Below are 230,078 nucleotides of genomic sequence, written 5' to 3' on the forward strand. Positions count from 1 at the left end.
GAATTCGTGCAGTTCTGGCAGGGCGACGTGGCCCTGCCGCCGCGCGACGACGAGCCGGTGCTGCCCGGCAGCACGCTGGATGCGCGGGGCTTCCGCGAGCTGCTCGAATCGCAGCTGATCAGCCGCCACCTCGACCTGATGGCGCGCGTGCTGCGCGTGCAGAACAAGGTGTTCTACACGATCGGATCCTCGGGCCACGAAGGCAACGCGATGGTCGCGCGTGCCACGCGGCATACCGATCCGGCGTTCCTGCACTACCGCAGCGGCGGCTTCATGGCCGAGCGCTTCCGCAAGCTGCCCGGCATGGATCCGGTGATGGATTCCGCGCTGTCGTTCGCTGCCAGCAGCGAAGACCCGGCGTCCGGTGGCCGCCACAAGGTGTGGGGCAGCAAGCCGTTATGGGTGCTTCCGCAAACCTCGACCATCGCCTCGCACCTGCCCAAGGCGCTGGGCACGGCCATCGCGATCGAGCAGGGCAAGCGCATCCGTCATGCGTTGCCGATCCCCGATGATTCCATCGCGTTGTGCTCGTTCGGCGATGCCTCGTCGAACCACGCCACGGCGCAGACGGCATTCAACGCCGCGGCTTGGACGGCGTACCAGAAGCTCCCCGCGCCCGTGCTGTTCATCTGCGAAGACAACGGCATCGGCATCTCGGTGAAGACGCCGAGCGGTTGGGTGGCGAACAACTTCGAGCGTCGCTCCAACCTCGATTACTTCTACGCCGACGGCCTCGACCTCGCCGGTGGCTACGCCGGCGTGCAGCGCGCGGTGGAGCACTGCCGGACGACGCGCCGGCCGACCTTCCTGCACCTGAATACGACGCGGGTGATGGGCCACGCGGGTACCGACTTCGAAATCGAGTGGCGCTCGGTCGAAGAGCTGGTCGCGCTGGAGGCGACCGACCCGTTGCTGCGCAGCGCGACGATCGCGCTTTCTTCGGGCCTGTACGACCGGGAAAGCCTGCTCGGCCTGTACGACAGCATCCGCAAGCGCTGCTTCGACGCGGCGGACGAAGCCGATCGCCGCCCCAAGATCACCACGCTGGACGAGGTGGTCCGCCCGCTGGCGCCGTACACGCCCGCTGCGGTGCAGGCCGAAGCCGCGCGCGTGGCACCGGCCGAAGAGCGCGAGCGCGTGTTCGGCGGCGCGGCGAAATTGCCCGAAGCCCAGCCGCCGCGTCACCTGGCCATCCAGATTGGCCAGGCCCTGCACGATCTGATGGCGAAGTATCCGGAAAGCCTGCTGTTCGGCGAAGACGTCGCCCAGAAGGGCGGCGTGTACACGGTGACCAAGGGCCTGCACAAAGCCTTCCGCAACACGCGCGTGTTCAACACGCTGCTCGACGAGACAATGATCCTCGGCCTCGCCCAGGGCTACGCCAACATGGGCATGTTGCCGCTCCCCGAGATCCAGTACCTCGCGTATTTCCACAACGCGTGCGACCAGATCCGTGGTGAAGCGGCATCGTTGCAGTTCTTCTCCAATGACCAGTACCGCAACCCCATGCTGATGCGCGTAGCGTCGCTCGGCTACCAGCGCGGCTTCGGTGGTCATTTCCATAACGACAACTCGATCACGGCGCTGCGCGACATCCCGGGCCTCGTGGTGGGTTGCCCGAGCCGCGGCGATGACGCGGCGACGATGCTGCGCACGCTCGCTGCGCTGGCGAAGGTGGATGGCCGCGTCACCGCGTTCCTCGAGCCGATCGCCTTGTACATGACCAAGGATCTGTACGAAGCCGGCGACGGCCAGTGGCAGTTCACCTATCCCGCGCCTGGCGAAGCGATGCCGCTGGGCGAAGGCCGGGTGTACCACGAAGACGCGGATGACCTGGTCATCTTCACCTTCGGCAACGGCGTGCCGATGAGCTTGCGCGCCGCACGCCGCATCGAGGCCACGCATGGCTGGAAGGTGCGCGTGGTCGACCTGCGCTGGCTGGTGCCGTTGAACGACGGCTTCATCGCCGCGCAGGCGAAGGGTGCGAAGCGGATCCTCGTGGTCGACGAAGGCCGGAAGAGCGCCGGCGTAGGCGAGGGCGTGATCACGGCGATCGTCGAGGGCGGGCACGGTGCGGTGCCGCTACGCCGGGTCGTCGGTGTCGATACGTTTACGCCGCTGGCGGGCGCGGCCTTCCTCGTGTTGCCAGGGGACGACGATATCGTCGCGGCGGCCGGGGAGTTGGCGTAACCGCCGATCAGGCCTTGGGGGCGGCCTTGGCGCGGACCAGGGTCGGACCGGCGGGGCCGGAGCAGACGACGCGGTTGCGCCCACCGAGCTTGGCGGCGTACATCGCCGCGTCGGCGCGTTCGATCAGCGACTGCACCGTGTCGGCCGGGGTGCGGATGGCGATGCCGATGGAGACCGTGAGCATTTCGCGGCCGTCACCGACGTGCACGTCCAACCGGCTTACCCGGCGACACAGGCGCGTGGCGATCTGCACCGCATGCTCGCGTTCGGCACCCTGTAGCAAGGCGACGAACTCTTCGCCACCGAAGCGGCCGAGCAGGTCGTTAGGGCGCAGTTCGTGGCGCAGGGCACTGGCCACGGCGACCAGTGCACGATCGCCGGCGGCATGGCCGTGGCGGTCGTTCAACGTCTTGAAGTGATCGAGGTCCAGGAAGAGCAGGGCGATCGGCCGGCCGTTGCCGGCTTCCAGCGTCGCCAGCGCGCCGTCGGTCCACGCGCGGCGGTTCAGCACACCGGTCAGCGAGTCGGCATCCGCGAGCTGGCGCGCCTTGTCGCGGTCGTGGCGGATCGTCAGCGCACGGTCGGACAAACCGATCGACAACACGATGGCCTCGAACGCGCCGATGGCGATCGCGGCGTCCGGTAGCCACGGCGCATCGGCGAGCATGCCCTGCAACTGCGCGCCGCACAGCGCGGTGAGCAACAGCAGCGGGGTCCAGCCGACCAGGAAGAACCAGGCGTGGCGCGAGCCGCGCACGGCGGCGATGGCGCCGGCGACGAGCAGCAGCACCGCGCCCAGCAGGAGCAGGGGCTGCAACAGCAGGTGCGCCGTGCTTACCAGCAGCGCCACCCCGGAGACCTGGCAGGTGGCGATCACCGGCATGCCGATAGCGAAGGCCAGCACGGGCGTGCGCAGCAGCGGCACGTAGTCGTCGACCTTACAGAAGCGCAGCATGAACAGCGCCGCGAACGACACCGACAGCGCCGTGGCGGCCGTGCCCAGCGCATCGCCCATGCCGGCGAGCATCTGCAGTTCCAGCGGATGGAAGACGTAGCCGGAGCGCAGGCCCTGGATCAGCGCATAGCAGACCAGGTAGGCGGCGTACCAGCCGAAGGTCATGTCCCGCAGGATGATGGTGAAGCACAGCGCCATCAGCGCCATGGTCAACATCACCGAGAAGCAGGCCGTGGCGAACACCAGCCAGCTCGCGTCATCGGCGAGGAAGTTCGGCCAGCTCTCCATGCTGATGGTGACCGCACCCGGGGCCTGGTCGGTCGGCTCGAATTTCAGCAGCAGCGGCCGGGACGCGGGCACGGACTCGGGGATGGCGAAGATCAGCCGCCCGTGGCCGTGCAGCGGTGGGCCGAAGTCGTCCAGCGCGGTCGTCGACTTTTCCGTCGGTGAGTAATACAGGGTGACCTTGCCACCGCCCGGGTTGTGGATGCTGAGCACGCGCTCGTCAGCGGACCAGGGCGGCAACTGGCGCAGGATCACCCAGGTGCCGGCGTCGCCGGTGTGAAAGACCTGCATCCGTGAGGGGTCGAACGAGGGCAGTGGCGACGTCCAGGATTCGGCCAGCACCCGCGCCGCGTCATCGCCCGGGCGTACTTCACGGTAATTGCCGGTCAACGAGGGCGCCGCCTGCGCGACGCCCGCCAGCAAAAGCATCGCGCACAGCATCACCGCCTGCGTAAGGCGGATCACCCATGCGTATTGCCCCTGCTCACCCACGGTCGAATCCCTTGCAACGCTGCGGCGCACCCTACTGGCGCGCGGCCTTGGATCCGATGCGATCTACGAAAGCCCGTCTCCCCCAAAAGCAACTCCATTGTGCCTTTGCCGGGGGAGGTCCGCCATGTTCACTTTGTGAAATCCGCCCGGCCGAAGGGCCTGGGGCGGGCGGCACCGTCCGTGGCGGCAGGCCGGCGGGGCGCTTGCCCGTGGCGAGGCCCCCGTACAGCCGCTTGCGGGGCGCCCTCAGCGGGGCTTGGGCACCGCCACGGCCGCATAGCGCTCCAGCAACTGGGCCTGGGCGTCCCGCACCGGCGCACCGGGGGCCGGCTGGACCAGCACGTAGTTCCCGTTCGCCTGCTGCATCCACGCGGAGTGGTTGTCGGTCAGGTACAGGTCCAGCTCCTTGCGCACCCGCTGGCGGAGCTTCTTGCCTTCGATGGGGAAGCAGGTCTCGACGCGACGGTCCAGGTTGCGCTCCATCATGTCCGCGCTGGCTAGGTAGAGGTCTGGCTCGCCGTCGTTATGGAACCAGTACACCCGGCTGTGCTCGAGGAAGCGGCCGACCACCGAGCGCACGCGGATGTTGTCGGAGACACCCGGCACGCCTGCGCGCAGGCAGCACATGCCACGCACGATCAGTTCGATCTTCACGCCGGCCTGGCTGGCGCGGTACAGCGCACGGATCATCTTCGGGTCGGTGATGGCGTTGAGCTTGCAGACGATCTCGGCCTTCTTTCCCGCCGCGGCGTTGCTTGCTTCGCGACCGATCAGTTCAAGCAGCGTCTTCTTCAGCGTGAACGGTGCATACAGCATGCGCTTCATCTTCAGCGCCTTGCCCATGCCCGTGAGCAGGCGGAACAGCTTGTGCACGTCGTCGCACAGCGCTTCGTCCGAGGTGAGCAGGCTGTAGTCGGTGTAAAGGCGGGCATTGCCCGAGTGGTAATTACCCGTGCCCAGGTGCGCGTAGCTGACCAGCTTGCCGTTCTCGCGCCGCTGCACGTAGGCCAGCTTCGCGTGCGTCTTTACGCCCACCACGCCGTAGGTCACCACGGCGCCGGCCTGCTGCAGGCGCGAGGCGAGGCTCAGGTTGGACTCTTCGTCGAATCGCGCGCGCAGTTCCACCACCGCGGTGACTTCCTTGCCCGCGCGCGCGGCTTCCACCAGCGCATCGACGATTTCGGAATTGGCACCGCTGCGATACAGCGTCTGCTTGATGGTCAGCACCTGCGGATCCTTCGCGGCCTGGCGCAGGAAATCCACCACCGGCGAGAACGATTCGAACGGGTGGTAGAGCAGGATGTCCTGCTTGCCGATCACCGAGAACATGTCTTCGGCGTCGGCCAGCGCCTTCGGCAATGCCGGCACGAACGGCGGGAACTGCAGGTGCGCGTAGTCCGACTTCACCGTCATTTCGAACAGGCGGGCGAGGTTCACCGGGCCATTCACTTCGTAAAGCGAATCGGCTTCCAGCGAGTATTGCTTGAGCAGGTAATCGACCAGCGGCTTGGGGCAGTTATCCGCCACTTCCAGGCGCACCGCATCGCCGTAGCGGCGCGAGAACAGTTCGCCGCGCAGCGTGCGGGCAAGATCCTCGACGTCTTCCGGATCGATCGAAAGGTCGGCGTTGCGGGTGAGGCGGAACTGATAAGAACCGATGACGCTCATGCCCGGGAACAGGTCGTCGGCATGCGCGTGGATGATCGACGACAGCAGGACGTAGTTGTCGCCGTCCTCGCACACTTCCGGCGGCAGCCGGATGATGCGCGGGAGGATACGCGGCGCCGGCACGATCGCCAGGCCCGAGTCGCGGCCGAACGCATCGGTGCCTTCCAGCTGCACGATGAAGTTGAGGCTCTTGTTGACCAGGCGCGGGAACGGATGGGTGGGATCGAGGCCAATCGGCGTGATCAGCGGCGCGACTTCGTGGCGGAAGTAACGGCGCACCCACAGCTTCTGCTTCTGCGACCACTGGTTGCGGCGCACGATGCGGATGCCTTGTTCCGCCAGCGCCGGAAGAATTTTTTCATTGAGGATCGCGTACTGTCGTTCGATCTGGTGATGCGCAATCTCGGCGATTTCGGCGAGCACGCGGCGCGGCGGGATACCGTCGGCACCGATCACTTCATGGTCGAAGGCGATCTGCTGCTTGAGCCCGGCAACGCGGATCTCGAAGAACTCATCCATGTTGGACGAGAAGATCAGCAGGAATTTCAGGCGCTCGATCAGCGGCTTGGATTCATCCAGGGCCTGGTCGAGCACACGGATGTTGAATTGCAGCTGCGACAGTTCTCGATGGATGTAGAGCGACGGGTCGCTGACATCGGCCGCAGGCGCTTCCACAGGCGGCGCCGGGACCTTCGTGGCCGGCGTTTTCGCCGTGGCGTTCGGTTCGGTGGCAGGCGTCATCGTATCCAAGCGTCAGTCCTCGTCGCGGCTCGCGACGCCCTGATGGTACGCCGCCCGGGGAGCATATGACCGCGTTTTGACACGCCCGTGACATCCATCAAGGAAAACGGCAACGGGCCGTTCCGATCAAACCACCAAAGGCTCCGGCTCCAAAACCACCCCAAACCGCCCCTGCACGCCCCCGATGACCTTCTGCGCAAAGGCCCAAAGCTCCGGCCCCGTCGCCTTGCCGTGGTTCACCAGCACCAACGCATGCCGGTTCGACATCCCCGCATCACCCTCGCGCTGGCCCTTGAACCCCGCCGCCTCGATTAGCCAGCCCGCCGAGATCTTCGCCGTGTTGCCCGCATGCGGCCACACCGGCAAGCCCGGATGGGCGAGGGCCAGTGCATCGGCCTGGGCCTGGCTGACGATCGGGTTCTTGAAGAAGCTACCCGCATTGCCGATCACCGCAGGGTCGGGCAGCTTGCGCGAACGCAGGCGAACCACCGCTTCGGCCACGTGGTACGGGGTAGGACGCGCGATACCCATCTTTTCGACTTCGTCGCGGATGCCGGCGTAGTCGAGCGACAGCGGACGCTCACGCGGCAGGGCAAAGGTCACCGCCACGACGATCCAGCGGCCGGCCTGTTGCTTGAAACTGGAATCGCGATACGAGAAGGCGCACGCCGCCTTGTCGAGCAGCACGAACTCACCCGCATGGGTGTCGTAGGCTTCGACGGTGTCGATGAACTCCGACACTTCCACGCCATAGGCGCCGATGTTCTGGATCGGCGCGGCGCCGACGGTACCCGGGATCAGGATCAGGTTCTCCAGCCCCGCGTAGCCCTGGCCCAGCGACCAGCGCACGAAATCGTCCCAGCGTTCGCCGGCCGCTACGCGGATCAGCACGCGATCGTCGCGCTGGAACGTCTCGACGCCCGCATTGGCCATCGCCAGCACGGTGCCCTCGATGTCGCCCTTGATCAGCAGGTTGCTGCCTTCGCCCAACACCAGCACCTTGCCGGCCTTCACGGCGGGATAGGCGAGGATGTCCGGAAGCTTCGTCGGGTCACGCACTTCCACCAGCATCGCGGCGCGCGCGTCCACGCGCAGCGTGTTGCGACCCGCCAGCGGCGCGTTGGAGGTGAGGGTGAAGCCGCCCATGTCGACGGGCGCGTTGTTAAGGGTCATGCGAGGATTCCGCGTCGACGGATTTCCGCGACCGCTTCGTTGATCAATCGGGGGCCACGATAGACGAGGCCGGAATACACCTGCACCAGCGAGGCACCCGCCTCGAGCTTGGTCGCGGCATCGTCGCCATCGAGGATGCCGCCCACGCCGATGATCGGCAGGCGGCCCGCGACGCGCGTCGCCATGCCACGTAGCACTGCGGTGGACTTTTCAAACAGCGGGCGACCGGACAGGCCACCGGTTTCATTCGCATGCGCATGGCCCGCGACGCCGCCGCGATCGATCGTCGTGTTGGTGCAGATCACGCCATCGATGCCGGAGGCGAGCAACACCTCGGCGATGCTGTCGAGTTCGGCCTCGGTAAGGTCCGGGGCGATCTTCAGCAGCATCGGCTTGCGCGCACCGTGCTGGCTGGCCAAGCGCTCCTGCGCCTCGCGCAGAGTGCCGATGAAGCGGCGCAGCGTTTCTTCTTCCTGCAGGTCACGCAGGCCCTGCGTGTTCGGCGAGGAGATGTTCACGGTGATGTAGCTGGCCAGCGGATAGGCTCGTTCCAGGCACAGCAGGTAATCGTCGGTGGCACGCTCGTTGGGCGTGTCCTTGTTCTTGCCGATGTTGATGCCAAGCACGCCGCGGAAGCTGGCCTTTTCAACGTTGCGCACGAGCGCATCGATGCCGCCGTTGTTGAAGCCGAGGCGGTTGATCACGGCATCGTGTTCCGGCAGGCGGAACATGCGCGGCTTGTCGTTGCCCGCCTGCGGACGCGGCGTCACGGTGCCGATTTCGACAAAGCCGAAGCCCATCGCGGCCAGGCCGTCGAGGTGGTCGCCGTTCTTGTCCAGGCCGGCCGCGAGGCCCACCGGGTTGGGAAAGGTGATGCCAAACACGGTCACCGGGAGGTCGGCCGGCGGGGTGTTCAGCAAGTGCGAGAAACCACTGCGCTGGGCGACATCGCTGGCGTACAGGGTCAGGCCATGCGCCGTCTCGGCGTCCAGTTTGAACAGCAGGGGGCGGATCAGGTCGTACATCAGGCGTCCGGACGTCCCGCGAACACGCGGGTGTCGTAGTCAAAATCGATGGTGCCCTCGTCCTGCGTGGCGTCGAACAGCGAGCGCAGGGCGGCGAGCATGGATTCGTGGTTGGGGTGGCCAGGCTTGGGCGCGTACGACGACGACATCAGCCGGCCCTGCAGGGCATCGTAATCCAGCTTCTGGCCGTGCGGAAACGAGGCCATGCCGCGGTAGCCGTGGCCAAACCAGCGCGCCATGGCCTCATCGTCCGCGTAACGCTCAGCCACGCCGACATAGTCCACGCCATATTCGTGCAACAGGCGTTCGTAACCTTCGAGGAAGGGCGTGCCGACCAGCCGGCGGGTGTTCCAGAACACCGCGACCAGGCCGCGCGCGGATAGGATCCGCGCAAACTCCGCGCGGACCTTCACCAGGTCGAACCAGTGGAAGGCCTGCGCGGCGATGACCAGGTCCTGCGAGGCGTCCGCGAGCCCCGTGGCCTCGGCCGTGCCGTCGACCGCGTGGAAGCGGCCTTCGTCGCCCAGCCACTGGGTGGCGGCGGCGCGCATGGCGGCATTCGGTTCCACGGCGGTGACGCGGTGGCCGTCGTCCAGGAACAGCTTGCTGGAGATGCCGGTGCCCGCGCCCACGTCGGCCACGGCCCAGTCGTGTTTCACGCCCAGGCCGTGCAGCCAGTCGACCAACGCCCGCGGGTAGTCTGGCCGGTAGCGGACGTAGTCCTCTACGCGATCAGAGAAGCGTTCCGTGGAGCGCAGGTCGGCCATGGCGTTGCCTCTTGGGTCAGAACTCGAACTTGATGCCCTGGGCCAGCGGCAGCGCGTCGGAGTAGTTGATGGTGTTGGTCTGGCGGCGCATGTACACCTTCCAGGCATCCGAGCCGGACTCGCGGCCACCGCCGGTTTCCTTCTCGCCACCGAAGGCGCCACCGATCTCCGCGCCCGAGGTGCCGATGTTCACGTTGGCGATGCCGCAATCCGAACCAGCTGCCGACAGATACTGTTCGGCGGCCTTCAAATCCTGCGTGAAGATGGCCGACGACAGGCCCTGCGGCACGGCGTTCTGCATCGCGATGGCTTCGTCCAGCGTGTCGAACGGCATCACGTAGAGGATCGGGGCGAAGGTTTCGGTCTGCACGCCCTCGTCGGTGTTCTTCAGGCCGGTGACAATGGTCGGCAGCACGAAGTTACCCTTGCGATCGTCCAGCGCCTTGCCGCCCGTGCGGACATTGCCGCCGGTGGCCTTCGCCTTCTCGACAGCGGCGAGGAAGCCCTGCACGGCTTCCGGGCTGTTCAGCGGGCCCATCAGCGTGGTGGCGAGGGTGGGGTCGCCGATCTTCTGCTCGACCTGGCCGTAGGCCTTCACCAGCGTGTCGACCACGGCATCGTGGATCGACGAATGGACGATCAGGCGACGGGTGGAGGTGCAACGCTGGCCGGCCGTGCCAACCGCGCCGAAGACGATCGCCGGGATGGCGAGCTTCAGGTCGGCCGACTTGTCCAGGACGATGGCGTTGTTGCCGCCCAGTTCGAGCAGGCTGCGGCCCATGCGGCGCGAGACGCGTTCGCCGACCATGCGGCCGACTTTGGTGGAGCCGGTGAAGCTGATCAGCGGGATGCGCTTGTCGTCGACGAACTTCTCGGCGATCTCGGTGCCGGCGTCGTTGAACAGGAAGAAGATGTCCGGGAAACCGGCTTCCTTCAGCGCGTCGTTGCAGATCTTCATCGTCGCGATGGCCGAGAGCGGGGTCTTCGGCGACGGCTTCCAGATGCAGATATCGCCGCAGATCGCCGCGAGGAACGCGTTCCATGCCCACACGGCGACCGGGAAGTTGAAGGCGCTGACGATGCCGACCAGGCCGACCGGGTGCCACTGCTCGTACATGCGGTGGCCCGGGCGCTCCGAGTGCATGGTGTAGCCGTAGAGCATGCGGCTCTGGCCGACGGCGAAATCGGCAATGTCGATCATTTCCTGCACTTCGCCGTCGCCTTCCGGCTTGATCTTGCCCATTTCCAGGGCGACCAGCGAACCAAGGGCGTCCTTGTGCTTGCGCAGGGCCTCGCCGCAAAGGCGCACGGCTTCGCCACGGCGCGGAGCCGGGGTGGTGCGCCAGACTTCGAAGGCTTCCTGTGCGCGCTGGACGATGGTCTCGTAGTCCGCGGCGCTCGTGGCGTTCACCGTGGCGATGACCTCACCGGTAGCCGGATTGACGGGCGACAGGGTGCCGGCAGCCTTGGTGGCGGCCCATTCGCCGCGGCCGAGGTAGGTGCCGGATTCGGTTTCGGCGAGGCCGAGCGCTTGCAGGATCTTGGCGGACATGAAGACTCCTTGGACGGGGGCGGACACGGCGTCCGCTACCCAGGGGAAAACCGCAATTCTAGCAAACGACCCCTTCACACCCCGTTGTGCGCCGCAGGACAGATGTCGCGGCCCTGTCTAGGCCGGAGGTTCTTGCGGTAACCGGGAGAAGACGCGCGGAAGCCTATGTTAGGACTGGAAAAGAGCTGAAGGCCTTGGTGCGCCTTGGCAGGGCCGGAAAACAGGCCGCCGCCGTACCTAATGAATTGCGGAGTGCCGACATGACGCGTATCTACGAGGTTCCCTACCGTTCTGAAGATGGCCTGGGCTGGCCCGTCCGGGTCGACGGGCGAATCATGGCCCGGTACGACAGCCGATATGACGCGTTGGCCGCCGCCGTGAACAAGGCCGCGGCGGATGGCGGCGACTCGAGCATCGGGATCGAAGGCGCCGACGGCGTCTGGCGGCCGTTTGGCAGCGATGCGAAGCGGCCGGCGAGGGTGCCGGCGATGCCGGCGCGGCGGTTTTCCGTAGTCCGCTGATTCATCACGGACGGGCGCATCGCGCGCGCCCTTATTCGGAAATCCTGCTCAGGTTCTTCTCGAAGTTGTCGCCGTCGCGCTCATCGGTTAACGAATAAAGGCTGTAGCGACGGCCCAGTCGTGCACCGCCATCGCGGAAAAGGGGCTGCCAGACCACGTTCGCGCGTCCCGGCGACGAGCGCTGGGTCAGGAAGTCGAACGGCACCGAGAAGTAGATGCCCTTGTCGAAGCTACCTTCGCCGAACTGCCTGGCCGAGACGTTCGTCTTGGTGGCCCAGGCGCCCATCCGCACCCCGTTCGCGAAGCCTCGCGAAAGATCGAGCGTCACACCGATGTCTCCCGCCAGATACCTGCCTACGCTGGCGGACACGGTCACGTCATGGAAGCCGGTGTCGAGATACCCGGTGAGATGGCCCGTCGCTACGTGATACCGGCGGAAGCCAAAATCCTGGTCGTAGTCGCGCTGTTTGACCCAGTTGGCATCCAGACCTATGGCGTAGTGCTCGCCCGTGGGCCTGTAAAGCACCTCGCCACCCGCACCGCCGTACATGGATTCCAGCATGCCACCGTAGACCATGCCGTACAGGTCGGTGTCGAGGCGTTCGACGTGCGTAACCTGGAACACGGGCAGGGTGAAACGCGACGACGTTACGTACTGGCGGATGTCCGTGCGGACGCGCGGCAGGTTGCTGGGTGCGTCGTACTTGAAGCGGTCGTAGTTATTCAGCAGGTTCGCGTAGATCGCGCCGCTCCACCACGTGTGTTTGGTGATCTGGAAGTCGGCGTCGTAGTTCGCGTAGATCTGGTACAGCACGAACGCATCGGGTCCGCCAAGCATCTGGCCATAGCCGATGCCGAAGGCCCCGTCCCAACGCTCGGGCGGATCGGTGAAGAGCACTTCCTCGCGCTGCGGCATCGGCGGCGTGCGCTGCGTGCCACGGCGGAAGGTCTCCACATCGATGCGCTGGTCGACCAGTTCGTTGAACGACTTGCGGCTGATCGACGTTTCCACGATCGGCACGTCATGTCGATCGGTCAATACGGTGAACCAGTTGATGGTGCCGTCGAGCTGGTTGTCGAGCACCCGGGCGGCACGGCCGATTCCCTTCGCCTTGTAGAAATAGCGCGTCTGCGCCGCCGTGACGATCAGTTCGCTGCCACGCCGGGACACCCGGGTCACCTGGAAGCCGGCGTTGTCGCGCAGCTCCTTGCTGACCGACTTCCAGTCGACCTGTTCCGGCGCAAGGTTGGCAGGATGCCGTTCCGGGACCGGTGGGTCGAAGATCTTTACCGGAGGCACGTACTGGGCCAGGTTCGTGTGGAAGGTAAAGCCGGCCATGATCGCGCGCCCGCGCTCTAGCGCAAGGCTGAGGTCGACCGCGCTGGACGCGCGATACACCGCACCGAGGTTGACCGGCGTTCGCTGCGGCTGGTTATTCTTCAGCGGCTCGTGCTTGTAGTCGTTGCCTTCGTACTCGACCTTGACGACCAGCTTCTTCCAGGGTGTCTGCCAGGACACGCCACCGAACGCCGCCATGGGGCCGCGGAAGTAGTTGTTGCTATTGAACTCGCCGCCCGTCGTCGCGCCTCGGCCGGGTCGCGTGCGGAAGCGATCGTCGAGAACACCAAGCGGATTGCTGATGTTGCCGCGATTGCCGACGTAACCCCAGCCAAGTCCGAGCGAGACGTCGAACGGCCCGAAACGCTTGCTAGCTGCGACGTACTCGCCCGAGAACAAGCCGGTGCCGCCGATGTCGCGCGCGCCTACGGAGACGTCGGGAAGATAGTGGCTTTCTTCCCAGATCCGCAGCTTGAAGTCGATCGACTTGTCCTTATAGCTCTGGCCACCGCTGAGCGAAGCGGGTCCGTAAAGGCGATTGTCGACCGCTACATAGCGGAAAATCGTTTCGAGCCACGGCAGCGGCTGCAGGGTCACGTTGTAGCGCGTGTAAGGGCTTGTACGTGACGCCGTGAGGGATAGTTCGCCCTCGTCGGCCATTCGTGCCGTGGGCGTCTGCCACAGCCCGGCACCGCCGAAGTCGGACGTCGTCGGCGCATCGGCAGCGTGCAGTGTTACGCAGATAAGCGCCGCAAGCGGCGAGAGGCGCAACGTCAGTCGCTTCATCCGGGAGCTCGTCACGGCAGCACCTGCGTTGCAAGGAATGCCGCGATGTCCTGGTCCAGTTCGGGGTCGACCTGCATCGTCGCCGATGCCTTGACCGGCACATAGACGATCGCGCCCGGCGCGAGCGCCAGTGGCTCGGAGCGGTTCCACAGCGCGCGCCCCTGCTTGAAGACGGTGCCGTCGGGCTCGATCACGAAATAGGTCTCGTCGTCCGCCGCCCGGTCGGCGGTGCATCCGCGCAGATAGCGACGAGCATCCTGCAGCGGGATGAAGGCGGTTTCGCAGCTGGCGGGGACGGCGCCGACAATGCGTACCGTGCCAGGACGGACCGGGAAGTGCAGGCTGTCGCCGTCCGCCAGGTGTAGGTTCCTGGCGTGAGTGATTTCCGCTGCGCGAGGATCCAGGTAGGCGCCCGCGACACGGCCGGTAACCGGCAGGCCTTTGACCAGCGCGAGAACATGCATCGTCGCATCGATCACACGATCGTTTCCGGCCTTGCCCGCATCGGCTGCGACGAGGCTGAGGCTGTTGACGATGCCGGCCTTGAGGCGAACCTGTCGTTCGACCTGGTCCACCCGAATCAGCGAGGCCCCCATCGGATAGGCGTCGGGCGTGGGTGCGCCTGCGTTGCCAGCGTCGGCATATCGCGCGGATGCGGGAAACTCGAACTCGCCCGCGTGGCTGACCTGGCCCTCGACGCGAACGCGAAGCCTGGCATCCGCGGCATGCGGCGCGCCGTTCAGCAGCAAGGTGGTGACGAGAACCGACAGGAAGGCGCGCATCACGGACCACCCTGCAGGCGGGGTTTCAACTGCGTCACCTCGACCCGGAGGCCGGGCGCGAGGGTCTGTTGGCTTTTCCAGATGAAGCCCGTGTCGGGATCGACCCAGTAATGGTTCTCGACAGACCAGCCAGCCGCAGCGCTATCGCGCCGCTCGTCGATGCGCAGCAAGGTTTTCGGTCGCTCCAGGATGGTGACGGTCTCTAGTGCGCCGCGCGTAAGGCGGCCGTGCACCGGTACGCCGAAGCGATATCCGGGCGACCAGTCATCCACACTGTCGTATTCCACCGCATCGGTAACGTGGTTCAGGCCGGCGGCGAATGGATCCATGCCGACGATGCGGCTGGCGACCAGGTCGCCATCGAGGTTAGCCGTCTTGGCGATGCGCCCGTGTTCAAGGAAGACCGCCGTCTCGTGTGGGCCGTACCAGGCTTCGCGGGTCCCATCGACATTACCGAGGATCAGCAGGCCTTTGCCGTGTTGGGTTTCGGCGAGGGCCTGGAATAGCGGTCGACTGGCCACTTCCGCGGGCGACACGGGCAGTGCATCCCCGCCAAGCACGCCGCCGCGCACGGTTTGCACGAGCGAGCGCGACAGATCGCTGCAGGCGCCCAGGCCGGCGATGGCCAGGCACAGCGCAGCGCTGGCGAACCTGCGCCAACCCATGCGTACAGCCTCCGACGTCCTGTCGGACGAGCGATCAGTGTCCAAGCGAATCCTTGAGCTGACGTCGCGTCTGGCGCGACGTCGCGTTCCTTACTGGGCGCGGTCGACGTTGTAGTTGGCGGCCGCGGCGTTGCTGATGATGCCGGAGAGCGGCAACAGCTGGCTGATCAGTCGATTCCAGCGGGTGATGCCTGCTGCGCCGACAAAAACGACGTCGCCGGGCTGCACGTCGAAGTGATCACCCAGGGCGTAAGCCGTCGGCGAGCGGGCGTCGAGCTGGTAGACAGATGCCGGGTCGTGATCCAGGTCTTTCATGCCGCGGATGACGTAAACCGCCTTGCCCTTCGACGTGCTCTGGTTGAGCCCGCCTGCCTGGCCGATAGCCTGGGTGAGCGTGAGGCTGTCGATCTTGAACTTCAGCGGGCCCGGGCGAAGCACTTCGCCGACCACGTAGACTTCCTGCCGGTCATTGAAGGGCAGGAACACGCGATCGCCGGCCTTGAGGTAGATGTCGCTCGCCGAGGTACCGCCACGGCGCATGGCATCCAGGTTCAGATGGTAATCGTGGCCGTCGCGGGTAAGTACGAGGCCGGAAAGGTTCGCCATGTCCGGGTTCACGACCGCGGCGCCCATGGCGCGGCCGAGCGTGAGCGGCGCGGTGTCGAACACCTGTGCGTCGGTGCGTACGAAGGCACCTTCCATCACCACGCGCGAACTGCCGTAGGTAATGATCGAGATATCGACCTGCGGGTCTTCGACGTACGGCGCGAGGCGCTGGGTGATCAGCGTACGCAGCTGCTCGACCGTCATGCCATCGACCTTGACCACGCCGGCGAACGGATAAAAAAGCGTGCCGTCCGAGCGCACTGCGCGCCCGTTGGCGGCCGCCACCTGCTGCGGACCGGCAGGGGAGGTCAGCTCGGGATGTTCCCAGACGGTGATGTACAGCGTATCGCCGACACCAATGTGGTACGGACCGGGCCGATAATCGAGCAGTTCCTGCGGAACCTGCGTGTGGTCGCGCGTCGCGCTGTCCATCGCCAGCAGCTTGCGCGTGATCGGGACGATCTCAACGGCGCCAGCGGTCGCATCGTCTTCGCGGAAGATTTTCGACGTGGAGACGTTCTGGCCAGGTACGAATGCACAACCGTGCAACATGGCTGCGCCGAGAAGCAGCGCACTGAGGAAAACAACTTTCATTTGGCCCTGGGCCCCTGCATCGCCCGCAATCCAATTGCCGGCTCATGAAACGAAGCGTGCCGGGGAGGCCCGGCACGCTGACTACACGTTCAAGCGTGGATTAGCGCGAGCCGGTGGTACCGGTCGAACCAGTCGAACCGGTGGTGCCGCCGGTCGAGCCACCCGTGCCCGGACCCGTACCGCCGCCCGTGTTGTCGTCGCCGCCGTGATGGTTGCTGCCACCGCCATTGGCTGCGCCAACAGCCACCGCAGCGACTGCAACGGCGCCACCCACATAAAGAGCGGTCATCGTGCCAGCCGTCGCGGCACCAGCGCCCGAGGCGCCACCGGCAACTTCCGGCGTGGCATCAGCGTTGGTCGAGGTAGCGGTCTGTGCAGCCGGAGCGGCCGGTGCCACCGGGGTCGCCGGCGCGGTCTGCTGGGCAAACGCCGAGCCAACCAGCGAGACGGAGATCAGGGCGGCAAAAAGCTTCTTCATGTAGTTCCCCTCCATGAGTTTCGGAAAATGATGCTGGTCGCGAGTATAGCGGGTGATCTCAAAAAAATGCGAGACCGACGGTCGGGCGTGCCCGGTTGCACGGTGCACGATGCGTGACGCTGGTCGGTCCTTCCATCGTGAGCTAGCCTTGCAGGCTTGGTTCGTAAGCCCGGACGGCTTGGGAGAGTGTCGCGTGTTCAAGCGCATCCTGACGGTATGCATCGGAAATATCTGTCGCAGTCCAACTGCCGAGTATGTGCTCAAGGCGCATCTGCCGGCAGACGTCATCGTCACGAGCGCCGGTATTTCGGCACTTGCCGGGAAACCGGCGGATCCGATGGCGCAGGCGCTCATGCTTGAACACGGTATCGATGGCAGCGCCCACCTGGCACGCCAGCTGACCAGCAGGATGCTCCGGGAGGCCGACCTCGTCCTCGGGATGGAGAAGGCGCATGTCGCCGAGATGATTCGCATGGCGCCCGAGGCGAGCGGCAAGATCTTCCTGCTGGACAAGTGGACCGGTGGTCGTGACATCGCCGACCCCTACCGGCAACAGCGCGAAGCGTTCGAGCACGTGTACCTTCGGATCGAAGAGGCGGTGGAAGGCTGGCGTAAGTACCTCTGATTCGATAATGGCCATGGCAGGGTAATTCTAACCAAGGGCCACTTCCGCTATCATCGACGGGTTGTGCGATCTGCGGCGCCCTGGATCATTCGATGCGGCGCGCGGAGGGGAAGGAAGCCGGTTCTGCCGGGCTTGGCAAGGTAATGCCATAGCGGTCGCCTGAATACCCATCTCTCCGTACCGTCACGTGGCGAAAGCTTGCGTGGCGCCGTTGGCGCGTTCTCAACCTCGCAGCGTCCCTTGCTGCGTGTCGTAGGTGCGCACAGGGTGCGCAGCAGTACTTTCCTTGGATGGGGCACGTGCCAACCATGGCCGACACAAATTCTTCCAGTCAGCGCGACGACGACATCGACCTCAGCGAACTCGTCGGGGCGCTCCTTGACCAGCGCTGGCTGATCATCGGCATCACCGCGTTCTTTTTCGTCGTCAGCGTGGCGTACGCCATCCTCGCGACGCCGGTCTACCAGGCCAACGCCATCGTCCAGGTCGAGCAGAAGGTCCCGAACCTGCCGGGCCTGAGCGCGCTGACCCAGACGCTTGGCGCATCGAGCTCCGAGGCGACGACCGAAATCGCACTGGTCACCTCCCGCACGGTGATCGGCCAGGCGGTTGACGAGCTCGGCCTGACCACGGACGTCCAGCCCAAGCGCTTCCCGATGATCGGCGACTTCGTCGCCCGACACTTCTCGCCCGACCATGCCGGCGACGTGGCTTCGCCGTGGCTCGGCTTCAAGAGCTACGACTGGGGTGGTTCGGCGATCCGTGTTTCCGCCCTGGACGTGCCGCGCGGTTTTCTCGACCAGGCGCTCATCCTGGTCGCGGGAACGGGTGGCTCCTTTACCGTCCTGAATGGCGATGGCGACACGCTCGTCGCCGGCAAGGCTGGCGCACCGGCGTCGGGCCACGGCGTATCGATCACGGTGGAGTCGCTCAAGGCCAACGCCGGGACGCGGTTCGTCGTCGTCCGCCATCGTCCGCTGACGGTCATCAGCCAGCTGCAGATCGCCATCGCCGCGGCGGAGCAGGGCAAGGACTCGGGCATCATCGAGCTGACCTACAACGACACGAACCCGGAGCTCGCCGCCTCGTTGCTCGACCACGTGAGCCAGGGCTACGTCGAACAGAATATCAACCGTAATTCCGCCGAAGCAGCGAACAGCCTCAAATTCGTTCGCCAGCAGATGCCGATCGTTCGCGGTGACCTCGAAAAGGCGACGGCAGCCCTTTCGGCGTTCCAGTCGCGCGCGCATTCGGTCGACATTACCCTGCAGACCAAGGGCCTGCTGGACCAGGAAGTGGCGGTCGAGAGCGCGATCCAGGAACTGCGCACCCAGTTGCCCGACCTGGAGCGCCGCTTCACCGCCATACATCCGGCCTACCGTGCCCTCACGCAGCAGATCGGCCAGTTGGAAGCGAAGAAGGCCGTGCTCGAGAAGCAGGTGGGCACGCTGCCCGATACGCAGCAGGAGCTGCTCCGCCTGACCCGCGACGTCCAGGTCACGAACGAGACCTATACCGGCCTCCTCAACCAGGCGCAGCAGCTCGACATCGCGCGGGCCGGCACCGTCGGCAACGTCCGCATCATCGATCCAGCCGCCGTGGATACGACCCAGCCGGTCAAGCCCCGCAAGGCGGTGATCGTCATCGGCGGCACGTTCCTCGGTGGTGTGTTCGCGCTTGCGCTCGTGTTCCTGCGCCGCATGTTGAACAGGGGCGTGGAAGACCCGTCCGAGATCGAGCAACTGGGCTTGCCGATCTATGCCTCCATTCCGGTGAGCGACATCGAAAAAACCTCGTCCGTGCGCGGCAAGCGGATCAAGGGCGACGGCCACCAACACCTGCTGGTCGTTACCGACCCGGCCGACCTTGCGTCCGAGTCGCTGCGCAGCCTGCGCACGAGCCTGCATTTCGCGCGCATGGAGGCCAAGAACAACGTCTTGATGATCTCCGGTTCCAGCCCGGAGGCCGGCAAGACCTTCGTTTCGGCCAACCTTGCCGCCGTGATCGCCCAGGCGGGCCAGCGCGTCCTGCTCATCGACGGCGACATGCGCAAGGGTGCGCTGCACCGCGTGATGGGCGGCAAGCCCGAGCGTGGCCTGTCCGACGTCGTTTCGGGCCAGCTTTCGATCGAGGAAGTCACCCGTACCGTTCCCGGCGTGGACACGCTGCACTTCATCTCCCGTGGCAAGGTGCCGCCGAATCCGTCGGAATTGCTGATGGGCTCGCGCTTCACGGCGATGATCGAGGAAGCGCGGTCGCTGTATGACCTGGTGCTGATCGATACGCCGCCGATCCTGGCGGTTACCGATGCCGCCGTCATCGGCCAGCATGCAGGCACCAGCCTGCTGGTGGTCCGCTTCGGCCTCAACCAGGCTCGTGAGATTGCCGTCGCGAAGCAGCGATTCGAACAGAATGGGGTTGCCCTGAAGGGCGCCATCTTCAATGCCGTGGAGCGCAGGGCATCGGGTTACTACTCGTACGGTTATTACGAGTACAAATCCGCGACCTGATCCATGCCGTGGGCCTCGGCCCGCACACGAACAGTACGGAAACGATATGCACGCTCTTGATGACGCAAAAATCGCACTGATCGGCCTCGGGTACGTAGGCCTGCCGCTCGCCGTTGAGTTCGGCAAGCGTTATGCGACGGTCGGTTTCGACATCGATGCCGGGCGCATCGCGGAGCTGCGTGCCGGCACGGATCGCACCCTTGAAGTGGAGCCGGAACTGCTCGGCGAGGCCACCCACCTATCGTTCGAAAGCCAGCTTGAGGCGATCGCCGGCTGCAACGTCTTCATCGTGACGGTGCCTACCCCCATCGATTCGGCCAAGCGCCCCGACCTGACCCCGCTCGTGAAGGCGAGCGAGGCGCTCGGCAAGGTGCTCAAGCGTGGCGATATCGTCGTGTACGAGTCCACGGTCTACCCGGGTTGCACGGAAGAGGTGTGCGTGCCGATCCTCGAGCGCGTCTCGGGCCTGTCGTACAACGAAGATTTCTTTGCCGGTTACAGTCCCGAGCGGATCAACCCGGGCGACAAGGATCATCGGGTCACCAACATCCGCAAGGTCACCTCGGGCTCGAATCCCGGGATCGCCGACTTTGTCGACGCGCTCTACGCAAGCATCATCGAAGCTGGCACCTACAAGGCCAGCTGCATCAAGGTCGCCGAGGCGGCCAAGGTCATCGAGAACACGCAGCGCGACCTCAATATCGCCCTGGTCAATGACCTTGCGATGCTGTTCAACAAGCTGGGCATCGACACCCTGGAAGTCCTCGAGGCCGCCGGGACCAAGTGGAACTTCCTGCCGTTCCGTCCGGGACTGGTCGGCGGCCATTGCATCGGCGTCGATCCCTACTACCTGACCCACAAGGCCCAGGAAGTGGGGCACCACCCGGACGTGATCCTGGCAGGCCGTCGCACCAACGATGGCATGGGCGCGTACATCGCCGGCGAAGTGATCCGCCTCATGGTGACCAAGGGGCTCAACCCCGTCCGTGCCCGGATCCTGGTCATGGGCCTGGCGTTCAAGGAGAACTGTCCGGACCTGCGCAATACGCGCGTCGTCGACATCGTGGCGGCGCTCCGTGGCTATAACACCGAGGTCGACGTGTTCGACCCGTGGGTCGACAAGGCCGAGGCGGTCCATGAATACGGTCTCGAGCCGGTGGCCGCCCCGGTGGCCGGCGGCTACGACGCGATCCTGCTGGCGGTGGCGCACAAGGAGTTCGCGGACCTGGGCGCGCCCGGCATCCGGGCTTTCGGTAAGCCCGGCGCCGTGGTCTATGATGTGAAATACGTGCTGCCGCGTGACGCGGTCGACGGTCGACTCTGATTAAGAAGGCTTGTTCCTATGAAAGTGCTGGTTACGGGTACGGCTGGGTTCATCGGGTCCCACGTGGCTATCAAGCTGCTGGAGCGGGGTGACGAGGTCATCGGGTTCGATAGCCTGAACGACTACTACGATGTCACCCTGAAGGAGGCCCGCCTGGCCCGCTTCATGGATCATCCGAACTACACCCACGTGAAGGGCGACCTCGCCGATCGCGAGGCGGTCGAGCGCGTGTTCGCCGAGCACAAGCCTGAGCGCGTCATCAATCTCGCCGCCCAGGCCGGTGTCCGCTACGCGGCGGAAAACCCGCATGTCTATGTCACGAGTAACGTGACCGGTTTCCTGCATATCCTCGAGGGATGCCGGCACCACGGCGTGAAGCACCTTGTCTTCGCGTCCACGAGCTCGGTCTACGGGGCCAATCGCGACATGCCGTTCTCGGAGCACAGCTCGACCGAGCATCCGCTGACGCTTTACGCGGCCACCAAGAAGGCCAACGAACAGATGGCGCATAGCTACGCCCATCTGTACGGCATCCCGTGCACGGGCCTGCGCTTCTTTACCGTGTATGGCCCCTGGGGCCGTCCGGACATGGCGCTGTTCCTGTTCACGAAGGCGATCCTGGAAGGCAAGCCGATCAACGTGTTCAATCACGGGCACCACAAGCGCAGCTTCACCTTCGTCGACGACATCGTCGAAGGCGTGGTGCTGGCGCTGGATAACGTTGCGACAGTCAACGAGGGTTGGGATGCGATGCATCCGGATCCGGCGGAAAGCGGTGTCGCGCCGTACCGGATTTTCAACATCGGTAACGAGAACCCGGTTGAGCTGCTTACGTATATCAAGACGCTGGAGCAGTGCCTCGGTCGCGATGCCGTCATGAATCTCCTGCCGCTGCAGGCAGGCGACGTACCCGACACCGAAGCGGATATTGCCGACCTGAAGGAAACGCTCGGCTATCAGCCCAAAGTCTCGGTGGAAGAGGGCGTCGCCCGTTTCGTCGAGTGGTACAAATCCTATTACAAGGTCGCTGGCCACTAACCAGGGATAGGGAGCCCGTCGGGATGCATTCCGGCGGTTCCGGGTCAGGGGACCTCGGTAGCAGATGGTTTTCAGGAACGCGGCAATCTTCATGAGCGGCACGGTATTGGCGCAAGCGGTCACGCTTGCGGCCGTGCCCGTGCTTGCACGCCTGTACGATCCCCATGACTTCGGTGCGTTCGGCCTTTACACCACGATTTTGAGCATCCTGGGGGGTATCGGCTGCCTACGTTATGAGCTGGCGATCGTGCTGCCGAGGACTCGCCATGGCGGTGCACAGGTATTCGCACTCGCTGCCTTGGTGGCGGTGGCGTTATCGTTCCTTGTACTCATCGCCGTTGCGCTCTGGCGTGTCGAACTGGCTGCGCTGTTCAAGCAACCCACGTTTCGTACTCTCCTGTGGTGGATGCCGCCGTCCATCCTCGGATTGGCGGCATACCAGGCGCTCAACTACTGGGCCACGCGATCGTCGCGATTCAAGACACTGTCAAGCTCGCAGGTGTTCCGGGCCGTTGCCGTAACGGCGACGCAGGTGGGAAGCGCGGGCCAGATGGCGGCCGGTGGCGGACTGGTCGTCGGCCAGTTGGTCGGGCAGTGGGTGGCCAACGTCACGCTGTTCCGGCAGGTCGTACGACATGACCTGGCTGTCGTCAGGACCGCCCTCAGGCCGTCGCGCATGTGGCGACAGGCGCAGCGATATGCCTCGTTCCCGTTGCATGGGGCACCGCAGGCCCTGTTGAATTCGGTATCGCAAGCCATTCCCGTCCTCATGCTGGGCATGTATTTCGCCCCGGCAGTCGTCGGCCTGTACGTCATGACGAATCGCGTCGTTGCCGCTCCGATGACGCTTATCTCGCAAGGTGCGCGGCAGGCGTTCATGCCGAGCTTCGCGCGCCAGCTCAACGCGGGCGACCGGTTGTTGCCGCCATTGCGCCGTTACACATTGATCCTTGCCGGGCTGGGTCTTCCGGCGACCGTTCTGTTCGCACTATTTGGCGGAGTGCTGTTCGGCTTCGTCCTCGGCGAGCGCTGGACGGAAGCCGGACACTACGCTGGGTGGGTCGGTGTGTGGCTCTGGCTGGGCATGGCCAATGTGCCGGCGATCACCGTGCTTACGGTGTTGGAGCGGCAGCGCACGCAGTTGATCTACGAGATCGTCCTGTTACTGGGGCGCGTCGCCGCGCTGGCTTCCGCGGCATGGACCCACTCGGCGCTGACGACCATTGCGTTGTTCTCCGTTGTCGGCGCCGCCGCGAACGGCTCCCTGGTACTGATCGGCCTCAGCGCCGCGCGAAAGCACGATGCACGACTCACTCTCACGGAGGCCTGACGTGGCCCAGTCACTTTCCGGCGCGCGTGCGTCCGTCGCCCCGACCGTCGCGGTGCACGTGGCGGGCGAGCCAACGGGCTTTGCTCGCCGTTGGATTCCGCTGCTGGAGTCACGCGGGGTGAACGTCCTGCAGGTCAATTGCTTTGGTGACGATGCCATCGATCGGTTGAAGGGCGCTGACGCGCTGATGTGGCATTGGTCGCACTCCGATGCGCGTGCCGTGCTGATGGCACGGCAGCTGCTCGCATCGGTCGAAGCGGCAGGGAAGGTCGTTTTCCCCGCATTGAGCACCGGGTGGCATTTCGACGACAAAGTGGGTCAAAAATACTTGCTGGAGGCGATTGGTGCGCCGCTGGTTCCGACGCATGTCTTCGTCCAGCGCGAAAGCGCACTGGCGTGGATAGAACAGGTTGCGTATCCGCTTGTATCGAAATTGCGTGGCGGCGCGGGCTCGCAGAATGTCCGGCTGGTGCGGGATGTCCGCAGCGCCCGTGCCTTCGTTCGCCGGGCGTTCGGTCGGGGCATTCCACCGCTTGATCGTACGGCGCTCCTGCGGGATCGGTTTGTGCGCCTGGCGAGAAAGCCAGCGATGGAACGGCCTGGCCTCGCCCTGCGCGCCATCGCACGATGGCTGGTACCCAGCGCCGTCGAACGGGTGAAAGGTCGTGAATCGGGTTACGTCTACTTCCAGGACTTCCTGCCGGGGAATCGCTTCGATACCCGCGTGGTCGTGATCGGTGGCCGGGCATTCGGCCTCAGGCGCTTCAATCGCGACGGCGACTTCCGCGCGTCAGGTAGCGGAAAAATCGACTATGACGCCTCGGCAATAGACCCGAGGTGCGTCGAGATCGCATTTGCTGCGTCCCGAAAGCTGGGGGCCCAGTGCCTTGCTTACGATTTCGTTTTTGACCAGACCGGCGCGCCGCTCATCGTCGAGGTCAGCTACGGATTTACATCGGCAGCCTATGACGCATGCGAGGGTTTCTGGACGGAAGACCTGGCATGGCATGCAGGGCGTGTCGAGCCAGAGGCGTGGATGGTGGATGGAATAATGGCTCAAATAACGGAATCTGAGGTCGTTTGATCGTCATGGTTTTGCCCTCTCTCAAGCGCGTGCTGACGATCTCGGGTGCAGTTGCGATCGCTCTCTTCCTGACGTTCGTTCCGTGGGAGTCGATCCGTCACGCCGACTTCGGCGATTTGCAGAACTATTACGCGCACGCCGAGGCTGCCAAGAGCTATCTGGATGGTAAGGACCTCGATACCGCAACTTCGTTTGTCACTAACGAGGTCATCTGGCACCTGCTAACCGAGTCCTGGATCCAGTATTATGGTATCCAGCCCGAGTACGCTTTTCTGGCGATCTCAGCTCTGACGCTGGTTTGTTTCTTCGTCTTCACAGCATCGCGGCTGGGTATCCGTTGGTCCGTGCTACTGATAAATCCGCTGGTCATCGACCTTGCGTTTTCACAGTTGCGAATGGCGCTGGCGATTTCACTGCTTTTTATCGCGTATAGCGTGCGGAAACGCGTGACGAAAGCTGCCGTTGGCATCTTGACTCCGCTCATCCACACAGCATCGCTTTTGTTCGTCATGTTTGGCGTCGGCGCGGCCCTGATCTCTCGCTGGTTAGAGCGTGGCCGTATTTCGCGACGCAAGGCGTTCCTTCTCCCAGCATCGCTCGGCGTTGCTACCGCGTTGGTGCTCGGTCCTCTCCGAACGATATTGCTCACGCTGGTGCACGACAGGCGCGCCGAATATGCCGACATGGGAAGTTCCGTCCTGTATTCATCGTACTGGGCTGTTCTCCTTATTGCGCTTTATTTCCAGCCCGCGCGGTACTTCAAGTCCGCGGAGAATTGCTTTGCGATCATCATCCTCGCGTTGGTGTCAGCGAATATGGTCGTTGGTGGTTACTCGACGCGTTTCCTCGCTGCATCGTTTCCGCTCTTGTTGGTATCGATGGCTAATATGCGTGGGCCCGTGAGGTACATCATGCTCTTCGCGTTCATCGTGTATGCGACGGTTCAATGGATTGTATGGATTTGACCGGAAGCATCGTCCAAGGCCACGAGCGCAGAGCTTTTATCCTCGTCCCATCAGACCGTTCTGGCGGCGCCGAGCGTGTGCAGAAGATCGTTGCGCTGGACCTCCTGGCCCGAGGCTGGCAAGTAGATATCGCTTGCCTTTCCGAAGGCATTCGCGCCGTATTCGCGCCGTTGGCAAGCGAGCGCTGCACGGTCACGATGCTTTCCAGGACGCGTGAGCTGCACGGTGTCGCTGGCATGTTCCGGCTTGCTTTCGGCACGCTGCGAAAGCGGAACTACGATCTGTACTTTTCTTCGCATACGCACTGCAACGCGTTCCTGTCGTTCCTTCGCCTGATGCGACTGATCCGGACGGATCGTCTCGTCGCGCGTGAGTCGACCGTCGTGGGGCGTCGGTTCAAGGGTTTCACGCGCCTGTTCTACAAGACCTGCTACCTGTTCTACGGCGCCATCGACATGGTGGTTTGCCAGACGGAAGAGATGCGGCGGCTCTTGCCGGCTTTTGCGCCCCTGCTGGATTCGAAGCGGCTGGTAACGGTGCCGAATCCGGCACCGCGAGCCAACGTGGAACGCCGCGATGCACCGCTGCGCGACCCCATCGAACTTGTCGCCGTGGGTCGATTGATCCCCGAGAAGGGTGTTTCGGTGCTGCTGGAATCTGTCCGGCGCTTGCACGCGACAGGCCAGCGCGTTCGTCTGCGCGTGTATGGTGACGGCCCGCTGCGCGCCGAGCTTGAAGGTTTGGCTTCTTCGCTCGGGCTGGAGAGCGTCGTCCGGTTCGAAGGCGTGACGACGGAAGCACTGGCGCGCATGTCCGACGCCGATGTGTGCGTGGTGTCGTCCATCACGGAAGGGTTTCCGAACACGTTGCTGGAGATGATGCAGGCCAATGTCCGTGTCGTCTCCACCCTTTGCGCGGACGGCATTGATGCGATCGATGGACTGGTGACATGCCCGGTCGCTGATGCTCAGGCGCTTGCCGAGGCGATCCAGGCCGTGATCGCCGGGCCGACGGAGGGACGCGCGAGATTGTTCGACGAGGAGCTGGCGAAGCGTGACCCTCGCGCCTTCGTGGACCGATTGCTTCATGGACCCGCGAAAGGCGGCGTGCTGGATCTAAAGGAGTCACTCGACAGGCCATGAAAGTCGTCTTGTTCGCCAACACGGATTGGTACCTGTTCAATTTTCGTCGATCGTTGATCGAGCGCCTCGTGGCCGACGGCCATGACGTGCTGCTGCTGACGCCCGACGGCCCCTACGGGCAGCGCCTGCGCGCCATGGGCGCTCGCTGGCATCCGCTGCCCATGAACCGTCGGAGCCTTAACCCGGTGTCCGAACTTCGGCTGGTCTGGTATATCCGCGGCGTCTTGCGTGCCGAGCGGCCCGACGTGGTTCACGGGTTTACCGTGAAGGGCGCCGTTTACGGCGCGCTCGCCGCGCGACTCGCAGGCGTTCGCGGCCGGGTCAGCGCGATCACTGGCCTGGGATACGTTTTCACCAGCCAGGACGCCATGGCACGCCTGCTTCGCTTGCCGGTGCGCGTCCTCATGCGGCTCGCCCTTGGCGGCAAACACGGGCGGGTCATCGTGCAGAATCCCGATGACCAAGGCCTGCTTGCCGCATCGGGACTGGTCAGCGAATCGAGCATTCGCCTCATCTATGGATCAGGCGTGGACTGCACGCGATTCCACGCGGTGTCGCGTCAACGCGGAACGCGCACACGCGTCCTGATGGCCTCTCGCCTGCTCTGGGACAAGGGGATCCGGGAATACATCTCGGCTGCCGCGTCCCTTCGCGAGCGAGGCGAGAACGTCGATTTTCTCCTGGCAGGTACGCCCGATACCGGCAATCCTGCGTCCGTTTCCGATGCGGAGCTGCAAGGCTGGGTCGACCAGGGATTGATCACCTGGCTTGGGCACGTCGACGACATGCCCGCGCTATTCCGTGGCGTGGACATGGTGGTCTTGCCGAGTTACGGCGAAGGGTTGCCGAAGAGCCTCATCGAAGCGGCGGCCACCGCGTGTCCCATCGTGACCACGGATGTACCCGGATGCAGGGAAGTCGTGACGCACGAGGTGGAGGGTTTGCTCGTACCTGTACGTGAGGCCGTCGCCCTTGCCGATGCCATCAGTCGCCTGCATCGCGATGAGGTTCTTGCGGAACGGCTTGGCGCGGCAGCCCGGGAAAAGGCCATCAACCAGTTCGACCACGACATCGTGATTCGTGAAACGCTGAAGGTCTACGCGGAAGTGTGCTGACCTGTTCGTCGGCGCTCATGCCCAGCCTGCGAGGATGTATCCCCACAGGGCAAGGCGCTCGTGCATGGCCTTCCCGCTGACGTACCACGCCGTGCGCGTCCTCGAGAGCCAGTGCGACGACACGCGATAGGGTGGTGGCGCTACCGCGGCTCCGTAGACGACAAATCCCTGTTTGGCGAATGCCCGCGTCGCGCGGGTGAGGTGCGCCGCTGACGTCACGACGATGACCGAGCGCACGCCGAACTCGCGCAGGATCGGGCCGCTGTAAACGGCGTTTTCGTGCGTGCTGGTGCTGCGGGTCTCGAGCCGCAGCTGCGTACCCGTGGCAGCACGGCCGCCCATCGCTTGTGCCATCCTGGCCGCTTCGCCGTAGCCGCCCGAAAGAAGCATGACCCGTGGATGGCGTTCGCCGCTTAGTGCGACGCCAAGTTCGATCCGTGTGCTCGGGTCGGCGTCGGCATCATCGTTGCTATCGCCGACGCTCGCCGGTACGCGGTCCCCGCCGAGGACAATTACGGCATCGGGTTGCTGTCCCTTGGGCATGGCGTAGACCGTCGGGCCGACGATGAGGGCGTCCCTGAGCCAGCCGGCGAAAGAGGGCGTGCCGCAAAGGATCAACCACCCGAAACCCGCGGCGATGGGGAGTAGTGCGATCCACTTTCGCGTAAACGCATACGCCGCGATGCCGACGAGGGCTAGAAGGACGGCCTGGATCAGCGGAAGTGCCATGGCAAGCCATCGGCGCCGACTCAGTCGGCGATGGCGGGCTCCGGCTCTTCCGTAAGCGGGATCTTCACAATCGCTTGCACGGGCGGAATCTCCACGACAGCGCTCTGGCTGCGCGGATGCGTCCGTCGATACTCTCGTACGACGATCAGTGTGTAGACGACGGTCACGGCGAGGAACGTCATCAGGTTCGTTTCGCCAGGCAGTCGGCGGGTGATCGAGCCGATGCACGAAAGGATCGTCGACAGGCCCACGAGGACGATGAGCGCCTGGCGCGGCGTGAGCCCACGTGCGAGCAGTAGGTGGTGGATGTGCCCGCGGTCTGGCTTGAACGGCGATGCACCGTGGCTGAGACGTCGCGTCATCACCGTGAGCGTGTCCAGGACCGGCAACGCGACGCACCAGAGGACATCGGTAGGACTCACTGGAGAGTCGCTGGACTCGGCCATGCGGATCAAGGCCCACGCCAGCAGGTATCCGACGACCATGCTTCCTGCATCGCCGAGGAATACCTTGCGCCGGGTGAAGCCGAGGTTGACCAGCAGGTAGGGAAGGGCAGCCGAACCGAGCAGCGACAGCAGCACCACGATGCCAGGCAGATCGGCCTTGCCATGGAACGCGAGCAGGGTCACGACGCTGACGAGCGCCTGTGATCCGGCGAGGCCGTCGATGCCGTCCATCATGTTGAAGGCGTTGAGCAGTCCGATCACGGCAACGACGGTGAGGACGTAGCCGCCAGCGCCGAGTTCGACGGGCATGCCGAAGAGATGGCCGAGCGTGGTGATATGTACGCCGGTGGAGAACATCACGCACACCACGCAGGCAACCTGTGCAACGAGTCGCACACGGACGCTGAGATCGTGACGATCGTCGAGGGCGCCGATGATGGCCATGACGGCGGCCGTCTCGATGACGACGGTGCGGAATGGCCCGAGCTGCCCGAAGTACAACGTGCCTGCGACAATGCCGCCATACATGGCGAGGCCGCCGATCAGCGGAACGGCACCCAGGTGACGCTTGCGGTCAGTGGGAATGTCCACGAGGCCGAGCGGGCCGGCGAGGGGGCGAAGGATTGCGATGAGAAGGCCGGTGATGGTCGCAGCACACAGGCAGGCCATCAGGAAGTGCGCGTTGATCACTCAGATATCCCTATCGACGAAGACGAGGACTCGCAAAGCCTGGGCGCAGCTAAGTCCTTAAGCGGCCCGCACTTGGCACGGAACAGCATTTGCAACGCGATGTGCAATGAATTTCCAGATTTCCCCTTCCTTTCATTTTCGCACGTATGAGAATTACGGACAACGACCGCGTCGACATTCCGGCGGCTCGCTTACCGCGGTTGGCCGTACAAATGAGAGGCACGACACAACAAGTCAATTCTTTGGCGCGTGTCGTGATTAGGGTCAACTCGAATGCCTCACCGGCGCGAATCGTGCGCCTTCACCCCAAAGACTAAGTTCGCCTGCGCCACTCGTGTGTAGGGGAATGCCTCGGTGAACATGGGGCGTCGCCCGTTCTGGCCCATCAGCGCCCGCCCAAGGTATCCTTAGTGCCTGTCGGCCCCGTAGCTCAGCTGGATAGAGCGTCCCCCTCCTAAACTTACGGTCGGGCTTTTGGGCTCCAGGGTGGAAATGCGGAAATGGGCTTTGTTTATGGGGTTTGGTGTAGTTTCGAACAGGATTTCGACACGGGTTCTCACGGGTCTAGGTTGAGTTGTACGGGTACCCGGTGTCCCAGGGGTGTCCCAACTTTTTGACGGATTGGACGATGTCCCAGAAATCACTTGAGCACATCCGGGCCGCGTTCGGCCCCACGCAATACCTGTTTGGGGTGGATGAAGTTGCCGCGTTGCTGGGCAAGCAAACCGATGCGGAAAAGGACTACGTCCGTGTCCAGATGCGGCGGGGTGACATCCCGGGTGCGCGCAAGGACGGAAAGTCCTGGAAAATCCCCATCGACGACCTTGCCGACCTGCTCGACGGCCACCCGGTGCAACGGGCTCCGCCCATTATTCCGCTGTCCACCAGCAGGCCGATGAGCCGCCGCCGGTCGCTTCTGGGGGAGCGCTTGGGCGACATCCGTGCGCATGGCTTCTGGTCACGTGTCGCCGAGGCCCTGGGGTGGGCTCAGGAAGCCCAGCTCCTCGACCAGGGCGCGATGGACATCATCAATGAGCTCCGGCGGGAGTGGGCACTCAAAAACACCGCTCGGTTTGATGCCAGTTTTGCCCCCGCGAGCGCACCGGCGAGGGGAAGGGGGCCAGGGAACACGCTCTGACACCATGCACTGGGTTGACGACGAAAGGACCACCAGAGGGGAGCGAAGGACATGGCCGGCATCTTTGAGGCGTTTCTGAGAGGGCTGCTGGGCGGGGCATCGGGCAGCGCACGCAAGCGGGCAAAGAGCCCCGTTGCTAGGGCGGTCGCGAAGGCCGTTTACCCGCAAAAGCCAAAGGCAAAGCCAAGGGTAAAAGCGCCGGCACGCGGCCACGGCGATTACGCCCAGGAAGTGGTCGGGGAATCAAATTACCAGCCGGCACTGCGGGCCATCCAGGCCACCAAAGACAAACCCTTCCACCGCGCGCGCCTCGTGCCCGAGGACAGCAATCCCTACGATAACCTGGCCGTCCGCGTGGACGTCGCAGGACACACCGTGGGTTACCTTCCCAAGGCCGATGCCCGGCGATGGCGGAAGGGCGCAGGCCCGAAGACCTGCGATGCATTCATTGCTGACGCCGGACCCAGGACAAACCTCGGCGTCTGGCTCAGGCTCTGAGCACAAAAAAAGGGGCATTGCCCCCTTTCTGCTTCCTTGGATGCGTGTCAGGCCTCAGCCTGCAATCGGTGCCACGACCTGCTCGACACGCGCCGCCAAGCTGGATAAGCGGTGCGCAGGAACTTGCCACTCGCCGTACAATTCCCCGGGAACACAGGGAACAATTGAATGGACACTTTGACTGACGGGCGTGCTCGATGAGCGCGGCCGACCCTTCGGGCTATTACAGGGTTCTGGAAGTTCCGCCGACCGCAACGGGTGCCGAGCTCAAGGCCGCCTTCCGCCGCAAGGCTCAGGAATATCACCCTGACCGCTGTAAGCGTCCGGATGCACAGATGCTCTTCCAGCTGGTCAACACTGCATACCAAGTGCTGGGCGACCCGGTTGCGCGTGCGCACTACGACACGGCCACTGTTGAGCCCGCCCCGGATGCACGGGCCAACTCCAAGTCCAACTCCCCGGACCCAATCCGGTGCAGTGTCTGCGAGAAGGTCACTGCCCAGCCCCGATATGCCATCTTTTTCCGGGTCTACAGCGCTATCGTTGTGACCAATCGCCAGCCTGTCCAGGGCATTTTTTGTCGCCCGTGCGCGGACGCAAAATGCATGGAGGCGACATGGTTCACGTGGGCGCTCGCATGGTGGGGTGTCCCCTGGGGGCCCGTGTATGGGTTGTCTGCCATCTTCACCAACATGTTTGGCGGGAAACAGCCCGCCGACATCAACGCCCGGTTGCTTGCCCATCAGGCCTGGTACTTCTCCGCCATCGGCAAGCGCGACGTAGCCAAGGCAATTGCGCAGGATGCGCTGGACATGGCCCTGAAGGCGCCCAAGGATGTATCAGGGGAGATGGGCCGGCTTCGTGCCGCCATCGACGCATTCCTGGCCACTTACCCTGCCGGCGAGAAGACGCCGAAGCTCAAGAATGTTTGGGCTGTTGCCCGTGCCAGCTTTTTCCAGCAGGCAGCGGCATTCCTGGTCATCGTCGGCTTGGGAGCAGTGACCCTCCACGCCCTCACCATGGATTCGACCGGTGGTTATCGGCCCACTGCGTCAAGCACCGGCCATACAGACTCAAAGCCCTATGTAGCAGAGCCATCTGCTCCCGACGTAGCTCCATCCGTAGTTCCTTTGACGGTTCCTCGCGCTCCAGCAGTCCAGTCCCCTTATGGCCCATTGGCTGCGGCACCGGCACCCTCGCCGGTTTCAACCAAACCCCCTTACATCCGGCCGGGCCTGACGCCGTTCGGTCATGCATGGCCGAAGACGGCGGCATATTTGACTGGTGCGCCGAAGAAGAACCTGGACGGATACTCGGAAATCACGGTGGACAACACGGGCAACGCGACGGATGTGTTCGTCAAGGTCGTCTACCGGTCAGGAGTCGAGAGTTATCCGGTACGCCAGTTCTTCATTCCTGCCCACGGGAAGTTCGTGGCCCAGAAATTCAGGGCCGGGACCTACGATGTGCGGTACCTCGACCTGGATTCCGGCGGTAAATCCCGCTCGGATGCCTTCACGCTCACGGAGGAACAAATGATGGAAGGCGTCCAATACAGCCGCTATGAGCTGACGCTCTACACCGTGCCTGGCGGAAACATGGAAGTCCATCCAATTGCGGATGACGAGTTCTGATTGGGGCGTAGCCTGCGGCGGCCGTCAGGAGCGGGCGGGGCGCCTCACCACGCAAACAGGGCCAGCCAGACCCCAGGGATGGCGAGCGCCAGGCCACCGAGGGAGTAAGCAAACTGCGCCAAGCCGCTGGGGCTGGATTCGCCCCGAGTGCCGACAAAAATGGCCGCTGCGCATAGAAGAATGCCGAGAACACCCATGGGGAAACCTCCTGTTCGCTGGTTGGTATGGGGACGATAAGTAGCCGGTGTCTCAAAGTTTCAGACTGCTGCTCTATCCATAGCAAGAAAAGAGGGCTTGTAAAGAGAGGGCGTTGGACTATGCTTTCCCCACTTTCATCCCAACGGAAAGCCCATGTCGCTCGAAGAAATCCGCACCCTGGCCCAGGCGGCGAAGATGCTGCACAAGTCTGCGCGTGAGCAGATTGAAGAAGTGGTGACCGTCTCCGGGCTAACCCTTCCCCAGCTTTTTCCGGAGCTCTTCCAGGGGGTATCCGATGCCATTCCGGCCCGCACGGTGCCGGCGTCGGCGGCAGGCGCCGGTAAGACCCCCACCGGCCGGGAAAAGAAGGTGCGCCCCCCTCTATACGCTGAACCCGAGGGCACGATGAGCCTGGGTCGAACGTGGTCCGGTCAGGGTCACAGGCCGCTCTGGGTCGAGAACGCCGCTAAGAAGGGTGGTGCAGCCGCAGTCGAGGCCATGCTCCTGCCCGGTGGCAGTCATTCCCTGGGCGTCCGAACCTGGCTCGAAGAGCTCCGGGTCCGGGATGCTGGCAAAACCAGGACGCAGTTGGGGGGATCCCTGCCAGCTGCCACAACGAACGCGCGCGTCCGGGGCAGGAAGCCGGGCGGCAAAAAGCCACTCTGACCCTTTCTTAGGGTTCCCGTGAAAAAGGCCCCGGCAATCTGGGGCCTTTTTTGTGGCCCTCGATAATGGGCCAGGAAAAAGAGACGCCGCCCCCTCTTGACAGGTTGCGGCGCTCTGGTACCTCTAAGTCATGGCTTCCAAAGCAGCAAACTTTGGGAGCGAGCAAAAGGAACCTGACTTCCGCAATGCCCGGCCGGGTGGCCCTAGAGCCACACTAACAACAACCGGGACTTCCGCAAGCCCCCTTTTTCTCGCCCCGAAACCGCTCTGGAAGACTGCGCGGCCCGGGCTATGCGTCCCCTGGCGGAGGAAGACTCCCCGGACACGATTCTACCGGGCCACCGCACTGCCGACATTGGGAAAACACCCGTTCGGAAGTGGGTAAGAGCGCGTCGCAATCCGGGTAAGGCAGAGCGATACAGGACTGCCGCGAACCGGGACGGGGGCACCCGTCGAATGGGGCAAGGCGACACCGCAGAGGCACCCGGGAAACCGGGCGGGGGAACGCGGAGCAGCAGCGGCCACGCTGTGAATCCCCCTTGTTTTTGGACAGTGGCAATTGTCCATGGACCACCCCCAGCCGCATCGCGGCACCACAGCCGGGGGTTAAGCAGGCCAACGACTGCCCAATGTTTTTGGGTAGGGGCGAGCGCGCCCATGGGCTCCGCCCAGATACCAAGGAAGTGGGTTGGGCGCCGACGGTCCCCCAAGGACAGAGGCGGCGTCCGGCACACGTCTCCTGCCTTTGCACGACACAAGCCAGGCAATGGACGGCGAGGCGGAGGAGAAAGCGCTTGCGCTGACGACGACGTCCGAGTCCGTCCGCAGGCCCCCTGGGGGGCCGAGGATTGGGGGAGAGCACGAGACCGGAGGTCGAGTGTGCTTGTCCGCTCCAAGCAAACCACGGGCAGTCCGGCCGGTAAGGCCCGCTAAGCGCACCGAGGACCGGGCGAGGGGGAAGGACTTTTTGGAGGGCCCGGAAAATCAGAGGCCAGGAGCCGAAAAGACAGAGAGCCAGAGCTTAGAAGCACCCCCGGAGGGGGCCGCGAAAATCCAAAGCTGAAAGCACTTGGGCGTGCGCGCGGCAGGTATGGTTAAAAAATGTGACGTAGTTCACAGAATTATTCTCTAAAGCACCCTTGCGCGCTCTTCAATCGTCTGTAATGTCTTTTCAGGGAGAAATGTTTCTCTCTGAAAAAACATTAAAAGAGGATATTGCCATGGCTAGAGATACTGTTTCTGTTGATAAGTTTATTGCCCTGCTGAAGCAATCTAAATTGAACAGTTGGTCCGGGAACGAAGGCGAGAATTGGGACCGGGATGGCTGGATGTCTGGGGAAGTGGAGGCATACCTTGCCGCCCCCGGGTTGCGCATAAAATTTCAATTGGTGGCTGAGTTCCCGGCAGGGAAACCGTCGCGTGCAAGAATTCAGGAGGATATGCACGACGGCAACCGACAGCTCTGGATCGATTGTGATTTTGAGGTGGAGGATGAGGAAGGCAACATCCTCGATGAGGACGAAATCACGGCGCTTGTAGATGAGCACACGGAGCTTTTTGAAACGGACTGGTATGACCTCACCGGATTTGGTGACGACGAGGAAGACGAGGAAGACGAGGAAGACGAGGAAGACGAGGAAGACGAGGAAGACGAGGAAGACGAGGAAGACGAGGAAGAATAAAAGCCACGTGCCGCCATCAAATCCAAGTCCGTACCACAAGCGCCGCCAGGGCGCTTTTTTTGTGCCCGCCCACCGCGTTCAGTGGGCCGGACACTTGCCGAGACGCCCTTTTTTGCTACATGAAAAAATGTGACGCAGGTCACGGATTTATTTTCATTTTGCCTCTTGCGCGTTTTTTGTTCGTCTGTACTGTCTATTAGAGAGAGCACGTTCTCTCTGCAAATAACCTACATTGGAGATACGAAAATGAGCAAATTCACGACCATTAAATCCTTTCGTTCCGCCCTCGGTGGCGAGTCCTGGCGTGCGACCTCGGACGGGCAGACCGTGCACATCCAATCCCGCACAGGAGCTACCTGGCGCACCCGCCGGGCCATGGATGCCGGGTCTTTCGAGACGTATGCCGACCGAGTCGGACTTTACGACCCGTACAACGACGACCCGGCAAAGCTCGCCCACCTTGCCCATGCCTGACCAGAAAGGGCGGGGCCACGCGCCCCGCCCCGGTCGGCTGTTTCCGCTCCCCCTATTCCCCGGAGTTACCCCATGAACACTTCAACCCCCTCCACCGCACGCAAGCACCGCGCCCGTAAGCCACGTCTGACCGCCCGCCAGCGGCGCATCTTGGACGCCGGCACCCCCGATATCCGCAATGCCCTCGATGCGCTGGCCCGGTATGACCGTCGCCAGGGCCGCATCGGCTCGAAGGAATACCCCGACGGCCAGCGCGACAAAGGCGGGCGGTGGTACCCGTCAGCGGCCGAGGATGCTGACGACATCATCGGCTATTTCCGGCGCCCGTCTGCCGCTTTTCCGATGTCGTATTTCAAGGCCTGTTTCTCACTCAGTCACTGCGAAGCCCTCGAAAACGCCGACCACGAGCTGGTTTTGGATGTCCGCCGCGAGGCCAAGGCGGCCGGCTTTGGTGACACGTTCGATGCGGAAACGAAAGCGGCCGTGCTTGCGCATATCGACAGCCTCTTTTCCGCAGCCGTTCCCCCCGCTGTATCCCCCACCCGGGCCCGCGCCCGGCTCTAACCCAACAGGAGTATTTGCCATGTCCAAGCTACTGACCGTTGCCGTCGATGAATTCGTTGAAGCCCTGCACCACGGGCAGACAAAAAGTGCTTACGAGGTGGTCGAGCAGCACGCGAGCAGGGGAGTGACCGTCAAGGTCCAACACACCGTTCTCCTCGACATCGGGGCTGCCGCTCGGCTGGAGGGGCTTTTCTACCTCGCAGATGACCTCGACCCAGACGTCGCCTGTCTCGCGTACACCGGTACGGGTGCACCGAAGTGGGAGCTTCTGGTTGTCAAAAACCGCCCGCTGCGGCTTGACGGAATGGGGCCGGACGCGACTGAGCTCCTCGGAACCGCACTGATTGATCGCCACCTGCCCGAACATCTGCGCTTCGACGGCGAATCCCTTGTTCACTACGTGCGGAAGGAATTACTCGATGCCGCACTTCCAGAGACCCAAACCGGCGCGGGCACTGCCCGCCGGCTCTAACCCCAACCCCCCCTTGCCCCCCCACACAGGAGTAATCCCCATGTCTTCTCTCTTCCCTTCTTTCATGAGTTCCGCATACCCCCTCCATGCCGCCGCCGCCCATGGCGACCTGTCCGGCGTCCAGCACTGGCTCGGGATGGGATGCAGCCCCGCTCGCCGCATGCCCCTCGGGCTGACCCCCCTCCACTTTGCTTGCGGCGCCTACAACGACGCCTGCCGGGAGGGCCAGATGCCGACCGCGTCAAGGGCGGTCATCGAGCTCTTGTTGGTCCTCGGGGCCGACATCCATGCGCACGATGCGTGCGGCCGGTCGCCTCTGACCCTGCTCGGGGAGTTCGCCTGGTTTTCGGGCGCCCCGGCTACGGTCAACCCCGAAGAGCTGATGGGCTGGCCGGAAGAAGCCCGCCGGGAGCATCGTCGCGACGCCCGCCGGAGCCGCCGGGACCACCGGGTCCGCGCTCGGCAGAAGGTTGCCGACCGGAGGCCGGCGGCGTGAGGGGTGTTGTCAGAAAAGTGGTCTGTTTTGCCCGTTTTCGATGCTGCGACTTAACAATTTAAAGCGGAAACCAGGGGGCGCCGCGAGGGCGCCTTTTTTTCTATTCCGAACTAGGTGGTGGCCAAGACTATAGGTCGTCCCTGCCTCCGCGCGCGACCTTAAACAGGCAAGTTCTTTTGATACAGATAGCTTATTTCTTCGGCCTTCTTCCCGATTTTTACATACAAGTCGTATAGGCCAACGCTCGGGTCTTTCCCTACATAGGCCTTTGTAGCATCGAGCAGGTCCTGCAGCTCGCGCTGCTTTTGTTCGACATCAATCTGCCATTGTGGCTTGGTCACGTAAGTGCTCCTGGGCGGTCAGTGGTGTATGTCGAGGTCAATGTGCCAGCTTCGCCCCGACGTGTTGGGCGCGGGCTCGTAGTTTCCAATGTTCTCGGAGGTGGTGAACGTACGAATGCACGGAATCGGCATCCGATGACGGCGAACCGGATTTCGTGCAAGCTTTGCCCCAAAAGGATTTACATGGGGAGGGGCAATGGCTCGAAAGGATGTACAGGCAGTCTTGGAAGCAGGAGCGGGGCCCTTGGATGTCGGTGCCGTGTGGCACCGGTGGGACCCCCATCTGCACGCGCCTGGCACCGTGATGAACAACCAACTTGGTGTCGGCCCCGGCGCGTGGGATGCCTACCTGACTGCAATTGAGCAGCTCGACCCGCCAGTGCGCGGCATCGGCATTACGGATTACTACAGTGTTGAGACCTATCTGGAATGTCTTAGGCATCAGGCTCAAGGACGGTTGCCCGGTTGCGTCGTCTTTCCTAACGTCGAGCTCAGGCTCAATGTCGGCACAATCAAGGGCCGCTTCATCAACGCCCATCTCCTCGTTTCACCCGAACACCCCAACCATGTTGACCAACTCCGGGATTTTCTGGGGCTTTTGACGTTTGACGGATTCGGGAAGACCTTTTCGTGTACGCCGGATTCCCTGCGACAATTGGGTCGGAAATTCAGGAACGACCCCGCCCTCGATGACGTGGCAGCGCTTCGCGCTGGCACCGAGCAGTTCAAGGTATCCCTGTCGGAGCTCGGCGAGCTTTACCGTAAAGACGATTGGGCCCGGGCGAACATCTTCATCGGCATATCGGGCACGTCGACTGACGGAACATCCGGACTGGACGGTGCCGATGCAGTCCTTCGGCAGGAAATCGAGCGCTTCTCCCACATCATCTTCGCCAGCAGTCCGGCACAACGGCTCTACTGGTTGGGGCAGGGCGCACAAGGCGTTGCACAGCTGATTGAACGGTACGCAGGAAAGAAGGCCTGCATGCACGGCTCCGATGCACATGCGCTGGGACGGGTGGGAAATCCTGAACAAGGTAGATACACGTGGATTAAGGGAACTCCGACCTTTGATGGGTTCCGACAGGCGGTGCTTGTCCCTGAGCGCGCTTTCGTAGGCAGTGAACCACCAAGGGGCATCCTCGGGAATCAGGTCTTGACTGGCATCAGCATACAGGACGCTCCGTGGATTCAGACACCCAGAATTCCGCTTAATGCCGGGCTCATAACCATCATCGGACCCAGGGGCTCTGGCAAGACGGCACTCGCCGACATGCTCGCCGCCGGCTGCGATGCCACGCCTGACGCAGAGCTTGAATGGGAGGGCGGCCGCCGACAGACATTCATCGAACGGGCAGGGGATTTGCTCGGTGACGCAGAGGTATGCGTCGAGTGGAAGGACGGGGACAAGGTATCGAGGGCGTTATTGGGCCCTCCTGGCGGTGGCGGAGTGCCTATTCCAAGGGTTCGCTATCTTTCCCAGCAATTCGTCGAGCGTCTGTGTTCAGCAGAAGGCATTACAGATGAGTTGCTCGCAGAGCTTCAGCGCGTTGTGTTCGAAGCCCAGGCGTCTGAGGAGAAAGCTGGTCTCGCGTCGTTCTCGGACCTTTACGACGAAAAGACGCGCCGGACCAGGTCAGGCCGGGAAATGGATGAGAACCGTCTGGCAGAGCTCTCCCAGCAGATTGCGGAGGACCTTGAGCGTCGCACCTCATTGCCTGGGCTGCTGGCATTGGTGGGGGAGAAAGGCCGTGTCATGCACGACATCGAGCAGCAGCGCGGGAGACTCGTATCAGCGGGGAGTGCCGCCAACCTGGCACGTCTCCAAGGGCTGGAAGCTGCCCTTGGCAGTGTGCAAATGAAAATCAGGCAGATGGAAGGGCGGCGTCGGGATATCGAGATTCTTTCAGACGAAGTCCAGCGCTTTCGTGCCTCCGGTTCTCCTGCTGCCCTTCGTCAGCTTCAACAAGCCCATGCCGTGGCGGGCCTGTCCGTAGATGACTGGAAGAACTTTGAGCTCGTGTACGCTGGAAAGGTCGATGATGTGCTGAGCAAGCGCGGCTCTGAGGTCTCACAATTGCTCGCAAACTGGGTAGGTGCACCGCTGGTACCGCCCGCTCCAGGTTCGTCGCTGCTCAACCCCGACCATCCGGCTGCGATGCATGCACGGTCGGTGCTGGAAGCAGAAATCGCCGGTGTCCGGATGCTGGTCACGGCCGACCAGGCGACAGCGTCTCAATACGCTGAACTCACGAAGCGACTTGAGTTGGAAGTGGCCGCAAAGGAAAAGCTTGAGAGGCAGGTCTCTGAGGCCCAGGCCGCCGAGGAGCGCCTGAAGTCCATGGTGACCGAGCGGGAAACGACCTATCGGAAAATTTTTACATGGATTGCCAAAGAGCAGGCCATGCTCGAAGGTCTGTACGAACCCCTCCGGCAGCGCGTAGCTTCGGCAGGTGGCACCCTTGGAAAGCTCACTTTCAAGGTGGAGCGCCACGTCGATGTTCGGCAGTGGGCGGAACAGGCGCAAGGGCTACTCGATTTCCGCCGGTCAGGAGAATTCCGTGGCGTTAATTCCATCGAGTCATATGCGCGGGACCATCTCCTGAAGCCGTGGAAGTCAGGGACGCCGGACGAGGCGACAGCGGCCATGGCGCACTTTCGCGAAGCGCACCATGCCGAGCTTCTGGACAAGGCTCTCGTGCCTCGCGAGCGCCGGGATGAGTACCGGAACTGGATGAAGCGCTTCAGTCGCTGGGTGTACAGCACGGACCATGTCCAGCTCAGGTATGGCATCGAATACGACGGAATCGATATAACGCGCCTGTCGCCCGGGACGAGGGGAATTGTGCTGTTGCAGCTGTATCTTGGCCTGGATGAGCATGATGGGCGGCCGCTCATCATCGACCAGCCCGAGGAAAATCTCGACCCCCGTTCCATCTTCAGTGAGTTGGTTCCTCTCTTCTGTGAAGCGAAGGAGAGACGACAGGTCATCCTCGTCACACACAATGCAAACCTTGTAGTAAACACGGATGCGGACCAGGTCATTGTCGCCACCGCTGGTACCCACGAGACCGGCGGGTTGCCCTCGATGCTATATCGCGCGGGAAGTATCGACGACCCGACGATTCGGTCTCTCGTGTGCGAAATCCTTGAAGGCGGGAAGGCTGCATTCCAGGAGCGGGCACGGCGGCTGCGGGTCGACTTCAGCGCTGCGTAGGACCGCGCGTCCCGGGAATTGGTGAAGGCATCCGCCGGCCGACGTGGACCTTTCATAAGGGCCGGGGGATTTTTCGACACTCCGTCCGGAGCATGCCCCTTGCGCTCCCAACGGCGTGCTTGCGGCGAGTAAGCCAAAAGCTGCCGCGTTTGGCGGCCACGCGCACCGGGAGCCAAGTATCGCCCTCGGACCCGGAGTCACAAAATACGGAATTCTTCGTGTTCGGAGGGCCGCCGCGACTGCTCCCGCACCGTCGAGCTGCCCTTCCGGGACGGAAATCAGGTCGTTCTGCGGGGTCGGGTCCAACGCCGCGATGGCTTCAAGTGCTGCGGCGGCGGAGCAATGCAATCGTGCTATTCGTGCCTGCTTATGCTCAAGGGCGGAGGCGACGATGATGGCCAGGACGCGGCCGGCGTGGATGATGAGCATGCGGCATGGGCGGAGGGCGTCGTTCGTCATCGGCCAGGGGAGTGCGTTTTCCCCGAGACTCGCCGATGAATCGTCGAATCAGGGTCGTCCCGATGTCGCGACCTAATTCCCCTATGGCAATGACCGCCCGTCAGGCCAGTGGGTCCCCGGCGTGGTCAGCATCGAGCCATTGGTAGGGCTTGTTGACTGCCCACTCGATGGAGCGTGCGAGCCAGTCGGATATCCGGTCTCCAACGAGTGCATCGGCCGGAACACTCCCACTCATGCCGAGGGCTTCGGCCTGGGATGTCAGTCCGTCGGTGCCTTCGTGCCGGAGCTCATGGAGGACGCGAACCCGGTTCTCCCTGCGGTGGCTTCCCTTGGGGCGGCAAGTGGCCACGTCGTCATCAAACTGTTGCTCCATAGCGCCGATGAAGAAGCTCGGAGATGACTTCCATTGCGCCCGCCTCGGTGGACGCCCGGTCGACGGCGGTTAATGTTGGTAATTCAAGGCTGTCAAAGCAGTCGCCCGCATCGCTGACGATTTCAACGGTCCAGATGGTGCCATCCATCTTCCGCTCGGCCCGGAACCGTCCGGGTCTTCCGTCGGCATACACAAAAGGGCCCTCCAGGACGCGGCTCCGTGTGGGATGCATGACTGGTTCCGTGATGTCTTCACCAAGGATGACCGTTCGCGCCTGCGCACACACGTCGACGGTCACGTCATCGAGCGTTGGTGATGTGCCGAGCATGTAAGCCATCGGGGACGCGCCGCACTGAATCGATGCGTGCCACACCCAGCGTGCAATGCCGGCGTCAAATGCGGCATTGACCTTGGCCTCAGCGGTGTTGCCACCACCATCGGTGCAGTGAAACAGCAGTCGCGCAGGATGCACGGGTCGTGTCATTGGTCGTCCCCGGCCGCAAATCAGAAGCCAGGGCGAATTCCCCGTGGACAAACGCCAGGACGGCGCATGCCGTTTTCTACCGCCGACCGTCCTACCAATGCCCACGCATTGCAAGCGCTTTACTACTGGAACCGCCGAAAAAACCGTTCTTCTCACATCGTCGTCTGCCCGTCTTCACGAAAAAGTGGTGGATTCGGTTTGAAGCAATACCGATGCCGCATGGGGCTGGCTCAGCGAAAACGGAGTTGACCGTCGGTGCACAACGTCACGCCCATCCTTCAATTTTAGCTGAGGAGTACAGTGATGAGCGACGACAAGAACAATCGGGGGCCGGCTGATGCCCAGCGCATCAACGTCAACGAAGACTATGAGGTTCGTTACTGGACCCGTGAGCTTGGCATCAGTGAGGAAAAGCTTCGTGACCTCGTCAAGCGCGTGGGCGTGATGGCGAAGGATGTCCGCGCAGCCCTCCACACATCATGACGGACTCGACCATCTACATCTGTCCACCTGCAACAGGGCGTGGCCGATGGCGGGTCAGCCTTCAGGGGAGGGAAGACGGTGAGGCTGTCAGTGAGGAGGAAGCCATCCGGTTGGCAACGGGCTTGGCATTCGCGATTGAGACCGGTGGGGATTTTGCCACTGTGAAACTCGAACAACCCGATGGTCGATGGAAGACCATCCGCGAGTAGAGGTGGTCAGGACAGGTCGTCCACCAACCGGGAGGCCGCGCGGGCCAGTTCCGCGAAGGCCTGGCCGAGGTCCAGACCCGGGGGGCCTCCCGCCGGGCCAAGCGCTTCGGCAACACGGTCCGCCGCTAGGACGACATTGTTCAGGCCCGCATTGGCCGCAAGCTCTTGGACCTGGGCCAGGCAAAGCCGCGCACCATCGAAGTCGGCCTCCATGGCGGCAACGCCGAGCGCGGTGATGCCCGCATTGATGGGGTCTGCCGGGACTGTTGCGCCTGGGAACATGGACGTCCTGCTGAAAGGGAGACCCTGAGTGTAGCCCCGTCGAGTCCTCACCGCCTCATTTCCGCTGCACCAGTGTGATTTTCCCATTGGGTTCCAGACGCGCCGTGACAACCTCATGGTCGGACTCCAAGCCCGCCCCATGGAGCGCCCGGTCGAGCGCGGCATCGGGAACGTTCTGCCTTTTCATGACTTCCTTTTGCCGTTTCCCGTCCCTCACCAGAATGGCGGGGTAACCCTCCGTCATGCGGTTCAACCACGCCCACCGTGTGCACAGCCACGCCACGACCTTGTCGGTTGCAAGGATGGCCGCGACACCGATGAAGGGACCCAATACGCCTTTGTCGTCACCAATGATGGCCGTGCGCAATGCACCACCAACCAGGACAAGCACGATGACATCAAAGGCTGTCATCTCTCCGAAGGCGCGCTTGCCGGCAAGGCGCATCAGCACGAGTAAACCGATGTATGTGGCCACACCGCGAAGGGCGTAGGCGTACCAGGGCATCGAGAGTTCAAAGACATCGTTCATGGGTGCTCCTCAGGTGCCGGTCCTGGAGTTGGGCTCGTCCACCTTTTTCGACTGCGGGGAGTCTTTCTGCCTGAGGAAAATCGACAGCACGATGAGCGAGAAGACGGCCAGGAATTCAGACTGCCAGTTCTGGAAAGATTCAAACCAAAATGAGGGGTCTGCTGCGTACTGGCCGAAAGTTTCGACAGGCTGATGGTGTAGCTCAGCCGTTTCGATGGATTTTCGCCAGCTGCCCAGCAGGTGCCCACAGAAACAGAGCAAAAACAGGAACAGGAAAGCCAGTGACAGGGAGTTGGCGTATAGCCACCGATTTACACCACTCCTGAGGCACGCATCTGGCTGAAGGTGCTCGGGTGTGTCAGCCGCTTTTTCGTCTTCCTCGTCCATGGGCCGGGATTCCGCCGAGCCCTTTTGCCGAAGCCAGACGGTGAGCAGCACGTACACGCCCATTTGCAGGAATTCCGATTCCCAGTTTTCCAAGGTGGCAGACCAGAAATCCCCGCTGACCAGATAGGGCGCAAACGCAATGGAGGGCCGGCCGTGCTCGATGAGTTCGTCATTGTGGGCAGCAAAGCCGGTGACGCACTGCGCGGACCACGTGGCGAGCATCATGAGAAGAACGACGATGCTCAGGCCATTTCGATGAAAGAAGCCGTGGCGCATCATGGGCCGCGCCCACTGAGGTTGAAACAGGCCCTCACTCAGGGCGCTCCAGCTCGTCCCGCCCGAGGTCCTCGATTTTGCGTTGTTCGAATGATTCGATGAGCGGGCGCAGTTCGAACTCAAAGATGTCTTGCTCTAGTTCGGTGAGGCTGCCAAACCCCTGGTCGCGGACCTTGATGGCGACGGCATAACCGGCGTCCTCGTTGGTGAGGTATCCACTGCCGATGGCATCTCTCAGCGACTCGGTCAGCTCGTTTGCAATATGGTCGTTCCAGCCCATCGGGCACCTCCAGTGGTTTTCCGCGTTCTCTCACCCGACCGGTCAACCTTGTGAGAAACCGTAACCAACGAGGCGTGGACGGCCGGACCTTGCGGTGGGGCGTCCACACGCTTGAGCGCAATGCGGGCCAGGAGACCCCACCATGACGACGGCCAGCACGATGAGGACGAAGCGCATCACCATTGTTGAGGCCATGCCAATCCAGTGCGTGTGGATGTAATCCTCAAAGATGTTTCGAAGGCCAAGCTCCGTGTGCCACAGCATCAGCAACAAGAAGACCGCGAGCACCGTGGCATTGGCGGGATGGCCGATGCGGTGCAGGGCTGTGTCGGAATCGCTGTGGACGAGTGAGAGCACGAGGACAACAACCCACACAGAGACCGGGATGAGGGTCCACGACGTCAATGGCATCGCCATCCATACGCTTGGCCCGGAGTCTGCAGAGCCGGTGTTCCGTGCACGCTTGAGCGGGTGGCGGAAGTCGTGAGCCATGGTGATGTTCCCTGGTCGGCCGGGCCGGCGGGCAACCGGGAATGAACGCGAGGACCAGTTGCCGCCAGCTCCGCCGTGGTGTGAGCTTCCACCCCGACAGGTGACGCAGGCGCATCCTCCGGCCCCAGGAGACTCCACAGCAGGTTCACCTGTGTGGAGGTGACCGGCGACGATAGCCTGGCGACTGGTGCGGACCAGCTCTTCAGGCACCCCCACCGACACTCCGGGAAAAGACAACGCGCCGCCCAATCACAACGACCCACGCAACCACGATTCGCCCATGGCCTGGATAACGGCGCCGGCAAATGGGGGATGGGCGGCGCCCCTCCTCATTCCTTGGGGTCTTGCTGTAGCGTGCCGAGGTCAGCGCCGGTGACCGGGTCACGGGACGGGTCGGACGCGCCGCGTGCTGAAAAGGCGTCTACCGCGTCCTGCTCCTTGGCGTTCAAGGTGACCGAGGCCTGCCCGTTGCCACCGTCCACAGGAAGAGCGTCTTCGTCCGGGACGATGATTTCACTGAAGCCCTTGCCCTGACACCAGGGACCCGTGGTGTCGCCTTCGCCCCGGGACGTATTGACATAGACGTCTGTAAAGCGGGGGTCGCCAGGCAGCTTTCCGGGCGGGAAGCTCTGGTCCATGGAGTACAGCGCTTTTTCGAACGATTTTTGGTGTGCAATCTCGCGTGTCATCAAAAATCCAAGGGCTTCTTTGACACCCGGGTCGTCTGTGACGTTGATGAGACGCTCGTAAACAATTTTTGCCCGGGCTTCGGCAGCAATATTGGAGCGCAGGTCAGCAGTGGGTTCGCCGATGGAATCGACATAGGCCCCGCTGAACGGCACACCTGCCGAGTTGATGAGCGCCGGTCCACCGCCAAACAGCACCTGGGTGACGTGCGAATCGTTGCCGGCGCCTTGGAGAGACCGGAACAACTCGGCCTCCGAATCGACCGCCTCTGCCAATTTGCCCTTGGCGCCCCGGTTGAGCATGGCAACCAGTGAGCCGATGACCTCCAGGTGACTCAGTTCCTCGGTTGCGATGTCCAGCAGCATGTCTTTCCGGCCTGCATCTTCTTCAGCGAGGGCTTGGGTGAAGTAACGCATGGCGGCGGCAAGCTCGCCTTGGGGACCCCCGAATTGTTCAAGAAGAAGGTTGGCAAGGGCAGGGTTCGTTTCGCCCACCCGGACTGTGTACTGCAATCGTTTATTGTGATTGAACATGCGCTGGCTCCTCTCGTGGCTGGCCAACAGACACTGGAAGTGCGCGTGTGCATGTCTTGGTTCAAGGCCGTGATTTGAGCCTGACGCAAGTGAAATCAGGTCTGAAAAACACATTCGTGAGGTTAATGGCTGGCCCGATTCACACATGCAAGAAGCCTCGTTGATGGACGTTCGCCCAATATCTGGAGACCACGCAGAGGAAGACATTCATGGCCGAGCTTCAGGACAACCTCATTGACTGGCTGCGCGACGCCCATGCGATGGAGCAGCAAGCAGAGCACATGCTCAAGGCCCAGGCAGCGCGAATCGAGCACTACCCTCAGCTCAAGGCACGCATCGAACAGCATCTCCAGGAGACACTGGGGCAGCAAAAGCTCATCGAGGGGTGCCTCGCGCGGTATGACACGAAGCCCTCCGTGACCAAAGACGCCATGGGCAAGGTGGTGGCATTGGGTCAGGCCATCGGTGGTTCCGTCAATTCCGACGAAATCATCAAAGGGGCCATCGCCGGATACGTGTTCGAGAACCTTGAGATTGCGACTTACACCACGTTGCGTGCCGCCGCCCTGGCCCTGGGCGACACGGAAACCGTTCGAGTCGTGGATGAAATCGTTCCCCAGGAGCAGGCCATGGCGGAATGGCTGCTTGCCCATCTCCCGGAACTGACGGACGACTTCCTGGCCCGGGATGCAACCCCTCACGTTGAAGCCAAGCGCTGACCTACAGGAGACAAACAATGGCCGTCAAAACCCTCGAAGACCTCTTCATCCATGAGCTGTCGGACATCTACAGTGCAGAGAAACAGCTGACCAAAGCCCTTCCACGCCTTGCCCGGGCCTCCTCGAGTCCGGACCTTGCCGCCGCCTTTGAGTCACACCTCGAAGAGACCCAAGGGCAGGTCGAGCGGATTGATGAAATCGTCGAACTCCTCGGCATCCGGCTCAAACGCATGAAGTGCGCCGCGATGGAGGGCCTCGTCGAAGAGGGCAAGGAAGTTATTGATGAAATCGAAAAGGGCCCGTTGCGGGACGTTGCGCTCATCGGTGGCGGCAACCGGGTTGAGCACTACGAGATTGCCGGATATGGCGTCCTTATCGCCCTGGCCAACCAGCTCGGGTACACGAAGGCCGTTCCCCTTCTGCAGGCGACCCTGAAAGAAGAGAAAGCCGCCGACGAGAAGCTCACCTTGCTTGCTGAGCAGATGGGCAAGCAGAAGGCCGCCGAAAAGGCCTGACGTTTTCCTTGGGCCACAATGTGCAGCGGGCGCCCCCGGGCGCCCGTTTGCTGTCGGGTAGTCGCCCGTCATGCGACTGCGACACTTTTGGGCCCTGCACTTCACGGCGCGCGGCCTAGGGTTGGCGTTTTCCCGTCAGGAGTGCCGCTCATGAAAGCCGTCGTCTTCCACGGTCCCGGTGACATCCGTCTTGATGATGTGCCGGAACCCACCCTGCAAGCCGACACCGACGCTATCGTCCGACTGACGAGTTCAGCCATCTGCGGCACCGACCTCCACTTCATCCGGGGGACGATGAGTGGCGTGGAACCGGGCACCATTCTCGGGCACGAGGGCGTCGGTGTGGTCGAGCAACTTGGCAGTGCGGTGAGAAACCTCAAAGTCGGCGACCGCGTGGTCATCCCTTCGACCGTGGGTTGCGGCTATTGCGCCTACTGCCGGGATGGCTATTACGCCCAGTGCGACAACGCCAATCCGAATGGCCCAGGGACCGCCTTTTATGGCGGTCCGAAGGAAGGCAGCGGGTTTGACGGCATGCAGGCCGAGAAGGTCCGCGTGCCGTTTGCCAGTGTCAACCTGGTGGGATTGCCGGACGAGGTCAGCGATGACGAAGCCATCCTCCTGTCCGACATCTTCCCGACGGGCTACTTTGGTGCCGACCTTGCCGGTATCAAACCCGGGCATCTGGTTGCGGTCTTTGGCTGTGGCCCCGTGGGTCAGTTCGCCATTGCCTCCGCCAAGCTCTTCGGCGCCGGCCGCGTCTTTGCCATCGACCAGCACGAGGACCGTCTGGAGATGGCCCGCAAACAGGGCGCGGAGGTCATCAATTTCGCCAAGGAAGACCCTGTTGAGACCCTGAAAAAGCTCACAGGCGGCATCGGTGTCGATGCGGTGATTGATGCCGTCGGTGTTGATGCCGAGCATGCACACAGTGGTCCTGCGAAAAAGAGCAACACGCCCGAGACGGCCAAGGACGCGTCAGCGGAGGCCCGGGAGAAAGCCGAACACTTCCAGGCTGGGGACGGCCCGATGCAGGTGCTCCAATGGGCCGTTGACGCCGTGGCCAAGGTCGGGACCATCGCCATCATTGGTGTCTATCCGCCGTCGGACAACCACTTCCCAATTGGTGCGGCGATGAACAAGAACCTGACCTTGCGCATGGGCAACTGCAACCACCGCAAGTACGTCCCCATGCTCGTCGAGCTCGTGCGCTCAGGCCAGATTGTGCCCACGGCCATCCTCACCGAACGCGAACCCCTGAGCGATGCGATTTCCGCCTATGAGCAGTTCGACCAGCGCCTGCTTGGCTGGATAAAGGTCGAGCTCAACCCGTCCGAATAACCACCACGTGTGGCAGCCGGTGGCCTTGGGCCGCCGGTTGATTTTGCGGTCCGCCGCAGCCCCGGTTCTCCCGGGCCTTTTTTTATCCGCCAAGAAAGACCATGGCACCGAGCCCGGCGAACATGAGGGCGGCGGTGAAGCCAACAATGACCCGGTTCGACAACGGACTTGGCTGCCCTTGCATGAGCTTGGGGTTGCCCGTAATCAGCAGCAGGCCGACAAGCAGGAAGGGGGCGAGGATGCCGTTGACCACGGCTGACCAGAACAGGGTCTTGACCGGGTCGATGTCAAAAACATCGAACAACGCGCCGCCAATGGTCGCGATGATAAAAACCGCATAGAAAGACACCGCCTTTTTCAGCTTCTTGTCGAGGCCACACACCCAGTCAAAGGTTTCGGCGAACGCGTAGGCCGCCGACCCCGCCAGTGTCGGAATCGCAAGCAGCCCTGCGCCCACTAGGCCTCCGGTAAACAGCAGGAAAGCATAGTCGCCCGCCAGGGGCTGGAGGGCACTCGCGGCATCCTTGACCGTTTCGACCGTTTTACCATGCGTGTGCAAGGTAAAGGCGGCGGTGAGGATGATGAAAAACATGACCAGATTCGAAAAGAACGTTCCGGTCCAGACATCGAGTTTCCGGTCACCGAGTTCCCGTTTTGTCGCGTTGCGCCGTGAGGACAAAAGCCGCCGGCCCTTGGCTTTGTCCTCTTCCACTTCCTGACTTGCCTGCCAGAAAAAGAGGAACGGAGAGATGGTGGTGCCGAACAATGCCACCAGCGAACTCCAGCCCTCTTTGCCCTGGGGCAACGTCGGAATAAAGGTGTCGTGGGCGACCTGGGTCCATTGGGGCTTTACCAGAAAGGCGGTGACAATGTATGCGAGCAATACCATGGCAAGCCACTTCAACACGCTGGCAAGCTGGTAGTACCGCAGCCGGACGGCAAGGACACAGATGCCGATGCCGTAGACCCAAACCCACAGCAGGGCAGGTCCGGCATGGAGCATTTCCATCGCATCGCCCATGCCGCCAAGGTCGGCGGCGATGTTCAAAAGGTTGGCACCGAGAAGGGCGACTGCCGAGACACCGACAAGCCAGCGGGGAAAGCGTTCGCGCAGCGCACCGCCAAGACCCATCCCGGTAACCATGCCCACCCTGGCGCACATCATCTGCACCACGGCCATGAGGGGCCAGGTCAACAACGCGGTCCACAAGAACTGGGTGCCGAACTTCGCCCCGACGAGTGAAAACGTTGCCACTCCCGACGGGTCATCGTCGGCTGCACCTGTGGTCAAGCCCGGGCCAAGCGCGCCGAGGAATCGACGCAGGCCGGTGGGTTTGGACGTCTCGTTTGGGGCTGGTTCGGCCATGGCGTCATCCTGTTTTCCCCACCATAGGCCTCGAAAAATCAGGTCGGCGTGAGGATTCGGGACCCGGCTGCGGGCAATGCCTTTGCGCGAGAAATTGACGAAGGCGGCGATGTTTGGGCATCCATCGACTTTGGTGATTTTGTCAGTTCTGGGTGCGCCGCCGTCGACGCAGATAGATGACCTGGCCGGTGATGCCGGTGAGTAAAAGCGCGGCATTGCTCGCGATGAACACCGGGTTTTTCACGAGGATGCTGTAGACGAGATAGAGCAGGGACGCAGTCATCTGGCCGATGAACAGCCACTTGGACACTGCTTCAACCGTTCGGGCGTGCGCCTGGCGCCAGATTTGCCGGGCAATGGTCGAGAGGAGGATGAGCGAGGCCATCCAACCAAGGGGTTCCGGGCTCAGGAGATGGTCGGTCAGGGTCATGGCATCGTCCGCAAGGCAATGCCTGTGCATATCGGCCACCGTGTGTCCGGACCATCAGGGCGGTGTGTTCGGGAGCGTGCCGAAGATGGCCGTGACGATTCGGGATGCCTTCACGTCTGTGAGGACATCCCCTCTTGAGTGCGGCGCCGAGTTTGCCGATAAAGAGGCTGGCCTTGGGACAGGGGAGGGCCGCGATGATTGACGAACTGCAGCGGGTCCGGCGGAAAAACCTCCGTCTTCTTCTCAATGAACTCAAAGGAGACGGGATTCGCTGCGGAGAAGTCCGCGCCCGCCTGCTCGGCATTTCGCCCGATGAGTTTGCCCGCCTGGTCGATGGGGCGCCCATCGGTGACCGGCTGGCCCGTGACGTGGAGTGGGCGATGAACAGGCCGCGCGGCTGGCTCGACGAGGCGGCCCCGGACACCATTGCCTGAGGGACGGCGGGAGGGCTTTATCGTGCTTCTCCTGGTCCGCTGCAATGCGGCCCGTGCTTTCTCGACCACCAGGCATGGCGACCCCTCCACCGAGGCCCGACCGGAAGCCCCCTCTGCTCCTGCTGTCGCAGGCTGCGGTATCGGTAATACGTCGAACTGCCGCTTCGCATTCGGGACTCATCCCTCGACAGGCGAGGGGCAGGGCGACAGCGCCCCTTCCCAGGCAATCACGCCATCCTGACCCGCCGGCTCCGGCGTCCTCACGTCCGATGGGCAGAAATGGGGCTCCATCAGGAGCACACCATGTCCATTGACCCCAGAAACCCCGTCTTTGACCTGCGCGCCCACGAAAATCCTGGCGAGATACCCCTGCAGCCTAACCCGGGTCCCAACCAGCCGGACACGGATCCCGGCCAGCCGGAGCCGGGCTCGCGGGAATTTCCGGAAGAGCCAGGCCCGGACCAGGTGGGCGAGCAGGACCCCGATGCGGGATGGCAACGGTGAACGGATTGGGCCGTGGAGCTCGCCCATGGATGGCGCGGTAGTCTGGTACCACCCAGCGCTCGGTTGCGCTCTCATCGAGCACTGGGAGGGGCTGACCCTGGGCATGGTCGAGGGCGGTGACCTCGGTCTGTTCGACAGGGTCCGGGGAGACCTGACCTCGTCCGGGCCGACGACGTTGTGGAACGTTTCAACGGGCCACCCTGTAGCGTTTACTGTCGAGGGTGTGGCGCTGTCGGAAGACCAGGCCAATGAGCTGGTTGGGTTGCTCACGGGGTGATATGTCTTCACAGGAGAAAGCGCGCGCCTGTTTAGTCTGAGGGGTGTTGGCCGTTACAGATTCGATGACGGGGAAGGGACGATGGGAAAACCGGTTGCATGTGGCGCGTGCCGCGATGGGGATGCGTTTGGAAAGTCCATCACCATGGCCTTCCAGCCCATTGTCGATGTAACCGCCCGAACGGTCTTCGCTCATGAAGCACTTGTTCGCGGTTCCGACGGGGCCTCCGCCCAGGACGTGCTGGGGTCCGTGAGCGCTGACAACCAATACGCGTTCGACCAGGCGTGCCGCGTGCGGGCGCTCGAATGCGCCGTCGAGTCCGGGCTCCCGGCCTTGCTTTCAATCAACTTCATGCCGAATGCCGTCTACAACCCCGACCACTGCCTGAGGGCAACCCTTGCAGCTGCTGAGCGCGTCGGCTGGCCGTTGTCCAATATCATCTTTGAAGTCACCGAGCACGAGGCGATTACCGAACCCGCGCATCTGCTCAACATCCTGCGCACTTACCGCGCACGCGGCTTTTTGACCGCCATCGACGACTTTGGCGCCGGCTATGCGGGTTTGAACCTGTTGGCGGACTTCCAGCCCGACCTGCTCAAGCTCGATATCGGGCTCATCCGTGGCATCGATGGCGACCGGACCCGCCAGCGCATCGTCGCCCACATGACAAGGCTCTGCGCAGACCTCGGTGTGCGTGTCATCGGCGAAGGGGTGGAAACATCCGGGGAGTCGACTGCCCTCTTGGATATAGGCGTGGTGCTCCAACAGGGCTACCACTTTGCCCGCCCCTCGACCGGTCCCGCCGTCGTTCCTGAGTTCCATCGCTGAGTTTGTCCGAGCGTAACCGCGCCATCCGGAAGCCGGGTGAACCGCATGTGTTCGGCAGGGGAGGGCCCTGCGACATAGGTATGTGACGACTCACAGGGAAGGTCCCTGGGGTTCACGGCAATCCGGCAACCCTAAGCGTCCACTCGTACCGGGTTTTCCCATGTCGGTTCAAGACGTCACTGATGTTTTCTCCGCTCACCTGGCCAGCCAGCACTTCCCCTGCCTTGCAGCAAAGACCGCTCATGCCAGGGACCAGGTTACCCATGTTGAGGCGTGTGATATCCGTTGCGGCAAAGATGACCGCATCCTCGCCGAGGCCATCGAGGCCTTTGCAACGCGTCGAAAACCCGACCATGTCTTCCACAGTCTCGTCGTGCATTTCCCCCGGTCACCGATGCTCACCGAAATTGAGTTCGAGCAGCATTTGTTTGCCCGGCTGCAAGGCATCCATGAGGCCGACCGGGCCCGTTTTGCATGGGATAACACGGTCAGCCCTGACCCCAAGTCGGACCAGTTTTCGATGAGCGTGGGCGGCAAGAGTTTCTATGTCATCGGCCTGCACCCGGGCGCGAGCCGTGCCGCCCGGCGGCTCGCGCACCCAGCGATGGTGTTCAACCTCCACGCACAGTTTGAATATCTGCGGGAGCAGGGCCGCTATGACCGTCTAAGGGAAGCCATCATCGCCCGGGACATCGAACTCAACGGGTCAGCGAATCCGATGCTTGCCGTCCATGGACAGAGCTCCGAAGCGTTGCAATACAGCGGGCGGCACATTGAGGGAAACTGGGAGTGCCCGTTCAAACCCCATGGGAGCAAGCAGTGACGGAGGTGATTCAGCCACAAAGCGGCGTGGCATTCCTGTTGAAGAAAGGCCAAACGCTGACGGTCATTGACCCGGAAGGTCAGCAGGTCGCAGACCTCATCGCCTTCGGTGGGGCGAACATAGGTGAGGTCCTCTCATCAGGTCGTACGCTTGATTATGCGAGCAAGATTTACCTGTCCACCGGTGATTTGCTTTACTCGAACCGCAGCAACGTCATGCTCGAAATCATGGAGGACGACGTGGGGCGGCATGACTTTCTCCTTGCCCCGTGTTCGGCTGAAATGTTCCAGAAGCTCTATGGCCACGCAGAGCCCCATCGTGGCTGCTTTGGCAATCTCCGTGCTGCGCTTGCCCCGCATGGCATCAACGGTGACCAGATTCCGACCGCTTTCAACGTCTTCATGAACGTGCCCGTCGATGGTCAAACCGGAACCTTCACCGTCGAGCCACCTTTGAGCAAGCCCGGCGACAAGACGCGGTTCAAGGCGCACATGGATTTGATTGTCGGGCTGACCGCCTGTTCAGCCGGCCTGTCGAACAACTTCAAATTCAAACCGATTCACTACCAAATCGACTGATTCGCGCGGTTGTGCTTCACCCCTTTGACCCCCGAACCAGGGTCGCGTGCGCGTTGGCGGTCAGCGGCAGAACGGCAATGAGCGCATCGTCTGAACCGTGGTACTGGTCGCGGAACAGGACGCCTGCAATCACGCCTGGGTGGCGGTCAAAAAGGCCCGGATACGTTGCAGGATTCCAATTCGGGCGCAGGCCGTCGGTGTGCATGACCAAATGGGTGCCTTCGCCAACAACGTTCCGGTAGGTGCGGAAGATTGGAGCGCCTCGCCCGGCAACACCTGGGAACGACGCGAGGCCATTGCGGCGGCCATCGTGAACCACGGTTGCGCTGATGTTGCCAAGTCCACAGAAGGACACCCGCATTTGGGCGGAATCGAACCGCGCAATGCCGGCAACCGCCCCGACAGTCCCTCCCAGCGCCGAGTGGAGAACCCGCATGTCGTCAGCGGGCTCCGAAGGTGTGAAGGTCGCGACGGCTTGAAGGGCTGCCCGGGCGGCGATATCGGCCACCGGCCCATGCCCCAGGCCATCGACGACGAACAGGGTCACTGCATCGTTGTCAGCGACCAGCGCCCATGCATCCCCGGAAAAGACGTCGCCTCCCAAAGCACATTCGACTGCGCCCAAGGGTAAGTCGGGACTCCCGCTTTCAGGCAGGACGCGGACAAGCACGCAGGTGCCCTCGCTGTCGGTCCAGCGGTCCGTGATGACGGAGGTGCCGTCCAGGATGGGCAGCGGGGCGTCAGGGACTGCGCCCGTGAGAAGGGCAGTCATCTCAATACCGCCTCCGTGAAGGGGCCGCAGGGAAACCGAGCCCGACGAATCCCCCTCACCAAACAGCTGGCGGGCAGCGGCGACAGCACCGTGCATCACAGGGCCTGCCCGGAGGCTTTCGACAGCCGTCACCAGACGGCCGGTGTCGCCTGACGTCTGCAGGGCAATGGATTGATTTTGGCGGGTGGTCGAAAAAAACATGCCGCACGTTATCCCATTCCGACGCAAAAAAAACGCGTACGGGCGTTGGGCTTGCAATCACTCCGCATCCACGATTTTTCCAATGGATAGCCTCGCGAACACCGGCATGCGGGCGGCGGCGCCGACAGGTGCATGCGTCCGTTCACACAGGTTTCCCGTTCCGTTACAGCATTGGGAGGAGCGTTGGAGCTCCCAAACGAGGACCTATGCATGAACGAGCAGACCGACACCGACAAGTCCCCCACACCGCATGACTACGACAAGGGCACCGGCAACCACGTCGAGAAAAAGCCTGAAAAAGAAGAATCGCCGCAGCAAACCCACAACGACGAAGACCACGGCTGACACTGGAGGACACCATGGCAGACCAGGACCACAAGCCGCAATCGGGCGACCGCAACCTCAATTATGTTGCGAACAAAGACAAGCCTGCCCAGGACAAGCGTGACAAGCAAATCGAGGACGGCGAAGAGAAGATGGACGACGCCTCAAAGCGGGATGAAGGCGTCCGCTGAGCCATCACCGCCGACTCTCGTTGAAACATCCGGCGCATGGCAGCGCTGGAGAGTTTGACGGGCCGGAACGGGCTTTCCAGCGCAAGTGCGATGCTCTTCCGTCGGAACCCCTGATTTCCCGGTGAGTGGGGTAATCGGGCCTCCGAGCACGGAGGCATGGACAATATGGGCGACCTTGGGTCTTGGGCGAAGCGAGGCGCAGGCAGCCGGTTCATCGAGCCTGCATCTCCCGAAAAGCAAGAGGCCTGCCGGGTGTCGCTCAGGCGCTCGCCGAGTTGACCAGGTCCACGATGGCCTGGCCCAACCCGGGGGCAGGTCTTGAGCCCACGGGGCCGAGGACAGCGGCAAGGGCACGGGCCCTCGCGTCAATGACGGCCAGGCTTTCCTTCGTTGTCAATTCCCGGACATGGGCGAGGCAGAGTCGTGCACCGTCGAGGTCTCCGTCCATGGCTGCCTTGGCTGTGGCCGTGATGCCCTTGGCAAGACCGCTGGACGGGACGGGGATGCGTGCTGTGGAAGACATGGCGGCATCCATTGGGCAATGGATGAGCTTACGCCATGTAGAAGGGGACCGGTGATTGCTGCCTGATAATTTCAGCCGTCGCCCGAGGCCGTCGTCCGATGTCAGCCTTTGAGGTGCGATTGCACTGCCGATGCTTCCGGACCGACCTCGGCCACCGCCGCAAGAATGGTGGACGGTGTCACGTCGAGCACCAAAGCCCACAGGGCCACATCCTGGGGGTCGGCTGCATCGATGTGTGTTTTGCGGGGAAGGTCGTCGTCTTGCACGCCAGTTCCAACATCACGAGACAGGGGGACGTTGCCGGGGTGGACGTCAAAACTTCATCGAAAAGACTTCAACCGCCCGATGATGGGTGTGAATGACCGCTGGCTCAGCCGTGGCCGGCCTTGCCCCTGGCGAGGTCGATGGCAGACTCCAGTACCTCCAGACCGAAGGGCTTGATGATGCGCACTACGTCCGGTGGTGCGTCTTCCGCCCGCTCGTCGGGGTCCGACAGCATGATGACGATAGCCATGCCCGGGTTTTTCTCCCTCGCTTTCTCAAGATAGGCACCCGTCCGGTCCTCGCCGGGGGCTGGTACGGCAGCTGCGAGGAAGTCGACGTGGGCGAGGTGCTCGACGAGGCCAGCGGCGCTGGCGTGGGTCGAAGCGGTCACGGTCTCGTATCCCCGGTGGCGCAGGACCTCGGCTATGGTGCCGGCAAGGGATGACCGGGGCTCAATGACAACGGCAAGGGGCTCTCGGGTCATGCGGTCACCCCGGGATTTCCAGCAAGGCCCCGGACAGGGCGAGGACGGCTGCCGCATAGCCTGGAAGGGGCAGCTGGTCTCCGGCACCCAAGTAATGAATCACAGCCCCCGCCGCTGCCCTCACTGTCACGAGATTCAGCGACAGGGCGGCGCCGGCAATGAGCCGGGCGCGGAACCGACCTTCCTGAAGGTCGCCGGCCACCAGCGCTTCCCCAAGGGCCGCACCGTCTTCCAGGAGCCCGGTGGTGGCCGGGTAATGGTCGGTACTGGGCATCGGCTGTCCCGGAGGCAATCCTCGACCTTACTCCCCCGCGTCCTCAAGGGGCAACCCGCGCAATCCGGATGTGTCGCTGATTTCCGCTGCCGGTCGACATGGGTTTCCACTCTCTGGCTTGCGGGACGACATAATTGACTGACAACAAGAGGCGACCGCGAGCTGGGTGACGGCCAGCGCATCTCAACGAACCGAGGCCTTCGGTGTCAACGGGAAGGAGCGCCGGGAGCTCATTGGCGGGTGGGGTGAGGGCCCAAGATGTCCGTGTCCGGTTCTGTGAGAGACCGGATGGGCTTCAGTATCGCATTGCTGTCGATGAGTGGTCGGGTGACCCCTAGCCATGCTTCCGGCGAAGTCGAGATTCCGAGCCATCTGCGTTCCTCTCTCACCGCAAGCACGGCTCCCGTCGCACGGATGACCATGCACAGCGCCCCCAACAAAGGGGCGGGCGTGAACGCTCGCTGGAAGCCCACGAGGCCCGCCCCTGCGTCGATATGCACGACGGTGCGGGGGTAATTCCACCGCCGGGCCAGCACTTCCTCCCGCCCGGCCCGGTTCAACCCGGCCGGCGTTGGCTCATTCAGCGACCCGGAAAGGGCGGCCGTCCGCCGCTCCATGAGCCGCTCCCTGAATTCGGCAGGCGCAGATTCAATCACGGGCAGAGCGTCGATATAGCGGCAGTGGTCGGCACAAGGCCGGCAGCAATTCATCCCGTTCCCGAATCCGGCATGTCCGCCGAGGGCGGCCGGTATGACCGGAGCAACCACCAGCTCTTTGCGGGCCAAGCTCACGCCACAGAGCTCACACCATTCCCCCCTCAGTCGCCAAGCGGCCTCCGTCTCTTGTCGCATCCGGGCGCCGGCTGAAACGGGGCGGGTTGCACACGCGCGAAAGAAGTCATGCCATTGGTCGGGGGAAGGTTGCGGGTTCGGCTGGCTCATCGGTGTCCTTGGGCGGGGAAGATGAGTCCAGCTTGCCGGGGAAAGGGACACTGTCAAGCGCAGGGAAAGAGCCGAAAAGAAATCGGCGAGGGGCTAAAGCCAACAGCGCGGCTCCGGGCAAAGGCGCGGCAAGCCGAAGCGAAACGCGGCCGGCAGTCGCCCTTAGAGTCATAGACCTCACGCACCGTTGGTGAAGCACCGCAAGGCGTCAAGCAGCGCTCAAAACGGCATATTCCAAGGCATTTTCTTTGAAGCACGGCGGGCGGGCGTGTGAAGCAAATTCCTCCCTGCATCACGAGCAAAGCGGCAGCCTTCAAAGCTTACCCGCGAATCAGAAACTTTTTTTGCTTCACCCCCTTGACAGTCGCCGACTTTCTGGGAGTGTGGTTCATGAACGCAAAAAAGAACCCTCTCCATACTGTCTCTCTCCGGCTCGACTCTTCCGAGCTCGCCGCACTGCAAGCGCGGGCGAAGTCATCCGGCCGATCCCTTGGTGCCGTCGCCAAGGCGGCGCTTCTGGCTCATCTCATCGAGTCGTCCCAGCTCGACAGGTTCGAGCTCTTCTCCACACAGCTCGCGGCCTCTGCGTCGGAAGCCATGCGCGCGAGCGCGCGCGATGTGGAAGACGACACGCGCGCCGTCATCGAGCAGATGTCCGCGATTGCTGTCCAGCAGGCCGGCGCCCTCGATTCGCTCATGGCCCGCCTCGACGGGCTCATGGCCGCCCCCTCCACGGTCTCTCCCTCACGCCCCGCGCCGCCTTCCACCCGGTGGACGCCAGGGAAGGAGGTGCCCGACTGACGCCGCTTCCTCCTCCGCTCTATCCCTTCCCCCACCCACAGGAGTCCCCCATGTCCCACGTTTTCCGTATTTTGTTCATCTCCCTTCTCTCCATCTTCTTCGCCGGCTGCGCGTCGATGCCCGGCGCCGACCCCTCCCATCCACCCGTCTCTGCAACCACCAAGGGCGCGGCCTTGAAAGGCTGTGCCCTTGGTGCCGTGGCCGGCTCGGCCATCGGCCTCATCAAGGGCGGGGGGATTTCCTCGGCTTTGAAGTGGGGCGCGGGCGGTTGTGCCGCCGGTGGTGTGACGGCAGGCGTCGTCTCGTATCGCGCTCAGCTGAAAGAAGCCCGCGCCCTCGAAGCCGACGCAAAGGCCCAGGGCTTGGCCCCCGTCGTCACGACCCGGGACGTTACCCCGGCCGACAGCAAGGCGCCGGAGCCCGCGTTGGAACGCCTGGTCCTCCCGCTCGATGCCAAAGACACCGCCAGCCATGGCAGCGCGACCCGGGTACTTCTGGAAAAGGCCGGACGCATTGCCGGGGCAGACTCCACCGGCCAGGCCATCACGATGACCGTGGCCGGCAGTGCACAGGACCGCGCATGGTTGCGGTCGGTGCTCGCTCCCGTCGCCGGCAGCGCTCGCATCGTTGACCGCCCTGCCGCTGCGCCCTCGGTTGAGCTCTCCCCGGTCCCTAGCGTCGCCCCTGCGGCGTCCGCCCCGGCGTTCGATGCGCGGACTGGAACGTGGTCGCCGGCCAAGGGAGGGCACTGAGCCATGGCCCTCTCGGACCTTTACAGCAACGGAGGGCAGCGGGCGGCATCGCCGTCCCCGGTGCCGGCCTCTGGCCCGGTGAAGCGGCCAAGGGGGCCTTCCCCCTTCCGTGGCCTTGGCGCATGGCTCGGCGGCCACCTCCACCTCATCACCCTTGTCCTTGGCGTTGTCACCGGACTCGGCTTCTTCGCCGTGCGGCTCACGTCTGATGTCCCCACGGACGCTGCCATCCTCAACGCCGTCGCCACGGCCAGTCGGACATCAACCGCCGATGCCCTCGAAGGGGTGGCGGATGTCCGTGTCGGGTCCTGCCACCGGGAGGTGACCGACGACCGGGCAGGGGATGGGGCACAGCAGTGGTCATGTCGTCTCTCTTACACATACGCGCACGCGGGCGCGCGTGAGCCAGGCTCCCGGACCGTCGTCCTGGTTGGTGTCCATGCCGAGGGCAGGACGGCAACGGTGTGCCTCGATTGCGGCCCACCCCTCCACTTCACCGACCGGGGCGCGCCTGACCGGCTCGAAGGCGGGCAGTTCGTGCATCTCCCGAGCGAGGAGGGCCAGTCATGACCACGCGCCTTTTCCATGCTCTAGGCCTTGTTGCCGCGCTTGCCGGCTTCCTCTTCTTTCGTCTGTGGCCCTCGCACCCTCCCTTGTCTGTCACCCAGGACGATTACCTCCGGCGCGTCGCTCAGACCCGGCCCACCCCGGCGCCTCCGCAGGTCGTGACCCCTGTCCCTGTGCTCGTGGCTGCGCCGGCTCCCCGACCATCGGCAGTGCCAGCGGAGCCCGCCACCGTGGTGACGCCGCCCGTGCTCCTGGCATTGATGCCGCCCCCACTGCCAGCGGTTGCCCCTTCCCCCAAGGCGGAACCCGAGAGGGCAGCCGCCCCCGCGAAGCCTCCGGCGCCGACGCGACGGCCTCCAGCAGCGTCGCCCACTCCCCAGGGCGCCAATGCCCGCTTCCCCCGCAAAGACGTCCAGCCCGGCCAGAAGAGTGGGGGCGTCAACGACATCTACGGCCCGCAATCCCATGCCCTCGACGACTTTGCAAAAAAGACCGGAAGAGGGGCTTGACAGATAGAGAAAAGTCACTTTGATGTTTAAGGATGCCTCTCCCTTTGGCGGTGGTGTCCACCTCCCCACACAACCAAAAGGAGTCCCTCAATGTTCAACCGTTTCGTTTTCTTCCTGACTACCGGCCTTTGGACCTGGCTTGCCCGGGTTTGCTTCGGCGACCTCGGCACGGATTGGGTCTTTGATGAGAAGAACCCCAAGCAGTCGCAGCAGTGGATGTTTGGTGCCATGGAAGACCGTGCGTATGCGACCCGCGAAATGCTCGACAAGCCAGACGGCCAGCGAGCAATCGTGACGTTCAACCGGTTCAGGGCCGGGCTCTTTGATGCCAGCGGGGCCGCCATCACCGTGGCCGCTGCCACGGTGACCATCGTCGCCTTTGCCCAAGGCTTCATCTTCGGACTGGAGGGCTGAGCCAATGTGCATTCTCTCTTCCCTCATTTCGATTCCCTCCCTGCTCGCCGACGCCATCTCTGTGACGCGCCTGGCGTCCACCCGCCCCGACGTCCCCAACCCGGCCGAGCTCGACCTGTCCCCCGAAGACCGTGCGCGCGTCGCTGACCTCATGGTGGACCGTCCTGATTGGCAGATTTCCTCCGACGGCCGTCCGGTCGCCGGACTGCTGCATCAGGAAGACTTCTTCCGGGGTTTCGCTTCCCCTTCCGTCCCATTGCTGTTTGCTCTTCTGCCCGTGCTCGCTGTCCTCACGGGCTTCGCCCTGCATTTCAGCGGGCTGACCTTCCTCGCTGTGCTGCTGGCTGTTGCTTCCATTGTTGCCGGGGCCTCGCTGTCGTTTGCGCTCCCGACCAAGGCCGATGCAGTGGAAGGCTGGGCTGTTGCTTATGCCGCTCCCGTGATTGTGAGCCAACTCCTGTCCGGAGGGCTCTTCCCTCTCGCTGCTCGCTTCCTTCCGGCCCACCTTCTTCCAGGCGTTTGGCAATGGGCCGGCGGCATGGCAATGGTCGGTGTTGCGGTCGCGGCATGGACGGCGATCCTGTGTCTGCTCCAAGCGCCGAAGGGGCACAAGATGGAAACTTGTCAGAGCGTCTCCCTGACCGTGACCCTCTTCACCGGGGCTTCCATCATCGCGGCCCTGCTTGCCTTTTCAGGGCTTACCGGTGGCTGGCTTGCCCGACACACGCTCTCCCCCCTGGCTCTTGCCATTCCCTACCTTGCCGGCATCGCGCTCGGACCGTGGCGTTATGTATACCGGTATCGCCGGTCCCTCGCGATGAAGCTCCTGCACCAGGGCATGACCTACGGGGCTGGCTCCAACCACACCCTCCACAAGAGCTTTGACAAGCTTCGAGCGGCAAAAACCCGGCAAATCCAGACCGCCGTCGCCGACACCAGTCCCACGTTCGAGTTTGGCAAAAGCCTCGGCATCCTCGCGGAACGTGGTTCCCCCCACGCCATCCCGAAGGGATTCCCGGCGGTCATCAGTGGCAAGGCGGCACAGCAGCACATCTTCGTCCTGGGCCGCACCGGAGGCGGCAAGACTGCGAGTTTTCTCACGCCGTGGGCATGCGATTACATGCAGAAGAACGGGGGCGGCCTGCTCGTGCTCGACGGCAAACAGTTGCTGGCCGGGGAGTTCAGGGGCACGCGCGGGTTTACGGCCATCGATGAACACGTCCAGCTGTCGCCTTTTGAAGGCCTGGACGTCGATGCGATTTGCACGGCCATCCTCGACGCCAATGTGGTCCGGACGTCCAAATCCGGTGGTGGCAGCAGTGACTTCTTCATCAAGTCTGCCGTGGGACTTCTGACCGTTTCCGTAAAGCTTCTCTTTGCAATGCGTGACGCTGAGCAAGAACTGCGTGCATCCATCAGCAATTTCTCGAATGAGCTCGTTTCAGTCCGGAAATGGTTCATCACGCCGGACTGTCTCCGCCGCATCACGAAAGCCTTGGGTATCTGGTCGGAACAAGAGGGCAAGCCCATCGAAAAGCCGGCAGCGGACTACATCGAATTTATCAAAGCCAACCATCCGGCTTTTCAACAGCGCTCTGGTTTCTTTGATGCAGTCCTCGCCGAGGCAATGGAAGCCGAGCGGGCCGACCTGGAAAACGCTTTTCAGGACGTCCAGAGCCACGGGGCATTGGCGTCGGAAACCAGGACGGGCATTGATGCAAACCTGGCGGTTTGGATTGCGCCGATGTTTGCATCCCGCGCGCTGCTCAAGTGGACGAAGAGCGAAACGGGTGGGTTCCAGCCGGAGTCGGTTTGCCATGGTGCGCGGACCGGCCTTGACTTGCCACCGGAGCGGTTCAGCACGGCCGGGCGGATTTATTCGGCGCTCGTAAAAGGTCGTGTCACGGCCGTCATGAAACGCCGTCCGAACGACTGGCAGGAGCGCGACGTCACGGCCACCAAGGTCGCCATCCTCGAAGACGAGGCCCATGTTCTCCTATCCCCGGACGATTTGGAATTTTCGAGCAAGTGCCGCAGCTGGGGTGGCATCCTGGTCTTTGCGACGCAAACCCTGGACATCCTTTTCGACTCCATCGGCGAGGAGTCGGCCCGCGCACTGCTGGGTAATTTCCAGACGCGCATCTGGTTCGCAAACCCCAACTCCATTGCCACGTTTGAAGATGCCCGCGATGCCATCGGCCAGGGCGAAGTCATGCACTGGTCCGACCCCGTCCAGACCTTGTCTCTCCAGCGGACGGCAAGGCTTGCAGCAAGCTCGCCCATCTTCGATGCAACGCATCCCGACCACGACCGATTCTCCGCCGTCGTGCGTGCCGGGGGTGGTGGCTTCGAGATGCAAAAACTTGATACCCAACTCCATTTGCAGCGCCATGGGCAGGTCCAGGACGGGCTGCTGAATTCCGTCGTTTTCTCGAAGATTCCGTTGGTATCGACGCTGGTCAAAAAACAGGAAGCCTGGGTCAGCTCAACCGATTGGCACGACATTTTGGGCACGGGCCGCGCGCTGGTGCAGACCTTGCGCGGTGGCGAGAAAGCCCACGACTTCGTGGATTGTCCTTTCCTCGCCAAGGTCCCCGATGAACTGCTCGACCCGACGAATCCCCAGCATCCCGACCACAACCCCCACGCCAACCAGGAGGCCGCATGACCAGCATTTTTTCCAACATCAAGAGCCCGTCTGAACGCCGCCAGCTTCTCGAATTCTGGGCGGCACGCTACGCCGAGGCCCAACCCATCATGACGCCGAAAGAGGAGGCCCTCAAAGACACCTTTCCCCGGTGTGGGGATTACGGATTCCAGCTGCCCCATGCCAGCGAAACCCCCAGTGAAAAGGAGGCAATCCGGGTCCGCCATGACAACCTGCGTTTCGAGTCCGAGCAAAAGGCCCGGCCGCAGGATGCAGAGCGTGCCCGCCTTACCCTCGACGCGGAAAAGGCCGCCCGGCAGTTCTTCGAGGCACGGGACGCCGCATCGGAAACGACGTTTGCCGGCAGTTTCGGAAAGCTCCTCGAATACGACCGCGCGCAGGGCCATCCCATTGCCGACCCCACCCGTGACCTCGGTGCCCATCCGGCCACACCCGCAGAGCAGGCGGCATGGATGCTCCGCGATGGCCGGGAGTTGACGCATGAAGACCAGGCACACCAACAGCAAACGGACATCCATTTTGCCCGCAGCCGCCAGGAACATCTCTCCTTCCTCAAGCTGACGATGGAGGGGGAGTGGTTCCGTCCGGGACCCCAGGCTGCGATGCCCGCCACGTTTCCGGACCCGCGCCCAGCCATCGCCACTGACGGGGTGAAGATGACGACGGCCAACGCGCTCGACCGCCCTCTGGACATTGCTGCAGGGCTCGGTGAGCGGCTCCAGAAGAGACGTGCGTTGGGCACGGGGGGTGGTGCATGAGCGGTGCCGCCCTGGTGCTTGCGCTGGCCCTTCATGGAGCGGCCCCGGCCGCGCCCATGCCGGTGCTCGAACGTGCAGCGGAGGCAAGCTCATGCATGAGCACACGTCCAAAAAAACTGCTCGTTGCAGACATGTCGCAATCGTCTTCCCAAAAGCGGCTTTGGGCTTTTGATTTGTCGGGGCTCCGTCCCGTGCTCATCCGGGAAACCTTTGTTGCCCACGGCCGGGGGAGTGACCCGAACCACACGGGAACACCGGTGGCGTTTGGTGATGAAGCAAGCAGCGGGAAAACGTCGCTGGGCCTGTATGCCGTAGGCCGTTCATACACCGGCAAGCACGGCCAGAGTTACCACCTTGCCGGCCTCTCCCCGACGAATGCCACGGCTTATGCCCGCGCCGTGGTGCTCCATCCCGCGCCCTACGTTGCAGCCGGCGGGCGTTCGCTCGGATGCCCGGCGCTCATGCCCGAGGACTTCGAGGCCGTCACGTCGGGCGGCATGGACAACACCGCGCTCTGGATTGACGGACCCAGTGCGCCCGCGCCGACGTGCTCGGCATAACCCAACACCATACACCACACACATCAGAGGAATCACAGCATGAAAAACGAAATGAAGAAATGGCTTTCCGTCTTTCAGTCCCCCAAGACCCAGGACGACATTGCCGACGCACATGGGGCTTTTGTCGAGACGGCCGTGTCCGAAGACGACCTGGACGAGGGGGAGGGGCCATCCGATGCAAAATAGTGATTATGAAAAGGAGGTGGCCGGCCGTCTCATCGAACAGCTGAAAGCCGGCGTTGCGCCATGGCAAAAGCCATGGAAAGGCGGAGAGCTGGCATCAATTCTTCCGGTCAATGCCGTCACGGGTGTGCGCTACTCAGGTGGAAACGTCATCCAACTGATGAGCCAGGGGCGCACCAACCCCCAATGGGCGACCTTCAACCAAATCAAGGCAGCTGGTTGGCACGTAAGAAAGGGCGAGCGGGCCACGCCCATCCAGTTCTGGAAGAGCACGGAGCGGGAAACCACCAACGACGCCGGGGAAAAGGAACTCCGGAAGTCATGGACAGCCCGGATTTTCTACGTCTTCAACGGTGAGCAAATCGACGGCATCCCGCCGATGGAAGCAGCGCGCACGGCACCTGTTTGGGTCGCCAGTTCTCGCCTCCAGGCATTGGTCGCGGACTGCGGGGCAACGGTTCACCACGGCGGGCGAAATGCCTATTACCGGCCCTCTGCCGACACCATCCACATGCCGGCACAAAGTGCATTTCCGAGTCTGGAGAAATACTCGGAAACCTTGCTCCATGAGCTCGGCCACTGGACCGGTCACCCTGACCGGTTGAAGCGCGACATGTCGGGCTCTTTTGGCTCAGTCGAATACGCCCGCGAAGAGCTCGTTGCAGAGATTGCATCGCTCATGACCGGTGCGGAGCTCGGCGTCGGGCACGACGGTTCCGCACACGCGGCCTATGTGGGCCATTGGATTGAGCTCCTGCAAAACGACCCACGCGAAATCTTCCGCGCAGCATCCGCCGCCTCAAAAGCCCGGGCGTTTGTCATGGAGCGGGAGCGCACCTGGTTCCGCGACAACACCATGTTGGCCGCTGACGTCGAACGCCTCGCCAACAACATTCATTGGTCTATCGCGGAAGATGAGGGCATCGCCCGGGACCTGTTGCTGAGCTCGGCTGACCTGCTCGAAGCCGGCGACTGGCAGGCGGCCAAGGACCTCATGACGCGCGCGGCGGGGTTCGAAGCATTGCAGAAGGACCCGGGACACCAAATTAGTCACCTGCTCGCGGCCGTCGAGGAAGCGCACGCGCGGCGCATGGGTACGCCTTCCCCCACCGCTGACATGGAAACACCACCACCCCCTGCACGGCCGCAGACACAAAGCCGAACCCTCAAGCAAGAACAGGGGAGGGCACGCGCATGAACCTGGCCCATGACATCCAGCTGCTCATCATCGACACCCAGCGTAGGGAAAGGGACGCCGTGTTCTCCGGTGAGCCTGCCCGACCGCTGAGCCATTCGGCCCTCGACCGGCTCCCGCCTAGGGAGCGTGCCTGGTTCCGGGCCCTGCTCGAAGATGCTGCGCTGACGGCCTTCGAGGCCAATCAGGAAACCCTCTGGGTACGGGTTCACCCCCTTTGTCGCCGGGCCCGCAGGCGCCTCCTGCTCATCCAGCTCAAGGGCCTGTTCCGTGGGAAGACGGCTCTTTGAAAAAAATGCCCGCCCCGCGCCAACACGCCCGGTGGACGTCGTGGACCACTTCATGGGCCCGTTGCCCGAGGTGCCACCGACCACCGGTGTCCGCCGGTGGGGCAAGGCGTTTACCGCCACCGGGCTGCTCACGGCCCTGAGCCTGGTTGTCATGACCGCCCTGTGCGGCCCCTGGACGCGCGCGCAATTGTTCGACGCCATCCACGCCCTCGGCCATCTCTGCCTGCCCCACGTCGTGCGCTCTGCGCCCGCGTGGCACATCGGGATGGCCCTGCCGTTTTTGGCTTTTGTCCCTGCCGTCCTTGTCTTCCCCTCCATGCTCAAACCCCGCTTTGGGGTGCGTCACATCGACGGACAACGAGTCATCGGAGGAAGGGAGGCCGTCAGGGCTTTTCAGCGTGAGGCAAGACGGATGGGCGTGAGCCAACCCAGTGCGCTGCTGTCCCTCCATCCAGCCGCACTGTGGCCCGCGTCGCAGTGGAAGAAACATGTCCTCATCACTGGCGGTGTCGGCAGCGGAAAAACACAAATCCTGCTGCACATCGTCCGGCAGATTTTCAGTGGGCGGCACCGGGCCCTGATTTATGACGTCAAGGGGGATTTCACCGCCGCTTTTCCGACCGCCGCCATCCTGTCCCCGTTTGATGAGCGCAGTCTGATTTGGCACATCGCTGCCGACTGCCAGACGTCCGTCCAGGCGGCTGCCTTGGCGCAGGCGTTCATTCCCGTCGAGGAAGGGCAGGGGAAGTTCTGGTCTGTCGCAGCACAGATGCTCCTTGAGGGTTGCATCCTGTCGTTGCAATCGGATAAGCCGGGCACATGGGGATGGGCGGACCTCCGCGACCGCCTGAGCCTTTCACAGGGCGCGTTTGCTGCGCTCATGTCTCAGCATCACCGCAAAGCCGAGAGCCTGATTTCCGACCCGGATAGCTCAGCAACGTCCAGCGTCCTTGGGACTCTGGCCGCCTACACCGCCAACATCGACAAGCTTGCGGCAGCGTGGCCGCAGCCGGTGAAAAAGCGCTCCATTGCGCTGACCCGTTGGGTTGCCGACGACTACAGGGGCCCCCGCCAGCTCATCGTCCAGGCCGGTGTGGATGCTGACCTGACGGCCACGTACATCGGCGCGATGATGGCGGTGTGCGCCGGGGAAATCCTCTCGCCCCGCCTGCCCGACAATGAAAGCGGGCGACATCTGTTTTTCGTGCTCGATGAGCTGACCTCCATCCGCCGCATCGATGTCCTCCCCAGCCTGATTGATAAAGGGCGCAGCAAGGGGATTTCCATCATCGCCTGCTTGCAGGACCAGGCTCAGCTCATCGAACGGTACGGCCAGAACATTGCCAGCGCGCTGTCGGCGATGGTCGGGACACAAATCCTCTGCCGCGTGATGCCGGGACAGACCCGGGAAACCCTCATCCAGAACGCAGGAAAAAGGCGAGTCGCAGTCACATCCATCACCACTTCGGGTGGCTTCAAAGATGGCGTGGCGGGGTCGTCCTCGGTGAGCGTACAGGAAGAGCCCGTGTTGACCGGGGAAGACCTCTCGACCCTCGGGCCGGTCTTTGAGCGCGGCAAATTCCAGGGCGTAAAGGCCATGGTGACCACGGGCCGGGACTATCTCGAATTGCTCTGGCCGCACCAAATCCTGCCCTCTCGCCGACCGGGCCAGGTGCCCGCGTTCTGGACGCTGCCGGAGTCTGAAAAGGGGGTGTTGGTCATCCCGCCCCGCGTGCAGGTCCCGGCCCGGGAAGCACCCCCAGAGCTCGCCGGGGACGTTGCACGCCGGCTGGGTGGGGAAGCCCTCGCCGACGCCCTCCAGAGGCTGAAAAGAGGAGAGAGGGCCCCTTGACGGAGTCCCGTTCTCTGTTATCGATAGAGAGACCCCTTTTTCTCTCTTTCATGCGCAGGAGCCCCCTATTATGCAGAACCCCCTTTCCATCCGAATCGTCGAGTTGATGATGGCCGTCCACGATGGCCGTGTTGATGACATCCCGTCCATCGCCGCCGGGTTCGAGCCGGTCGAGTTTGGCACTTATCTCCAGTTCCTCCTCTATGACGTGGCCGAGAAGGGGGAGGGTGTGGCGGAAGAGTTGATGTCGGCGCTGGTTGCCATCCCCGGAGTGGTGACCCCTGAATCCGCCACGATGGCGCTTCTCCAGGCCTGTGTCTCTGACAACACGCCCGCCATCCTCGCCCTGACCCCCTACAGCGAGGCCATGGGCTGGTCCGATGACGCCATCGCGCAACTTCCGCCCGCTGCGGCCCGGACCGTGCAATCCGTCATCGACCGCAGCCGGCTTGCAACCTTGCCCATGCCTGCCAGCACGGCTCCGGCGAGGAGGCTTTGATGCTGCACATCAACACGCTCTCGGGCGCCGGCCCCATCCGGACCGTGCTTTGTTTTTCAGCGCCTGTTGGCCCGTTTGCCATTGCATCGCACCGGCATGAAGAGGTCGTCCGGGACGTCCTGCATTTCATCGACCGACTCGGCCTTGTCCGCTCCCGCCGTGGCAGGGCCGGAATGCGCTCGGTGGCCGTGGTCAATGCAGCAACAGGCGTTGTCGCCCGCCCGTGGCCTTCGCCCTTTTGCCGTGCACATATCCTTTCCCGCTGTGAGGGGGAGGATGGCCGGCTCGGGCGGACGGACATCTCTGCCCTTGTCCGGCGCTCGGACGCCCTCGGCCTGTATTACCGCATCCGGCTCGCCAGCGTCGCGGGGGTGAGCTCATGCTGACACTGACCCGACTGACGAAAGGCGGCAAGAAGGGCGGTAACGTCGTGGCCTACCTCCAGGCGACGGAGTATTACCGGGACAAAGACGACGCCGTCCAATCCGCTTCTTCATGGGAAGGCCAGGGCGCGGCCGACCTCGGCCTTTCCGGTGTGCCTACCGCCGAGCAGATGGAGCGTCTGGCCGAAGGGTTTGACCCGCACAGTTCGCGCAGGAAGGCTCTTGTTCCAAGCGCAGGCAAGGACACCAGGGCCATTGGCGCGGACGCAACCTTTTCGGCGCCCAAGTCAGTCAGTCTGGCATATGCGGTGGCCTCGCCCGAAGAGCGCGATGCCATCCTGGGCGCCCAACGCGCGGCGGTGGCTTCCGTTCTGGGGTTCATCGAAAAGGAGGAATTGCTGCGCGCACGGCGCGGCCACGCCGGCATCGATTCGATTGCGACCCAAGGCGTTGTGGCAAGCACGCACTACCATTTTTCCAATCGCAATCTTGAGCCGCAGCTCCACACGCATACCCTGCTCTACAACGTCGCAAGGGGCGAGGACGGCCAGCTGTGCTGTGTCGAAACCAACGAGATTTTCCGGTACCAAAAGGCCCTCGGTGCACTGTACCGGACCGAGCTCGCCCGGAACCTCGAAGGCTTGGGCTACGGCATTGAACACACGTTGGGCTTCGATGGGCTCGGCGAAGCCGACGGGAAAGATGCCTTCGAAATCTCGGGCATCTCGAAAACCTTGCGGGACCATTTCTCGACCCGGGCCAAGGAAGTGGAGGAGTATCAGAAGGCCCATCCCCACGCCCGGAACGGTGCGCTGGCAACCCGGAAAAACAAGGACGAACCGACGTTCTCGGAGCTCACCGCCGAGTGGAAGAAATCCCTGGGTGAGCTCCGCGCAAAGCATCCAGGGATGGTGCCGACGACCGACACCCTGAAAGCCCATAAGGGCATTTCTCGGACCACCGACATGGCCGACGTCATCGACAAGCTGCACGAGACCGAGGCCGTCATCTCCCGCCCGGCGTTGCTCGAAGCCCTGGCAAAAAACAGCGTGGGGAAGGGGATAGACACCGTCCTTTCCGATGAAAAGGCCCTTGCCGCCAGAGCCGACATCCACCACATCAAACCGGAACGACAACCGGGGCCGGCGTCACAGTGGTCCAGCCGTCCGACGCTCAAACACCGGGAGACCCGGTATGCGAACAGTGAGACCGTCGCCCGGGAAAAGGGTGTGTTGACCATGGCAGCAGAGGCTGCAAAGGACACCCGCCACAGCGTTCCGATGGACCGCGTCCAGGCCGGCCTTGCTGCGTTCGAGGCCCGGAAATCGGAGGAAACAAATTCAACCTTTCGCCTCACGCCCGAGCAGCGGGCCATGGTTGAGCACACCGCCCATGCCACCGGTGGCATCGCACTGGTCGTGGGTCGCGCGGGCACTGGAAAGACCACGAGCAGCGAAGCCTGCGTTGAGGTCTGGAAAGGCGAGGGGATGACGGTTTTCGGGGCGGCGACAAGCTGGAAGGCTGCCAAGAAACTCCAAAAGGAATCCGGTGTGGAAGGCATCGCCCTGGCCGCCCTCGCAAAGCGCATCGAAAAGAAAGACCCCGACTGGATGCCCGACGCAAAATCTGTCCTGATGATTGATGAGGCCAGCCTGCTCGGCACCCGGTCGTTTGACGTGGTGCAGCGGGCTTATTTGAAGGCCGGTGGCAAGGTGATTTTGATAGGGGACCCCCTTCAGCTGGCCTCCGTCGACCAGGGCAGCCCATTCCGCGCCCTCATCGAAAAACACGGCTATGCACAGCTCGAAAAAATCACGCGACAGAAGACGACCGAAGGCCTGGACCTCGCCAATCATTTCTACGAGGGCGCAGAGCAGAAGAAGGGCGAACGCACGGCGAGCCAAGCCAACACGCTCGGCAAGGCCTTGATGAAGCGCATGGACGACATGGGCGCCGTCCACCGGTTTGACGATGGGAAGAAAGCCGTCGCGGGTCTGGTGGATGCCTTCTTGTCATCGCCTGAAAAGACGTCCGAAAAACTCGCCATTGCCGCGACAAACGCCGACGTCGATGAGATTGCACGGGGTATCCGGCAAGGCTTGAAAGCCCGGGGCGAACTTAGCGCCGTGGACTTCCACGCCGACACCATTACCAGGTCCGGCGGCCAGCAGCGGTTGGCCCTGGCGGTGGGCGACCGCATCCGGTTCAAAGCAAAGGTGGACGACAGGGCGGCCAAGAATGAGGATGCGACCATCCAGCGCATTCGCCGAAATGCCACCGGTGGTCTGGACATCACGGTCCGGATGGATGACGACGCGACCAACGGGAAGGCCCGGGAATTTACCTTTGATTCTCTCCAGCATGACCAGTTCGCCTACGCCTACGCGATGACGGCATTCGGCGCGCAGGGGCAGACCAGCCATTCCGCATTCTGGCTCGGTACGCCGACCGACCAGCACCTGGGCCTGGTGGCTGCGACGCGTGCAAAACACAGACTGGCCGTTTTCCTCGACAAGGAAGCCGAGGCAGGTTTTTCCAGCAGCCTGGGCCGCCAGAGTCACAAGGCCAACGCCCTGGAAGAAGGTGTCTCGCAGAGCCAGCGCCGGCCCTTTATGCAGGGCTTTTCCGCGCACCTCGACCGTTTCAAGCAGAACGCCGCCGCCATTTCCCAACGCTTTTTTGGCGAGAAGGAGCAAAAACCAAAACTCAAAAATCAACAGAGGGGAGTCACCGTATGAAAACCACCCACATCACGCGCTCGGCGCTGGCCGCTGCCATGAGCCATGGCCGCATCGAGCGACAGGGGAGGGCCGCTGCGCTCCACCGAGGCGGCCATGGCTTCGCGGAGATTGGAGAAGAACTGGAGACGAGTCCCGGCGTTGCCGGGCGGCTCGTGCGTGCAGGCAAGAGCCGCCGGCATCAAGCCCTCGTTGAAGCACAAAAAGCCCATGAGGAACGCCAGGCTGACCGGCAGGCCTTGCGACTGGCGAAAGCGCTGGAGACGCAAACCGCGATGGCCTTCCGCCGCGCAGGCCTGACGTGGACCGCCGTGGCAGAGCGCACGGGGTGGCCGGCGGTACACCGCGCGCGCCAGGCGATGCAGGCCGAAAAGAAGGCGCGCTTGACAAAGTGAGCTAAAAAAATCGAGTTTCGGAAAAAGGGATTGACAGACCGGGAAACCTTCTTACTGTGGATGTAGAGAGCACACTTTCTCTCTTCCCACAACCTCCAAGGAGTTCCCCATGCTTGCCGACCTTACCGACACCCTTGCCGCCCCCCTCGACGTCTTCGTTTCCCTCGCGGAAAGCCTGTTCCCCAACACCGGCATGTGGGGCGCGTTGCTCGCATCCCTCGCCACGTGGCCCGCTGCGGCCTTCATCGGGATGATGGGGTAAGCCGCCATGAAGACCCTCCTTTCCGCTCTTCTCGCCCTGCTCGCCGTGCCGGCACAGGCCGGCACGACCACGGTGGTCATCCCCGTGGTGGCCCACGTTATCAACAGCTGTGAAATCAGCCAGCCGCCCACCATTGCGTTTGACAACCTCGACAGCGCAAAGGGCGGGGCCACCAGCGCTTCCGCTGGCATCACTTGTACCAAGGGAGCCACTGCCGCCGTCCGTCTGGTCGGTCCCACGGAGCTCACCGATGGCCGTGGGAACACCATTCCTTACACCGTCACCGACGCCAACGGCCAGCCCATCAATGCGACGCAGGGGCCGTCGTTTACCTCGGCCACGGCGTTCAGCCCGACTCTTGTTCCGATGACCGCAAGCATTGCCGGTGGCACCCGCGTGTCGGATGGCGACTACCGGTCCACGTTGACCATGACCGTCGATTTTTAAGGATTCCCCGCAGCCAGCCAAGGAGGAAAGCCCGGCCCCGTCAGGGGCCTTTTCCGTGGGTGCCCGGACCACATAAACTGGCATGACACTCATACAGGAACAGGGACGCATGGATATCGGCGTTTTTTCGGTAAAGCAGCTCGGCAACAATGAAATCGGGGAGCTTATCGCAGGTAAGCAGTCGTTCGTTTTGGAGGACGTTAGCCGGTTGAATATGCCTGAGACCGTGGCGACCTTGGAAAAGCTTATTGAGGACGCTGGGCTCCGTTCTCGTGTGTACACGAAGGGGCGGGCGGCGTCCATGGCGGCCGCCGCGATTCCGAATCCTGTGACCATTGCAGGTGGCCTGGTCGCTGGAATTGGCATCGGTGTGCACAACCTTGCGACCTTCAATCCCGATTACGAAATTGCAAAGAACTTGGCTACCGGCACCCTCACAGTTACATACAAAAAATCGTGACAAAAAAGCAGGCCCCTCGCGGAGCCTGCTTCCCGGCCTTCCCACAGGCCTACCCGCCTCCCGCAGGAGTGACGGGTCACGGGTTCAGAACATCAGTGGTTGAGGCCGATGGAGACAGAGACAGCCACCGCTGACCCCTCCCCGGCGAATGCCCCACCCACCGCCACAGCAACGCGGTCATTTTCAAACCGGTGCACGAAGCCGATGCCGATGGCCGACTGTCCACGGTATGACGCCACACCCATGCTCAACTTGTCTTGTTGCTGCACAGAGCCGGCCGACAGGGCCATCCCACCGATGACCGAGCCCACGGCGCCGGCTTGGTTGATACGGCGGTTGAGGGGGCGAATCTGGCTATCCGTGTATGCCTTGGCCCAATCGCGGGTCTGCGAATCCCCCACATCGGCGTAGGCATTGGCCTGGCTGAGCGTGCTTTGTGCGGACCGGTTGAGCTGGTCCAGGTTGACCGCGTCCGTGTCGGCCGTTCCGGCCCGCAGGTTGTGAATGGCCGTGCCGCCACTCCCGCCCAGCGTCACAGCTCCCTGGGAGGCGTCATCGTAATGGACGGCCAAATCATCACGCCCTGAGCCGACCCCGGCAGGACCCTGCGGCCCCGTGTCGCCCTTGGGGCCCTGGGGGCCGACGCTGCCGCCCTCGCTGCCCGTTTTGCTGTCGAGATACACGAGAGCCGAATTCACATCCCGGAACATTCCACCAGACAGCTGGAACATTGGTGCAATCGACACTCCGTTGAGTTGCTCCGCACCGCCGCCGTACCACGACGCAATCTGGTTACCCTGCCGCATGTTCATCGCGTCGGTGGGATTGATGCCGTCAGAGATGTAGACCAGACGATTCGTGACATCAAGCTCACCGGCCCCGCCGGCGCGGTGTCCAAAACTCACAGTGTAATTTTCATCTGCGACAGCCCCAGACCCGATGGCGGTGCTGTACCGTCCCGACGACACCGCAAAGGCACCAACCGCCGTGGAGGCCAGGTTCGTTGCAACGGCCTCCGCGCCAATCGCAGTGGCCTGGCCGCCCTCCGCGTTCGTGATGTCGCCAGTCCGTCCCGCTTGGGCACCTCCCCCGATGGCGACGTTGTGCTGGTTCAAGCCGCTGCCAGCCCCGGCTCCGGCGCCCACAGCAAGGTTGTTGCCATGGCCCAGCACGGGGTCTCCCATCGCGGTCGCGGGCTCTGCTTCGCTCGACGACATCCACGCCGCTCCGCCCGACGGCTTCGAATCCAGGGCGCTCAATGCAGAGCCCACATCCGAGTAAGACCCCGTGGAGAGGTTGTACGTCGGCGACTTGAAGAGGCCGTCCGGCCCGATGCCCGCGCCCCCGCCGAGCCCCCCTGCCACGCTGCGAAGCTGGGCGACATTCACAGCATCAAACGCCTCAGTGCCCGCCGCAACGCTTGAAATCACGCGGTTTCCGACATCGACAGAATTGTCCCGCGTGCAGTTCGAGCTCACACCCAAGGCCACGCAATTTGCGCCTGTGGCTGTGGCGCCAGCCCCAAGGGCAGTCGAGCTTTCACCCGACGCGGACGCTTGCGCGCCGAGCGCGCTAGCGAAGATGCCCGACGCGGAGGCATTGTCACCGAGCGCCAAGGCGCTTATGGCAGACGCGTCGGAGAAATTGCCGATGGCGATGGCGTTCCCGTCGCTCGCCCGCGCCTGGTTTCCAAGGGCGGTGGATGACCCGCCGCTGGCCCTCGCGTTTGAGCCGAAGGCGGACGAATTGTCGCCCGTGGCCTGTGCGCGCTCGCCGAGCGCACTTGATGCAAATCCGCCCGCAGAGGCCTGGTCGCCTACGGCCGTTCCCTGCTGGCCGGGGGCAACGGCGGTGGGCCCAACCGTCAGGGCTGAACCGGGGGTCGTGCAGACGTAACCGTCGCACGTCGGGGTTTCCTGCGCGAACAGGGGCAGCGGCGCAAGCGCCACGGCGGCGAGAAAAAGGCGTTTGAGATGGACACGGAAAGACATGAAAAGACTCCTTGATGTGGGGAAGGGGATAGACACCACCACAAAAAGGAGAGGGGCATCTCTACACATCAAAGAGAACTTTTTGACTTTGTCAAGACCAAAAAGAGATTCTTTCTTGACTAATTTGCGTTCTGCCGGAGGATAAGTTTTTCAGTTGGACATCCATTCATGACCGACTTTTCATCCCGGGCCCTCCCGGACGCCGCGTGGGACGGGGACCTTGCTGGCGTCCGACTCCTGCTTGAGGCCGGGGCGGACCCTCGCGCGGCCCACGGTTGTGCGCTGCTGCATGCCGCCCACCGGGGCCATCCCCCCATCGTTGAGCTCCTGTTGGCGGCAGGGGCCGACCCCTTGGCCCGCCGCTCGGAAGCCCTCCACCGGGCTGCGAAGGGCCGGACTGCCCGGCATCGGGCGTGTGTCCGGCTTCTGCTGCCTCTGTCTGACACGAGTCGTTGGGAAGGGTGGGAGTGGGAGGAAATTCCACTAAGGGGCTGTCCGGATGAGCTGGTGAAACTCCGCCCGGATTGCACAGCCAGACCGGCGCGCGGATGATGCACACCTCAACACTAGGGAGAATAGGGATGTTCCGTTGTCTTTCCGGGCAGGTCGCTGCCCTGGCCGTGGTCGTCTGTTCGATGGTCGCACTGAGTGCATGCGGCCAGGGCAACCCGTCGGGCGCGCATACCGGCGCGAACACCCCGACGGCCAGCTCATCCGCGCCGACCAAGCCGGTGAGCCACGGCACGACCTCGGACGCCGTCCTCCGTTACCTCGGCGCATCTTCGCCGTGCGACCTTGTCGGCAACAGGACGCCGAAGGACTTCTTTGGCTCTGACATCCACAGCATCATCGGGACCATCCAGCACGTCGGCGCCTCAAAGTCCGAGTACGAGACCACAGCCCAGTTCCAGCAGCGCATGGCCAATGCCGTCTCGGGCGCAGCCAATCCCGTCCAGTGCATCCGGGTGGGGGAGACCTCGTTCCAGCGGTACGACGCAGACGCAGGTGTTGAAACCCTGACGGTGTTCTTCCGGCAGGTCCCCAGGACCGAAAAGGGGGAGTTTGTGAAGGTCAGCGAGCGGACCGCGTCCCTCGGGTCCTATGATGCCCAGAACGCGTTTGGTGCCCACGTTGAGGTGTCCGAGCGGCGGACGGTGGTCGAGGGCGTTGTGTTCGACGGTAAGGCGCTGGATGCAGCGTTCCGCAAGCTCGGCGCAAAGCGCACCCCGGACAGAACGACCATCCGCCTGAAGATGGACGTTGACACGGCGAAGGCGCTCCCCAAGGACTTGTCCGTGTTGCTCGTGTATCAGTGGTTGCCGCCTTTTTATGGAGCGGAGACCAACTACGAAAGCCCGAGCTTTTCGTCACCGGAGCGGTCACAGGAAGAGCTCAATTACCTCCACGGCCGGCTCACGGGCGTCGTCGTCTACAGCCCGTCCAGCGGCACTATTTTTGCCTCGGGTACGCCTTGATGCGAGCTTTCAACCCCATCGTCCATGCAGTCATCGAATGGACGGCGTTGGCACGGTGCCCGGAGATTTTCCCAAACGATATTATTCATGCAGGGGTGTCAATGTCTGTGCTGCTAGCCCCGGAATGTTTGTGAACCGTCGAGCTTGCGGATGTCCCCATGCAGGGAGAGGCCATTCATTTCCTTCCCTACGGTCTCGGCAAGCTCAACCCCGAGCTTGCGAGCCATTGCCAGCGTGTGACGTGACCAGCTCGTGGAACCACACTGGATGTGCTGGACGATGAGGCAGGCCCGCCGCCGGTCGAGGGGGCGCGTGGAAACAGCTTCGTCTGTGAGCAGGGCCTGGGCGAGGATGACGGCCCGCAGGACGCCCGACAAGGCGACATTGCGCGGCAGGACGTCGAGCCAAGCCTCCGGCGGTGTGATGTCTTGGGAAACCGGGGTCTTCATCGGTGACTGCGATGGCAAGGCATCCAGCCGGGCCCACAGGCGGCCGAGGGAGGCGGCGGTCTGGACGAGCAGCCAGCGGACGGCATTGTCGGGCAGGGTGGGAGGGGCTTCATCAACCATGGGGGCGATGATGCCCCCGGCGATTGTCACGGAATGAGAAAGCGCGGAGGGCTCTCAAGAATTCCGTCTCCGTGTCGCCTCCATCAGGGCCATCAGTGCCTCCTGTTCGGGAAGGGCTGCGAGGGCGTCCACGGCCGTGCTGTAGGCAGTGCCGGGTTCAATGCGGGTGGCCGCCGCCCTTTCCCCCTCAAGGCGGTTCAGCACCGTGGCGAGGTCCTCCGCCGTGGCATTGAAGTAGCGCTTTAAAACACCCAGGTCGTCGTGACCGCTGATGGCCGCCACCTGCAATGGGTTTTTCAGCGCATGACCGAGCTCGGTGATGCGGGTGTGCCGTAGGTCGTGAAGCCGGGCCCCTTCCACGCCTGCACGCCGACAGGCCCGGGCCCACGCCTGCGTAATGGAATCAGGCGCGAGCCGCTGTCCGGTGTCACCTGTGAACACCGCTCCCTTTGCATGTTTGCCACCCCGTTCGGCCCGCAGGTCGAGGAGGAGGTGGGCAAGGTGCGGGGGAAGGGGGATGGTGCGGTTGCGGGGTGCCACCCCGGCACGGTTCTTGTGTCGGCTTTTGGTGTCCCGCAGAAGCGCAGTGGCCTTGTCGGGGTCTTCCAGTTTGAGGTCCGACCAGTCCAACTTGACGACCTCGCCCCGGCGGGCAGCTGAAAACCGGGCGGTGTAGACGGCCGCACGGGTGGTGGGCAGCGCGTCTGCCAACGCCTCCTGGATGTGGGTCCACTCGATGGCGGTCAACGTGCGCTCGCGTCCCTGCCCTGTCGGCGGCAGGTCCAGGGCCTTCCACTTTTCCAGTGGATTGACGCAGTCGATTTCCCAATGTTTCCGGGCGTGCTGAAACGTTTGTGACAAAAACCCGATGACACGGCGGATACTTTCCGCCGGTGCCTGCTTGCCGTCCCGGCCGAGGAGGCGGGACGCAAGGGAATTGCGTGCACCCCCGAAATGTTCGGGCTTGAGTTTTCGCAGATTCAATGCGCAGAGGTCAGGAAAGCCTTTGTTTTTCGACGTCTGGCTGCTGGCCTGCCCGGTCAGCATGCGCGCATAGGCCAGCCGTTGCTGCCCACTCTTGCCCAACTTTTTCCCGTCGGCGGCCAGGGCTTTTTTTTCGGCCTCCACTTCGTCAATCACTCGATGGAGCAACTGCCCAAGGGTCCATGCCCCCGACAATTGTGCGCGGGGTTTCCGGTACAGACGGAGCGCGGAGCGCTCCTGGATGGCAAAAAGATTTGCGCTGTCCAGGGCGTTTTTCCGGGACGTAGGGTCTGACGGCCGGGCCTTTGGATCAAAGGGGAAAACCGTTGTGGGCAGGCCCGTGGTCTTGCCGTCCGCCCCCTTCCAGCGGATTTTTACTTCATACCGGACAGAGCCATCCTCGCGCAGATAAACCCCGGGTTCGCGGCGTTCGGCTTTGGGCTTTTTTGATGTCATTTCCACTCCATGCAAGGGGCCTGGTTGCTTTCGCGCCCGGCGCCGGTTCTGTATCCTTCCCGGCTGTCGTGCCCCTGTAGCTCAGCTGGATAGAGCGCGCCCCTCCTAAGGGTGAGGTCGCAGGTTCAAATCCTGCCGGGGGCACCAGTTCTCCGTCGTCAGTGTCCCAGCTGTGTCCCGAGGATTCAAGCGGGTAGCCCAAGTCACTGATCGAAAACAGGTCCCGGCAAGTGACTGCCCCGCTCCTAAGGGGAAGGTCGCCCGTTCGAATCGGGCCGGGGTCACCACTGCCGGGGCTGGCATGCCTGCATGGCATGGCCCTGCAAGCCGCCAAGCGGCTGGCCGATGTATTCAGTCCGGGTCGGACTGCTGGCCGGTCCATCTGCCAGGAGCCACCGATGACCCGCTCATTCGACGCCATCATCATCGGGGCGGGCCAGGCAGGCCCGGCGCTCGCCGGACGGCTCACCGCCGCGGGCAAGACCGTCGCGATCATCGAGCGACACCTCGTGGGCGGCACCTGCGTCAACACGGGCTGCAAGCCGACCAAGACCCTCGTCGCCAGCGCTTACGCCGCCCACCTGGCGCGTCGCGGCGCGGAATACGGCGTCCGCTACGCATCGGATCCCGGTCCCGTCCGCTTCCACCTGCCCACTGCCGCGGCACGCGCTGAAAAAGTCATCCTCGACTCGCGCAAGGGCAATGAAGACTGGCTCGCCGGGATGCCCGGCCTCACCCTGATCCGGGGACATGCCTGCTTCACCGGTCCGCGCCAGGTCGAGGTCAACGGCGAAACACTCGAAGCGCCCCAGGTCTTCATCAATGTCGGTGGCCGCGCCAACGTGCCGGATTTCCCCGGCATCGACGAGGTCGACTACCTCACCAACAGCACGATCATTCCCCTGCAGACGCTGCCCGAACACCTGGTCGTGGTCGGCGGCAGCTACATCGGCCTGGAGTTCGCCCAGATGTACCGCCGCTTCGGTGCGAAGGTCACCGTGGTGGAGCAGGGCCCGCGCCTGGTTAGCAGGGAAGACGAAGCGGTCTCGGCGGCGATCCAGGCTTTCCTCGAAGCCGAAGGCATCGAAGTGCGCACGGGCGCCTGCTGCATCACGCTTGGCAAGCATGGCGACGGCGTCAAGGTCGGGGTGGACTGCACCGAGGGCGCTCCCGAAGTCACCGGATCGCATGTATTGCTTGCGGTGGGCCGCCGTCCCAACACCGATGACCTCGGCCTGGATGCCGCTGGCATCGCCACCGACGAGCGTGGCTACATCACGGTGGACGACCGCCTGAAGACCACCGCCGAAGGCGTCTGGGCCATGGGCGACTGCAACGGCAAGGGCGCCTTCACCCACACGGCCTGGAACGATTACGAGATCGTCGCCGCGAACCTGCTCGACGGCGCGGACCGCAAGGTCAGCGAGCGCATCCTCGGTTATGCCCTCTACGTCGATCCGCCGCTGGGTCGCGTCGGCATGACCGAGGCGCAGGCACGGAAGAGCGGTCGGCCACTGCTGGTGGCCAAACGCATGATGACCCGCGTCGGCCGCGCCGTTGAGAAGGGCGAGACCTACGGCTTCATGTCGATGGTCGCCGACGCCGAGACGCGCCAGGTGCTCGGCGCCGCGGTGCTGGGCACGGGCGGCGACGAGGTCATCCATGGCGTGCTCGACATGATGAACGCGAAGGCCACGATCGACACCTACCAGTGGGCGGTGCCGATCCATCCGACGGTCTCAGAGCTGATCCCGACGCTGATCGGCAGCCTGGCGCCGGCGAAGTAAGCGCGCGGCGTCAGACGTCGCGCATCACCAGCAGGCGGATCTCGCTCATGTCGTCGATGGCGTAGCGCACGCCTTCGCGACCGATGCCGGACGACTTCGCGCCACCATAGGGCATGTTGTCCACGCGGAAGCTGGGCACGTCGTTGACGATCACGCCACCCTGGTCGAGCGTGTCCCACGCCTGCATCGCATGGCGCAGGTCGTTGGTGAACACACCGGCCTGCAGGCCAAAGTCCGAGTCGTTGACCTTGGCCACCGCTTCGTCGAAGGTCATGAAGCGCTGCATCAGCGCCACCGGGCCGAACGCCTCCATGCGCTGCAGCTTCGCGTCCAGCGGTACGTTCTCCAGCAGGGTCGCTTCGAGCATTGCGCCCTTGCGCCCACCGCCGCAGAGCAGCTTCGCGCCGCCTTTCTTCGCCTCGCCGATCCACGTTTCCAGGCGCTGTGCCGCCGCCTCGTCGATCATCGGGCCAAGGAAGGTCGACTTCTTCTTCGGGTCGCCCGACTTGAGCGTCTTCACCTTCGCGACCAGCTTGCGCTTCAGCGCGTCATAGACGTCGTCGTGCGCGAGGATCCGCTGCACGCTAATGCAGCTCTGTCCCGACTGGTAGAACGCCCCGAAGACGAGCCTGTCGACCACCGCATCGAGCCGGTCGCCCTGGTCGCCATCGACGATGCACGCCGCATTGCCGCCCAGTTCCAGCGTCACCTTCTTGTGCCCGGCTTTCGCCTTGAGGTCCCAGCCGATCAGGCCACCGGTGAACGACAGCAGCTTAAGGCGCGGGTCGGTCACCAACGCTTCGGCCGAGCGGCCGTCCATCGGCAACACCGAGAACGCGCCCTTCGGCAGGTCGGTCTCGGCGAGGATCTCGCCGATGATCAACGCACCCAGCGGCGTTTTTTCCGAGGGCTTGAGCACGAACGGGCAGCCGGCGGCGATCGCTGGCGCGACCTTGTGCGCGACCAGGTTGAGCGGGAAGTTGAACGGGGTGATGAAGGACACGGCACCCAGCGGCACCTTGCGGGTGAACCCCTGGTAGCCGCTGGAGCGCTGCGAGATCTCCAGGTTGATCGTCTCGCCGTTGATCCGCACGGCTTCTTCGGCGGCGATCTTGAAGGTCTCGACCAGGCGGGTGACTTCACCCTTCGCGTCGTTGATCGGCTTGCCGGCTTCCACGCACAGCGCGTAGGCGAGCTCGTCCTGGCGTTCGCGGAAGCGGGCGACGCAATGTTCGAGCACGGCCTGGCGCTGCCACGGCTTGAACGCCTTCATGGCGGCGGTGGCGTCGTGGGCGGCGGCGATGGCTCTTTCCAGCGCGTCGGCATCGGGGAGGGCGACGCGGGTCGCCACTTCGCCGGTGTATTTGTCGATGACGTCCAGCCGGGCCTTGGCCTTCACGGCCTTGTTGGCGAGGTAATAGGGGTAGCTCTTCGCGAGCATGGGCAGGGCCCTCGGTAACGGCAATGCCGCCCATGATCCAACCGGAAGCGTTCAGTTGTCGTGAGGCGGTTTGCCGCGCGCCGGTCGGCAGCTGCCGGCAGACGGGGTAGGACTAGTCCTCGCGCCGTGCGCGGATCTCGCCTTCGCCCAGCATGATCCGCACGCGTTCGCCGACGGCCACGTCGCTGGCCCGCCGGACGACGGCGTCGCGCTCGTCGAAGGCGATCGCATAGCCGCGCTCCAGCGTGGCCAGTGGGCTAACGGCATGCAGCGTGCGCGCCTGCTGCTTCAGGCGCAGTTGGTCGTGCTCGAGTCGCCGGGTCATGCCCGACGCAAGCCGTTGGCGTAGCTCCGCGATGCGTACGCGCACCGGAGTGAGACGCAGGCGGGGATGTTGGGCGGCCAGGCGCGACTGCAGGCGGTCGAGTCGCGCGCGACGCAGGGCATTGGACTGGGTCACCGTGCCCAGCAAACGCCGGCGCAATGCTTCCAGTCGCTGGGCATCACGGGCGAGCCGGGCTTGCGGCCGCTGTGCATTGAGGCGAGCCTGGAACTGGTCGGTGCGCTGCGCGGCCGACTGCAGGCGGCGCGTCACCAGTGTCGCCATGCGCTGGCGGAGGCGATCCAGCTGGCGCGTGACGTCGGCGCGGTCGGGCACCAGCAGTTCCGCGGCGGCGGACGGCGTCGCCGCGCGCAGGTCGGCGACGAAATCGGCGATCGTGAAGTCGACCTCGTGGCCCACGGCCGAGACCACGGGTACCGCGCTCGCATGGATCGCGCGGGCGACCTGCTCATCGTTGAAGGCCCAGAGGTCTTCCAGGGAGCCGCCGCCACGGGTCACCAGCAGCACGTCGTAGCGACCACTCGCCGATGCCTTTTTGATCATCGCCGCGATGGCGGGCGGTGCCTCGCGACCCTGCACGGGCACCGGCAGGACGTCGACCTCGGCCAGGCCGAAACGACGCCCCAGCACGCTCAATACATCGCGGATGGCCGCGCCCGAGGGCGACGTCACCACGCCGATGCGACGAGGGAAAGCGGGGAGGGCACGCTTGCGCTCCGTATCGAACAGGCCTTCGGCACCGAGGCGGGCCTTCAACTGCTCGAACTCACGCTGCAAGGCGCCTTCGCCGGCCGGTTCCATGTGGTCCGCGACCAGCTGGAACTCGCCACGCGCTTCGTACAGCCCTACCTTGGCCCGCATCAATACATGCATGCCGTCGGTCGGACGAAAACGCAGCCGCGATGCCGCCATGCGGAACATCGCGCAACGCACCTGCGCGTTCGCATCCTTCAGGGTGAAGTAGACATGGCCCGATGCCGGGCGAGCGACGTTCGACAGCTCGCCCTCGATCCACACGCCCATGGGCAAGGCGTCTTCCAGCAGATCGCGCACCAGCCGGTTAAGGCCGGAAGGCGTGAAGATCTCGGGAGCCGCGCGGTCGGTGTGGTCGGACATGGACTGGGGAGAGTAAAGCGTTTCGGGTCAAGAGTTAAGAGTTGAGAGTTAAAGCGACGAGCAAACACGGCCTCGCCGGCCCAAGCCCTTGCTCTCAACCCGAAACCCGATACCCGGAACGCTCTTCCCAAGTCACATCCGGAAAACCCCAAACCGCCCCTGCTCGATCGGCGCGTTCATCGACGCCGAGATCGCCAGGCCCAGCACGCGGCGGGTGTCGGTGGGGTCGATGATGCCGTCGTCCCACAGGCGGGCGCTGGCGTAGTAGGGGTGGCCCTGGCGTTCGTACTGGTCGCGTACCGGGGCCTTGAAGGCTTCTTCGTCTTCCGCGCTCCACGTACCGCCGCCGGCTTCGATGCCGTCGCGGCGGACCGTGGCCAGCACGGAGGCGGCCTGCTCGCCACCCATCACGCTGATCCGCGCATTGGGCCACATCCACAGGAAGCGGGCGCCGTAGGCTCGGCCGCACATGGCGTAATTGCCGGCGCCGAACGAGCCGCCGATCACGACGGTGAACTTGGGCACGTGCGAGCAGGCCACGGCGGTGACCATCTTCGCGCCGTCCTTGGCGATGCCGGCGTTCTCGTATTTGCGACCGACCATGAAGCCGGTGATGTTCTGCAGGAACACCAGCGGCACGTTGCGCTGGTTGCACAGCTCGATGAAGTGCGCGCCCTTCTGCGCGCTCTCGCCGAACAGGATGCCGTTGTTGGCGACGATGCCGACCGGGTAGCCGTGGATGTGGGCGAAACCGGTGACCAGGGTCTTGCCGTAGCGCGCCTTGAATTCGTGGAACTCGGAGTCGTCGACGATGCGTGCGATCACTTCGCGGATGTCGAACGGCCGGCGGGTGTCCTCGGGGATCACGCCATACAGTTCTTCGGCCGGGAAACGCGGCTCCAGCGGCGGCCGCACGGCAAGCGGCATCTTCTTGATGCGGTTGAGCGAGCCGACGATGTCGCGCGCGATCGACAGCGCGTGCGCGTCGTTCTCGGCGAAGTGGTCGGCGACGCCCGACACCGAGGTGTGCACGTCCGCGCCGCCCAGTGCCTCGGCGTCGACGACTTCACCCGTGGCGGCTTTCACCAGCGGCGGGCCACCGAGGAAGATGGTGCCCTGCGCGCGGACGATGATGGTTTCATCGCTCATCGCCGGCACGTAGGCGCCGCCGGCGGTGCACGAGCCCATCACCACGGCGATCTGCGGGATGCCCTGCGCACTCATCCGCGCCTGGTTGTAGAAGATGCGGCCGAAGTGCTCGCGATCGGGGAAGACTTCGTCCTGCAGCGGGAGGAAGGCGCCGCCGGAATCGACGAGGTAGACGCAGGGCAGGCGATTTTCCATCGCCACTTCCTGTGCGCGGAGGTGCTTCTTCACCGTCATCGGGAAGTAGGTACCACCCTTTACCGTGGCGTCGTTCGCCAGCACCACGACTTCCTGGCCCATCACCCGGCCGATGCCGGCGATGACGCCAGCGGCGGGCGCGGCGTCGTCATACATGCCATGGGCGGCGAGCGGGGCGATTTCCAGGAAGGGCGAGCCGGGATCGAGCAGCGCGCGGATGCGCTCGCGCGGCAGCAGCTTGCCGCGGGCTACGTGCTTCTCGCGTGCCTTGGCACCGCCGCCTTCGGCCGTGCGCTTGAGTGTGTCTTGCAGGTCGTCGGCCAGCGCACGCAGGCGCTGGCTTGCGGCCTGGAATTCGGGCGAGCGAGGGTCGATCTGCGAGGTGAGGATGGGCATGGGGTAGGCCGCGGCGAACAAACGCTGATGATAGCGGGCGCGGCGAAAGGGGAAACGCTGCGCTGCGGGAACCGAGGCGTGTTGCGACCGGCCTTGGCCAAAAAAAACGGCCGCCCGAAGGCGGCCGTCCTGGACGAGAAGTTCGGAGTGACCCGATTACTTCTTGGTGGAGTCGTCCTTCGCGTCCTTGGCGTTGGACGCAGCGTCCTTGGCCTGGTCAGCCGACTTATCGGCCGAATCGGCAGCGTTGGAAGCGGCATCCTTGGCAGCGTCGCTGGCACCGCCAGCGGTGGACGACGAAGCAGCGTTCTGGGCCTGGGCGGCAGCGTCCTTGGCCTGGTCAGCGGACTGCTGGGCCTGGTCGGCAGCCTGGGTGGTCGCGGCATTCTGCGACTGGTCGGCGGCCTGCTGGGCCTTGTCAGCCTGCTGCTGGGCATCCGACGCGGACTTCTGGGCGTCCTGGGCAGAATCCTGCGCGCCGTTGCTGCAAGCTGCCAGAAGCGCGACGAGCCCGGAGGCGAGAAGGGTGCGCGTAAAATTCATTGTGTTTCTCCTTAAGCCGTGGAATGCCGTTAGGCGGGCACATTAATAGCTCAGATCACGAGGCACCGCCACAAATCGCCCGGTTTCGCTTCAGGGCCGATTAAACCCTATGAATTCCGCGTGATCGTGGCGCTATTGCGCCCGTTGTTTCGACGTAGGCTTCACATCAGTTCGATAGCGATCGCCGTTGCCTCGCCGCCACCGATGCACAGCGAAGCGACGCCCCTTTTTGCCCCACGGGCTGTCAAGGCATTGAGAAGAGTGACCACGATGCGGGCACCGCTAGCGCCGATCGGATGGCCCAGCGCGCAGGCACCACCGTTGACGTTGATCTTCTCGTGCGGCACGTCCAGCTCGCGCATCACCGCCATCGGCACCACGGCGAATGCTTCGTTGATCTCGAACAGGTCGACATCGCCGACCTGCCAGCCGGCCTTGGCCAGCACCTTCTGGATCGCGCCGACCGGTGCGGTGGTGAACCACTCCGGCTCCTGCGAATGCGTGGCATGGGCCACGACCCGGGCCAGCGCGGTCAGGCCCTTCGCCTTCGCATCGTCTGCCGAGAGCAGGACGAGGGCGGCGGCGCCGTCGGAGATGCTCGACGAGCTGGCGGCGGTGATCGTGCCGTTTTCCTTGCGGAATGCTGCACGCAGGGTCGGGATCTTGGCGGTGTCGGAACGACCCGGCTGTTCGTCTTCGGCGAAATCCTGTGCACCCTTGCGGCCCTGCACGGTCACCGGGACGATCTCGTTGGCGAAGGCACCGGCCTTCTGCGCGGCCTGTGCACGCTCCACCGAGGTGATCGCGTAGGCGTCCTGCGCTTCGCGGGTGAAGCTGTATTTATCGGCGCACTGCTCGCCAAACACGCCCATGGCCTTGCCGTCGTACGGGTTGGTCAAGCCATCCCACGCCATGTGGTCGACCAGCTGGCCGTCGCCATAGCGGATGCCGGTGCGGGCGTTGACCATGTGCGGGGCATTGGTCATCGATTCCATGCCGCCGGCGACGACGATGGAGGCCGAGCCGGCCTTGATCAGGTCGTGGGCAAGCATGATCGCCTTCATGCCGGAACCGCACACCTTGTTAATGGTGGTGCAACCCGTGCCCACGGGCAGGCCGGCCTCCAGCGAGGCCTGGCGCGCGGGCGCCTGGCCGAGGTTGGCGGGGAGCACGCAGCCCATGATCACTTCGCTGACGTCGCCAGCGGCGACGCCGGCCTGCTCCAGCGCCGCCTTGATGGCGATCGAGCCGAGCTTCGGGGTGGGCACGCCGGTGAACTGGCCGAGGAAGGAACCGATGGCAGTGCGCTTGGCACCCGCGATGACGATGTCGGACATGGGGACTCCGTGCTACTTCAGATGGCCGCCCCGAGGGGGACGGAAACCGGCTGAGTATCGCAGTGGCCCCCGGGGAGGGGCAATCCGCACTGCCGCAAGAGCCCCGCCGAGGAATTGCCGACTCGGTATGAGATTTACCGCAGCGTGTTGTGGCAACATGCTCCCTGCGACGCCGGATGATGCGCGCAAGACATTGATGTCAAAGCACTAGGGGATAAAATCTGTGAACGGCATGACTATGCTCGGACAACGCAAGGTTGCGTTGGCAGTGTGCGTGAGCCTCGCTCTTTCCGCCTGTGGTGGCGGCGGTGGCGGGAAGAGCAGTGGCGGCGGTGCGATCATCGCCCCTCCGACGAATCCGACCAATCCGACCCAGCCCACGCAACCCACCCAGCCGGCGCAGCCGCCGCTGGATGCGCAGCTTTCGCTGACCAACGTCCGACCCGCCCAGGCAGCCGGCTTCAACGGCCAGGGCGAAGTCATCGGCGTGATCGACACCGGCGTGACCCGGGCCAACCCCGCGTTGGCGGGGCGGGTGACCGCCAATCTCACGTATGTCGATCCTGGCAGCAACAACACCGCGATTGACGACGTCGTCGGCCACGGCACCGCGGTGTCGGAAATCGCAGCCGGCATTCCGTTCGGCAGCTTTGCCGGCGGTGTCGCACCGCAGGCCACCATCGTCTCGGCCCGCATCATCAACGACAAGGCACCGTCGGACGACGGCTCCGGCCAGGGCAACCAGGCCACCACCGCCGACCCGCTGGGCACGGTCAACGCCGACGTCGCCGCGCGCGGCGCGCGCATCTTCAACAACTCCTGGGGTGGTGTGTACTGGGACGTCAGCGACGCCGCGGCGACCAAGAGCTTCCACGACGCCTATGCGTCGCTCACGGCGAACGGTTCGCACCTGTTCGTGTTCGCCGCGGGTAACGATGGCAAGGCCAATCCGTCCGACGTGGCCGCGCTGCCGTCGCGCGCACCGGACGTCGAGCAGGGCTGGCTGACCGTCGTCGCGCTGGACAGCAACAACCCGACCCAGATCGCGTCGTATTCGAACCGCTGCGGCATCGCGAAGAACTACTGCCTGGCCGCGCCGGGCGATGTCGTCGTCGCGTCGGCAGGCTCGACCACCACGAACATCTCCTACCAGATCTGGGAGGGCACCTCGCTGGCCGCGCCGCAGGTCTCGGGTGCCGCCGCCGTCGTGCACAGTGCGTTCCCGAGCCTGGATTACAACGCCGTCCGGCAGATCATCCTGGGCACCGCCGATGACCTTGGCGATCCCGGTCCGGATGCCATCTACGGCTACGGTCGCCTCAACGTCGGCCGTGCCGTGCTCGGTCCGTCGCGTTTCGACTGGGGCGATTTCACCGCCAACGTCGCCAACGGGTCGCCGACCTTCAGCAACAACATCAGCGGCGCGGGTGGCCTGCAGGTGACCGGCGCGGGCCAGCTCACGCTGTCCGGCACCAATAGCTATGCGGGTGCGACCAACGTCAGCGGTGGTGCGACGCTGAACGCGGTGACGGCGATTCCGGGCGCGCTGAGCGTGCAGGGCGGCAGCCGCGCGATCCTGCGGGCGAACGTGGGCGGTAACCTCGCCAACGCCGGCATCGTCGCCACGGATGTCTCGTCGACGACCGTCGCCGGCAATTTCGTCCAGACCAGGGCGGGTCGCCTGTCGCAGTTGCTGGGCGCACCGCTGCTGGTGACCGGCACCGCCGCGCTGGATGGCGACTTCTACGTCGCCGGCGCGATACCGAACTACGCGAAGACCACCCACCAGCAGGTGTTGACGGCCTCGGCCGTCAGCGGTGTGTTCGCGACCACCACGCTCGCCAACGGTGTGTTCGTCTCGTCGAAGCTGCAGTACGCACCAACCGAAGTCTGGCTGGATACCACCTCGCTCAGCATCGCCCAGGTGGCGGGTTCGACGATGGCGCAGTCCTACGCGGCGACGTCGTCGGCGCAGCGCCTCGACGGTGCGATGACCCAGATGAGCCAGAGCCTCGCACCGGGCGCAACGGCGGCAGGCAGCGTCGATACGTCGATGCTGATCGCCGCCGGCGGCATCCAGCAGTCGCCCGATACGCGGACGGCGCAGGCCTCGCTCGAATCGTTGTCTGGCCAGCTCTACGCGGCGGGCACGGCGGTGACGCTGGCCGGCATCGACGCGGGTAACGATGCGCTGATGTCGCACCTGGATGCCATGGGCAAGGGTGGCGCGTGGGTCCAGTCGCTGGATGCGCAGGGTGGCCTGAGCCGCGGTGGCTTCGGCAACGTCGGTTTCAACATCGGCGGCAACATGGTCGGCAACGACTTCCGCTTCGGCACCAGCGGCTTCGCCGGTCTGTCGATCGCGAACATGCAGAGCACCGGCCAGTTGTCGGGCAACTTCGATCGCCAGCGCAATCGCGCCACCGAAGGCTCGCTTTACGCGGGCTCGCAGGGCGCGAACTGGTATGGCGTGGGTCGCTTCGGCTTCGGCAGCTTCCGCGGCGATACGCAGCGCCTGCTGCGCTTCGGCGACATGGGTTCGTCGTTCGCCGGTGGCGATAACAGCGGTCGCTACAACGTCGCTTATGGCGAAGTCGGTTATCGCACCCACATGGGCGCGTTTGACTTCACCCCGTATGCCGACCTGCAGTACGCCAGCATCCGCCGCGATGGCTTCTCGGAACTCGGTGGCGACGGTTTCGGCCTCTCCGCCGACGGACACACCACGTCACGCTGGCAGGCTGGCTTCGGCATGCGCGCCGGCAGCACGTGGCTGACCTCGTACGGCAAGTTCCGCATGGACATGAAGCTGGGCTGGCAGAATGCGTTCGCGACCAGCGGCGAAGTGTTCTCGGCACGCTACACGGGCGTCGCGCAGTGGGCGCCGGTGGAAGGCATCGGCCTGTCGCGGCGTGCCGCGACGCTGGGGCTGAACGCGGGGATGGACCTGGGTACGCGGACGCAGCTGGCGTTTGGTGTCGACCAGCGCTTCGCGGACCGGGACCATTCGCGGTCGGCTACGGCTAGCGTTCGGGTGGCCTGGTAGGTTGGTTTGACGCAATAACGATCGCGCGCAGGCGCGCTCCTACACGAGCCCATGTAGGAGCGCGCCTGCGCGCGAATCAAGACACCACGGCGCAGCCGTCGCCACGGAACGCGCCTGCGCGCGAAGTCGTTGCGACAACGTCCCGACGACTTACGACTTGCCGTGGAACAACTCGCGCCCGATCAGCATCCGCCGGATCTCGTTCGTGCCCGCGCCGATCTCATACAGCTTCGCATCGCGAAGCAGCCGGCCTGCCGGAAACTCGTTGATATACCCATTGCCACCCAGGGCCTGGATCGCCTCCAGCGCGACGGTGACGGCACTCGTCGACGCGTTCAGCAGGCAGGCGGCGGGATCGATGCGCGATTTCACGCCGTTGTCGAACTGCTGGGCGACCATGTAGGCAAAGCCGCGGGATGACTGCAGCGCGGTGTACATGTCGGCGACCTTGCCCTGCATCAGCCCGAACGTGCCGATCGGTGCGTTGAACTGCTTGCGCTCGCGCACGTAGGGCAGGACCAGGTCCACAGCCGCCTGCATGATGCCGATCGGGCCGCCGGAGAGCACCAGTCGCTCGGTGTCCAGGCCGCTCATCAGCACGCGGACGCCCTCGTTCACTTCGCCGACGATGTTCTCGGCCGGGATCTCGCAGTTTTCGAACACCAGCTCGCAGGTGTTCGAGCCGCGCATGCCCAGCTTGTCCAGCTTCTGCGCCGTGCTGAAACCCTTCATGCCCTTCTCGACGATGAAGGCCGTCATGCAGCGGCTGCCCGCGGCGCGCGGGGCCGTGCGCATATACACCAGCAGCACGTCGGCGTCGGGGCCGTTGGTGATCCACATCTTCGAGCCGTTGGCGACCCAGGTGTCGCCGACCAGTTCGGCGCGGCAGCTCATCGAGCCGACCACGTCGGAGCCGGCACCCGGCTCGCTCATCGCCAGCGCACCGATCCACTCGCCGCTGGCGAGCTTTGGCAGGTACTTGCGGCGTTGTGCGTCGGTACCGTTGTGGTAGATGTTCTGCACGCAGAGGTTCGAGTGCGCGCCGTAGGACAGGCCGACCGACGCGGAGGCCCGGGAGATTTCTTCCATCGCCACCATGTGGGCCAGGAAGCCCATGTCCGAACCGCCGTACTCGCCGGGGATGGTGATGCCGAGCAGGCCCATGTCGCCGAGCTTGGCCCAGAGGTCTTCGGGGAATAGGTTTTCGCGGTCGATACGGTCGGCGCGAGGAGCGATCTCCTTGTCGGCGAAGGCGCGGACGCTATCGCGCAGGAGGTCGAGGTCTTCGCCAAGGGAAAACGGGCGCATGCGTGCAACTCCGGGGAAAAGGCGGGGGAAATCACTGCCATCGTAGCGTTTTGGCGCGCCCGGGCCACGGCGCGTCGCAGCAAATCACGCCTGGGCGGCGTCGGCGATGCGGTCGTGGACGCGGACCAGCAGCAAACACTGGCGGTCGACGAGGCGCAGGGTATCGCCTGCGGCGTGGGTACGTAGTGACGTGCCGACCACGAGTTCCGGGCTACCGAGCAGGGGAGCCGGGGTGCCGGCACGCAGGTGTTCGGCCAGCGCGTTGAAGCCGAAGGCCACGCGGTGGGCGGTGGCATCGACGGCCTGCGCTTCCTCCGTTGCGAGGGCCTGGCGGTGCGCGCCCAGCGTGGAAAGGTGCGACAGCCCGGCCTGCAGCAGGGTAAGCAGGCGCAGCGCGTGTTCGCCGTGGCCCGGGGGATGGCCTGGCTCGCCCAACAGTTCCGCGACGTTGCCGGCGACCAGGGCCTGTGCCGCGTGGGCGTCGCGCCGCGCGATCCGGTAGGGCAGGTCGTCGGCCTTGCCGGTGGCGTACTGGCCGGCGATGCGCTCCAGATAGCGCCCGTAGGCGAGCAGCGCGTCGGCGACCAGGTCGTCGAGGCGGCGCACGCGCCAGTCGGGCAGGACGAACCGGATCGCCACGGCCGCGACGAAGGCGCCGAGCAGGGTGTCGAGCAAGCGCGGCCCGATGGCGTCGTAGCCCGCGCCCACGCGATCGAAGCAGAGCAGGACGAACAGGGTGATGGCGCCCGTGGCCAGCGCGTAGCGGCGCAGGCGAAAGGCGAAGAAGGCGGCACCGGTCGCGACCAGCACGGGCAGGCGCCAGTCGCCGCCCGGCAAGGCGCGCAGCAAGGCCCAGCCGAGCAGCAGGCCGGCCGTGGTGCCGACGATGCGCTGGACGAAACGACGCCGCGTCGCGCCGTAGCCCGGCTGGCAGACGAACAACGTCGTCAGCAGGATCCAGTAACCGTGCAGGGGATGCAGCGCCAGCATGATCAGGTAGCCACCGAGCATGCCGATCGACAGGCGCATGGCGTGGCGAAAATGCATCGAACGCCGGTTCAGCCGCAGGCGGACGCGGCGCATGGCGTCGGCCACGGAGGAGGGTTCGCCGCCTTGCAGGGCGATATCGCCGTCGCCGCGCAGGCTGCCTTCGTCTTCGATCAGCGCCTGCAGGCCTTCCATGTTGGTGAGCAGGGCCGCCAGTGCATCGTCCAGTGCGGGGTCGTCGCCCGGGCCGCGCTGGCGATGGGCGAGTGCGTCACGCAGGTCGTCCAGCGCCGCACGTGGCAGCGCGATCGACGTGAGCGGGGCGATCCGGCGAATGGCGTCGGCACGCTCGCGGCAGGCCAGCGCCTGCAGGCGCAGCAGTCGTCCGAAACGGAACATGACGTCGCTGTGGTACAGCGCGTTGGCCAGCTCATCGTACGGATAGTGCGACGAGGTAATCCGTTCGTGGATGTCCTGGGCGACGAAGAACATCGCCAGCCGCGAAGCAAGGCGACCGCGTGGCTGGCGCCGGCCGATGCGGTCGAACAGGGCGACGCGTGCTTCGGTCAGCGCCTGCACGGTGCGCTGGTTGCGCCGGGAGAAGTCCAGCGCAAGGGCATCGTGGTCGAGGCCGCGGACCGGTTCGAATTGCGCGGCCTTCGCTTCGATCAGCGTCGCCAGCGATTCGAACAGGCGAGCGAGCGCATGGCGGACCGCACGCTGCGGCGCGAGTGCGCTCCAGGCCAGCGACAACGCGCCGTACCAGGCTGCGCCGGAAAGCAGGGCGATCGTGTCCGCCGCACCATGGCTTCCGCCGGCGTCCGAGGCGATCATCGTGTAGACGGCGAGGATCAGCGTAGCCGTGGCGATGGTGGCGTAGCGGCCGCTGGCGGCACCGAGCATGACCAGCAGGAAGGTACCGACCGGGAGGAGCATCGCGAACGCCACGGGCGTGCCTATCGCTGCCTTCACCGCCGTGGCAGCCAGCGCGAAGCAGGCCAGGGTGACCACCAGCCCACGCAGGCGACCAGGCAGTGCGTCGTCTGTCTCGGCAAGTGCACAGGCGATGGCGCCGAGCAAGGCAGGGACGATCGCGTCGGCCGGGCCGTGCCAGGTGCACCAGGCTGTCACGCCCGCGAGTGCGAGGCATACGCGCAGCACATCGGCGAAACGGTCGGACTCGGCGAGGTGGCGAAGCGGCATCATGGCCCTAGCTTAGCGGCAGGATGCGTCCCGCGCGTCAGGGCCCTCGCGCCGCCTGGAATCGGCCGAATTCACGCCCGACGTCCCGCACCTTGATGTCCTTGCCTTCCCGAAAGAACAACTGTTCGAGCCACTTCGCCGCCTCCAGGTCGCCTAGCAGGAAGGCGCGAAGGTAGTAACGGGCGGCCAGGTTGAAGTTCTTGCGGACACCCCAGCCGTTGTAATACGACACGCCCAGGTCGCTGCACGCCGCAGCGACGTTCTTCTCCGCAGCGACTTTCAGCATCTGGTTACCCATGCGTATGTTGCGTGGCACATGCGTGCCATGCAGATACCAGGTCGCCAGCGCATAGATCGACAAGCCATCGCCATCTTCGGCCGCATGGCGCAGTAGCTCATAAGCGTCTGTCAGGTCGCCGCCACGACGGGCGATGCGCAATGCCTTCGCATAACGCGGATCCGTGGCATTCGTCGCCGTATACGCGCTATCGATCGGCCGGGGAATCAGGCCAGCGTGTTCGGTTCCACCCGGGTGCGCTTTTTTCATCGTGCGGGTCGCCCGATCGCGTTAGCAGAGGCCGCCGTTGACCGCGAGTACCTGGCGGGTGATGTAGCCTGCATCCGGGCTCATCAGGAAGCGCACGGCGGCTGCGACTTCTTCCGGTGTGCCGCTGCGTTCCATGGGAATCACCTTCAGGATCTGCTCCACCGGCACTTCCGGCTCGAGCATGTCGGTATCGATCAAACCCGGCGCAACGCAGTTCACGGTGATCTTGCGCTTGGCCAGTTCCACCGCGAGCGCCTTGGCAGCACCGATCACGCCCGCCTTGGATGCGCTGTAGTTGACCTGCCCGCGATTGCCGATCATGCCTGACACCGAGGTGATGCAGACGATGCGCCCGGCGGCGCGGCGCCTGATCATCGGCATCACCAGCGGGTGCAGCACGTTGTAGAAGCCGTCGAGGTTGGTCCGCAGCACCTGATCCCAGTCGTCTGACGACAGGCCGGGGAACGCACCGTCGCGGGTCAGGCCAGCGTTGCACACCACGCCGTAATACGCGCCGTTCGCGGCGACGTCCGCTTCCAGCGCTGCTGCGGTCGCGGCACGGTCGGCCACGTCGAACTGCAGTACGCGGGACTGGCGTCCGCGCGCGAGGATGTCGGCCTGCACGGCCTCGGCCTCGTCGCGGCGGGACCGGCAGTGGACCACGATGTCGTGGCCGGCATCCGCCAGGGCAAGCGCGATGGCGCGGCCGATGCCGCGGCTGGAGCCGGTAACGAGGACGGTCTGGGTCATGGTGCGGTTCCGGTGGGATCGAGGTTGTTGCGTGGATCGAGGAAAGGGGTGGGGTCCGGCGGACTGAACACGGTGAGCCGGGCCTCGGCGTGCACGCCGCCGCCGTCGACCTGGCAGGCGAACGAGGCCATGCCGTCATCGTCGTGGAAGGTGCGCACGGCTTCCACCCGCAGGCGCGTGCCCGGCGGGAACACATCCGCATCCGCACGATAGGCGCGCGTGCCGAGCAGGAAGCCCGGGCGCACGTCGCCGCCGTCGGCCAGCACTTGGCAGCCGTTCCACGCTGCGACGGTCTGCGCCATCAGTTCCACCCCAGCCCACGCCGGCAGGCCATCCAGCGTGACTTCGGCGTCGCCGCGGCGCACGGTGCGCTCGCAGACGATCCGGTCGGCACTCCACTCCACCACGGCATCGATCCAGATCATGCGGCCGGCGTGGGGAAGCAGCTGTTCGATTGGCCAGTGGCTCATGGGACGATGCCTTCGCGGGCGAGGCGACGCTCCACGTCATCGATGAACACGCCCGGCGAAACCAGCTGCATCTCGCCATCCGCCAGCCGTACGGCGACCTGGACGGTGCTGGCGCGGGTGAGGCGCTCGCCCGTCGTCGCGTCGCTTACGCTGTAATGGATCTTCAGCCGGTTTTCCCATTCGACCAGTTCCGCGCGCACGCGTAGCGGCTGGCCGAAGCGCGCGGCCTGCACGTAGCGCAGCTGCAGGTCGATGATCGGCCAGGCGAAGCCGGTTTCCTTCATCCTCACGTAGTTGTGGCCGACGTCGTCGAGCAATGCGCAGCGGGCGATTTCCAGGTATTTGACGTAGTGGCCGTGCCAGACGATCTCGAGCGAGTCGACGTCGAAGAACGGCACTACCAGCTCGACCTCGGCCGAAAGCACGCCTTTACCGCGCATGGGTGGTGCCCTCGCTGGGTCCGACGTGCAGATAGGCCGACGAACACGTTGCATCCACCGTGCGATAGGTGAAGTGCAGGCGGCCGCGCGCCGGGTCATGGCGCAGGCGGAGTTCGACGCGGTCACCGGGGCGCAGCAGGCGCTGGAACTTCAGCTGGTCGACGGAACGACATGTCGCCGGCGTACCCAGCCGCGGGCTGGCGAACTCGAGCGCCCACGCAATCTGCAGCACGCCGGGTAACACCGGTGCATCCGGGAAGTGGTCGGCGAAGCAAGCCAGGTCCAGCGGCAGTTCGAGCGAAAGTACGTGGGTGTCGCCCTCGACCTGCTCGGACAGGACACTGGCGATGCGCGGCAACGGCGACTGCAGCAGCAGGTCGATGCAGCTCGGATCGGGCAGGGTGTCGACGAAGCGCCACGCCAGCGGGGTCGACAAGGCATCGTCGCCCGCCGCGTGCTGGCCCAGTTCGCTGACCAGCCCCGCGCGACCGTGGCGCAGCAGCGCCATGCGACCCGCCGGTGAAAGCGCCACGATCATCCCCGGCGCCTGGTTTTCCGCATGCCCGCCCACCGCGGCCGCGACCCATGGGTGCGACGCAAGGCGACCGGCGGCAAGGGTCATCGGCGCGGCACGCAGGCGCCGGCGCATGCGCTGGCGGCATACCCACTCCACCGCGAACAGCGAGCCCATGACCAGGTAAGCGAGCACGCCGTTATAGAACGTCCACCACGACATCGGCCCCCAGGCGGCGAGCAACGCCGACACGCTGCCGTTCGCGGCGAAAAACACCACCCATACCCAGGTGACCTTGCGCGTGTAGGCGACGGCCGCCAGTGGCAGCTCGGGTTCGAGCAGGCGGGCGAAGCGTTCGATCATCGGGGGCCCGAAGCGCAGGCTCAGGCCGAACGCAGCGAACAGCAGCGCACAGATGAGGCTGGGGTACCAGCGCAGCAGGCGTTCGTGGCCGCCGAGCGCGAGAACCGCACAGTAGGCGAGCATGATCGCCAGCATCCAGCGGCCGCCCGGCTGGTGCACCAGGGCCGGTGCGCGGATGAGCCACAGCGCGCCGAGGATCAGGCCGAACACGGGCGGCGAAACGTGGTCGCTGCCGAAGTACACGATGAACGGATAAAGCAGGCCGACCGCGACCAGCAGGAGGTTGGTGAGCTTGCCCGGGGCCTTGTGCTGGCGGGCGATCATGCGGGCAATTCCATGGCGTAGAGGCGATGCAGGTGTTCGTTGAGCCGGCGCGAGGCGATCGGCGCCGGGGTGTCGGTGCTGAATGACGCGACCTCGATGTCGTCGCCCACGCGCAGGTGCATGTGTACGCGCCGGTGCGGGACGCGATACCAGGGCTCGGCCTTGGTGAGCGTGGTCGGCACCACCGTGATGAAGACCGGCGTGACGACGCTGGCGCCGCGCACGGCGATCGCCGCCGCGCCGCGGTGGAACACCGGTGGCTGGCCCGGCGTGGTCCGCGTGCCCTCGGGAAAGACGATCAGGGTCTGGCCTTCGCGCAGCACGTCGGCGGCACGATCGAGCATGTCGGCGCTGCCGTCGTTGCTGATGTACTCGGCGACGCTGACTGGCCCGCGCATGAAGGGGTTCTTCCACAGGCCGTGTTTCACGATGCAGTTCGCATCCGGCACGTGGCCGATCAGGAACACCACGTCGATCAGCGACGGATGGTTGGCGACGATCATCTGGCCTGGGCGACCCAGCTTTTCCAGCCCCTCGAAGCGGTAGTGGACGACACCGGTGCGAAACATGAATTGCGAGTGCAGCCAGAACGCCCGGCCCACCGTGCGTCGGGCGCGGCGGCGACGCACCGGCAACGGCGCGGGCCAGTGCATCACCACCGGCAGCACCAGCACGCGCAGCACCAGCCCGCCCAGCCCGAACAGGGCGAACGACAGGGCGGTGCAGGCGAATCGCCACGGCCAGGCGTCCTGGCGGCGCGTCGTCATGTCGGCGGCGAGGTGCATGCGATGCTCAGGCCTGGCTGTGGGCGGATCCGGGGTCATGGTAGCGCCGGATGACCAGCGCCGCGCAGCTGCCGCCGAAGCCGAAACTGTTGGTCAGCACGGCTTCGATCGTGGCGTCGCGTTCGCCGTCGAGCAGCGGGGCCTCGGCGAAGGCTTCGTCCGCCTCGGCTGGGGCGGCGCCGGCCAGCAGCACGCCGTGCTCGATCATGCCGATGCACGCGATGGCATCCAGTGCGCCGGAGGCCGCGGGCGCATGCCCGGTCAGGCCCTTGATCGACGACATCCACGGCACCGGCTGGCCGCGGTCGCCGAACACGCGACGCAGGGCCTGCCATTCGGCGAGGTCGCCGTGGAGGGTGGCGCAGGCGTGGGTATTCACGTAGTCCGGGATCACGCCGGCGAGGTCGATCGCCTGGTGCATGGCTTCGGCCATGCCGTCCGCATGCGGATTGACCATGCCCTCGGGATCCGATGCGGCACCGTAGCCGGCCATCTCGGCCAGGATGGTGGCGCCCCGCGCGAGCGCATGGTCGAGCGATTCCAGCACCAGCACGCCGGCGCCGCCACCGAGCACAATGCCGTCGCGATCCGCGGCATAGGGCGTGGACACCGCCCCGCCGGCGACGCTGGTGGTGGACAGCGCGTTCATCACGTCGAAGCACATGGAGGCCTTGTCGTGCAGTTCCTCGGCGCCGCCGCAGACAACGATCTCCTGGCGGCCGAGCTGGATCAGCTCCATCGCCTGGCCGATCGCGTGGGTGGCGCTGGTGCAGGCCGAGCCGACCGTGAAGCCGCGGCCACCGAAGCCAAACGCGTGGATCAACGTCGCGGCAATGGCGCTGCCCATGCTGCGCGGGACGATGAACGGAGACAGCCGGCCATAGCCCTTCGCATGGAACACCTCCAGCCCGGCTTCGTATTCGGAGAGCGCGGCCGAGCCGCCCATGACGATGCCGACATCGCGCTCGCGGACCCGCGCTTCGTCGATGCCCGCTTCGGCCAGCGCTTCGCGGGTGGCATGCCACGCGTATTCCGCGGCCTGGGGGAAGTAACGACGCAGCTTGCGCGGCGGCGGGGCGAGGTCGCCGAGGTCCACCGGTGCCGCGGTACGGCAGCGCATGCCCAGCGCGGCGTACCCGGGCATGTCGCGAAAGCCCCTGCGCCCGGCGCGCAAGCCGTCGAACAGGGCCGCGCGGCCTGCGCCGAGGCAGGACACGGCGCCCATGCCGGTCACGACCACACGCCGCATTAGCGGTGCGCCCTGAAGATCAGCGATGTGTTGATGCCACCGAACGCAAAGTTGTTGTTCATCACGATGTCGGTCTGGATCTCGCGGCCTTCGCCGGTGAGGTAGTCCAACGCCGCGCACTCGGCGTCGGGTGCGTCGAGGTTGATGGTGGGCGCGAACCAGCCGCGACGCATCATCTCGATCGCCCACCACGATTCCAGCGCGCCGCATGCGCCCAGCGTATGGCCGACGTAGCTCTTCATCGAACTGATCGGCACCGCGCCGCCGAGCACGTCGTGCGTCGCGTGGCTTTCGGCGACGTCGCCGCGGTCGGTGGCCGTGCCGTGCGCGCTCACATACCCCACCTCGCTCGCGGCGATGCCTGCATCGTCCAGCGCCATGCGCATCGCGGCGGCCATCGTTTCGCGGGTGGGCTGGGTGATGTGCGCACCGTCGGAGTTGGTGCCGAAGCCGATCACCTCGGCGTAGATGCGTGCGCCGCGCGCGACGGCATGTTCGTACTCCTCGAGCACGAGGGTGGCGGCGCCTTCGCCCACGACGAGGCCATCGCGCTTGCCATCGAACGGCCGCGGCGTGAGCCCGGGCGTATCGTTGCGCGTGCTGGTGGCGAACAGCGTATCGAACACGGCCGCGCCCGGGCCGGAAAGCTCTTCGGCGCCTCCACAGAGCATCAGTTGCTGCTTGCCCTGCTGGATCGCCTCGTAGCCATAGCCGATCGCCTGGCTGCCCGAAGTGCACGCGCTGGACGTGGTGATGACGCGGCCCTTCAGCCCGAAGAACACGCCGACGTTCACCGCCGTAGTGTGCGCCATCATCTGGATGTAGCTGGTGGCGGTCACGCCCTGCATCGAGCCGGTCTCGAGCATCCGGCCCACCGTGCGCGCCGGTTCGATGCTGCCGCCGGACGAGCCGTAGGCCACGCCCATGCGTCCGTCACGGATGCGCTCGTCGTCGAGCAACCCGGCATCGGCGAGTGCGCGTTCGCTTGCCGCGGTGGCCAGCAACGCGACGCGGCCCATCGAACGGGTGTGCTTGCGCGACCAGTGCGAGGGCGTGGCGAAATCGTCCACCGGCACGCCGAGGCGGCCGTTCAATGCATCGAAGTAATCCCATTCGCCCATCCGCCGCACCGCATTGCGGAACTCGCGGAGGCGCGGCTCGATGCTAGCCCAGTCGTGGCCCAGCGGCGTGATGCCGCCGAAGCCGGTGACGACGACGCGCTTCAGGGCGCGGCTGGCGTGTGCCGAGGTGTTCATGCGTGGTCTTTCACGGGTGCGGTGACGCTCACCGGGGCGAGCAGGGCGGTGAAACCGATGCCTAGCAGCAGGGTGAGGCCGAAATGTTGCAGGGCGGGCATCGAACTCAGGGCGAGAAGCCCGAAGGAAAGCAGGGCGGTGACGGCCGACAGCAGCACGCCGGCGTAGGCGGCGCCGGGGATGTGCGCCGCATGCGGTTCACCCTCGCGCAGGAACACGGCGTAATTCGCGCCGACGCCCAGCACGAGCATCAAAGCCATCAGGTGGAAGAGGGTGAGCGGCTGGCCTAGGTAACCCAGCGCCGCGACGCTGAGCACGATGCCGGCGGTCGGCGGCAGCGCGACGCGCCACGCGCCACGCACGCCATAGCGCCACGCGAAGGCGAGCACGACCAGCACCAGCGCGGCGCCCAGCCACAGGCCGGCATAACCACGGTATTCGCCGAACAGCGTGGAGACGCTGGCGGGCTTGTCGATCACCGAGACGCCTGGCAGGCCCTGCGCGACCGTGCGCATCCGCGCCACGTCCACGTCACCCTGCGGCACCACGATGCTGCCCTTGTCCATCCACAGGTACTGGAAGGGCATATACGCGGGGAAAGCTTTCCAGTCGGCCAGGGTGAATGGCTTGCCCGGGAAGGCGGCCGCATACGCTTCGGCGGCCGCCGGCTTGAAGCCGCCCGCCACCATGCGCGCGACCATGTCGGGGCCGCCCACGCCCTGGGTCACGGCGGCGAGGTTCTGCGCCTGGCGTGCCTGCGAGGGCAACATGGCGCTGACCCCGGTCCAGCTGATGTGTTCGGCCTGCAGGCGGTCGGTAAGGGCTTCCTCGTGCTGGAGCACCTGTTCCGGATCCTTGCCTTCGACCAGCCAGAACTGCGTGCCACCGCCGTAGCCGGCCACGTCGCGGATCAGGGCAGTCTGTGCATCGAGGGAGGGCGGCGGCGAGATCAGCAGGTGGATGTCGTCGTCATGCCCAAGCTGCATCCAGCCCGGGATGGCCGCGAGGGCCAGCACGCCGATCGCCAGCAGCGCGCGACGGCCCGAAGCGATCCGCTGCCAGCCGAGGGCGACGCGGACGAAGGGCCGGGCCAGCGGTGCACGCGCAGGCTTGCGCAGCAAGGCCGGCAACAGCCAGAACACGCTGGCGCAGGCGACCGACATGCCGGCGATCGCGAACACGGCCATCTGGCGCAGGGCGGGGAAGGGCACCAGCGCGAGCAGGGCGTAGCCGAGCAACGAGGTCGCCAGCGCCAGCAGCAGGGCCGGCTTCACCTGGCGCACGCCACGCAACGGTTCCCACTGGGCGCCGGCGTTCGCGCGGGCGCACAGGTACTGGATCGAATAATCCACGGCTTCGCCGAGCAGGGCGGCGCCGAACACCAGGGTCAGCAGGTGCAGCTGGCCGAACACCAGGATCGTGGCCACCACCGCACCAACCACGCCCAGCGCGGTGGACAGGAAGGCGATCAGCAGCGGTCGCATGGAGCGGAACACGAACAGCAGCAGCACGGCGATGCCCAGCGTCGAGGCGATGCCGACCACGTGGGTGTCGCGCTCCGCGCCAGCGCGGGCCGCGGCGGCGTAGAAGATCGCCCCGGTGCGCAACACGCGCGTACCCGGATGCTTCGCCAGCACCTCGCGTTCGGCGTCGGCAAGCGTGGCCAGGGCGCGGCGCTGCACGCCGTCGTCGTACGACGAGCCCGCCAGCGTTCCGACCACGAGCACGTAGCTGGCGTCGTCGCGATGCACGGTGAGCATGTCGTCTTCCGGCACCAGCGTGCCGCTGTTCCACGGCTGGCGATCCAGCCAGTGCTGCATCCAGCCGAACGGGTCGTCGCCCAGCTTCGGGCCGATCGTCGCGCCGAACGGTTCGTTCAGGCGGCGCTTGATCGCCGACACCGCATCGAAACCCGGTGCCAGCAGGGCGGCGCGGTCGTCGCCGGTGAGCAGGTGGAAACGGTAGGGCAGGAACGGCGTGACCAGTTGCTCGAGATCGAACGGCGGCAGCTCGGCGAGCACGTTGGCGAAGACCTTGTCCTTGCCCAGCGCCACGCCGAGTTCGCGTGCCGCGTCCTTCGCCGCATCGTCGTCCTTGTTGGCGACGAGCAGGATCATCCGGTCGCCGCTGGCCTTGCCCAGGCGCTCCACGGCCTGTTCGGCCAGCGCATTGCGTTCGGTGGTCGGCAGCATGGCGAGCAGGTCGGTCTGCAGGGGCGAGGCGGCGCGGCCGAACAACAGCCAGGCGCCCAGCGCACAGACCATCAATGAAACGACGGCGAAGACGGCCGCGCGGGCCGTGGTCGTCAGTGGCTTCATGGGATGCCGAGGGCCTTGGTTTCCAGTGCGCTGAGCGTGCCCGCGTCACGCGTGCCGGCGAACGTGATCGAGGTGCTCTCGCCGCTGGCCAGTTTTACTTCGATCGACTGCAGGAAAGCGTCGCCCTTGAGGGTGATGCCGGCGAGGACGCGCGCGACCCGGGCCTGTTTCGGCACGAAATGCAGGGTCCAGTCGTCGACGCTGCCCTCGGCGGTGATCGTGAACTGTCGCGTGGCATCGTCGGCCTTGCCGGCCAGCAGGCTCTGCAGCATGCCCGAGACCTGGCTGACCCCACGGTTGCCGTCGCGCACGCGCTGCAGGTTGCCCTGGGCGTCGACCCGGCGGGTGTCGCCCGCGGTCAGCGCCAGCGTGTCTTCGTAGGGTTGCTTCGTGTGCCAGAGCATCCCGTGGCCGATCACGAACAGCAGTTCGCCCTTGCTGACCTGCGGCTCGGCCAGGTCCGGGTTCGTGCGGGTCTGGGTGAAATCCGCGCGCACCTGCTGGTGCTTCGACAGGTTGGCCAGCACGTCGTTGGCGAGCGGGGGCACCTGGGCTTGCGCCAGGGTGGCGCAGCAAAGCAGGGCGAGCATGGCGATCAGACGACGCATCAGTGGGTTTTCCGTGTGAATTTGCGGAACAGCAGGCGCGGGGCGCGCGGAAGCATTCCTAGCAGAAGACGCGTGTGCATGGCGGTGATGCGCGCGTTGTCGCGCCACAGGCGGAAATGCGAGATGCCGTCTTCCGGATAGATCACCCGGGTGGGCAGGTTGTGCACGGGCACGCCACGCCAGAACAGGCGCACGGCCACTTCCGTGTCGAAATCCATCCGCGGCGGGAACGGCTTGCGCGCGATTTCCGCGCAGGTCGCGTCGAGCGGATAGAGCCGGTAGCCCAGCATCGAATCCCGGATGTCGAATGACAGGGTTTCGAGCCACACGCAGGCGTGGGTCAGGTAGCGCCCGTAGAGCCGTGCCTTGGGGATCGATGCGTCGTACACCGGCGTGCCGCAGATCATCGCGCCGGGCGACGCCTGGGCAGCGGCGAGGAAACGCGGGACGTCGGCGGTGTCGTGCTGGCCATCGGCGTCGATCTGCAACACATGGCTGTAACCGGCATCGCGCGCCGCGATGAAACCGGCACTCAGCGCCGTGCCCTTGCCGCCGTTGCGGGGCAGCCGCACCAGGGTGAGGTCGTCGCGGCCGGCCACCAGCGCATCGAGGATGGCGCGGGTGGGTTCCGATGAGCCGTCGTCGACGATCAGCACGGGCAGGCCGTGCGCGGTGAGCGCGTTGGCGGTGGCCGCGATGGTCCGGCCGTGGTTGTAGATCGGCACGACCGCGCAGGGTGCGAAGGGTCGCGCGCCAGGCGCGCCCGTTCCGGCCGTACCCGTCATGCGATCGTCAGCGGGCGACCAGTTGCTGCACGGTGGCGACGACGTCGCCCACGGTGCGCACGCTCTTGAAGTCTTCCGGCTTGATCCGGGTCCCGGTCATGTCCTGGACCTGGATGGCGAGATCGATCGCGTCGATGCTGTCCAGTTCAAGATCGGTGAACAGGTTGGCCTCGGGCGTGACCTTCGCGGGGTCGATCTCGAAGGTCTCGTGCAGGACCGAGCGCAGGCGCACCAGGATGTCGTCTTGGGTGAAGGTTTCGGCTGGGATCGCGCTCATAGCTCGGTAAGTCCATTACATCCGCGGTGGTCGTTGTCCGCCGGTCCGTTGGGACACAAGCGGGGCAGCGCCGCCAGGGCGACGAAGGTCGTGATCTGAATTGGTCGTGCCACCAGTGTGGCCTTACTCCCCTGCACCCAAAAGCTTCGTGTAGGCAAAGCCTTACAAGAGGCCGGGGGCGTGGTGAAGTGTACCAGATTGCAGCTACTTGCGAGTCGCCGAGCGGCCGCCGTTTGGGCGCGGCAAGCCCGTGGCCGCCGCGCCGCTCTCTCCAGCCTGTGAGACGGCACCGGGGGTCAGGGGTCTTCGTCGTCGATGACCCGGACGTTGGTCGCGTAGCTGGGGCCGTCGACCCCGGGGTGGACGTCGAACGTCACGCGCTGCCCCGGCTTGAGCGTCGGGGCGTTCGTCGGAACGCGCGGTGACCGTGACCGGTCGGCGGGCACCGCGGTGAACCGGCGCATCGGGGCGAACACGGGCCGTTTGTCCTTGTTGTCGCCCTGGTCACTATCCATGGCGCTTCCTCCGGATGCCGGGCGGTACGTGCTCAGATGGTCTGTACGTCTTCCGCCTGGGGACCTTTCTGGCCCTGGGTGACAACGAACGATACGTGCTGCCCTTCCTGCAGCGATTTAAATCCTTGTCCCTGGATGCTTCGGAAATGGACGAAGACATCGGGGCCTCCCTCCCGTGAGATGAAGCCGAATCCCTTGGCGTCGTTGAACCACTTTACCGTCCCGGTCACGCGTGTTTGTCCTGGGCTGTTCATGGCACGTCCTCACTGATGTGATGCCTAGGCTAGGCCGCCGTGCGCGCGAAGGAATCCGACTAACGGCCTAGGCGTGGCCGACGAACTGTCGCCAGCTCAATCACTCACGGCGTGGCTGCCGCTTTTGCGTGGCGAAAAAGCCATGAAAAAAGCCGCCGGATCGCTCCGGCGGCTTTTCATGCTGCGTGGTGCGTGGTGCTTACTGACCGCGCATGCGGCCCTGGAAGCGCGGTGCGCCGTTACCCATGTGCGGCAGGCGGATCTTGCCGATGGCATTGATGCGCTCTTCGGCCATGCGGTCCGCGGCCTTGTAGGTCGGGATGTTGTCGCGCGAGGAGATCTCGAAGATGCGACCGACGTTGTAGTAGATCGTGCGCATCATGCGCATGGCGCGCTCGCGGTTGTAGCCGTCGATTTCCAGCGATACGTTCATCACGCCGCCGGCGTTGACGGCGTAGTCCGGTGCGTAGAGCACGCCGCGGCGGGCGAGTTCGTCGCCGATCGCGTCGGTGGCCAGCTGGTTGTTGGCCGCGCCGCAGATGATCTTCGCCTTGATCCGGTCGATGGTCTGCTCGTTGACCGTGCCACCCAGGGCGCACGGGCTGTAGACGTCGGCGTCGACGTCATAGATCTCGTCCAGGCCCACGGCTTCGCAGCCGAGTTCGTCGACGCAGCGCTGCACGGCATCCTTGTTGATGTCCGTGACGAACACCTTGGCGCCCTGTTCGCGCAGCAGCTTGATGAACTCGCTGCCCACGTGGCCGCAGCCCTGCACGGCGTAGCTGTACTTGCCCACGTCTTCGTTGCCGTGCTTTGCCTGCAGTGCGGCCATCAGGCCCTGCAGCGTGCCGAACGCGGTGAACGGCGACGGGTCGCCCGAGCCGCCGTGGACCTGGTGCACGCCGGTGACGTACTCGGTTTCGCGGTAGACGTATTCCATGTCGTTGACGTCGATGCCCACGTCTTCGGCGGTGATGTAGCGGCCGTTGAGCGAGTTGACGAAACGGCCGAAGGCGCGGAACAGCGCTTCGGACTTGTCCTTGGAGGGATCGCCGATGATCACGGCCTTGCCGCCGCCCAGGTTCAGGCCGGCCACCGCGTTCTTGTAGGTCATGCCGCGCGACAGGCGGAGCACGTCGTTGACCGCATCCTGCTCGGTCTTGTACGGCCACATGCGCAGGCCGCCCAGCGACGGGCCAAGCACGGTGTTGTGGATCGCGATGATGGCCTTCAGGCCGGCGTCTTTGTTATGGCAGAAGACGACTTCTTCGTGGCCCGTGTTGGCGATGGTTTCGAAAATCATCGAACGCAAACTCCAGTTTTCATGTAGTGCAGCCCGCCCCCTTGAGGCGAACCGGCGGTGGGGACCACCGGTGGGGAAGCGACCGTCCAAAAAAATCGCCCCAACCTGGATGGCGGGGGCGATGTGTCGTGTCAGCTGCCTAGTTTAAACCGTTATCGCCGAGTTGGTAGATGCGGCGCAGCACGCAAATGTTAAGTTTTTAGCGGTGCCAGTGCGGATCGCGCACCCAGACCTCGCGTTCGTAATGGTAGCCGCCGCGATACGGACGCCAGCCCGGGCCGCGATAGACGTACCCCGGCCGCCCGGTCGCCCAGCGACCACCCACCCAGACATAACGGCCGCCGTACCAGTTCCAGTAGCCGGGGGCCCAGACGTAGCCGGCGCGCGGCGGCGGCACGCGCTCGAAGCGCGGCGGCGGCGGGGCGTTGCGGATGACAACCACTTCCCGCGCGGCGACCGGCGGGGTGTAGCTGGCGGCGCCAGCGGCCAGGCCAAGGGCAGCCACGGCGGCGAGGGTGCGGGTGAGGCTCGACATGAGGTGATCTCCTTCAACATCCGCAGTAGCGCGGACTCGTGAGGAAAAACGGAGACGGGCGGGTCGGGTTGACCCTGTTGCCGCAAGATGTTCAGCTTCGTGAAAGCCTATCGCCGGGGAGCCCCGCCTCCCTGCGGCCGCTTCAACCACCAGGCCGAACGCCCAGAATGCCGTCCCCATGAAGCCTCCACGCCGTTTCGGCGCTCGCACCATCGCCACCTTGCTGGGCATCCGCTTCGCTTACCGCCTTGGCAGCCGGCTGTCGCCGGGACGGACGGTGGCGCACGCCGCGCGCCTCTTCCAGACGCCGTTGCCGAGCAGCCGCGAGCGTGCCGCGCATGCGGCGGCCAGCATGACCGCCCGGCGCGAAACCGTGGAGGTGAAAGGCGATGCCATCGCCACCTATGTATGGGGCGATCCGGCCTCCCAGCCGTACATCCTGCTCGTGCACGGCTGGTCGAGCATGGGCCTGCGCTGGGAGTCCTGGATCCCGCAGCTTCTCGCGAAAGGCTGGGCGGCTGTGTCGTTCGACCAGCCGGCGCATGGCCACAGCGGCGGCACGCTCTGCACCTTGCCGGACTTCGTCGACACAGTGCGCGCCATCGGCCGGCATTACGGCGATGCGGAAGGGGTAATCGCCCATTCGCTGGGCGGCGCGGCGGTGACGCTGGCCCTGGATGACGGCTGGACGGCGAAGCGCGTGGTCCTGATCGCGCCGGCGGCTGATCCGGAAGCCGCCACCTACCGGTTCGCGCGCTTCGTGCGCCTGGCCCAGCGCCTGCGCGGTCCCTTGCACGACACGCTGGCGAAGCGCACCGGGATCCAGATCGGCGAGCTGCACATCCGCCACCACGCGCCGAAGCGGACCCAGCCGGTGCTGGTGGTGCACGACGTCTTCGACCGGGACGTGCCGATCGGGGAAGCTGATCTCTATGGGCGTTTCTGGCCCGGGGCGATGGTGTTGAAGACGCGCAAGCTCGGTCACAGGCGGATCGTGGACGACGAGGACGTGCAGGCGGCGGCGGTAACGTTCCTGACCGGCGTCGACCTGTAACTGCCCTCGACCTGCGACCGGCATGGACCTGTAATTGCGCTCGGCGTTGACCTGTAGGAGCGCGCCTGCGCGCGACATCTTTGGGCCAATCCGGAACAGGGCCTGCGCGTGGTCGCCAAGATCGGTCGCGCACAGGTGCGCTCCTTGTATCTTGGCGGTGCCTCCCATCCGGGGGGTGTGCGAAGGATTCCGGGGAGGCCGCGCGCTCCTTGAAGCAGGATGTTCCTGACTTCGCCTGTAGAGTGGCCCCCCGCCCCATTGCCAACTGCGGAGAGTATCCAGAAGCCCGCGAGGGACTTCGCATACAAGGTTGCAGGGGCAAAAAATGCGGGGTCGGGGAGCCGGATCCATTCTCACGCTAACTCGCGGAGGATGTAAGGGATGGTCATGTCGATCGGATTGGACGTCAGCGCGCGCGACTGCGCCGTGGCCTCGTATGACAACGGCAAGGGTGTTGCGCTGGGGAAGTTCGAGCAAACCCCGGCAGGACATGCACGGCTGGCCAGGAAGCTTCTGGATTTACGGCCTTCCTGGGTGGTGATGGAAGCGACCGGGATCTATCACCTGGACCTGGCCATCGCGCTGGATCGGGCTGGATTGCCGGTCTCGGTCATCAACCCGCGCAGTGCCAAGCGGTTCGCCCAGCTCAAGCTCAAGGGCACCAAGACCGACACGATCGATGCGGGGTTGCTTGCCGAGTATGGCGAGGCGCTCAAGCCGGCACGCTGGATCGCACCGGAGCAGGCGGACCTGGCCCTGCGGGACCTGGGACGGCAGGTGAACCGGCTGTTGGGGGAGCGGGTCCGCGCGAAGAACCGCCTGCACGCCCTGACTGCCAAGAAGGGCACGCATGTGCTGCTGCTCGAGGACGAAACCGAGGCCGTCGCCACCCTCGATCGGCGCATCGAACGCCTGCGCGGTGCGATGCGCCAGCAGATCGACACCGATCCGGTGCGCCAAGCCCAGCTTCGCCACATGACCGCAGCCCCGGGCATCGCCGAGGTCTCGGCGATGGCGGTACTCGCTGAACTGGCCATGCTTCCCAGCACTATGAAAGCGCCGCAGGTCAGCCGCCATGCGGGCCTGGACGTTTGTCACACCCAATCGGGCACGAGCGTCCACGGACGGCCGCGGCTAAGCAAGGGCGGAAACACCTACCTGCGCGCAGGCATGTACATGCCTGCGCTGGTTGCCGTGCGCTACGACCCCTTGGTCAAAGCCTTCTACGAACAGCTGCTTCGTCGCGGAAAGGCCAAGCGCCAGGCCCTCGCGGCAGTCATGCGCAAATACCTCACCGGGCTCTGGGCTTGCCTGCGCGACAACGAAAACTTCGACGTCACCAAGCTTTTTAGCCCAGAGCACCTTAGGCAGGGTTGACCGGGAAGAGAGTATCTACAGGGTTAGGGGCGGGGGCATACGGCCGCGCACGCTGCACTGCATCAGAGCCCGGGCCAGCGGCGGCGGTAGAATTGGCGGGTTCCCTATCCCCGCATCGGTTTTTCCCGGAGTTTCCATGAGCTCGCAGCCCAAGCACATCCCCGCCAGCCACACCGACGCGGAGGCCAGCCCGCTGCGCTTCGTCACGGCGGCGAGCCTGTTCGATGGCCATGACGCGGCGATCAACATCATGCGCCGGATCATCCAGAGCCAGGGCGCCGAGGTGATCCACCTGGGCCACAACCGCTCGGTCGAAGACGTGGTGCGCGCGGCGTTGCAGGAAGACGCTGACGCCATCGCGCTGTCGTCCTACCAGGGCGGCCACGTCGAATACTTCAAGTACATGGTCGACATGCTGCGCGAGCGCGGCGCGTCCCACGTCCGCGTGTTCGGCGGTGGCGGCGGCACGATCACGCCGGAAGAAATCAAGGAACTGCAGGCGTACGGGGTAGAGCGTATCTACCACCCGAACGACGGCATGAAGCTCGGCCTGACCGAGATGATCGAAGACGTGATGACGCGCACCCGCAACGCGCAGAAGGCGCGTACCGAACAGGTGCCCGCCGCGACCTCGATCGACGACGAGATCTCCATCGGCGGCATGCTTTCGGCGATCGAAGAAGACGCGCTGCCGTCGGCCGAGCTGGAGCGCCTGCGCAAGGAATGGAAACTCGCCGGTGGCAAGACCCCGGTGCTCGGCCTCACCGGTACCGGCGGCGCGGGCAAGTCCTCGGTGGTGGATGAGCTGCTGCTGCGCTTCCTGCATGCCTTCCCGGAGATGCGCATCGCCGTGCTCGCCGTCGATCCGACCCGTCGCCGCAGTGGTGGCGCGCTGCTCGGCGACCGTATCCGCATGAATTCCCTGCGCAGCCACCGCGTGTACATGCGTTCGATGGCGACGCGTCGGCAGCATGCCGCCACTTCGGTGGTGCTGCACGACTGCATCGATTTCCTCAAGGCCCAGGCCTACGACCTGGTGATCGTCGAGACCGCCGGCATTGGCCAGAGCGACTCGGAAATCGTCGACCTGGTCGACTTCCCGGTCTACGTGATGACCAGCGAATACGGCGCGGCCAGCCAGCTGGAAAAGATCGACATGCTCGACTTCGCCGAGCTGGTCGTCCTCAACAAGTTCGACAAGCGTGGCGCCGAAGACGCGCTGCGCGACGTGCGCAAGCAGTGGAAGCGCAACCGCATCGCCTTCCAGCTGGCCGACGAGAAGGTGCCGGTCTACCCGACCATCGCCAGCCAGTTCAACGACCCGGGTGTGACCTGGATGTTCGACAACCTGTGCCGCCTGCTGCGCGAGAAGCTTTCGCTGCCGGGCGCGGGCTGGACGCCGGACGTCGACACCAGCCTGCGCGAGCCGCGCGCGACGGTGCTGATCCCGGGCAGCCGGGTGCGTTACCTGGCCGAGATCGCCGAGCAGGGCCGCGGCGTGAACGGCGGCATCGCGAAGCAGGCGGAAGCGGCGGCGAAGGCGCAGCACTATTTCGAGTCGCTCAAGGACATCGGCGACGACGCGCTGCCGCGTGCCTTCGACCTCTACGACCATGCCTTGCTCAGCGTCGAGGGCGACCGTTCGCTCGCCACGCTGCGCCAGCGCTACAACGAGGCCGTGCGCGAGCTGTCCAGCGAAGCGATCAACCTCCTGCGCGAGTGGCCGGCACGTTTTGCCTCGGTCACCGCCGAGTACAACGAGTACACGGTGCGCGACAAGGTGATCCGCGTGGAGAACTACCGCGAGTCGCTGAGCCACCAGAAGATCCCGAAGGTATCGCCGCCGAAGACCAAGGACTGGGGCGAGCTGCTCTCGTTCCTGATGCGCGAGAACCTGCCGGGCTACTACCCGTACACCGGTGGCGTGTTCCCGTATCGCCGCGCCGGTGAAGACCCGACCCGCATGTTCGCGGGCGAGGGTACGCCGGAGCGGACCAATCGCCGTTTCCACTACCTGTCGCTGGGTGGCGCCGCCGCGCGCCTGTCGACCGCGTTCGACTCGGTGACGCTTTACGGCGAAGACCCGGCGCCGCGCCCGGATATCTACGGCAAGATCGGTAACTCCGGCGTCAGCATCGCCACGCTCGACGACATGAAGAAGCTGTATTCCGGCTTCGACCTGTCCGCGCCGAGCACCTCGGTGTCGATGACCATCAATGGCCCGGCGCCGATCATCCTCGCCATGTTCATGAACACGGCGATCGACCAGAACATCGAGAAGCACCTCAACGAGGAACCCTCGCGCTGGGACGCCGTCAACGCCCGCATCGCCGAGCTCTATCCCGACGGCAATCGCCCGAAGTACAACGGCGACCTGCCGGCCGGCAACAACGGCCTCGGCCTCGGCCTGCTGGGCGTGTCGGGCGAGGAAGTCGTCGACGAAGAAACCTACGCGCGGATCCAGGCTTACACGCTGGCGACCGTGCGCGGCACCGTCCAGGCCGACATCCTCAAGGAAGACCAGGCGCAGAACACCTGCATCTTCTCCACGGAATTCGCCCTGCGCATGATGGGCGATATCCAGCAGTTCTTCGTCGACAACAAGGTCCGCAACTTCTATTCGGTGTCGATCTCGGGTTACCACATCGCCGAAGCCGGTGCGAACCCGATCAGCCAGCTGGCCTTTACGCTGTCGAACGGCTTCACCATCGTCGAGTACTACCTCGCCCGCGGGATGAAGATCGACGACTTCGCGCCAAACCTGTCGTTCTTCTTCTCCAACGGCATGGACCCGGAATACACGGTGATCGGCCGCGTCGCCCGTCGCATCTGGGCGCGTGCGATGCGCGAGCGCTACGGTGCCAGCGCGCGCAGCCAGATGCTCAAGTACCACATCCAGACCTCCGGCCGTTCGCTGCACGCGCAGGAGATCCAGTTCAACGACATCCGCACCACGCTGCAGGCGCTGTATGCGCTGTTCGACAACTGCAACAGCCTGCACACCAACGCATACGACGAAGCGATCACCACGCCGACGGAAGAGAGCGTGCGTCGCGCCGTGGCGATCCAGCTGATCATCAACCGCGAGCTCGGCCTCAACTTCAACGAAAACCCCTGGCAGGGCAGCTACGTCGTGGACGAGCTGACCGACCTGGTTGAAGAAGCCGTGTACAAGGAGTTCGAGGCGATCAGCGAGCGCGGTGGCGTGCTCGGTGCGATGGACACCATGTACCAGCGCGGCAAGATCCAGGAAGAGTCGATGTACTACGAGCACAAGAAGCACGACGGCTCGCTTCCGCTCATCGGCGTCAACACCTTCCTGCCCAAGGACCACGGCGGCGAGATCGCCACCGAGATCGAGCTCATCCGTTCCACCCCGGAAGAGAAGGGCCAGCAGATCGACAACGTGCTGCTGTACGGCAAGGCTCGCAACGGCCTCGCCCCGGACAGCCTGCGCAACCTGCAGAAGACCGCCCGCGATCGCCGCAACGTCTTCGAACAGCTGATGGACGCCGTCAAGCACAACAGCCTTGGCCAGATCAGCCACGCCCTCTACGACGTCGGCGGCGAATACCGCCGCAACATGTAGGAGCACGCCCGCGCGCGACATCTTTTCGCGACCACGCACAGGGATGTGTCGGCACCACCAAAACGAACCTGTCGCAGCCAAAAAACGGAAATATCGCCACCACCGAAACGGATATATCGCCACCACCGAAACGGATGTCCATGTTCCCGAATACCCTGTCGCGCGCAGGCGCGCTCCTACAGATCCTGTTGCTGTTCCTGCTCTGCCTGGCGACGGCCGCCTCCGCGGCGTCGCCGCCACGCCGCATCCTCTTCGTCGGCAACAGCCTCACCTATGTCAACAACCTCCCGTCGGCCACGGCTTCGCTGGCGCCGCCCGACGTGGAGGTGGACGCATTCGCCTTGCCGGGCGCCTCGCTGGCCGACGGCGAACACAATGCGCGCCTCGCCGACCTGCTTGCCCACGGCCACTACACCGACGTGGTGTTCCAGGAGCGAGGCGGCGATGCGGTCTGCCATGGCGAGGGCTGTCTCACCCGCCCGCACCACGTCGAGGTGAGGCGGGCGAGCACGGTGCTCGCGAAAATGGCCCGCGATGGCGGCGCACGGCTCTACTACCTGGGCACCTGGCAGCTCAACACGGTCATCGAGCCGGAGCTGGTCAAGGGCGAACGAGACATCGCCGCCGCCATGGGCGCCCGTTACATCGAACTGGGCGAAACCTGGCTGCGCCTGCGCGCCGCGGACCCGAACGCTGCGTGGCTGCACAGCGATGGCCAGCACCCGGGCCACGCCACTACGGCGCTGATGGCCGTGCGCGTCTGGCAGGCGCTCTCGGGCGAGCGGGCGACGCGTCCTCCCTGCGTCGGCGGCACGCTCTACTACCACGCGCCCAGCGACGACGGCTTCTTCCATGTCGACCGCGCGGCGCAGCCCGTGACATGCCTCGTGAGCCAGGAGCAGGTCGCGGCCTTCGCTGCGTCCAGTCCGGACTGACGCAGGCTCGCGGACCGGCCGCGGACATGCCGCCCCGCGCGCACCCCTGCTAAGCTCGCCCGATCGATTCGGGGGAGTCCAGGGAATGGCAAACGAAGATGCGCGCGCGTCAGCCTCGGCTGATGCCGAACCGTTGTGGCAGCCGCCGTCCCTCGTGCTGTCGATCAACAAAGTGCTCGCCGGCTTTGTCATGGGGCTGCTGTTCGTCTCGGCGCTGGGGCTGTCGTCCACGTTTGGCTTTCCCTGGACGGTGGTCATTCCGTTCGCGACGCTCGGCCTTGCCGTGGCGGTCCATGAGCTCGGCCATTTCATCGCCGCCCGGCGAGGCGGGATGTGGATCCTGTCCGTCCGTCTCGGCCCGCTCCAGTTCGCACCCAGGCGGCGCGGCTGGAAGATGCGCGTGAAACGCGCCGCGACACGCGGCGCGCTGGGCTCCGTCAGCGCGTTGCCACCGCTGGGTAAGCCGTGGCGCCCGGTCTTCATCCGCTTCATGCTGGGCGGCGTGGCAGCGAATGCCGTTTTGATCGCGCTGCTCGTCGTTGGCATGGTTCTCACGCCCACCTTGCATGCGAAGGCCGGCTGGGTGGCCGCGATCTGCGTAGCGGTCGGGCCGCTGGTGAACATCCTGCCGTTCCGCCACGGGATGGACTCCGACGGCTTGCAGGCCCTGCGCTGGTGGCTCCATCCGCCGTCCGAATCCTCGCTGCGAAACACCGTGGCGCTGGTTCGCATGAACTACGCAAGGCGGCTGGCGGAGATCTCGCCGGCCGACGTGGCGATTTTCGAGGGCATGAGCCCGATGCACGCCCTCTGGTCGCGGGTGAAGGACGACCTGGCCCACGGCGCGTGGCGCGAATGCGCCGGGCGAATGGGCGCCTGGAAGGCAGCGCTGTCCAGCGACCCCGCCCAACGCGCCGCGCAATCGGAATTCGCGAGCCTGGTACGGCGTGAGATCGAATTCGCGGCCGCGGTCGTTGCCCGTGATGCAAGCCTGCTCCCGGACGCAGCCGCCCTGCGTGACGCGAGCTGGCATATCCCGGCACTGCCGCACCGCTACGACGTGTTCAGGGCGTGGCTCGCTGGCGGTGGGCATGGCATGGCCCAGGCAAGGCGCCGCGCGCTCGATGCCGCCGCAGACAGCCTCAGCTTCACGGCCGAGGAAAGCGAAGGCCTGTTGCTCGATGCGCTCGCGGCGACCGATCGCTGGGCCGTGGAACCGGCCGCCGCCGCCGACGTAGACGGCATGACCTCAGCGGCGGGTGACAGCGACGAGGACAGCGATGCCGGTACGACGTCAGCGCAGCCGCCGTCCATCTGGCAGCCCACGCCAGGTACGCGGTCTACGCTTTCATTGGTGTGGCTTGCGGGCCTGCTGATGCTGGCTTACCTGGCGATCCATGGGAACGCGGCCCGGTACGGCGTGACCCTGGCCTTCGTCGTGGGCATCGTTGGGCTGTTCGCCTCCTTCCTCGTGCGCGAGGTCGCCCGCTTCGTCGTGGCGCGGCAGCAGGGCATGGTCGTGCTTGGCTTGCGCTTCGGGGCACTGCAAATCCTCCCTTTGCGCGGCGGTATGCGGATGCGCTGGCGTCGCTGGCGGGCGGGGCAGGGCTTCTCCGAACTGCATGCCATGCCGTCCGCCACGCGTCCCTTGCGCCGTGGTTACCTCTGGCTTGCCCTTGCTGGCTTCGTGCCACAGCTGGCCCTCGCGGCGCTTTGCTTGCTGGCCGCGCAGCTGGCCAGCGACATGCTGGTCCACTCGATGCTCACCCTGGCGGGCTATGCATCGCTCATGCCGTTTTGTAATCCCTACTCGGCAGCGCCTTCCGAGCTCAACGATGTCGTCAACGCCTGGCGATGGTGGCGCCACCCGCCGGACGAAGCGCACTTTCCGAGCTTGCGACTGCATGCGCGCGTGCTATCGGGTGCACCGGTTTCCCTGTTGTCCGAACAGGAACTGGAGACCATCGCCGATGGGTCCCCGGTGGCGGGCGCGTGGTATCGCGTCAAGGCAGCGCAACAGCGTGGCGCATGGTCGGATGCCGTGGAGCTGGGCCTTGTCTTGCAGGACGCTGTTTCGACCGACCCGCAGGGTGAAGCCGTTGCGGAGATCGCCATGCTCACGCGGCAGGAGATCGACTGGATGTCGGCCGTGAACGAGCGTGACGCTACATGGCTCCCGGGAGATGCGGATGTCCAGGCAGCGCGCTGGGGGAATCCAGCGTTTGGCGCACGCTGCCGGGCAGTGCGGGCGTGGCTTACGCGCGATGCGGCGGCGCTCGCCGTGGCGACCGGGGAGGCGGAAGCCGAGGCCAGCCGCAGCATCGATCGGTCGTTGGTGGAGAGCGAGCGGCTCATATTCCGCGCGCTAGCTGCTACACCGAACCACGTGTAGGAGCGCGCCTGCGCGCGACATCCTGTTGCGTCGTGGCAACCAGATGTCGCGCGCAGGCGCGCTCCTACAAACAAAGCGTGGGTTAGCGTGTCAGTCGGACGCGAAGTCGATCCGTTCCATCCTGTGCGCCTTCACCAGCGCGAGGACCCGCGCCACGTCCTCGTAAGGGGCTTCATCCTTCGCATGCAGCTCCACGTGCGGGATCAGCGAGGCGTCGTCACGTCCACTGGCCGCAGCGATGTCCAGCTGCGTGGCGAGGCTCGCGTCGGTCACCAGCGTGCCGTTGAGGAAGACCATGCCACCCGAGTCGACGGTGACCCGAAGTGGTTCGGGAGGATCGAGGATCTCCCCCGTGCCATTGGGCAGGTCGACCCGGTTCCTTTGCGCGATAACCGGCGTGGAAATCATGAAGATGATCAGCAGCACCAGCAGGACGTCGACCAGTGGCGTGACGTTGATGCCGGCGATGGGGGACGACTCGGCCCTTGCAGAGAAAGCCATACTTCCTCCTTGCACGTTCGATGATGTGGTGGGAACCCTGGTGCCGGCCATGGGGGATGCCGGCGGCCCGAGCTTGCCCTGCCAAAGGGGGCTTCCCGCAAGCCCCGGCCCGGGTGCATGATCGGCGGATCAGGTGGAGACGGCATGGATACCGAGTTGCACACCGCGGCGGAGCCGCCGCCGAGGCCCATGGCCGCCCTCTGGCGCCGCTGGCTGGCCTTCCTCATCGATTGGATCATCCTATCGCTTGGCGGCGCCATCGCCGGCCTCGTCCTGTTCGAGCCCTTCGCTCGGATGGGGCTGTGGTGCCGCGTGCTCGGCTTCGCCATCGCGGTGATCTATTTCGGCATCTTCGATAGCGGCTGGGGCGGCGCGGGCTCTCCCGGCAAGAAGGTCTTGAGTATCCGCGTCGTCGATGGCGCAGGCCGGGTGATCGCCGTCTGGCGTGCGCTGCTACGTGCCGCCGTCATCTGCGTCCCGGTGTTGCTAAATGGCATGTTGCTGTTTCCCGCAGAAGCCCCGCTGGGCGCACGGGCCCTCGAGGGCCTGGTCGGCGGCCTGTTGCTTGCGTCGCTCTACCTGCTCGTATTCAACGCCGGCACCCGGCAGGGCCTGCACGACCTGGCGACGGGCACGTTCGTGATCCGCGGAAGCGCCTCGCGCGAAGCGATGGCCGGATACACCTTCTGGCGGCCGCATCTTGCGATAGCCAGCGTTTTCCTCGTGGTTGCCGTGCCGATCAGCCTCGCGGGCCTGCCGGTCTTCCTGCGCTTTACGCCGGCGATGAACCACCAGGTGCTCACGCCGCCGGTGGGAGGGCAGGTCGCCATCCTGGGCGCCTGGATGAACATGAATCCGGCTACGGGGCCGGCTCGCCACTGCACATCGATGAAGGTGCTACTCGGCGGAAGCGGTGTCGGCATCGACGATCCGCAGCTGGCCCGGCTCGTTGCGATGCGCCTGGCGCCGCGAGCGCATTGCCACCTCGAGGGACCCCTGCCGGTACGCATGCAGTACGGCTTCGACCTCGGTTTTGCGAGTGGCGTCGGATTCCGCGACCTCGTCCTCGATGAAGCAGGCCTGACCCGCTCGCCTTGAACCTAACCCGCCATTCGTAGTCCCATGGGGGTTGGTTTTAGGGAGTGCGTTGCGTTGAGCAGTCAGTCGTCGTCAGGTTCGAAGTGGGTGGCAGGCGTGTTGATCGTCGCCATCATTGCCTTGGGTGCCGTGTTCTTCTATCGCGAGAAGCAGGCCAGCGTATCCGCGCAGGCGCCGCCGGCCGCTGCGTCCTCTGCCCTTGCTCCACCCACTGCCGTGAACAACGCCGCGCTCCCCGAACACCCGATCGGCCCCGCCAGCGGCTCGACCGCCGGGCTGCCCGCGCTGGGCGACAGCGATGAATCGGTCCTGGCCGGCCTGCTCGGCCTGACCAGCGATGGTGCGCTGAAGACACTGCTGCGCCCCGATGCGATCGTGCCGCGCATGGTCGCCACCATCGATGCGCTGCCGAAGCAGACCATCGGCATGAACGTGGTGCCGCTGCGCGTGCCGACCGGGCGCTTCCAGGTGCAGAACGCCGACGGCATGTTCGCCGAGTCGAAGCAGAACCTGCAGCGCTACGACACCTACATGTATGTCGCCGACCACATGGATCCGAAAGCCGTGGCCGCCTGGTACAAGCGCAGCTACCCCTTGTTCCAGCAGGCCTACCGCGACCTCGGCACCGAAGGCTATTTCAACGACCGCCTCGTCGAAGTGATCGACCACCTGCTGAAGGCGCCCGAGCCGAAGGGCCAGCTGCAGTTGATCCCGGCGAAGGTCGGCTACGTCTATGCCGACGCGAACTACGAGCAACTCTCTGTCGGCCAGAAATTCATGATCCGCGTGGGCGCGGAGAACGAGGCGAAGCTGAAAGCCAAGCTGCGCGCGCTGCGCGAGGCGATCCTCGCGAACGCACCGGCTACGACCAGCACCGAGTAACGGTCGATCGGCCGCGACGAAGGATGTCGCGGGCGTCATCCATGACAGGGTGTCCTTTCAGTTCTTCTTCGACGGATCGCGCACGGGCACGTTGATGTTGCACAGGTCGATCTTGCCCGCCGGCCGCGTGTAGAAGTCATCGCGACGATTGCGCTTGGCGTCGACCACCGCCGCGAACACCTTGCTGTCGGTGCGCAGCACCTGGATCGGCGTGCGCTCGGCTTCCGGCACGTCGGCGGCGAGGCGGACGTCCTTGATCGTCACCCGCTGCGCGGGCTTGTCGTAGAAGCCCATCGGTTCGCCACCGCGGGGGTAGGCCGAGAGCAGCTCCATGCCCTTGATGACCTTGCCGGCCACGGCGAGGTTGCGGTCGAGATTGCGCGGCGCCTGGCCGATGATGGCGTACAGCGAACTGCCGTTGCCGGTTTCGGCACCGGTGTCGCGGGCGACACCGACCGTGCCATAGCAATGGGCGATCCACGCTTCACCGGCCTTCGGATCGCGGGCGACCGGGAAGCCGTCCGAGAAACCCACCTCCGGCGCATAGACGTCGCCATCGGCGAGCCGGGTGAACGGATACGGCTTGCCGCCCTTGCGGGTGAATTCCGGGGTGAGCGTTTCCTTCGCGGTGCCCAGGCTCTTGGCCTTCTTCTTGTCGTCGCCGTCGGGATCGCCCCACTGGGTGACGAAGTTGTCCTGCACGCGGATCACCTGGGTGCCGTCGAAATAGTGCTCGCGGATCAGCGTGCGGATGTTCGCGGCGTGCTCCGGCGACCAGTCCTGGGCCAGCTCGATGATGACGCGGCCCTGCGGCAGGTCCATGTAGACGAGGTTCTGCGGATCCGGCGTGCGCCAGTCGGACGGCGTGGCTTTCGCCAGCAGTTCCTTAGCGGTGGGCGACTTTTTCGCGTCGTCGGCGACGGCGGGCAGCGCCACGGCGGCGGCAAGGGCGAGCGTGAGGCAGGTACGTGCGAGCATGGGATCCCCGGATTGGTCAGACCCGGGGAAATTAGCACGTGTCAGCGGCCGATGATGGCCTTCGGTTCCAGATACGCGTCCAGGCCGAACGCGCCGTACTCGCGACCCAGGCCCGATTGCTTGAAGCCGCCGAACGGCGCCTTCGGCTCGTGCGTCAGCGTGTTGACCATGACCCGGCCGGCGTCGATCCGCGCGGCGACCCGGGCACCACGCTCGGCACTGGTCGTCGAAATGTAGGCAGACAGGCCGTACGGGGTGTCGTTGGCGATGGCGATCGCATCCTCCTCGTCGTCGTACGCGATGATTGAGAGAACGGGCCCAAAGATCTCGTCGCGTGCAATGGCCATGTCGTTGCGCACGTCGGTGAAAAGCGTCGGGCGGACCATCCAGCCGCGGCCGATGCCTTCGGGCCGGCCCTCGCCACCCGCGAGTACGCGTGCGCCTTCGTCGATGCCCTTGCGGATGTAACCCTGCACGCGCGACCACTGCTTCTCGCTGACCATCGGGCCGATCGTGGTGTCCTGCTCGAGCGGATCGCCGGAGACTTCCTCGTTCACCGCTTTCGTCGCCAGCGCTTCGAACTCAGCCAGACGCGAGCGCGGCACGAGGATGCGGGTGCCCGCGATGCAGGCCTGTCCGCTGTTCATGAAGCCGGCCTGGATCGCCATGGGCACCGCTTCGGCGAAGTCGGCGTCGTCGAGCACGATCATCGGCGACTTGCCGCCAAGCTCCAGGGTGACGCGCTTCACGTCGTTCGATGCGGCGCGCAGGATGCCCTTGCCGACCGCCGTGGAACCGGTGAAGGAGATCTTGCGGACGTCCGGGCTGTCGACGATGGCTGCGCCGACCACGTCGCCGCGACCGGTCACGATGTTGAAGACGCCGGCGGGCGCACCCGCTTCATGCAGCGCCTCGGTCATCACCTGCGTCTGCAGCGCGCTCATCTCGCTGGGCTTGATCACCGCCGTGCAACCGGCCGCGAGGGCCGTGGCCAGCTTGCCGCCGATGAAGCTCGCATTGCTGTTCCACGGGGTGACCAGGCCAACGACGCCGGCCGGCTGCATCACCACGCGGGCGACGCCGAGCTGGCGTTCGAAGGCGTAGTTCTCCATCGCGTCGATCGCATCGAGGAACACCTGTGCGGCGTGCTTCGCCATCCAGCGACCGCGGGTGACCGGCGCGCCGTATTCCTCGGTGATCGCGGCGAACAATTCGTCTTCGCGTGCGGCGACCGCCGCGTGCATGCGGCGGAGCAGGGCGGCGCGTTCGGCGATGGTCGTGCGCGACCACGCCGGCAACGCGCGTTTCGCGGCGGCGATGGCGCGCTGGGCGTCTTCCGCGTCGGCGAGGCGGACGGTGCCGATGACCGCTTCGGTGGCGGGGTTGTGGAGGTTGAACACCTCTTCGCCGTGGGGGAGGGCGAAGGTGCCGTCGATGTAGATGTGGGTGAGGGTGTGCATGTGCAGGGGGCCATGAGGTGGGGGTGATGAAGAGGATGGGGGTGGGGGATTGGGGTGATAAGCTGCGGCAATCGAAATGGGTTGTTAAGCGGGGGCGGATAATGCGGAGCGGGCTGACCGAGCTTGAGGCGGTGCTGGCGGTGGCGCGGCACGGGAGCTTCCGCGCGGCGGCGGCGGAGCTGGAGATGTCGACGTCGGCCCTGAGCCAGTCGGTGGCGGCGCTGGAGGCACGCATCGGTGCGCGGCTGTTCCACCGCACCACGCGCAGCGTGCGCCTCACCGATGCGGGGATGCGTTTCGTCGAAGAGGTCGGGCCTGCCGTATCCGGTATCCGCGAGGCCATGGCCCGCGCGGGCGAGGCCAGCGACGAACTGGTCGGTTCGCTGCGCCTGAATACCTCCGCCGGCGCCGCCCGGCGACTGATGCAGCCCTTGCTGATTCCCTACATGCAGCGCTATCCGCGGGTGCAGGTCGAACTGGTGACCGAGGCGCGGATGATCGACGTCGTGCGCGACGGCTACGACGCCGGCTTCCGCACCACCGATATCGTGCCGGGCGACATGATCGCCGTGCCGCTGGGCCCACGCATCCGCCATCTCGTCGTGGGATCGCCCGCGTATTTCGCCAGGCATGGCCGGCCCGGGCATCCGGGCGACCTCGCGCGCCACGTCTCGGTCCGCGCGCGGATGGCCTCGGGCCACATCTACCACTGGGAATTCGAGCGCCATGGCGAGGCGCTGGAGGTCGATGTGCCGGGCGTGGTCACGCTGGACGAGCCGCACCTGCTGCGCGAAGCCGCCCTGGCCGGCCTTGGCCTGGTCTATCTCAGCGAGTACGACGTGCAGGCCGACCTGGCCGCCGGACGGCTGGAAAGCGTGCTCGGCGAATGGACCCCGCCGTTCGACCGGCTGGCCCTGTACTACCCCGGCCGACGGCATGTTCCTGCGCCCTTGCGGGCGTTGGTGGACCTCATCAGGGAAACCGCCTAGGCGCCCGTGCCAAGGGTCATGGCAAACCTTTGCGATCCGACAGGCATCCTACCCGCAGGATTTCACGCCCTGGACCTGCATGCGCCGTCGCGCCTCCCTGCTTTTCGCCCTGCTTTTCGCCACCGCCGCCCAGGCGGAGGTGGTGATCGACGGCCACATCGACCCGGCGGAATGGGCGGGCGCCCGGCACATCACGGATTTCCGCGATACCCAGCCGCGCACCGGCAAGCCCGGCAGCCAGCCCACCGAGGCCTGGGTGCTGTCGACGCCGAAGGGCCTGGCCGTGGCGATCCGCGTGACCCAGCCGTCGAACATCCCGCGCTCGCGCCAGGTGACCCGGCGTGACGAGGACGCGCTGGTCGACCGGATCAACGTCATGGTCGACTTCGACGGCAACGGCCGCACCGGCTACGACTTCGAGGTGAAGTCCACCGGCGGCATCGCCGACGAGGTGATCACCAACGAATCCGAGTTCAGCTACGACTGGGACGGCGTATGGGACCACGCGGTGAGCGAGGACGCCGACGGTTATAGCGTCGAGGTGCTGATCCCCTGGTACGTGGCGCAGATGCACAAACCTGCAGGCGACAACCGGACCATCGGCCTGTACATCGACCGGGTCATCGCCAGCACGGGCGAACGCATGGCGTGGCCCGCGGTGAGTTTCGACCAGGGCCGCTTCCTGTCGATGTTCCAGAAAGTGGAGCTGCCGGCGTATTCGCAATCCCTGTTCGCGGTCACCCCTTACCTCGTCGGCAAGGTGGAGCATGGGCACGGCGGCGCCGCGTTCGAACAGGGCGCCGACATCCTCTGGAAGCCGAACGGGCAGACCCAGCTGACCGCGACGATCAATCCGGATTTCGGCCAGGTGGAAAGCGACGACCTGGTGGTGAACTTCTCCCCCGAGGAAACCTTCTTCACCGACAAGCGCCCGTTCTTCACCGAGAACCAGGGCATCTTCGACTTCAGCCTGCTGGACGATTACTCGCAGCTGGTCTACACGCGCCGGGTCGGTGGCGAATCGGACGATGGGCACGGGCCTGCCGACATCTCCGCCGCCGTGAAGGTCAACGGCAGCGTCGGCGACACCAGCTACGGCATCCTCACCGCCCAGGAAAAGGGCGACGACGGCCGCACGTTCGGCGCGCTACGCCTGTTGCGCAGCGTGGATACGCAGAGCTTCGGCATGCTCGCCACGCGGGTGAACCATCCCTACCTGGACCGCGACGCCAACGTGCTGGGCTTCGACCATCGCTGGCAACCCAACGACGCATTCAACATCACCAGCAACATCGTCGGCAGCAAGATCGACCAGCCGCAGGCGAACAGCAGCGGCATGGGTGCGACCTCGATCGCCTACTGGCAGATGGACGATACGTGGGCGCAGCAGTGGCTGGGCATGTACTTCGGCAAGCGCCTGGACATCGACGACTTCGGCTACCTGCCGCGCAACGACATGGTCTACCTGCACTGGGAAGTGCGCCAGCGCGTGACGGGGCTGCCGGAAGACTCCGCGTATTCCTCGCATCTGTGGCGTTACCGGATCTCCGACCTGGAGAACACCGAGGGCGTCACCGTGTCGCGGCGCTTCCGCGTCCAGCGCAATAGCACTCGCAAGGACGGCAGCTCGGAACTGTGGCGGCTGGATGCCTTCACCGCGTCGTATGACGACTTGCTTACCCGTGGCGGGAACGCGCTGCACCAGCCTCCGACGGCGAAGCTGCAATACGAACGCGAGCGTCCGCGCATCGGCCGCTGGAGCTGGGAAGCCGAGGGTTACGTCAGTGGAAACGAGCTCACCGGCTACCACCGGCTCGGCTACTACTTCAAATTCGTGCCGACGTTCTTCATCACCGATGCCTTCAGCGTGTTCGCCGGTGCGAGCTACGAGTGGGATCCGAACTGGCTGATCTGGCAACACGATAACCTCGTCGGCGCGTACGATGGCCGCACGGTCGGTGTCGACAGCGGCGTGAACTGGAACTTCGGCAGCAACCAGGAGCTGCGCGTGAAGCTGCAGACCCTCGCCGTCGGCGCGAAGCTGCGCGGTGCGTACGAGATCGATCGCAGTGGCCGCGCCATACCCAGCAACGAACCGGTCGACGGGCTCGGCGTGGCGAACCTCGGCTTCCAGGTGCGCTACCGCTACGAGATCGCGCCCCTGTCCAACCTCTACATCGTCTACAACCGCGGTGGCTACGAGCAGGACACGAACGACGAGGTCGATTCGCAGTTCCGCCGCGGGTTCTCGCTCAAGGACGTCAACGAAGGCCTGGTCAAGGTGGCCTACCGCCTGGAGTTCTGAGCGCGTCAGGCGATCTCGAAGATGTCTTCGACCGTGACGCCGAGCGCGCGGGCGATCTTCAGGGCCAGCAGGGTCGACGGGACCATGCGCCCGGCCTCGATGGCGTTGATCGACTTGCGCGTGGTGGCGATCAGCCCCGCCAGGTCGGCCTGGGTCAGGTCGCGTTCGGCGCGCAGCACTTTCAGGCGGTTGGCCAGGACCTCGTCGGTCATTCGGGGCGGTCCAGCCACAGGAAGGCGCCCAGGAAGACGACCACGCCGAGCACCGTGAAGATGGCGAGCAGGGCAGCCGGTGGCGCCGGGAACGGCCACGCCTGCGATGCGATGGCGTACAGCGACATCGCCGTGAGCGTGACGGCCAGCGCGTAACGGCTCGCACGGTCCATCGCTGCCCGGCGTGCTTCGTCGCTGCGCACGGCACGCCGCGAACCGGCCAATGCACCGCGCGAAAACAGCGAACGGCCCGTCGCGACGAGGATGACCCCGGGGATCAGGATCGCCGCCGCCATCGTGGCGAAGCGGGTGTAGTGGAAATCCACGCCCGCCCATTCGGCGACGGCGCCCGCACCCAGCACGAGCATGACGAGCAATGCGCCGAGGATGCCGCGACGTTCGTGGCGGATCAGTACGTCGGTGAGGTCCGGCGTCTCCGTAGCCATGCGTGTGTCTCCATCGTGGGGTGGCGAGAGGATAGAACCGATCGGTTACACAATGCAACCGATCGGTTACATAGCCATTTTTCGCGCCATGGCCTTCGCCTTCACGCCCGGCATGGCCTTCTCTAGGCAACAGCGGCCCAGGAGCCCGGAGTGCCAAGCCACGAGAACCCCGTCCCCGGCCGCAGCATCAGCGAACACGGCATCGTCGGCGACCTTGACACCGCCGCCCTCGTCGCCACCGACGGCACGGTCGATTTCATGTGCTGGCCGCACCTGGACAGCCCGACGATCTTCGCGGCCCTGCTCGATCCCGAACAGGGCGGCGAGTTCTCCGTGCAGCCCCGGCTCGACGCCCGGCGCATGCAGCTCTACATACCCGAGACAAACGTGCTGATGACGCGCTGGATGTCCGAAGAGGGCAGCGTCGAGTTGACCGACTTCATGCCGCATCCCGAGGCGGACGTGCGAGTGCCGCGTGCCTTGCTCCGCTGCGTGCGCGTGGTGCGCGGGACGGTGGAGATCGAGGTGCTGTGCCGGCCGCGCTTCGACTACGCGCGGCGCGTGCCGAACGTCGAGGCCTATGGTCCGACCGCAGTGTTCCACGCCGGCAAGCATTCGCTGCGACTGGCGGCGACGGTACCGCTGGAGATCGGCGAGGGCGAGGCGGGCGCACGTTTCACGCTGGGCCCGGGTGAGCATGCGTGGTTCGTCCTCGGTGATGAAGAACATGATCCTCTCACCGGGGACGAGTGCGAGGCCGCGCTGCGCGAGACGGCCGATGCGTGGCGTGCCTGGACCCGTCGATCGAACTACCGGGGCCGCTGGCGCGAACGGGTCGATCGCTCGGCGCTGGTGCTGAAGTTGCTGACCTCGCACAAGCATGGGTCGATCGCCGCCGCGGCGACGTTCGGCCTGCCCGAAGCCACCGGCGCGGGGCGCAACTGGGACTACCGAGCCACGTGGATGCGCGATGCGTCGTTCACCGTGTATGCGTTCATGCGGCTGGGTTTCATCGACGAGGCCGAGCACTTCCGCCAGTGGACGGAAGAGCGCCTGGCGAAGCTGGACGAGCATTCCGCCCTCAGCATCATGTATGCGCTGGACGGCAGCGATGCGCGCGACGAATCGACGCTCGACCATCTCGTGGGGTACGCGGGCTCAACCCCCGTGCGCATTGGCAATGCGGCACGTACGCAAACCCAGCTCGATATCTACGGCGAGCTGATGGATAGCCTCTACCTCGCCAACAAGTACGGCAAGGCATCAAGCCACGCCGGCTGGCGCCACGTGCGGCGCATGGTCGACCATGTGTCGCGGCATTGGGGCGACGAGGACGAAGGCATCTGGGAAATCCGCGACAGGCCGCGCCACTTCCTGCATTCGCGGCTGATGTGCTGGGTCGCGCTGGACCGGGCCATCCGGCTCGCGGCCAAGCGTTCGCTGCCGGGTCCCGTGGTCGAATGGGCGGCGGAACGGGACCGCATCGCCGAGGACATCTGGGCGAACTTCCGCCATCCGCAGAAGGGCTACTTCGTGCAGACCGCGGGCGGCACGGACCTGGATGCGTCGCTGTTGATGATGCCGCTGGTGCGCTTCGTATCGGCGACGGATCCGGTGTGGCTGGATACGCTCGACGCCATCCGCGACCAGCTGACCGACGATGGCCTGGTGTTCCGCTATCGCAACGAAGATGGCCTGGAAGGCGGCGAGGGCGCATTCACCACGTGCACGTTCTGGTACGTGGAATGCCTGGCGCGGGCAGGGCGCCTGCACGAGGCGCGGGAAATCATGGCGCGCGGCGTGTTGTATTCGAACCACCTGGGCCTGTTCGCCGAGGAGTTGAACCTGCGCGGCGAACAGCTCGGTAATTTCCCGCAAGCGCTCACCCACCTGGCCTTCATCAGCGCGGCGTATTACCTGGACCGCCAGCTGGCCAACCCCGGCGGCCAGGTCTGGCAGCCCTAGACCAGTTGCAGGTCGCGCGGCCTTGCGTTCGGGAACACCTTCGCAAGGTCGCCATCGTTCAGGCCGTACATGCGTTTCATCAGGCCGCCCAGCACGTCGCGATAGTTGTTGAGCACGGGGTAGTCGCGGTTCTGCAACAGGCTGCCGGCGTTGATCGCCACCTGGTTACCCGCGACACGGCCACCGTTGACCTTGCCGCCAAGCACCCAGTACGTGGTGCCATGGCCGTGGTCGGTACCTTTGTTGCCGTTCTCGCGGAAGGTCCGGCCGAATTCCGACACGACGACCACCACGGTGTTGTTCCATTCGGCGTCGCCGAGGCCGTTGGCGAAGGCGGCGAGGCCTTGGGAGAGGTTGTCGAGATTCTTCGCGAGGAGGCCGTCGGCACCGCCCTGGTTGACGTGCGTGTCCCAGCCGCCGACGTCGACGAAGCCGAGGCGATAACGATCCCGCATCAGTGTCGCCATGCGCTCGCCCTGCTGCGCAAAGCCGCTCGACGTGACCGCGCCCCGGCTGGCCGCAACCATCTCCGTCTGCAGGTCCTTTGCCACCTGCTGGCGCATCTCCAGGCCGTCCGTCGCGGCGGCTTGCAACGCGGTGCCTTCGTACATGCTGGCCAGCAGTTTCGACTGGCGGTCATCGAACACCGCCTTGGCGCCGCCCTTCAGGGAAACGTTGGGGATGTTGTTGCCGCCACGGAACGACAGCGGCACGGCATCCGTGAACGCGATGGGGGTCGCGCCCGTCAGCACGTTGCTCAACCGGCCCATGAAGCCCGAGGCGAAGGTGTGGCCGTCGCCGCCGATGCCCGCCTCGATGTTGTCCTGCGTCTCGAAGTGGCTGCGTGACAGGTCGTCCGTGCCCGCGAAGGGGATGAAGGCCAATTGCTTCCTGTCCCAGAACGGGCCCATGGTTTCGGCTACCGCAGGCGCAAGCGCCCAGTTCGCGTCCAGTGCGCGCACCGACTTCGGATCGCCGGCGGTCGGCTTTGCCAGCGCGATGTTCGGTCGCGACTCGTAGTAGAAGTCGCTCGCGTACGGCACCAGCAGGTTATTGGCATCGTATCCGCCGCGCAGGAACACCAGCAGGAAGCGCGGCGACGACGGAGGCGTGGCGAAGACGTTGCCGCCCAGCGTGAGCGCGGGAACCGTGGCGGCAAGGGCGAGCAGGAACTGGCGGCGATCCATGGCGGGGCCTCAGTGGTAATTGAATTCGGGAGACGACAGCAGGAACGTGTTCCATTCCTGCGGCGACTGGGCCTGGGCCAGTGCGTTGCGCGTCTTCGGGCCCAGGTAGGGTTCGAGCGTCGCCTGGTACACCGCATTGGTCAGCGTCGGCGCGTCGCCCTTCACGGCCGGGGAGCCGTCATCCGGGGAGAACAGCCGGTTGGCACCGCTGCCGATCAGGCGCGCGATCTCGAAGCGCTTGGCCACCTGGCCAGAGCCCGACCATTCGGAGTCGGCGGTGGGCCATCCATCGGGTGTGGTGCGACCAAACGGCGCCTGGCCCAGCTGGTTGATCCAGTTGACCAGCGGGCGCGGATTCTCGACGGGCTTGCCGTCGTAGGCCAGGCGCATTGACGAGACCAGGAACTGGGTCGGATCCTTGTAGCGCTTGCCCAGCGACGCGGCGAATTCCCTGGACGTGAGCATGGTCTTCATGACAGCGGCGATATCGCCATCCGTATGGCGGAACGTCTTTGCCATGGCCTGCACCAGGGACGCCGGGGGATCGTCCGAGACGAAATACTTCGCCATCTTCGTCGACACGAAGGTCGCGCAGGCCGGCTGGCTGACGATCAGGTCTACAGCTTTTTCGACTTCGTCGAATCCGCTTCCCTTGATCGTCTTGCCCAGCAAGACCTTGTCGCTGAAGTCATGCCGGCGCGGGTTGAATTCGAATACGCCCTCGTTGACGTAGTACTGGCGCATGTCCGGGGCGAAGTTGCGTGGTTTGTCGTCCAGCTTCACGCCCACGCCGGTCAGGATTTTCGCGAGGTTCTGCACGTCGGCCTGGGTATAGCCGCTGTTGACGCCCAGCGTGTGCAGTTCCATCAGTTCGCGCGCGTAGTTCTCGTTGATCTTGTCGCGCGCGTTCTGTGCATTGTTCAGGTACTGCAGCATGGCCGGGCTTTTCAGCGTGGCGATCACCAGGTCGCGGAACTTGCCGAGGGCGCGCGGCCGGATGGTGTGCTCTGCATAGTCGGCGACGACCCAGCGGATGCGGGCTTCGCGGGCGTTGATGCTGAAATGGTTCAACCAGAACCAGACGAGCTGCTCGCGCACCTGATTCTCGTCGTACACGGCCTGCAGGAGGATCGCGGCCTGCGCCTGTTCGGCATACTCGGCGCCTTTCCCGGCGATGTCTTTCCGGCCCTGTAGCGCGACGTCGGCGTCCTTGCCCTGCAGGTCACGATACTGGGCGGTGACGTCGGGCACGGTCTGTTCGATTGGCGTCTTCATCGCATCGAACGCGGCGACCTGGGCCTTGACGGACGAGGGCAGGCCGTCGGCACGCGGATGGAGCTGACGGTCGAGGAAGCGCTCGCGACCTTCTGCCCGGTATGCGGCGATCGTCGCCGAGTCGACCCCGAACGTGACGCGATTAAGCCACGCCACGTCGTCCTTCGACAGTGGCGCATCGGCGGCGCTGACACCGGCCGGCAGGGCGGCAAGGGCTATCAGGCACGCCGCGAGCTTTAACCGCATGGGGTTCTCCGTTTCCAGTTGGGAAGCACAACCTTAAACGGAGTAGGGTGGCTGACGTTTACTTTCCAGAACCTGTCTGCGTTGTCCTGTAGTCAGGTTCGGCGCAGGCCCATGGCCTAGATCTCGTTTTCATCCGGATAAACGAACTCGATCGCGGCCTCGCGGGTGCCCGCGGTTTCTTCCGCCACTTCACGCACGCGTTCGCCGACCTTGTCGTTCGGCACTTCGATTTCCAGCGTGTACGTCTTCGAACCCACGTCGTCGGAGAGGTCGAGCGAGCTGGAGTCGTCGCGGATGTCGCTGCCGAAATCGTCGATCTCTTCGACGTATTCGATCCGGTCCAGGCCGTGGATCGCATTGATCACGTCGTCGAAGACGTCACGGTCGCCGGTGATGCGGAGCTGGATGCGGGGCATGGTTGTCTCCTGTTCGAGGGCCCAAAGATGCGGCGGTGGGCGTGTGCCGGAGGTGTACGCCCGGTACCATGACCGTTTTCGGCGGTGGACCGTTCGATGACCAAGACCTACGACCAGGCCTACTACGACAAGTGGTACCGCAGTGCGAAGCACGCGGTGCGCGCGCCCGCGGAACTCACTCGCAAGGTCGCCATGGTGCTGGGACAGGCCGAGTTCTATCTTGGACGCCCCGTCCGCAACGTGCTCGACGTGGGCTGCGGCGAAGCGCCCTGGCGCGCCGTCCTGCGCAAGCTGCGGCCGGGCATCGCTTACCAGGGGCTGGAAGCCAGCGAATACGCGGTGGCGCGCTACGGCCGTTCGCGCAACATCGGCTATGCCCGCTTCGGCCAGCTGGAGTCGCTCCGCTTCGATACCCGCTTCGACCTGATCGTCTGCACCGACGTGCTGCACTACCTGAAGCCCGCCGAGATCCGCGCGGGCCTTACCGGCATCAGCGACATGGCCGAGGGCCTGGCCTTCCTCGAGGTGTACACCCGCGAGGACGATCCCGGTGGCGACCGCGAAGGCTTCCACGGCCGTCCCGCGCGCTGGTATCGCGAAGCGTTCAACGAGGTCGGGCTGATCCCCGTGGGCTCGCAGTGCTACGCCAGCCCGCGGCTGGACCGCAGCGTGGCCTCGCTCGAACGGCTCTAGTTGAACCAGGCCAGGGTCGCCAGCGAGTTGTTGGCGGCGTGGCAGACATAGGCCGGCCAGATCGACTGGGCGCGGACGCGCAGCCAGGCACAGAACGCGCCGACCAGGATCAGGTTCGGGATCGCGTACCACAGGCCGGCGAGGTCAGGCAGGTGGATCAGCCCGAACACGATCGCGGACAGGGCGATGCCCCAGTTGTCGCCCAGCCGCGTGCGCAGCAGGGCCAGCAACGCACCGCGGAACAGCACCTCTTCGACCAGCGGCCCGACCAGCACCACGATCGGCAACAGGGCCATGCGCAGGGCGATGTGGGCGTGGTCGGCCAGCGTGCTGACCGACTGGGTCAGCGGATGGTCGCCGGCGAGCCACTGGGTGAGCAGGCCGCCGGCGATGGGCGCCACGATGCCGAGCACCGCGCCGAACAGCATCTGGCTGCCGAGTGGCGCCGTGAAGCCGATGCCGGCGGGGCCGCCGTCGCGGACCAGGGGCCCCCAGCGGCGGACCACGAGTTTAAGGGTGATCGCCGACGACGCGAGCAGGGTAAGGATCACGACCACGACCAGCCGATCGTCGGGGCCGGGGGCGTAGTCCGGGATGAGCCCGGCGATGGTGCGCGAGATCAGTCCGAAGGCGCCGCCCAGGACGAGCTGGAGGGCGAAATAGGCGATAACGATGAGAATCGTCTCGAACCAGCCCGGGCCGGAACGGCTGGAAGGCTCGGCGGGCAACGGTTCGTCGGGGATGCTGGAAAGGGCGGGATCGTGGGCCATGCGCCACCGTAGCCGAGGCCTCCGGCCGCCGCAACGCAGCTTCCGGCACAGACGTTCACATAACGCCTGTATAGTTTCGGGTCCCTGACAGGAGGAAAGGTGGCGCCCCCGGCGCCGACCCATGTTCGCATTCGACTGGCTAGCCGACCCCTCGGCCTGGGCGGGTCTCCTCACGCTGATCGTGCTGGAGATCGTGCTCGGAATCGACAACCTGGTGTTTGTCGCGATCCTCGCCGACAAGCTCCCCGCCCGGCAGCGCGACCACGCGCGGCTGATGGGTCTTGGCCTCGCGCTGGTGATGCGCCTGTGCCTGCTGGCTGCCATGTCCTGGCTGGTCACGCTCACCACGCCCCTGTTCAACTGGAACGGCTTTGGCCTGTCCTGGCGCGACGTGATCCTCGCGGTGGGCGGCGCCTTCCTGTTGTTCAAGGCGACCATCGAGCTGCACGAGCGGCTGGAGGCCGACGACGACGACGGCGCCAAGGCTGGCCGCAAGGTCAGCTTCTGGCTCACCGTGGCGCAGATCGTCATCCTCGATGCCGTGTTCTCGCTGGATTCGGTGATCACCGCCGTGGGCATGGTCGACCACCTGTCGATCATGATGATCGGCGTGGTGATCGCCATGGCCCTGATGATCACGGCCAGCAAGCCGCTGACCGCGTTCGTCAACGCACGGCCGACGGTGGTGATCCTCTGCCTGTCCTTCCTGCTGATGATCGGCTTCAGCCTGATCGCGGAAGGCTTCGGTTTCCACATCCCGAAGGGCTACCTGTACGCGGCCATCGGTTTCTCGATCATGATCGAGGTGTTCAACCAGACGATGCGGCGCAACCGTCGCCGTTCGCTGCTGCTCGGCGGCCGGGTGATGCGCGACCGTACGGCGAAGGCGGTGCTACGCCTGCTGGGCGGCAGCGTGGACGACGAGGGCGACCCGGGCAAGAAGGCGCCCGACGCCGAACAGGCCGAGGCCTCGGTGTTCGGCAAGGACGAGCTGGAGATGGTCCAGGGCGTGCTCGATCTGTCCCAGCGCCCCGTGCGCTCGATCATGACGCCGCGCACCGAGATCGTCTGGGTCGATCCGTCTGACGAACTGCCCAACCTGCTGGTCGAAGCCCGCGAGTCGCCGCATCACTGGATGCTGGTGGCCGATGGCGACCTGGACGACCTGATCGGCGTGGTGTCCTCGCGCGACCTGTTGGCCAGCCTGACCGAACACGGCCGGCTGGATATCGAGAACGTGGTGCGCAAGCCGATCACCGTGCTGGAATCACTGAGCGTGCTGCGCCTGATCGACGAGTTCCGCCGGGCGCCGCTGCAGGTGGCCCTGGTGGTGGACGAGTACGGCAGCATCCTCGGCCTGGCCACGCCGGCCGACGTTCTCGAGACCATCGCCGGCGAGTTCCCGGATGAAACCCGCGAGGGCGACCCGTCGGCCGTCAGTGAGCCGGACGGTGCGTGGCTGCTCGATGCCAGCCTCGACGTGCGCCGGGTGGAGCACCTGCTCGGCCGCCGCCTGCCTGGCGCGGGCGAGGGCAACTTTGCCACCCTGGCCGGTTTCGTCCTGCAACAGCTGGGTCGCCTGCCCAGCGCCGGCGACCGTTTCGAATCCGAATCGCTGGCCTTCGAGGTCACCGCGATGGACGGCGCCCGCATCCAGCGAGTCCGCGTCCTTGCCCTCCCCACCGACGACCTGTAGGAGCGCGCCTGCGCGCGATGGGTTATCTCGGACCCCCCCATCGCGCGCAGGCGCGCCCCTACCATCCGTATGGGGTTATCCCGCCTGGCCGGCGTCGTCCGGCGGCGTGGCGTTGTTTTCCATGATCGCCATGCCGATCCCGCCAGCGGCCATGAGCATCAGCGCGGCCCAGGCCACCATCGAGACCATGTAGCCCGGCCCGCGCCGCGAGGCGTCGCGAAGGTAGGAAATCGCGTACCACAGCCGCCCGGCCAGCCACACCAGCCCGGCGATGCCCGCCCAGAGGGGATCGACGTACTGCGCCGCCAGCCACAGCGCCGGGATGAACATCACGGCGTTCTCCAGCGTATTCATCTGTACCCGCCAGGCCCGCTCGAAGGCCGGATCGCCGGAGATGGCGGGCGCCTTGACCCCGTAACGGCTGCGCGCCCGGCCCACGGCCCAGACCGTGAAGAACATCAGGAGCAGGGTAAGCAGGGTGACGACGGCGGGGAGCTGACTATTCATGAAACGATCCGGGGGACGACGCAAACCCCGGAGTTTACCGGCAACGGTCCGTGCGATCATGCCGACCGTGTCTCGGCCGGGGCACGCGCGACGGGAAAGGAGGGCGCCATGCTCTGGGGAAAAGGCCGTAGAAGCGACAATGTCGAAGACGCCGGCGACGGCGGTGGTGGTGGCGGTCCGTCCTTTGGCGGTGGCCGTGGGCTCGGGGTCGGCGGCATCATCCTGCTCGCGATACTGGGCCTGGTGTTCTACAAGGACCCGACCGCCTTGCTCAGCCAGGGCGAGGGCAGCGGGCCTCCACAGGCGCAACAGCCGCATCGATCCCAGCAGGCCGCGGCGAACGATCCGCAGGTGGATTTCGTCCGCGCGATCCTTGGCGAAACCGAGGACACCTGGGGCGAGATTTTCGAAGCCAGCGGCAAGCAGTACGAGCGACCCACGCTGACCCTGTTCCGCAACGGCGTGCGCACGGCGTGCGGCTCGGCGTCGTCGGCGGTGGGGCCGTTCTATTGCCCGTCCGATCGCCACGTGTACCTCGACCTGAATTTCTTCCAGCAGATGCAGCAGCAGTTCCACGAGTCGGGCGACTTCGCCCGCGCGTACGTCATCGCGCACGAGGTGGGCCACCACATCCAGAACCTGGTCGGTGTGTTCGCCAAGGTCGACGAGGCGCGCCGGCGTGGTGCGCGGATGGAAGGCGCGAACGGGCTCTCGGTCCGCCAGGAACTGCAGGCCGACTGTTTTGCCGGCGTATGGGCCAATCATTCGCAGCAGCGCCAGCAGTGGTTGCAGCCGGGCGACATCGAGTCTGCCCTGCATGCCGCCACGGCGATCGGCGACGACACGTTGCAGGAGCAGTCGCAGGGCCGGGTGGTGCCGGACTCGTTCACGCACGGCACCTCGGCGCAGCGCGTGCATTGGTTCAAGGCCGGCTTCGAATCCGGCGACATTGGTAAGTGCAATACGTTCTCGGGTTCGATCTGACGCATGACTCACCCTTGCCTGCGCTGCGGCGCGTGCTGCGCGGCGTTCCGCGTTGCGTTCCACTGGATGGAAACCGATGCGGCCGGCGGTCCGACGCCGGCCGCGTATACGGAGTCGCTCGGGATGCACCGGGTGAACATGCGTGGCACGAATGCGTATGAGCCGCGTTGCGTGGCGCTGGTGGGTGAGGTTGGTGGCGCGACGCAGTGTTCGATCTATGCCGTGCGTCCTTCGCCGTGCCATGAGCTGAAGGCGGCGTGGGAGGATGGCCTGCCGAGCCCGCAGTGCGATCGGGCGAGGGCGCGGCATGGGCTGTTGCCTTTGACGGCGGGTGACTTCGTTTAAGCGGTTGCCGCCGTTGGCGGCCATGTTTGACGGCCTCCGGCCGAACCGCCGCCCTGTAGGAGCGCGCCTGCGCGCGAATGCCGTCCGCGCGGCGCTCGTACGTGGTCGCAGGACAGCCCTCGGTGCCTACCCTCGCTGCTCAGACAGGTCCTCCGCGCTCGATAAGGTTGGCCGCAGCCGCGGCCCATGTATTTGATTAGCCTTCGGCCGCTCGCTTGTGCGGAACTCGCCTCGAGGGTAGGCACCGAGGGCTTTCTTCAACATTGCCGCGAGCGGGTTTGGACAGCCGGCCACGCAACGCCGGCTGGCTTGTGTAGGAGCGCGCCTGCGCGCGAACCAAAACACGGCGGCGTGGCCGCAACGTTTGTAGTGTGGGTATGTGTGGCCACGGTGACCTCGGGGTCGAGGGCACCGTGGCGCATGGCTTACGGTGCGATGAAGGTTCCGAGGACGGAGAGGTTGGCGAAGTCCTGCACGCTGACGACGCGGACGTACCACGTGCCTGCGGCGGGCGCTGCTTGCACGACGGACTCGGTGTTGCCGGGTTTCACCGATCGGTAGTCGGCGTCCGATCCGTCGGCGGCGGGTACGGTGCCGCGTTTGACGAACAGGCTGACGTCGCCGGTGCCGCCGTAAGAGCGGAGGCTGAGGCCGCGGGCGCCGGCGGGTACGTCGATCGCGAAGACCAGGCTGTCGCCGGTGTAGCCGGTCAATGCGGTCGCGGCGGTGCCGTTGATCAGTTGCTCGGCGGTGACGGTGCCGGTCGCCGGGTCCATCGCTTTTACGACGGCGGCGTAGGCGTCGAGGATGCCGCCGCCGATCGGCTGGTCGGTCTTGTGCGGGAACGGGCGTGCGCTGCCGATCAGTACGCTGCGGACCTGCTGTGGCTTGAGCGCCGGCAGCGACAGGGCCTGGCGTGCGGAGGCGATCAGCGCGACGGTGCCGGCGACGTGCGGCGTGGCCTGCGAGGTGCCGGCCATGCCGATGTAGCCCTCGGTGGTCGGTTCGTGCGTGCCCTGGTTGCCTGCGGACCAGACCACGCCGGCGTAGACCTGCTGGCCATAGGACGCATCGTCGGCGAACACGCCGCCGCCCGGTGCCGCGATGCTCACGCCTGCGCCGTAGTTGGAATAGAACGCGCGCTTGCCCGAGATGCCGTTGGCGCCGACCGCGATGACGCCCGGGCAGCTGGCCGGGGTGACGTTCGCCACCGGCTGGTTCTCGTTGCCCGCGGCGACGACCACGGTGACGCCACGCGACAGCGCGCCGGCAATGGCCTGGCCGGTCACGTCGTCGGCCATGCACGCACCCTGGCCGCCGAGGCTCATGCTGATCACCTGCACCGGCGTGGTGTTGTCGGGCACGCCGTCGACATGGCCGCCGGATGCCCAGGTGATGCCATCGGCGATGTCGGAGGTGTATCCGCCGCAGTGGCCGAGCACGCGCACCGGTAGCACGCGCGCCTTGTTGGCGACGCCGGCCATGCCGATGCCATTGTTGGTCAGCTCGGCGATGGTTCCCGACACGTGCGTGCCGTGCCAGCTGCTGTCTTCGGCCACGGACGGATCCACGCAACCGGTCGACGGATCGGTGTACTTCGCATCGGTGGTCCAGTCACCCAGGTCCCAGCCGCCGCTGACACGCCCGTCGGTGGCACGGCCGGAGACGAAGGCATCGGTGATGAAGTCATAACCCGCGTCGGCCAGGCTCAGGTCCAGGTCGGAGTGGTGGGTGATGCCCGTGTCCAGCACTGCGACCGTTACGCCATGGCCGTCGGCGAGGTTCCACGCACGAGCGACGTTGGCACCGCCGAGGTTCGCGTACGACGTGGTGTCGCTGCCGATGGTTTCGTACGTGCCATCGCCGTCGCGCAGGTCCCACTGGTACGTGGCGAACTTCGGGTCATTGGGCACGACCGGCGCATCCACGAAGGGATGCATCAGCACGTCCGGCTGCACGCGCAGCACGGCGGGGTCCGCGGCGATCTGGTTCATCAGCGCGGTGGCTTCGCTGGCGCTGAGCTTGCGCGACATCTTCACCAGGTCGGCGCCGATCGCGAGCTTGCGCTGGTACACCGTGGTCAGCGCGGCGCTGCGAGTGGTCCCGGTGAGTCCGGCACGCGATGCCGCGGCACTGATGCCGCTGACGACCGCTGTGCGGTTGCTGCGCTCGGCGCTGCCGGTGCGGTAGGTCACGATGAAGCGGTCGGCACGCGTGTCGGGTTTGAGCGTCGTGGCATTCACCTTGGCGACGATGGCGTCGCTGGCATGCACGGCGGGCAGGGCGAGGAGCAACGCGGCGGCGAGTGCGGCGCGTGGGAAGCGATGTGTCATGGATGGATTCCTCGTGGATGGATGCGTGCTTACCAGCCGAAGCTGACGCCGACCGTGCCGCTCGATTCACCGCCGCCGGCGAGCGAACCGCCGATCAGCAGGTTGCTGGTGTCGGTGAGCCGTGCGCTGTAACCGACGGCCACGGCACCCTGTCCGTGGTAGCCACCGACCGCCGCGCTCACCCGGTTCTGCGTGCCCGCCGCACCGGCGATGGCGCCGGCCATGCCGGCCATCGCCGTGCCCATGGCACCGACGCGATCGAGGCGGGTATTCACCGTGTGGAACTGGTCGTTGACCTGGTTGCGATACGCGTCGAAGTCCGAGCGCGACACCGCGTTGGCCAGCTTCGCGTCGGCGTACGCCTTGGCATCGCCCAGCGTCTTCGCGTCACCGGCGTCGGCGTAGTTCTGCGCGGTGACGATCGCGTCGTGCACCTGGCCGACGTTGGCGGCGTCGGTGTCGGCGGTACCCGCGGCGACGTTGGTCACCTGGCGCTCGTTGCCCGCGCTGCCCACCGAAACACTGTTCGGGCGATCGGCGACGGAGTCGGCACCCAGGGCGACGCTGTTGGCGGCGCCGACGTGTGCGCCCTGGCCGATGGCGGTGTCGTTGGTATCCGTGGCCACGCTGCCTTCGCCGATGGCGAGGCCGCTGCCACCGCCCGTCGCCACGCCGTTCCCGGCAAGGCCATCGACCCGGCCGGCGAGGCTGCTGAGCGCACCATCGAGCGCGCCGAAGGCGTCGGCAACGGTGCCGTAGTCCGCCCCCTGCACGCGGAACGTCGGCGCGGTGAAGCCCGCCGGTCCCATCGCCGCGCCACCACCGAGTGCGGCCGCGAGTGCGCCGCCCATGTCGCCGCTGCCGGCGATCACGGCATCCAGCTGGGCTTTGTTGACGGCATCGGTGGCTTCGGTGCCCGCCGCGACATTGGTGACCTGCCGCGTGATCGCGTCGTGCACCGTGCCAGCGGCGTCGGTCCATGCCGCCGAGGCGCCGACCGAGACGGCATTTGCGCGGTCGGCGTAGGAACCGCTGCCGAGCGCCACGCTGTTGGTCGCGTCCTTGGTCGACCATGCGTTGGAGCCCAGCACCGTGGTGCCGGCGGCCTGTGCATAGCTGTTGTAGCCGAGCACGCTGGCGCCGTCCTCGGTCGCCCATGCTTCGGAACCGATCGCGGTGGTCTGCATGCCTGCGGTGGTGCTGCCGCTGTCGGTGCCGGCCAGCGAATTCATGCCCAGGGCGACGGAGTTGGTACCGCCGGCGAAGGCGCTGGCGCCGACCGCGGTGCCGAAGTCGCCCGACGCGTTCGCGGCGCCGCCGAAGAAGCCGCCGATGCTGCCCACCGCGACGCTGCCCTGGCCGCTGGCGCTGGCCTCGGCACCCACGGCGACGGTGTAGCCGCCCGTGGCGCTGGCGTTCGCTCCTAGCGCGGTGCTTTCCCACGCGGCGGCATAGGCACCGGTGCCGACGGCCGTGGCCTGCCACGCGCCGGCGAGCGAGAAGCCGCCTACCGCGAGCGAGAAGGGGCCGTCGGTCTGTGCCGCGCTGCCGATCGCCGTGCTCAGGGCGCCGTTGGCGGTGGCACTGGCGCCGATCGCGACGCCGTTCGCCGCGTTGCTCACGGCGTTGACGCCCACGGCCGTGCCGCCGCCGTTGGCGAGGCTGCCCGCGCCGACCGCCGTACCGTTGGCGTCGGCCCAGGCCAGGTCGCCGACCGCCACGGACTCGTCGCCCACCGCCTGGGCGTTGACGCCATACGCGGCACTGTTGGCGCCCTGGGCAAGCGAGGCATAGCCGGTCGCAGTGCCATAGCTGCCCACCACGCCTGCGCCGTTGCCCAGCGCCGTGGCGCCATCGGCCATGGCGAAGCTGCCGCCGCCCAGCGCGGTGGTGTATTCGCCGAGCGCGAAGGCCTGGTCGCCGACCGCGGTGGCCTGGGTGCCATAGGCGCCACTGTTGTTGCCCACGGCGAAGGCACCGTCGCCCTCGCTGTCGCCCGTGGCGACGTCGGCGGCCAGCGCCTGCATCCAGGGCACGGGAGTGAGGTAGGCCGACGCGGCGTGCGCGGCGTGCGGCGCGCCGGACAGCGCCAGGAGGACGGCGACGCTGAGGCAGCGACGGGCAATGACCATCCGCTGGAGCCCGTGGCTCCAGGTGTTCGTGTGACTCATGCTGTGAAACTCCCCGATGACGTGACATGCGGGCCGGCGGCACCGGGCCCGCGCTTGCTTCATTCCCCAAGCCAGCGACCCTGCCCGGGCGGTGGCACGTTTGGACGTCCAGACGTCCCGGCCGAACTCGTCGACCCCGCAAGGATTCGCCTCGGCGGCGCCCAAGTCACGCACGCTTGCTTGCACGTCCTTGCGAAACTTTCGTAATCTTTCGAAAGCTCACGCGGGAGGGCAGGCCCGCGCGCCACTATCACCGCGTCCGGGGAGAGCCGCGTGGTCAAGCAGTCGTGGGTAAAGGTTCGGGCCTGGCTCGAAGGGGTTCCTGTTGCCGACCCGGTGGAACGGCGCAACGCACCGCTGGTGCAGGTGATCCTGCTGGCGATGGGCGTGCTGATGCCCCTGAACAAGGTGGTGCACCTGTTCTTCGTCTCGTTCCGCGACAGCCTGAGCGCGCCGGGCCTGGTCGCGGACATGATCACCGACGTGGTCATGACGGCGGTCGCCTGGACCAGCTTCGTGCTCGTGCGCCGGGGCCATTTCCGCCGCGGCGTGATGCTGTACCTGGCCGTGATGCTGGGCTGCGCTGCCTTCGCCTATGCCAGCATCGGCCTGGAACGGCTGTCCAACGACCCGTTCCCACTGCTGATCCTCGGCATGGGCGGCCTGATGCTGGGGCGGCAGTCGCTGTGGATGATCTACGTGGCGCTGATGGGCGTGTTCTGCCTGGGCACGCTCGGCGACGTCGTCCAGCAATGGCCGCATGGCGCGATCGACTGGCAGGTGGGCAGGAAGGTATCGATGGTGATGAGTTACGCCGTGGTCGCCGTCGTGCTCGATCGCACCATCGCCGCGCTACGCAACAGCCTCGCCGAATCGAATGCGCGTGGCGCCGAGCTTGCCCGCAGCAACGCCTTGTTGCAGGCCGAGATGACCGAGCGCGAACGCGCGCAGGCGCAGCTGGTGCACGCGCAGAAGATGGAAGCCGCCGGTCGCCTCGCCTCGGGCGTAGCGCACGATTTCGACAACGTGCTGAACGTGGTGCTCGGCTACGCGAAGCGGCGCGAACGTGACGCCGACAAAGGTGCCGGCGCCTTGCTGGCGTCCATGGAAGGCGTCGAGGTGGCGGCACGCCGGGCCCTTTCGATCAGCCGTAAATTGCTGGATTTCGCCGGCCATCGGGTGGTCCGTTGCGACGTCTTCGATGCCGGCGACGCCCTGCGCGATGTCGCGCCGATGCTGCAGCAGATCTTCGACGGCACCGTCCGCGTGCGCATCGACGTGCAGGGCTGCCCCGCGGCCGTGGCGATGGACCGCGGCCAGTTCGAACTGATGCTGTTGAACGTCGCCGCGAACGCGCGCGACGCCATGCCCGGCGGCGGCGCTTTCGACGTGGTGCTGCGCTGCCGTGGCGACGAGGTGGAGCTGTGCATGGTCGACAACGGTTGCGGCATGCCGGACGAGGTGCGCGAGCATGCGTTCGACCCGTTCTTCACCACCAAGCCCGTCGGCCGGGGCACGGGCCTGGGCCTGGCCACGCTGCGCGACACCGTGGTGGCGGCGGGCGGATCCGTGTGGGTGGACAGCGCGCCAGGCAAGGGCACGCGCATCGGCGTGCGCCTGCCGCTCGCCTCAACCGTTGGCGAACAGGTAGCCGGAGCCGCGTGAGGTAAGCAGGGGCAGGGTGCCGGCACCGGCATCGGTGGCCTTGCGGCGCAGCCGATGGACCAGCATGTCCAGCCGGTGTGGATCGAATGCGTAGACGTCCGTGCACAGCGCGGCGATCAGCGTCTCGCGCGCCACCGGTTGCCCGTGCGCATCGACCAGCGCCGCCATCAGGGCCCGCTCCGGCGCGGTCAACGCCAGCACGCTACCGTTCGGCGCCATCAGGCACCAGCCCTCCGCATCCAGCCGCCAGGCCTCGGCCGCCGCCGCAGGCGCCACGGCGCCCGCGGGAGTCGTGGGGCCAGCCGATGCATTGCCGCCGCGCAGGCGGCGTCCCAGGGCGTGCAGGGTGCCTGCCAGGATGTCGACGTCGACGGGTTTGGAGAGGAAAGCGTCCGCGCCGAGCTGGAGGGCGCTGAGGTGGTTATGCCGGGCGTTGGAGCCGGTGAGCATGACGATGCCCATGTCGCCCATCTGGCGCAGGTGGCGTGCGACGGTGAGGCCGTCTTCGTCGGGCAGGCCGATGTCGAGCAGGACGATGTCGAAGACGTGTCCGATCATGCCGCGATAGAGCTCGGCGGCGCTGCCGGCGGTGAAGACGTCGAAGCCGAAGTCGCGCAGGCCGGGGGCGATGACGTCTTCGCGCAGCATGGCGTCGTCTTCGAGGACGGCGATGCGGCGACCGAGGGTTGTCGGCGTGTCGGATAGCGTGGCGGTCATGCTGCGTCCCTGGGTACTGCGTCACCCCCGACCATACCAAACCAGGCCCCCGCTGTGCCGCCCGGTTGCCGCTGGCGCGGCCATGACCAACGGCCTCCGGCCGATCTACCACGGCCTTCGGCCGAACCTCGGCGCTGGCATGGCTGTTGTAGGAGCGCGCCTGCGCGCGATGGCCGTCCGCGCGGCGCTCGTACCTGCACGCAGGACAGCCCTCGGCGCCTACCCTCGCTGCTCAGACAGCGCTCTGGCGTGCGAAAAGGAGGGGCTGCTCCGCAGCCCGTTTATCCATGGGCCTACGGCCGCGCACCGGGTGCCGGGCGGAGGTTCTTGACTCGGCATCCTGCCTCGGCAAGAACGGCCGGCCATCGTGGCCGACCCCCTTCGGGCTTTTTCCGCCCGGCCCCCTCGCCGCCACGAACTCGCCTCGAGGGTAGGCACCGAGGGCTGTCTTCATCCGTGTCGCGAGCTGGGGTGGACGGCACGGCAATGGCACCCCTAGCGCCACGCCAGCACTTGTAGGAGCGCGCCCGCGCGCGAAACCTCAGCTCGGCTCCGAGCGAATGAGGCAATGCGTTGATGCAGGCCAGCGGTTCACCCGACGCCGTCGTGGTTCGTGGGTCATGGTGCGTGGAAACCAACGCACGTCTTTGACGCGATGTGAGGGCATTTGGTGAGGACGATGACTCACGTCCCTGCATCACCGCGCTGTTGGCTGTTCGCGCGCAGGCGCGCTCCTACACGAGCTGCCGATGCGTCGGGGATGCCGGTGCCGCCGCTTTCCCAGCCAGTTCACGGCAAGAATGAAGAGAGCCCTCGGTGCCTACCCTCGAGGCGAGTTCCGCACAAGCGAGCGGCCGAAGGCCGATGAGTACATGGGCCGCGGCTGCGGCCAACCTTATCGAGCGCGGAGGACCTGTCTGAGCAGCGAGGGTAGGCACCGAGGGCTGTCCTGCGGCAAGGCCCGAGCGCCGCGGGGACGGCATTCGCGCGCAGGCGCGCTCCTACAGGGCGGCGGTTCGCCAGGCATGGCCGCGCCAGCGGCAACCGCATGAAAAAAGCCCGGCGTTAGCCGGGCTTTTCGTCAGAACTCGCGCTTGCGGCGCGGCGGCTTGCCGCCACCCGGGCCCGGACGGGCACCGCCGGGGCGGAAATTACCGCGCGGACGCTGCGGCGCACCGCCACTGCCACTCTGCGGCTGCTCCGTACCATCCCACTCACTGATCTTCAGCTGCTGCTGCGCCACCCACACCTTCTTCAGGTGGGTAAACGTCTCCGGCGGCATGCCGTCCGGAAGATCGATCAGGCTGTAATCGTCACGAATGCTCACGCGACCGATGAACTTAGCCTCCACGCCACCCTCGTTCGCGATGGCGCCGACGATGTTGCCCGGCTTCACGCCGTGCTCGTGGCCCACTTCGATGCGATAGGTACGCTTGCCCGCTTCCGTCGCGTGCGGACGCGGCTGGCGCATGCCCTCGCGCACGGGACGGCGATCGTTGAAATCGCCACCCTCGCGCGGACCGCGATCGCGATCGAAGTCGCGCTGCGGACGCTCGCGATCGAACTCACGCGGCGGACGCTCGGTGTACTCGCGCTTCGCCGGCGGCTCGAGCAGCAGCGGCTGGTCGCCCTGGGCGATCTTGGCCAGGGCGGCGGCGATTTCGATCGCCGGCACGTTCTGCTCCTGCTCGTACTTCTCCACCAGCTGCTGGAACAGGCCCAGGTCGCCAGCGGCCAGCGTATCGGTGATGCGCTGGTTGAACTTGTTCACGCGTGTGTCGTTCACCGCCTCGATGGTCGGCAGCTGCATCTGCTCGATCGGCTGGCGCGTGGCGCGCTCGATCTGGCGGAGCAGGTTCTTCTCGCGCGGGGTGACGAACAGGATCGCTTCGCCGTTACGGCCGGCACGGCCCGTGCGGCCGATGCGGTGCACGTACGACTCGGTATCGTGCGGGATGTCGTAGTTCAGCACGTGGCTGATGCGCTCCACGTCGAGGCCGCGGGCCGCGACGTCGGTAGCGATCAGGATGTCGAGCTTGCCGTTCTTCAGCTGCTCGATCACGCGCTCACGCTGGGCCTGCGCCATGTCGCCGTTGATGGCGGCGGCGGCGAAGCCACGGGCCTGCAGCTTGCTGGCCAGTTCTTCGGTGGCCGACTTGGTGCGCGCGAACACGATCATCGCGTCGAAGCTTTCGGCTTCGAGGATGCGGGTAAGGGCATCGAGCTTGTGCACGCCGCTGACCCACCAGTAACGCTGGCGGATGTTCGCCGCGGTGGTGGTCTTGTTCTTGATCGTGATCTCGACCGGGTCTTTCAGGTACGTCTGCGCGATGCGACGGATCGGCGCCGGCATGGTGGCCGAGAACAGCGCGACCTGGCGGCCTTCCGGCGTGGCCTGCAGCAGCTTCTCGACGTCGTCGATGAAGCCCATACGGAGCATTTCGTCGGCTTCGTCGAGCACCACGAACTTCAGGGCGGAGAGGTCGAGCGTGCCCTTGTCGAGGTGGTCGATGATGCGGCCGGGGGTACCGACCACGATCTGCGCGCCGCGCTTCAGGCCCTGCAGCTGCGGACCGTAGCTCTGGCCGCCGTAGATCGGCAGCACCTGGAAGCCCGGGAGGTACGTGGCGTACTTCTGGAAGGCTTCGGCCACCTGGATGGCCAGCTCACGGGTGGGGGCGAGCACCAGCGCCTGCGGCTTGCCGGGGCGCACGTCGATGCGCGACAGGACCGGCAGCGCGAAGGCCGCGGTCTTGCCGGTGCCGGTCTGGGCCTGGCCAATCACGTCGCGGCCTTCGAGCAGCGGCGGGATGGTGGCGGCCTGGATGGGCGAAGGGGTCTCGTAGCCTACGTCGATCAGGGCGCGGACGACTTTTTCGTCGAGCGCGAGCGCGCTGAAACCGGGCAGGGCCGGAGCGTTGTCAGTATCGGGGGATGTCATGGCAGCCTCAGGGGAGGGGCGCGGCGGCGAATTCGGCGCCGGGCAGTAACAGTATTGTAGCAGCGATCAGTGCGTTACGTCGTGGGCCGTGGCTGTTTGCCACGTCGGCGTTACACTCGCCGGTCAGGTTCGAAAGGGAGAAGGGCATGGCGTCGATTGAGACGGTCTCGGAGCAGCGTTGCTTTGGGGGTATCCAGGGGTTTTACACCGTGGGGTCGGAGGCGTGCGGCGGGCTGATGAAGTTTGCCGTTTACCTGCCACCCGCGGCGGAAAATGGGCCGGTTCCCGTGCTTTGGTACCTCGCCGGGCTCACCTGCACCCCGGAGACGTTCGCGACCAAGGCCGGCGCCCAGCGCCTCGCGGCGGAACTGGGCCTTGCACTGGTGATGCCCGACACCAGCCCGCGTGATACGGGCATCGCGGGCGCCACCGGCGACTGGGAATTCGGTGAAGGCGCTGGTTTCTACCTCGATGCCACCGAGGCGCCGTGGTCCGCGCGCTTCCACATGTACAGCCACGTCGTGGACGAATTGCCCCGCCTCCTGGCGGAACGATTCCCGTTCGACATGGGCCGGCAGGGCATCTTCGGCCACTCGATGGGCGGCCACGGTGCGCTGACGCTTGCCTTGCGCAACCCCGGTCGCTATCGCTCGGTATCCGCCTTCGCGCCCATCGTCGCGCCGGCCAGCGTTCCGTGGGGTGAGAAAGCGTTCCCGCGTTACCTCGGCGACGACAGGAAAACCTGGCGCAAATACGATGCGACGGCACTGATCGAAGACGGGGCCCGTTTCAACGGCAGCATCCTGGTGGACCAGGGCGAGGCCGATGGCTTCCTGGTGAAGCAGCTGCAACCGCAACGATTCGAGGCCGCATGTGAAGAAGCCGGGCAGGCACTGGAACTGCGCATGCATGCCGGCTACGACCACGGTTACTACTTCATCCAGACGTTCATCGACGACCACCTCCGCCACCACGCCGGCGTCCTCTGCGCATGAGCGAGCCGGTGCGCATGCGCACGCCGCGGCTGCTGATCCGCCTGCTCGATGTCGAGGAGGCGGGCCTGCTGCTGCGCTACCGAACGGAAAACCGCGAGCACCTGCGTCCGTGGGAGCCGCTGCGGAACAGTTCGCACTACACGCTGGAAGGTTGCCGGCAGACGATCGAGGCAGGCCTGGAAGCGGCACGCTCCGATCGAGGTTTTCCGTTCGTTTTGCTTACCCCGGACAGCGCCGAAATGATTGGCAGTTTCACCTTTGCCAACGTGGTTCGCGGGGTGTTCCAGGCCTGCCATCTCGGCTACGGCATCGGCCGCGCCCACGAGGGGCAGGGGCTGATGTTCGAGGCACTGGATGCAGCGATTCGCTACGCGTTTGGACCGCTGGACTTCCATCGTGTGATGGCCAACTACATGCCGCGGAACGATCGGAGTGGCCGCCTGCTCGAACGCCTTGGCTTCGAGAAGGAAGGCTATGCGAAGCGTTACCTGAAGATCGAAGGCCTGTGGGAAGACCACGTGCTCACGGCGAAGATCAGGTCGCCCGGGTGATGCGGAGACCGCATGGGCGCATCTGCGCCCATGCGGTCGATCGATCCGGCCTGGCCTGGGCCAGGCCAGGCCGGATCAGGCCTTGCTGGTGGCCGGACGGCCACCGCGACCCTGGCGGCGACGCTTGTGGTTGCCGGTGTTTTCACCGGTACCCGCGGCCGAATGGCCATGCGGACGGTGCGACGACGGACGACCGCCGCCGTTGCCACCGGAACCACCACCGCTGCCCGGGCGCGACTGGCCGTTGCCAGCCGAACGACCCTGGCCACCGCCACCACCGCCGCCCTGCTGGCGCGGCTGGCGCTGCTGGCCGCCACCCTGCTTGGGACGCGGGGCCCCGGCATCGAGGCGCAGCGGCGTGCTCGGCTCATAGCCGGCCACGTTGGCGATCTCGAGGTCGGTCTTGAGCAGGCGACCGATGTCGCGCAGCAGGCCGGATTCGTCGTGGCTGACCAGCGAAATCGCTTCGCCCGTGGAGCCGGCGCGGCCCGTGCGGCCGATGCGGTGCACGTAATCCTCGGCGACCATCGGCAGGTCGAAGTTGATCACGACCGGCAGCTGGTCGATGTCGATGCCGCGCGCGGCGATGTCGGTCGCGACCAGCACCGTGGTGCGATTGGTCTTGAAATCCGACAGCGCGCGGGTGCGGGCATTCTGGCTCTTGTTGCCGTGGATGGCGGCGGCACGCATGCCGGCGGCTTCCAGGAAACGGACGAGCTTGTCGGCGCCGTGCTTGGTGCGGCTGAAGACGAGCGTCTGGCGACGGCTGTCCTGGGCGAGCACGTGCAGCAGCAGGTCACGCTTGCGCGCGGCATCCACCGGATGCACGCGATGGGTCACCGTGTTGGCCACGGTGTTGGCCGGTGCCGTCGACACTTCACGCGGGTCGCGCATGAACTGCTGGGCAAGAGCCTTGATTTCCGGTGCGAACGTGGCCGAGAACAGCAGCGTCTGGCGCTTCTGCGGCACGGCGGCGAGGATCCGCTTCAGTGCCGGCAGGAAGCCCATGTCGAGCATGCGGTCGGCTTCGTCGAGCACCAGCACTTCGACCTTCGACAGGTCGACCGAGCGCTGCATCATGTGGTCGATGAGGCGGCCCGGGGTGGCGACCACGACTTCGACGCCGCGACGCAGGGCGTGCAGCTGGTTACCCATGCCGACGCCGCCGAAGATCACCGTGCTGCTGACGCGCACGTACTTGGCATAGTCGGACAGGTTGTCCTGGACCTGCGCGGCGAGCTCGCGGGTCGGGGTGAGGATCAGCACGCGGATCGGGCGGCGGCCTTCGAGCATGGCCGAGTTGGACAGCTTGTGCAGGATCGGCAGCAGGAACGCGGCGGTCTTGCCGGTACCGGTCTGTGCGGCGGCCATCAGGTCGCGGCCCGCGAGGACCTCGGGGATGGCGGCAGCCTGGATCGGGGTGGGGTTCTTGTAGCCGGCTTCGCCCAACGCGCGCAGCAACGCGGGCGCAAGGCCCAGCGATTCAAAAGACATCTGGAGTTGACTCCTGTGTGCCCGGGCGTTCCCTGGAACCGCGCCGCGAGCGATGAATTCGGCGGCCGCGCGTGCCAAGAAGGGCAACGAACTGGCCGGTGTCGAGCGCGCTTTTCGGGGGTGGGGGAGGGGGCGGGATCAGAGAGGATCCCAGCCAGAGCTCCGCAAGGGAGTCGATAGCGCAAGCACGACCCGCCGATTCTAGCACATTTTGCGGCGCAGCATGGCCGGCCCCCAAAGCCGGCCTGGTTGTTCAGTTTCGCATCGCCCAAACGGGTGTCAGGCGGCCCTGCGCGACGCCGTCATCAACCAGCTGTTGTAAGGGGTGCGGCCGAACAGGGGACGGAAATCGACGCGAATGCCACGGGGCTCGAGCACCCGGCGAATGTCGTCCTCGGTCGGGAAGTACTGGGCGCCGGCGGGAATCCAGCCGACTGCCTTGATGAAGCGTTCCTCGAGCACGGTCGCCCGGTAGCGCCACGAGCCGTCGCGGATCACGTTGCGCAGGATCAGCACGCCGTCGTCGGCCAGGTGGTCCACGGCATGGGCGAGCAGGGCGCCCTGGCGGGCTTCGGGCAGGTAGTGCAGGACATCGAGCATGGCGACATGCCCGCGCACGCCCTGGGGCGCGGCGGCGTCGGCTTCGCGCAGGGTAAGGGCACCGTCCAGGCCCGCGCGCTCCGCCGCCTCGCGGCCCATCGCGATCTTGCGCGGATCGTTGTCCAGGCCGAGATAGCCGTCCAGCGCATCGCAGGCTTGCAGGTAGTGGCCGAGCAAGCCGAGCCCGCAACCGATGTCGAGCAGGGGCAGTCGGCGGCCGGCGATGGCCTCGGCACAGGCGGCATACACCGGATCAGTGGCGAGCTTGCCGTGGATGTAGATGCGGTCGCCGCGGCGGGTGAAGCGAGAGGCGATGCGCCGGCGCAGCTGCAGGTTGGGGATCATCGTGGGCTACCGTCCATGGAAAAGCCGGGCACGATGCACGCGCCCGGCCGGTACATCAATGGGTCTGCTGCGGTGCTTTGGACTTGCTGACGTAGGCATTGTATTCCGCGGCGTCGACGCGACCGTTGTGGTCCTGGTCGGCTTCGTTGAAGTGTGCGCGCAAGGGCTTCAGTGCCTCGTTATCCTTCGGGATATCGCTGCGCTGGATGTAGCCCTTGCCCTTCGTATCCAGGTCGGAGAACGAGGGCGCATCGCTACTCGAAGAAGCGCCCGAAGCCGACGGCGGCGCGCTTTGCCCGCTGGCCTCCACCTGCGGATGCGCGGCCTGTGCCGGCTGCGCCTGCGGTTGCGCGGACTGCGCGAACGCGGCGCCGGTGAGGCTGCTGGCGAGGGCGAGCGAAACGATCAAGCGTGGGAACTGCATGGCGTCCTCCTTACGTCGTTGATGGCGTCGGCCAGTGTAACGGCGTGCCGTCGTCGGCCCGTGAGCCCCGTGTTGGAATTTCGCGCTGTGCTAGCCTCGACGGCGCCCCGCCTTTGAGGAATTTCGGATGCCGTTGCCTGCTGCGCTTCGCGAGCTCGACCACACCCAGCGGCATACCGTCATCGCAAGTTTCCTCGGCTGGACCCTGGATGCGTTCGACTACTTCCTGCTGACCTTCGTCATCCTGGCCGTTGCGCACGAATTCAACCTGCCCAAGGAGCAGGTCACCTACGGTCTTTTCCTTACGCTGGCCGCGCGGCCCATCGGTGCGCTGGTGTTTGGCCGCCTGGCGGATCGCTACGGTCGCCGGCCGGTGCTGATGTTCGACATCGTGTTGTTCTCGGTGCTCGAGATCGCCTGCGCCTTCGCACCCAGCCTTGCCGTGCTGCTTGGCCTGCGCTTCCTGTTCGGCATCGCGATGGGGGGCGAGTGGGGCATCGGCGCGTCGCTGGCGATGGAGTCGATCCCGGCGAAATCCCGTGGCCTGGTCTCAGGGCTCCTGCAGAGTGGCTACCCCTGCGGCTTCTTCCTGGCGGCGCTGGCCAACTGGTTGCTGATCGATCACATCGGCTGGCGTGGCCTGTTCATCGTCGGCGCGTTGCCCGCCCTGTTGGTGCTCTACATCCGCCGCAAGGTGCCTGAATCGCCGGTTTGGGAGCAGCGCAAGACGCAGGCGCGGGTCGGCGTCATGGAGGCCATGCGCGGCCACTGGAAACTCTTCCTCTACCTGATGCTGCTGATGGCGGCGTTCAACATGTTCAGCCACGGATCGCAGGACATGTATCCGACCTTCCTGCAGGAGACCCTGCATATCCCGGCGGGGTCGGCCACCGCGTTCCTGCTGACCGCGCTGTTGAACCTGGGCGCGCTGGTGGGCGGACTGACCTTCGGCTCGCTCTCCGAGCGCATTGGCCGGCGCAAGGCGATCATCATCGCCGCGGTGCTCGCCATCCCGGTGATCCCGCTGTGGACCTATGGCGGCTCGCTGTTGCTGCTAGGGTTGGGCGCCTTCCTGATCCAGGTGATGGTGCAGGGGGCCTGGGGCGTCGTGCCGACCCACCTCAACGAGTTGTCGCCGGATGCCGTGCGCGGCACCTTGCCGGGCTTTGCTTACCAGATGGGCAACCTGCTGGCGGCGATCACCGCCACGGCGCAGACCCGGCTGGCGGACCTGCGCGGCGGGGATTTTGCCTTCGCCATGTCGATCTGGATCGCCGCCGTGGCCGTGCTCCTGGCCGTCCTCACGTGGCTCGGGCCGGAAGCGCGCGGCAAGGGCTTTGGCCGGGACGACGGAACGGCGTGACGGCGGGCCCCGCCCCCGGTAAAATGCCCGGTTTTCATCCGGTAGAAACCAACATGCAGGCTGGCAAGGGCAAGGTCATCTCGTTCCATTACACGCTCACCGTGGACGGCACCGAGGTCGAAAACTCGATCGACGGCGGCGATCCGCTGTGGATCCTGCTCGGCCACGGCCAGCTGATCCCGGGCATGGAAGCGGGTCTGGAAGGCAAGTCGGCCGGTGACAAGTTCGACCTGGAAATCAGCCCGGACCAGGGCTATGGCGAGCGTCGCGAAGGCGCCACCCAGCGCGTGCCGAAGAAGTACTTCCCGAACCAGGGCAAGAACCTCAAGGCCGGTGAAACCACCATCCTCACCCTGAAGGAAGGCGGCCGCCAGGCCGTGGTCGTGCAGAAGGTCGGTTCCAGCGTGGTCGATATCGACACCAACCACCCGATGGCCGGCAAGACGCTGCACTTCAACATCGACGTGCAGTCGGTCCGCGACGCCTCCGAAGAAGAGATCGCCCACGGCCACGCCCACCCGAACGGCGACGGCGCGCACTAAGCCACGCCGGCTTCTGTAGGAGCGCGCCTGCGCGCGAATGGGGGACACGGGGGAATTTGATTCCTGCGTGTTCCCATTTCCTCCAAAAGCTCATTTATTCGCGAGCAACATTTATTCGCGAGCAACATTTAATCGCGAATACCGATCTATTCGCGAGCCCCCATCGCGCGCAGGCGCGCTCCTACACGTGTCTTGGCCAGCGCCACGCGGTGGCTACGGTGCCGAGGCTCAGGCCGATCTCGATCACCGCCAGCACCACGTAGAACGGTGCCGCGCCGGGCATCGTCAGCGCCATGATCGCGGCGTACGCCACGCCGAGCACGATGTTGGCCCAGCGGGCCACGCCGGCCGGCAGCACCATCGAGCCGAACACCATCAGCGCTGGCACGGCCATCATCAGGCTCACCCCGACCAGCACGCCGGCCGTCGTCGGCCCGAGTGGTCCGAAGTTGCCCGCGATCATGTCCTGCAGGTGGCCGTGTTCGAACAAGCCGAAATAGTCGCCGTAGACGTAGCAGAACATCAGCGACGTCCACAGCCCGGCCAGGCGCAGGCGCACCGGCACCCGCACGTCTTCAAGCTTCGCCATCAGCCGAACTCCCTTGCGGTGAATCCGGGGCGGGCGCCCCGGACGAGAAGCCAGAGCGCGAATGCGATCTCGCCGAACTGGATCGGGGCACACACCGTCGACAGCATCGGCGCGGCGGTGGGCCACGCGAAGCCGACCACGCATTGCACGACATAAGCCACGCCGTTGACCAGCAGCCACGCGCCCAGCCAGCGCGGCAGGAACCCGCCGTGCCAGGTCAGCGCGGCCAGCGGCACCAGCCACAGTCCCCAGAACAGCTCCGACGCCACCACCATCCTGTCGTGCAGGCGCAGGAACAGCTCCGCCAGCGCCAAGCGCTGCGGATCGCTGAACACGTCGAGGAAGGGTGCGCCGCGGGCGAGGATCAGTGCCGCCGCATCGTTGCCGACGTTCACCGTGTACAGGGCCGCGGGCAGGATGCCGCCGAAGATGACCAGGCTGTTGGCCAGGCCGCGATGCACGCCGAGGAAGAGGCGGCGCAGGGCGAAGGTGAGCATGAGCATCGCCACGCCACAGGCCAGGTCGGCCACCATGCCGGCGCGGAACAGGCCGGTATGGGTAAGGATGTCGTTGGCAGCCTGGTCGGGAACGATCACCAGCCTTACCGGTGCAACAAGGATCACGAGCAAGAACCACAGCCCGGCGATCCGGGCTTGCCTGCCCAAAGGTGTCATGCCGCTCTCCCCATGCGGTTGCGTGGGGCTACTGTGCGACACGCGGGGATCGGGCTGCCCGTGCCGGAAGTGAGGCATGCGCCCCGCCGGCCATCGAGGCCAGCGGGGCGCGGGGCGATCAGGCGAGGGCCTTGCCGTTGACGCTCACGTCCACGTCGACGTTGCCACGGGTGGCGTGCGAGTAGGGGCAGACATCTTCGTGTGCGGTCTTGACGATCTCCTGGGCGGTCGCGTCGTCGACGCCCGGCAGGCTGACGGCCAGCTTCACCTGGATGGCGAAGCCCGAGCCCTGGCGCGGGCCGATGCCGACTTCGCTCTTCACCGAGGCGCCGTCGACCTTGACCTTCTTCTGGCCAGCGACGAAGCGCACGGCGCCTTCGAAGCAGGCGGCGTAGCCCGCGGCGAACAGCTGCTCCGGATTGCTGCCACCACCGTTGCCGCCCATTTCCTTCGGCAGGCGCAGCTGCAGGTCGATCAGGCCGTCGTCCGACTTGACGTGGCCTTCGCGGCCGCCAGCGACTTCGGCGTGGGCGGTGTAGAGGATCTTTTCGACTTTCGAGACGTTGCTCATGCTGGCTGTCCTTTTCGATCGGGAGGTGAGGGAGGGGCCGGGTCGATCCCGGCGCCGTGAATGAAGTAGAGCACGCAATTAAATAGCGCGCAATCTAATTCGCAGGCTGACGAAGTCGATGTTGCCATTCGTTCAGTTTAGAACGCGTCGACCGTAGACGAAGTTTGCCTTCCAGTACGCACCGTCAAGATCATCCAGCCGAACGGTGCCGCCGGAGTTGGGTGCATGGACGAAGCGGCCCTTGCCGACATAGACGCCGACATGGCTGACATGGCCGCGACCGAAGAAGACCAGGTCGCCGCTGGCGAGGTCGGCTTCGCCCACCTTGGGCTTGTCCAGGTCGGCCATCTCGGCGGAGGTGCGCGGCAGGCGCATGCCGGTGGAAGTCATGTAGATGTAGTTGACCAGGCCGCTGCAGTCGAAACCGCCGGCGGGGGTGTTGCCGCCCCAGCGGTAAGGCGTTCCGACCAGGCCGATCGCCCGGAACAGGACGTCGTTGGCGGCATCGGCGGGCGGCGCCGCCGCCGGCTTCAGCGACCAGTTGAGGTTCTTCGCCAGCGGAACGTTGGCAGCGGGATTATTCCGCTGCGACGACGAGGGACGATGCGGGGCACTGCCGCAGGACGCCAGCAAGGCCATGGCGCATGCCAACGCCAGCGTGCCAAGGGCACGAAGCGGGCGTGGCGCGGCGGAAAGAAGGTGCATCGGGCGTTTCCCCTGTCAGGATCGGCCGGGGCAGGTTATCAAATCAACAGGTTGCGTGGAACACCTCGCAAGTTGCGCGAATTCAGGCGGCGGACAGCCTACACATCGCTTTCCACCGCCTTTTTGCTACGGTGTGACGTTCACCCAGCCTGGAGTTGCGCATGTCCGACGAAGCCTTCGACCTGATCGTGATCGGTGCGGGGTCAGGTGGCCTGGCCTCGGCGATCCGCTCCGCGAAGCATGGTGCGAAGGTGGCCCTGGTCGAGCCGTCCGAGCTGGGCGGCACCTGCGTGAATGCCGGCTGCGTGCCCAAGAAGGCGATGTGGTACGCCGCGCAGATGGCAGAAGCGCAGTACATCGCCGCGGACTACGGCTTCACCGACAAGCCGGGCAAGCTGGACTGGCCGCGCTTCATCGAGCGGCGCGACGCGTATATCGAGCGGATCCACGGCAGCTACCAGCAGCAACTGGACACGCTGCGGATCACCCTCATCCACGAGACCGCCCGCTTCCTCGAGCCTCACCGCATCGCCGCCGGCGATCGCGTGCTCACGGCGCCGCATGTCGTCATATCGACGGGCTCGAAGCCGGTGAAGCTGGACAAGCCGGGTTTCGACCTCGGCGTGACCTCGGACGGGTTCTTCGCCCTGCGCGAGGCGCCGCGGCGGACGGCCATCGTCGGCGGTGGCTACGTCGCCGTGGAGCTGGCCGGCGTGCTGCGGGCGCTGGGCAGCGAGGTGGACCTGTTCGTCCGTGACCGGCTGATGGGCGGTTTCGACGAAGAGATGGCTTACCAGCTCGGCGAAGAGATGGAGAAGCACGGCATCACCATCAACTACACCTGCCAGATCGACGCCGTGCACAAGGTGGACGGAGCGCTGATGCTCGATTGCGACAAGGGCACCACGCCCGGCCCGTACGACCTGCTGGTGTGGGCGGTGGGTCGCGAAGGAAATACCGCCTCGCTCGACCTCGACGCGATCAACCTGGCCACCAACAGCCAGGGCCAGGTGGTCGTCGACGACTTCCAGGAGACCGGCATCGCCGGCGTGTATGCGCTGGGCGACGTCACCCAGCGGCTGGCGCTGACCCCGGTGGCGGTGTCGGCGGGGCGCAAGCTCGCCGATCGCCTGTTCGGCCACCAGCCGAAGGCGCGGCTCGATTACGACAACGTGCCCAGCGTGGTGTTTTCCCATCCGCCGCTCGGCACGATCGGCCTGTCCGAGCAGCAGGCCCGCGAGGCCCATGGCAACGACGTGCACCTGTACAAGCAGACCTTCGTGCCCATGCAGCTGGCGCTGGCGCAGCGCCCCATGTTCGTGCGCTTCAAGCTGATCTGTGTCGGCGAGGATTCGCGCATCGTCGGCATGCAGATGCTGGGGCCGGGCGTGGACGAGATCCTCCAGGGCTTCGCCGTGGCGATCAAGATGGGCGCGACCAAGGCCGACCTCGACGCCACCCTGGCCATCCATCCGACCTCGGCCGAGGAAATGGTGACCATGGGCGATCGCGTACCCGGTTGAGCGCTAGAATGCGGCCATGACCCCGTATAGCCTGCATCGCGGCACCGCTCCGCTCCTGATCAGCCTGCCGCACAACGGCAGCGTCATCCCCGACGAGATCGCCGCACGCATGAAGCGTCCGGCCCGCCGGTCCGTCGATACGGACTGGCACGTCGGCGAGTTGTACGACTTTGCCAAGGGCCTCGGCGCCAGCGTCATTCGCCCGGTGGTCTCGCGTTACGTGGTCGACCTCAACCGGCCGGCGGACGGCCATGCGCTGTATCCGGGCAAGAAGGAAACCGGCCTGGTGCCGACGATCATGTTCGACGGCCACGACCTGTACCGCCCAGGCGCGGAGCCCGACGCAGCCGAGGTGGCCGACCGGGTCAAGCACTGGTGGAAGCCGTACCACCGCGCGCTGGCCGAGGAACTGTCGCGATTGAAGGCGAAGCACGGCCGGGTGGTGCTGTGGGATGGCCATTCGATCCGCAGCCACGTGCCGATGCTGTTCGACGGCAAGCTGCCGGATTTCAACCTCGGTACCGCCGACGGCATCAGCTGCTCCGGCGAACTGCAGGCGAAGATCGCCGCCGTGCTCGAGGGCCAGGGCGATTACTCGTTCGTCGTGAACGGCCGCTTCAAGGGCGGCTACATCACCCGCCAGTACGGCCGGCCGGAAGAGGGCGTCGAAGCCATCCAGCTCGAGCTCTCGCAGGTTACCTACATGGACGAAGACAGCTTCGAGTACCTGCCGCAGAAGGCGGCGCGGGTGCAGTTGCTTATTGGGGAGATGTTGCAGGCCTGCCTAAGCTGAGCCTGCCCTTGTAGGAGCGCGCCTGCGCGCGATGGTTTTTTTGCAACTAACGCGCGATGGTTTTTTAAAACCAACGGCCGATGATTTTATTGAAACCAGCGCACGATGAATTTTTCCGCCTGCCGGCGGATCGCGCGCAGGCGCGCTCCTACAAGTTGGGGGGTAGCGCGGCGATGCACTTGAGCTCGATGGCGATGGGGGTGGGCAGGGCGGTGATGCCCAGCGTGGTGCGGCAGGCGTCGACGCCGGCGAAGGCTTCGGCGTAGAGGCGGTTGTACGTCGCGAAGTCGCGTCCCATGTCGGTAAGGAACACCGTGACATCGACCAGGTCTTCCCAGCGCGCGCCGCTGGCTTCCAGCACCGCCCGCACATTGGCGAATACCTGCCGGCACTGCGCCTCGATGTCGTATGCGACCAGTGTCCCGTCCGCATCGAAGACGTTGCCCGGGACCCCGTTGGTGCCCGGCGTGCGGGGCCCGACCCCGGACAGGAACAGCAGCTGGCCCACGCGGCGTGCGTGCGGATAGGCGCCGACGGGCGCGGGCGCGCTGTCGGTGCGGACGATGTCAGAGCCCGTGGTCGATGCAGACATTCCTGGCCTCGGTAAAGAAACGCATGGCTTCGAAGCCGCCTTCGCGACCGACGCCGGATTGTTTGTTGCCACCGAACGGCGTGCGCAGGTCGCGCAGCATCCAGCAGTTGATCCAGACGATGCCGAATTCCAGTTTTGCCGCCATCCGGTGCGCACGCGAAATATCGCGCGTCCACAGCGAAGCGGCGAGCCCATACGGCGTGCCGTTGGCGAGCGCCAGCGCCTCGTCTTCCGTATCAAACGGGATCAGCGTGACGACCGGCCCGAAGATTTCTTCCTGGTTGGTCGCGGCGTCGAAGGGCAGGCCCTCGATCACCGTCGGGGCGACGAACCAGCCATCGGCGCAACGGCCGCCGACCTGCACCTGTTCGCCGCCGACCCGGACATCGCCGCCCTCGGCACGCGCACGCGCAATGCAGGCCATGACCTTGTCGAAATGCGCGCGGGAAACCAGCGCACCGAGGTCGCTCGAAGCGTCCTGCGGATCGCCCACGCGCAGGGCGCGCACGCGTTCCAGGTAGGCTTCGCGGAACCGCTCGTAGATGCCTCGCTGGACCAGCAGGCGCGAGCCGCACAGGCAGATCTCGCCCTGGTTGGCGAATCCCGAGCGCACGATCGTGGCCAGGTTCCTGTCGTTGAATTCGAAGTCGTCGAAGACGATCGCCGGGTTTTTCCCGCCCAGTTCCAGCGACACCTTCTTCAGGCGCGTCGCGGCGGCGCTCGCGATGGCGATCCCCGTGCGCGTGCTGCCGGTGAAGGAGACGGCTTTCACCGCATCGTGGGTGACGATCGCCTCGCCCACGGCCGGGCCGGTGCCGTGCACGATGTTGAAGATGCCATCCGGAAAACCCGCTTCCTGGACCAGCGTGCCGAGCAGCCAGGCCGTATGTGGCGTCACTTCCGATGGCTTGGCGACCACCGCGTTGCCTGCCGCCAGCGCAGGCGCGACCTTCCAGGTGAACAGGTAGAGCGGCAGGTTCCACGGACTGATGCAGCCCACCACGCCCAGCGGCAGGCGCAGGGTGTAGTTGATCGCGCCATGCTCCATCGCATGCGCCTCGCCGCTGAACTGCGTGGCGGCGGCCGCGAAGAAACGCAGGTTGGCGATGGCGCGCGGGATGTCGAGCGAGCGGGCGAGGACGAGCGGCTTGCCGCTGTCCTGCGACTCCGCCTCGGCGAAGGCGTCGAGCCGTGCTTCGACCAGGTCGGCCAGCCGATACAGGCAGCGGGCGCGGGCATCGGCAGGCAGCGTCGACCAGCGCAGCAGCGCGCGTGACGCGGCGTCCACCGCATCGGCCACGTCGTCGGGCGCCGAATCCGGGCAGCGGCCGTACACCTGTCCCGTCGCGGGATCGACCATGTCGAGGTAGCGCTCGCCACGCGGCGCGCGCGGCTCGCCATCGATGAGGTTGCTGAGCGTGAGCATGCGCGGCGCCGCCGTCAGTTGAGGCTGCGCGTGCGGCCGCCGTCGACGGCGAGGCTCACGCCGTTGATGTAGCCCGCCGCCGGACTGGCAAGGAAGGCGATGACGGCCGCCACTTCGGCCGGGTCACCGAAGCGCGCGGCGGGCACGCTGGCGAGCAGGCCGCGTTCCACCTCGTCGCGGCCACGCCCGGCCTTCACGCTGGACTCGACCAGCGCGTCCAGCCGCGGCGTGCGCGTATAGCCCGGCAGCACGCTGTTGACGGTCACGCCGTCGTGCGCCACTTCCGACGACAGGGTCTTGGCCCAGCCGGCCATCGCGGCGCGCACCGTGTTGGAGACGCCGAGGTTCGGGATCGGTTCCTTCACCGAGGTGGAGATGACATTCACGATGCGGCCGTAGTGCGCGGCGCGCATGCCGGGCAGGCAGGCCTGGGTGATGACCTGGGCGCTGATCACGTGCTGGCGGAAGGCGACCTGGAAGGCCTCGACCTCGGCCACGTGGACCGCGCCGGGCGGCGGCCCGCCGCTGTTGTTCACCAGGATGTGCACCGCGTGGTCCTTGACCACGGCGGCGACGGCGGCCGCGAGGGCGTCGGTGTCGAGCATGTCGACGGCGAGGTAATCGTGCTTCTGTCCCGGCTGGCTGGCGGGCAGCTCGGTGGCGAGCGCCTTGAGCGTGTCCGCGGAGCGGGCGAGCAGGGTGACGCTGGCGCCGAGCTCGGCCAGCTCGAACGCCGTGGCCCTTCCTATGCCTTGCGAGGCGCCGCAGACCAGTGCGTGACGTCCAGTGAGGCGAAGATCCATGCGGCGCTCCTGTGTGGGTGGCGGGCGATCAGCCCTGTTTCATCGCCCACCACTGTATCGCCATCGCGGCAAACCAGCACGGCCAGGCCAGCCACGGCGTCCGCCGCCACCAGGCCTGCCAGCGGCTGAGGGTGGCGTCGTTGAACAGGGCCGGGGCGTCGGAACGCAGCACGCGACGCACCCGCAGCCAGTTGGCGAGGCCATTCGGGCGGCCCGTGTCGGCCTCGACGATGGTCTGCCACTGCTGCGGGTAGCGCTTCTTCAGCAGCGCGGCGAAGCGCCACTGGGCCACGATGTGCAGTACGAAGAACAGCACCGAGCCCAGCAGGAGCAGGAGATAGGCGTAAACCGCATAGGCCATGGTGCTCAGCTGCCCTTTTCCTTCTTCTTCGGGTCGTTGCCGAGCAGGTCGGTGCTGACCACGTCCTTCAGGGTGCTGATCACGCCGTTGCCCGGTGCCGCCTGGCCGCAGACCGCATTGCCGAGGGCCTTGCGGTAGGTGTCGTTCTGGATGCCGAGGAAGAGCACGCCATCGGGGCCATGGGCGATCTTGAAGTTACCCGCCGAGTTCATCTTGATCGGCGCTTCGGCCGAGAAGGTGGTCGGCGACTGCTCCCAGTAGGTCTGGCTCTTCTGCTGCTTGGCCGACGAATACACCACCAGGTAGCGCGCGCGATCGTCTTCGACCTTGAACTTGCCGAACGCGCCGGTGGTTTCGCTGGTCCAGCCAATGTATTCGCACAGCTGAATGTCTTCGGCGTGCAGCGGCTGGAACGCGTCGTCGAGCACCACCACGGTGGGGGCGAACAGGTAGCTCGAGCTGAGCCAGCGACCGTTGAGCTCGGACTTCATGGCGATGGTGTAGGGCATCTGCGCGCCTTGCGGCAGGCGGAAGGCGAGGAAGTAGCTGCGGTCGCCGTTGAGGTTGGCGACCGGGCTGTCCTTGCTCAGCTCGAAGCGCTTCGGCTGCCAGGGCAACAGGTCCTGGTAGGAGAGGTCGGCGAAGCTGCCGCAACACGGCTGGGCGTTATCGAGGGCCTTGCGGGCAAGGTCCACGGTGACGGAGGGGTTGTCCGGCGGCCGGAAGTTCGGCGGCACGATCGTCTTGCAGCCGCCCAGGATGGCCAGGGCGACGACGAGAGGAAACAGGCGGGTAAGTATCGGGGGCATGGTCGTCTTGGGGATTTAGAACTCGGCGCTCCCTGCCGCGCGGGGGTAGGGGATGGCGTCACGGATGTTGGCGAGGCCGCAGACATAGACCAGCAGGCGCTCGAAGCCCAGGCCGAAGCCGGCGTGGGGCACGGTGCCGTAGCGGCGCAGGTCGCGATACCAGTTGTAGGTGTCCTTATCGAGCTTGAACTGGTCCATGCGGCGGTCGAGGTAGTCCAGGCGCTCTTCACGCTGGGCACCGCCGATGATCTCGCCGATGCCCGGGGCCAGCACGTCCATGGCGGCCACGGTCCGGCCGTCGTCGTTCAGGCGCATGTAGAAAGCCTTGATCTGTTCCGGGTAGTTCATCACGACCACGGGACGGCCCACATGTTCCTCGGCGAGGTAACGTTCGTGCTCGGTCTGCAGGTCGACACCCCAGGCCACGGCGTGCTCGAACTTCTTGCCGGACTTCTGCAGGATGTCGATGGCATCGGTGTAATCGATGCGCTCGAAGGGCTTGGCGATGAAATCTTCGAGGCGTTTCACGGCGCCCGGCATCACGCGCTCGTCGAAGAACGCCATGTCGTCGGCGCGCTCGTCGAGGACGGCCTTGAAGATGCCCTTGAGGAACACTTCGGCCAGGTCGGCGATGTCGGACAGGGTGGCGAAGGCCACTTCCGGCTCGACCATCCAGAATTCGGCCAGGTGGCGGGTGGTGTTGGAGTTTTCGGCGCGGAACGTGGGGCCGAAGGTGTACACCTTGCTCATCGCCATGGCATAGCCTTCGACGTTGAGCTGGCCGGACACGGTGAGGAAGGCTTCGCGGCCGAAGAAATCCTTCTTCCAGTCGATGCCGCCCTTGTCGTCGCGGGGCAGGTTGGCCAGGTCCAGCGTGGACAGGCGAAACATGTCGCCGGCGCCTTCGGCGTCCGAGGTGGTGATGATCGGGGTGTTGATCCAGAAGAAGCCCTGTTCCGTGAGCAGGCGGTGGATCGCCATCATCATGGTGTGGCGCACGCGGGTTACTGCGCCGAACAGGTTGGTGCGCGGGCGCAGGTGCGCCACTTCGCGCAGGAACTCCATGGAGTGCTGCTTGGGCTGGATCGGGTAGGTGAGCGGGTTCTCGACGAAACCGGTGACCTCGATCCGGCTGGCCTGGATCTCGAAGGCCTGGCCCTTGCCCTGCGACGGCACCAGCTTGCCCGTGGCGATGATGCCCGCGCCGGCCGAAAGCTGCTTCACGTCGGTGTCGTAGTTCGGCAGGTCGGCGGTGGCCACGACCTGGATCGGGGCGAAGCACGAGCCGTCGCTCACGTTGACGAACGAAAGGCCGCCCTTGGATTCGCGCAGGGTGCGCACCCAGCCACGCACGGTGACTTCCTGATCCGCCGCGGACGAGCCGCCGGCGAGGGCCTGCTTGACGCTTACCACCGTCATCGATTGAAACTCCAGATAGGGCGCCGCATATCAGGCGCGAGGGGACGCGACCCTATATAATAATGTAATGGTGGCGTGAACGGCACCATTTCCCGATATACCACGGCCAGATAACCATTTCATGAGCATCCAGATCACTCCCGCCGCCTCCGACCGCATGCGCGCCTTCCTGGCGAAAGCCCCGGCCGCCGCGGGTGTGCGCTTCTCGGTCAAGCGGATGGGCTGCTCGGGTTTCGGCTACGTGGTGGACCTGGCCGAGGCCATCGCCGACGAGGACAAGGTCCTCGATATCGACGGAATCCGGGTCGTGGTCGACCCGAAGAGCCTGCCGCTGGTCGACGGCACGCTGATCGACTTCCAGCGCCAGGGGCTGAATGCCTCGTTCGTGTTCCATAACCCGAATGCCACGGGGGAATGCGGGTGCGGCGAGAGTTTTACGGTTTCGTAAGTCGCCTGCTGCGCAGGCTGGGAGTCGCGGCCTCCGGCCTGCTGTGAGGCGTCAGCTGCCGCCGCTTGCCCCGTCTGGCGGCGGTTACTGGCGATTTGCGCTTCACAAGGCCGCAAAGCGGCCGCTCACTCCCCTAACCACTTGAATTTACCCCAGTCCGCCCGTTAACATGCGCGGCTACCCCTCGGCCTTCGAGGGGTTTCTTGCCTCACCGGCTGGTCCGGGAGGCTGCCATCCCCGTGAGGGGTGCATCCACAAGGAGCCACCATGCGTCATTATGAAGTCGTGTTCCTGGTCCATCCGGACCAGAGCGAGCAGGTGCCGGCCATGATCGAGCGTTACAAGACGCTGATCGAAGGCGACAACGGCAAGATCCACCGTCTCGAAGACTGGGGCCGCCGCCAGCTGGCGTACCCGATCGAAAACCTCGCCAAGGCTCACTACGTGATGCTGAACATCGAGGTTTCGCAGACCGTCCTGAACGAGCTCGAGACGGGCTTCCGCTTCAACGACGCCGTCCTGCGCCACCTGGTCATCCGTCGTGACGAAGCCGACGCCGAGCCGTCGTTCATCCTGAAGAGCAAGGAAAAGGATGAGCAGAAGGGTTCGCGTCGCCGTGACGACGACAACGACGACCGCGGCGCTCGCGACAGCGACAGCGACCGCGACAGCGACGATTAATCGGGGAATACAGCCATGTCTAAGTTTTTCCGCCGCCGTAAGTTCTGCCGCTTCACCGCTGAAGGCGTGAAGGAGATCGATTACAAGGATCTCAACACCCTGCGTCAGTACGTGACCGAGAACGGCAAGATCGTTCCGAGCCGCATCACCGGCACCAAGGCGCGTTACCAGCGCCAGCTGGCGACCGCTATCAAGCGCGCCCGCTTCCTGTCGCTGCTGCCGTACACGGACAACCACGACGTCTGATCCGGCTAGCCCTCTCCTGCAAGGGGGAGGGCTTTCCATCTCAGGCAACTTTCGGACAACCGTCCTGGCTGCGCGGGCCACACCCGTGCTAACGAAAAGGAATATCCCATGGAACTCATTCTTCTTGAGAAGGTGAAGAACCTCGGTAACCTCGGCGACAAGGTCAACGTCAAGCCGGGTTACGGTCGTAACTTCCTCCTCCCGACCGGCAAGGCTGCTCGTGCCAACGCCGCCAACATCGCTGCGTTCGAAGCGCGTCGCGCCGAGTACGAAGCCAAGGCAAAGGACCAGCTGTCCGGTGCCGAGGCGCGTGCCGCCAAGCTTGACGGCGTCGAGATCACCATCGAAGTCAACGCTTCGCCGGAAGGCAAGCTGTTCGGTTCGGTCACCCCGCGTGACATCGCCGACAAGCTGACCGCCGACGGCTATGCCGTCGACAAGAGCGAAGTGATCCAGGGCGAAGGCCCGTTCCGCAACACGGGCGATTTCGAGGTTGTCATCAGCCTCCACGCCGACGTGCAGCAGACGGTCAAGGTCAAGGTCATCGGCGCGTAAGCACCGATCACCCGCTGGATCAGAAGACGGGCGCCCTTGTGGCGCCCGTTTTTTTTTGCGTGCCGCGCGGCGCTCGGGCGTGGTCGCGTACACCCTGCGGCGCTCGGGCGTGGTCGCAGGACCAGCCCTCGGCGCCCACCCTCGCTGCTCAGACAGGTCCTCCGCGCTCGACAAGGGTGGCCGCAGCCGCGGCCCATGTACTTATCGGCCTACGGCCGCTCACTTGTGCGGAACTCGCCTCGAGGGTGGGCGCCGAGGGCTGTTCTTGCAGGCAGCGCGCGACATGCGGGAAACCGGTCTGGGGCTTGGCCCAACGCTGCAATGTTGTTGTAGGAGCGCGCCTGCGCGCGAAAACCAACAGGGCGGGGATGCTGGAACCTGATTCACCGATTCATGCGAACGCACTCGACGAACACCGCGATGGTGGTCGTGGGCTCTGACATTTGATGGGTTCAGACAATCCCATACGCGCGCAGGCGCGCTCCTACAAAAGCCGCCGTTGCGTCGGGGATGGCGATGCCGCCGCCGTCCAACCCAGCTTGCGACATGGTGGAAGAAGAGCCCTCGGCGCCTACCCTCGAGGCGAGTTCGTGGCGGCGAGGGGGCCGGGCGGAAGAAGCCCGAACGGGGCCGGCCACGATGGCCGGCCGTTCTTGTTGAGGCAGGATGCCGAATCAAGAACCTCCGCCCGGCACCCGGTGCGCGGCCGTAGGCCCATAGATAAACGGGCTGCGGAGCAGCCCCTCCCTGTCGCACGCCAGAACGCTGTCTGAGCAGCGAGGGTAGGCGCCGAGGGCTCTTCCTGCGACCACGTACGAGCGCTGCGGGGAGATTCGGGATCGAGGGGCGCCAATCGCGCGCAGGCGCGCTCCTACATTTCTCAGGGGGTGGTGGGGTGGGGGCGGGGGGTGGCGGTCTCGGGGCCAATGGCCATGCGGCTTGCGGTGGTGTGGGTTGGCCGGGCGTGTGTCGTCTCCTACATTCGACGGTCGCATGAAAAAAGCAGGATCGGGTTGGCGATGACGAAGTGGTGGTGGCGGCCTTGCATAGGCCTGGCGGGTGGCGTGTTGGGTTCGGCGGGCGTGGGTGCGACGGAAGTCCCGCTGGATGAGCGGATTTATGTCGAGACGCGTTACCGCTACAGCAACCTGCATTCGGACGGGAAGCCGCGGCGGGGGCATGCGAATACGTTGCGGGCGCGGCTCGGTTACCACTTCGACTTTGGCAGCGGCTGGACCGCGTACGCCGAAGGCCTGCGCACCTGGTCGCTGTTCGGCTCGCAATACGACGATGGCTCGGGCTGGCGCACGCCCTATCCGGCCGAGCCCGATCCCGCGTCGACCAACCTGAGCAATGCATGGGTCGGTTATCGCGACGACGCTGTGTCGTTTCGCGTGGGCCGCCAGTTCGTGCGGCTGGATAACGGGCGTTTCTTCAGCAACAACCCGTGGCGGCAGAACCTGCAGTCCTTCGATGGCGTGTCCGCCTCGTGGAAGGCGTGGAAGGGCGGTGAGCTGGGCTATCACTGGCTGGGCCGGGTCAACCGGACGCTGGGCGCCGACTTCCATGACCGCGACCAGCGGCGCTGGAAGCTCGATGCGCACCTGCTGCATGCCGACCAGGCCTTGCCCGTAGGCAAGCTCACCGCCTACGGCTACTTCGTTCGCAACGACACCTCGTCAGTGAACTCCGTGCGCACGGCTGGCGCCCGGTGGACCGGCAAGCAGGCCGTGGGCCCCGCTGGCACCACGCTCGGCTGGACGGCGGAATGGGCGCGACAGCACGATTACGCCAACAACCCCGGGCGTTTCAGCCTCGGCTACCACCTGCTGGAAGCGAGTTACGGCATCGCGCCCATTGCCGTGCGCGTCGGCGACGAACGGCTGGACGGCGATGGTCGCCACGCGTTCAACGTCGCCTACGGCGCGGCCCGTGCCTTCAACGGCTGGGTCGTCGCCTTCAGGATTCCGAAGGACGGGCTCCAGGAGCGCTATGCGGGCCTATATGGCACGGTCGAGGCGGGGCGCAAGCTCACCTGGCAGGTCACGTATCGCCATTTCGAGCCGGTGCGGGGCGCCGCCGCGGCCATGCTCGGCAACGAACTGGATGCCGGCGTGCAGGTCAACGTGGCGAAGGGCCTGTCCCTCGAGATGCAGTACGGCGACTACCGCGCCAGCAGTCACGGCGTCGACGAGCGCAAGCTATGGCTCATCGCCGAGTACCGTTTTGGTCGCGCACCCGACTGAACCGGAAGGTTTCCCACAAGTTATCCACAGACTTATCCTCTCAACGCCTGAGACCCGGGCGCGTATCATGGCCAGACGGCGACCCGGGCCCGGGTCAGCGCCGAATGCATGACGAGGTAATCCATGTCCTTCAATCCCGACCGCGGCGAGCGGGGCGGGCGCGGCGAGCGCGGTGAGCGCCGCCGACGCGAGCCTTCCGCCATCGACGCCCTTCGCGTACCGCCCAATTCCATCGAGGCGGAGCAGGCGGTGCTGGGCGGCCTGATGCTTTCGCCCGACGCGCTGGACAAGGTCGCGGACAAGCTCACGGACGAGGATTTCTACCGCAAGGATCACCGGATGATCTGGCGGGCGATCAACGAACTCGCCGGCAAGGGCCTGCCCTGCGATGCCATCACGCTGGGCGAGTGGTTCGCGTCCAACGAGATGGATGAAATGGTCGGTGGCGCGACCTACCTGATCGAACTGGCCAACGCCACGCCCAGCGCCGCGAACATCGCGGCCTATGGCGACATCGTTCGCGAGAAATCCGTGCTTCGCCAGCTGATCGATGCGGGCACGGCCATCACCGAAGACGGCTTCCGCCCCGAGGGCAAGAGCGTCCAGGAAGTGATGGAAATGGCCGAGCAGCGCGTGTTCCGCATCGCGGAATCCGGCGCGCGCGGCAAGAAAGACATCGTGTCCATGCGCGAGGCGGTAAGCGACGCGTTCCGCATGCTCACCGAGCGCTACGAGAACCGTGGCCAGCTCACCGGCCTGTCCACCGGTTTCACCGACCTGGACGAGCTCACCGCGGGCCTGCAGCCGTCCGACCTGATCATCGTCGCGGCGCGTCCCTCGATGGGCAAGACGGCGTTCGCGCTGAACCTGGCCGAAGCCGCCGCCATGCGTGCGAAGAAAGCGGTGGCCGTGTTCTCGATGGAAATGTCCGCCTCCCAGCTGGCGTTCCGACTGATTTCCTCGCTGGGCCGCATCCATGCGCAGCACCTGCGTAACGGCGACCTTGCCGAGGAAGACTGGCCGCGCGTCACGTCGGCCATCACCATGCTGTCCGACGCGAAGATCTTCATCGACGACACCCCCGCGATGTCGCCGGTGGAAATGCGTTCGCGTTCGCGCCGCCTGCAACGCGAGCATGGCCTTGGCCTGATCGTGATCGACTACCTGCAGCTGATGCAGGTGCCGGGCAACAAGGAAAACCGCGCGACGGAAATCTCCGAGATCTCGCGTGGCCTGAAGGCGCTGGCCAAGGAACTCAACGTGCCGGTGATCGCGCTGTCGCAGTTGAACCGCTCACTGGAGCAGCGCGCCGACAAGCGCCCGATGATGTCCGATCTTCGCGAATCCGGCGCTATCGAGCAGGATGCGGACGTAATCATGTTCATCTACCGCGACGACTACTACAACAAGGAGTCGCCGGATAAGGGCCTGGCCGAGATCATCATCGGCAAGCAGCGAAACGGCCCGACCGACACCGTGAAACTGGCTTTCCTCGGTCATTACACCAAATTCGAGAACTGGACCCCGGATTCCTACGTGGGCAGCTTCGAATGATCGGCGTAACCTCCGTCCTGACGACGGGGGTTGCGCATGCACACCGACCACCACGATGTCCTGATCATCGGCGCAGGCCTTTCCGGCATCGGCATGGCCTGCAGGCTGGCATCGGCGTGCCCGGGTAAAAGCGTCGCCATCCTCGAGCGCCGCCACGCCCTCGGCGGCACCTGGGATCTGTTCCGCTATCCCGGAGTCCGCTCGGACTCCGACATGTTCACCTTCGGCTTCGGTTTCCGGCCCTGGCACGAACTGAAAGTGCTGGCCGATGGTCCCTCCATCCTCGCCTACATCGAGGCGACGGCACGCGAGCACGGGATCGAGCCGAAGATTCGTTTCGGCATGCGCACCACGCATGCGTCGTGGTCGTCGGCTACGTCCACGTGGACCGTGACTGCCGTCGACGATGCCGGCACCGAACACCATCTCACCGCCAGCTTCCTCGTCGGCTGCACGGGGTACTACGCCTATGACGAAGGCTACGTCCCCGCGTTCGATGGAGTCGAGACCTTCCAGGGGCGCTTCGTCCATCCACAGCACTGGCCGCACGACCTGGACGTGGCGGACAAGCGCGTGGTCGTCATCGGAAGTGGGGCGACGGCGATCACGCTGGTGCCTGCACTTGCACGCACGGCGGCGCACGTCACCATGTTGCAGCGTTCGCCGGGCTACGTGATGTCGCTGCCATCGCGCGACGCGATATCCGCGGCGTTATTGCATGTGCTGCCCGCGAAGCTCGTCTACGCGCTCGCACGACGGCGCAACATCGCGCTGCAACGCCTGCTCTACCGTGCTGCGATGCGCTGGCCACGCCGCGTGCGTTCGCTGCTGCTGGCCGGCGTGCGTCATCAGCTGGAGGGCGCCGCGTCGCTGGCCGACTTCACGCCCACCTATAACCCGTGGGAACAGCGCCTCTGCGTGATACCGGACCATGACCTGTTCCACGCGTTGCGAGACGGCAAGGCGTCGGTGTGGACCGACACTGTGGCGAGCTTCACCCCGACCGGCCTGCGGCTGGCGTCCGGCGCCACGATCGATGCCGACGTCGTGGTCGCCGCCACCGGATTCCACCTGCAGGTGCTGGGCGGCATGACCCTCGATGTCGACGGCGCCGCGCGCGATCCCGGCACGCTGTTGACCTACAAAGGCGTCTTGCTCGAAGGCATTCCGAACGCAGCCGTGTTGTTCGGTTACATCAACGCGTCATGGACCCTGAAGGTCGACCTCGCCGCGCAATACGTCTGCCGCCTGCTGGCCTGGATGAAGCAGCGCGACGTCCATGTCGTCATGCCGCAGGCGCCTCGCGGCCAGGCGCTGGCGACGTGCATCATGGATTCGCTCCACGCGGGCTACGTCGAGCGCGGCGAAGCCCGGCTACCCAGGCAGGGCAGGGAGGCGCCATGGCGAGTCAGCCATCGCTACGAGGAAGACCGGCGGGTGCTACTCGACGATCCCATCGATGATCCGGCGCTGGTCCATCATTGACGACCCGCGCCACCACCATCGACCTATCCAAATTCCTTCAGGACCGCCCCGTCAGTAGCGGCCCCACGCGCGCCTCCAGCAACGCTACCAACTCGTCCTGCATGAACCCGTAGTCATCGGGGATGTCGACGCAAACCACGCGCGCCTTGCCCAGTCCCGCCTTGAATCCCCGGCGCAACTTCGCGAGGTGGGCTTTCTCCATCACCACGATCAGCTCGGCCCAGCGAACCTGCTCCATGCTGACGGGCACGTCGGCGTCGCGATTGACCCCGGCAGAGTCCGTTTCGATGCCGGGCCACGCGGAAAAAACCTGCTCGGCCGTCGGGCTGCGCAGGCGGTTCTTGCCACAGAGGAAAAGGACGCGGGTCATCGGCGCATCGTAACGTGACCGGTTTCCATTGCGCGATCCGCCGAATTCCCCGACCATCCCGGGACGGCCAAGGGGGCCTGGGGAGGGAATCCATGCGTTGTTTTGTCCATCATGAGGCGGAAGCCGTGGCGGTCTGCCGTAGCTGCCTGAAAGGCACGTGCGCCGCCTGTGCGCGGCCGGTGACGCTGGGCGTGGCATGTTCGGAAGCGTGCCTGCCGATCGCCGACCGCATCAGCCAGGTGCAGCTGGCCAGTTCGCGCAACCTGCCGGTCTACAGGATGCAGCCGGCGCTCACCCTCCTGATGATCCTGGTTTTCCTCGGCATGGGCATCGACAACCTCCGTTACAGCCTCACCTCGATGGTCGGCTGGTTCGGCATCGTCGCCGCCGTGGCCGTCAGCGTTTTGTTCCTGCGCGCACGCCGCCGCAAGCCCTAGGAGGGATTCGCAGATGTCGTATCGGTTCCTGTTCGGCCTCGCACTCTGTGCCGTCGCGCTGGCGGCGCCCGCGCAAACGCGCATCCTGCTTCCCGACCATCCCAGCGCCGACCAGCGTGCCGACATCGAGCAGCGGCTCAACGACTGGCCATTGCTCGCGCGCTTCGCGAAGGACAACGCCACGTATCCGCCGCTGAAGCCGGGCGAGAAGCGGGTCATCTTCATGGGTGATTCAATCACGGACTTCTGGGGCCGCCCGGTCGGCGAATTCTTCCCCGGCAAGGGTTACATCAACCGCGGCATCAGTGGGCAGACCACGCCGCAGATGCTGGTGCGTTTCCGCGCGGACGTGATCGCGCTGAAGCCGACGGTGGTGGTGATCCTCGCCGGCACCAACGACATTGCCGGGAACACCGGCGCCTCGTCGCTGCAGATGATCGAAGACAACCTGATGACGATGAGCGAGCTGGCGAAGGCGCACGGTATCCACGTGGTCATCGCCAACCTGCTGCCGATCAGCGACTACGTCGATGCGACGTCCAGCCAGCGACGTCCGCCGGCCACGATCAGCGCGCTGAACCGCTGGATCAAGGATTACACCGCGCGCGAGCATCTCGGTTACATCGACTACTTCGCGGCCACCGTCGACTCGAAGGGCCAGCTGCGCGCCGACCTCAGCGACGACGGCCTGCATCCCAACGCCGCCGGCTACCGCGTGATGGCCCCCCTGGCGCAAAAGGCCATCGACGCCACCCTGGCGAGTCCCCTGTAGGAGCGCGCCTGCGCGCGATAAGCGCCTGACGCAATTCGTCCCCACTTTTAGGACTACTCCTAATCCAGTCCATGCGCGGGGCTCGCTAGCATTTGCGGGTCTCGCGACAGCCTGTCCGTCCACGCGCCCGCACCACGGTCAGGTTTCTTTCCCCGGGCGCGCATGGACAGGATTAACTCATGGAACGCTTCAGCCAGACCGCGGCGACCGTCGTCGTGGCCCTTGTGGCGACTTTTGCATTAAGCGCATGTAACGCGGCCAATCCACTGGTGGCGAAAGCCCAGCGCGATCACGAGGCGAAGGTCGCTGCCATCCCCAAGTGCGGCAAGAAGCTCGGCAGCCTCTCCGTCGTTGAGCCGGAGGGCGGCGTGCACTGGTGGACCGGCCAGCAACTTCCGTCGCCGACCAAGCTCATCAAGGTTTTCGTGGCGAAGTCCGGCTGCTTCACGCTGGTCGACCGCGGCATGGGCATGGGCGCCGCCATGCATGAGCGCTCGCTATCCGCGAACGGCGAACTGCGCGGTGGCTCGAACGTCGGCAAGGGCCAGGTCAAGGCCGCCGACTATGTGCTGGTGCCCGACCTCGTTTCGAGCAACCGCGATGCCGGTGGCGCTGGCGTTGGTGCAATGCTCGGCGGCCTGCTCGGCGGCCAGGCCGGGCGCCTGGCAAGCAACGTCAAGCTGAGCTCGAAGACCGCGGACGTCACGCTCACGATCACCGACGTGCGCTCGTCGGAGCAAGTCGCGCTGACCGAGGGGCATGGCGAAAAGAACGACCTGGGCTTCGGCGCCAGTGGTGGCCTTTGGGGCTCGGAAGCGGAAGGGCGCGCGGCCGTGGGTGCCTACGCGAACACCACCCAGGGCCAGGTCATCACCATGGCCTACCTCGACGCCTATACGAAGCTCGTGGACGAACTCGGTGGCCTTGCCGCCAACGCATCCGCCGCGAAGTAAAGGGCGGCAGGCGTGCGCCTCGCGCGATGCGGGGAGCGCGCCTGTCGCAGTTTTTGACATCTGATTCGGCTATCGTTGGCGCCGGGGTGAGGTCTTCCGAGGCTTCGTACAGGGGTTGGCTGTGCTGAAATGGATTGGCAAGGTCCTGGGCGGTGGCGGCGCGTCCGCGTCCGCGGTCGAACAGGAGAACGGCGTGTGGCTGCGCGCGCTCACGGCGTGGCTCTCGGCTCGCGAACGGCAGCCCAACGATCCGCTGGCGCGCGACACCGCGGCGGCGATCGCGGCCTTCGTTGCCGAGGGCAAGGATCCCTCGCTGCTCGACCGGCTGGCCGCCGATGGCGCGGTGGGCAATGCGCTGGGCACCCTGCGCGGCCAGTTCACCGGCATGACCATGGGCGGCGGCCCGGAGCAGGCCACGCTCGAGGCGGCCCGCGCCCTGTACGCCACGGTGGACGCCCCGGCCGAGACGATGCTGCGCTGGGCGCGCGTGCTGGAAGCCAGCGTGATCCAGCCGAGCCGCCAGCGCGGTGGCCAGACGCCTTTCATGCTGGACATGCCCGACCACAGCCACTGGACCGAGCTGCTCGTGGCCCACGCCTGCGGCTGCGCACTGAACCAGTTCAGCGAACGCTTCGCATCACCGAGCGCCCTGACCCACGACCTGCTCGACGCCATGGCGGTCGCGGCCGGGCAGCCGCCGGGAACCCTGCTCGTCGCCACCTTTTCCATGCCGGTGGGCCGCTGGGGCATGCACCGCTACCGGGCCCTGGCCGTGGTCGCCCTTGGCGGCTATGCGGATGCCCTCGTGCGCCATGCCGAGCGACTGCGCCCGCTGATGTCCTCGAGCGATCCGGACCAGCGGGCACACATGATCGGGCTGCTCGACAAGGGCGACGCCCGTGCGTCCGAAGCGCTGGCCGGCATCCTGGCCGAGTGGGCCACCGCGCCGTCCCGCGCCCTGCGCAGCGCGGCGCAGCCGCTTGCCGTTCGCGCCGGCACGGCGATCATCGAACCGCTGCTTGCCATCGCACGCGGCGGCAAGCCCGACAACCGCGCGTTCGCCCTGCGCCTGCTGTGGATGATCGGCGAGGGCGACGAAGCGCGTCGCGACGAGCTGCGCGAACTGGCCGGCGCCGACAAGGCCGCGTCGGTGCGCGCGCTGCTGGACGAGTGGGCCAGCGGGGCCGGCAGCGTGGACATGCCCGATGCCTTCGCAGTCGAGGTGCCGGTGATCGACTGGTCGTGCCCGCCGGGTGTCGACGCGCGCATCGACCGCCTGTTTGCCGAGGTCAACGCGCGGATCGACGCCGGTAACCGGCAGCGCATGGACTACTACCAGAAGTCGACGGCCGGGCAGAAGGTGAGCTGGAAGCCGTGGCAGGAGCCGTTGTTCGCCCCGAAGCAGGTCGCCGCGCTGAAGCAGGCGTTCCGCCAGCCGCCGGTCCCGTCGGAACCGCATGATCGCGGTGGCCGCCAGGGCATGGCCCAGCTCAACCTGCAGCTCAACGCGTACGCGACCTGGGACGGCGTCACACCGGCCGAGATCTATCGGATCTTCGCCTTCTTCGGCAGCGCAGCGGGTGCCAACGGCACGCTCGACCACGGCGCACAGGCCGCCTTCAACGCCATGCAGCGGCACTCGGGGCGCCCCGGCCTGCTCGAGATCGCGGTGATGGGCGAGGCCTTCGGCGCGCCTGCGGAAGGCCTTCTGCGCAACATCGCGTCGTGGTCGCCGTTCGCTACCGAATGGCCGGCCGAGGCCGTGTGGCCGTACATGGCAAGGCACCTGCACGCCGCGGCGGACTTCCTGCGCAACGCACCGCGCGACGCCAACGGCTATTGGTTCCGCCGGCCGCCGCTGTACCGCGCACTGGCCACGTTGCCGGTCACGCCGGCACTGATCGTGAACACCCTGTACGAAGTGGCGCTGGGGACGGCGAAGGCCGACCGCCTGCTCGCGCAGGATGCCCTGGGCAACCTGCCGGACAAGGAAATCCGGATCATCGCGGCGCTGTCCGACGGCAAGGCCGAGGTGCGCGCGGTGGCGGCGACCTGGCTCGGCCGCCTGCGCCATGCGCCGGCGATCGCGCCGCTTGCCACGGCGGTGGCGCGCGAGAAGCACGACGTCGCCAAGGGCGCCATGCTCGATGCCTTGCAGGTGCTGGGCGAACCGGTCGAACGTTTCCTCAATCGCGATGCGCTCGCAAGCGAGGCGGCGAAATCGCTGGCCAAGGGCTTGCCGAAGGATCTCGATGCCTTCCCCTGGGACGCGATCCCCGCCGTACGCTGGGCCGACACCGGCGACGCCGTGCCGGCCGACGTGCTGCGCTGGATGATCGCCCAGGCGGTGAAGCAGAAAACCCCGGAACCCAACGCGGTGCTGCGCAAATACTGCGCGATGTTCGAGCCACGCGATCGCGAACGTTTCGGCCAGTTCGTCCTCGACGCGTGGATCGCCGAAGACCTGCGGCCGATCGATGCCGATGTAGCGATGCGGCGCGCGGCGAACTCGGCGCGGCAGACGGCGGCCTTCCTCAAGCAATACCCGCAACACGCCCAGGAGCACCGCTTCGCCGGCAAGACCGAACAGGAGATCTACACGGCGATGTTGCCCGCGGCCATGCGCGAACCCAGGGGTTCCGCCGCGTCGAGCAAAGGCATGCTGGCGGTGGCCGCGGCCTGTGCGGGTGGCAACGCCGCCGATTCGGCGGGACGCTATCTCAAGGAGTACTACGGAACGCGTGCGTCACAGGGCAAGTCGCTGATCGCCATGCTGGCGTGGATCGAGCACCCGTCCGCCATCCAGCTGATGCTCTCCATCGGCAGCCGCTTCCGGACCAAGAGCTTCCAGGAAGAAGCCTCGCGCCAGGCACGCGCGCTGGCTGATCGCAATGACTGGACGCTCGACGAACTCGCCGACCGCACCGTCCCGACCGCCGGCTTCGACGAAGAGGGCAACCTCGAGCTTTCCTACGGCGAGCGCGTGTTCGTGGCACGCCTGCTGGCCGGCCTGCAGCTGGAACTGCGCAGCCCGGACGGCAAGGTCATCAAGTCGTTGCCTAACCCACGCCAGGACGACGACGCCGAGCAGGTCAAGGCGAGCAAGCAAAGCTGGGCTGCCGCGAAGAAGTCGTTGAAGTCGGTGGTCGACCTGCAGTCCGAGCGCCTTTACGAAGCCCTTTGCACGGAACGCGAGTGGCGCTTCGCCGACTGGGATCGTTATTTCAACCGCCATGCCGTGATGGGCCAGCTCATCCGTCGCCTGGCGTGGACCGAGATCGTCGACGGCGCGGTCGCTCGCGTGTTCCGTCCGCTCGATGATGGCACGCTGACCGACGTGGACGACGAGGCCGTGACGCTCGACGACGAGGCCCGCGTACGCATCGCGCATGACTCGCTGCTGGCGGCGGACGTGGTCGATGCCTGGTCGGCGCACTTCGCCGATTACGAGGTGGCGCCCCTGTTCCAGCAGTTCGGCAAGGGCTCGTATCGACTGGACGCGGCGAACCGTGGCGCGACGTCGATCAAGGATTTCGAAGGACACCTCACCGAAACCTTCCCGCTGCGTGGCCGCATGAGCAAGCTGGGTTACGTGCGTGGGCCCACGGAAGACGGTGGCTGGTTCAGCACCTACGTGAAGCGGTTCCCCACGCTGAACATCACGGCGCACATCCATTTCACCGGTAACCCGTTGCCGGAGACGAACCGCACCGTAGCCTTCGAGGCGTTGTCGTTCACCCATGTTCCCGCCGAGAACGCCCCGGCCGCCGAGATGTCGCTGGGCCAGGTGCCCGCCATCCTGCTGTCGGAGTGCTACAACGACCTGCGCCTGGCGGCGGCCGATGGCCCCGGTTACGACGCGGACTGGAAAAAGAAGAGCGAATACTGAGGTGATGGCATGAGTGTCATGGAAGAGACCGTGGCGACAGCCGCCCCGCGCGCGGACTGGTCGCGCCCACTCGACGCCGAGGGCGCGGCACGCATCGACCGCTTCGCCGCTGCCGTGGCCGCCGGTGCCGAACGGCTCGATGCCGAGGCCCGTGCGCGCGAGGCCGATTGGTGCGAACGACACCCGTCGTACGTGCCCTCGCCGTCGGTGCCCAGGCCGCGCCTGCTGGCCGCCGAGGTGCAGGCATTGAAGGATGCGGTGGGCCGCTGGCCGCTGCAGGAAGGCCCGGGCGTGGCGATCGCCGCGCGGACCGGTCGCCACGGCGGCGTGCATTGGCACATGAAGGACGCCCTGGTGGCGTATGCCGCGGAGCCCGGCGTGTCGATCGTCGATGTCGTCCGGCTCCACGAATTGCTCGACCTGCCACGCACGATGGCCATCCTGCACTTCCCGGCCGGGCTCGGCGCGGCGTTCGAGGTGTTGCGGGAGCGCGGCGCGGTCCATTCCCTGCTCGACGTGGCGCCCGCGTGCGACGACGTCAGCCTGGGCGCGGAGTACGTCGTGCCCGGCCTGGTCGGCACGGGCTTCGCCCTGCGCAACGAATTCGCTCGTGACTGGCCCGACGAGGCCGTCGTTCCCTACCTGGAAACCCAGGTGCCGTTCCTTGCGGCGATGGTCTATCGCACCTCCGACGAATTGCACATGCGGCGCACCGACGCGATCAGCTTCGTCTACCGCGTGCCGGTCTTCGATCCCGTGTTGCAGGCGGTCGCCGACGACCTCTGCTTCGCCTCGCAACCGATCGTGCGCGAACATGCACAAGGCCTGCGTGCGACCCGGCCCGGCGCGGTCGCGCTGGCACTAGGGGGGCTGGCCCACGCCCAGCCGGACAAGCGCCTCATGGCGGCGCGCTGGCTTGGCAAGCTCGGCGATGCGGACGCTGCCGTCGGGCCGCTGCACGCTGCCCTGGCCAGCGAGACGCTCGACCTGCAGCGCGGCGCGATGCTCGACGCCCTGGTCGCGCTGGGCGCATCGATCGACCGCTACGTGGATCGCGATGCGCTTGCGGCCGATGCGAAGCGTGGCCTCGCCCGCGGCGTACCGAAAGACATCGGCTTCTTCCGCTACGACCTGCTGCCGGCCGTGCGCTGGGAAGACACCGGTGACGCCGTGCCGCCGGATACGCTGCGCTGGCTGATGGTGCAGGCCCTGAAGCGCAGGAAGACCGAGCCCGACGCCGCGCTGCGCTACTTCTGCGCCGGGTTCGATCCCGCCGGCCGCGCTGCGTTTGCCCGCTTCATCATGGAAGGCTGGATCGTCGAAGACACACGGACGCCGTCGCACGATGAAGCGCTGGCCTGGGCCGACCAACGCGTCGCGGAGCGCAAGGCCGCCCGGCCGAACACGCCGGCCGAGACGCTCGAGGCGAACCATCGACAGGCCTACGCCGCATACCGGCGACGCCTGCCCGAGCACACCGCCGCCAGCAAGGGGCTGTTCGCCCTGGTCGGCGCCTGTGCTGATGGGTCGATCGCCATGCCGCTGGCGCGATACATGAAGCGCTACCACCGGCCGCGCAAGACCATCATGCCGCACCTCCTGTCGGTGCTTGCCCAGGTGCCCGAGGCGCCGGCACTCCAGCTGCTGTTGTCGATCGGCACGCAGACCGGCGCGCCGCGCGTGCAGGCCAGGGCCGCCGAACTGGCCGATGCGCTCGCCGAACGGCAGGGCTGGACGGTGGAGGAGCTCGCCGATCGCTCGGTGCCGACGGCCGGTTTCGACGACGACGGGCGCCAGGAGTTTTCCTACGGTCCACGCCACGTCGTGGCCGAGCTGACGCCCGGTCTCGGCATCGTCCTGCGCAACAGCGACGGCAAGGTGCTGAAGGCGATGCCGGCGGCACGCGTGGACGACGATGCCGAGGCGGTGAAGGATGCGAAGCGTTCGCTCAAGGTCATCCGCGAGATGCTCGGGCAGGTCGCCTCGCTGCAGGCGGCGCGCCTGCGCGCATCGACATGGACGGGGCGCGACTGGTCCTGCGCCGAATGGGACGCGCTGATCCATCGGCATGCCGTGCTGCGCCACCTGGCGCGACGGATCGTCTGGGCCGCGGTCGGTCCCGGCGGTGCCACGCTGCCGTTCCGCCCGCTGGGCGACGGCACGCTGACGGATGCGGACGATAACGCGGTGCTGCTGCCAGCGGACGCGCGCATCATGGTCGCGACCGATGCGTTGCTCGGCGAAGCCGGTGTCACCCAGTGGCAGGCCCACCTGGCGGACTACGCGGTGCAGCCGGCATGGCCCCAGCTCGGCCAGCCCTTGCACGCGCCACGCGCCGACATGCCGGATCGGTTCTGCATGGATGACTTCAGCGGCCACATGGTGGGCGCGTGGGCCCTGCGCAGCCGGATGTCCGCGCTGGGCTTTCGCCGCCTGGCTACTTACGGCCATGACACCTCGGCGCACTTCCACAAGCTGCTGCCCGGGACGCACTACATCGTGCAGGTGAGGGCGACCGACCACGGCCCCGACGAGGGTGACGTGGAGGTCACGCTGGTTTCGATGAGCGTGTCGCGCCACGATGGCCGCGGCCATCCCGTCGGCGCGCTCGATGTGCACGCGATGCCGCCGGCGCTGTACAGCTACTGTTTCGAACTCTTCCGCACGCTCGCCGACGACGGTACCGGTTACCGCGACGACTGGCGCAAGGTCACCTGGATGGAAAAGCCCTGATGACGTCCCCGACGATGCCGATGCTGCGTGCGCCCGCGACGCTGACCTATGCCGATGAGCTGCTGCGCCTGGCCGACGGCGACAGGGGTGCCCGGCCCCCGGGCTGGCGTCTGTCGCCACGCGCCGTGCGTGCCTTCGTCATCGGCGACGCGAAGCTCGGGATCCGGCGCAAGTTCCACGGCGACGATGCGCTGGTCGACCGCTGCGTGGTGACGCTGATGAGCAACCGCGGCCTGCTGCTGGTCGGCGAACCCGGCACGGCGAAATCGATGCTGTCGGAGCTGTTCGCCGCGGCGATTTCCGGCGATGCGTCGCATACGGTGCAGGGGACGGCGGGTACCACCGAAGACCAGGTGACCTATTCGTGGAACTACGCGCTGCTGCTGGCGGAAGGTCCCTCGGTGCGGGCCCTTGTCCGTGGCCCGATGTACAACGCCATGCGCGGCGGCACGATCTGTCGATTCGAAGAAATCACCCGTGTGCAGCCCGAGATCCAGGACAGCCTGATCGGCCTGATGTCGGACAAGGTGTTGCGCGTGCCCGAGCTGGACGGCGACGAATCCACCGTGCACGCGGCGCCGGGATTCAACGTGCTGGCCACGGCCAACCTGCGCGACCGCGGCGTGCACGAAATGTCCAGCGCGCTGAAGCGCCGTTTCAACTTCGAGACCGTGCGACCGATCAATGACCGGCGCATGGAGCTGCAGCTGGTGCGCGACCAGACCGAGGCATTGCTGCGCCAGGGCGGGGTGGATGCGACGATGGAACTGGACGTGGTCGAGCTGCTGGTGACGGCGTTCCATGACCTGCGCAGTGGCGTGACCGCCGAGGGCACCGTGATCGACAAGCCGACGGCGGTGATGTCGTCGGCCGAGGCCGTGGCCGTGGGTTACGCCGCGGCGCTGGATGCGCATTATTTCGGCGATGGCGACGTCGGTGGCGAGCACGTGGCCCGGCAGCTGATCGGCACGGTGTTGAAGGACAACCCCGAAGATGGCGGCAAGCTGCGGCATTACTTCGACGTGGTGGTGAAGCGTCGCGCCGAACACGCCGGCCAGTGGCGGCGGATGCTCGGCGCCCGCCGCGAGCTGGAACGCTAAGCCCGCGTGCTGGGCGACGACGACCAGCTGCGCGCCGTTGCGGCCACGCTGCGGACCGAGGCATGCATCCTCTGGCCCGTGCGCCACCATAGCCCGGCGTGCGCCCTGCAGCTCGAACGCCTGCTCGCGACCGTCACGCCGTGCGCGGTGCTGGTGGAAGGCCCGCGCAGCTTCACGCCCTTGCTGCCGTGGCTCGCCCACGGCGAGGCGGCGATGCCCCTGGCGATCTACACGTATGCCGTCCACGGCAAGGGAGAGGGCGCCCGGCGTAGCGCTGCGTACTATCCCTTCTGCGACTACTCGCCCGAACTCGTGGCGATCCGCGACGCCGCCGCGCGCGCCATCCCGGCACGCTTCATCGACCTGGATTTCGCCGAGCAGGAGGCGCTCGAACGTAGCGAAGGCGAGCAGGCCGTATCCCTGCTCGACGAGCGACGCTTCCGCGACAGCGACCACCTGCGCCTGCTCGCCGAGCGCCTCGGTTGCCGTAGCCATGAAGAGTTGTGGGAGCACCTGTTCGAAGTCGCGGCCGGCCAGCGCGACATCGACGAGCACGTCGCCGCCGTCGTCGCCTACTGCGAACTGTCCCGGCGCGATGCGACGCCCGCGTCCCTGCATGCCGACGGGACGCTCGCGCGCGAAGCGGAAATGGCCTGGCATATCCAGCAGGCGATCGCGGCGCGCAAGCCCGGCGATGGGCCGGTGCTCGCCGTGGTCGGCGGGTTCCACGCGGCCGCCATCGCCGCCTTGCTCGAGGCCGCGGTACAGCGGCCGGCAGTGGCAGGCCCTGCCGCGGACGAGCAGGAAGCCGCGCTCATCCGCTATACGTTCGAGCGCCTCGATCGCCTCAACGGCTATGCCTCCGGCATGACCTCGCCCGGCTGGCACCAACACCTGTGGGAGCGCCGCGGCAAGGACGACGGGAACGGACGGATGCGCGACGAGGCCGGCCTGGCCCTGTTGTTCGACGTCGCGGCCGAGCTGCGCACGAAGCGCGGCATCGTGCTGCCCACGCCGGCGCTTGCCGCCGCACACGAGCAGATGCGGCGCCTGTGCGCGCTGCGCGGGCGGGTGGGGCCCGTGCGCGACGACCTGCTGGATGCCATTACCAGCTGCTTCATCAAGGGCGATGCCGACGCCGACGGTGCCCTCGTCCGTGCCGCGGCACGGCGCCAGCTCACCGGCGATCGGGTGGGGCGCGTTCCCGCCGGGGCGGGCACGCCGCCGCTGGTGCGCGACTTTGCCTGGCGCGCCCGCCGCCAGCGCCTGAAGATCGACGACGTGCAGCCGCGCCGGCTCGTGCTCGACCTGTACCGCCGGCCCGAGCATCGGGTCACCAGCCGGCTGCTGCATGCGCTGGTGCTGTTGGACGTGCCGTTCGCGGTACGCACGGCCGGGCCCGACTTCGTCGGGGGCACCGGGCTGGAGCGGATCCAGGAGAGCTGGGAATACACCTATGGCGTCGCCAGCGAAGCGGCGCTCGTCGAAGCATCGGTGCATGGCGGCACCGTCCCGCTGGCGGCGGCCACGCGTTTCACGGTGCTCCTGCAGCGACAGCGCGACGAGGCGCCGGGCGATGCACGCCAGGCCGCATCGATGCTGGCGCGTGCCTGCGTCCTCGGTTTGCACGACCACGTGCCGCGCGCGACCGGACTGCTGCGCGAAGCGATCGGTGCGGATGGCGCCTTCGAAGGCGTGGTCTCCGCCGTCGGCACGCTTGCCCTCTTGCTCGAGGCGAGCGAGCCGCTCGAAGCGCGACACGTCGAGGCGCTGCCGGATGTGCTGGCCGCCGCGTACGAGCGGGCGGTTTACCTCGGCACCGTGCTGGAGGGCGTCGACGGCGATGGCCGCGGCGCCGTGGCCGCGCTGGTGAAGCTGCGCGAGGTGCTCGGCAGTACGCAGGGCCGCGCGCTGGACGCCTCGCTCTATGCGGCGATGATTTCGGCGCTGCGCCAGTCCCATCCCAACGCCCTGCTGCGCGGCGCCTGCACCGGACTGGCGCATGTCGCGGGGGACATCGATGCCGCGGCGATCGCGGTGGCCGTCGAGGGCTACCTGCTCGGTGCGCTGCCGATCCAGCAGGCGGTCGATTTCCTGCGCGGTGTCTTCGCCACGTCGCGCGAAGCCGCATGGCAGGAAGAGGGCGTGATCCACGCGCTCGACCGCGCGCTGGCGGCGTGGGACGAAGCAGCCTTCGTCGGCGTGTTGCCGGCGTTGCGCCTCGCCTTCGCCGAACTGACCCCGCGCGAGACCGACCGTGTCGCTGGCCAGGTCGCCACGCTGCACGGCGGCGAAGCACCGCGCCTGCGCGCCGAATACCAGGCCAGTGCCGCCGACGTGCAGCAGCATCTGGAAGCATCCGCCCTGCTGCGGCAGGTGTTCGTCGCCGACGGCCTCGCCGCATGGGTGGACGCATGAGCACGGTCGATCGCTGGCGCCTGGTACTGGGCCGTTACGCGGCATCGTCGCTGCCCGGCGGGGAAGGCTTCGAGGCGCGCCACGGGCGGATGGATGCGGCGCTGGATTTCCTCTACGGCCGCGAGTACCGCGGACGCGGCCTGCGCGAAGGCCCCGGGTCGCTGGACGCGTCGCAGGTGGTGCTCGTCGACTGGCTGCGTGAAGTGCGCGAGCTGTTCCCGCGCGACACCGTGGAAGTGATCGAGAAGCACGCCCTGGACCGCTACGGCCTGACCGAACTGGTCACCGACCCGGAGACGCTCGCGAAGCTGGAACCCAACCAGCAACTGCTGCGCACCCTGCTGACCTTGCGCAGCCATCTCTCCGGCGACGTGCTGGCCATGGCCAGGCGCATCGTGCGCCAGGTGGTGGACGAGCTGCGGCGCAAGCTCGAGCCGGAGATTCGCCGCACCCTGGCCGGGCGGCTCAATCGCCAGCGCCATTCGCCGATGGCTATCGCGCGGAACTTCGATGCGAAGGGCACCATCCAGCGCAACCTTCGCCATTACGACCTGGAGCGGAAGAAGCTCCTGATCGAGACGCCGCGTTTCTTCGAGCGCAATGTGCGCCGGCTGCCGTGGGACATCATCCTGTGCGTCGACCAGAGCGGGAGCATGGTCGATTCGGTGATCCACAGTGCGGTGATGGCGGGGATCCTCGCCGGCTTGCCGGCGTTCCGGGTGAAGCTGGTGATCTTCGATACCCAGGTGGTCGACCTGACCGATGCCGTGGACGATCCGGTCGAGGCCCTGATGCGGGTGCAACTGGGCGGCGGCACCAACATCGCCGGCGCGGTGGCGTACGCGGCGACGCTGGTCGAGAACCCGCATCGCACCGTGCTCGCGCTGGTTACCGACTTCTGCGAGGGCGGACCGCCTTCCGAACTGGTCCGCGTCGTGAAACAGCTGGCCGAGGCACGCGTTCGCCTGCTCGGCCTCGCGTCGCTCGATGGCGACGCCAACCCATCGTACGACCGCCACATGGCCGGCCAACTGGCGGCGTGCGGCATGGAGATCGCCGCGCTGACGCCGAAGAAACTGGCCGAGTGGCTGGTCAAGGTGGTGTCGTGAGCACGCTGCGCGACACGCTGGTTGCCCAGTTGCGCCGCTTCGACGACGACGCGTGGGCGGCGCTGGCCAATCGTGGCCTGTTGCGTCGTGCCCGCAAGGACCTCGAATCCGGCGTGCTGGGTGCGGTGGTCGATGACGGTACGCATATCGATGTCGCCATCGGCGGGCAGCGCGTGGTCTTCGATGAGCGGGGCGTCGCCCATGCATCGTGCGATTGCCGCGCCACTGGCGTCTGCCAGCACGTGCTGGCCGCGGGCATCGCACTGGCGGGGGAGGGCGATGCGGTGCCGCCCGTCGCCGGCGAGGGCCTTGAGAGCGAGCTGCTCGGCCTGTCCATCGCGACGCTGGTGGCGCACGCGGGCAAGCCCGGTTACCGCCAGGCGTGGCAGTTCGTCGACGACCTCGACTTGGAGCGCGGCGTCACCATCGAGAGCGGACGCCAGCTGGTCGTGGCCTTCCGCACGCCGCGCATGGCATTCCGCTTCGTCGGCGGTGGGCTCGATGGTTTCGTCTGCGACGTGCAGACTTCGCACCTGGCGCGCTACCGCGTCGCCGCCGTGCTGGCGTTCCGTCGCTCACGTGGCGTCGCGATCGATCCACCGGAGGCGAAGGCACCGCGCACCGCCGCACTCGACCTCGGCCGTGACCACGCCGTGGCGACGACGGCCGGCGAGGCCCGCGACGACGGCCGGCAACGCGTCGTCGCGGCCGTGTCGGCGCTGGCGTCCGAATGCCTGGCACTGGGCCTGGCCCATCTTTCGGACGCCGTGCAGCAACGTTTCAGCACGCTTGCGACGTGGGCGCAGGCCTGCGACTTCCCCCGGCTGGCGTTGTCGCTGCGCCGGCTTGCCGACCACGTGGAGCTGTTGCTCGAGCGCGCAGGGGGTGCGGACGAACATCGCCTGTTCGACGAACTGGCCCTCGCGTCGGCGCTGGCCGAGGCGCTCGGCGCCGCGCTTGCACGCGGGGCGGAACCGGCCGCCCTGATGGGCCGTGCGCGCACGCGATACGATGCATCCGCACCGATCGACCTGGTCGGCATGGGCGCGTCGGCATGGCGCACGGGCACGGGTTACGTGGGCCTGACGCTGCTGTTCTGGTCACCCGCGGACCGATGCTTCTACGGCTGTACCGACGCACGGCCGGCGACCTTGCGCGGCTTCGACCCGATCGCACGCTATCGCCAGCCGGGTCCGTGGAATGGCCTGGCCGCACCCTCCGTCGCCACCGGCAAGCAACTGCGGCTGACCCACGCGGAGATCAACGCACAGGGCCGGCTGTCGGCGGCGCCATCGACGCTGGCGAGCGTGCAACCGATCGGGCTGGAAACGCTGCGTGCGTCGCTTGCGCCGGTCAGCGCGTGGGATGACCTCGCGCCCTCGGGCGGACATGCCAGCCTGCTCGCCGAAGCGCGCCCGATGGATGCGTGGCGCGTGCTTGCCCCGGCGCGGGCGGGTGCACTGCATTTCGATGAAACGCGACAGGTGCTCAGCTGGCCGTTGTTCGACACGACGGGCGCAGAAGTGCGGATCGAACTGGCCTACGCCGCGCAGACCCAGCATGCGATCGATCGTTTGGAGCGCATGGCCGCGGCCGGCTGGCCCGATGGTGCATGGCTGGTCGCACGGGTCCATCCCAGCCGAACAGGCCTGGTGGCCCAGCCATTGGCCGTCATCGGCGGTCGCGGTGCCAGCGTGGATGCGCTGTATTTCGATCCCGCGCCCGATGCCGAGCCCGTCGTCGCGCGCCGGCATGCCCATGCCGCGACGGCGGCCCCGTCGCCGGGCTTGCCGCGGCCCTTGCGCAGCTTCCGCGACTGGCTGCGCAGCCGGGCCGAACGGGGCGTCGCCGCCGCCGATGCGCTGGCGCTCGATGGCTGGCAGGACCGCCTGGGTGAACTCGGCTTCAGCGCGATCAAGGCGCTGCGCCGCAATCCGGCGCCTGGTGTGCGCTGGCTGCGCATGAACTACGCCTGTTTGCAGTACGAACGGCTGCTCGATGCCAGCGGCGGCGATGAAGGGTAGATCTCTCGTCGCAGGCTTGTTCTGAGCTGTAGAGGAGGGTGGCGGGCCGCTGGTTGCCATGAACGTGCCATGCGGGGGCCTGAGGGGGGCGGGTACACTGGGGGCTTTCCTTGAACGGGGATCGCGCGCGGGCGCGCTCCTACAAAAAAAGCATGAGTCGTACCACTGTCGCCACCATCCACATGGGCGCCCTGCGCCATAACCTGGCCCGCGTCCGCGAGCTGGCCGGCGGCGCGCGCGTCATGGCCGTGGTCAAGGCCGATGCCTACGGCCATGGCCTGGAGCGCGTGGCGCGCGCCCTGGATGCCAATGCCGAAGCCTTCGCCGTCGCCGCCATCGCTGATGGCCTGCGCCTGCGCGCGGCCGGGCATCGCCAGCGCATCGTAGTGCTGTCGGGTCCCGACACGCCGGCCGACATCGCGGAGATGCAGCGGCTGAAGCTCGAGGCGCTGATCCACCACGATGCACAGCTGCCGTGGCTGGCGAAGGCCGATCCGGCTCGCGGCGTGCTCACCACGTGGATCAAGATCGACACCGGCATGCACCGGCTGGGCTTCGCCCCGGGCCGTGCGCGCGAGGTGCATGCGTTGTTGCGGGCGATGCCCGCCGTGGCGCCGGAGATCGGCCTGATGACCCACTTCGCCTCGTCGGAAGAGTTCGAAGGGCAGGACACCGCGGCGCAGATCGCCCGGTTCCGCGAAGCGACGCAAGGCCTGGACGGCCCACGTGCGCTGTCCAACTCGGCTGCCGTGCTCGGCTGGCCGGACGCGCGAGGCGACTGGGTGCGCACCGGCGGTCTGCTCTACGGCCTGTCGGTGGTCGAAGGCCGCAGTGGCGCCGACTTCGGTTTTCGCCCGGCGATGACCCTGGCCACCCGCCTCGTCGCGATCAACCACCTCGCGAAGGGCGAGCGGGTCGGTTACAACGGCACCTACGTATGCCCGGAAGACATGGCCGTGGGCGTCGCGGCGATCGGCTACGGCGACGGCTATCCGCGCAGCGCGGCGCAAGGCACGCCGGTGCTGGTGAATGGGCAGCTGGCCCCGCTGGTCGGCCGGGTCTCGATGGACCTGATCACGCTGGACCTGCGCGGGGTCCCCGACGCCCGTGTCGGCGACCGCGTCACCCTGTGGGGCGCTGGCCTTCCGGTGGAAACGGTGGCCGCCGCCGCAGGCACCATCTCGTACGACCTCACCTGCGGCATGACCCGTCGCGTACTCTTCGTGGAAGACGAGGGCTAGCCCCTTCGCGCCACGCCCACCGCGACGGCCCCGTATCGCTCCGTGCGACGCGGGTGCGTTATACAGCCCGCCTGCTTTCCTGGAACCTATCGACGATGGCCAAGGCCAAGACCGCCTACGTCTGCACCCAGTGCGGCGCCGAACACAGCAAGTGGCAGGGCCAGTGCGCCGAATGCGGCGAATGGAACGTGCTGTCGGAATTCGTGACCCAGCCGGCCAAGCCGAATGCGGTGTCGACCGGTGCGCGACGCGGCGGCTACGCCGGTGGCGCCGCGGGTGCCCCGCAGATCACGCCGCTCACCGAGGTGTTGCTCACCGCCGAAGCGCGTACCAACACCGGCATCGGCGAGCTGGACCGCGTGCTGGGTGGCGGCCTGGTCGATGGGTCGGTGGTGCTGATCGGCGGCGACCCGGGCATCGGCAAGTCCACCCTGCTGCTGCAGATGCTCGGCACGCTGGGCGCGGTGTTGCCCAGCCTCTATGTCACCGGCGAAGAATCGCTCGGCCAGGTGGCGTCCCGTGCGCAGCGGCTCGACCTGCCGCTGGCGCCGCTGCACGCCCTGGCGGAAACCTGCATCGAGCGCATCCTCGAACAGGCCGCCGTTGCCCGCCCGCGCGTGCTGGTCATCGATTCGATCCAGACCATCTGGACCGAGATGCTCACGGCAGCGCCCGGCTCGGTCAGCCAGGTCCGCGAATCGGCGGCCAAACTCACCCGCTTCGCCAAGGAGACCGGCACGTCGGTGTTCCTGGTCGGCCACGTGACCAAGGAGGGCGGCATCGCCGGCCCGCGCGTGCTCGAGCACATGGTCGACGCGGTGCTGTATTTCGAGGGCGAGTCGGGCAGCCGCTTCCGCGTCCTGCGCGCCTTCAAGAACCGCTTCGGCGCGGTGAACGAGCTGGGTGTGTTCGCCATGTCGGAAAAAGGCCTGCGCGAGGTACCGAATCCGTCCGCCATCTTCCTCTCGGCCCACGCCGGCCCAACTCCTGGCAGCGCGGTCATGGTCACGCGCGAAGGCACCCGTCCGTTGCTGGTCGAAGTGCAGGCGCTGGTCGACCAGTCGTCCCTGGGTAATCCACGCCGCGTCGTGCTCGGCCTCGAACAGAATCGCCTGGCGATGCTGCTCGCCGTGCTGCACCGGCATGGCGGCGTCGCCGCCTACGACCAGGACGTCTTCGTCAACGTCGTCGGCGGCATCCGCGTGCAGGAAACCGCATCCGACGTGCCCGTCCTGATGGCGGTGCTGTCCAGCCTGCGCGACCGTCCGTTGCCGGAAAAAACCATCGCGTTCGGCGAAGTCGGCCTGTCCGGCGAAATCCGCCCCGTTCCGAACGGCGAAGAACGCCTGAAGGAAGCCGCCACCCACGGTTTCCGCCGCGCCGTCGTCCCCGCCGCCAACGCACCCAAGCGCGGGCGTGTCGGCGACATGGAGGTGATCGGGGTGGAGCGGTTGTCCCAGGCGATCGACGCGTCGAGGGAATAAAAGCTCTTTACGCCGTGCGGTGCAGGATCAGCTCCAGCACCATCTTCGTTCCGAAGAAGGCCAGCAACAGGATGCCCATCGCCGCGAGGGTGAGGTTCACCGCGCGGATGCCGCGCCAGCCGTAACGCCAGCGGCCCCAGAGCAGCACGCCGAACATGATCCACGCGACGATCGACAGCACCGTCTTGTGGACGAGGTGCTGGCCGAACAGGTCGCCGACGAACAGCGCGCCGGTGACGAGGGTGAGGGTGAGCAGCACGAATCCGACCGCGATCAGGCGGAACAGCAGCACTTCGGTCAGCGTGAGCGGGGGCAGGGCGCGTAGCCAGTGGCCGAACCGGCTGCGACGCAGCGCACGCTCCTGGATCGCGAGCAGGATGGCCAGTGCCGCCGCCAGCGACAGGATGCCGAAGGCGAACACGGCGATCGTCACGTGCATCTCGATCTGCCAGGTCATCGCCATGGGCGCGGTGCGCGGGGCGAGGAAGGCGTCGATGGCGACGAACGCGGCGGACAGCGGGAAGACGAGGATGCCCAGGCCGGCGACCGGCCGGGACACGTTCACCACCACGGTCAACGCGGAGGCGATCCACGCCACCAGCGACAGCGCGGCGAAGAAGTGCAGGTCGAGCGTGCCGCGATGGGCACCGAGCAGTGCCGCGGCGTGGGCGAGGGCGGCGATCGCGCCCAGCGTCATGCCGATCCGCGCCAGTGGCTGGCCACCCGTCACCAGCGGCCGGGCGAGCACGCCGGCAGCGGACAGGTAGAGGAAAATGGCGACCAGCGAGAGGGTGTCGATCATGGACGCGCAGTGTGGCATAGCGGGGCGGGGCAGCGGAATGCGACACAGTGGCATTTGTGGGGCGGAGGTGGGAGGTGGGAGACGGGGGGCGTAAGCCCTGGGGAAACCCGCCCCCACTTCCCACCCCCCAACTCCCGCTATAATCGAGAGCTTGGAAATTCCCCGATGGTCCAGACATGTTTGAATCCCTCAGCCAGCGCCTTTCCGATACCGTCAACCGCCTGCGTGGTCGCGGCCGGCTGACCGAGGAAAACATCCGCGAGACCCTGCGCGAAGTCCGCATCGCCCTGCTCGAGGCCGACGTGGCCCTGCCGGTGGTGAAGGCCCTCGTCGAGCGCGTGAAGGTCCGCGCCGTGGGTCAGGAAGTGCTCAAGAGCCTGTCGCCGGGCCAGGCCCTGGTGAAGGTGGTCAGCGACGAGCTCACCACGCTCATGGGCGCGGCCAACACCGAACTGAACCTCGCTGCCCAGCCGCCCGCCGTGGTGCTCATGGCCGGCCTGCAGGGCGCGGGCAAGACCACCACCGTCGGCAAGCTCGCCCGCTTCCTCAAGGAGCGCAAGAAGAAGCGCGTGATGGTGGTCAGCTGCGACGTCTACCGTCCGGCCGCCATCGAGCAGCTGCGTACGCTGGCCTCGCAGGTCGATGTGTCCTTCTTCCCCTCGGAAGCAGGCCAGGATCCGGTCGAGATCGCGAAGGCCGCCGTGGCGGCAGCCCGTCGCGAAGTGATCGACGTGCTGCTGGTGGATACCGCCGGCCGCCTGCACGTCGACGAAGCGATGATGCAGGAAATCAAGGCCCTGCACGGCGCCATCAACCCGATTGAAACCCTGTTCGTCGTCGATTCGATGACCGGCCAGGATGCCGCCAACGTCGCCAAGGCGTTCTCGGATGCACTGCCGCTCACCGGCGTCGTGCTGACCAAGACCGACGGCGATGCCCGCGGCGGTGCGGCCCTGTCGGTGCGCTACGTCACCGGCCGCCCGATCAAGTTCCTGGGTGCCGGTGAAAAGACCGATGCCCTCGAGCCGTTCCATCCGGACCGCGTGGCACAGCGCATCCTCGGCATGGGCGACGTGCTGTCGCTGGTCGAGGAAGTCGAGCGCAAGGTCGATCACGAGAAAGCCCAGAAGCTGGCCGAGAAGGTCATGAAGGGCAAGCGCTTCGACCTCAACGACATGCGCGACCAGCTTGAGCAGATGAACAACATGGGCGGCCTCGCTGGCCTCATGGACAAGCTGCCGGGCGTCTCAAGCCTGCCCGAGAACGTGAAATCCAAGGTCAACGACGGCGAGCTGCGGAAGATGGTCGCCATCATCGGCTCGATGACCAAGAAGGAGCGCCGTCACCCGGATCTCCTGAACGGCTCGCGCAAGGCCCGCGTGGCCCGCGGCTCCGGCACCCAGCCCGCCGACGTCAATCGCCTGCTCAAGCAGTTCATGCAGATGGAAAAGATGATGTCCAAGCTGTCCAAGGGCGGCAGCAAGGGCCTCATGCGCCAGATGCGTGGCGCCATGAAGGGCATGGGCGGCATGGGCGGCATGATGCCGCCGGGCCGGTAAGAGAAGAGCGTTGAGGGTTTCGAGTTGATAGTTGGGGGTGGGAGCGGGGCCGCAGTAGCGAGCCGGCTCTTACCCGGTACTCGATACTCCAAACGCTCTTAGGTTCCCCCAAGGCTTGACGCACCCCGTCACGCAACTTAAACTTCCCGCTTTACCGCGCCCGCTTTTCGCGCGCGCCTTGCCGGCATACGGCATTCTGGAGCTCGTAACTTATGGTTAAGATTCGTCTTTCGCGCGGTGGCGCCAAGGGCCGTCCGTTTTATCACGTCGTTGTGACCGACCAGCGCAGCCCGCGCGACGGTCGTAACATCGAGCGCGTCGGCTACTACAACCCGGTCGCTTCGGGCGCTGATAAGCGTCTCGAACTCGACGTCGCCAAGGTCCAGGCCTGGGTGGCAAAGGGTGCACAGCTGACCGACAAGGTCCGTGCCCTCGTCAAGGAAGCCGGCAAGCTGGCTGCCTGATGGCGACGGAGCCTGGTCGGCGCGTCCGCGTAGGACGCATTGTCGGGCTCCATGGCGTGCAGGGTGAGGTCAAGCTGGAAAGCTGGACCGAACCTCGCCTCCAGATCTTCCGGTACCAGCCCTGGCTGCTGACCGCGCCGGGCGTGGAACGGGAGATGGAAGGGGTTCGTGGTCGGGCGCAGGGCAAGGGCATCGTTGCCTCCCTGCCGGGTATCGCGGACCGTGACCAGGCGGCAACGCTGGTCGGTTGCGAGATCACGGTCTCGCGCGACCTGCTGCCGCCGCCCGCACCGGGCGAGTTTTACTGGGCCGACCTCGAAACCCTCGAGGTCGTGACCACCGAAAACGTCGTGCTCGGCCGGGTCAGTCATCTTTTCTCTACGGGCGCCAACGACGTCATGGTAGTGAAGGATGGCGAGAAGGAACGCCTGGTCCCGTTCGTCCAGGGCCCCTACGTGCAGTCCGTCGATCTCGACGCTGGCCGCATCGTGGTGGACTGGGATCCCGAGTTTTAGCAAGCAGCGGTAATCCGAAGAGCATGCGCATCGACGTGGTTACCCTGTTTCCCGATTTCGTCCGCCAGTCGGCCGGCATCGGGGTGGTGGGAAGGGCGCAGCAGCGCGAGCTGCTCCAGGTGGAAACCTGGAATCCGCGTGACTTCGCTACCGATAATTATCGCACCGTGGATGGCCGCCCCTTTGGCGGTGGACCAGGCATGGTGATGTTGATCGATCCCTTGCGGGCTGCCCTGGCGGCGATTCGCGAGGCGGCACCGGAACCGGTGCATGTGATTTACCTCAGCCCGCAAGGTGCGCGGCTGACGCAGAAAAGGGTGGAAGCGCTGGCGAAAACGCCGCGAATCGCCCTCATTTGCGGACGTTACGAAGGTGTGGATGAACGCCTGCTCGAGCACGAGGTCGACGAAGAGCTCTCAATCGGCGATTATGTGCTGTCAGGTGGTGAGCTCGGCGCAGCGGTGATTATCGATGCGGTGGGTCGTCTACAGGACGGTGCGTTGAACGACGCGCAGTCCCACCAGCAGGATTCGTTCTCGGACGGCTTGCTGGATTGCCCGCACTACACCCGCCCCGTGCAGCACGATGCGTGGGGTGGCGTGCCGGAGGTCCTGCTTTCGGGTGATCACGCGGCTATTCGCCGCTGGCGCCGCAAGCAGTCGCTAGGTCGAACCTGGCTACGCCGGCCGGATCTGCTAACGCAGCTGGTCCTGGATGCTGAGTCCCGGGCTTTGCTTGATGAATTCCGCCGTGATTACGAACGGCTAAACGGTGCGGCCGACAACGACCGCCGTAATAAAAATTGACAGGTGTGCGCCATGAACAAACTCCTCCAACAGTTCGAAGCCGAGCAGATCACCCGCCAGCTGCCGGATTTCGGCCCTGGCGACACCGTGGTCGTGAACGTCAAGGTTAAGGAAGGCAACCGCGAACGCGTCCAGGCCTTCGAAGGCATCGTGATCGCCAAGCGTAGCCGCGGCCTGCATTCGGCCTTCACCGTGCGCAAGATTTCGCACGGCACCGGCGTCGAGCGCGTGTTCCAGGCTCACAGCCCGGCCATCGATTCGGTCGAAGTGAAGCGCAAGGGCAAGGTCCGTGGCGCGAAGCTGTACTTCCTGCGTGGTCTGGAAGGCAAGGCTGCCCGCATCAAGGAAGACGTCGCCGCCGCCGCTGCCGCCAAGGCCGCGAAGAAGGCTGCCGCGTCCTCCGCCGCCGCCGCCGAGTAATCGGCTGCTGCAAGGCACGCAAAGAAGCCCGCGAGCAATCGCGGGCTTTTTTGCGTTGCACCGTCTCCACGGCCTCCGGCCGAACTACCACGGCCTCCGGCCGAACTACCACGGCCTCCGGCCGAACCTCGGCGCTGGCATGGCTGTTGTAGGAGCGCGCCTGCGCGCGATGGCCGTCCGCGCGGCGCTCGTACCTGCACGCAGGACAGCCCTCGGTGCCTACCCTCGCTGCTCAGACAGCGTTCTGGCGTGCGAAAAGGAGGGGCTGCTCCGCAGCCCGTTTATCTATTGGCCTACGGCCGCGCACCGGGTGCCGGGCGGCGGTTCTTGATTCGGCATCCTGCCTCAACAAGAACGGCCGGCCATCGTGGCCGGCCCCCTTCGGGCTTCTTCCGCCCGCCACCCTCGCCGCCACGAACTCGCCTCGAGGGTAGGCACCGAGGGCTGTCTTCCACCTTGACGCAAGCTGGGTGGGGCGGCGGCATCGCCATCCCCGACATAATGGCGGCTTTTGTAGGAGCGCGCCTGCGCGCGAACCCTCACCCTTGTTTCGGGCGAATGAGGCTGTGCATCGATGCCGGCCAGCGGTTCACCTGACGACAGCTCTGTTCGTAGGTCGTCGGCAGCCGGCTCGGCGTGAGTCGAAGCCATTGAGCTACGACGCGGGAAAGCCGGGGCATGTCTTCGACAAGGTTTGAAGGCGCCTGGGCGGTTGGGTGAATCAGGTTCCTGCTTCACCGCGGTGTTGGCCGTTCGCGCGCAGGCGCGCTCCTACACGAGCCACCGCTGCGTCGGCGCGGTGCCGACGCTTTCCCACCCAGCTTGCGGCAAGAATGAAGAGAGCCCTCGGTGCCTACCCTCGAGGCGAGTTCCGCACAAGTGAGCGCCCGTAGGGCAATAAGTACATGGGCCGCGGCTGCGGCCAACCCTGTCGAGCGCGGAGGACCTGTCTGAGCAGCGAGGGTAGGCACCGAGGGCTGTCCTGCCCCAATGCCCGAGCGCCGCGCGGACGGCATTCGCGCGCAGGCGCGCTCCTACGGGAGCCGGGGTTATGAGGACATGGCCGCGGAGCGGCAACGCTTCAGACCGGTAGGTATTCCTCGGCGAGGACCTTGGCGGGCTCCTGCAGGAAGTTGCCCTGGACGAAGTCCACGCCGCAAGCGAACAGCAGCGACGTGCTCACCGCATCTTCCACCCATTCGGCCACCGACTGCTTGCCAGTCGCGTGGCCTTCCTTGCAGATCTCGGCGATACGTTTCTGGTTCTCGGGATGCTGCGGCAGGTCGGTCATGAAGCTGCGATCGATCTTCAGGTAATCCGCCTCGACGTGATTCAGCATCTGGAACGAATTCAGGCCCGAACCGAACTGCTCGATCGCAAACCGGCCGCCCGACTGGCGCCAGCCGCTCGAGAACTCCTGCGCCTTGCGCAGCATGGTCAGCACCTTCGACTCCGGCATCTCGATCACCAGCGTGCTGCGACGGAGCTTCGCCGTTTCCAGGCGACGCTTCAGCCACGGCAGCAGGTCCGGGTCTTCCAGCGACTGCACGGTCATCTTCACGAAATAGGTCGTGGTCAGGCCGTCTTTCTCGCGGTGGGCGAGGGCATCGATTGCGTGGCCGAGCACCCAGCGGTCGATCGCCGGCAGCAGGCCGTTGCGTTCCGCCACCGGAAAGAAGTACGAGGGCAACACGTCGCCCTTCGGCCCGCGCATGCGTACGAGGATCTCGTAGAACTCGCCCACGGCATCCTGCAGGCTGATGATCTGCTGGTGGTACAGGCGCAGGCCGTCCTGGGCGAGGGCTTCGCGGACGAGGTCGAGCCAGTACTGCTCGCGTTCGGCGTCGGCCTTTTCGCGCGCACTGGGGTCATGCAGTTCGACGCGGTTGCCGCCCTGGTTCTGGGCGTTGCGCAGCGCGGCGCTGGCCTGGTCGAGGACGGTTTCGGCGTTGGCGTTCTTTTCGGCGAGGAGCGTGCCGCCGACGGTCACCGTGACCGTCAGCGAGCGGCTGCCGGCGTCGACGATCGCATCGGAGATCGCGGCGCGCATGCGCTCGGTCAGGGCTGCGTGTTCGAGGTCGCCGCGCGGTGCGAGGATGACGCCGAAGGTGTGGTCGCCCAGCACGCCGGCCACGTCTTCTTCGTCGATGGTGTCCTTGATCCGCTCGGCCAGCGTGGCCAGCACCTGGTCGGCGTTGCCGATACCGGCGTTGGCGACCAGTTCCCGCCAGTTGTCGGGCTCGACCAGCAGCACGGCCTGGCCGGATCGGCCGGCGGCCGCGGCGGCCACGGCCTCGTCGATGTTCTCGAGGGTCCGTGCACGGTTGAACAGGCCGGTGACCGGGTCGTGGTAGAGCTGGGCGACGAGGGCCGGGTCGACCGTCTGCTGACGGAACACCAGCTGCAGGCAGGCTTCACCTTCGAAGGTCGCCTGGGCGAATTCGACCGTGGCCTTGAACGTGCTGCTGTCGTCGCGACGGACCAGCAGCTCCATCGGCGGCGGGATCTTTTCGCCGCGGGACAGCACCCGCAGGGTGTTCTTGAACTCTTCGGCGTGCGTCCCGGCGACCAGGTCGAGGATCGGCAGGCCGATGATGTCGTCGTATTCGGCGAAGCCAAAGGCTTCGAGGTAGGCCTGGTTCACGCGCACGTGCATGCCTTCATGCACGTAGGCGATGGCGTCGCGCGAGGAGTCCAGCAGCGAATCGCAGCGGCGCTCGGTCTCGCGCAGCGCCGTTTCGAGGCGGCGCACCTGGCGGCGGGTGGACAGCGCCTGGAATTCACGGTGGACGGTCGCGAGGATCTGGTCCGGCCGCTTGCGCAGCGCCACGCCGCGCGAACCGCCGGCGAGCAGGTCGGCCACGCTTTCTTCCTCGAGCTTGTCCAGCACGGCGATGACCGCGAGGTCGCGGCCGCTGGCGTCCATCTGGCGCATGACCTGGGCGGACTCGATGCCGGGCACCGCCGGGTTCATCAGCACCAGGTCCGGCACCTGCTCGGCCATACACGCCTGGATCTCGGCGGCGGTGGTCGCGCGCGACGGCCGGACGGCGATGCCGCCGTTACGCAGGATCGTGATCAGGACTTCCGCCTCTTCCACCGACGATTCGATGAAGAGGACGCGGATGACGTTGTCGTGTTTCATGATGTGATTCGACTACCGCAGTTCTACCCTGCGCAACGTATACCCGCTGCGCGCCCCCTGTAACGCGGCCCGGCGGCACGAGGCTGCCGGGAACGAGCCCATACTAACGCGCGAAATCGGCAATAGGACGCTTTGAGGCGTCGCCGGGCAATTCACGTACCAGTTTTGGGACGAGGTACCCGGGAAGCCGCGCCCGCAGCGTCTCTACCAATGCCACCGCACGGGCATCATCGACCTCGAAATGTGTCGCGCCGGTGACCTTGTCGAGCTGGTGCAGGTAGTAGGGCAGCACGCCGGCGGCGAACGAGCGCTCGCACAGGTCGGTTAGGGCGTCCGCGTCGTCGTTCACGCCGCGCAGCAGCACCGACTGGTTGAGCAGCGTGGCCCCGGCGTCACGCAGGCGCGCGCAGGCGGCATCGACCGCGGCGTCGAACTCGTTGGCATGGTTCGCATGCAGCACCACCACCTTCTGCAGCGGCAGCCCGGCCAGCCACGCGACGAAGGCGTCATCGACGCGCTCGGGCAAGACCACGGGCAGGCGGGTGTGGATGCGCAGGCGGATGACGTGGGGCAGGCCGGCCAGGCCGCGGGTCAGTTCCTCGAGCTTGTGCGTGGCCAGCGACAGCGGGTCGCCGCCGGAGAGGATCAGCTCGCGGATCGAGGTGTCGGCCGCCACGTGGGCCAGCGCGTCACGCCAGCCGGCCGCCGCGGCGATTTCCTCGCCGTAGGGGAAGTGCCGGCGGAAACAGTAACGGCAGTTCACGGCGCAGGACCCGCTGGCGATCAGCAGGGCGCGGCCGTCGTACTTGTGCAGCAGCCCGTGCCCGGCCTTGGCGGCCATGTCGCCTACCGCGTCCACGCTGAAGCCCGGCGCCTCGTCGTGTTCGGCCCGCTGCGGCAGCACCTGGCGCAGCAGGGGGTCGTCCGGGTCGCCATGGCGCATCCGGGCCACGAAGGCACGGGGCACGCGCAGGGGAAAGCCGGCGTCGTCGGCCGGCAGGAGGTCGGTGCGGTGGGCCAGGCCGACGGCGGCGAGGAGTTCCCCGGCATCGGTGATGGCCTCCCGCCAGGCCTCGCGCCAGCCCTGGGCTGGCGTCGGTAGGCGGGGAGTGGGGCTTGCGGTTATCATAGTGGGCCTATTTTAGCCGCCCTGTGGGCGGATTCACCTCTGGAGCAAGCAACACATGGCGACCCTTGGCCTCAATGACGTCAAAACGGGCAAGAAGATCCTCCACAACGGCGACCCCTGGGTCATCACCGAAGCGGAATTCGTCAAGCCGGGCAAGGGCCAGGCGTTCACGCGCATCCGCGTCCGCAACCTGAAGGACGGCCGCACCACCGAGCTGACCCTGAAGTCCAGCGACTCGTACGAAGAAGCCAACGCGATGGATACCGACGCCAGCTTCTCGTACATCGAGGGCACCGGTAACGAGCGTGAGTGGATCTTCATGCACGCCGAGACCTTCGAGCAGTACCGCGCCAACCTGGCCGCCATGGGCGACGCCTGGAAGTGGCTGAAGGGCGACGAGCAGTGTGTCATCACCCTGTTCAACGAAACCCAGATCATTGCCGTCCAGGCCCCGAAGTTCGTCGAGCTGAAGATCGTCGAGACCGACCCGGGCGTCCGTGGCGACACCTCGGGTGGCGGCGGCAAGCCGGCGACGCTGGAAACCGGCGCCGTGGTCCGCGTCCCGCTGTTCGTCAACCAGGACGAAGTGATCAAGGTCGATACCCGCACGGGCGAATACGACAGCCGCGTCAAGTAAGGCGGCGTCGTTCGACCCACGCAACGGCACGGCCGCCCCCAGGGCGCCGTGCCGTTCGCTTATCAGGGGCTGTGAAAACGCCCGGCACGCTTCGCGAGGCATCCATGAGCTCCAACGAAACCAAGCAGATCGACCTCCTTATCGAAGCCCGTTGGGTGGTTCCCGTCGAACCGCACGGCGTCGTGCTCGACGACCACGCGGTGGCGATCGACAAAGGCGAAATCCTGGCGATCCTGCCCGCCGACGAAGCGCGCCAGCATTACGCGCCGCGCGAGCGCATCTCGCTGGGCGAGCACGCGCTGATCCCGGGCCTGGTCAATGCGCATACGCACAACCCGATGACCCTGCTGCGCGGCCTGGCCGACGACCTGCCGCTGATGACCTGGCTGCAGGAGCACATCTGGCCGGCGGAAGGCCGGGTGATGGGCCCGGATTTCATCCGCGACGGCGTGGAACTGGCCGTGGCCGAAATGTTGCGCGGTGGCACCACCTGCGCCAACGAAAACTATTTCTTCCCCGATGTCATCGCCGCGACGTATCGGCAGATGGGTTTCCGCGCCGTGATCGGCCTGCCGGTGATCGATTTCCCGACGCCGTGGGCGAAGACCGCGGACGAGTATTTCCAGCGCGCCGAAGAAGTCCACGACAGCCTGCGCGACGAGCCGCTGCTCACCACCGCGTTCGCGCCGCACGCGCCTTACACGGTGTCGGACGAGAACTTCGAGCGCATCCGCGTGCTCTCCGAACAGCTCGACATCCCGGTGCACCTGCACACGCATGAAACCGCGCAGGAAGTGGAAGAGGGCAAGGTCCGCGACGGCATGCGTCCGTTCCAGCGCCTGCAGAAGCTTGGCCTGGTGAACGAGCGGCTGATCGCGGTGCACATGACCCAGCTGACCGACGGCGAGATCGCGGCATGCGCCGCGGCAGGCGTGTCGGTGGTGCATTGCCCGGAGTCGAACCTCAAGCTCGCCTCGGGCTTCTGCCCGGCGGAAAAGCTGCGCGCCGCGGGCGTGAACCTCTGCATCGGCACCGATGGCTGCGCGTCCAACAACGACCTCGATATGTTCGGCGAGATGCGCACCGCCGCGATGCTGGCCAAGGCCGTCGCAGGCGACGCGGCGGCGTTCGACGCGGCCAGCGCGCTGCGCGCCGCCACGCTCAACGGGGCGAAGGCGATTGGCCTGGGCGACCGGATCGGCTCGATCGAGCCGGGCAAGCGCGCCGACCTCACCGCGGTGCGCCTGGACGACCTTGAAACCCAGCCGCTGTACCATGTGGCTTCGCAGCTGGTGTACGCCACCGGCCGCCACCAGGTCAGCGACGTGTGGATCGATGGCCAGCGCAAGCTGGACAACAAGACCCTGGTCGGCATCGACGTCGATGCCATCCGCGACAAGGCGCGGGGCTGGCGCGAGCGGATCGCGGCCGCCGACGCCGATACGGCCGCGTCGTGAACGCCACGACCGGCTCGCATACCGTTATTCCTGAGGTTTTTTCGATGCAAACCAACGCCAACGTCAGCGCGGAAGAAATCGCCCGTTTCGAAAAGCTCGCCGCGCGCTGGTGGGATCCGGACGGCGAATCGCGCCCCCTGCATGACTTGAACCCGGTCCGCACCGCCTACGTCGCCGGCCGCGCCAACCTGCGTGGCGCGAAGGTGGTCGACGTCGGTTGCGGCGGTGGCCTGCTCAGCGAGGCGCTGGCCCGCGCGGGTGCCAACGTCACCGCGATCGACCTGGGTGCGAAGCTCATCGAGATCGCGAAGCTGCACCTGTTCGAATCGAACCTGCAGGTGGACTACCGCGTGCAGTCCTCCGAAGAGCTTGCGGCGAGCGAAGCCGAAACCTTCGACGTGGTCTGCTGCATGGAGATGATCGAGCACGTGCCCGATCCGCTGGTGCTGATCCGTGACCTCGCCGCCATGCTCAAGCCCGGTGGCCAGCTGTTCCTGTCGACGCTCAATCGCACGCCGGCCGCGTTCGGCGCGGCGATCGTCGGCGCCGAATACCTGATGCGCCTGCTGCCGCGCGGCACCCATCATTACGCCCAGTTCCTCAAGCCCTCGGAAGTGGCCGGCATGTTGCGTCGCTTTGGCCTGGAGCTGGAAGACATCAGTGGCCTTGCCTACAACCCGCTGACCCGCAACGCGAGCCTCACCGGCAGCACCGCGGTGAACTACGTGCTGTCGGCGAGGAAGCCGGCGTGAGCATGCTGCCGTTCACGCCGGAAGGCGTGTTCTTCGACCTCGACGGCACCCTGCTCGACAGCGGGCTGGACCTGCACCACGCGCTGGTGTTGCTGTGCGCGGAGCAGGGCGTGTCGCCGCCCGCGTACGACGCCGTGCGTCCCGTGGTCTCGCGTGGTTCGCGCGCCATCATCGCCGTCGGCTTCCCCGACCGCGACGAAGCGGGCGTGCTTGCGCTGGTGCCGCGTTACCTCGCGCTTTACGAAGCGAACATGGCCGCGCACACCGTGGCGTTCGCGGGCATCGAGCCGATGCTCGCGGGGCTCGACGCCGCGGGTATCCGCTGGGGCATCGTCACTAACAAGCCGGGTTTCCTGACCGATGCGCTGCTGCCGCAGGCGGTGCCGCACTGGCAGCCGGCCGCGGTGGTCTCCGGCGACACGCTGCCGGTGAAGAAACCCGATCCCGCGCCGGTGCTGCTTGCCTGCGAGATGGCCGGCTGCGCGCCGGCACGTTCGGTGTTCGTCGGCGACGATCGCCGCGACATCCTTGCCGGCCGTGCCGCCGGCCTATTCACCGTGGCCGTGCGCTGGGGCTACCTCGATGGCGGCGATCCGGACGCGTGGGACGCCGATGTCGTGGTCGACCATCCCGACGACCTGTCGCGCCTGCTCGGCCTGAAGGTCGTGGCATGACCGACGGCGCCATCCAGAGTTACGTCGACAAGTGGCTGGCGATCCAGCCGCAGCAGCGGGTCGCGCTGGGCTTCGTCGATCCGGCCGTGCGCGACGAGCGCGTGGCCCTCGCGGCGCTTGAGCAGGAACTGATTTCGTCCGCCTACGGCATCCGTGAGCCGGCGGTCGCCGCGGCCAAGCTGCAGTGGTGGGCCGAGGAGCTCTCCGGCGCGGCGGCCAGCGGCGGTCGGCATCCGCTGACCAAGGCGCTGTTCGCCAGCGCGCGCGCGCGGACGATCGGCGCCCAGCGCTGGATCGACCCGGTGTTGGCGGCGATGGCCCAGCTCGAGCAGGGCACCCCGTCCGACTTCGCCGCGCAGGTGGCCGCGTCGCGCAACATGCACGGTGCCCTCGCGGCGCTGGAAAACGCGTGGTGGTTCGGCGCGGATGCGCCCAGCGATGCCGCGGCCCGGATCGCCACGCTGTCGCACCTGGTCTTCGCGCTGTCGCGGCTGGAGTTCGATGCGGACCGCGAGCGCCTGCCGTTGCCGATGTCGCGGCTGGCCCGGCACGGCCTGAGCCGCGGCCAGCTGAAGGACGACTCCCCGGCCCGGCGCGAGGCGATCAAGGCGCAGCTGGACGAGCTGGCAGCCGGCCTGCGCGCGGCGCTGGCGACGGGGGAGCCCCTGAGTACCTTCCGTGGCCTGGAGGGCCGTACGGCGCTTGCCACGGCCAGGGGCGCCGCACGCGCCGCCGAGCCGTTCGCCGAGCTGCACCGGCGCCAGTCGCGCACCGGCCCGGCCACCGCATTCCGTGCCTGGCGTGCTGCCCGCGAGGCAGGACGCTTGGGCTGAACGGACCGTTTCCGGGCACACACCATTGAGCCCACGCCCAAGGCCCCCATCTCGGCGGGGAGCCCGGAACGGCATACGTACCAAGGAAAACCGATGTACATCCAAGATTCCCCCAACCGTCTGCTGCCCGACGTCGCGTCGCACGAGCACGCGCTGGTCTACGGCACGCTCGACTGGGTCGGCATGGACGGCATGGAAATGCCGGTGGCCTTCGACGCCGGCGACGGTGACGTGCGCGGCACCAGCGCCCGCGTCGGTGCCTTCGTCAACCTGACCCAGCCGGAGAAGCGCGGCATCCACATGTCGCGGCTGTACCTGCTGGTCACCGAGGCGCTCTCGGCCGGCCCGCTGACCGTGGGCGGCATCCGCGCGCTGCTGGGTGAGTTCCTGTCGTCGCACGAAGGGCTATCCGACCATGCGCGCATCACCATCCGCTTCGAGCACCTGGTCCGTCGCCGTGCGCTGAAAAGCGATAACAGCGGCTGGCGCGCCTACCCGATCACCCTCGATGCCACGCTCGCCGGCGGCGCGTTCAAGCTCGAGGTGACGACCGACGTGGTCTATTCGTCCACCTGCCCGGCGTCCGCGGCGCTCTCGCGCCAGCTCATCCAGGACAGCTTCGCCAGTGCGTTCCCGGCCGACCAGGCGGTGGATCGCGAGACCATCCTGGCCTGGCTCGGCACCGAACAGGGCATCGTGGCCACGCCGCATGCCCAGCGCAGCACGGCGACGATCCGGGTGGCGCCGACGGGCGAGGGTACCTTCAACCTGATCGGCATGATCGACCGCGTCGAAGCGGCGCTCGGCACGCCGGTGCAGACGGCGGTGAAGCGTGCCGACGAGCAGGCGTTCGCGCTGGCCAACGGCGGCAACCTGATGTTCTGCGAAGACGCCGCGCGGCGGATCCAGACCACGCTGGAAGCCGACCCGGCCATCGGCGATTTCCACGTGCGCGTCGCGCACCACGAAAGCCTGCATCCGCACGACGCCGTCGCCTTCGCCTCGAAGGCGCGCTGATCACCGCTGATCCTCGCGCGCCGATCGGTAGGGCCTAGCGGATCCCCGGCAGGAGCAGGGGATCCAGCCGCACCCCGAACCAGTTGAAGCCCCAGTGCACGTGGGGCCCGGTAGCCCGGCCGGTCTTGCCGGCGGCGCCGATCACCTCGCCCTGCGACACGTGCTGGCCGACCTTCACGTCGATGCGCGACAGGTGCAGGAAGTTCGACGACAGGCCGAACCCGTGGTCGAGCAGGACCGTGCCACCCGTGAGGTAGAGGTCGGGCTGCGCGAAGGTGATCACGCCCGCCGCGGGGGCCTTCACCGGCGTACCTTCCGGCACGGCGATGTCCATGCCCGAATGCGGGGCCTTGGGGTCGCCGTTGTAGATGCGCTGGTTGCCGAACCGGCCGCTGATGCGACCCGTGACCGGCCAGGTGAAGCCGTGGTTGAAGTCTTCCCGCGCGTCGTCGCGGTTGCGTGCGGCGACCACCTGGGCCTGCTCGCGTTCGATCCGTGCGGCGATGTCCGGCGGCGGGTTCACCGTCTTCGGCGGGACGCCTTCCACCCGCTCGATCGGCCAGTCGCGCGGGGTCACGGTGACGCTGTAAGCATGCCCGGCGACGTCAACCCTGAGCGGCCCGGCCTCGTCACGGCCGGCGCCGAACACGAACACACCGTCGGCACCGACGTGCACTGGCTTGCCATTGACCTGCACGGCCGAGCCGGGCGGGGCGTGGGCGATGACCAGCGCGCCCTGCGACATCGTCGCCGGGACGTCGCTGGTCGTCGCGCCAGCCGTCATGCAACCCATGGAGCCCAGTAGGAGCGCGCCTGCGGTTGCGAATTTCCTCATCGATCGAACTCGAGGCGCTGGCCGCGCACGGTGGTGTCCACCTGCTTGCCGTCCCAGGCCCGCTGGCCGTTGACGAAGGTGGCCGCGATGCTGGTGCTGAAGGTGTAGCCCTCGAACGGCGACCAGCCGCACTTGGACAGCACTTCTTCGCGGGTCACGGTGTGCGGCTTGTTCGGGTCGACCAGGACCAGGTCGGCCGCGTAGCCCTCGCGCAGGAAGCCGCGATGCATCACGTTGAACAGCTTGGCCGGGTTGTGGCACACGGTCTCGACCACGCGCTCCAGGGTCAGCTTGCCCTCGGTCACGCGCTGCAGGGCACCCTGCAGGGCGAACTGGACCAGCGGCAGGCCGGACGGCGCCTTGTCGTACTTCTGCTCTTTCTCCTCGAGCAGGTGCGGCGCATGGTCGGTCGCGAGCACGTCCAGGCGGCCCTCGGCCAGCGCCTTGGTGATCGCCTCGCGGTCGGCCTCGTCCTTGATCGCCGGGTTGCACTTGATGAACGAGCCCTTCTCGTCGTAATCGGCCTTGCCGCCGAAATGCAGGAAGTGGACGCAGGTCTCCGCGGTGATCCGCTTGCCTTCGATCGGGCCCGGTTCGAACAGGGCCAGCTCGTCGGCGGTGGAGATGTGCAGCACGTGCAGGCGGGTGTTGTGCTTGCGGGCCAGCGAGATCGCCAGCTTCGTCGACTTGATGCAGGCCTCGCGCGAGCGGATGTGCGGGTGCTCCCACATCGGGATGTCCTCGCCGTACTTCTCGTGCGCCTTGGCCAGGTTCGCATCGATCATCGGGGTGTCTTCGCAGTGCGTGATGATCGGCACCGGGGTGTCGCGGAAGATCCCGTCGAGGGTTTCCGGGTTGTCCACCAGCATGTTGCCGGTCGAGGCGCCCATGAACACCTTCACGCCCGGTGCGGCCTTGGGGTCGAGCTTGCGGATGTGTTCGAGGTTGTCGTTGCTGGCGCCCATGTAGAAGGCGTAGTTCACGATCGAGGTTTCCGCGGCGCGGGTGTACTTGGCCTCGAGCGAGTCGCGGTCCAGCGCGGGCGGCTTGGTGTTCGGCATCTCCATGAAGCTGGTGATGCCGCCGGCGGCGCAGGCGCGCGACTCGCTGGCGATATCGGCCTTCTGGGTGAGCCCCGGCTCGCGGAAATGGACCTGGTCGTCGATCATCCCCGGCAGCAGCCAGAGGCCCGTCGCGTCGATCACTTCTTCATCACGTTCTTTTGCCAGGTCCGGGCCGATCTTTGCGATTTTTCCGTCCCTGATACGGACGTCGGCGCGGTAGCGCTGGTTTTCGTTGATGAGTTCGGCGTTCCTGATGAGCCAGGCGTCAGTCATGGGTATGGACTCCTTGGGCGCCGCATCGGCGCAGGACAAATTGGTCGGGTACGGGATCGTGGCCGCCTTCGCAAAGCGGCTGGCAACGCAGGATGCGCCAGCCCCCCAGCAGGGTGCCGCGCCACGGGCCAAAGCGGGCTATGGCAATCCGTGTGTAATCGGAACAGGATGGATGGAACCGGCAGTTGGCCCCAAGCAGGGGGCTCAGCCACCGCTTGTAGAACGTCAACAGGAAGAGGAGGAGGCGGGTCACTTTCTCTCAGGCCAGGTGGGTGCCGGCATCGGGCGCCACACAGTATCCCAGAAGACAGGTTGCTGGGGTAACGCATCTGGGCTATAACACCCCGCCGCCACGGCCACCGAGGTGAAGGAAATGGCGAAAGTCGCTCGTAGTTCCACCGTTGCCACGGCAGCCGCCAAGAAGGGCGGGGCAGGTGACGCGAAGAAGGCCAGGACGGCAACGGCCGGGGCAAAAGCGCCCGCGAAGGTGACGGTCCGCGCAGCGGCCAAGCCGGCCGCGAAGACAGCGAAACCGGTGGCCAAGGCCGCCCCGAAGAAAGCTGCGGCGCCTGCGACCAAGGCGGCCGCCAAGCCAGCTCCCAAGCCCGCCGCCGCCAAGAAGGCGCCGGCCAAGGCCGCACCTGCTCCAGCACCGAAGGCGGTGGCCAAGGCCCCCGCGAAAGCCGTGACGAAGGCCGTGGCCCCCAAGCCCGCGCCCGCCCCGGCGAAGAAAACCGCAGCGCCGGCCAAGCCCGCCGCCGCGAAAGCATCCACGAAGCAGCAGGTGAAGGCGACGCCGCCACCCGCTGCGGCACCGGCACCCGCGGCGAAAGCCGCCAGGGTCGCCAGCGAACCCGTGAAGCCCGCAGCTGGGCGCACGGCGTCCGCCGTCGGTGCCGCCTCCCCATCCAGAAACGAGAAGTCCGCGCACGCCAGCATGAACAGCACCACTCTTGAAAACGGAATCACGCGCGAAGACGGCCGCTATGCGCTGCCGGCTTCTACCATCATCGACCTGCCGAAGGGCTACCGCCCGGGCAACGATGAGGAATACATGAACCCCAAGCATCTCGCTTACTTCCGCAACAAGCTGAAGGAATGGCGAGAGCAGCTGGTCGAGGAATCGCGCCAGACCATGGACAACCTCCGCGAGGAAGTCCGTGACGTTGGCGACGAAGCCGAGCGTGCCACCCGCGAGACCGAAAACTCGCTGGAACTGCGCACGCGCGACCGCTACCGCAAGCTGATCTCCAAGATCGACAAGGCCCTGCGCCGCATCGAAGAAGGCCGCTACGGCTTCTGCGAAGAGACCGACGAGGAAATCGGCGTGGACCGCCTCGACGCGCGTCCCATCGCCACCCTGTCGCTCGACGCACAGGAACGCCGCGAGCACCTGCAGAAGCAGATGGGCGACTAACCGTCACCCGTCCCGTAGTACGAAAGAGCCCCGCCAAGCGGGGCTTTTTTTCGCCTGCCCCCCCTGTAGGAGCGCGCCTGCGCGCGACCAACCGCGGCCCTGACGCCTACTCGCCGCCGCTGTGATCCTCGTACCACGCGTCGGTGAGGAACTCCGAAGGGACAGTATCGACTGCGGGATCAAGCCCTCGTCCCCTGAGACGAGCTAACCACTCATGCCGTAAGGTCTCGGGGAGCCGGTGTCCGCTCCAGGGGCAGAAGGAAATCCGAATGTAACTGCTCCCACCGTCCAGGACGGACAGACCGTACTCCCTGAACTTTTCAACGAAGACCACCGAGGATTCATAGTCTTCGCAAGCAGCCTGCAAGTCTTCGCAACAATGTTTGAATTGAGTCAGGTCCATCCCACTCTCCCTAAAAATGTAGTTTCCTTTGGCCGATCACGATCTTTCGGCTGGTTAAATCACGCCGATTTTGTATAGCGAAAAGATAAGCATCGCCATGAAAAGGATGCCAGGAAGGAAAAGCCAGCGAACCAGATCACGCAGCATGTCTTTTGTAGGAACGCTTTGTATCACTGCGGCGTACCGTAGAAGTAGATCCACTTTCTCTTCGTTCGGTGCGTAGGTGCGCTCACGTATTTGATGCGCAATCTTCGTGAGTTCATCATCGCTGTATCCTTCGAAGTCTCCATCGACGAAGAAGTCCGTGGAAAGCACAAGTGACTCGGCCTTTTCTCTGTCACTGCCGGGCTTGAAATGACAGTGGCTGCACCTGGCCATGGGTGATCGCTTCTGACTTCCGCAGTCAATGCAGATGGATCGATGCATCAGATCAATGACCCAGCTCATCGTCGCGAAAAACTACACGAGGAAGCGCGTATCGATTGCGACCGCGTCCGATCGCAGTGCTGTTTGAGCTGATGGGTTGCTCGTTCCCAAGACCGATAGGCGTAAGAAGACGTGTCGAAGGGACGCCGTGCTCAAGAAGCCACTGGTTAACCAGTGCCGCGCGTCTGAGTGATAATTCGAGGCATTCTTTGTTGATGCACTCCGACGAGTCGGTCTGGGCTACAACCTGGATCTTGTAGCTTGCGGGCAGCTTGTTAATCACCGCCAGATCCATGGCCAGAACTTTTTCCGAGCCTTCCGTGTCTGACAACGCTTGGGACAAAGTAGTCGACTTTGAAGGCATGCTTGATTCGAAGAACACCGGGTCGATTGTGTACTCCGTGGCGCTGGTGCGGCCAGACAAGATCAATAGCGTGATCGTAAAAACGAGCAGCAATGGTGTTCTGTGTGTCGCGTTCACCTTATTGCTCCCAGTTTCCTGCCCCAGCCATCGCCGACGCACGCGATCTCAGCTGGATCCGACCGCCAGCGAGCAGAAACATAAGCAGACAAGTGCGACGATCCATCTCGACCCCTTTCCCTGAGTGACCGAAGGATGCCTTCGAGGGCAGGGCGCCCACAAGTGGGGCCCGGGGAGGTCCCAACGGTGCACGCATCGCCCCAGCCATGGGCGTTGACGAACGCACGCGCAGGAGTAGCATATCCACCAAGCCTCGCAGGACAGACCCGCGAGCCACGCCAACCGTGAGGGATTCTCATGGCATTTGATTACCTGGTCTTCATCGGCCGATTCGAGCCGTTCCACGTCGGGCATGCTGCCGTCGCCCGCCACGCCCTGGCCAACGCCGGCAAGCTCATCGTCCTGGTCGGCTCGGCCGACACCCCGCGTACTATCCGCAATCCCTGGACCGTCGCCGAGCGCACGGTGATGATCCGCGCCGCGCTCAGCGACGTCGCCGACCGCCTGGTCATCCTGCCGCTACGCGACCACCTCTACAACGAGGCCCAGTGGGTGGCGACCGTGCAGCGCACCGTCGCCGACGCCGTGCGTCGCGACGGTGGGGCGGAAGACGCCAGCGTCGGCCTGATCGGCCAGCAGAAAGACGCCAGCAGCTACTACCTGCAGGAGTTCCCGCAGTGGCGCCTTCTGGACGTGGGGCATACCGAAACACTCTCGGCGACCGACTTGCGCCGTTACTTCTTCGAAGCGGCCGGCGAGCAGGGGCGTGGCGCGATGCGCATGCTCGAAGCGAACCTGCCGCCACCCGTGTTCGAAATGGTCGAGGCGTTCCGCCGTAACGGCGGTGCCTATAACGACCTGGTCAACGAATACCGCTTCATCGCCGACTACCGCGCGGGCTGGGCCAGCGCGCCGTACCCGCCCACCTTCGTCACCACGGATGCCGTGGTGGTGCACTCCGGACACGTGCTGCTGGTACGTCGCCGTTCGGAGCCGGGCAAAGGCCTGTGGGCATTGCCGGGAGGCTTCGTCGGTGGCGACGAACCGATCCTCGATGCCTGCCTGCGCGAGCTGCGCGAGGAAACCCGCCTGAAGCTGCCGGCGCCGGTCCTGCGCGGCTCGATCAAGGGCCAGCACGTGTTCGACCATCCGGAACGTTCGCTGCGCGGCCGCACCATCACGCATGCCTTCCACTTCGACTTCCCTGCGGGCCCGCTGCCACCGGTGAAGGGCGGCGACGATGCCGAAAAGGCGCGCTGGTTTCCGGTCAGCGAAGCACTGGACATGGGCCCGCGACTGTACGAAGACCACCTGTCCATCCTCGAATTCTTCCTTGGCCGCGGTTGAGCGCGGCACACACCGCCTGCGGACAGACCGCGGGCTTACCCCTGGGCGCGAAGGAGCTTCACGTCATGCGTTATCTTGATAACCTGATCCTCAACACCGACAGCTACAAGGCGAGCCACTGGCTGCAGTACCCGCCGGGTACGGATGCCACCTTCTTCTACGTCGAATCGCGCGGCGGCATGTACGACCGCACCGTCTTCTTTGGCTTGCAGGCGATCCTCAAGGAGTGGCTGTCACGGCCGGTGACGCATGCGGACGTGGACGAGGCCCGCGACTTCTTCGCCGCGCACGGCGAACCGTTCAACGAGGCAGGCTGGCGTCGCATCGTCGACGTCCATGGCGGTCGGATGCCGATGCGCGTCCGCGCGGTGCCGGAAGGCAGCGTGGTGCCGACCCACCAGGCGCTGGTGACGATCGAATCGACCGACCCGGAAGCCTACTGGCTGCCGAGTTACCTGGAGACCCTGCTGCTGCGCCTGTGGTATCCGGTGACCGTGGCGACGCAGAGCTGGCAGGTGAAGCGCGTGATCGCATCGTTCCTGGAAAAGACCAGCGACGAACCGGCCGTGCAGCTGCTGTTCAAGCTGCACGACTTCGGCGCGCGTGGCGTGTCCAGTGCCGAGTCCGCCGCGCTGGGCGGCATGGCGCACCTGGTCAACTTCCGTGGCACGGATACGGTGCAGGGCGTGCTTGCGGCGCGGGCCTATTACGGCGAGCCCATGGCCGGCTATTCGATCCCCGCCGCGGAACACAGCACGATCACCAGCTGGGGCCGCGATCGCGAGGTCGACGCGTACCGCAACATGCTTCGCCAGTTCGCGAAGCCCGGTTCGCTGGTCGCCGTGGTCTCGGACAGCTACGACATCTTCCATGCGATCCGTGAGCACTGGGGCAAGGCCTTGCGCGACGAGGTGATCGCCTCGGGCGCCACGCTGGTCGTGCGGCCCGATTCCGGCGATCCGGTCGAGGTCGTGCACCAGTGCATCGCCTTGCTCGACGAGGCGTTCGGCAGCACGGTGAACGGCAAGGGTTTCAAGGTGCTCAACCATGTGCGCGTGATCCAGGGCGACGGGGTGAACCCGCAGAGCATCCGCGCGATCCTCGAACGCATCACCGGTGCCGGCTACGCCACGGACAACATCGCCTTCGGCATGGGCGGCGCGTTGCTGCAGAAGGTGGATCGCGACACGCAGAAGTTCGCGCTGAAGTGTTCGGCGGCGCGGATCGACGGACGCTGGGTCGACGTGTTCAAGGCGCCGGTGACCGATGCGGGCAAGTTCTCGCAACGCGGCCGGCTGACCCTGACCCGGCATCGCGAGTACGGCACCTGGAAAACCGTGCCGATTCCCGAAGGCATCGCCCGCGCCGAGGACATGCCGCTCGACCACGGCTGGGAGCATGCGATGGTGACGGTGTGGGAGGACGGGGTGCTGGTGAGCGACCAGGCGTTTACGGAGGTGCGGGCGCGGAGTGAGGCGGCGATTTCATGAACCCGGGGGCAGGGGTGGGGTGCCGGGTATTGGTTTTCGCGCGCAGGCGCGCTCCTACACGCGAATGTCTTATCCGGCCAACACCGCCGCCGCATACGCCTTGATCCGCGCCAACATCGCCGCGAGCCCGTTCGAGCGCGTCGGCGACAGATGCTTGGCCAGCCCGATCTCCTGGATATAGCTCGGCTCGGTGTCGACGATTTCCTGGGCCGAGCGATCCGAATACACCCGCAGCAACAGCGCGATCAGCCCGGAGACGATGGCCGAATCGCTGACGGCTTCGAAGTGCAGGCGGGAGGCATCGCCCGAGGGCACCAGCCACACCATCGACTGGCAACCGCTGACGCGGTTGTCTTCGTTCTTCTGATCGTCAGGGAAGGCGGGCAACTGCTTGCCCAGGTCGATCAGGTACTGGTAACGCTCGGTCCAGTCGCTGAAGAAACCGAATTCCTCGGCGATGGCGGCCTGTGCCTCGGCGGCGGTGGCTTCCTGGGGTTCGACGTATTCGTTCATGCCTTCACCACGCTCCAGCGCGTGCCCTGCGCGCCGTCTTCGATGGCGATGCCAAGCGCCTTGAGCTGGTCACGGATGGCATCGCTGCGGGCAAAATCCTTCGCTGCGCGGGCGGCGCGGCGTTCTTCCAGCAGGGACTCCACCAGCGCCGCGTCGACCGCGTCGCCGGGGTTGCCCTGGCGGAACCATGCTTCCGGGTCTTCCTGCAGCAGGCCGAGCAGCGCACCGCCGCCGACCAGGGCCGCCTTCGCAGCGATGCGCTCGTCGCCGGTGGCCTTGCGCGCGGCATCGGCCAGCTGCGAGATCTCCGCCAGCGCCTGCGGGGTGTTGAGGTCGTCGCACAGCGCGGCCTCCACCGACGCGGGCACCACCGGCTCGCCGGTCGGCACGTCCGCCATGTCGCGCAGGGCACCGTACCAGCCGTCGAGCGTGCGCACGGACTGCGTCAGCGCGGCATCGGACCAGTCCAGCGGCTGGCGGTAGTGGCCGCGCAGCAGCATCAGGCGCAAGGCTTCGCCCGGATGCTTGCCTAGCAGCTCATGCAGCTGCAGCACGTTGCCCAGCGACTTCGACATCTTCCTGCCGTCGAAGGTGAGCATGCCGTTGTGCAGCCAGTAGCGGGCGAAGGTCTTGCCGCCATGGGCGCAGACGCTTTGCGCGATCTCGTTCTCGTGGTGAGGGAAGGTCAGGTCGACGCCACCGGCATGGATGTCGATGGTGTCGCCCAGGTGGGCTTCGCTCATCGCCGAGCATTCGATGTGCCAGCCGGGCCGGCCGCGGCCCCAGGGGCTGTCCCAGCCGGGCAGGGTATCGTCCGACGGCTTCCACAGCACGAAGTCGCCCGGGCTGCGCTTGTAGGGGGCCACCTCGACGCGGGCGCCGGCGATCAGCTCGTCCGGGTCGCGGCCGGAGAGGGCGCCGTACTCGGGGTAGGACTCCACGTGGAAGAGGACATGGCCCTCGGCCTCGTAGGCGTGCCCTGTCGCGATCAGGCGCTCGATCATGGCGATGATCTGCGGGATGTGCGCCGTGGCGTGGGGCTCGACATCCGGCGGGGCGACGCCGAGGCGGGCGATGTCCTCGCGATAGGCCTGGGCGTAGCGGTCGGTGATCTCGCTGATCGGCACCCCGGCCGCGGCGGCAGCCGTGTTGATCTTGTCGTCCACGTCGGTGATGTTCCGGGCGTAGACCAGGTTCGGGTAATGCCGGCGGATCAGCCGGGCCAGCACGTCGAACACCACCGGCGGCCGGGCGTTGCCGATATGGATGTAGTTGTAGACCGTCGGCCCGCAGACGTACATCGTGACCCGCTGCGGATCCAGCGGAGCAAAGGCTTCCGTGCGGCGGGACAGGGTGTTGTAGAGCGAAATCGTCATCGTGGGTCCGTGGGCGGGCCGGCGGCCGGGGCCGGCCTGAAATAGTAGCAAGGCCGGGGGATACCCGCCCACGCGCGAGCGCGGAATTGGTTGACAGGCGGCCTGCCGGGCTTTCCGTGGAGACATAAGCGTGGATTCAGCGTGATCTTGATGAAATGGCGTCCAGTAGGCGCTTTCCTGCGTCTGCCTGGAGGTTTTCCTACATGTCTCGCCTGCTTCTCCCCGCTTTGATCCTCGCGGTTTTTGCTACCGGTGTCAGTGCCCAGGATCGCTATGGGCCGCCGCCGCCCCCGCCGTCGCAGTCGGCGGGTCCGGACGACAATACTCATTTTGGCTGGGCGGACGTGCTGCGCGTCGACCCGGTCTATGGCGTGGCCCGCGTGGAAACCCCGCGGCAGGAGTGCTATGACCAGCAGGTGGTGACCCGCCAGCCAAGTAGCGGCAGCGCGGCCGGGACGATCCTGGGCGCGGTGGTCGGTGGCGTGCTGGGTAACACCGTGGGCAAGGGCGACGGCCGCAAGGCGGCGACGGTAGCTGGCGCGGTGGCCGGCGGCGTGGTCGGCAACAACGTGTCGCGTAGCGGTGGCTCGGAGTACCAGAGCACCGAGACCCGCTGCCGTGACGTGAGCTCGGTGACCGAGCAGCGTCGCATCGCCGGTTACGACGTCGAATACCGCTATCGCGGCGAGGTCTACGTGTCGCGCCTGAACTACGATCCGGGCGAGCGTCTGCGGGTGCGCGTGAGCGTATCGCCGGCGGACTGACCCCAGTCCCGCTGGATACCAGAAAGGCCGCGAGCAATCGCGGCCTTTTTCGTGCGCCGGCCGCGGCGCTCGGGCGTGGCCGCAGGCGCGGCGCTCGGGCGTGGTCGCAGGCGCGGCGCTCGGGCGTGGTCGCAGGACCAGCCCTCGGCGCCCACCCTCGCTGCTCAGACAGGTCCTCCGCGCTCGACAAGGTTGGCCGCAGCCGCGGCCCATGTACTTATCGCCCTACGGGCGCTCACTTGTGCGGAACTCGCCTCGAGGGTAGGCCCCGAGGCCTGTTCTTGCAGCCCGCCGCAAGCCTTGTCTGTAGGAGCGCGCCTGCGCGCGAAAATCCAACGGGGCGGGGATGATGGAACCTGATTCATCGACTCGTTCGAACACGCTTTGGAATCACGTTGAAATGATGATCCCGGGCGCTGGTACCTGATGTGTTTAGGCGATCCCAATTCGCGCGCAGGCGCGCTCCTACAAGAGCCGCCGTTGCGTCGGGCCGTCCGACCCGGCGTGCGGGGACGTGGAAGAAGAGCCCTCGGCGCCTACCCTCGAGGCGAGTTCGTGGCGGCGAGGGGGCCGGGCGGAAGAAGCCCGAAGGGGGCCGGCCACGATGGCCGGCCGTTCTTGTTGAGGCAGGATGCCGAATCAAGAACCTCCGCCCGGCACCCGGTGCGCGGCCGCAGGCCAATAGATAAACGGGCTGCGGAGCAGCCCCTCCCTGTCGCACGCCAGAACGCTGTCTGAGCAGCGAGGGTAGGCACCGAGGGCTCTTCCTGCCGCCACGCCCGAGCGCCGCGCGGCGGTCGGCCGCAACGGCACCCCCAATCGCCCGCAGGCGCCCGTCAGCGTGGGGGCGCCAGTACGGTGAGGGTGATGCGGGCGAACGGCCCGTTGCTGGCCACGGCGGTGATCTGGTGGGTGCCGGGGGTGTCCAGGGCGATCTGCACGGGCGCATCGCCCGCGGTATCGGCCTGCCAGCGGCCGTCGAGCAGCCAGGCCACATGCTGCGTGGTGCCCACGGCGGTCAGGGTCGCGCGCAGTGGGCGGGTCGCGTTCGCGGGCTGGCGTAGCGTGCTCTGGTCGGCGAGGCCGGCGATGCGGATCGGGCCGACGGCGTCCAGCGAGTCGGGCGCACAGCCCGGGGCGAGCGGCGGCAGGGCGCTGGCGCTGAGATCGTCGGGCGAGAGCCAGGGCGTGGCGAGCGCCGGCCAGCGGGCGATCGTGCGTATCGTCGTCGACGCGGGCCGGCAGCTGGCGCTGAGGCGCCGGCCCTGCGCGTCGACGCGGAGCTTCACCAGGCCGCTGGCCCACGCCGTGACGCCGCGCTCGGCAAGCGTCGGCGGCACCACGCCGTCGAGCGACCAGCCGTTGACGTGGCGGCGGCAATCGGCAGGCGACGTGTTCGCGGCGAGGGCGCCGAGCGGCCAGCAGACGTCGACCGCATGCACGCTCGCGGGGCGCGCGTCGAAGTGGCCGCTGTGCGTGGCCGGCAGCATGGCGTCCAGCGCGAACAGCAGCGGCAACGCCGTCACCGCGCCGTACTGGCCCGGCGAGGGCGTGCCGTCGGGCCGGCCGATCCATACGCCGACCGTCCAGTCATCGTTCACGCCCACCGCCCATGCATCGCGATAGCCATAGCTGGTGCCGGTTTTCCAGGCCAGCGGACGGCGCGTGCTGGCACTGCCCTGGATCGGCGCGCCTTCGACGTCGGCGGGATTGGAGCCGAGGACGTCGCGGATGATCCATGCCGCGCCAGGCGAGAGCATCCGCCGTTCGCGCAGCGGATCGCTGGCGGTGTAGCGCACCGGCGCGGCAATCCCGTGGTTGGCGAGCGCGGTGTAGGCACCGACGAGGTCTTCCAGGCGCGCCGACGTGCCGCCGAGGATCACCGACAGGTTGGGCGTGGCGCCGTCGGGCAGGCGCAGGGCGAGGCCGCCGGCGGCGAGCCGCGCGGTGAAGCGGGTTGGCCCGACATGGTCGAGGATATCCACGGCCGGGACGTTCAACGAACGCTGCAAGGCCTCGGCGACGCTCACCGGACCGTGGAAGCGTTCGTCGAAATTGGCGGGGCGATAGCCGTCGAAATCCTCCGGGCCGTCGACCAGCAGGCTGGCCGAGCCGACGATGCCATCGTCGAGCGCGAGCCCGTAAAGAAACGGTTTCAGCGTGGAACCGGGCGAACGCCATGCGCGCACCATGTCGACATGGCCCAGCCGCATCGGATCGGCGAACGCGGCGGTGCCGACGTAGACGCGCGCCTCGCGGGTGACGTTGTCGACGACCAGCACGGCGGCGGAGGTGCGCGGCGGCAGCCGCGACAGGTACGACGCGACGCGTTCCTCGACGGCGCGCTGCAAGGGTGCATCGATGGTGGTGGTGATCCGCCGCTGGTCGGGGGCGGCGGCATGCAGGCGCTCGGCCAGCAGGGCGGCGTCGAGTGGCGAACGGAGCGAGCGTGCCGCCACGGCTTCCATCGCCGCATCCTTCGCGTCGGCGGCGTTCCAGACGCCGAGGTCGCGCATGCGCTGGATCACCTTGTCGCGCGCGATGCGGGCGGCACCGGCGTGGCGGTCCGGACGCAGGCGACTCGGCGACTGCGGCAACACGGCGAGCAGCGCGGCCTCGGCCCGTGACAGGCTTGCCGCGGGTTTGCCGAGGTAAGCCCACGAGGCCGCTTCGACGCCTTCGATCGGGCCACCGAACGGTGCATGGTTGAGATAGAGGTCGAGGATCTGGGCCTTGCTGAGGTGCGCCTCCAACTGGAGCGCGCGGAAGATCTGCACGAACTTGCCACCCACGGTATGCGGGATCGGCATGATGCTGCGCGCGACCTGCATCGTGAGCGTGGAGCCACCCGACACGATCCGCCCATGCAGGGCGCCTCCCGCGGCACCGCGGATCAACGCCCACGGATTGACCCCGGGGTGCTTCCAGAACCAGCGGTCTTCGTAGGCGAGCAGGGCCTGCAGGTACAGCGGCGAAACCTGCGATGCCGAGACCTGGTATCGCCACACGCCGTCGCTGTCGGCGAACGCACGCAGGGGCGTGCCGTCGCGCGCGACGACGACGCTGCTGAGCGCACTGGGCGCGGGAAGGCGAAGGGGAAAGATCCGGTCCATCGCCACCGCGATCAACGCCACGGCGGCGACGGACAGGAGGGCGGCCCGGCCTAAGCGCCGGGCCCTTGCGTATCTCACGGTTCAACCACCGTGATCGAGGCCGGGGTGGTCTTGCCTACGCCACGGATCGACGGGCGATACATGTCTTCGACCAGCGGCGGCGGCACCACGTACGTGCCCGGGGTCACCGCACGGACGATGTAGAACAAGCGCACGGCCTGGCCCTGGCGCAGCTTCACGGCAGCGGCGTAGCGGTCGTCGCGGTATTCCTCGTGCTCGGCGACCTGGGCCGTGGCGTGTTCGGCCAGGTCCATGCCATCGATGACGGTGCCTTCCCACTGGCGCGCCCCGCCGAGGTTGAGGTTCTCGACTTCCAGGCCACCCGGGACGAGGTCGGTGACGATCGCGTCGGGCATGTCCTGGCGGGCTTCGATGGTCAGCTCGGTGATCAGCGTGTCGCCTTCTTTCAGCGAGCTGCCTTCCCAGGCCTTGCCATCGGTGGTGAACCACGCGCGGCGAACGTCGACCTGGCTCGGGTCGGCGGCAGGTGCCTTGCCCGGAACGCCCGCGATGTCGAGCGTGGCGAACACCGTATCGGTGCTGTCCGGCTGCACGGTGACGCCCGACGCCATTTCGACACTGCTCAGGTCGCGCACCCACAGCGTCTTGCCCGCGGGCACGGCTTCCGTGCCGGCGCCGACATGCAGCGTCGCGGAGAGCGGCTTGCCGCCACCGGCGTCGAAGGTATGCGCGACGCGGGCGATCGACACCTGTTCCTGCGTGCTGAGGTGCGACCACGACCAGTGGTAGTACGTGGTCTTTTCCTCGGCGCTATGCGTGCGGTTGGTGACGTTGCGCGCCCAGTCGACCAGCTTCGCGTCGTATTCGGGCTTGTTCATCGCGAAGGCGTGCGTCAGGGCCACCATCTGGCCAAGGTCGCGCAGGTCCGAGCCGTAGTCGCCAACGTACCAGGGGCGTTCCTTCGTCCAGGCGAAGGCTTCGTCCACGGCCTTGCGGCCACGCTCTTCGTCACCCATCAGCTTCAGCGCGATGCCCAGGTGCACCAGCGGCAGCGGGCCCACCAGCTTGTCGCGATCGTTGTCGAAGATCGTGCGCAGCGTGCCCAGCGGCGCGCGGTTGACGCGTGCGAGCACGAAGCCGCTGTAGGCCTCGTCGGCGATGCGCATGTGGTCGTGCTGTTCGAAGCCGTAGTACGGATGGCCACCGGCGAGGAGGTCGTCGTTCAGCGCCTTCAATGCCTTCTGCAGCACTTCCTGCGGGATCACGAAGCCGGCATCGCGGGCGTCCAGCATGAAGTCCACGACATACGGCGTCATGAAGGTCTGCACGGGGCTGGTGCCACCCCAGAAGCTGAAGTGCCCCTTGTCGGCCTGGAACGACGCGATGCGTGCAAGCGCCGCCTCGACCGCCGACTGGCGACTGGCCGGGTTGAGCCCACCCACGCCGAGTGCCTTGCCGGTGGCGTCGTCCATGAACAGGGCGGCGAAGCCCTTGCTGGTGGTCTGCTCGATGCAGCCGTACGGGTAGTCGAGCAGGTTCTTCAGCGCCTTGTTATAGGGCAGCGGCGGCAAGGTGCTGAGGGTGACCCGCGCGTTCACCGTAGACGGGGTGTACGCGTTAGACAGGCTGCCGTCGAGCTTGACCGGCTTGCCGCCTTCGATCGCCATCGGCACCGTCTGCACCTCTTCGGGCCAGCCGCTGCGCACGGTGAACTCGAAGTGGCGGTCGACGGTGAAGTCGTTGAGCTCGGCGTGGATATCGATCTTCGCCACGCCAACGCCCGCCGCGGCCGTGACCGGCATGCTGAGGATCGTGCCGGCGCCGTTCTTCAGCGTGGCCTGCTGGGTCGGGTTGTCGACATGCACCAGGCCATCGGTCTTCACCGTGACCTTGGCGATGCCATCCTTGCCGGACATGTTCTTCAGGTCGACGGTGATGCGTGCCTTGTCGCCGCCGGCCATCACCCGGGGCATGCCCGGCTCGACCACCAGCGGAGCGCGCACGACGACCTGGCCTTCCGCATGGCCGAAACGCTGGTCGGTGAAGGCGAGGGCGGAGACGCGCAGGGTGCCGTTGAAATCGGGCACGTCGACGCTGACCTTCGCGTTGCCGCTCGCATCGAACTGCACCGGGCCGGCGAACAGGTCGACGATCTTGATCTTCGGGTTGGGACGCTGTGCGTGCGGCAGGCCGTTGCCGGACATGTCGCCACCGTAACGCACCTTCGCGACGGTGCCGTCCATGGCTTCGATCACGCGGCTATACAGGTCGTAGGCGTCGATGACCATGGCGCGCGGCGCGAACATCCACGTCCATGCATCGGGGACGGGGTAGTTGGTGATGTTGAGCACGCCCTGGTCGACGGCGGCCAGCGTGACGAAGCCCTTCTGGCCCGCCAGGCCGTCCGCGTGGACGGTGACCGGCAGGGGCAGGCCGGGACGCATGGTGGCCGGTGCCTGCAGGGTCAGCGGCAACTGGCGGTCGTTGCGGTCCATCGCGACGTGCTCGATGCCCATGGCGCGTGCCGGCGTGGTCTTGTCCGAGGCCTTGCCGCCGCGGAACACCAGCGCGACGACGTGCACGTCGTGGCGTTCCCAGTCAGCCGTGACCGGGATCTCGAAGGTGCTCCCGGCCTTGGCGTCGATGTCCTTGGTGTAGAGCAGGTGGTCGCTTTCCACGAGCAGCACGCCCGGGCCCGGCTGCGGCGGGGTCACGGTGACCTTCAGGGTATCGCCGGTGCGATAGCGCGCCTTGTCGAGGGCGAGCTTGACCTTGTCCGGGCGCGACTCCTTGCCAAGGTTCTGGTCTTCCCAGCTGTAGCCGGCGAAGAACGGGAAGTTGGTGGTGAGCTTGGTCGCCGGGTCGTAGACCTCCAGGCGGTAACCGCCCCATTCGACCGGGAAGTCGAGCTTGACCCGCTGGCCCGCGACGACATCGATGTCGCGCTCTTCGATCAGCTGCAGCGAGACGTTCTCGTTGGATTTCCAGTCGTCGCCGTGTTCGTACAGCCAGTAGAAATCGCGCACCTCGCGCTGCAGGCGCACCTTCAGGTGCTGGCCGGCGACGAGCTTGCCATCGACGTTCGCGCGGACGATTTCGAAGCCGGCATTGCCTTCGCTTTCCGCACCCTGCTTCGGATCGAACAGCGGGCGCACGCCGACCAGTTCCGGCGCGGGCCAGAAGGTGCGATTGAGCACGCGGGTGACGGCGCGGCCGCCGGATTCATAGACGCTTCCGGACACGATCATCGCGTAGGGCGTGGTCTGCGGCAGGTCGCCGGGCAGGCTGATTTCCTGCGTCGCGTTGCCCTTGTCGTCCAGGTGGTCGTCGACCGCGTCTTCGCTGGGCGTGCTGGACGGTGCCAGCGGATCGCCGAAGAAGGTGTCCTGCATCGACGCGACCGGGTGCTGCTCGGGCTTGACGAAGACACGGGCGGTGAAGCGGTTGCCGGCGGCCGGGGCGCCGAACAGGTAGCTCGAGGCGACGGTCATGTCGAGCGCCTCACCGGCCATGACGCGGGCCTGCTGGCTGTCCAGGGCCACCTTGAGGCGCTCGGGGAGGAATTCCTCGACGTGGAACGGGAAGGCCTGCACCGATTCCTTGCTGGCCGGGTCGAGGCGGAATTCCAGCTGCCACAGGCCGGTGGCAGCGTCGGCGGGCAGGGTCTGGCGGAGCTCGAAGTAGTTGAGGTCGCGCGGTTCGATCTTCGTGTCGGCCAGGGCACGGCCGTCGGGCTGCTTCAGGCGCACGTAAACGGGCTGGGCCTTCATCGCCTTGCCGTCGTAGTCGCGCAGCAGGGCGGAGACGCGCATGTCTTCGCCGGGGCGATACAGGTCGCGGCCGGACCACGCATACACTTCGAAGGGCGCCTGGCGGCGGCCGCTGACATCGAAGTTGGAGACGTCGAGCGCCGGCCGGTTGAACGGCAGTACCGACACGTCCTTGTCGTGGCGGGCGATCAGCACGTCGTTGCGGTCGGGCTTGTAGGCCAGCAGCGCGTTGCCGTCCTTGTCGGTCTTTGCCTTGAGCTTCGAGCCGCCGCTCTCGTCGGTGATCTCGATGTCGACGCCAGCGATCGCGCTGCCGTCTTCAAGCGATGCGACGTGGAGCAGGGCGTTGTCCTTGTACACGCGCAGGTGCAGGCCAAGGTCGCTGACGAAGAAGGTGGCGGTGTCGTACTCGTCGCGGAACACGCCGCCGCGACGAAGCACGGCCATGTAGACGCCGGGTTCCTTCAGCTGCGGGATGTCCTGCACGGGGATGTAGCTGATGGTGCGTGCGTTGGGCGCGCCCTTCAGCGTGTAGTGGTTGGCGTAGACCGAGTCGCCGATCGTAGTGAGCGCGATGCGTGTCTGGTCGCCTTCATTGCAGTTGTCGTAATTGGACGGGTCGTGGTCGAGGTCGTAGTTGCCACGGCGCTTCTGTCCGGGGTAGCTGCAGAACAGCTTCGAAAGGGCATCGTCATGGACGCGGAAGAACTCGATGCTGGCGTCTTCGACGTTCATGGAGACGACCGGCAGTCCACGGGTGCCCCGGGCGGGTAGCACGCTGCCGCGCGAGGCGAAGCCGAGTGCCGGCGGCAGGTTGCCGGAGAACACGTCGCGTTTTTCGTCGGCGGCGAAGGCGTGGCCGCTGGCGGCGAGCAGGCTGGGGTGCACGGTGACGGCGTAATGCTGGTTGGCCTGCACGTAGGGGAAGACCAGGGTCTGCTGGTCGTCTTCGAGCTGCCAGCTGCCCTTGACCGGGGCGCCCTGGCTGTCGGTGACCTCGACGCGTTTGTCGAATTCCTGCGACGCGGCGATCTTTTCGTTGAATTTGATCGCGAGCTGGGTCTGGTTGTCCTGGTACCGGCTGGCGGCCGCTTCGATGGCCAGGCGGTCGGGTGCCGTTTTTGCCTTGTTGGCGGCGGTTCCTTGTAGCTCGGGTTTGTCGCCGTCGTGCTTTCCGCAGGCGGTGACGAGGGCGATGGCGGCGATGAGGCCGCACACGACGATTCCGCCGCGGAGGCGGCGGGTCTTTCCTTGGCTCGACATGTTGGTTTCCCTGGTTACTGGAGACAGTGTCGCAGGAAAATATGGCGCCGTGGAGGCGGCCGCATGGCGCGGCGCGTGCAGGCTGCGCGCAACCGAGCTTGCCGTCGTGCCCGACGTTCGCGCGGCGCTCGTGCGTGGTCGCAGGACAGCCCTCGGTGCCTACCCTCGCTGCTCAGACAGGTCCTCCGCGCTCGATAAGGTTGGCCGCAGCCGCGGCCCATGTACCTATTGCCCTACGGGCACTCGCTTGTGCGGAACTCGCCTCGAGGGTAGGCACCGAGGGCTCTCCTCACCGTGGCAGCGAGGTCGTGTAGGAGCGCGCCCGCGCGCGATCCAAGACGCAATGGCACGGCCGCAGCCATTGAACCGCTGTTGCCTTGACGCATTTCGCCCGCACCCGGTATCTACTGTCGCGTGGCCCAACATCCGTTTGGCCCAACAACCAGGGATAGGGTGCTTCGATGCCTCATGGACGATGGATGACAGCCTGTGCAAGGCGAATCGGTGGAATGGCTGCCGTGTTGTTTCTGGCAACGCCAGCTATCGCGATGGCGGCGGCGCACGAAGATCCCACCGAACACCGCCTCGCAGCACTCGATGCGTCGGCACCGAGCGACCTGTCGCCGGCGGACACACGTCTGTTGTTTGAAACGCTGGCGTCGTCGCGTTTGCTTGAGCGTCCCGCGTTGGCCCCGGCGGTGGTCGAGCGGGTTGGGCGGCTGATTTTCCGGGCGAAGGCCGATCCGGTGGGGCAGCAGACGTATCTGGACGATTACCCGGGGCTTTGGCGGCGGATCGGGGGGGATGTGGATCCGCTGGGGCTGGCGAACCTTGAGGATCGGGTGGCGCGGAGCGAGGGGCACCCGCAGCTCTATGGGACGTTGCCGCCATCGTCGTTGGACTATCCGGCGGCGGATGCCCAGCGTAACTATGCGTCGGCCCGGGACATGCTCGGGGTAGCCGTGGACGCCAGGGTGGTGGCGGGCGTCGATGTCGTGCCCCTGGCCATGCGGCCGGCCCGCCCCGTGCCCCTGCCGGGCGTGCGCGCGGAGCTGCTCCGGCTGGGCGAGATCGACCAGGCGGTTCGCCGCTGGCCGGACAATCCGACTCCAGCGCAGGAGAAAGCCCTCATCGCGGCCATGGAGAAGGCCGACGCCTATACCTTGCCCCGCCTGCGCACGATCTACCACGCCCACGGCATCCCCGCGCCAGCGCAGGTCGGCCGGGCAGCCACCCACAGCGCCTTCCTCCTGATCCAGCACGCGATCGCCGACCCCGGCCTCATGCGCTCGGCGCTCGCCCAGGCGAAGTGGATGACCGCCCATGGCGACCTCCCCGCCATCGACTACGCCCTGCTATCCGACCGCGTCGACTGCGTCCTCGACCACCGCCCCCAGCAATTCGGCACCCAGGGCTCCCGCAACCCAGCCAGCCACTGGTATTGCCCCATCGCCGAGCCCCTGGGCGTCAACACACGCCGCGCCGCCCTGCACATGGCCCCGCTGAGCCGTGAGGAGATTTACGGGGCCAGCGGCAAGGCGGGTGGATAGGGGCCGGCCTCACGGCGGCATTAGATTTTAGATTTTCGCGCGCAGGCGCGTATCCAGGTTGCGGCTGCGCCGCCATGTTTCCCGATTCGCGCGCAGGCGCGCTCCTACATGAGCTGAGCGGGCTGCAAGAACAGGCCTCGGCGCCCACCCTCGAGGCGAGTTCCGCACAAGAGAGTGCCCGTAGGGCAATCAAATACATGGGCCGCGGCTGCGGCCAACCTTGTCGAGCGCGGAGGACCTGTCTGAGCAGCGAGGGTGGGCGCCGAGGGCTGGTCCTGCGACCACGCGCGAGCGCCGCGGGGAACCCCGGCCAGCGACACCCCCTCGGCGGGACGAGGCAGGCTGTTGCGCAGCGCACCAATCCACGGCATTATCGACGCTTCACCTTAGAAGACCCCGCCGTGTCCCACGCCGACTACACATCGAACGTCTACACCAGCGCCCGCATGGCCGCAGGGATGACGTCCCGTGCTCGTCGACCGTACATCGGACACCCGGCCGGGTAGGCTGTCGCGCGCATTTCATACGCAACGACTAAAAAACCCGGCCCCGTGCCGGGTTTTTTCGTTCTCGATTCCCCATTCTCTCCCTTCATCCCACGGCCCCGACAGGCCACCGACCGATCTGGACCGCCATGACCGTTCGCCACTTCCTCAACACCACCGACTACAGCCGCGCCGAAATCGACGCCCTGCTCGAGCAGGCCGCCGAGTTCAAACGCTCGCCCCAGGGCCAGCAACTGGCCGGCAAGTCCATCGCCCTGATGTTCTTCAACCCGTCCATGCGCACCCGGACCAGCTTCGAGATCGGCGCCTTCCAGATGGGCGGCCACGCGGTGGTGCTGGCACCCGGCAAGGACGCATGGCCGATCGAATTCGAGGTCGGGAGCGTGATGGACGGCGACACCGAGGAACACATCGCCGAGGTCGCCCGCGTGTTGTCCCGCTACGTCGACATCATCGCCGTCCGCGCCTTCCCCAAGTTCCAGGACTGGCAGGTCGACCGCCAGGACAAGGTGCTCAAGGCCTTCGCCCAGTACGCCACGGTGCCGGTCATCAACATGGAGACCATCACCCATCCGTGCCAGGAGCTGGCCCACGCGCTGGCGATGAAGGAACACCTGGGCGACCTGCAGAACAAGAAGTACGTCCTGACCTGGACCTACCACCCGAAGCCGCTGAACACCGCCGTCGCCAACTCGGCGCTGCTGATCGCGACGAAGATGGGCATGGACGTCACCCTGCTGTGCCCGACGCCCGAATACGTCCTCGACCAGCGCTACATGGATTTCGCCGCGCAGAATGCGCAGGAAAACGGCGGTTCGCTGCAGGTATCGCACGACATCGAAGCCGCCTACAGCGGCGCGCACGTCATCTACGCCAAGAGCTGGGGTGCGTTGCCGTACTTCGGCCGCTGGGACGAAGAGAAGGCCATCCGCGACGCGCACAAGCACTTCATCGTCGACGAAGCCAAGATGGCCCTCACCGACAACGGCCTGTTCAGCCACTGCCTGCCGCTGCGCCGGAACATCAAGGCCACCGATGCCGTGATGGATTCCCCCGCCTGCATCGCCATCGACGAAGCGGAGAACCGCCTGCACGTGCAGAAGGCCGTGATGGCCTCGCTGATGGCGCAGCCCGGTGTGAAGTCCGGCCTCGGCTTCTGATCGCATCCCGGGGCGCCGGCGCCTGCCGCCGTCGCCTCGTCGTAACCCTTCCGTGTTTGCCTTGATCCCCTGAACGCCCTTATTTCCGGAGCCAGCATGTCCAGCAAAGATATCGTCCTCGCCTTCTCGGGCGGCCTCGACACCAGCTTCTGCGTCCCCTACCTGATGGAGCGCGGCTATGCCGTGCACACCGTGTTCGTGGATACCGGTGGTGTTTCCGCCGAAGAGCGCGAGTACATCGAGCAGCGCGCCAACGAGCTCGGCGCCGCGTCGCACCGCACCGTCGATGCCTCGCAGGCGATCTGGGACAGCTTCGTCACCCCGCTGATCTGGGCGGGCGAGTTCTACCAGGGCCAGTACCCGCTGCTGGTCTCCGACCGCTACCTCATCGTGAAGGCTTCGCTGGAGCGCTGCGACGAACTGGGCACCAAGCTGTTCGCGCACGGCTGCACCGGCATGGGCAACGACCAGGTGCGTTTCGACCTGACCGTGAAGGCGCTCGGCGACTACACCATCGTCGCCCCGATCCGCGAGATCCAGCGCGAACACACCCAGGTCCGCGCCTACGAGCAGAAGTACCTCGAAGACAAGGGCTTCGAAGTGCGCGCCAAGACCAAGCACTACACCATCAACGAGAACGTCCTGGGCGTGACCATCTCCGGCGGCGAAATCGACGCATGGGAGATCCCGGAAGAGGGTGCCGTGGGCTGGTGTGCACCGCGCGCCGAATGGCCGTCCGAACCGCTGCGCATCGAGCTGGGCTTCGACAAGGGCACCGCCACCTCGCTCAACGGCAAGGCCGCGACCGGTCCGGAAATCCTCGCGTACCTCAACCGCGAACTGGCGAAGTACGGCGTCGGCCGTAGCCTCTACACCGGCGACACCAACATCGGCCTGAAGGGTCGCATCGTGTTCGAGGCGCCGGCACTGACCGCGCTGCTCACCGCGCACCGCGCACTCGAAGAGACCGTGCTGTCCAAGCAGCAGAACCGCTTCAAGCCGGAAATCGGCCGCAAGTGGACGGAAATCGCCTACGAAGGCTTCTTCAACGACCCGATCAAGGCCGACCTCGAAGCCTACCTGGTCAGCACGCAGCGCAAGGTCGATGGCAAGGTCATCATCGAAACCCGTGGCGGCACCGTCTACGCGGTCAAGGTCGAATCGAAGAACCTGCTGCACTCGAAGAAGGCCACTTACGCGCAGGCCGCCGACTGGGGCGTGGCCGAAGCCGAGGGCTTCATCAAGCTCTACGGCATGAGCTCGACGATCTGGGCCGAAGTCGACCGAGCCAACGGCGGGAAGTGATCGAGAACCCATGGATAAGCTCCTGAAGGAAACACTCGACCACCTGCGTGCGCTCGTGTCGTACGACACGCGCAACCCGCCGCGTGAGATCGGTACCGATGGCATCTTCGATTACCTGCGCGCGAACCTTCCCGGGTTCGACGTTCAGGTGACCGATTTCGGTGCGGGCGCCGTGAACCTCTACGCCGTGCGTGGCACGCCGAAGGTCCTGTTCAACGTGCACCTGGACACGGTGCCGGACAGCCCGCACTGGACCGCCAGCCCGCACGAATTGCGGGTGACGGAGGACCGTGCGATCGGCCTCGGTGCCTGCGACATCAAGGGTGCGGCCGCCGCGCTGGTGGCCGTCGCCAATGCCTCGCAGGGCGACATGGCCCTGCTGCTGTCCACCGACGAAGAAGCCAACGATGCGCGTTGCATCGACGGTTTCCTCAAGGACAAGCCGGCCTATGACGCGATCATCGTCGCCGAACCCACCAAGGGCCAAGCGGTGCTGGCGCATCGTGGCATCCACTCCGTGCAGATGCGTTTCCAGGGCCGCGCCGGGCATGCGTCCGGCGAACAGAAGCCGTCGGACAGCGCGTTGCACCAGGCCATCCGCTGGGGCGCCGCCGCGCTGGACCACGTGCAGGCGCTGTCGCACGAGCGTTTCGGCGGCCTCACCGGCCTGCGCTTCAACATCGGTAAGGTGGAAGGCGGGATCAAGGCCAACGTGATCGCACCCACCGGCGACGTGCGCTTCGGCTTCCGCCCGCTGCCGTCGATGGACGCGGACAAGCTGCTGGAGACCTTCCGCACGCTGGTCGAGCCGGCGCCGGTGGAATACGGCGAGACCTTCCGCGGCGACTCGCTGCCGGCCGGCGACACCGCCACGGCCGAGGCGCGCCGCCTCGCCGCGCGCGACCTCGCCGACGAGCTGGAGATCCCGGTGGGTAACGCCGTGGACTTCTGGACCGAAGCCGCGCTGTTTTCCAAGGCGGGTTACACCTGCTTCGTCTACGGCCCCGGCGACATCGCGCAAGCGCACACCGCCGACGAATGGGTCGCCCTCGACCAGCTGGGCCAGTACGCCCAGACCATCCTCCGGATCGTCGATCGTGGAATCTAAAAACACCCGCAAGACCATCGTCCGCCTGCTGTCCGCGATGGGTAGCGCACGCGAGATCCAGCAGTACCTGAAGCGTTTCTCCCAGCTCGACGCCGCGCGTTTCGCGGTGGTGAAGGTGGGTGGCGCCGTGCTGCGCGACGAGCTGGCCGACCTCACCTCGTCGCTGTCGTTCCTGCAGCAGGTCGGCCTGACGCCCATCGTTTTGCATGGCGCGGGCCCGCAGCTGGACGAGGAACTCGCCGCCGCCGGCATCGTGAAAAAGACGGTGAACGGCCTGCGCGTGACCTCGCCCGAAGCGCTCGCCATCGTCCGCCGCGTGTTCCAGTCGCAGAACCTGCGCCTGGTAGAAGCGCTGCAGGAAGTCGATACGCGCGCCACCTCGGTGCCATCGGGTGTGTTCACTGCCGACTACCTCGATCCCGACCAGCTTGGCCTGGTCGGCAAGGTCCGCTCGATCAACCTCGCACCGATCGAGGCCAGCCTGCGCGCCGGTTCCATCCCGGTGATCGCCAGCCTTGGTGAAACCGACTCGGGACAGATCCTCAACATCAACGCCGACTTCGCCGCGAACGAACTGGTCCGGGTGTTGCAGCCGTACAAGATCGTGTTCCTCACCGGCACCGGTGGCCTGCTCGACGGCGACGGCAACATCATCGATTCGATCAACCTGTCGACGGAGTTCGACCACCTGCTGCAGCAGCCGTGGCTGCATTCGGGCATGCGCCTGAAGGTGGAACAGATCAAGGACCTGCTCGACGACCTGCCGCTGACCTCGTCGGTGTCGATCACGCGCCCGGCCGACCTGGCCAAGGAGCTGTTCACGCACAAGGGCTCCGGCACGCTGGTTCGCCGCGGCGAACGCGTGCTGCGCTTCGAGTCATGGGACGGCGTCGACCTGCCGCGCATGCGTACGCTGATCGAATCCAGCTTCGGCCGCACGCTGGTCGAGGACTATTTCGAGCGCACCGACATCTACCGCCTGTATGTGTCGGAGAACTACCGCGCCGCGATGATCCTGACCATGGAAGACGGCTTCGCCTACCTCGACAAGTTCGCGGTGCTGGACGAAGCGCAGGGCGAAGGCCTTGGCCGTGCCGTGTGGCAGGTGATGCGCGACGAGAACCCGAAGCTGTTCTGGCGCTCGCGCCACGGCAACGTGATCAACCACTTCTATTACGCGGAGTCGGACGGCTGCTACAAGCAGTCGCGCTGGAAGGTGTTCTGGTACGGCCTGGACAACTTCGCCGACATCGAGCGTTGCGTCGCGCATTGCGCCACGCGCATCCCCACCTTGCAGGACTGACTCCAAGCCATGGCTACCAAGACCATCGGTATCGTCGGCGCACGCGGCCACACGGGCGCCGAGCTGATCCGCCTCATCGCCCGCCATCCTTCGCTGGAACTGGCCTTCGTTTCCTCGCGTGAGCTGGATGGCCAGCGACTGGCCGAGCACAACGACGTGTACAAGGGCGAGCTCGCCTATAGCAACCTCGATCCGGCGGCCGTGGCCGGGCAGGGCGTGGACGTGGTGATCCTCGCCCTGCCGAACGGCAAGGCCGCCCCGTACGTGGAGGCGATCGACCAGGCGGGCGGCGCGACCGTGGTCATCGACCTGTCGGCCGACTACCGCTTCGACGAGCGCTGGTACTACGGCTTGCCGGAGCTGTACCGCGATCGCTGGCGTGGCGAGAAGCGGATCAGCAACCCTGGTTGCTACGCCACCGCCATCCAGTGCTCGATCGCACCGATCAAGGACCTGCTTGCCGCCCCGCCGGTGTCGTTCGGCGTGTCGGGTTACTCCGGCGCCGGCACCACGCCGTCGGACCGCAACGATCCGGACAAACTGCGCGACAACCTGATGCCGTACTCGCTCACCGGGCACATGCACGAGAAGGAAGCCAGCCGTCACCTGGGCGTGCCGGTGGAGTTCATGCCGCACGTCGCGCCGCATTTCCGTGGCCTCACGGTGACGACCAATCTTTACCTGGCCAAGCAAGGCAAGCGCGAAGACATCGTCGAGCGCTTCCAGTCGCGCTACGCGAACGAGAAGCTTATCCACGTGGTGGACGAAGCACCCTGGGTCAGCCAGGTCGCTCACAAGCATCACCTCGAGGTCGGTGGCTTCGCCATGTCGGTCGACGGCCGCCGCGTCGTTGTCGTCGCCACGCTGGATAACCTGCTCAAGGGCGCGGCTACCCAGGCCATGCAGAACGTGAACCGTGCGCTCGGCTTCGACGAACTCACCGCTATCCCGCTTTAAGGATCCGACCATGACCCAGCCGCTCTGGCAGAAATCCGACACGCAGGTGGACGCGAAGATCATGCGCTTCCTCGCCGGCAACGACGTGGTGCTCGACCGCGAGTTCTTCCTGCATGACATCACGGCCAGCAAGGCGCACGTGGAAGGCCTCGCCAACATCGGCGTCGTTTCCGCCGACGAGCGCGACGCGCTCAAGCGCGAGCTCGATGCGCTCGCCGCCGATTTCACCGCCGGCGCGTTCGTGCTCGACGAGCGCTTCGAAGACGGGCATTCCGCCATCGAAGCGCGCCTGACCGAACGCCTCGGCGATGCCGGGCGCCGCGTGCACACGGGTCGTAGCCGGAACGACCAGATCCTCGTCGCGACCCGGCTGTGGTTGAAGGACAAGCTGGGCACGCTGGAAGCCCTGTGCCGCCGCATCGCCGAAGTCTGCCTCGAGCGCGCGGCGGGCGACGCTTTGCCGATGCCGGGGTATACGCACATCCAGCGCGCCGTCGTGTCGTCGACCGGGATGTGGTTCGCCGCCTTCGCCGAAGCCTTCATCGACAACACGCTGCGTGCGCGCCAGGCGATCGAGCTGATCGATGCCAACCCGCTGGGAACGGCGGCCGGCTACGGCGTGAACGTGGCGCTGGACCGCGCGCACACCACGCAGGCGCTGGGCTTTGCCCGCATGCAGGTCTCGCCGATCTACGCCCAGCTGTCGCGTGGCAAGTTCGAGATGGCCGCACTGGATGCCGTGGGCACCGCGTTGCTGGACACGCGCCGCCTCGCCTGGGACCTGTCGCTGTTCACGACGGCGGAGTTCGATTTCGTGAAGCTGCCGTCGGAGTACACGACGGGTTCGTCGATTATGCCGAACAAGCGCAATCCGGACGTCGTGGAACTGCTGCGCGCCAGCTACGCCAGCGTCGCCGCCGCGCGCACGGAGATCGAGCAGCTGCTTTCTCTGCCGTCGGGTTACCAGCGCGACCTGCAGTTCTCCAAGGGCTCGCTGTTCCATGGGTTCTCCATGGGCCTGGGTGCGCTGGAATTGCTGCCGGACATGCTCGCGCGCTTCGAATGGAAGGCCGAGCGGATGCGCGCCGCGATCGAGCCAGCGATGTACGCGACCGACGTCGCGATCGAGCAGGCCGTCGCCGGCGTACCGTTCCGCGATGCCTACCGTGCCGCGGCGGAAACCGCGGCGTCGGCGGGTGATGGCCGCACCCCGGAATCCAGCCTCGCAGCACGTACCTCACCCGGCGCCGGCCACGACCTGATGCTCGACGTCCTGCGCGCCAGGCTGGGCTGAGCCGGGCGTCCTGCGCCGGGCATCTCTGTAGGAGCGCGCCTGCGCGCGAATGGGGTGGAGAAGA

208 protein-coding genes and 1 tRNA gene (1 of these 209 only partly in view) are annotated in these 230,078 nt (G+C 66.0%); 115 read left to right on the forward strand and 94 right to left on the reverse strand.

What is annotated here, in order from left to right; all coding sequences use genetic code 11:
• Positions 1-2,190 carry the 3' portion of a hypothetical protein gene (locus KPL74_01585; protein ID QWT20713.1) on the forward strand. It extends 75 nt beyond the left edge of the window, so only the last 2,190 of its 2,265 coding nucleotides appear in the window; its start codon lies beyond the left edge, outside the window; its stop codon occupies positions 2,188-2,190.
• Between the two features lie 7 nt (positions 2,191-2,197).
• Here the strand turns inward: KPL74_01585 and KPL74_01590 are convergent, their stop codons facing one another.
• From KPL74_01590 to KPL74_01615, 6 genes are all read right to left on the reverse strand, one after another.
• The gene (locus KPL74_01590; GenBank protein QWT20714.1) at positions 2,198-3,922 is read right to left on the reverse strand and encodes a GGDEF domain-containing protein; all 1,725 of its coding nucleotides are present in this window, start codon (positions 3,920-3,922) and stop codon (positions 2,198-2,200) included.
• 246 nt (positions 3,923-4,168) lie between these two features.
• Positions 4,169-6,340, reverse strand: coding sequence for a polyphosphate kinase 1 (gene ppk1, locus KPL74_01595; protein QWT20715.1), 2,172 nt, complete (start codon positions 6,338-6,340; stop codon positions 4,169-4,171).
• 117 nt (positions 6,341-6,457) lie between these two features.
• Positions 6,458-7,504, reverse strand: coding sequence for a UDP-N-acetylmuramate dehydrogenase (murB, locus tag KPL74_01600; protein QWT20716.1), 1,047 nt, complete (start codon positions 7,502-7,504; stop codon positions 6,458-6,460).
• Positions 7,501-8,532, reverse strand: a complete 1,032-nt coding sequence (locus KPL74_01605) for a quinone-dependent dihydroorotate dehydrogenase (protein ID QWT22562.1) — start codon at positions 8,530-8,532, stop codon at positions 7,501-7,503. Before KPL74_01605 ends, murB begins: the two co-directional genes overlap by 4 nt.
• Entirely contained in the window at positions 8,529-9,287 is a 759-nt protein-coding gene (locus KPL74_01610; protein QWT22563.1) for a class I SAM-dependent methyltransferase, read from the reverse strand. The genes KPL74_01605 and KPL74_01610 overlap by 4 nt, the downstream gene beginning before the upstream one ends.
• A gap of 25 nt (positions 9,288-9,312) precedes the next feature.
• Positions 9,313-10,848: an aldehyde dehydrogenase family protein gene (locus KPL74_01615; GenBank protein ID QWT20717.1), complete on the reverse strand. Its 1,536-nt coding sequence runs from the start codon at positions 10,846-10,848 to the stop codon at positions 9,313-9,315.
• 260 nt (positions 10,849-11,108) lie between these two features.
• On the opposite strand from KPL74_01615, the gene KPL74_01620 reads away from it, so the two are divergent.
• On the forward strand, positions 11,109-11,369 hold the full coding sequence (locus tag KPL74_01620) for a DUF2188 domain-containing protein (GenBank protein QWT20718.1): 261 nt from the start codon (positions 11,109-11,111) through the stop codon (positions 11,367-11,369).
• Between the two features lie 31 nt (positions 11,370-11,400).
• Here KPL74_01620 and KPL74_01625 read toward each other — a convergent pair whose 3' ends face one another.
• From KPL74_01625 to KPL74_01645, 5 genes are all read right to left on the reverse strand, one after another.
• Positions 11,401-13,494, reverse strand: coding sequence for a YjbH domain-containing protein (locus tag KPL74_01625; protein QWT20719.1), 2,094 nt, complete (start codon positions 13,492-13,494; stop codon positions 11,401-11,403).
• A gap of 11 nt (positions 13,495-13,505) precedes the next feature.
• A complete protein-coding gene (locus KPL74_01630) occupies positions 13,506-14,276 on the reverse strand; it encodes a capsule biosynthesis GfcC family protein (protein ID QWT20720.1) in 771 nt (256 codons plus the stop codon).
• On the reverse strand, positions 14,276-14,941 hold the full coding sequence (locus KPL74_01635) for a YjbF family lipoprotein (GenBank protein ID QWT20721.1): 666 nt from the start codon (positions 14,939-14,941) through the stop codon (positions 14,276-14,278). The genes KPL74_01630 and KPL74_01635 overlap by 1 nt, the downstream gene beginning before the upstream one ends.
• Before the next feature lie 90 nt (positions 14,942-15,031).
• Positions 15,032-16,141 carry a polysaccharide biosynthesis/export family protein gene (locus KPL74_01640; GenBank protein ID QWT20722.1) on the reverse strand — a complete coding sequence of 370 codons (1,110 nt, stop codon included), beginning with the start codon at positions 16,139-16,141 and terminating at the stop codon, positions 15,032-15,034.
• A gap of 100 nt (positions 16,142-16,241) precedes the next feature.
• Entirely contained in the window at positions 16,242-16,619 is a 378-nt protein-coding gene (locus tag KPL74_01645) for a hypothetical protein (GenBank protein QWT20723.1), read from the reverse strand.
• Between the two features lie 193 nt (positions 16,620-16,812).
• On the opposite strand from KPL74_01645, the gene KPL74_01650 reads away from it, so the two are divergent.
• The 9 genes from KPL74_01650 to KPL74_01690 all read left to right on the forward strand — a co-directional run bounded on the left by KPL74_01650 (position 16,813) and on the right by KPL74_01690 (position 27,752).
• A complete protein-coding gene (locus tag KPL74_01650; GenBank protein QWT20724.1) occupies positions 16,813-17,244 on the forward strand; it encodes a low molecular weight phosphotyrosine protein phosphatase in 432 nt (143 codons plus the stop codon).
• Positions 17,245-17,552: 308 nt separating this feature from the next.
• Positions 17,553-19,754, forward strand: a complete 2,202-nt coding sequence (locus tag KPL74_01655) for a polysaccharide biosynthesis tyrosine autokinase (GenBank protein QWT20725.1) — start codon at positions 17,553-17,555, stop codon at positions 19,752-19,754.
• A gap of 46 nt (positions 19,755-19,800) precedes the next feature.
• Complete coding sequence (gene tviB, locus KPL74_01660; GenBank protein QWT20726.1) at positions 19,801-21,078, forward strand: Vi polysaccharide biosynthesis UDP-N-acetylglucosamine C-6 dehydrogenase TviB; 1,278 nt, start codon at positions 19,801-19,803, stop codon at positions 21,076-21,078.
• A gap of 18 nt (positions 21,079-21,096) precedes the next feature.
• A complete protein-coding gene (locus KPL74_01665; GenBank protein QWT20727.1) occupies positions 21,097-22,116 on the forward strand; it encodes an NAD-dependent epimerase in 1,020 nt (339 codons plus the stop codon).
• Positions 22,117-22,207: 91 nt separating this feature from the next.
• Entirely contained in the window at positions 22,208-23,446 is a 1,239-nt protein-coding gene (locus KPL74_01670) for an oligosaccharide flippase family protein (protein QWT20728.1), read from the forward strand.
• Position 23,447: 1 nt separating this feature from the next.
• Positions 23,448-24,530 carry a hypothetical protein gene (locus KPL74_01675; GenBank protein QWT20729.1) on the forward strand — a complete coding sequence of 361 codons (1,083 nt, stop codon included), beginning with the start codon at positions 23,448-23,450 and terminating at the stop codon, positions 24,528-24,530.
• Positions 24,527-25,495 (forward strand): hypothetical protein, encoded by a 969-nt coding sequence (locus tag KPL74_01680; GenBank protein QWT20730.1) that lies wholly within the window; start codon positions 24,527-24,529, stop codon positions 25,493-25,495. Before KPL74_01675 ends, KPL74_01680 begins: the two co-directional genes overlap by 4 nt.
• The gene (locus KPL74_01685; GenBank protein QWT20731.1) at positions 25,492-26,637 is read left to right on the forward strand and encodes a glycosyltransferase; all 1,146 of its coding nucleotides are present in this window, start codon (positions 25,492-25,494) and stop codon (positions 26,635-26,637) included. The genes KPL74_01680 and KPL74_01685 overlap by 4 nt, the downstream gene beginning before the upstream one ends.
• 68 nt (positions 26,638-26,705) lie before the next feature.
• Positions 26,706-27,752, forward strand: coding sequence for a glycosyltransferase family 4 protein (locus tag KPL74_01690; protein QWT20732.1), 1,047 nt, complete (start codon positions 26,706-26,708; stop codon positions 27,750-27,752).
• A gap of 15 nt (positions 27,753-27,767) precedes the next feature.
• On the opposite strand, the gene KPL74_01695 is transcribed toward KPL74_01690, so the two are convergent.
• Both KPL74_01695 and KPL74_01700 read right to left on the reverse strand, forming a co-directional pair.
• Complete coding sequence (locus tag KPL74_01695) at positions 27,768-28,481, reverse strand: YdcF family protein (GenBank protein ID QWT20733.1); 714 nt, start codon at positions 28,479-28,481, stop codon at positions 27,768-27,770.
• Between the two features lie 20 nt (positions 28,482-28,501).
• Positions 28,502-29,617 (reverse strand): hypothetical protein, encoded by a 1,116-nt coding sequence (locus tag KPL74_01700; GenBank protein ID QWT20734.1) that lies wholly within the window; start codon positions 29,615-29,617, stop codon positions 28,502-28,504.
• Between the two features lie 628 nt (positions 29,618-30,245).
• Here KPL74_01700 and KPL74_01705 point away from each other — a divergent pair.
• From KPL74_01705 to KPL74_01745, 9 genes are all read left to right on the forward strand, one after another.
• Complete coding sequence (locus tag KPL74_01705) at positions 30,246-30,755, forward strand: helix-turn-helix domain-containing protein (GenBank protein ID QWT20735.1); 510 nt, start codon at positions 30,246-30,248, stop codon at positions 30,753-30,755.
• A gap of 51 nt (positions 30,756-30,806) precedes the next feature.
• Positions 30,807-31,253, forward strand: a complete 447-nt coding sequence (locus tag KPL74_01710) for an HIRAN domain-containing protein (protein ID QWT20736.1) — start codon at positions 30,807-30,809, stop codon at positions 31,251-31,253.
• A gap of 197 nt (positions 31,254-31,450) precedes the next feature.
• Positions 31,451-32,887 carry a J domain-containing protein gene (locus tag KPL74_01715; protein QWT20737.1) on the forward strand — a complete coding sequence of 479 codons (1,437 nt, stop codon included), beginning with the start codon at positions 31,451-31,453 and terminating at the stop codon, positions 32,885-32,887.
• A 351-nt stretch (positions 32,888-33,238) separates the two neighbouring features.
• The gene (locus KPL74_01720) at positions 33,239-33,751 is read left to right on the forward strand and encodes an H-NS histone family protein (protein ID QWT20738.1); all 513 of its coding nucleotides are present in this window, start codon (positions 33,239-33,241) and stop codon (positions 33,749-33,751) included.
• 1,220 nt (positions 33,752-34,971) lie between these two features.
• On the forward strand, positions 34,972-35,433 hold the full coding sequence (locus KPL74_01725; GenBank protein ID QWT20739.1) for a hypothetical protein: 462 nt from the start codon (positions 34,972-34,974) through the stop codon (positions 35,431-35,433).
• A gap of 246 nt (positions 35,434-35,679) precedes the next feature.
• Positions 35,680-35,907 (forward strand): hypothetical protein, encoded by a 228-nt coding sequence (locus KPL74_01730; protein QWT20740.1) that lies wholly within the window; start codon positions 35,680-35,682, stop codon positions 35,905-35,907.
• Positions 35,908-35,979: 72 nt separating this feature from the next.
• A complete protein-coding gene (locus KPL74_01735; protein QWT20741.1) occupies positions 35,980-36,471 on the forward strand; it encodes a hypothetical protein in 492 nt (163 codons plus the stop codon).
• Between the two features lie 19 nt (positions 36,472-36,490).
• Complete coding sequence (locus tag KPL74_01740) at positions 36,491-36,943, forward strand: hypothetical protein (protein QWT20742.1); 453 nt, start codon at positions 36,491-36,493, stop codon at positions 36,941-36,943.
• A 40-nt stretch (positions 36,944-36,983) separates the two neighbouring features.
• Positions 36,984-37,439, forward strand: a complete 456-nt coding sequence (locus KPL74_01745; protein ID QWT20743.1) for an ankyrin repeat domain-containing protein — start codon at positions 36,984-36,986, stop codon at positions 37,437-37,439.
• Positions 37,440-37,597: 158 nt separating this feature from the next.
• Here KPL74_01745 and KPL74_01750 read toward each other — a convergent pair whose 3' ends face one another.
• Positions 37,598-37,780: a hypothetical protein gene (locus tag KPL74_01750; GenBank protein QWT20744.1), complete on the reverse strand. Its 183-nt coding sequence runs from the start codon at positions 37,778-37,780 to the stop codon at positions 37,598-37,600.
• A 304-nt stretch (positions 37,781-38,084) separates the two neighbouring features.
• On the opposite strand from KPL74_01750, the gene KPL74_01755 reads away from it, so the two are divergent.
• On the forward strand, positions 38,085-40,997 hold the full coding sequence (locus KPL74_01755; protein ID QWT20745.1) for an AAA family ATPase: 2,913 nt from the start codon (positions 38,085-38,087) through the stop codon (positions 40,995-40,997).
• Between the two features lie 815 nt (positions 40,998-41,812).
• Here KPL74_01755 and KPL74_01760 read toward each other — a convergent pair.
• On the reverse strand, positions 41,813-42,313 hold the full coding sequence (locus tag KPL74_01760) for a hypothetical protein (GenBank protein QWT20746.1): 501 nt from the start codon (positions 42,311-42,313) through the stop codon (positions 41,813-41,815).
• A gap of 303 nt (positions 42,314-42,616) precedes the next feature.
• Between KPL74_01760 and KPL74_01765 the strand changes: the two genes are divergently transcribed.
• A complete protein-coding gene (locus KPL74_01765; protein QWT20747.1) occupies positions 42,617-42,796 on the forward strand; it encodes a DUF3606 domain-containing protein in 180 nt (59 codons plus the stop codon).
• Between the two features lie 215 nt (positions 42,797-43,011).
• Here the strand turns inward: KPL74_01765 and KPL74_01770 are convergent, their stop codons facing one another.
• From KPL74_01770 to KPL74_01795, 6 genes are all read right to left on the reverse strand, one after another.
• Complete coding sequence (locus tag KPL74_01770; protein ID QWT20748.1) at positions 43,012-43,287, reverse strand: hypothetical protein; 276 nt, start codon at positions 43,285-43,287, stop codon at positions 43,012-43,014.
• 55 nt (positions 43,288-43,342) lie between these two features.
• Positions 43,343-43,816 (reverse strand): DUF421 domain-containing protein, encoded by a 474-nt coding sequence (locus tag KPL74_01775; protein ID QWT20749.1) that lies wholly within the window; start codon positions 43,814-43,816, stop codon positions 43,343-43,345.
• 9 nt (positions 43,817-43,825) lie between these two features.
• Entirely contained in the window at positions 43,826-44,482 is a 657-nt protein-coding gene (locus KPL74_01780; protein QWT20750.1) for a hypothetical protein, read from the reverse strand.
• A 31-nt stretch (positions 44,483-44,513) separates the two neighbouring features.
• Positions 44,514-44,759, reverse strand: coding sequence for a hypothetical protein (locus KPL74_01785; protein QWT20751.1), 246 nt, complete (start codon positions 44,757-44,759; stop codon positions 44,514-44,516).
• A 42-nt stretch (positions 44,760-44,801) separates the two neighbouring features.
• The gene (sdhD, locus tag KPL74_01790) at positions 44,802-45,251 is read right to left on the reverse strand and encodes a succinate dehydrogenase, hydrophobic membrane anchor protein (GenBank protein ID QWT20752.1); all 450 of its coding nucleotides are present in this window, start codon (positions 45,249-45,251) and stop codon (positions 44,802-44,804) included.
• 329 nt (positions 45,252-45,580) lie between these two features.
• Positions 45,581-46,471: a manganese catalase family protein gene (locus KPL74_01795; protein ID QWT20753.1), complete on the reverse strand. Its 891-nt coding sequence runs from the start codon at positions 46,469-46,471 to the stop codon at positions 45,581-45,583.
• Positions 46,472-46,680: 209 nt separating this feature from the next.
• On the opposite strand from KPL74_01795, the gene KPL74_01800 reads away from it, so the two are divergent.
• The 3 genes from KPL74_01800 (at position 46,681) to KPL74_01810 (ending at position 49,046) form a co-directional block, all read left to right on the forward strand.
• Positions 46,681-47,190: a DUF892 family protein gene (locus tag KPL74_01800; GenBank protein QWT20754.1), complete on the forward strand. Its 510-nt coding sequence runs from the start codon at positions 46,681-46,683 to the stop codon at positions 47,188-47,190.
• Between the two features lie 17 nt (positions 47,191-47,207).
• Positions 47,208-47,705: a ferritin-like domain-containing protein gene (locus tag KPL74_01805; GenBank protein QWT20755.1), complete on the forward strand. Its 498-nt coding sequence runs from the start codon at positions 47,208-47,210 to the stop codon at positions 47,703-47,705.
• Between the two features lie 150 nt (positions 47,706-47,855).
• Positions 47,856-49,046, forward strand: coding sequence for a glutathione-dependent formaldehyde dehydrogenase (locus KPL74_01810; protein QWT20756.1), 1,191 nt, complete (start codon positions 47,856-47,858; stop codon positions 49,044-49,046).
• 82 nt (positions 49,047-49,128) lie between these two features.
• Here the strand turns inward: KPL74_01810 and KPL74_01815 are convergent, their stop codons facing one another.
• Positions 49,129-50,412 (reverse strand): divalent metal cation transporter, encoded by a 1,284-nt coding sequence (locus tag KPL74_01815; GenBank protein QWT20757.1) that lies wholly within the window; start codon positions 50,410-50,412, stop codon positions 49,129-49,131.
• A 142-nt stretch (positions 50,413-50,554) separates the two neighbouring features.
• Positions 50,555-50,842: a hypothetical protein gene (locus tag KPL74_01820; GenBank protein QWT20758.1), complete on the reverse strand. Its 288-nt coding sequence runs from the start codon at positions 50,840-50,842 to the stop codon at positions 50,555-50,557.
• Between the two features lie 194 nt (positions 50,843-51,036).
• Here KPL74_01820 and KPL74_01825 point away from each other — a divergent pair, with 194 nt between their 5' ends.
• From KPL74_01825 to KPL74_01845, 5 genes are all read left to right on the forward strand, one after another.
• Positions 51,037-51,276, forward strand: coding sequence for a hypothetical protein (locus KPL74_01825; GenBank protein QWT20759.1), 240 nt, complete (start codon positions 51,037-51,039; stop codon positions 51,274-51,276).
• 529 nt (positions 51,277-51,805) lie between these two features.
• Complete coding sequence (locus KPL74_01830) at positions 51,806-52,057, forward strand: hypothetical protein (protein QWT20760.1); 252 nt, start codon at positions 51,806-51,808, stop codon at positions 52,055-52,057.
• Between the two features lie 144 nt (positions 52,058-52,201).
• Positions 52,202-52,885: an EAL domain-containing protein gene (locus tag KPL74_01835; protein ID QWT20761.1), complete on the forward strand. Its 684-nt coding sequence runs from the start codon at positions 52,202-52,204 to the stop codon at positions 52,883-52,885.
• 160 nt (positions 52,886-53,045) lie between these two features.
• Entirely contained in the window at positions 53,046-53,708 is a 663-nt protein-coding gene (locus KPL74_01840) for a YqcI/YcgG family protein (protein QWT20762.1), read from the forward strand.
• A complete protein-coding gene (locus KPL74_01845) occupies positions 53,705-54,286 on the forward strand; it encodes an urea carboxylase-associated family protein (protein QWT20763.1) in 582 nt (193 codons plus the stop codon). Before KPL74_01840 ends, KPL74_01845 begins: the two co-directional genes overlap by 4 nt.
• Before the next feature lie 16 nt (positions 54,287-54,302).
• Here KPL74_01845 and KPL74_01850 read toward each other — a convergent pair whose 3' ends face one another.
• The gene (locus tag KPL74_01850) at positions 54,303-55,259 is read right to left on the reverse strand and encodes a SpoIIE family protein phosphatase (GenBank protein QWT20764.1); all 957 of its coding nucleotides are present in this window, start codon (positions 55,257-55,259) and stop codon (positions 54,303-54,305) included.
• 359 nt (positions 55,260-55,618) lie between these two features.
• On the opposite strand from KPL74_01850, the gene KPL74_01855 reads away from it, so the two are divergent.
• Positions 55,619-55,774, forward strand: a complete 156-nt coding sequence (locus KPL74_01855) for a hypothetical protein (protein ID QWT20765.1) — start codon at positions 55,619-55,621, stop codon at positions 55,772-55,774.
• Positions 55,775-56,033: 259 nt separating this feature from the next.
• Here KPL74_01855 and KPL74_01860 read toward each other — a convergent pair whose 3' ends face one another.
• The 4 genes from KPL74_01860 to KPL74_01875 form a co-directional block, all read right to left on the reverse strand.
• Entirely contained in the window at positions 56,034-56,297 is a 264-nt protein-coding gene (locus tag KPL74_01860) for a hypothetical protein (protein ID QWT20766.1), read from the reverse strand.
• A 101-nt stretch (positions 56,298-56,398) separates the two neighbouring features.
• Positions 56,399-56,563: a DUF3606 domain-containing protein gene (locus tag KPL74_01865; protein QWT20767.1), complete on the reverse strand. Its 165-nt coding sequence runs from the start codon at positions 56,561-56,563 to the stop codon at positions 56,399-56,401.
• Positions 56,564-56,667: 104 nt separating this feature from the next.
• A complete protein-coding gene (locus tag KPL74_01870; GenBank protein QWT20768.1) occupies positions 56,668-57,045 on the reverse strand; it encodes a hypothetical protein in 378 nt (125 codons plus the stop codon).
• A gap of 4 nt (positions 57,046-57,049) precedes the next feature.
• Positions 57,050-57,319 carry a hypothetical protein gene (locus KPL74_01875; protein QWT20769.1) on the reverse strand — a complete coding sequence of 90 codons (270 nt, stop codon included), beginning with the start codon at positions 57,317-57,319 and terminating at the stop codon, positions 57,050-57,052.
• Between the two features lie 1,331 nt (positions 57,320-58,650).
• Between KPL74_01875 and KPL74_01880 the strand changes: the two genes are divergently transcribed.
• The 18 genes from KPL74_01880 (at position 58,651) to KPL74_01965 (ending at position 73,993) form a co-directional block, all read left to right on the forward strand.
• Complete coding sequence (locus tag KPL74_01880) at positions 58,651-59,061, forward strand: ribbon-helix-helix protein, CopG family (protein QWT20770.1); 411 nt, start codon at positions 58,651-58,653, stop codon at positions 59,059-59,061.
• A gap of 50 nt (positions 59,062-59,111) precedes the next feature.
• On the forward strand, positions 59,112-59,813 hold the full coding sequence (locus KPL74_01885; protein QWT20771.1) for a hypothetical protein: 702 nt from the start codon (positions 59,112-59,114) through the stop codon (positions 59,811-59,813).
• Positions 59,814-59,816: 3 nt separating this feature from the next.
• The gene (locus KPL74_01890) at positions 59,817-60,383 is read left to right on the forward strand and encodes a hypothetical protein (protein ID QWT20772.1); all 567 of its coding nucleotides are present in this window, start codon (positions 59,817-59,819) and stop codon (positions 60,381-60,383) included.
• A gap of 596 nt (positions 60,384-60,979) precedes the next feature.
• Positions 60,980-61,303, forward strand: a complete 324-nt coding sequence (locus KPL74_01895) for a hypothetical protein (protein ID QWT20773.1) — start codon at positions 60,980-60,982, stop codon at positions 61,301-61,303.
• 4 nt (positions 61,304-61,307) lie between these two features.
• On the forward strand, positions 61,308-63,971 hold the full coding sequence (locus tag KPL74_01900) for a type IV secretory system conjugative DNA transfer family protein (GenBank protein QWT20774.1): 2,664 nt from the start codon (positions 61,308-61,310) through the stop codon (positions 63,969-63,971).
• Entirely contained in the window at positions 63,968-64,729 is a 762-nt protein-coding gene (locus KPL74_01905) for a hypothetical protein (protein QWT20775.1), read from the forward strand. The genes KPL74_01900 and KPL74_01905 overlap by 4 nt, the downstream gene beginning before the upstream one ends.
• On the forward strand, positions 64,726-65,289 hold the full coding sequence (locus KPL74_01910; protein QWT20776.1) for a murein L,D-transpeptidase catalytic domain family protein: 564 nt from the start codon (positions 64,726-64,728) through the stop codon (positions 65,287-65,289). The genes KPL74_01905 and KPL74_01910 overlap by 4 nt, the downstream gene beginning before the upstream one ends.
• A 39-nt stretch (positions 65,290-65,328) precedes the next feature.
• Positions 65,329-65,475, forward strand: coding sequence for a hypothetical protein (locus KPL74_01915; protein ID QWT20777.1), 147 nt, complete (start codon positions 65,329-65,331; stop codon positions 65,473-65,475).
• Positions 65,465-66,670 (forward strand): DUF1738 domain-containing protein, encoded by a 1,206-nt coding sequence (locus tag KPL74_01920; GenBank protein QWT20778.1) that lies wholly within the window; start codon positions 65,465-65,467, stop codon positions 66,668-66,670. Before KPL74_01915 ends, KPL74_01920 begins: the two co-directional genes overlap by 11 nt.
• Positions 66,667-66,957 carry a hypothetical protein gene (locus tag KPL74_01925; GenBank protein ID QWT20779.1) on the forward strand — a complete coding sequence of 97 codons (291 nt, stop codon included), beginning with the start codon at positions 66,667-66,669 and terminating at the stop codon, positions 66,955-66,957. Before KPL74_01920 ends, KPL74_01925 begins: the two co-directional genes overlap by 4 nt.
• 40 nt (positions 66,958-66,997) lie before the next feature.
• The gene (locus tag KPL74_01930) at positions 66,998-68,809 is read left to right on the forward strand and encodes a type IV secretion system DNA-binding domain-containing protein (GenBank protein ID QWT20780.1); all 1,812 of its coding nucleotides are present in this window, start codon (positions 66,998-67,000) and stop codon (positions 68,807-68,809) included.
• A 70-nt stretch (positions 68,810-68,879) separates the two neighbouring features.
• Entirely contained in the window at positions 68,880-69,308 is a 429-nt protein-coding gene (locus tag KPL74_01935) for a hypothetical protein (protein QWT20781.1), read from the forward strand.
• Positions 69,308-69,694 (forward strand): hypothetical protein, encoded by a 387-nt coding sequence (locus KPL74_01940; GenBank protein ID QWT20782.1) that lies wholly within the window; start codon positions 69,308-69,310, stop codon positions 69,692-69,694. Before KPL74_01935 ends, KPL74_01940 begins: the two co-directional genes overlap by 1 nt.
• Positions 69,688-72,429, forward strand: coding sequence for a relaxase domain-containing protein (locus KPL74_01945; protein ID QWT20783.1), 2,742 nt, complete (start codon positions 69,688-69,690; stop codon positions 72,427-72,429). The genes KPL74_01940 and KPL74_01945 overlap by 7 nt, the downstream gene beginning before the upstream one ends.
• Positions 72,426-72,824 (forward strand): hypothetical protein, encoded by a 399-nt coding sequence (locus tag KPL74_01950; GenBank protein ID QWT20784.1) that lies wholly within the window; start codon positions 72,426-72,428, stop codon positions 72,822-72,824. Before KPL74_01945 ends, KPL74_01950 begins: the two co-directional genes overlap by 4 nt.
• 109 nt (positions 72,825-72,933) lie before the next feature.
• Entirely contained in the window at positions 72,934-73,086 is a 153-nt protein-coding gene (locus KPL74_01955; GenBank protein ID QWT20785.1) for a hypothetical protein, read from the forward strand.
• A gap of 6 nt (positions 73,087-73,092) precedes the next feature.
• A complete protein-coding gene (locus tag KPL74_01960; GenBank protein QWT20786.1) occupies positions 73,093-73,533 on the forward strand; it encodes a spore coat protein U domain-containing protein in 441 nt (146 codons plus the stop codon).
• Positions 73,534-73,642: 109 nt separating this feature from the next.
• Positions 73,643-73,993, forward strand: coding sequence for a hypothetical protein (locus KPL74_01965; protein ID QWT20787.1), 351 nt, complete (start codon positions 73,643-73,645; stop codon positions 73,991-73,993).
• A 92-nt stretch (positions 73,994-74,085) separates the two neighbouring features.
• Here KPL74_01965 and KPL74_01970 read toward each other — a convergent pair whose 3' ends face one another.
• Complete coding sequence (locus KPL74_01970; protein QWT20788.1) at positions 74,086-75,984, reverse strand: YadA-like family protein; 1,899 nt, start codon at positions 75,982-75,984, stop codon at positions 74,086-74,088.
• Positions 75,985-76,152: 168 nt separating this feature from the next.
• Here KPL74_01970 and KPL74_01975 point away from each other — a divergent pair, with 168 nt between their 5' ends.
• Both KPL74_01975 and KPL74_01980 read left to right on the forward strand, forming a co-directional pair.
• Positions 76,153-76,536, forward strand: a complete 384-nt coding sequence (locus KPL74_01975) for an ankyrin repeat domain-containing protein (protein ID QWT20789.1) — start codon at positions 76,153-76,155, stop codon at positions 76,534-76,536.
• A gap of 29 nt (positions 76,537-76,565) precedes the next feature.
• A complete protein-coding gene (locus KPL74_01980) occupies positions 76,566-77,459 on the forward strand; it encodes a hypothetical protein (protein ID QWT20790.1) in 894 nt (297 codons plus the stop codon).
• Between the two features lie 113 nt (positions 77,460-77,572).
• On the opposite strand, the gene KPL74_01985 is transcribed toward KPL74_01980, so the two are convergent.
• Positions 77,573-78,028 (reverse strand): hypothetical protein, encoded by a 456-nt coding sequence (locus KPL74_01985; protein ID QWT20791.1) that lies wholly within the window; start codon positions 78,026-78,028, stop codon positions 77,573-77,575.
• 54 nt (positions 78,029-78,082) lie between these two features.
• A complete protein-coding gene (locus KPL74_01990; protein ID QWT20792.1) occupies positions 78,083-79,468 on the reverse strand; it encodes a site-specific integrase in 1,386 nt (461 codons plus the stop codon).
• 70 nt (positions 79,469-79,538) lie between these two features.
• On the opposite strand from KPL74_01990, the gene KPL74_01995 reads away from it, so the two are divergent.
• Both KPL74_01995 and KPL74_02000 read left to right on the forward strand, forming a co-directional pair.
• Positions 79,539-79,615 (forward strand) — tRNA-Arg (locus KPL74_01995).
• Positions 79,616-79,866: 251 nt separating this feature from the next.
• Positions 79,867-81,255: an FAD-containing oxidoreductase gene (locus KPL74_02000; protein QWT20793.1), complete on the forward strand. Its 1,389-nt coding sequence runs from the start codon at positions 79,867-79,869 to the stop codon at positions 81,253-81,255.
• A gap of 10 nt (positions 81,256-81,265) precedes the next feature.
• On the opposite strand, the gene KPL74_02005 is transcribed toward KPL74_02000, so the two are convergent.
• From KPL74_02005 to KPL74_02025, 5 genes are all read right to left on the reverse strand, one after another.
• Positions 81,266-82,696, reverse strand: a complete 1,431-nt coding sequence (locus KPL74_02005; GenBank protein ID QWT20794.1) for an aldehyde dehydrogenase family protein — start codon at positions 82,694-82,696, stop codon at positions 81,266-81,268.
• Positions 82,697-82,808: 112 nt separating this feature from the next.
• Positions 82,809-84,155 carry an exodeoxyribonuclease VII large subunit gene (locus KPL74_02010; GenBank protein ID QWT20795.1) on the reverse strand — a complete coding sequence of 449 codons (1,347 nt, stop codon included), beginning with the start codon at positions 84,153-84,155 and terminating at the stop codon, positions 82,809-82,811.
• A 132-nt stretch (positions 84,156-84,287) separates the two neighbouring features.
• Positions 84,288-85,895 (reverse strand): hypothetical protein, encoded by a 1,608-nt coding sequence (locus KPL74_02015; protein ID QWT20796.1) that lies wholly within the window; start codon positions 85,893-85,895, stop codon positions 84,288-84,290.
• A gap of 156 nt (positions 85,896-86,051) precedes the next feature.
• Positions 86,052-86,438 carry a hypothetical protein gene (locus KPL74_02020; GenBank protein ID QWT20797.1) on the reverse strand — a complete coding sequence of 129 codons (387 nt, stop codon included), beginning with the start codon at positions 86,436-86,438 and terminating at the stop codon, positions 86,052-86,054.
• A 161-nt stretch (positions 86,439-86,599) separates the two neighbouring features.
• Positions 86,600-87,775, reverse strand: coding sequence for an acetyl-CoA C-acyltransferase (locus KPL74_02025; GenBank protein QWT20798.1), 1,176 nt, complete (start codon positions 87,773-87,775; stop codon positions 86,600-86,602).
• Positions 87,776-88,049: 274 nt separating this feature from the next.
• Between KPL74_02025 and KPL74_02030 the strand changes: the two genes are divergently transcribed.
• Positions 88,050-90,821 (forward strand): S8 family serine peptidase, encoded by a 2,772-nt coding sequence (locus KPL74_02030; GenBank protein ID QWT20799.1) that lies wholly within the window; start codon positions 88,050-88,052, stop codon positions 90,819-90,821.
• Positions 90,822-90,971: 150 nt separating this feature from the next.
• On the opposite strand, the gene KPL74_02035 is transcribed toward KPL74_02030, so the two are convergent.
• From KPL74_02035 to KPL74_02120, 18 genes are all read right to left on the reverse strand, one after another.
• Positions 90,972-92,129, reverse strand: coding sequence for an isovaleryl-CoA dehydrogenase (locus tag KPL74_02035; protein ID QWT20800.1), 1,158 nt, complete (start codon positions 92,127-92,129; stop codon positions 90,972-90,974).
• Positions 92,130-92,213: 84 nt separating this feature from the next.
• Positions 92,214-94,322, reverse strand: a complete 2,109-nt coding sequence (yccS, locus tag KPL74_02040) for a TIGR01666 family membrane protein (GenBank protein ID QWT20801.1) — start codon at positions 94,320-94,322, stop codon at positions 92,214-92,216.
• A gap of 34 nt (positions 94,323-94,356) precedes the next feature.
• Complete coding sequence (locus KPL74_02045; GenBank protein ID QWT20802.1) at positions 94,357-94,866, reverse strand: sel1 repeat family protein; 510 nt, start codon at positions 94,864-94,866, stop codon at positions 94,357-94,359.
• A 21-nt stretch (positions 94,867-94,887) separates the two neighbouring features.
• Positions 94,888-95,616, reverse strand: a complete 729-nt coding sequence (gene fabG / locus KPL74_02050) for a 3-oxoacyl-ACP reductase FabG (GenBank protein ID QWT20803.1) — start codon at positions 95,614-95,616, stop codon at positions 94,888-94,890.
• The gene (locus KPL74_02055; protein QWT20804.1) at positions 95,613-96,086 is read right to left on the reverse strand and encodes a hypothetical protein; all 474 of its coding nucleotides are present in this window, start codon (positions 96,084-96,086) and stop codon (positions 95,613-95,615) included. The genes fabG and KPL74_02055 overlap by 4 nt, the downstream gene beginning before the upstream one ends.
• Entirely contained in the window at positions 96,083-96,526 is a 444-nt protein-coding gene (locus KPL74_02060; protein QWT20805.1) for an acyl-CoA thioesterase, read from the reverse strand. The genes KPL74_02055 and KPL74_02060 overlap by 4 nt, the downstream gene beginning before the upstream one ends.
• The gene (locus KPL74_02065; protein QWT20806.1) at positions 96,516-97,727 is read right to left on the reverse strand and encodes a hypothetical protein; all 1,212 of its coding nucleotides are present in this window, start codon (positions 97,725-97,727) and stop codon (positions 96,516-96,518) included. Before KPL74_02065 ends, KPL74_02060 begins: the two co-directional genes overlap by 11 nt.
• Complete coding sequence (locus KPL74_02070; GenBank protein QWT20807.1) at positions 97,724-98,512, reverse strand: 1-acyl-sn-glycerol-3-phosphate acyltransferase; 789 nt, start codon at positions 98,510-98,512, stop codon at positions 97,724-97,726. The genes KPL74_02065 and KPL74_02070 overlap by 4 nt, the downstream gene beginning before the upstream one ends.
• Positions 98,513-98,519: 7 nt before the next feature.
• Positions 98,520-99,761 (reverse strand): beta-ketoacyl-[acyl-carrier-protein] synthase family protein, encoded by a 1,242-nt coding sequence (locus KPL74_02075; GenBank protein QWT20808.1) that lies wholly within the window; start codon positions 99,759-99,761, stop codon positions 98,520-98,522.
• Complete coding sequence (locus tag KPL74_02080) at positions 99,761-101,017, reverse strand: beta-ketoacyl-ACP synthase (GenBank protein ID QWT20809.1); 1,257 nt, start codon at positions 101,015-101,017, stop codon at positions 99,761-99,763. Before KPL74_02080 ends, KPL74_02075 begins: the two co-directional genes overlap by 1 nt.
• A complete protein-coding gene (locus KPL74_02085; protein QWT20810.1) occupies positions 101,014-103,335 on the reverse strand; it encodes an MMPL family transporter in 2,322 nt (773 codons plus the stop codon). Before KPL74_02085 ends, KPL74_02080 begins: the two co-directional genes overlap by 4 nt.
• A complete protein-coding gene (locus tag KPL74_02090) occupies positions 103,332-103,943 on the reverse strand; it encodes an outer membrane lipoprotein carrier protein LolA (protein QWT20811.1) in 612 nt (203 codons plus the stop codon). Before KPL74_02090 ends, KPL74_02085 begins: the two co-directional genes overlap by 4 nt.
• Positions 103,943-104,668: a glycosyltransferase family 2 protein gene (locus tag KPL74_02095; GenBank protein QWT20812.1), complete on the reverse strand. Its 726-nt coding sequence runs from the start codon at positions 104,666-104,668 to the stop codon at positions 103,943-103,945. Before KPL74_02095 ends, KPL74_02090 begins: the two co-directional genes overlap by 1 nt.
• Positions 104,669-104,735: 67 nt before the next feature.
• The gene (locus KPL74_02100) at positions 104,736-105,005 is read right to left on the reverse strand and encodes an acyl carrier protein (GenBank protein ID QWT20813.1); all 270 of its coding nucleotides are present in this window, start codon (positions 105,003-105,005) and stop codon (positions 104,736-104,738) included.
• 296 nt (positions 105,006-105,301) lie between these two features.
• On the reverse strand, positions 105,302-105,520 hold the full coding sequence (locus KPL74_02105; protein QWT20814.1) for a cold shock domain-containing protein: 219 nt from the start codon (positions 105,518-105,520) through the stop codon (positions 105,302-105,304).
• Between the two features lie 32 nt (positions 105,521-105,552).
• Entirely contained in the window at positions 105,553-105,774 is a 222-nt protein-coding gene (locus KPL74_02110) for a cold-shock protein (protein QWT20815.1), read from the reverse strand.
• A 199-nt stretch (positions 105,775-105,973) separates the two neighbouring features.
• Positions 105,974-107,077, reverse strand: coding sequence for a leucine dehydrogenase (locus KPL74_02115; GenBank protein QWT20816.1), 1,104 nt, complete (start codon positions 107,075-107,077; stop codon positions 105,974-105,976).
• A gap of 199 nt (positions 107,078-107,276) precedes the next feature.
• The gene (locus KPL74_02120; GenBank protein QWT20817.1) at positions 107,277-107,612 is read right to left on the reverse strand and encodes a YXWGXW repeat-containing protein; all 336 of its coding nucleotides are present in this window, start codon (positions 107,610-107,612) and stop codon (positions 107,277-107,279) included.
• 178 nt (positions 107,613-107,790) lie between these two features.
• On the opposite strand from KPL74_02120, the gene KPL74_02125 reads away from it, so the two are divergent.
• The 5 genes from KPL74_02125 (at position 107,791) to KPL74_02145 (ending at position 116,959) form a co-directional block, all read left to right on the forward strand.
• A complete protein-coding gene (locus KPL74_02125; GenBank protein ID QWT20818.1) occupies positions 107,791-108,666 on the forward strand; it encodes an alpha/beta hydrolase in 876 nt (291 codons plus the stop codon).
• 387 nt (positions 108,667-109,053) lie between these two features.
• The gene (locus KPL74_02130) at positions 109,054-110,043 is read left to right on the forward strand and encodes an IS110 family transposase (GenBank protein ID QWT20819.1); all 990 of its coding nucleotides are present in this window, start codon (positions 109,054-109,056) and stop codon (positions 110,041-110,043) included.
• A gap of 136 nt (positions 110,044-110,179) precedes the next feature.
• On the forward strand, positions 110,180-113,632 hold the full coding sequence (locus KPL74_02135) for a methylmalonyl-CoA mutase family protein (protein ID QWT20820.1): 3,453 nt from the start codon (positions 110,180-110,182) through the stop codon (positions 113,630-113,632).
• Between the two features lie 140 nt (positions 113,633-113,772).
• Positions 113,773-114,567, forward strand: coding sequence for a hypothetical protein (locus KPL74_02140; GenBank protein ID QWT20821.1), 795 nt, complete (start codon positions 113,773-113,775; stop codon positions 114,565-114,567).
• A gap of 85 nt (positions 114,568-114,652) precedes the next feature.
• Positions 114,653-116,959, forward strand: a complete 2,307-nt coding sequence (locus tag KPL74_02145; protein ID QWT20822.1) for a hypothetical protein — start codon at positions 114,653-114,655, stop codon at positions 116,957-116,959.
• Between the two features lie 90 nt (positions 116,960-117,049).
• Here KPL74_02145 and KPL74_02150 read toward each other — a convergent pair whose 3' ends face one another.
• Entirely contained in the window at positions 117,050-117,460 is a 411-nt protein-coding gene (locus KPL74_02150; protein ID QWT20823.1) for a biopolymer transporter ExbD, read from the reverse strand.
• A 144-nt stretch (positions 117,461-117,604) separates the two neighbouring features.
• Between KPL74_02150 and KPL74_02155 the strand changes: the two genes are divergently transcribed.
• Positions 117,605-118,558, forward strand: coding sequence for an RDD family protein (locus KPL74_02155; protein QWT20824.1), 954 nt, complete (start codon positions 117,605-117,607; stop codon positions 118,556-118,558).
• 54 nt (positions 118,559-118,612) lie between these two features.
• Complete coding sequence (locus KPL74_02160; GenBank protein QWT20825.1) at positions 118,613-119,440, forward strand: DUF3014 domain-containing protein; 828 nt, start codon at positions 118,613-118,615, stop codon at positions 119,438-119,440.
• A 57-nt stretch (positions 119,441-119,497) separates the two neighbouring features.
• On the opposite strand, the gene KPL74_02165 is transcribed toward KPL74_02160, so the two are convergent.
• Positions 119,498-120,418: a peptidylprolyl isomerase gene (locus KPL74_02165; GenBank protein ID QWT20826.1), complete on the reverse strand. Its 921-nt coding sequence runs from the start codon at positions 120,416-120,418 to the stop codon at positions 119,498-119,500.
• A 41-nt stretch (positions 120,419-120,459) separates the two neighbouring features.
• Positions 120,460-121,878, reverse strand: coding sequence for an aldehyde dehydrogenase family protein (locus tag KPL74_02170; protein QWT20827.1), 1,419 nt, complete (start codon positions 121,876-121,878; stop codon positions 120,460-120,462).
• A 101-nt stretch (positions 121,879-121,979) separates the two neighbouring features.
• Between KPL74_02170 and KPL74_02175 the strand changes: the two genes are divergently transcribed.
• Together KPL74_02175 and KPL74_02180 are read left to right on the forward strand one after the other, a co-directional pair.
• Positions 121,980-122,867 carry a LysR family transcriptional regulator gene (locus tag KPL74_02175; protein ID QWT20828.1) on the forward strand — a complete coding sequence of 296 codons (888 nt, stop codon included), beginning with the start codon at positions 121,980-121,982 and terminating at the stop codon, positions 122,865-122,867.
• Between the two features lie 79 nt (positions 122,868-122,946).
• Positions 122,947-125,172, forward strand: a complete 2,226-nt coding sequence (locus KPL74_02180) for a hypothetical protein (GenBank protein QWT20829.1) — start codon at positions 122,947-122,949, stop codon at positions 125,170-125,172.
• A 5-nt stretch (positions 125,173-125,177) separates the two neighbouring features.
• On the opposite strand, the gene KPL74_02185 is transcribed toward KPL74_02180, so the two are convergent.
• Entirely contained in the window at positions 125,178-125,384 is a 207-nt protein-coding gene (locus tag KPL74_02185; protein QWT20830.1) for a helix-turn-helix transcriptional regulator, read from the reverse strand.
• A complete protein-coding gene (locus KPL74_02190; GenBank protein QWT20831.1) occupies positions 125,381-125,830 on the reverse strand; it encodes a hypothetical protein in 450 nt (149 codons plus the stop codon). The genes KPL74_02185 and KPL74_02190 overlap by 4 nt, the downstream gene beginning before the upstream one ends.
• Before the next feature lie 150 nt (positions 125,831-125,980).
• On the opposite strand from KPL74_02190, the gene KPL74_02195 reads away from it, so the two are divergent.
• Positions 125,981-127,795, forward strand: coding sequence for a glycoside hydrolase family 15 protein (locus tag KPL74_02195; protein ID QWT20832.1), 1,815 nt, complete (start codon positions 125,981-125,983; stop codon positions 127,793-127,795).
• On the opposite strand, the gene KPL74_02200 is transcribed toward KPL74_02195, so the two are convergent.
• The 3 genes from KPL74_02200 to KPL74_02210 all read right to left on the reverse strand — a co-directional run bounded on the left by KPL74_02200 (position 127,792) and on the right by KPL74_02210 (position 130,919).
• On the reverse strand, positions 127,792-128,982 hold the full coding sequence (locus KPL74_02200; protein QWT20833.1) for a DUF1501 domain-containing protein: 1,191 nt from the start codon (positions 128,980-128,982) through the stop codon (positions 127,792-127,794). The two genes, KPL74_02195 and KPL74_02200, sit on opposite strands and share 4 nt — an antisense overlap.
• Before the next feature lie 9 nt (positions 128,983-128,991).
• Positions 128,992-130,503 (reverse strand): DUF1800 domain-containing protein, encoded by a 1,512-nt coding sequence (locus tag KPL74_02205; protein QWT20834.1) that lies wholly within the window; start codon positions 130,501-130,503, stop codon positions 128,992-128,994.
• A 116-nt stretch (positions 130,504-130,619) separates the two neighbouring features.
• Positions 130,620-130,919 (reverse strand): hypothetical protein, encoded by a 300-nt coding sequence (locus KPL74_02210; GenBank protein QWT20835.1) that lies wholly within the window; start codon positions 130,917-130,919, stop codon positions 130,620-130,622.
• Positions 130,920-131,015: 96 nt separating this feature from the next.
• Here KPL74_02210 and KPL74_02215 point away from each other — a divergent pair, with 96 nt between their 5' ends.
• Positions 131,016-131,612 (forward strand): class I SAM-dependent methyltransferase, encoded by a 597-nt coding sequence (locus KPL74_02215; protein QWT20836.1) that lies wholly within the window; start codon positions 131,016-131,018, stop codon positions 131,610-131,612.
• Here the strand turns inward: KPL74_02215 and KPL74_02220 are convergent.
• Positions 131,609-132,382 carry a CPBP family intramembrane metalloprotease gene (locus KPL74_02220; protein ID QWT20837.1) on the reverse strand — a complete coding sequence of 258 codons (774 nt, stop codon included), beginning with the start codon at positions 132,380-132,382 and terminating at the stop codon, positions 131,609-131,611. The genes KPL74_02215 and KPL74_02220 overlap by 4 nt on opposite strands.
• 121 nt (positions 132,383-132,503) lie before the next feature.
• Here KPL74_02220 and KPL74_02225 point away from each other — a divergent pair, with 121 nt between their 5' ends.
• Positions 132,504-134,078 (forward strand): TerC family protein, encoded by a 1,575-nt coding sequence (locus KPL74_02225; GenBank protein QWT20838.1) that lies wholly within the window; start codon positions 132,504-132,506, stop codon positions 134,076-134,078.
• Positions 134,079-134,153: 75 nt separating this feature from the next.
• Here KPL74_02225 and KPL74_02230 read toward each other — a convergent pair whose 3' ends face one another.
• On the reverse strand, positions 134,154-134,585 hold the full coding sequence (locus tag KPL74_02230) for an MAPEG family protein (protein QWT20839.1): 432 nt from the start codon (positions 134,583-134,585) through the stop codon (positions 134,154-134,156).
• Positions 134,586-134,693: 108 nt separating this feature from the next.
• Between KPL74_02230 and KPL74_02235 the strand changes: the two genes are divergently transcribed.
• A complete protein-coding gene (locus KPL74_02235) occupies positions 134,694-135,569 on the forward strand; it encodes a neutral zinc metallopeptidase (GenBank protein ID QWT20840.1) in 876 nt (291 codons plus the stop codon).
• Positions 135,570-135,572: 3 nt separating this feature from the next.
• Positions 135,573-135,914, forward strand: a complete 342-nt coding sequence (locus KPL74_02240; GenBank protein ID QWT20841.1) for a YkgJ family cysteine cluster protein — start codon at positions 135,573-135,575, stop codon at positions 135,912-135,914.
• A 425-nt stretch (positions 135,915-136,339) separates the two neighbouring features.
• On the opposite strand, the gene KPL74_02245 is transcribed toward KPL74_02240, so the two are convergent.
• Together KPL74_02245 and KPL74_02250 are read right to left on the reverse strand one after the other, a co-directional pair.
• Positions 136,340-138,247 (reverse strand): S8 family serine peptidase, encoded by a 1,908-nt coding sequence (locus tag KPL74_02245; protein ID QWT20842.1) that lies wholly within the window; start codon positions 138,245-138,247, stop codon positions 136,340-136,342.
• Between the two features lie 29 nt (positions 138,248-138,276).
• Positions 138,277-140,418: a YadA-like family protein gene (locus KPL74_02250; protein QWT20843.1), complete on the reverse strand. Its 2,142-nt coding sequence runs from the start codon at positions 140,416-140,418 to the stop codon at positions 138,277-138,279.
• Between the two features lie 273 nt (positions 140,419-140,691).
• On the opposite strand from KPL74_02250, the gene KPL74_02255 reads away from it, so the two are divergent.
• Positions 140,692-142,083: a hypothetical protein gene (locus KPL74_02255; GenBank protein ID QWT20844.1), complete on the forward strand. Its 1,392-nt coding sequence runs from the start codon at positions 140,692-140,694 to the stop codon at positions 142,081-142,083.
• Here the strand turns inward: KPL74_02255 and KPL74_02260 are convergent.
• Both KPL74_02260 and KPL74_02265 read right to left on the reverse strand, forming a co-directional pair.
• On the reverse strand, positions 142,048-142,800 hold the full coding sequence (locus KPL74_02260) for a response regulator transcription factor (protein QWT20845.1): 753 nt from the start codon (positions 142,798-142,800) through the stop codon (positions 142,048-142,050). The two genes, KPL74_02255 and KPL74_02260, sit on opposite strands and share 36 nt — an antisense overlap.
• Before the next feature lie 1,081 nt (positions 142,801-143,881).
• Entirely contained in the window at positions 143,882-145,741 is a 1,860-nt protein-coding gene (locus KPL74_02265; GenBank protein QWT20846.1) for a DEAD/DEAH box helicase, read from the reverse strand.
• A gap of 155 nt (positions 145,742-145,896) precedes the next feature.
• Here KPL74_02265 and fghA point away from each other — a divergent pair, with 155 nt between their 5' ends.
• Both fghA and rimJ read left to right on the forward strand, forming a co-directional pair.
• Complete coding sequence (gene fghA / locus KPL74_02270) at positions 145,897-146,736, forward strand: S-formylglutathione hydrolase (GenBank protein ID QWT22564.1); 840 nt, start codon at positions 145,897-145,899, stop codon at positions 146,734-146,736.
• Positions 146,733-147,287, forward strand: coding sequence for a ribosomal protein S5-alanine N-acetyltransferase (gene rimJ, locus KPL74_02275; protein QWT20847.1), 555 nt, complete (start codon positions 146,733-146,735; stop codon positions 147,285-147,287). Before fghA ends, rimJ begins: the two co-directional genes overlap by 4 nt.
• Before the next feature lie 75 nt (positions 147,288-147,362).
• On the opposite strand, the gene KPL74_02280 is transcribed toward rimJ, so the two are convergent.
• The 3 genes from KPL74_02280 to KPL74_02290 all read right to left on the reverse strand — a co-directional run bounded on the left by KPL74_02280 (position 147,363) and on the right by KPL74_02290 (position 150,150).
• On the reverse strand, positions 147,363-148,781 hold the full coding sequence (locus tag KPL74_02280) for a DEAD/DEAH box helicase (protein ID QWT20848.1): 1,419 nt from the start codon (positions 148,779-148,781) through the stop codon (positions 147,363-147,365).
• 279 nt (positions 148,782-149,060) lie between these two features.
• Complete coding sequence (locus tag KPL74_02285; protein QWT20849.1) at positions 149,061-149,726, reverse strand: class I SAM-dependent methyltransferase; 666 nt, start codon at positions 149,724-149,726, stop codon at positions 149,061-149,063.
• 55 nt (positions 149,727-149,781) lie between these two features.
• A complete protein-coding gene (locus KPL74_02290; protein QWT20850.1) occupies positions 149,782-150,150 on the reverse strand; it encodes an EF-hand domain-containing protein in 369 nt (122 codons plus the stop codon).
• Positions 150,151-150,277: 127 nt separating this feature from the next.
• Here KPL74_02290 and KPL74_02295 point away from each other — a divergent pair, with 127 nt between their 5' ends.
• Entirely contained in the window at positions 150,278-151,513 is a 1,236-nt protein-coding gene (locus tag KPL74_02295) for an MFS transporter (GenBank protein QWT20851.1), read from the forward strand.
• Positions 151,514-151,566: 53 nt separating this feature from the next.
• Positions 151,567-152,055, forward strand: a complete 489-nt coding sequence (locus KPL74_02300) for a peptidylprolyl isomerase (protein ID QWT20852.1) — start codon at positions 151,567-151,569, stop codon at positions 152,053-152,055.
• A gap of 181 nt (positions 152,056-152,236) precedes the next feature.
• On the opposite strand, the gene KPL74_02305 is transcribed toward KPL74_02300, so the two are convergent.
• The 4 genes from KPL74_02305 to KPL74_02320 form a co-directional block, all read right to left on the reverse strand.
• On the reverse strand, positions 152,237-152,644 hold the full coding sequence (locus KPL74_02305; protein QWT20853.1) for a hypothetical protein: 408 nt from the start codon (positions 152,642-152,644) through the stop codon (positions 152,237-152,239).
• Complete coding sequence (locus KPL74_02310) at positions 152,644-153,318, reverse strand: DUF4386 domain-containing protein (protein QWT20854.1); 675 nt, start codon at positions 153,316-153,318, stop codon at positions 152,644-152,646. The genes KPL74_02305 and KPL74_02310 overlap by 1 nt, the downstream gene beginning before the upstream one ends.
• A gap of 118 nt (positions 153,319-153,436) precedes the next feature.
• Positions 153,437-153,889, reverse strand: a complete 453-nt coding sequence (locus tag KPL74_02315; protein ID QWT20855.1) for an organic hydroperoxide resistance protein — start codon at positions 153,887-153,889, stop codon at positions 153,437-153,439.
• Positions 153,890-154,021: 132 nt separating this feature from the next.
• Entirely contained in the window at positions 154,022-154,594 is a 573-nt protein-coding gene (locus tag KPL74_02320; protein ID QWT20856.1) for a C40 family peptidase, read from the reverse strand.
• A gap of 161 nt (positions 154,595-154,755) precedes the next feature.
• Between KPL74_02320 and gorA the strand changes: the two genes are divergently transcribed.
• Both gorA and hutG read left to right on the forward strand, forming a co-directional pair.
• Entirely contained in the window at positions 154,756-156,117 is a 1,362-nt protein-coding gene (gorA, locus tag KPL74_02325) for a glutathione-disulfide reductase (protein ID QWT20857.1), read from the forward strand.
• A gap of 16 nt (positions 156,118-156,133) precedes the next feature.
• Entirely contained in the window at positions 156,134-156,910 is a 777-nt protein-coding gene (hutG, locus tag KPL74_02330; protein ID QWT20858.1) for an N-formylglutamate deformylase, read from the forward strand.
• A 148-nt stretch (positions 156,911-157,058) separates the two neighbouring features.
• Here hutG and KPL74_02335 read toward each other — a convergent pair whose 3' ends face one another.
• Genes KPL74_02335 through asnS form a run of 6 tightly spaced genes read right to left on the reverse strand, consistent with a single transcriptional unit; the run spans position 157,059 to position 162,320 of the window.
• Positions 157,059-157,502: a deaminase gene (locus KPL74_02335; protein ID QWT20859.1), complete on the reverse strand. Its 444-nt coding sequence runs from the start codon at positions 157,500-157,502 to the stop codon at positions 157,059-157,061.
• Positions 157,477-158,928, reverse strand: a complete 1,452-nt coding sequence (locus KPL74_02340; GenBank protein QWT20860.1) for an aldehyde dehydrogenase — start codon at positions 158,926-158,928, stop codon at positions 157,477-157,479. The genes KPL74_02335 and KPL74_02340 overlap by 26 nt, the downstream gene beginning before the upstream one ends.
• 14 nt (positions 158,929-158,942) lie before the next feature.
• Positions 158,943-159,731 carry an SDR family oxidoreductase gene (locus KPL74_02345; protein ID QWT20861.1) on the reverse strand — a complete coding sequence of 263 codons (789 nt, stop codon included), beginning with the start codon at positions 159,729-159,731 and terminating at the stop codon, positions 158,943-158,945.
• Between the two features lie 28 nt (positions 159,732-159,759).
• Positions 159,760-160,092, reverse strand: coding sequence for a hypothetical protein (locus KPL74_02350; GenBank protein QWT20862.1), 333 nt, complete (start codon positions 160,090-160,092; stop codon positions 159,760-159,762).
• 5 nt (positions 160,093-160,097) lie between these two features.
• Positions 160,098-160,901, reverse strand: a complete 804-nt coding sequence (locus KPL74_02355) for a hypothetical protein (GenBank protein QWT20863.1) — start codon at positions 160,899-160,901, stop codon at positions 160,098-160,100.
• Between the two features lie 15 nt (positions 160,902-160,916).
• A complete protein-coding gene (asnS, locus tag KPL74_02360; protein QWT20864.1) occupies positions 160,917-162,320 on the reverse strand; it encodes an asparagine--tRNA ligase in 1,404 nt (467 codons plus the stop codon).
• Positions 162,321-162,441: 121 nt separating this feature from the next.
• Between asnS and KPL74_02365 the strand changes: the two genes are divergently transcribed.
• The 7 genes from KPL74_02365 to KPL74_02395 all read left to right on the forward strand — a co-directional run bounded on the left by KPL74_02365 (position 162,442) and on the right by KPL74_02395 (position 169,535).
• Positions 162,442-162,768: an iron-sulfur cluster assembly accessory protein gene (locus tag KPL74_02365; protein ID QWT20865.1), complete on the forward strand. Its 327-nt coding sequence runs from the start codon at positions 162,442-162,444 to the stop codon at positions 162,766-162,768.
• A 267-nt stretch (positions 162,769-163,035) separates the two neighbouring features.
• Positions 163,036-163,449, forward strand: coding sequence for a 30S ribosomal protein S6 (gene rpsF / locus KPL74_02370; GenBank protein ID QWT20866.1), 414 nt, complete (start codon positions 163,036-163,038; stop codon positions 163,447-163,449).
• A gap of 15 nt (positions 163,450-163,464) precedes the next feature.
• Positions 163,465-163,695 (forward strand): 30S ribosomal protein S18, encoded by a 231-nt coding sequence (rpsR, locus tag KPL74_02375; GenBank protein QWT20867.1) that lies wholly within the window; start codon positions 163,465-163,467, stop codon positions 163,693-163,695.
• A gap of 108 nt (positions 163,696-163,803) precedes the next feature.
• The gene (rplI, locus tag KPL74_02380) at positions 163,804-164,250 is read left to right on the forward strand and encodes a 50S ribosomal protein L9 (GenBank protein QWT20868.1); all 447 of its coding nucleotides are present in this window, start codon (positions 163,804-163,806) and stop codon (positions 164,248-164,250) included.
• Between the two features lie 1,019 nt (positions 164,251-165,269).
• Positions 165,270-166,496 carry an alginate export family protein gene (locus KPL74_02385; GenBank protein ID QWT20869.1) on the forward strand — a complete coding sequence of 409 codons (1,227 nt, stop codon included), beginning with the start codon at positions 165,270-165,272 and terminating at the stop codon, positions 166,494-166,496.
• Between the two features lie 123 nt (positions 166,497-166,619).
• Entirely contained in the window at positions 166,620-168,050 is a 1,431-nt protein-coding gene (locus tag KPL74_02390; GenBank protein QWT20870.1) for a replicative DNA helicase, read from the forward strand.
• Between the two features lie 36 nt (positions 168,051-168,086).
• Positions 168,087-169,535: an NAD(P)/FAD-dependent oxidoreductase gene (locus KPL74_02395; GenBank protein QWT20871.1), complete on the forward strand. Its 1,449-nt coding sequence runs from the start codon at positions 168,087-168,089 to the stop codon at positions 169,533-169,535.
• A 37-nt stretch (positions 169,536-169,572) separates the two neighbouring features.
• Here KPL74_02395 and KPL74_02400 read toward each other — a convergent pair whose 3' ends face one another.
• Positions 169,573-169,905, reverse strand: a complete 333-nt coding sequence (locus KPL74_02400) for a low molecular weight protein tyrosine phosphatase family protein (protein ID QWT20872.1) — start codon at positions 169,903-169,905, stop codon at positions 169,573-169,575.
• 92 nt (positions 169,906-169,997) lie between these two features.
• Between KPL74_02400 and KPL74_02405 the strand changes: the two genes are divergently transcribed.
• From KPL74_02405 to radA, 11 genes are all read left to right on the forward strand, one after another.
• Entirely contained in the window at positions 169,998-170,342 is a 345-nt protein-coding gene (locus KPL74_02405) for a hypothetical protein (GenBank protein QWT20873.1), read from the forward strand.
• Between the two features lie 13 nt (positions 170,343-170,355).
• Positions 170,356-171,114, forward strand: a complete 759-nt coding sequence (locus KPL74_02410) for an SGNH/GDSL hydrolase family protein (protein ID QWT20874.1) — start codon at positions 170,356-170,358, stop codon at positions 171,112-171,114.
• A 179-nt stretch (positions 171,115-171,293) separates the two neighbouring features.
• A complete protein-coding gene (locus KPL74_02415; protein ID QWT20875.1) occupies positions 171,294-172,067 on the forward strand; it encodes a CsgG/HfaB family protein in 774 nt (257 codons plus the stop codon).
• A 121-nt stretch (positions 172,068-172,188) separates the two neighbouring features.
• Positions 172,189-175,956: a DUF4132 domain-containing protein gene (locus KPL74_02420; GenBank protein ID QWT20876.1), complete on the forward strand. Its 3,768-nt coding sequence runs from the start codon at positions 172,189-172,191 to the stop codon at positions 175,954-175,956.
• A gap of 9 nt (positions 175,957-175,965) precedes the next feature.
• Complete coding sequence (locus KPL74_02425) at positions 175,966-178,689, forward strand: DUF4132 domain-containing protein (protein ID QWT20877.1); 2,724 nt, start codon at positions 175,966-175,968, stop codon at positions 178,687-178,689.
• A gap of 14 nt (positions 178,690-178,703) precedes the next feature.
• Positions 178,704-179,789, forward strand: a complete 1,086-nt coding sequence (locus KPL74_02430; GenBank protein ID QWT22565.1) for an AAA family ATPase — start codon at positions 178,704-178,706, stop codon at positions 179,787-179,789.
• A 6-nt stretch (positions 179,790-179,795) separates the two neighbouring features.
• Positions 179,796-182,207 carry a hypothetical protein gene (locus tag KPL74_02435; GenBank protein ID QWT20878.1) on the forward strand — a complete coding sequence of 804 codons (2,412 nt, stop codon included), beginning with the start codon at positions 179,796-179,798 and terminating at the stop codon, positions 182,205-182,207.
• Positions 182,208-182,296: 89 nt separating this feature from the next.
• Positions 182,297-183,316: a VWA domain-containing protein gene (locus KPL74_02440; GenBank protein ID QWT22566.1), complete on the forward strand. Its 1,020-nt coding sequence runs from the start codon at positions 182,297-182,299 to the stop codon at positions 183,314-183,316.
• Positions 183,313-185,340, forward strand: coding sequence for a hypothetical protein (locus tag KPL74_02445; GenBank protein QWT20879.1), 2,028 nt, complete (start codon positions 183,313-183,315; stop codon positions 185,338-185,340). The genes KPL74_02440 and KPL74_02445 overlap by 4 nt, the downstream gene beginning before the upstream one ends.
• 152 nt (positions 185,341-185,492) lie before the next feature.
• Complete coding sequence (gene alr / locus KPL74_02450; GenBank protein ID QWT20880.1) at positions 185,493-186,581, forward strand: alanine racemase; 1,089 nt, start codon at positions 185,493-185,495, stop codon at positions 186,579-186,581.
• Between the two features lie 95 nt (positions 186,582-186,676).
• Positions 186,677-188,065, forward strand: a complete 1,389-nt coding sequence (radA, locus tag KPL74_02455; GenBank protein ID QWT20881.1) for a DNA repair protein RadA — start codon at positions 186,677-186,679, stop codon at positions 188,063-188,065.
• Positions 188,066-188,072: 7 nt separating this feature from the next.
• On the opposite strand, the gene ccsA is transcribed toward radA, so the two are convergent.
• On the reverse strand, positions 188,073-188,867 hold the full coding sequence (gene ccsA / locus KPL74_02460) for a cytochrome c biogenesis protein CcsA (protein QWT20882.1): 795 nt from the start codon (positions 188,865-188,867) through the stop codon (positions 188,073-188,075).
• Between the two features lie 176 nt (positions 188,868-189,043).
• Between ccsA and ffh the strand changes: the two genes are divergently transcribed.
• The 5 genes from ffh (at position 189,044) to rplS (ending at position 192,631) form a co-directional block, all read left to right on the forward strand.
• Positions 189,044-190,426 (forward strand): signal recognition particle protein, encoded by a 1,383-nt coding sequence (gene ffh, locus KPL74_02465; GenBank protein ID QWT20883.1) that lies wholly within the window; start codon positions 189,044-189,046, stop codon positions 190,424-190,426.
• 212 nt (positions 190,427-190,638) lie between these two features.
• Complete coding sequence (gene rpsP, locus KPL74_02470) at positions 190,639-190,890, forward strand: 30S ribosomal protein S16 (GenBank protein QWT20884.1); 252 nt, start codon at positions 190,639-190,641, stop codon at positions 190,888-190,890.
• Positions 190,890-191,405: a ribosome maturation factor RimM gene (rimM, locus tag KPL74_02475; GenBank protein QWT20885.1), complete on the forward strand. Its 516-nt coding sequence runs from the start codon at positions 190,890-190,892 to the stop codon at positions 191,403-191,405. The genes rpsP and rimM overlap by 1 nt, the downstream gene beginning before the upstream one ends.
• Positions 191,406-191,428: 23 nt before the next feature.
• Positions 191,429-192,211 (forward strand): tRNA (guanosine(37)-N1)-methyltransferase TrmD, encoded by a 783-nt coding sequence (trmD, locus tag KPL74_02480; GenBank protein ID QWT20886.1) that lies wholly within the window; start codon positions 191,429-191,431, stop codon positions 192,209-192,211.
• 12 nt (positions 192,212-192,223) lie between these two features.
• Positions 192,224-192,631, forward strand: a complete 408-nt coding sequence (gene rplS / locus KPL74_02485; protein QWT20887.1) for a 50S ribosomal protein L19 — start codon at positions 192,224-192,226, stop codon at positions 192,629-192,631.
• Positions 192,632-193,712: 1,081 nt separating this feature from the next.
• On the opposite strand, the gene KPL74_02490 is transcribed toward rplS, so the two are convergent.
• Together KPL74_02490 and epmB are read right to left on the reverse strand one after the other, a co-directional pair.
• A complete protein-coding gene (locus tag KPL74_02490) occupies positions 193,713-195,776 on the reverse strand; it encodes an EAL domain-containing protein (GenBank protein ID QWT20888.1) in 2,064 nt (687 codons plus the stop codon).
• Positions 195,777-195,879: 103 nt separating this feature from the next.
• Positions 195,880-196,905 (reverse strand): EF-P beta-lysylation protein EpmB, encoded by a 1,026-nt coding sequence (gene epmB, locus KPL74_02495; GenBank protein QWT20889.1) that lies wholly within the window; start codon positions 196,903-196,905, stop codon positions 195,880-195,882.
• Positions 196,906-196,960: 55 nt separating this feature from the next.
• Here epmB and efp point away from each other — a divergent pair, with 55 nt between their 5' ends.
• From efp to KPL74_02525, 6 genes are all read left to right on the forward strand, one after another.
• A complete protein-coding gene (gene efp, locus KPL74_02500; protein ID QWT20890.1) occupies positions 196,961-197,542 on the forward strand; it encodes an elongation factor P in 582 nt (193 codons plus the stop codon).
• Between the two features lie 104 nt (positions 197,543-197,646).
• Entirely contained in the window at positions 197,647-198,999 is a 1,353-nt protein-coding gene (locus KPL74_02505; protein ID QWT20891.1) for a TRZ/ATZ family hydrolase, read from the forward strand.
• Between the two features lie 44 nt (positions 199,000-199,043).
• Positions 199,044-199,751: a bifunctional 2-polyprenyl-6-hydroxyphenol methylase/3-demethylubiquinol 3-O-methyltransferase UbiG gene (ubiG, locus tag KPL74_02510; protein ID QWT20892.1), complete on the forward strand. Its 708-nt coding sequence runs from the start codon at positions 199,044-199,046 to the stop codon at positions 199,749-199,751.
• Positions 199,748-200,425: an HAD-IA family hydrolase gene (locus tag KPL74_02515; protein QWT20893.1), complete on the forward strand. Its 678-nt coding sequence runs from the start codon at positions 199,748-199,750 to the stop codon at positions 200,423-200,425. The genes ubiG and KPL74_02515 overlap by 4 nt, the downstream gene beginning before the upstream one ends.
• Positions 200,422-201,258, forward strand: coding sequence for a squalene/phytoene synthase family protein (locus KPL74_02520; protein ID QWT20894.1), 837 nt, complete (start codon positions 200,422-200,424; stop codon positions 201,256-201,258). The genes KPL74_02515 and KPL74_02520 overlap by 4 nt, the downstream gene beginning before the upstream one ends.
• A gap of 93 nt (positions 201,259-201,351) precedes the next feature.
• The gene (locus tag KPL74_02525; GenBank protein ID QWT20895.1) at positions 201,352-202,275 is read left to right on the forward strand and encodes a GTP cyclohydrolase I FolE2; all 924 of its coding nucleotides are present in this window, start codon (positions 201,352-201,354) and stop codon (positions 202,273-202,275) included.
• Between the two features lie 34 nt (positions 202,276-202,309).
• Here KPL74_02525 and KPL74_02530 read toward each other — a convergent pair whose 3' ends face one another.
• The 3 genes from KPL74_02530 to yidD are packed head-to-tail and all read right to left on the reverse strand — an operon-like array spanning position 202,310 to position 204,700.
• Positions 202,310-203,110, reverse strand: coding sequence for a M23 family metallopeptidase (locus KPL74_02530; GenBank protein QWT20896.1), 801 nt, complete (start codon positions 203,108-203,110; stop codon positions 202,310-202,312).
• The gene (locus tag KPL74_02535) at positions 203,107-204,447 is read right to left on the reverse strand and encodes a dihydroorotase (protein QWT20897.1); all 1,341 of its coding nucleotides are present in this window, start codon (positions 204,445-204,447) and stop codon (positions 203,107-203,109) included. The genes KPL74_02530 and KPL74_02535 overlap by 4 nt, the downstream gene beginning before the upstream one ends.
• Entirely contained in the window at positions 204,440-204,700 is a 261-nt protein-coding gene (yidD, locus tag KPL74_02540; GenBank protein QWT20898.1) for a membrane protein insertion efficiency factor YidD, read from the reverse strand. Before yidD ends, KPL74_02535 begins: the two co-directional genes overlap by 8 nt.
• Positions 204,701-205,384: 684 nt before the next feature.
• Here yidD and dksA point away from each other — a divergent pair.
• Positions 205,385-205,864 carry an RNA polymerase-binding protein DksA gene (dksA, locus tag KPL74_02545; GenBank protein ID QWT22567.1) on the forward strand — a complete coding sequence of 160 codons (480 nt, stop codon included), beginning with the start codon at positions 205,385-205,387 and terminating at the stop codon, positions 205,862-205,864.
• Positions 205,865-206,321: 457 nt separating this feature from the next.
• Here the strand turns inward: dksA and KPL74_02550 are convergent, their stop codons facing one another.
• Both KPL74_02550 and KPL74_02555 read right to left on the reverse strand, forming a co-directional pair.
• Positions 206,322-206,645, reverse strand: coding sequence for a hypothetical protein (locus KPL74_02550; GenBank protein ID QWT20899.1), 324 nt, complete (start codon positions 206,643-206,645; stop codon positions 206,322-206,324).
• A 52-nt stretch (positions 206,646-206,697) separates the two neighbouring features.
• Positions 206,698-207,174: an OmpA family protein gene (locus tag KPL74_02555; GenBank protein QWT20900.1), complete on the reverse strand. Its 477-nt coding sequence runs from the start codon at positions 207,172-207,174 to the stop codon at positions 206,698-206,700.
• 297 nt (positions 207,175-207,471) lie between these two features.
• Here KPL74_02555 and KPL74_02560 point away from each other — a divergent pair, with 297 nt between their 5' ends.
• Complete coding sequence (locus KPL74_02560; GenBank protein QWT20901.1) at positions 207,472-208,521, forward strand: bifunctional nicotinamide-nucleotide adenylyltransferase/Nudix hydroxylase; 1,050 nt, start codon at positions 207,472-207,474, stop codon at positions 208,519-208,521.
• A gap of 65 nt (positions 208,522-208,586) precedes the next feature.
• Positions 208,587-210,011, forward strand: a complete 1,425-nt coding sequence (locus KPL74_02565) for a nicotinate phosphoribosyltransferase (protein QWT20902.1) — start codon at positions 208,587-208,589, stop codon at positions 210,009-210,011.
• Between the two features lie 69 nt (positions 210,012-210,080).
• Here KPL74_02565 and KPL74_02570 read toward each other — a convergent pair whose 3' ends face one another.
• Positions 210,081-210,524, reverse strand: a complete 444-nt coding sequence (locus KPL74_02570; GenBank protein ID QWT20903.1) for a SufE family protein — start codon at positions 210,522-210,524, stop codon at positions 210,081-210,083.
• Positions 210,521-211,900: a cysteine--tRNA ligase gene (cysS, locus tag KPL74_02575; GenBank protein QWT20904.1), complete on the reverse strand. Its 1,380-nt coding sequence runs from the start codon at positions 211,898-211,900 to the stop codon at positions 210,521-210,523. Before cysS ends, KPL74_02570 begins: the two co-directional genes overlap by 4 nt.
• Before the next feature lie 203 nt (positions 211,901-212,103).
• On the opposite strand from cysS, the gene KPL74_02580 reads away from it, so the two are divergent.
• Entirely contained in the window at positions 212,104-212,664 is a 561-nt protein-coding gene (locus KPL74_02580; protein QWT20905.1) for a glycine zipper 2TM domain-containing protein, read from the forward strand.
• Positions 212,665-213,500: 836 nt separating this feature from the next.
• Here KPL74_02580 and pbpC read toward each other — a convergent pair.
• Positions 213,501-215,855 carry a penicillin-binding protein 1C gene (gene pbpC, locus KPL74_02585; GenBank protein ID QWT20906.1) on the reverse strand — a complete coding sequence of 785 codons (2,355 nt, stop codon included), beginning with the start codon at positions 215,853-215,855 and terminating at the stop codon, positions 213,501-213,503.
• Positions 215,852-220,831, reverse strand: a complete 4,980-nt coding sequence (locus KPL74_02590) for an alpha-2-macroglobulin family protein (GenBank protein ID QWT20907.1) — start codon at positions 220,829-220,831, stop codon at positions 215,852-215,854. Before KPL74_02590 ends, pbpC begins: the two co-directional genes overlap by 4 nt.
• A gap of 509 nt (positions 220,832-221,340) precedes the next feature.
• Here KPL74_02590 and KPL74_02595 point away from each other — a divergent pair.
• From KPL74_02595 to KPL74_02625, 7 genes are all read left to right on the forward strand, one after another.
• Positions 221,341-222,381: a hypothetical protein gene (locus tag KPL74_02595; GenBank protein QWT20908.1), complete on the forward strand. Its 1,041-nt coding sequence runs from the start codon at positions 221,341-221,343 to the stop codon at positions 222,379-222,381.
• Positions 222,382-223,015: 634 nt separating this feature from the next.
• The gene (locus KPL74_02600; GenBank protein QWT20909.1) at positions 223,016-224,047 is read left to right on the forward strand and encodes an N-acetylornithine carbamoyltransferase; all 1,032 of its coding nucleotides are present in this window, start codon (positions 223,016-223,018) and stop codon (positions 224,045-224,047) included.
• Positions 224,048-224,143: 96 nt separating this feature from the next.
• Positions 224,144-225,352, forward strand: coding sequence for an argininosuccinate synthase (locus tag KPL74_02605; protein ID QWT20910.1), 1,209 nt, complete (start codon positions 224,144-224,146; stop codon positions 225,350-225,352).
• Between the two features lie 10 nt (positions 225,353-225,362).
• Positions 225,363-226,460, forward strand: coding sequence for an acetylornithine deacetylase (locus tag KPL74_02610; GenBank protein ID QWT20911.1), 1,098 nt, complete (start codon positions 225,363-225,365; stop codon positions 226,458-226,460).
• Positions 226,450-227,763 (forward strand): acetylglutamate kinase, encoded by a 1,314-nt coding sequence (locus KPL74_02615; protein ID QWT20912.1) that lies wholly within the window; start codon positions 226,450-226,452, stop codon positions 227,761-227,763. The genes KPL74_02610 and KPL74_02615 overlap by 11 nt, the downstream gene beginning before the upstream one ends.
• A gap of 9 nt (positions 227,764-227,772) precedes the next feature.
• Positions 227,773-228,720, forward strand: a complete 948-nt coding sequence (gene argC / locus KPL74_02620) for an N-acetyl-gamma-glutamyl-phosphate reductase (protein QWT20913.1) — start codon at positions 227,773-227,775, stop codon at positions 228,718-228,720.
• A 10-nt stretch (positions 228,721-228,730) separates the two neighbouring features.
• On the forward strand, positions 228,731-230,014 hold the full coding sequence (locus KPL74_02625; GenBank protein QWT20914.1) for an argininosuccinate lyase: 1,284 nt from the start codon (positions 228,731-228,733) through the stop codon (positions 230,012-230,014).
• The last annotated feature ends 64 nt before the right edge of the window (positions 230,015-230,078 follow it).

It is taken from the genome of Bacillus sp. NP157, assembly GCA_018889975.1.
In the GTDB taxonomy this organism is placed as follows: Bacteria; Pseudomonadota; Gammaproteobacteria; order Xanthomonadales; family Rhodanobacteraceae; genus Luteibacter.

Excerpts from the sequence above, each read along its gene's own strand:
- murB (QWT20716.1), bottom strand. The coding sequence starts at position 7,504 with ATGACCCTTAACAACGCGCCCGTCGACATGGGCGGCTTCACCCTCACC.
- KPL74_01615 (QWT20717.1), bottom strand. The coding sequence starts at position 10,848 with ATGTCCGCCAAGATCCTGCAAGCGCTCGGCCTCGCCGAAACCGAATCC.
- KPL74_01620 (QWT20718.1), top strand. The coding sequence starts at position 11,109 with ATGACGCGTATCTACGAGGTTCCCTACCGTTCTGAAGATGGCCTGGGC.
- KPL74_01625 (QWT20719.1), bottom strand. The coding sequence starts at position 13,494 with ATGAAGCGACTGACGTTGCGCCTCTCGCCGCTTGCGGCGCTTATCTGC.
- KPL74_01630 (QWT20720.1), bottom strand. The coding sequence starts at position 14,276 with ATGCGCGCCTTCCTGTCGGTTCTCGTCACCACCTTGCTGCTGAACGGC.
- KPL74_01635 (QWT20721.1), bottom strand. The coding sequence starts at position 14,941 with ATGGGTTGGCGCAGGTTCGCCAGCGCTGCGCTGTGCCTGGCCATCGCC.
- KPL74_01640 (QWT20722.1), bottom strand. The coding sequence starts at position 16,141 with ATGAAAGTTGTTTTCCTCAGTGCGCTGCTTCTCGGCGCAGCCATGTTG.
- KPL74_01645 (QWT20723.1), bottom strand. The coding sequence starts at position 16,619 with ATGAAGAAGCTTTTTGCCGCCCTGATCTCCGTCTCGCTGGTTGGCTCG.
- KPL74_01655 (QWT20725.1), top strand. The coding sequence starts at position 17,553 with ATGGCCGACACAAATTCTTCCAGTCAGCGCGACGACGACATCGACCTC.
- tviB (QWT20726.1), top strand. The coding sequence starts at position 19,801 with ATGCACGCTCTTGATGACGCAAAAATCGCACTGATCGGCCTCGGGTAC.
- KPL74_01665 (QWT20727.1), top strand. The coding sequence starts at position 21,097 with ATGAAAGTGCTGGTTACGGGTACGGCTGGGTTCATCGGGTCCCACGTG.
- KPL74_01670 (QWT20728.1), top strand. The coding sequence starts at position 22,208 with ATGAGCGGCACGGTATTGGCGCAAGCGGTCACGCTTGCGGCCGTGCCC.
- KPL74_01695 (QWT20733.1), bottom strand. The coding sequence starts at position 28,481 with ATGGCACTTCCGCTGATCCAGGCCGTCCTTCTAGCCCTCGTCGGCATC.
- KPL74_01705 (QWT20735.1), top strand. The coding sequence starts at position 30,246 with ATGTCCCAGAAATCACTTGAGCACATCCGGGCCGCGTTCGGCCCCACG.
- KPL74_01710 (QWT20736.1), top strand. The coding sequence starts at position 30,807 with ATGGCCGGCATCTTTGAGGCGTTTCTGAGAGGGCTGCTGGGCGGGGCA.
- KPL74_01715 (QWT20737.1), top strand. The coding sequence starts at position 31,451 with ATGAGCGCGGCCGACCCTTCGGGCTATTACAGGGTTCTGGAAGTTCCG.
- KPL74_01720 (QWT20738.1), top strand. The coding sequence starts at position 33,239 with ATGTCGCTCGAAGAAATCCGCACCCTGGCCCAGGCGGCGAAGATGCTG.
- KPL74_01725 (QWT20739.1), top strand. The coding sequence starts at position 34,972 with ATGGCTAGAGATACTGTTTCTGTTGATAAGTTTATTGCCCTGCTGAAG.
- KPL74_01730 (QWT20740.1), top strand. The coding sequence starts at position 35,680 with ATGAGCAAATTCACGACCATTAAATCCTTTCGTTCCGCCCTCGGTGGC.
- KPL74_01735 (QWT20741.1), top strand. The coding sequence starts at position 35,980 with ATGAACACTTCAACCCCCTCCACCGCACGCAAGCACCGCGCCCGTAAG.
- KPL74_01740 (QWT20742.1), top strand. The coding sequence starts at position 36,491 with ATGTCCAAGCTACTGACCGTTGCCGTCGATGAATTCGTTGAAGCCCTG.
- KPL74_01745 (QWT20743.1), top strand. The coding sequence starts at position 36,984 with ATGTCTTCTCTCTTCCCTTCTTTCATGAGTTCCGCATACCCCCTCCAT.
- KPL74_01755 (QWT20745.1), top strand. The coding sequence starts at position 38,085 with ATGAACAACCAACTTGGTGTCGGCCCCGGCGCGTGGGATGCCTACCTG.
- KPL74_01760 (QWT20746.1), bottom strand. The coding sequence starts at position 42,313 with ATGACACGACCCGTGCATCCTGCGCGACTGCTGTTTCACTGCACCGAT.
- KPL74_01765 (QWT20747.1), top strand. The coding sequence starts at position 42,617 with ATGAGCGACGACAAGAACAATCGGGGGCCGGCTGATGCCCAGCGCATC.
- KPL74_01770 (QWT20748.1), bottom strand. The coding sequence starts at position 43,287 with ATGTTCCCAGGCGCAACAGTCCCGGCAGACCCCATCAATGCGGGCATC.
- KPL74_01775 (QWT20749.1), bottom strand. The coding sequence starts at position 43,816 with ATGAACGATGTCTTTGAACTCTCGATGCCCTGGTACGCCTACGCCCTT.
- KPL74_01780 (QWT20750.1), bottom strand. The coding sequence starts at position 44,482 with ATGATGCGCCACGGCTTCTTTCATCGAAATGGCCTGAGCATCGTCGTT.
- KPL74_01785 (QWT20751.1), bottom strand. The coding sequence starts at position 44,759 with ATGGGCTGGAACGACCATATTGCAAACGAGCTGACCGAGTCGCTGAGA.
- sdhD (QWT20752.1), bottom strand. The coding sequence starts at position 45,251 with ATGGCTCACGACTTCCGCCACCCGCTCAAGCGTGCACGGAACACCGGC.
- KPL74_01795 (QWT20753.1), bottom strand. The coding sequence starts at position 46,471 with ATGTTCAATCACAATAAACGATTGCAGTACACAGTCCGGGTGGGCGAA.
- KPL74_01800 (QWT20754.1), top strand. The coding sequence starts at position 46,681 with ATGGCCGAGCTTCAGGACAACCTCATTGACTGGCTGCGCGACGCCCAT.
- KPL74_01805 (QWT20755.1), top strand. The coding sequence starts at position 47,208 with ATGGCCGTCAAAACCCTCGAAGACCTCTTCATCCATGAGCTGTCGGAC.
- KPL74_01810 (QWT20756.1), top strand. The coding sequence starts at position 47,856 with ATGAAAGCCGTCGTCTTCCACGGTCCCGGTGACATCCGTCTTGATGAT.
- KPL74_01815 (QWT20757.1), bottom strand. The coding sequence starts at position 50,412 with ATGGCCGAACCAGCCCCAAACGAGACGTCCAAACCCACCGGCCTGCGT.
- KPL74_01820 (QWT20758.1), bottom strand. The coding sequence starts at position 50,842 with ATGACCCTGACCGACCATCTCCTGAGCCCGGAACCCCTTGGTTGGATG.
- KPL74_01825 (QWT20759.1), top strand. The coding sequence starts at position 51,037 with ATGATTGACGAACTGCAGCGGGTCCGGCGGAAAAACCTCCGTCTTCTT.
- KPL74_01830 (QWT20760.1), top strand. The coding sequence starts at position 51,806 with ATGGATGGCGCGGTAGTCTGGTACCACCCAGCGCTCGGTTGCGCTCTC.
- KPL74_01835 (QWT20761.1), top strand. The coding sequence starts at position 52,202 with ATGGCCTTCCAGCCCATTGTCGATGTAACCGCCCGAACGGTCTTCGCT.
- KPL74_01840 (QWT20762.1), top strand. The coding sequence starts at position 53,046 with ATGTCGGTTCAAGACGTCACTGATGTTTTCTCCGCTCACCTGGCCAGC.
- KPL74_01850 (QWT20764.1), bottom strand. The coding sequence starts at position 55,259 with ATGTTTTTTTCGACCACCCGCCAAAATCAATCCATTGCCCTGCAGACG.
- KPL74_01855 (QWT20765.1), top strand. The coding sequence starts at position 55,619 with ATGGCAGACCAGGACCACAAGCCGCAATCGGGCGACCGCAACCTCAAT.
- KPL74_01860 (QWT20766.1), bottom strand. The coding sequence starts at position 56,297 with ATGTCTTCCACAGCACGCATCCCCGTCCCGTCCAGCGGTCTTGCCAAG.
- KPL74_01870 (QWT20768.1), bottom strand. The coding sequence starts at position 57,045 with ATGACCCGAGAGCCCCTTGCCGTTGTCATTGAGCCCCGGTCATCCCTT.
- KPL74_01875 (QWT20769.1), bottom strand. The coding sequence starts at position 57,319 with ATGCCCAGTACCGACCATTACCCGGCCACCACCGGGCTCCTGGAAGAC.
- KPL74_01880 (QWT20770.1), top strand. The coding sequence starts at position 58,651 with ATGAACGCAAAAAAGAACCCTCTCCATACTGTCTCTCTCCGGCTCGAC.
- KPL74_01885 (QWT20771.1), top strand. The coding sequence starts at position 59,112 with ATGTCCCACGTTTTCCGTATTTTGTTCATCTCCCTTCTCTCCATCTTC.
- KPL74_01890 (QWT20772.1), top strand. The coding sequence starts at position 59,817 with ATGGCCCTCTCGGACCTTTACAGCAACGGAGGGCAGCGGGCGGCATCG.
- KPL74_01895 (QWT20773.1), top strand. The coding sequence starts at position 60,980 with ATGTTCAACCGTTTCGTTTTCTTCCTGACTACCGGCCTTTGGACCTGG.
- KPL74_01900 (QWT20774.1), top strand. The coding sequence starts at position 61,308 with ATGTGCATTCTCTCTTCCCTCATTTCGATTCCCTCCCTGCTCGCCGAC.
- KPL74_01905 (QWT20775.1), top strand. The coding sequence starts at position 63,968 with ATGACCAGCATTTTTTCCAACATCAAGAGCCCGTCTGAACGCCGCCAG.
- KPL74_01910 (QWT20776.1), top strand. The coding sequence starts at position 64,726 with ATGAGCGGTGCCGCCCTGGTGCTTGCGCTGGCCCTTCATGGAGCGGCC.
- KPL74_01915 (QWT20777.1), top strand. The coding sequence starts at position 65,329 with ATGAAAAACGAAATGAAGAAATGGCTTTCCGTCTTTCAGTCCCCCAAG.
- KPL74_01920 (QWT20778.1), top strand. The coding sequence starts at position 65,465 with ATGCAAAATAGTGATTATGAAAAGGAGGTGGCCGGCCGTCTCATCGAA.
- KPL74_01925 (QWT20779.1), top strand. The coding sequence starts at position 66,667 with ATGAACCTGGCCCATGACATCCAGCTGCTCATCATCGACACCCAGCGT.
- KPL74_01935 (QWT20781.1), top strand. The coding sequence starts at position 68,880 with ATGCAGAACCCCCTTTCCATCCGAATCGTCGAGTTGATGATGGCCGTC.
- KPL74_01940 (QWT20782.1), top strand. The coding sequence starts at position 69,308 with ATGCTGCACATCAACACGCTCTCGGGCGCCGGCCCCATCCGGACCGTG.
- KPL74_01945 (QWT20783.1), top strand. The coding sequence starts at position 69,688 with ATGCTGACACTGACCCGACTGACGAAAGGCGGCAAGAAGGGCGGTAAC.
- KPL74_01950 (QWT20784.1), top strand. The coding sequence starts at position 72,426 with ATGAAAACCACCCACATCACGCGCTCGGCGCTGGCCGCTGCCATGAGC.
- KPL74_01955 (QWT20785.1), top strand. The coding sequence starts at position 72,934 with ATGCTTGCCGACCTTACCGACACCCTTGCCGCCCCCCTCGACGTCTTC.
- KPL74_01960 (QWT20786.1), top strand. The coding sequence starts at position 73,093 with ATGAAGACCCTCCTTTCCGCTCTTCTCGCCCTGCTCGCCGTGCCGGCA.
- KPL74_01965 (QWT20787.1), top strand. The coding sequence starts at position 73,643 with ATGGATATCGGCGTTTTTTCGGTAAAGCAGCTCGGCAACAATGAAATC.
- KPL74_01970 (QWT20788.1), bottom strand. The coding sequence starts at position 75,984 with ATGTCTTTCCGTGTCCATCTCAAACGCCTTTTTCTCGCCGCCGTGGCG.
- KPL74_01975 (QWT20789.1), top strand. The coding sequence starts at position 76,153 with ATGACCGACTTTTCATCCCGGGCCCTCCCGGACGCCGCGTGGGACGGG.
- KPL74_01980 (QWT20790.1), top strand. The coding sequence starts at position 76,566 with ATGTTCCGTTGTCTTTCCGGGCAGGTCGCTGCCCTGGCCGTGGTCGTC.
- KPL74_01985 (QWT20791.1), bottom strand. The coding sequence starts at position 78,028 with ATGGTTGATGAAGCCCCTCCCACCCTGCCCGACAATGCCGTCCGCTGG.
- KPL74_01990 (QWT20792.1), bottom strand. The coding sequence starts at position 79,468 with ATGACATCAAAAAAGCCCAAAGCCGAACGCCGCGAACCCGGGGTTTAT.
- KPL74_02000 (QWT20793.1), top strand. The coding sequence starts at position 79,867 with ATGACCCGCTCATTCGACGCCATCATCATCGGGGCGGGCCAGGCAGGC.
- KPL74_02005 (QWT20794.1), bottom strand. The coding sequence starts at position 82,696 with ATGCTCGCGAAGAGCTACCCCTATTACCTCGCCAACAAGGCCGTGAAG.
- KPL74_02010 (QWT20795.1), bottom strand. The coding sequence starts at position 84,155 with ATGTCCGACCACACCGACCGCGCGGCTCCCGAGATCTTCACGCCTTCC.
- KPL74_02015 (QWT20796.1), bottom strand. The coding sequence starts at position 85,895 with ATGCCCATCCTCACCTCGCAGATCGACCCTCGCTCGCCCGAATTCCAG.
- KPL74_02020 (QWT20797.1), bottom strand. The coding sequence starts at position 86,438 with ATGAATTTTACGCGCACCCTTCTCGCCTCCGGGCTCGTCGCGCTTCTG.
- KPL74_02025 (QWT20798.1), bottom strand. The coding sequence starts at position 87,775 with ATGTCCGACATCGTCATCGCGGGTGCCAAGCGCACTGCCATCGGTTCC.
- KPL74_02035 (QWT20800.1), bottom strand. The coding sequence starts at position 92,129 with ATGCGCCCGTTTTCCCTTGGCGAAGACCTCGACCTCCTGCGCGATAGC.
- yccS (QWT20801.1), bottom strand. The coding sequence starts at position 94,322 with ATGATGCCGCTTCGCCACCTCGCCGAGTCCGACCGTTTCGCCGATGTG.
- KPL74_02045 (QWT20802.1), bottom strand. The coding sequence starts at position 94,866 with ATGAAAAAAGCGCACCCGGGTGGAACCGAACACGCTGGCCTGATTCCC.
- fabG (QWT20803.1), bottom strand. The coding sequence starts at position 95,616 with ATGACCCAGACCGTCCTCGTTACCGGCTCCAGCCGCGGCATCGGCCGC.
- KPL74_02055 (QWT20804.1), bottom strand. The coding sequence starts at position 96,086 with ATGAGCCACTGGCCAATCGAACAGCTGCTTCCCCACGCCGGCCGCATG.
- KPL74_02060 (QWT20805.1), bottom strand. The coding sequence starts at position 96,526 with ATGCGCGGTAAAGGCGTGCTTTCGGCCGAGGTCGAGCTGGTAGTGCCG.
- KPL74_02065 (QWT20806.1), bottom strand. The coding sequence starts at position 97,727 with ATGATCGCCCGCCAGCACAAGGCCCCGGGCAAGCTCACCAACCTCCTG.
- KPL74_02070 (QWT20807.1), bottom strand. The coding sequence starts at position 98,512 with ATGCACCTCGCCGCCGACATGACGACGCGCCGCCAGGACGCCTGGCCG.
- KPL74_02075 (QWT20808.1), bottom strand. The coding sequence starts at position 99,761 with ATGCGGCGTGTGGTCGTGACCGGCATGGGCGCCGTGTCCTGCCTCGGC.
- KPL74_02080 (QWT20809.1), bottom strand. The coding sequence starts at position 101,017 with ATGAACACCTCGGCACACGCCAGCCGCGCCCTGAAGCGCGTCGTCGTC.
- KPL74_02085 (QWT20810.1), bottom strand. The coding sequence starts at position 103,335 with ATGAAGCCACTGACGACCACGGCCCGCGCGGCCGTCTTCGCCGTCGTT.
- KPL74_02090 (QWT20811.1), bottom strand. The coding sequence starts at position 103,943 with ATGCGTCGTCTGATCGCCATGCTCGCCCTGCTTTGCTGCGCCACCCTG.
- KPL74_02100 (QWT20813.1), bottom strand. The coding sequence starts at position 105,005 with ATGAGCGCGATCCCAGCCGAAACCTTCACCCAAGACGACATCCTGGTG.
- KPL74_02105 (QWT20814.1), bottom strand. The coding sequence starts at position 105,520 with ATGGATAGTGACCAGGGCGACAACAAGGACAAACGGCCCGTGTTCGCC.
- KPL74_02110 (QWT20815.1), bottom strand. The coding sequence starts at position 105,774 with ATGAACAGCCCAGGACAAACACGCGTGACCGGGACGGTAAAGTGGTTC.
- KPL74_02115 (QWT20816.1), bottom strand. The coding sequence starts at position 107,077 with ATGATTTTCGAAACCATCGCCAACACGGGCCACGAAGAAGTCGTCTTC.
- KPL74_02120 (QWT20817.1), bottom strand. The coding sequence starts at position 107,612 with ATGTCGAGCCTCACCCGCACCCTCGCCGCCGTGGCTGCCCTTGGCCTG.
- KPL74_02125 (QWT20818.1), top strand. The coding sequence starts at position 107,791 with ATGAAGCCTCCACGCCGTTTCGGCGCTCGCACCATCGCCACCTTGCTG.
- KPL74_02130 (QWT20819.1), top strand. The coding sequence starts at position 109,054 with ATGTCGATCGGATTGGACGTCAGCGCGCGCGACTGCGCCGTGGCCTCG.
- KPL74_02135 (QWT20820.1), top strand. The coding sequence starts at position 110,180 with ATGAGCTCGCAGCCCAAGCACATCCCCGCCAGCCACACCGACGCGGAG.
- KPL74_02140 (QWT20821.1), top strand. The coding sequence starts at position 113,773 with ATGTTCCCGAATACCCTGTCGCGCGCAGGCGCGCTCCTACAGATCCTG.
- KPL74_02145 (QWT20822.1), top strand. The coding sequence starts at position 114,653 with ATGGCAAACGAAGATGCGCGCGCGTCAGCCTCGGCTGATGCCGAACCG.
- KPL74_02150 (QWT20823.1), bottom strand. The coding sequence starts at position 117,460 with ATGGCTTTCTCTGCAAGGGCCGAGTCGTCCCCCATCGCCGGCATCAAC.
- KPL74_02155 (QWT20824.1), top strand. The coding sequence starts at position 117,605 with ATGGATACCGAGTTGCACACCGCGGCGGAGCCGCCGCCGAGGCCCATG.
- KPL74_02165 (QWT20826.1), bottom strand. The coding sequence starts at position 120,418 with ATGCTCGCACGTACCTGCCTCACGCTCGCCCTTGCCGCCGCCGTGGCG.
- KPL74_02170 (QWT20827.1), bottom strand. The coding sequence starts at position 121,878 with ATGCACACCCTCACCCACATCTACATCGACGGCACCTTCGCCCTCCCC.
- KPL74_02175 (QWT20828.1), top strand. The coding sequence starts at position 121,980 with ATGCGGAGCGGGCTGACCGAGCTTGAGGCGGTGCTGGCGGTGGCGCGG.
- KPL74_02180 (QWT20829.1), top strand. The coding sequence starts at position 122,947 with ATGCGCCGTCGCGCCTCCCTGCTTTTCGCCCTGCTTTTCGCCACCGCC.
- KPL74_02185 (QWT20830.1), bottom strand. The coding sequence starts at position 125,384 with ATGACCGACGAGGTCCTGGCCAACCGCCTGAAAGTGCTGCGCGCCGAA.
- KPL74_02190 (QWT20831.1), bottom strand. The coding sequence starts at position 125,830 with ATGGCTACGGAGACGCCGGACCTCACCGACGTACTGATCCGCCACGAA.
- KPL74_02200 (QWT20833.1), bottom strand. The coding sequence starts at position 128,982 with ATGGATCGCCGCCAGTTCCTGCTCGCCCTTGCCGCCACGGTTCCCGCG.
- KPL74_02205 (QWT20834.1), bottom strand. The coding sequence starts at position 130,503 with ATGCGGTTAAAGCTCGCGGCGTGCCTGATAGCCCTTGCCGCCCTGCCG.
- KPL74_02210 (QWT20835.1), bottom strand. The coding sequence starts at position 130,919 with ATGCCCCGCATCCAGCTCCGCATCACCGGCGACCGTGACGTCTTCGAC.
- KPL74_02215 (QWT20836.1), top strand. The coding sequence starts at position 131,016 with ATGACCAAGACCTACGACCAGGCCTACTACGACAAGTGGTACCGCAGT.
- KPL74_02220 (QWT20837.1), bottom strand. The coding sequence starts at position 132,382 with ATGGCCCACGATCCCGCCCTTTCCAGCATCCCCGACGAACCGTTGCCC.
- KPL74_02225 (QWT20838.1), top strand. The coding sequence starts at position 132,504 with ATGTTCGCATTCGACTGGCTAGCCGACCCCTCGGCCTGGGCGGGTCTC.
- KPL74_02230 (QWT20839.1), bottom strand. The coding sequence starts at position 134,585 with ATGAATAGTCAGCTCCCCGCCGTCGTCACCCTGCTTACCCTGCTCCTG.
- KPL74_02235 (QWT20840.1), top strand. The coding sequence starts at position 134,694 with ATGCTCTGGGGAAAAGGCCGTAGAAGCGACAATGTCGAAGACGCCGGC.
- KPL74_02240 (QWT20841.1), top strand. The coding sequence starts at position 135,573 with ATGACTCACCCTTGCCTGCGCTGCGGCGCGTGCTGCGCGGCGTTCCGC.
- KPL74_02245 (QWT20842.1), bottom strand. The coding sequence starts at position 138,247 with ATGACACATCGCTTCCCACGCGCCGCACTCGCCGCCGCGTTGCTCCTC.
- KPL74_02250 (QWT20843.1), bottom strand. The coding sequence starts at position 140,418 with ATGAGTCACACGAACACCTGGAGCCACGGGCTCCAGCGGATGGTCATT.
- KPL74_02260 (QWT20845.1), bottom strand. The coding sequence starts at position 142,800 with ATGACCGCCACGCTATCCGACACGCCGACAACCCTCGGTCGCCGCATC.
- KPL74_02265 (QWT20846.1), bottom strand. The coding sequence starts at position 145,741 with ATGACATCCCCCGATACTGACAACGCTCCGGCCCTGCCCGGTTTCAGC.
- rimJ (QWT20847.1), top strand. The coding sequence starts at position 146,733 with ATGAGCGAGCCGGTGCGCATGCGCACGCCGCGGCTGCTGATCCGCCTG.
- KPL74_02280 (QWT20848.1), bottom strand. The coding sequence starts at position 148,781 with ATGTCTTTTGAATCGCTGGGCCTTGCGCCCGCGTTGCTGCGCGCGTTG.
- KPL74_02285 (QWT20849.1), bottom strand. The coding sequence starts at position 149,726 with ATGATCCCCAACCTGCAGCTGCGCCGGCGCATCGCCTCTCGCTTCACC.
- KPL74_02290 (QWT20850.1), bottom strand. The coding sequence starts at position 150,150 with ATGCAGTTCCCACGCTTGATCGTTTCGCTCGCCCTCGCCAGCAGCCTC.
- KPL74_02295 (QWT20851.1), top strand. The coding sequence starts at position 150,278 with ATGCCGTTGCCTGCTGCGCTTCGCGAGCTCGACCACACCCAGCGGCAT.
- KPL74_02300 (QWT20852.1), top strand. The coding sequence starts at position 151,567 with ATGCAGGCTGGCAAGGGCAAGGTCATCTCGTTCCATTACACGCTCACC.
- KPL74_02305 (QWT20853.1), bottom strand. The coding sequence starts at position 152,644 with ATGGCGAAGCTTGAAGACGTGCGGGTGCCGGTGCGCCTGCGCCTGGCC.
- KPL74_02310 (QWT20854.1), bottom strand. The coding sequence starts at position 153,318 with ATGACACCTTTGGGCAGGCAAGCCCGGATCGCCGGGCTGTGGTTCTTG.
- KPL74_02315 (QWT20855.1), bottom strand. The coding sequence starts at position 153,889 with ATGAGCAACGTCTCGAAAGTCGAAAAGATCCTCTACACCGCCCACGCC.
- KPL74_02320 (QWT20856.1), bottom strand. The coding sequence starts at position 154,594 with ATGCACCTTCTTTCCGCCGCGCCACGCCCGCTTCGTGCCCTTGGCACG.
- gorA (QWT20857.1), top strand. The coding sequence starts at position 154,756 with ATGTCCGACGAAGCCTTCGACCTGATCGTGATCGGTGCGGGGTCAGGT.
- hutG (QWT20858.1), top strand. The coding sequence starts at position 156,134 with ATGACCCCGTATAGCCTGCATCGCGGCACCGCTCCGCTCCTGATCAGC.
- KPL74_02335 (QWT20859.1), bottom strand. The coding sequence starts at position 157,502 with ATGTCTGCATCGACCACGGGCTCTGACATCGTCCGCACCGACAGCGCG.
- KPL74_02340 (QWT20860.1), bottom strand. The coding sequence starts at position 158,928 with ATGCTCACGCTCAGCAACCTCATCGATGGCGAGCCGCGCGCGCCGCGT.
- KPL74_02345 (QWT20861.1), bottom strand. The coding sequence starts at position 159,731 with ATGGATCTTCGCCTCACTGGACGTCACGCACTGGTCTGCGGCGCCTCG.
- KPL74_02350 (QWT20862.1), bottom strand. The coding sequence starts at position 160,092 with ATGGCCTATGCGGTTTACGCCTATCTCCTGCTCCTGCTGGGCTCGGTG.
- KPL74_02355 (QWT20863.1), bottom strand. The coding sequence starts at position 160,901 with ATGCCCCCGATACTTACCCGCCTGTTTCCTCTCGTCGTCGCCCTGGCC.
- asnS (QWT20864.1), bottom strand. The coding sequence starts at position 162,320 with ATGACGGTGGTAAGCGTCAAGCAGGCCCTCGCCGGCGGCTCGTCCGCG.
- KPL74_02365 (QWT20865.1), top strand. The coding sequence starts at position 162,442 with ATGAGCATCCAGATCACTCCCGCCGCCTCCGACCGCATGCGCGCCTTC.
- rpsF (QWT20866.1), top strand. The coding sequence starts at position 163,036 with ATGCGTCATTATGAAGTCGTGTTCCTGGTCCATCCGGACCAGAGCGAG.
- rpsR (QWT20867.1), top strand. The coding sequence starts at position 163,465 with ATGTCTAAGTTTTTCCGCCGCCGTAAGTTCTGCCGCTTCACCGCTGAA.
- rplI (QWT20868.1), top strand. The coding sequence starts at position 163,804 with ATGGAACTCATTCTTCTTGAGAAGGTGAAGAACCTCGGTAACCTCGGC.
- KPL74_02385 (QWT20869.1), top strand. The coding sequence starts at position 165,270 with ATGACGAAGTGGTGGTGGCGGCCTTGCATAGGCCTGGCGGGTGGCGTG.
- KPL74_02390 (QWT20870.1), top strand. The coding sequence starts at position 166,620 with ATGTCCTTCAATCCCGACCGCGGCGAGCGGGGCGGGCGCGGCGAGCGC.
- KPL74_02395 (QWT20871.1), top strand. The coding sequence starts at position 168,087 with ATGCACACCGACCACCACGATGTCCTGATCATCGGCGCAGGCCTTTCC.
- KPL74_02400 (QWT20872.1), bottom strand. The coding sequence starts at position 169,905 with ATGACCCGCGTCCTTTTCCTCTGTGGCAAGAACCGCCTGCGCAGCCCG.
- KPL74_02405 (QWT20873.1), top strand. The coding sequence starts at position 169,998 with ATGCGTTGTTTTGTCCATCATGAGGCGGAAGCCGTGGCGGTCTGCCGT.
- KPL74_02410 (QWT20874.1), top strand. The coding sequence starts at position 170,356 with ATGTCGTATCGGTTCCTGTTCGGCCTCGCACTCTGTGCCGTCGCGCTG.
- KPL74_02415 (QWT20875.1), top strand. The coding sequence starts at position 171,294 with ATGGAACGCTTCAGCCAGACCGCGGCGACCGTCGTCGTGGCCCTTGTG.
- KPL74_02425 (QWT20877.1), top strand. The coding sequence starts at position 175,966 with ATGAGTGTCATGGAAGAGACCGTGGCGACAGCCGCCCCGCGCGCGGAC.
- KPL74_02430 (QWT22565.1), top strand. The coding sequence starts at position 178,704 with ATGCCGATGCTGCGTGCGCCCGCGACGCTGACCTATGCCGATGAGCTG.
- KPL74_02440 (QWT22566.1), top strand. The coding sequence starts at position 182,297 with ATGGATGCGGCGCTGGATTTCCTCTACGGCCGCGAGTACCGCGGACGC.
- alr (QWT20880.1), top strand. The coding sequence starts at position 185,493 with ATGAGTCGTACCACTGTCGCCACCATCCACATGGGCGCCCTGCGCCAT.
- radA (QWT20881.1), top strand. The coding sequence starts at position 186,677 with ATGGCCAAGGCCAAGACCGCCTACGTCTGCACCCAGTGCGGCGCCGAA.
- ccsA (QWT20882.1), bottom strand. The coding sequence starts at position 188,867 with ATGATCGACACCCTCTCGCTGGTCGCCATTTTCCTCTACCTGTCCGCT.
- ffh (QWT20883.1), top strand. The coding sequence starts at position 189,044 with ATGTTTGAATCCCTCAGCCAGCGCCTTTCCGATACCGTCAACCGCCTG.
- rpsP (QWT20884.1), top strand. The coding sequence starts at position 190,639 with ATGGTTAAGATTCGTCTTTCGCGCGGTGGCGCCAAGGGCCGTCCGTTT.
- rimM (QWT20885.1), top strand. The coding sequence starts at position 190,890 with ATGGCGACGGAGCCTGGTCGGCGCGTCCGCGTAGGACGCATTGTCGGG.
- trmD (QWT20886.1), top strand. The coding sequence starts at position 191,429 with ATGCGCATCGACGTGGTTACCCTGTTTCCCGATTTCGTCCGCCAGTCG.
- rplS (QWT20887.1), top strand. The coding sequence starts at position 192,224 with ATGAACAAACTCCTCCAACAGTTCGAAGCCGAGCAGATCACCCGCCAG.
- KPL74_02490 (QWT20888.1), bottom strand. The coding sequence starts at position 195,776 with ATGAAACACGACAACGTCATCCGCGTCCTCTTCATCGAATCGTCGGTG.
- epmB (QWT20889.1), bottom strand. The coding sequence starts at position 196,905 with ATGATAACCGCAAGCCCCACTCCCCGCCTACCGACGCCAGCCCAGGGC.
- efp (QWT20890.1), top strand. The coding sequence starts at position 196,961 with ATGGCGACCCTTGGCCTCAATGACGTCAAAACGGGCAAGAAGATCCTC.
- KPL74_02505 (QWT20891.1), top strand. The coding sequence starts at position 197,647 with ATGAGCTCCAACGAAACCAAGCAGATCGACCTCCTTATCGAAGCCCGT.
- ubiG (QWT20892.1), top strand. The coding sequence starts at position 199,044 with ATGCAAACCAACGCCAACGTCAGCGCGGAAGAAATCGCCCGTTTCGAA.
- KPL74_02520 (QWT20894.1), top strand. The coding sequence starts at position 200,422 with ATGACCGACGGCGCCATCCAGAGTTACGTCGACAAGTGGCTGGCGATC.
- KPL74_02525 (QWT20895.1), top strand. The coding sequence starts at position 201,352 with ATGTACATCCAAGATTCCCCCAACCGTCTGCTGCCCGACGTCGCGTCG.
- KPL74_02530 (QWT20896.1), bottom strand. The coding sequence starts at position 203,110 with ATGAGGAAATTCGCAACCGCAGGCGCGCTCCTACTGGGCTCCATGGGT.
- KPL74_02535 (QWT20897.1), bottom strand. The coding sequence starts at position 204,447 with ATGACTGACGCCTGGCTCATCAGGAACGCCGAACTCATCAACGAAAAC.
- dksA (QWT22567.1), top strand. The coding sequence starts at position 205,385 with ATGAACAGCACCACTCTTGAAAACGGAATCACGCGCGAAGACGGCCGC.
- KPL74_02550 (QWT20899.1), bottom strand. The coding sequence starts at position 206,645 with ATGGCCAGGTGCAGCCACTGTCATTTCAAGCCCGGCAGTGACAGAGAA.
- KPL74_02560 (QWT20901.1), top strand. The coding sequence starts at position 207,472 with ATGGCATTTGATTACCTGGTCTTCATCGGCCGATTCGAGCCGTTCCAC.
- KPL74_02565 (QWT20902.1), top strand. The coding sequence starts at position 208,587 with ATGCGTTATCTTGATAACCTGATCCTCAACACCGACAGCTACAAGGCG.
- KPL74_02570 (QWT20903.1), bottom strand. The coding sequence starts at position 210,524 with ATGAACGAATACGTCGAACCCCAGGAAGCCACCGCCGCCGAGGCACAG.
- cysS (QWT20904.1), bottom strand. The coding sequence starts at position 211,900 with ATGACGATTTCGCTCTACAACACCCTGTCCCGCCGCACGGAAGCCTTT.
- KPL74_02580 (QWT20905.1), top strand. The coding sequence starts at position 212,104 with ATGTCTCGCCTGCTTCTCCCCGCTTTGATCCTCGCGGTTTTTGCTACC.
- KPL74_02590 (QWT20907.1), bottom strand. The coding sequence starts at position 220,831 with ATGTCGAGCCAAGGAAAGACCCGCCGCCTCCGCGGCGGAATCGTCGTG.
- KPL74_02595 (QWT20908.1), top strand. The coding sequence starts at position 221,341 with ATGGCTGCCGTGTTGTTTCTGGCAACGCCAGCTATCGCGATGGCGGCG.
- KPL74_02600 (QWT20909.1), top strand. The coding sequence starts at position 223,016 with ATGACCGTTCGCCACTTCCTCAACACCACCGACTACAGCCGCGCCGAA.
- KPL74_02605 (QWT20910.1), top strand. The coding sequence starts at position 224,144 with ATGTCCAGCAAAGATATCGTCCTCGCCTTCTCGGGCGGCCTCGACACC.
- KPL74_02610 (QWT20911.1), top strand. The coding sequence starts at position 225,363 with ATGGATAAGCTCCTGAAGGAAACACTCGACCACCTGCGTGCGCTCGTG.
- argC (QWT20913.1), top strand. The coding sequence starts at position 227,773 with ATGGCTACCAAGACCATCGGTATCGTCGGCGCACGCGGCCACACGGGC.
- KPL74_02625 (QWT20914.1), top strand. The coding sequence starts at position 228,731 with ATGACCCAGCCGCTCTGGCAGAAATCCGACACGCAGGTGGACGCGAAG.